Here is a 228,593-nt window from a genome sequence, read left to right as displayed (position 1 = left end):
TCGGCGCCGACCCCGCCAGCGTGACCGACCCGCTGCTCGCCCTCGACCTCGCCGAGGCCGGCATCACCTCGATCGTGTGGGCCACCGGCTTCGCCACCGACTACTCCTGGCTCCCCGCCGGCGCGCTCGACGAGAGCGGCCGGCCCGCGCACCGCCGCGGCGTCTCCGCCGAGCCCGGCATCTACTTCGTCGGCCTGCCCTGGCTCTCGCGTCGCGGGTCGAGCTTCATCTGGGGCGTCTGGCACGATGCGAAGCACGTCGCCGGGCACATCGCGACCCAGCGCAGCTACCTGACCTACGAGGCGCCGACCGCATGAGCGAGCAGACGCGGACCGCGTTCTACCACGACGAGCGGTGCCTGTGGCACAGCACCGGCGAGGCCGTGCTCTTCCTCCCGGTCGGCGGCTGGCTGCAGCCGCTGGCGACCGGAGGACACCCCGAGTCCCCCGAGTCCAAGCGACGGTTCAAGTCGCTGATGGACGTCTCCGGCCTGACCGACCAGCTCGCCGTGCACAGCGCCGAGCCGGTCACCCGGGAGGACCTGCTGCGGGTGCACCCGGAGTCGTACGTCGACAACTTCCGCGAGCTCTCCGCCGGCCGCGGTGGCGAGATCGGGCCCGAGGCGCTGTTCTCGCACGGTGGCTTCGAGATCGCCGCGCTGTCCGCCGGCCTCGCCAAGCGCGCGGTCGCCGACGTCGTGACCGGTCGCTACCGCAATGCCTACGCCCTGTCCCGGCCGCCGGGCCACCACTGCCTCCCCGACGAGGGGATGGGCTTCTGCCTGCTCGCCAACATCGCGATCGCGATCGAGGCGGCGAAGGCCGAGCACGGCCTGGGCAAGGTCGCCGTCCTCGACTGGGACGTGCACCACGGCAACGGCACCCAGGCCGTCTACTACGAGCGCGACGACGTGCTCACCATCTCGATCCACCAGGAGAACTGCTTCCCGGTGGACTCCGGCGGCACCGAGGAGCGCGGCGCCGGCGCCGGGCTCGGCCACAACCTCAACGTGCCGCTGCCGCCGGGCTCGGGACACGAGACCTACCTGGCGGCGATGCGCGAGATCGTGCTGCCCGCACTGCGCGCCTACTCCCCCGACCTGATCGTGATCGCCAGCGGCCTCGACGCCAACATGGTCGACCCGCTGGCCCGCCAGCTGCTGTACGCCGACAGCTTCCGCCAGCTGACCGCGATGGTCATGGAGGTGGCCGACGAGGTCTGCGAGGGCCGCGTGGTGGCCGTCCACGAGGGAGGGTACGCCGAGTCGGAGGTCCCGTTCTGCGGGCTGGCCATCGTCGAGACGCTGTCCGGCATCCGCACCGAGGTCGTCGACCCGTTCGAGGAGACCTTCGTCGCCCAGCAGCCGTCGGAGCGGACCGTGCGCCACCAGCTGGAGATCGTGGCCGAGCTGGCCGCCGAGCTGGGCTCCTGAGGGGTACCGGCTCCCGTCAGACCCGGCCCGAGATCAGGTCCGCCGCCCGCTCGGCCACCATCATCACGGTCACGACCGGGTTGGTGGCGACCAGCTGCGGGAACACCGAGGCGTCGACCACCCGCAGGCCCTCGATCCCGCGCACCGTGAGGTCGGGACGCAGCACGGCGCCCGGGTCGTCGTCCGCGCCGATCCGGCAGGTGCCGGAGACGTGGTAGACGGTCTGGTGCGTGGCGCGGGCGACCGCGCTGATCTGCTCGTCGCTCTGCACGTCCGGGCCGGGGAAGACCTCACGGACCAGCCGCGAGGCGAACGGCTCGGCCTCGCCGATCCGGCGGGCGAGCCGGATGCCGGCGACCAGCACGGCCTCGTCCTGCCCGGATGGGTCGGTGAAGTAGCGGTAGTCGATCGAGGGCGCGACCTCGGGGTCGGCCGAGGTGATCCAGACCCGGCCGCGGGAGGCGGGGCGGGCGACGTTGGGGGCGATCGAGACGATCCGCTCGGGCAGGACGGCGCCGTACGCCTCGGCGTGGACGGCCCAGGGCTCGACCGGGAAGTGCATGAGCACGTCGGGGCGGTCGTCGGGCTCCATGACGCTCACCAGCGCGCCGGCGTCCCACCCGCTCGCACAGGTGTCCGGGGGCGCGTCCGCGAGCTCCCAGACGACCAGGCCCTCGGCGTGGTCCATCAGGTTCTCCCCCACGCCGGGCAGGTCGAGCACCACCGGCACTCCCGCGGCCTCCAGCACGTCGCGCGGCCCGATGCCGGACAGCTGCAGCAGCCGCGGCGTGTCGATCGCGCCGGCGCACAGGACCACCTCGCGCCGCGCACCGAACCGGACCAGCGCGCCGTCGACCCGCGCCTCGACGCCCACGGCGCGGCCGTCGACGACGTCGACCCGCTCCACCCGCGCGTCCAGGACGACGTGCAGGTTGTCGCGGGTCGCCCGGGCGGGGTGGAGGTAGTGGATCGAGGTCGAGGACCGGACGTTGCCCTCGGGCGTGTAGCCGACCTCGAAGAAGCCGGCGCCCTCGGCACGCTCGTCGAGCCGGCCGTCGTTCCAGGCCTCCTGGAGCGGTACGTCGAGCGCCGCCGCGGCCGCGGTGACCATGTCGGCGACCATCGGGTTGCGGTCCTCGGGAGCGACCGGCTGGATCGGCGTCCGCAGCCGGTCGTAGTACGGCTGCACCGTCGCGGCGTCCCAGCCCGCCGCGCCACGCTCGACCCACTCGTCGAGGTCGGCGGCGAGCGTGCGCCACGAGATCATCGTGTTGCCGTTCGAGCAGCCGCCGAGGATCCGCAGCCGGGCCTGACGGATCGCGGAGTTCCCGCGCTCCTGGGCGACGCTGCGGTAGTCGAGGTCGTACTCGCCCTCGAGCATCTCCGCCCAGCGGCGCAGCTCGCGGGCCCGCGGCTCGTGCTCGTCGTCGGGCCCCCACTCGAGGAGCCCGACGGTGACGTCCGGGTCCTCGCTGAGGCGCGCTGCGAGCAGGCTGCCCGACGTACCGCCCCCGACGACCAGGTAGTCGAAGTCGGTCATGCGACGCCGCCCTGCGCGGCCGCCTCCACGACCGGGCGATGGCCGGAGAAGCGGGCGAAGCGCCGCATCAGGAACAGGTAGAGCGGGCAGATCACCGCGAGCCCGACGATCCACGAGATGTCGACGTAGTCGAGCCGCTCGCCGATCGGGCCGGTGTACTTGGTGGTGACCAGGAACGGGATCTGGACCGCGATGCCGAGGAAGTAGCAGGCGACGGCGATCAGGTTGAACCGGCCGTAGCGGCCACCGTCGCGCTCGAAGAGCGAGTCGATGTCGTACTCGCCGTGCTTGAGCAGGTAGTAGTCGACCAGGTTCACCGCGGTCCACGGCACCAGCACGCACAGCAGCAGGAGCATGAAGTTGGTGAAGTTGACCAGGAAGTCGTCCTTGCCGGCGAGTGCCATCACGACCGCGGCGAGGAAGAGGACACCCGAGACGACGCCGCGCGCGGCGGCGCCCGGCACCCACCGCGGGAAGAGGGTCTGTCCGACGGTGATCGTGGAGAGCGCGCCGCAGTAGAGGTTCATCGCGTTGGTGCAGGCGATGCCGATGCCGAAGACCGCGATCACCAGGCCGCCCACGCCGTGGGTCAGGTCCTGCAGGCCGGAGACGGTGTCGGACTCCGGCAGGGCCGCACCGACGATCGCGCCGAGGATCATCGGGAACAGCGAGCCGAGGACCGCGCCGGCGTAGGTCGCCCAGAACGCCGGCCGGACGCCGGTGTCGCGCGGCATGTAGCGGGTGTAGTCGGAGACGTACGGCGCGTAGGCGATCTGCCACAGCGCGGCCAGCGAGATGGTGCCCATGAACCCGGCCAGGGTGGCGCCGTCGGAGTGGAAGGTGCCGGTCGGCAGGTCGTTGACCGCGAGGATCCACACGAACGCGAGGGCGAGCACCACGCCCGAGACCAGGCTCATCAGGCCGGTCAGGGCGTGGATCATCCGGTAGCCGACGATCGCGCCGACCACGCTCACCAGGCCGATCAGGATGATCGAGACGGTCTCGTCGAGATGGAACAGGCTGGAGACCGCCTGGCCGCCGAGGACCATGTTGGAGGCGAAGAAGCCGACGTACATGAAGATCACCAGGATGACCACGAGCAGGCTGCCGTAGGAGCCGAACTGGGCCCGCGTCTGGAGCATCTGGGGCACGCCCATCTGCGGGCCCTGCGCCGCGTGCAGCGCCATCACGACGCCACCCAGCGCGTGACCGACGACCAGCGCGATGACGGCGGCCCACACCGGCAGGCCGTAGACGGCCGTCGCGACGACCCCGGTGGCGACGGTGAGCAGCATGATGTTGGACCCGAACCAGATCGTGAACAGGTCCCGCGCCTTGCCGTGCCGCTCGGTCACCGGGATGTGGTCGATGGTGCGCTTCTCGACCGTCAGCGTGGTCTCGATCGCCTCGTCGTGCATGGGTCCCCCTCTGGGCCGTGATCCCGCTCACCGTAAGGCGCGCGGGAGGCCGCCGACCAACACCGGTTTTCGTTGCTCAGCATCGACAAAAGCGATGACCTGACGCATTGACATCACCTGGGCCGCCGCATGGGATGAGGGCTCCACCGTCGCGAAGGAGCAGCCATGCAGGACCGCGTCACCATCGGGCTGGTGCAGTGGCACGCCGTCCCCGGCGAGCCCGCCACCAACCTCGCGACCGCGCTCGCGCTGATCGCCGAGGCGGCCGGCCAGGGCGCCGAGCTGGTGGTGCTGCCGGAGCTGTGGGCCAGTGGCTACGACGCCCCGCGGCTCGGCGCGATCGTCGCCGCGGCCGCCGAGCCGGTCCCCGGCCCGCGCAGCGACGCGTTGGCCGCGGCGGCGCGCACCCACCGGGTGTGGCTGTTCGCCGGGTCCGTCCCGGAGCTCGCCGACGGGTCGACGTACAACACCACGGTGGTCTACGACCCGGCCGGCCAGATCGTCGCCCGGCACCGCAAGGCACACCTCTACCGCCCCACCGCCGAGGACGCCGTCTTCGCGGCCGGATCGGAGGCCACCGTCCTCGACACCGAGCCCTTCGGCCGGGTCGGCATGGCGACCTGCTTCGACGGCGACCACGCGGCGTACGCCCGGGCGCTGCGCGAGCGGGGTGCCCGGCTGGTGGTCATGCCCGCGGCGTACGAGGCCGGCGCCGAGCGCTGGTGGGAGCTGCTGCACCCGGCGCACGCGCTCGCCAACGGCCAGTGGTGGATCACCGTCAACCAGGCGGGCGGCGAGGGCGACGCCGCGATGTTCGGCCGCAGCCGGGTGATCGCGCCCGACGGCAGCGGCGTCGTCGAGGCACCCCGCCACGACGCGGGCGGACCGGCGGTCGTGACCTGCACGGTCGACCTGGCCGCCGGGATCGCCGACGCCGACGCCCACAACGCCGCACTGTGGACGGACACCCGGCCGGAGCTCTACGCCCTCTGACAGACTCGGCGCATGCGCATCGTCTCGGTCAACGCCTGGGGCGGTGCCCGCTACGACGACCTCGCGGCTTGGCTGCCCGCCTCCGGTGCCGACGTCGTCTGCCTCCAGGAGGTCACCCGCACCCCCGGCCTGGCCGGCTGGACCTCCTTCGCCGACGGCGAGCGCTCCCTCCCCCAGCGCGCCGACCTGCACGCCGACGTACGCCGCCTGCTGCCGTCCTACGAGGCGCTGTTCCTGGCCAGTGACGCCGGCCCGGTCACCGACGACGCCGGCCACCGGCACCAGCAGGACTTCGGGCTCGGCACCTACCTGAGCGAGCGGCTGCCCGTCGTCGGGATGGCGGGCGGCTTCGTGCACGGCGGCTTCGTCGACCACGACGAGTGGACGATCGCCGACCGGCCGCGAGCGGTGCAGGCGGTGCGCGTCGTCGACCGGGCCGCCGGCCGCACCGTGTGCGTCGTCCAGCTGCACGGCCTGCGCGACCCCGCCGGCAAGGGGGACACCCCGGCGCGCAAGGAGCAGGCCGAGCGGATCGCCGACTTCGTGGAGGCGACCCGGGATCCCGGCGACCTCGTGGTGCTCGCCGGCGACCTCAACCTGCTGCCCGACAGCTCGACCTTCGAGGTGCTGCGCGGGGTCGGGCTGCACGACCTGGTCGGCACGGCCGACACCCGCACCTCGGCGTACCCCAAGCCGGTGCGGCACGCGAGCTACCTGCTCGTCTCGGACCCGGAAGCCGTCGCGGGCTTCCGGGTCCGGGCGGAGCCGGAGGTCTCGGACCACCGGATCCTCGAGCTGGACCTCAGGCCAGTGCCGTGACCTCCCGCCGGAACGGGACCTCGTCGTTCGAGGGCAGGACCGCGTCGAACTCCTCGGCCGCGCGTCGGCCCGACCACACCGCCGCGGCGATGGTGCCGGGGGCCCAGGCGTCGCCGATCCCCCGCACCGACGCGATCTCGCCGGCCTCGCGACGCGCGACCAGGTCCAGGTAGAGCTCCTCGCGCGGCAACCGGGCCGTCACCATGACGACGGCGTCGCAGTCGAGGTCGCGCTCGGCGCCGGTGTAGGTCTCGCGGACCGTCACGCCGCCCGCACCGACGGCGACGACGGCGTGGTCGAGGACCCGGGTGATGCCGTTCTCGATGATCCGGCGCTGGATCCGGTTGATCTCGAAGGTGTTGTTGGTCCACGACGAGACCTGCGGGGCCGGGGTGACGATGGAGACGTCGTAGCCCTGCTGGGCGAGCAGCTCGGCGACGACGCCACCCAGGTAGTAGTGGTCGTCGTCGTACACGACGACCTTCCTGCCCTCGGGCAGCCGGCCGGCGAACAGGTCGTCCGGGCCGAGCACCTGCGCGCCCTCGGCGATCGGCAGCGGGGTGGTGTGGAAGCGCGCGACGCCGTCGGTGCGCCACGAGGCGCCGGTCGCCGTGATGACGTGCTCGAAGCCGAACTCGACGATGTCGTCGCCCGACATCGGGCTCTCGCGGTAGATCTCGACGTTGGGCAGCTCGGCGAGCACCGCCTCGCGGTACTCCTTGACCCGGCCCCAGGCCGACAGCCCGGGCAGCCGCGACTCGGCAGCGACCCGGCCGCCGAGGTCGCGTCCGGCCTCGGCCAGCACGACCTCGTAGCCACGTACGCCGAGCGCCCGCGCCGCCTCGAGGCCGGACGGGCCCGCTCCGACGACGAGCACGCGCTTGTCGCTCTCCTTGGCCCGGATCCGCTCCGGGTGCCAGCCACGGCGCCACTCCTCGCCCATGCTGGGGTTCTGGGTGCAGCGGATCGGCGACATGGTGAGGTCGCCGGAGACGCAGATGTTGCAGCCGATGCACTCGCGGATCAGGTTGAGCCGGCCGTCGCGGATCTTGTTGGGGAGGAAGGGGTCCGCGATCGAGGGACGGGCGGCGCCGATCAGGTCGAGGATCCCGGCCTTGACCTGGCGCACCATCGCGTCGGGCGAGGTGAACCGACCGACGCCGACGACGGGCTTGGTGGTGAGCTTCTTCAGCCCGGCGACGAACTCCTCCTGACGGCCCTCGGGCGCGAACCGGGAGGTGACCGAGTCGCCCTCCCAGCTGCCCATCGCGAAGTCCCACAGGTCGGGCAGCTCGCCGAGCTCGCGCAGCACGCCCTCGATGTCCTCGCGGGTGATGCCGCCGTCGATCTCCTCCTCGACCGTGATCCGGCAGGCAACGGCGGCGCGGCCGGCGACCTCCTCGATCGTGTCCTCCAGCAGCTCCTTCAGCAGCCGCATCCGGTTCTCCAGCGAGCCGCCGTACTCGTCCGTGCGGTTGTTGTAGCGGCGCGAGAGGAAGTGGTGGGGGGCGCCGTAGCCGTGGGCGCCGTAGACGTAGACGACGTCGTAGCCCGCCTCGAGCGAGCGGCGTACGGCGTTGCGGTGCCAGCGCCGCAGGTCGTCGATGTCCTGCTTCGACATCGCCCGCGCCTGCACCGGCGCGATCGTGTCGGGCGCGACCGGCAGGTGCTGCGGCCCGAGCGGGGTCTCGCGGCTGAGCTGGTTGGGCGCGTTCATGCCGTTGTGGGCCAGCTCGATGCCGGCCAGGCCGCCGCCCTCGTGGATCGCGTCGGCGATCCGCTTGAGCGCGGGCAGGTCCTGGTCGTCCCAGATCCGCAGCTCGATGAACGGCGCGATGTCGGACGTCGCGTGGATCTCCACCTGCTCGGTGCACACGACCGACCAGCCGCCCTCGGCCTTGATCTTGCGCATCGAGGCCTGCGCGCTGGGGTCGCGGTAGCCCATGCCGTTGCAGTGGGGCACCTGGTAGAAGCGGTTCTTCGTCGTGAACGGGCCGATCTGCACGGGCTCGAACAGGACGTCGTACGGCGCGGCCACGGCGGGCTGCTCGGTCATCGGGAGATCTCCTCGGTGTCGGGCGTGATGGTGGCACCGGAGGCGCGCACGGGGGCACCGAGGGCGTAGCCCACGGCGCAGAGGGCGAGCAGGAAGGCCAGGGTGCCGAGCGTGAAGACCTCGAACGTGGCCTGGCTGACGCCCCAGTACTCCTCGAACGGGTAGTCCTCGCCGAACAGCCGCTCCAGGGTGCCGGGGAAGACGGCCACCCACGACCCCAGCAGCACCCAGGCGAAGGCGATCCAGCCGAGCACGGCGAACTGGCGGTCCGAGACGGGTACGCGGAACGGGCGCTCCTTGTCCGGGTAGCGGGTGCGCAGCCGGATCGCCGCCGGGATGACGAGCAGGTAGCTGAGCAGGAAGGTCGAGATCGAGATGGTCAGCACCACCCCGAAGATCGACGCGCCGTCGCCGGTGACCTGCATCGCGACGAGCATGAACGTGGTGGACACGACGCCGGAGAGCATGTTGACGCGGACCGGGGTGCCGAGGCCGGGGTGGAAGCGGCCGAAGAAGCCGCCGAAGAACGAGCCGTCGGCCGCGGTCATCGCCTGCATGCGGTCGGAGATGATCATCCACGCCGCGCCCTGGCTCATCAGGATGTAGACGAAGACGACGGCGGTGAGCTTGAGCAGCACGTCGGCCGCGCCGCCGTAGACTGAGTAGACCGTGCCGACGGCGTCGAAGAGGCCGCCGATGCCCGTGATGTCCTCGGCCGGTACGACGAGCAGGATCGCCATGATCGGCACCAGGTAGCAGGCGGCGGCGGTCGCGCAGGACCGGAGGATCGAGACCGGGACGTCGCGGGCGGGGTTCTCCATCTCTCCGGCGGCGCTGTTGGAGGACTCGAAGCCGAGGTAGGCGAAGAGCAGGATCGGCACCGAGCCGAAGAGTCCGAGCAGGGTGGGGCTGAAGTCGCCCGGATGGAGGGCGACGACGCCGTTCTGGATGGCGTAGACGACGGTGGTCAGCACGAAGAACACCAGCAGGCCGACCTTGAGCAGGGCGCCGCTGGTCGGCAGCCACTTGCCCTTCTGCAGGCTCACCACCGCGGCGAGCACGGTGATCCAGATGAAGACGACCTTGAACACGTAGTCGCCGAGGGAGCCGTGCTCGATGGGGGTCAGGTAGCTGCTGACGGTCTCCGCGGCGAGGAAGGCCATCGACCCGCCGACCCAGACCGGCTGGGTGATCCAGGTCAGGATCGCGGCGACGGCCGCCGCGGGCCGCCCGAAGGCGTCGCGGACCCAGGTGTAGGCACCGCCCTCCTCGCTGAAGGCCGCGCCGGTCTCGGCGAAGATCAGCCCGTAGGGGACCAGGAAGAATACGGCGAGCACGAGGGCCCAGGTGAACGCCTCGGCGCCGTACCCGGAGACCTGGCCGAGGGTTTCGAGGCCGACGACGGCGGCGATCAGCAGGAAGACGATGTCGAAGCGTCGCAGCGACTTGTGCAGCAGGGCGTGCTGCTCGGCGGCGAGCTCGGTGGGCTGGTTGGACACGATGACCCCCTGGTCGTTCAGTGGTTGATCCAGACGGTCTTCAGACCGACGTACTTGTCGAGGGCGTGCAGCGAGAGGTCGCGGCCGAACCCGGAGCCCTTGAACCCGCCGAACGGGGTCCAGGCGCTGAAGGCGTCCACCCCGTTGACCGTGACGGTCCCCGCGTGGATCCGATCGGCGAGGCGGTGCGCCCGGCCGAGGCTGCTGGTGGCGACGGACGCGGCGAGGCCGTACGCCGTGCCGTTGGCGAGCGCGACCGCCTCGTCCTCGGTGTCGAAGGGCGTGATCGCGAGCACCGGCCCGAACACCTCCTCGCGGGCGAGCGTGGACGCCGGGTCGACGCCGTCGAACACGGTCGGCTGCACGTAGCAGTCGCTGCCGTCGCGGGTGACCCGCTCGCCACCGGTGACCAGGCGGGCACCGGAGCCCCGGGCCTCGTCGACGAAGCGCATGATCCGGTCGGTCTGCTCGGGCGAGACGATCGCGCCCATGCCGGCGGCGGGGTCGAGCGGGTCGCCGGGCGCGTACGCCGCCGCCTCGGCCGCGACGAGCGAGACGAACTCGTCGTGCACCTCGCGCTGCACGAGCACGCGGGAGTGCGCCGAGCAGACGGCGCCCTGGTTGAACCAGATGCCGAAGGCGGTCTGCTTCGCGGTGGCGGCGAGGTCCTCGGCGTCCGCGAAGACGACGTGGGGGCTCTTGCCGCCGCACTCGAGCCAGACCTGCTTGAGGTTGGACTGGCCGGCGTACTGCAGGAAGTAGGCGCCCACCTCGGTCGAGCCGGTGAACGCGAGGACGTCGACGTCCGGGTGCAGGCCGAGCGCCCGACCGGTGGTCTCGCCGAGTCCGGGCACGACGTTGAGGACGCCCTCGGGGATGCCGGCCTCGACGGCGAGCTCGGCGATCCGCAGCGCCGAGGAGGGCGACTGCTCGGCGGGCTTGAGGACCACGCTGTTGCCGGCCGCCATCGCCGGGGCGACCTTCCAGGCGAGCATGTCGACGGGGTAGTTCCACGGCACGACCGCGCCGACGACGCCCAGCGGGACCCGGCGGACGAGGGCGGTGGTGCCCGGCGGGGTCGGCGCGACCTCGTCGTTGACCTTGTCGATCGCCTCGGCGTAGTAGCGGAACAGGTCGACGGAGAACGGCAGGTCGAGCTCGTGGGCGTCGACCACCCGCTTGCCCATGTCGAGCGAGTCGAGCACGGCGAGCTCCGCGGCATGCTCGGCGAGCAGGTCCGCGAAGCGGAGCATCCGCGCACGGCGGAAGGCCACGCCCGCGCGGCTCCAGACCCCGGAGTCGAAGGTGGCCCGGGCCGCGCGGACGGCGTGGTCCACGCCCTCGGCGCCGGCGTCGGCGACCTCGGCGAGCAGGGCGCCCGTGGCCGGGTTGCGGTTCTCGAAGGTCGCCGTGCCGGCGTCGACGAAGCCGCCGCCGACGAAGGGGCGGGTCGGGAGGACGACCTTGGCGGCCTCGGCGAGCCAGTCCTGGTGAGTGCGCACGCGGGATCCTTTCTTTGCGCTTCAGCGCAAATATGACCCGGGTCACCCATCGCTGTCAACGACGGTCCGGAATCAGGACCGGGCGCTACGGTGGGCGCCATGGCACGACGCAAGGACCAGGCGGCCCGCCGCGAGCACCTGATCGCCGCGACCCTGACGGTGATCGCCGAGCACGGCCTGAGCGGCGTCACCATGAAGAACATCGCCGAGCAGGCCGGCATCTCGCCGCGCCTGGTGGCGTACTACTACCCCGACCTCGACGGGCTGGTCGAGGCGGCCCACCAGGCCGCGACCGACCGCTACTACTGGTCTCGCCAGCAGGTGGTCGCCGGCGACCTCTCCCCCGTCGACAAGCTCGCCCGGCTCATGCACTCGGGCCTGCCCCGCGGCGAGGACCTGCTGCTCAGCCAGGTGCTCGACGAGATCTCGGTGAGCGCCAGCCGCAGCCCCATGCACGCCACCCTGATGACCCTGCTGTTCGACCGCGAGGTCTCGCTCTACACCGCCGTGCTCGAGGTCGGCCGCGCCACCGGGGTGTTCACCCTCACCGACGAGGCCGACGCCATCGCCCGCAACTTCGTGGCCCTCGAGGACGCCTTCGGCCTGCACCTGCTGGCCCACAACTCCTCGCTGACCCTGGAGCGGGCCGAGCAGCAGCTGGCGAGCTATGCCTACGCCGCCACCGGAGTCCGGGTCATCCCGGCCCGGCCTGACCTGCCGAGCAGCGCAAAGAACTAAGCACTCCGGCGGCGGCGGATCTCCTCGTTGATCGCCGGCACGATCTCGTGCAGGTCGCCGATCACGGCGTAGTGGGCCTTGGCGACCATCGGCGCGTCCGGGTCGGTGTTGATCGCCACGATCGTCTTCGCGCTCGCGCAGCCCGCCCAGTGCTGGATCGCACCCGAGATGCCGCAGGCGACGTACAGGTCGGGCGAGATCCGGCTCCCCGTCTGGCCGACCTGCTCGTGATGGGGGCGCCAGCCGAGGCTGGTGACCACCCGCGAGACACCGAGCGCGCCGTCGAGCAGGTCGACCAGCTCGAGCAGGTCGCCGAAGCCGTCGGCACTGCCCGCGCCGCGACCGGCGCCGACCACCACGCGGGCCGACTTCAGGCCGCCGGAGAGGTCCTCCTGCGCGGGCTCGGCCGACACGACGCGCGCCACCAGGTCGGCGGGCGCCACCTCCGGCGTCGTCGTGACGACGCGGCCCTCCCCCGGATTCGCTGCGGGCGTCGCCTCGACGGCATGCCCGGCGACGGTGAAGATCGCCGGCCGCTCGCCCAGGACCATGTCCTCGAGCGCGGCGCCGCCGACGACCTGCCGGGTCACCGTGAACGGCGCCAGGCCGTCGAAGGCCACCACGTTGGCGGCCATCGCCACGCCGAGGCGGGCGGCCAGGTGGGCCAGCACCTCCATCCCCCGGGGCGTCCCCGCCGCGGTCACCACCACGGAGCCGGCGGTCTCGCGCACCGACTGCACGGCGCTCGCCCAGGCGGCGCCGCCGTAGGAGCCGAACGCGTCGCCGGTGGCGTGGTGCACGTCGCGCACGCCGTACGCCGCCAGCTGGGTCGCGAGCTCCCCCGCCGGGCACGCCGGCTCGCCCACGACCACCGCGTCGACGGGTACGCCGCCGCCCGACGCGGACAGGTCGCGGGCGAAGGACAGCGTCTCGCGGGACACCTCGACCGCGCCGCTCGCGTCGGTCTCGACCAGGACCAGGATCATCGCGCCACCACTCCCAGCTGCTCGAACAGGTCGACCACCGCGGCGGCCGCGTCGGCGCCCTTGCCGAGCACCTGCACCTCGCTCGGCTGCGGCGGAGGCAGCCGGAGCCGGCGCCGGTTCGGGCCCACCGGCTGGGTGCTGGGCGCGCGTCGCTCGATCTCGACCTTCTTCGCCTTCATCCGCCCGGGGACCGTCGGATAGCGCGGCTCCACGCCGCCCTCGAGCACGGTGACCACCGCGGGCAGCGGCACCCGGTAGGTCTCCCTGCCCTCGGGCCCCTTGACGCCGGCGACGACGTGACCGTCCTCCACCGCGATCGTCGCCGCCCCGTTGACCACCGGTCGGCCGAGCTCGTAGGCGAGCCGGATCCCGACCTGGAAGTCGCCGGTGTCGGCGGCGTCGTTGCCGAGCAGCACCAGGTCGTGCGGCCGCCCGGCAGCCTCGTGGTCGCGGATCACGGCCGCGATCTCGCGGGCCACGTCGGCCGGCCCGAAGCCGCCGGGGTCGGCCTCGACGTGGGTCGCGGCGGTACAGCCCACCGCGAGCGCCGAGCGCAGCTGGTCGACCGCCTCGGGCTCGCCCAGGGTCAGCACCGAGGCGCTGCCTCCCGTCGCGGTGGCGATCTGCACCGCCAGCTCGACCGCGCACTCCTCGTGGTTGCTCAACGTGAAGCCGGCGTAGCGCCCGTCGACCGACTGCTCGTCGTCGGTGAGCACCACCTCGCCCGTGGAGTCGACGACCCGCTTCACGCAGACCAGGACGTCGAGCGCCTCGCTCATCGGATGCGCTCGTTCCCCGGGTCGAGCAGCGCCGTGGCGTCGACCGAGGCGACGGTGACCGGGTACAGCTCCTCCATGTAGGACACCGCGAGCTGGTTGCCGAGCACCGCCTGGTCGGGCGGGAGATAGGCCAGCAGCACGTGCTTGCCGAGCGAGGGCGCGGAGCCCGCGCTGGTCACATAGGGGTGATGCCCGTGCCCGTCGGTGAGGGCGCCGCCGTCGCGGGTCAGGATCGGCTCACCGCCCAGCATGTAGCGCTTGATGCCCGACGCCGAGGTGTGGTCGTCGACCGTCATCGTGCACAGCACCGCGGCCGGCGCCTGGTCGCGCTGGGCGAGATAGGCCGCCTTGCCGACGAAGTCGGCGGCCTTCACCTTCGGGCGCTGCATGCCGGCCTCGACGATGGTGCGCTCCGAGTCGAGCTCGTAGCCGTAGGCGCGGTAGCCCTTCTCGATCCTCCCGGTGGTGCCGTAGACGCCGATGCCGACCGGCACGGCGCCATGGGGCTGGCCCGCCTCGAGCAGCGCGTCCCACAGCCGGGCGGCGTCGTCCATGGCGACGTAGAGCTCCCAGCCCAGCTCGCCGACGTACGAGATCCGCGAGGCGAGCACCGGCACGCCGGCAGCGGTGATGTCGCGACAGGTCAGGAAGCCGAAGCCCTCGTCGGACACGTCGTCGCCGGTCAGGGACGCGAGGATGTCGCGGGCGCGCGGCCCCCACAGCCCGATCGTGGAGACCTGGTCGGTGACGTCGGCCAGGGTGGTGGCGGGATCGGTGATCTGGTCGCTGAACGTCTTGCGGTCGGCCATGCCGTGCGCACCGCCGGTGACCACCCGGAAGCGGTCCTCCCCCAGCCGCATCACAGTGAGGTCGGACAGGAAGCCACCGTGGGCGTTGAGGACCGGCGTGTAGATCACCTTGCCGACGGCGACGTCGCACTGGGCGACACAGGTGCGCTGCACGGTGTCGAGCGCACCGGGCCCGGTGATGTCGAAGACCGCGAACGCGGACAGGTCCACCACTCCGGCGGCCTCGCGCATGCGCAGGTGCTCGGCGTTGATGATCGGGCTCCACCAGCGGGCGTCCCACTCGTGCTCGCGCGGCATCACCGCGTCGCCGTACACCTCCAGGAGCGGGGCGTTCGACTCGTACCAGTGCGGCCGCTCCCAGCCGGCGGTCTCGAAGAAGAAGGCGCCGAGCTTGACCTGGGCGTCGTGCATCGGGGCCAGCCGCTGGTCGCGGTCCGACTCGTACTGCTCGGCCGGGTGCACGATGCCGTAGGTCTTGATGAACGACTCGGTGGTGCGTAGCCGGGTGTGCTCGCGGCGCATCTGGTGGGTGTGGAAGCGGGCGATGTCGCTGTGGTGGACGTCGATCTCGGACCAGCCCTGGGTCATCCACTCGGCGACCGCACGCCCGACGCCCGGCCCCTCCTTGATCCAGACCGCGGCCGCCGTCCACAGTCCCTTGACCTCGCTCTCGCCCAGGATGGGCGCGCCGTCGCAGGTCAGCGACAGCAGGCCGTTGATCGCGTAGCGCATCTCGGCACCCTCGGCGCCGAGCAGCTCGGGCATCAGCTCGTAGGCCTGCTCGAGCTGCGGGTCGAAGTCCTCGGAGGTGAACGGCAGCTCGGTCGGCGAGAGCTTGGACTGCTCGATCGAGGGGATGTCCTCGGGCTCGTGCAGGATCGCGCGGTGGGCGTACGAACCGACCTCCATGTCGGCGCCGTGCTGGCGCTCGTAGCAGAAGGTGTCCATGTCGCGGATGATCGGGAAGGAGATCTCGCCCTCCCGCTCGGCGAGCTGCGGGCACGGGCCGACGCTGATCATCTGGTGCACGGCCGGAGTGAGCGGGATGCTGATGCCCGCCATGTCGCCCAGCTTGGGGCTCCACACGCCGGCGGCGATCACGACGTGGGTGGTCTCGATGTCACCGCCGTCGGTGCGGACGCGGACGATCCTGCGGTGGCCGTCGGCGCCCTCCTCGGTGTCCATCCCGATCACCTCGACCGTGGGCACGACGGTCAGCTCGCCGGTGGCGAGGGCCGCCTCCCGCATGATGGTGCCGGCACGCAGCGAGTCGACCACGCCGACGCTCGGCGTCCAGAACGCCCCGATGAACTGGTCGGTCTCGATGAAGGGCACCTTCTCCTTCACGAACTCCGGGCTCACCAGCTCCGACTCGATCCCCCACGCCTTCGCGCTCGACATGCGCCTGCGCAGCTCCTCCATCCGCTCCTCGGTGCGCGCGATCTCGAAGCCGCCGGACTGCGTGAAGACGCCCATCTCCTGGTACTGCCGCACCGAGTCGAGGGTGAGGTCGGTGATCTCGCGGGAGTGGTCGACCGGGAAGATGAAGTTCGACGCGTGGCCGGTGGAGCCGCCGGGGTTGGGCAGCGCTCCCTTGTCGATCTGCACGATGTCGCGCCAGCCCAGGCGCGCGAGGTGGTGCACCAGGCTGTTGCCGACGATGCCCGCGCCGATCACGACGACGCCGGCCGAGGTGGGAACGGTGGCCATGGGGACTCCTTGGAAGGTGAGTCGGTGGGTTGCGTATTGCGCAACTGAATGCGTCATACGAGACAGATCTAGAATCACCCGCGCCCGGCCGGGTGTCAATGCCCGGGATCGGCGCTCGAGTTTGGGGCGCGCTGTAACACGGAGTCCGCCGCCCTACCGGGCCCGGGACGTCGCGAAACGGGGTCCGTACGGGTCCGCTACAGACGACCTGCGTCGTGAGGAGCAGCCGACAACGTGTTACAGCGGTCGCACACTCGCGCGCTCGAACCAGCACGTCGGCGTACGTCGGCGCACTGCGGCGTCCGGCCGGGGCACGGGCGTCAGCGTCGGGTCGCGCTGTAACACGGAGTCCGCCGCCCTACCGGACCCGAGACGTCGCGAAACGGGGTCCGTACGGGTCCGCTACAGACGACCCACGTCGTGAGGAGCAGCAGACAACGTGTTACAGCGGTCGCACACCCACCACACCCGCGAACAACGTGTTACATCGCCCCGCGCCAGCCCGCGCCCCCGCACCCCACCCAGCCACAGGGACGCGGGGCTGGCTCCACTCAGCGCGAGGTCACTGCAGCCAGGCGTCGACCTTGTCCTGGTTGTCGGCGATCCACTTGTCGGCGGCGTCCTCGGGCTTCATGTCGTCCTCGGCGATGTACTTGGCGACCTGGTTCTGGTCGTCATTGGTCCATTTGAAGTTGGTGACCAGGCCGACGCTCGGGCCGCCCTCCTTCTGCCACGACGTGGAGACGATCTTCTTCAGCTCCGTCTCGGGGTAGTCGCAGGCGACCTTGGCCGGGACGTCCTGGCAGCCGTCGGTGTACGGCGGCAGGGCCACCTTCTCGAGCGGGACCTCGGCGAAGAGCCACTGCGGCTCGTAGAAGTAGCCGATCAGGAACTCCTTGTTCTTCTCGGCCTGCTGGAAGGCGGTGATGCTGGCCGCCTCGCTGCCGGAGAAGACCACCTTGAAGTCGAGCTTGAGGTTGCTGATGATCGCCTCGTCGAACTGGACGTACGACGGGTCCGCGCCCAGGAACTGGCCCTTGCCGCCCGACTCGGAGGTGGCGAACTCCTTGGCGTACTTGTTGAGGTTGTTCCAGTCCAGGATATCGGGATGCTCCTTGGCGAGCCACGGCGGGACGTACCAGCCGATGATGCCGACGTTGCCGTTCGGGCCGAGGTCCGCGGCACTGCCGTCGCCCTGCTCGGCGAAGAACTTCTTCTCGAGGTCGGGGTGGCCCCAGTCCTCGATCACGACGTCGACCTCGCCGGTGCCGAAGCCCTGCCAGGAGACGTCCTCCTTGAGCTCCTTGTAGTTGACCTTGCAGCCGAGCTGCTCGCTCGCGACGCGCCCGACCACGTAGCTGCTGGCCTCGTCGCCGACCCACGGGTTCACGGCGATGTTGAGCTCGCCGCAGTCGCCGGAGCCGCCGGCCTTGGACTCGTTGGCCTTGGTCTGCTCGTCGATCGTACCGCCGCCACAGGCCGCGAGCAGGATCGCCACGGACGCCGCAACCGAGGTGAGGCCGGTCGCCCTCCATCTGATGTGTCGCACTCTTTCTCCTTGGTTGTCGTGTCGGACGTGATGCGTGCTGGGCACTACCGAGAGGCCGGAGCCCCGGAGCGGTGCGCGGCCGCCCGGGCGATCCGGTCGACCATGATCCCGAGGAGGACGATGCTGATGCCGGCCGCTGCGCCCTTGCCCCACTCCTCCGAGCGCGCGAAGCCGAGCACGACGTCGTACCCGAGCGCGCCGGCGCCGACCAGGCCGCCGATGACGGCCATCGCCAGGACGTAGAGCAGGCCCTGGTTGGCGGCGAGCACGAGCGAGGGGCGCGCCATAGGCAGCTGCACCTTGACGATCTCCTGCCAGCGCGTGGACCCGGTGGACCGGCCCGCCTCGATCGTCGACGGGGACACCGCGCGTACGCCGTCGGCCACCAGCTTGATCGCGACCGGCGCGGCGTAGACGACGCCCGCGACGATCGCGGTGAACCGGGTCGGGCCGAAGAGCGCCAGCACCGGGATCAGGTAGACGAACGGCGGGATGGTCTGGCCGGCGTCGAGGGTCGGGCGGAGCACGACGTCGACCGCCCGGCTGCGCGCCATCGCGACGCCGAGGACCACCGCCATCAGCATCACCAGGACGGTGCCGACCAGGGTCATGTTGAGGGTCACCATCGCGTCGTGCCACAGGCCGAAGAAGAGCAGGCCGGCGATGCAGACCACGGTCGGCAGCGCGGCCCGGATCCCGCCCACGACCACCGCGAGGGCGAGCAGGGCGCCGGCGGCCAGCCACCACGGCGACTCGGCCAGCAGCGACTGCAGCGGGTCGAGCAGCACCGAGCTGACCAGGTCCTTGAAGCCCTGGGTGAAGCCGCGGAAGGTGTCGGTGAACCACACGAAGAAGCTGTCGACGCCGTCGGCGACCTTCGGCGTCCACCCGAGGTCGTCGAACTCGGCCGCCCACGGGTAGGTGCGCGAGAGGTAGAGCGCGACCACGACCGGCACGGCGGCCCCGGCCAGCACGATCCGGCGCCGGCGCAGGTCCAGCCCGCCGCGGGCGGCCTTCTCGGAGTGCTCGCTGGCCGCGGTCGTCGAGCGGTCCAGCATCACCGCCATCACCACGATCAGGGCGCCGGGCACGAACGCGCCGCCGACGTCGTTCTTGACCAGCGCGTCCAGCACCGGCTGGCCCAGCCCCGGGCCGTCGACGTACGACGCGATGGTGGCCATCGACAGCGCCGCCATGATCGTCTGGTTGAGCCCCACGACGATGGTCTTGCGGGCCATCGGCAGCTGCACCTTCGTGAGCCGCTGCCACCAGGTCTGGCCCGCGGAGTCGGTCGCCTCGATCGTCGTGCCCGAGACGTTGCGGATGCCGTGGCCGGCGATCCGGATGATCGGCGGCAGCGCGTAGACCAGGGTGCAGACGACCGCGCCGGCGGCGCCGATGCCGAAGAACAGCACGATCGGCAGCAGGTACACGAAGGTCGGCATCGTCTGGAAGATGTCGAGCACGGTGTTGGTCACCGCGTTGACGGCCCGGTTGCCCGTGCCGACCAGGACCGCGAGCGGCATCCCGATCAGCACCGACACACCGACCGCGACGAAGGTGACGATCAGCAGGTCGATGGCGTCCGACCAGTAGCCGAAGGCGCCGAACGAGACGAACGAGAGCGCCACCAGTACGGCGATCCGCCAGCCGGCGACGGCCAGCCCGACCCAGGTGGCGACGGCGGTGACGCCGAGCCAGCCGATCTGCGGCACCGGGCGTGGGAAGTCGGGGACCGACACCAGCCGCTGGAACCAGTCGACCACCGAGGTGAACCAGGCGCCGATGTCGTAGGTGAACTGGATGACCGGGTTGTCGGCCCGGCCGGCCAGGACGTCGTCGCGGAAGTTGCCGAGCGCGGTCTGCACGTCGGTGTGCTCGCGGCCGGCCGGCGTCAGGGTGTGGCTGCCCTTCGTCAGTGCCCACACGGCCACCCAGAGCAGCACCACGCCGAGCGCCCAGGCCCACCGGGGCACGGGGCCGAGCGAGCGGGAGGCCGGCGGGGCCGGGGCGAGGGTGGCGGTCACGACTGCGCCTGTTCCTCCGCGACCACGACGCGCAGGATCGCGTCGTCGTCGACGATCCCGATGACGCGGTCGCCGTCGACGACGCGCACCGGGTGCTCCGAGGCCAGCGCGGCCTTCGCGGCCTGCCGGACGATGGTGTCGCAGGACATCACCGGACCGTCCATCGAGTCGTCGGGCCGCGGCTCGCGCATTACCCACTTCAGGGTGAGGACGTGGGAGCGCGGCACCTCGGAGACGAAGTCCCGCACGTAGTCGTCGACCGGCGCGCCCACCACCTCGTCGGGGGCGCCGACCTGCACGATCTCGCCGTCGCGCATGATCAGGATCCGGTCGCCGAGCTTGAGCGCCTCCTGGAGGTCGTGGGTGATGAAGACCATCGTCTTGCGCAGGTCGCGGTGCAGCCGGATCACCTCGTTCTGCATGTCCCGCCGGATCAGCGGGTCGAGCGCCGAGAAGGGCTCGTCGAACAGCAGGATGCTCGGGTCGCCCGCGAGCGCCCGGGCCAGGCCGACGCGCTGCTGCATGCCGCCGGAGAGCTGGTCGGGGTAGGAGTGGGAGAAGCCGTCGAGGCCGACCAGCGAGACGACCTCCTCGGCCTTGGCCCGTCGCTCCTTCTTCTTCATGCCGCGGATCTCCAGCCCGTAGGCGATGTTGTCGATCACCTGGCGGTGCGGCAGCAGCCCGAAGTGCTGGAAGACCATGGAGACCCGGTTGCGGCGCAGCTCGCGGAGCTGGGCGGCGGAGGCGGTCGTGACGTCGATCCCGTCGATCAGCACCGAGCCGGCGGTCGGCTCGATCAGCCGGGTCAGGCAGCGCACCAGGGTCGACTTGCCCGAGCCCGAGAGCCCCATCACGACGAACACCTCGCCGGGCGCCACCTCGAAGGACACGTCCTTCACGCCGGCGACGCAGCCCGTCTTGGCCTTGAGCTCGGCGCGCGAGAGCTGCGCGTCGGGCGTGCCGATGATCCGGTCGGCGCGGGGGCCGAAGATCTTCCACAGGCCGCGCACCGACAGCGCGCTCTCGGCGAGCGCCTCGGTCGCGGTGTCCTTCTCGGTCGCCACGCTCATCTGTGCTCCTCACGGTTGCGGCTGTCGCCGGGTGGATGGAGTGGCATGTCGTCGCGGTAGCGGTAGTACGGCACGTCGAGCGCCGGCAGCGGCGTGTTGCCGGCGATGAGGTCGGCGGCCTTCTCGGCGACCATCATCACCGGGGCGTAGATGTTGCCGTTGGTGACGTAGGGGAACACCGAGGCGTCGACGACCCGCAGCCCCTCCGTGCCGTGCACCCGCATCGAGGCGGGGTCGACCACCGACATCTCGTCCACGCCCATCTTCGCCGTGCACGAGGGGTGCAGCGCCGTCTCCGCGTCGGCCCGCACCCAGTCCAGGATCTCCTCGTCGGTCTCCACCGCCGGGCCGGGCGACAGCTCGCCGGCGTTGTACGGCGCGAAGGCGGGCTGGTTGAGGATGTCGCGGGCCACCCGCACCGCCTCGACCCACTCCTTGCGGTCGGTCGGGGTGGAGAGGTAGTTGAACTGCAGGCTCGGGTGCACCCGGGGGTCCCGGCTCTTGATCCGCACCCAGCCCCGGGTGTCGGCGTACATCGGGCCGATGTGGACCTGGTAGCCGTGCGCGCCCTTCTCCAGGTTCGCGGGGGCCGAGCCGTCGTACCGGATCGCGATCGGCAGGAAGTGGAACATCAGGTTGGGGTAGTCCACCTCGTCGTTGCTGCGGCAGAAGCCGCCACCCTCGAAGTGGTTGGTCGCGCCGAGACCGCTGCGGTGGAAGAGCCACTGGTAGCCGATCCGGGGCCGCTCGCGCAGCCGCAGGCCGGGCGCTATCGAGACCGGCTGCTTCGAGGCGTACTGGATGTAGACCTCGAGGTGGTCCTGGAGGTTCTCCCCCACCCCGGGCAGGTGGTGCACGACGGGGATCCCGTGCCGGCGCAGCAGCGCCTCGTCGCCGACCCCCGAGAGCTGGAGCAGCTGGGGGGTGTTGATCGCTCCCCCGCACAGGATGACCTCGCCGGCGCTGACCGAGTGGGCGCGCCGGGCCTGCGCGTAGTCCACGCCGACGGCCCGCCTGCCCTCGAAATTCACCTTCGTGACGAAGGCGTAGGTCTTGACGGTGAGGTTCGGGCGGCTCCTGACCGGGTGCAGGTAGGCCCGGGCCGCCGACCAGCGACGCCCGCGGTAGACATTGCGGTCGAAGCGGGCGAAGCCCTCCTGGCGGTAGCCGTTCACGTCGTCGGTGAGCGGGTAGCCCGCCTCCTGGGCTGCCTGGAAGAAGGCGGCGAAGAGCGGGTTTCGCGCCGGGCCCTGCTCCAGCCGGAGCGGCCCCTCGCCTCCCCGCCAGTCGTCGGCCCCCACGCTGCCGTCGACGAGGTAGCGGGTCTCCATCCGCTTGAAGTAGGGCAGGCAGTGCAGGTAGTCCCAGCTCTCCATCCCCGGGTCGCGGGCCCAGCGCTCGTAGTCCATCGGGTTGCCCCGCTGGAAGATCATCCCGTTGATGCTGCTCGACCCGCCGAGCACCTTGCCCCGGGCGTGGAAGACCCGCCGCCCGCCCAGGTGCGGCTCCGGGTCGGTCTCGTAGCGCCAGTCGTAGAGCCGGTTCCCGATCGGGATCGGCAGCGCCGCCGGCATGTGGATGAAGGGGTCGATCCGGTAGTCGGAGCGGCCCGCCTCCAGCACCAGCACGGTCGTGCCGGGGTCGGCGGAGAGCCGGTTGGCCAGGGCGCACCCCGCGGAGCCTCCCCCCACGATCACGTAGTCGTACCGCTCCGCACCCATCTGAGCCCCGTCCCGTCTACCCGGCGAACCAGCGCTGCTCGGCCGGTCGGATGTTGTGCCACACGTGCTTGGTCTCGCGGTACTCCTCCAGCCCGGCCAGGCCGAGCTCGCGCCCGGTGCCGGACTGCTTGAAGCCGCCCCACTCCGCCTGGGGGACGTACGGGTGGTAGTCGTTGATCCACACCGTGCCCATCCGCAGCCGACCGGCGACGCGCTGCCCCTTGCCGGCGTCCTGGGTCCACACCGCACCGGCGAGGCCGTAGATGCTGTCGTTCGCGATCCGGACCGCCTCGTCCTCGTCCGCGAAGGTCTCGACGGTCAGCACCGGGCCGAAGGACTCGTCCTGGGTCACCGACATGTCGCTGCTGCAGCCGTCGAGCACGGTCGGGAGGTAGTAGTAGCCGCCGGCCAGCCCGGGATGCTCAGCATCGTCGGGACGCCGGCCGCCGCAGCGCAGCACCGCTCCCTCGGCGAGCCCGGCGGCGACGTACGCCTCCACCTTGTCGCGGTGGGCACCGCTGGTCAGCGGCCCGGTCTCGGCCTCGTCGTCGAAGGGGCCGCCCAGCCGGATCCGCTCGGCACGCGCGACCAGCGCGTCGACGAAGTCGTCGTGGATCGACTCCTCCACGAGCAGCCGGGCGCCGGCCGAGCACACCTGGCCGGAGTGCAGGAAGACCGCGGTCAGCGCGAAGTCGAGGGCGACCTCGAGGTCGGCGTCGGCGAAGACGATGTTGGGGTTCTTGCCACCCAGCTCGAGGGCGACCTTCTTCACGGTGCCGGCCGCGGCCGCCATCAGCCGCCGTCCCGTCGCCAGGCCGCCGGTGAAGGAGACCAGGTCGACCCGGGGGTCCTCGGCCAGCGGCGCACCGGCGTCGGGGCCCGCGCCGAGGACCAGGTTGCCGACGCCGGGCGGCAGCCCGGCCTCGGTGAGCAGCCGCATCAGGTGGATCGCGGTGTGGGGGGTCAGCTCGCTGGGCTTGAGCACGAAGGTGTTGCCGGCCGCGAGGCAGGGCGCGACCTTCCAGGCGACCTGCAGCAGCGGGTAGTTCCAGGGAGCGATCAGCCCGCACACGCCGACCGGCTCGTGGACGATCCGGCTGACGACGTCGGGGTTCCCGGTGTCGACCACCCGGCCGGCGTCCTCGGCCGCGATCCGGCCGTAGTGGCGGAAGACGCCGACGACGTCGTCGATGTCGTACTCCGACTCGACCAGCCGCTTGCCGGTGTCGAGCGACTCCATCCGGGCCAGCTCGGCCTTGTCGCGGACGAGCAGGTCGGCGACCCGGAGCAGCAGGTCGCCCCGCTCGCGGGCCGGCGTACCGGGCCAGGGGCCGGCGTGGAAGGCCCGGTGGGCGGCGGCGATGGCCGCCCGGGTGTCGTCGGCTCCTGCCTCGTCCACCTCGGCGACGAGGGTGCCGTCGGCGGGACAGTGGATCGCCCGGCGACCACCGGCGACGGGGGCGCACCACTCGCCGTCGACGAAGAGATCGGGCACCGCGCCACCCCCTTTCACGGAACGGTGTTGCGTATGACGCACATCGCTTCTCGCTGCGCAACGCTTTGAGAATGCTGCGATCCCGCCGTCCCGTCAAGGACCCGGTGTGATCCAGTTCACCCGAGGTTCACTCGCGCCAGCTCCAGCCGAGGCGGTGGGAGATCTCTCCGGCGGCGGCCAGGCACTGCGGGATGACGGCATCCAGCCGCTCCGCGGACAGCCGGAAGGTGGGCCCGGAGACGCTGATCGAGGCGATGACGTCGCCGTGGGCGTTGCGGATCGGCGCGGCCACGGCGGTCAGTCCGACCTCGAGCTCGTCGATCGCGAGCGAGTAGCCCTGCTCGCGGATCGTCGCCAGCTCCTTGCGCAGCTGGGCCTTGCTGGTGATCGTCGCCGGCGTGAACCGGGCGAGGGAGCCGAGCGCCTCGGCGAGCTGCTCGGGCGTGAGCTCGCTGAGCAGCACCTTGCCGTTGCTCGTCGCGTGCAGCGGGATGTGCTGCCCGACCCAGTTGTGGGACTGCAGCGCGGAGGAGCCCGCGACCTGGTCGAGGTAGAGCGCGGCGTGCTCGGCGCGCACCGTGAGGTTGACCGTCTCCCCCGTGTCCGCCGCGAGCTGACGGGTGATCGGGCGCGCCTCCTGCACCAGGTCCAGGCGCGCGGTCGTGGCGCCGGCGAGGCGGAGCAGGCCGACGCCCAGCGAGTAGCGCCCCCGGTCCCCCGCCTGCTCGACGAGCCGGTGCGCCTCCAGCGTCGAGACCAGCCGGAACGCCGTGGACTTGTGGACGTCGAGCTCGGCCGCGATCTCGGTGACGCCGGCCGTGCCGAGCCGGGCCAGCACCTCGAGGATGGTCAGCGCCCGGTCGACCGACTGGACACTGGCCGGCTCACTGTTGCTCATGGCGCAACGATAGGCCCGGCCCGGGTCAGCGGAACACCACCGTGCGGTGTCCGTTCAGCAGGACCCGGGACTCGGCGTGCCACCGCACGGCGCGGGAGAGCACCTGAGCCTCCACGTCGCGGCCCGCGGTCACCAGCTGGTCCTGGTTGTAGCCGTGGTCGACCCGTACGACGTCCTGCTCGATGATCGGCCCCTCGTCGAGGTCGGCGGTGACGTAGTGGGCCGTCGCGCCGACCAGCTTCACGCCTCGGTCGAAGGCCTGGTGGTAGGGCTTGGCGCCCTTGAAGCTCGGCAGGAACGAGTGGTGGATGTTGATCGCCCGGCCGCTGAGCTCGGCACACATCCGGTCCGACAGCACCTGCATGTAGCGGGCCAGCACCACCAGGTCGATGTCGTGCTGGGCGATCAGCTCGCGCAGCCGGTCCTCGGCCTGCTCCTTGGTGTCGGAGGTGACCGGGATGTGCACGAACTCCAGGCCGTGGGCCTTCGCGAGGGGCTCGGCGTCGAGGTGGTTGGACACGACGACGGGGATCTCGATCTGGAGCGACCCGGTGCTGTGGCGGAAGAGCAGGTCGTTGAGGCAGTGCAGGTGCTTCGAGACCATGATCAACGTGCGGTAGGGCGCCTTCGCGTCCCACAGCTCGAAGGTCATCTCGAAGCGCGCGGCGACCTCCGCGAAGTCGGCGCGCAGCGCGTCGGGGCTCACCCCCGCGCCGTCGACGACGAAGTCCAGGCGCATGAAGAAGGTGCCCGTGATCTGGTCGCCGAACTGCTGGCTCTCGATGATGTTGCCGCCGTGGGCCACCAGGAAGCCGGACACGGCGTGCACCACGCCCGGCCGGTCGGGACAGGTGAGGACCAGGACGAAGTCACCGGCCGGGGCGCTGGCCACGCCCCCGACGCGCTCGGCCACGCGCTCAGTCACCGAGCTCGGCCCGGCGGCGGACGACGTACTCACGCAGCTCCTCCTCGATGGCGGCGTCCAGCGGCGGCGGCTCGTAGTCCTCGAGCCGCTTGCGGTAGATCTCCTCGGCGCGGGCGTTGGCGTCCTTGCCGCCGTTGCGCATCCAGCGCTCGTAGTTCTCCGAGGAGGAGAGCAGCGGGCGGTAGAAGCAGGTGCGGAAGCGCTCCATGGTGTGCATCGCGCCGAGGAAGTGCCCGCCGTGACCGACCTCCTCGTGCGCACCGAAGGCCATCGAGTCCTCGTCGATCTCCAGCGGCGTGAACTCGGCCTGCATCATCTGCAGCAGCTCGATGTCGACGATGAACTTCTCGTAGCCCGCGACCAGGCCGCCCTCGAGCCACCCGGCGGAGTGCATCACCCAGTTCGCGCCGGCGAGGAAGGTCGGCAGCATGGTCATCAGCGCCTCGTAGCCGGCCTGGGCGTCGGCCACCTGCGAGGAGGTGAGCCCGCCGCCGGTGCGGAACGGGAGGCCGAAGTGGCGGGCGATCTGGCCGGTGCACAGCAGACCGAGACCCGACTCGGGGGTCCCGAAGGTCGGCGAGCCCGACTGCATGTCGATGTTGGACAGGAAGGACCCGAAGATCACCGGGGTGCCGGGCCGGATCAGCTGGGAGAGCGCGATCCCGGAGAGCGCCTCGACGATCTGCTGCACCAGGGCCGCGGGGATGGTCACCGGCGACATCGCGCCCATCAGGATGAACGGCGTGAGTACGACGGGCTGTCCCGCGCCGGAGTACTCGAACTGCGCCTCGAGCATCCGGTCGTCCCAGCGCAGCGGCGAGTTGCAGTTGATCAGCGAGATGGTCGCGGGCGTCTCCTCGATCGCCTCGCGCGAGCCGAACAGGATCGAGGTCATCGCCAGCGTGTCGGCGGCGTTGACCCCCGAGACGACGTTGCCCATGTAGACCTTGTCGGTCAGCGTCTGCAGGGCGAGGGTCATGTCGAGGTGGCGGCTGTCGAGCGGGGTGTCGTTGGGCTCGCAGATGACGCCGCCCGCGGAGTCGAGGATCGGGAACGACTGCGCGAGCTTGGTGAAGTTCGTGAAGTCGTCCATGGTCGCGTCGCGGCGCACCTCGCCCTGACGCACGAAGGGCGGGCCGTAGACCGCACCGAAGGCCATCGAGTCGCCGCCGATGTGGATGCTGTTGGCCGGGTTGCGGGCCTGGACGTCGAACTCCGCGGGCGCCTTGGCGACCTGCTCCAGGACGAAGTCGGGGTCGAGGAACACCGTGTGGTCCTCGACCCGCTGGCCCGCTCTGCGGAACAGCTCGAGCGCGCGTTCGTCCATGAACTCGACGCCGATCTCGGTCATCAGCCTGCGCCAGCCCTTGTCGAGGGTGGCCATCGCCTCCGCCGAGAGCACCTCGTAACGCGGCATCCGGTTCTGGAACATCGAGCCTCCTAGGGTCCTTGACCGGGAATCGCTTCGCATCCTAGCCTCATGATATGGAAACCGAGTTCCACATCATGGAACTCTTCGCGACCGAACGGAACCCCCTGGTGAGCATCCGATGAGCACTCCCCCGACGACCGGCACGCAGGCGGTGGACCGCGCCGCGCTGCTGGTCGCGACGGTCGTGCGCGCCGACGAGCCGTTGGCCTTCGCGGACCTGCAGGAGATCTGCGGGCTGCCCAAGTCGACGACCTCGCGGATGCTGGCCGCCCTCGAGCGCACCGAGCTGCTCGAGCGCAACGCCGCCGGCTCCTATGTCGCCGGTCCCCTGTTCTGGCTCTACGCCGCCCGCCACGACCCGTGGGAGGAGCTGGTGCGGCTGGCCCGGTCCACGATGGACAAGGTCGGCGCCGACACCGGCGAGACGGTGCACCTCTCGGTGTGCCGCGGCGACCGGGTCGTGCAGGTCGCGCAGGTCGACTCGACGTACCTGCTCGGCACTCGCGACTGGACCGCCGTCGACGTACCCGCGCACACCTCGGCCCTCGGCAAGGTGCTGCTGGCGCACGAGGTCGTCGACCTGCCGGCCGGCGAGCTCGAGCAGCCGACGCCGCACACGATCACCGACCGCGACGTGCTGCGCCGCGAGCTCGCCCAGGTGCTGCGCCGCGGCTGGGCCAGCACCGTCGACGAGCTCGAGATCGGGCTGTCCGGCGTCGCCGCGCCGGTGCGCGGCAGCGGCGGTGAGGTGGTGGCCGCCCTCGGCATCTCCGGCCCCACCCCGCGTCTCGCCGAGCGGCGCGACGAGATCGGACGACAGTTGAGCGACCGAGCGGAGCAGCTATCCGGGCTGCTGCGTCGGCACACGCGCAAGGAGGGCGTGGCATGACCCCAGAAGAGATCCTGCAGGGCCTGTACGACGAGACGCTGGTCGGCAACGGCCCGCGCGTGCTGGAGCTGACCAATGACGGGCTGGCGCTCGACATGGAGCCCCAGACCCTGCTCTTCGACGCGCTCATCCCCTCGCTGGAGGAGGTCGGCGCCCGCTTCGAGCGCGGCGACTTCTTCGTGCCCGAGATGCTCATCGCCGGCCGGGCGATGGCCGGGGCCATGGAGCGGCTGCGCCCGCTGCTGGCCGAGACCGGCGTCGAGACCATCGGCAAGTTCCTGATGGGCACGGTCAAGGGCGACGTCCACGACATCGGCAAGAACCTGGTCAACATCATGCTGGAGGGCGCCGGCTTCGAGGTCATCGACCTCGGGGTCCAGGTCGCGCCCGAGAAGTTCGTCGCGGCGATCGAGGAGCACCAGCCCGACATCGTCGGGTTCTCGGCCTTCCTCACCACCACGATGCCGATGTTCAAGGCCAACATGAACGCCTTGGAGAAGGCCGGGATCCGCAACGACGTCATCGTCATGGTCGGCGGCGCGCCGGTCACCCAGGAGTACGCCGACGCCGTGGGTGCCGACGGGTACGCCGCCGATGCCTCCCAGACCGTGAAGCGGGCCAAGGCGCTGCTCCACGAGAAGCGCGCGACGGTCCCCGCATGAGCGCCCCTCGCCTGGAGACCCGGCTGCGCTCGGCCACCCAGGAGGTGGTGATCGGCCACGACACCCGCTTCTGCCTGATCGGCGAGCGGATCAACCCGACCGGGCGCCGGATCTTCCAGGAGCAGCTGCGCGCCGGCGACCTCTCGGCGATCGAGCGCGACGTCCAGGCCCAGGTCGAGGGCGGCGCCGACGTCCTCGACGTCAACATGGGCGTCCCGCTCACCGACGAGGCCGACCTGCTCGCCAAGGCGATCACGATGGTCCAGAAGCTCACCGACAAGCCGATCTGCATCGACTCCTCGGTCGTCGAGGCACTGGAGGCCGGATTGGCGGTCTACCAGGGCCGGGCGCTGGTCAACTCGATCACCGCCGAGGACGAGCGGATGGCGCAGATCCTGCCCCTGGTCAAGAAGTACGACGCCGCGATCATCGCCCTGCCCAACGACGAGGACGAGATCCCGATGGAGGTCGAGAAGCGGATCGAGCTGACCCGCAAGATCATCCGGGTCGCGACCACGGAGTACGGCATCGCCCAGGCCGACATCGTGATCGACCCGCTCGCCATGCCCATCGGCGCCGACGGGACGGTCGCGCTGACCTTCTTCGAGACGGTGCGCCGCATCCGCGACGAGTTCGGGGTCAACATGACCTGCGGCGCCTCCAACGTCTCCTTCGGGATGCCCTCGCGGCACGCCCTGGGTGCGGGCTTCCTGCCGATGGCCATGCAGGCCGGCCTGACCTCCGCGATCATGGACACCCGCACGCCCCAGATCGTCGAGGCGGTCAAGGCCGCCGACCTGCTGCTCGGTCACGACGAGTGGGGTGGCGCCTGGATCGCCGCGCACCGCGCGCGGCAGGCGGCGACGGCGTGAGGCCCGGATGAGCTCCGACCCCGAGGCGCCGGGCCCGGACTTCTCGCTCGACCACGTCGGCCGCGAGGGGCTGATGGCCAGCCCCGGCACCGAGCTGGCGGCCCACGACGGCACCGGCCGGGTCGAGCTGTCGTTCACCGTCGAGGACGCCGGCGGCGCCCCGCCCACGCAGCGCAGCGTGCGGGTGCCGCCCGGCGTGACGGTCTTCGACTCCGCGTCGTGGAACGGCATCGCCATCGACTCGACCTGCGGCGGCCACGGCACCTGCCACAAGTGCAAGGTGCGCGTCGACACGGCCACGCCGATCTCGCGCCACGACGTGCGCACCTTCAGCCGCGACCAGCTCGACGCGGGCTGGCGGCTGGCCTGCCTGGTCCAGGCCACCCGCGACCTCAAGGTCGACGTACCTCCGCTGACGACGCGCCCCAAGGCGGCGACCGTGGGCGTCGGGCGCCAGGTGATCCTGCGTCCCGCCGTCCAGAAGAGGTACGTCGAGCTGACCGAGCCCGACCTGGCCGACCAGCGCACCGACCTCGACCGGCTGCTGGCCGCGATCGACGACCTCGCCCCGCAGCCCGACCTGCACGCCCTCCGGCGACTGCCCCACGTGCTCCGGGCCGCGGACTGGAAGGTCACCGCCGTCGTGGTCGACGAGGTGCTGGTCGACGTCGAGCCCGGTGACACCACCGCGCAGCGCTACGCCATCGCCTTCGACCTCGGCACCACCACCGTGGTGGCGACCCTGCTCGACGTCGCTCTCGGCACCCCGGTCGGCGTGGCGTCCATGCTCAACAGGCAGCAGCCCTACGGCGGCGACGTGATCACCCGGATCAGCGCGACGATGCTGGACCCGGAGGCCCTGCCCCGGCTCCAGCAGGCGGCGTCCGCGACCCTCGCGGAGCTGGCCGCACAGGTCTGCCGCGAAGGCGACGTCGACCCGCAGCAGGTCTACGAGGTCGCGATCGCCGGAAACGCCACGATGACCGCGCTCGTGCTCGGCATCGATCCCGAGCCGCTCGGCGTGGCGCCGTTCGTGATGTCGACCGCACTCCCGCCGACCGTGCTGGCCGGCGACGTCGGGCTCGACCTCCATCCCCGCGCCCGCGCGGTCTTCTTCCCCGCCCTCGGCGCCTACGTCGGCGGCGACATCGTGGCCGGGATGCTCGCCACCGGGATGGACCGCGACAAGCGGACCCGGCTGTTCATCGACGTCGGCACCAACTGCGAGCTCGTGGTGAGCGACGGCGACCGGATCCTGTCGACCGCGGCGCCGGCCGGGCCGGCGTTCGAGGGCGGCGCGATCCGGTGCGGCATGCGCGCCGCGGACGGCGCCATCGAGGTGATCAAGCTCGGCACGACGCCCGAGGACGCCGTCCGGCTCGGCGTGATCGGCGACGTCGAGCCGAAGGGCCTGTGCGGCTCGGGCCTGGTCGACGCCGTGGCCGAGCTGGTCCGGGTCGGGCTGCTCGACGCCTCGGGCCGGTTCGTGCCCGACGAGCAGGCACCCGAGGTGGCGCCCGCGCTGGCCGACCGGCTGACCAGGATCGGCGAGGAGCGGGTCTTCGTGCTGCACCGGCCGCACCCGGACGCCGTCCCCGAGGAGTGCGTGGTGCTCTCGCAGCGCGACGTGCGCGAGCTGCAGTTCGCGAAGGCGGCCATCTCCACCGGCTGGACGCTGCTGCTCGAGGAGCTCGGGCTGGAGCACCGCGACGTGCAGCAGGTGCTGATGGCCGGCTCGTTCGGCAGCTACATCTCCCCCGCCTCCGCCGTCCGGATCGGGCTGGTGCCCAAGCTGCCCGTGCTGCGCATCGTGTCGGCCGGCAATGTCGCCGGCGAGGGAGCGAAGATGGCCCTGCTGTCCGTGCGGGAGCGGGCGGGCGCGGCGGCGCTGCTGCAGGAGGTGACCTATGTCGAGCTCTCCGACCGCCCCGACTTCAACGACCGCTTCGTCGACCAGCTCGCCTTCTGAGGGCGTGCACCTGATCGCCTGCGGCGCGCTGGCCCAGCCCGCGGCCGAGATCGCCGCGCGCCACGGCTGGCCGATCACGGTCCATCCCCTCCCCCCGCTGCTGCACAACCAGCCGCAGCTGATCGCCGGCGAGGTCCGCCCACTGGCCGAGCGGCTGCTCGCCGCCGGGCACCGGGTCGCGATCGGGTACGCCGACTGCGGCACCTACGGCGCGCTCGACGCCGTGTGCGCCGAGCTCGGCGTCGAGCGGCTGCCCGGGCTGCACTGCTACGACGTGATCGCCGGTCCGGAGCGGCTGGCGCGGATGTTCGAGGAGCAGCCCGGCAGCTACGTGCTGACCGACTTCCTGGTCCGCTCCTTCGCCCGCACCGTCGTGCGCGAGCTCGGCCTGGACCGCTACCCCGAGCTGCGCGACGACTACTTCGGCTCCTACACCCGCGTGGTCTGGCTCGCCGAGCAGCCGGACGACGAGCTGCGCCGGCTCGCCGCGGAGGCCGCGGCGACGATCGGGCTGCCGCTCACCGTCGTCGACGCCGGTCAGGCCGGCCTGGAGGCGGCCCTGGCCGGCCTCATCCCGCGAAGCGCAGCCGGTAGCGACCGGGCGTGACCCCGACCTCGGCGATGAAGCTGGCCCGGAAGGTCGCGGGCGAGACGTAGCCGGCGTCGTGGCCGATCCGGTCGAGCGACAGCTCGGTCGTCTCGAGCAGGCGCTTGGCGATCGCGATCCGCTCGGCCGCCACCCAGCGCATGGGCGTGGTCCCGACGTCACGGTGGAAGCGGCGGGCCAGGGTGCGGGGCGAGGCGGCCGCCGCCGCGGCGAGCCGGTCGAGGGTGATGTCCTCGTGCAGGTGGGCGTGCACCCAGGCGCGCAGCTCGTCGAGCCAGTGGGCCTGCTCGGTCAGCGGCTCCGCGGCGACGTACTGCGCCTGGTCGCCGTCGCGGTGCGCGGCGATCACCAGGTTGCGCGCGATGGTGTTCGCGGCCTGCTGGCCGTGATCGGTGCGGATCAGGTGGAGGCAGAGGTCGAGGCCGGCCGCGGAGCCGGCGCTGGTGAGCACCCCGTCGTCGACGTAGATCGCGCGCGCGTCGACCTCGACCGCCGGGTAGCGACGCTGCAGCAGGTCGGCCCAGCGCCAGTGCGTCGTGGCCCGGTGGCCGTCGAGGACGCCCGCCTCGGCGAGCGCGAAGGCCCCGCTGCACAGCGAGACCATCCGGGCGCCGGCCGCCGCTGCCCGACGCAGCGCCCGCACCAGCGCCGGGTCGACCGGCTCGTCGGGACGGATCGCCGGGACCAGGACGGTGTCGGCCTCGGCGAGCGCCGCGAGCGGCCGGTGTGGCGCCAGCCGGGAGCCGCCGTGGACCCGCACGCCCCGGAGGTCGCCGTGGAGGGCGACGTCGTAGAGCGGGCTCGCGTCGCGGTCCCAGTCGTAGCCCAGCGCCTCGAGCGGCATGCCGATCTCGAACAGGGTCATCCCGTCGACGACCGGGACGGCGATCGAGCGTCGCGAGGACATGGCAAGAATCTAGCATTCAATGTCGATTCTGCCACTACTGCAGACCGCCCGGCCGACGGATCGTTGAGGGCATGACCACCCAGCAGCCAGCCCTCACCATCACCCTCCTGCGCGCGCTCTGGCGGGTCCTGCGCGAGATCGCGCACGGCGTCGACGCCGGTGCCCTGGTCGCGCACGGGCGGCCGGTGCCTGCGGACCACCCGGCCCGGCGTCGCCTCGACCACGAGGAGGTCGAGCGCCGGCTGGCCGAGCTCTACCCGCGGCTCAGCCGTCGAGCCGGGCCAGCCAGTCCCGGCGCCACGCCTCGGTCTCGGCCACCTGGTTGAAGGTGTAGACGTGCAGTCCGCTCACCCGCATCAGCGGCTCGCCGAGGGCCGGCGCGCACCTCTCGACGAACGACTCCCCCGTGAACCCGCCGGGTGCGACCAGCCGCGTCATCAGGCCCTTCTGCTTGGCCAGGAAGCGCGTCGAGTCGCCGACGCCGATCTTGGTGGCCATGCCGAGCAGCTTGGCCCGGTCGACCGGGCCCGGCACGCCCAGCAGCAGCGGCAGCTCGACGCCGCGCCGGCGCACCCGCTGCAGCCAGTCCTTGAGGACCGCCGGGTCGAAGGTCAGGTTGCTGACGATGTACGTCGCGTGCTTGCGCTTGTCCCACATCGACTGCACGGTCAGGTCGTCGTGGATCTTCGGGTGGCTCTCGGGGTAGCCGGTCACGCCGACGTCCGCGAACGGGCTGCCGAGCGCGGTGAGGTCCTCCAGCAGCGAGACCGCGTCGTGGTAGTCGCCGACCGGGTCGGCGTCGCCGCCGGGCACGAAGACGTTGCCGATCCCCGCCGCGCCCAGCCGGGCGACCAGCTCCGCCAGCTCGGCGCGACCGCTGACCATCCGGGCGGCGAGGTGGGGCACCACCGTGTAGCCGGCGGCCGCCAGCCGCTCCGCGGTGGCGACGGTGCGCTCGAGGCCCATCGACGGCGAGGCGGTCACGGTCAGCGGGACCTCGGTCGGGACCGCCTCGAGGACCTTGGCCTCGATCGTGGTCGTCGGGAGGATCTCGTAGCGCGCGTTGCCGAGCAGCCGGCGGACCGTCGCCCGGTCGTGGGTGCGCATCAGGGCACCTGCTCCTCGGGGGCGGGGTCGGCGCCCAGGCTGGCCAGCGCGACGTTCTGGTGCACGACCAGGTCGTACTTCTGCGCGTGCAGCACGGCCCGGCGCACCCGTGCGGGCAGTGTCGACTCGTAGGGCTCGGCCCGCAGCGACTTCACCAGCGAGACGCACATCGCCACGATCACCAGCATGAACGGCCCGGCCACGATGATCACCAGGGTCTGCAGCGCGCCCAGCCCCCCGGACCACAGCAGGATGGACGCCACCGCGCCCTGGGCCACGCCCCAGAAGACGACCAGCCAGCGCTTCGGCTCCTCCTCGCCGTGCTGGCTCAGCATGCCCATCACGATCGAGGCCGAGTCGGCGCCGGTGATGAAGAAGATGGCGATCAGGAAGACCGCCAGCACCACGGTGACCGAGGCGATCGGGTACTCGCGCAGGGTCGTGAACAGGGCACTCTCCGTGCCTTCCTCGACGAGCACGGCGCCCAGGTCGCGCGCACCGCTGAGCTGGACGTCGAAGGCCGCCCCGGCCATGATCGAGAACCAGACGAAGGACACCAGGCTCGGCACCGCGATCACGTAGATCACGAACTCGCGGATGGTGCGGCCCTTGGAGATCCGGGCGATGAACATGCCGACGAAGGGCGTCCACGAGACCCACCAGGCCCAGTAGAAGATCGTCCAGCCGCTGATGAAGGCGTCGCCGCCGAACGCCCCGGTGCGGAAGGACATCGCCGGCAGGTGGGTCAGGTAGCCGCCCAACGACTCGGTGAAGGTGTTCATGATGAAGACCGTCGGTCCGACGACGAAGAGGAAGAACACCAACAGCACGGCGGCGATCGCGTTGGCGTTGGAGAGCAGCTGCACCCCCTTCTCGACCCCACTCACCGCGGACGCGACGAAGCACACGGTGAGGAAGGCGATCACCGCGACGGTGAGCCACTTGGAGTCCCCGGACCCGAAGACGTCGTCGAGCCCACCGGTGATCTGCAGCGCGCCGAGGCCGAGCGAGGTCGCCGAGCCGAACAGGGTCGCGAAGATCGCGATCACGTCGATCGCCTTGCCCGGCCCCTCGCTCGCCCGGCGTCCCAGCAGCGGGCCGAACGCCCCGGACACCAGGTTGCCGGCACCCTTGCGGTAGGCGAAGTAGCCGATCGCCAACCCGATGACGGCGTACATCGACCACGGGTGCAGGCCCCAGTGGAAGAAGGCGTACTCCATCGCGGTGCGGGCCGCCTCGGGCGTGCCCGCCTCGGCCCGGCCCGGCGGGGTGCTGCCCGGATCGGTCGAGGTGAGATAGGTCAGCGGCTCGGCGACGCCCCAGAACATCAGGCCGATCCCCATGCCGGTGGCGAACATCATCGACACCCAGGAGAACGTCGAGAACTCCGGTGTCGAGTCGTCCGGGCCGAGCCGGATGTTGCCGTAGCGGGTCACCGCCAGGTAGCAGGACAGCATCAGGAAGCCGGCACTGACGAGCACGAACATCCAGCCGAAGTCGTCGGTGACCCAGGCGAGCGCCTTGCTCGTGGCGGTGGTCATCGAGTCCGAGTCGACGGCGCCCCACAGCAGGAACGCCAGGACGAGCGCGGCGGCGACCCCGAACGTGACCCGGTCCAGCTTCTCGGCCATGCGCATGTCCTCCCGCGAGGCAACAGTTGCGCTATCCGCAACGCACTTCAGATAGCGCAACTACCATGCGCCGGTGCCCCGGCTCGCGTCAAGCAGTTGGGCGACCGGATCCGGCTCAGCGCACGCCCCACGAGTAGGTCTGCTTGCGCAGCTTGAGGTAGAGCAGGGTCTCGGTGCTCAGCACGCCGGGGATGGTGCGGATGCCACGGGAGATCAGCTGGAGCAGGTGGTCGTCGCTCTCGCAGACCACCTCGGCGAGCAGGTCGAAGGAACCGGCCGTGATCACGACGTAGTCGATCTCGTCGATCGCGGCCAGGGCGTCGGCGATCGGCTCGAGCTCGCCGGTGGCACGGATCCCGATCATCGCCTGGCGGGCGAAGCCGATCTCGGTGGGATCGGTGACCGCGACGACCTGCATCACGCCGCCATCGACGAGCCGCTGGACCCGCTGGCGCACCGCGGCCTCGGAGAGGCCGACCGCCTTGCCGATGGCGGCGTACGAGCGGCGGCCGTCCTCCTGGAGCTCGGCGATGATGGCCTTGGAGACGTCATCGAGGGGCGGCGACTTGGGCTTGGACACCCGCCGATCCTCACAGGGTCGACCCCCGCCATGCAACAGCCAGGTACGGAATCCGTTGCAATCTCGTGAATCGGCTTCGGAATCGCTTGTCATGTGATCCGGGTCATGTCACGATCGGCACGTTCTGAATCTGGGGAGGTGCACGTCGGTGGTCAATGCCCGCCTGAGTCGCAGGTCCGCGCTCCGCGGGGGCGCCGGGATCCTGCTCGGGGGCGCCAGTCTCGGCGTACTGCCGCTGTTCGGCACCCCCGACCGCAAGCAGGATCCGGCGACCTGCCGGGCCCCCGACCTGTCGTCGTCCAACAAGCGACTGGTCGTGTCGAACTGGCCCGGCTACATCGACGAGGACGACGGCGACTACGTCTCGACGCTCACCGAGTTCGAGAAGCGCACCGGCATCCAGGTGAGCTACACCGCCGACGTCAACGACAACCTCGAGTTCTTCGCCAAGGTGGTCAACCAGCTCGGCTCGTGCCAGTCGTCCAAGCGCGACCTGTTCATGCTGACCGACTGGATGGCGGCCCGGATGATCCAGGTGGGCTGGATCCAGCCGCTCGACAAGAGCAAGGTGCCGAACCTGCACGCCAACCTGATCGACTCCCTGCAGGGCGTCGGCTGGGACCCCGAGCGCACCTACTCCGCGCCGTGGCAGAGCGGACTGACCGGCATCGCCTACAACAAGTCGAAGGTCAAGGAGGTGCGCTCCTTCGAGGAGCTGCTCACCCGCTCCGACCTGCGCGGCCGGATCTCGCTGCTCACCGAGATGCGCGACACCATGGGCCTGATCATGCTGACCGAGGGCGCCGACCCGGCGGACTTCGACCAGGACGACTGGGACAACGCCATCGACCGGCTGCGCAAGGCCCGCAACGACGGGCAGGTCCGGGCGTTCACCGGCAACGACTACATCCAGGACCTGTCCGCCGGGAACATCCTGGCCTGCGAGGCCTGGTCCGGCGACGTCGCGGCCGCCGAGGACGAGAACCTGGTGTTCGTCTCGCCCGAGGAGGGCCAGATGATCTGGTCCGACAACATGCTGATCCCCAACCTCGCGACCCATCAGGGCAACGCCGAGGAGTGGATCAACTACTACTACGACCCGGAGGTGGCCGCGAAGCTCGCGGCGTACGTCTGGTACATCTGCCCGGTCAAGGGTGCCCAGGAGGCGATGGAGAAGGTCGATCCCAGCCTCGTCGACAACCAGCTGATCTTCCCGTCCGCCGAGTCGCTCAAGACGATGCACTCGTTCATGGCCCTCGAGGAGTTCCAGATCCGCGCCTACGAAGGAGATTTCGCCGATGTCATTGGCGGCTGACAGCGGCCGGAGTCTCCGGCTCACCGCGCTCACCAAGGAGTTCGCGACCTTCACGGCCGTACGCTCGCTCGACCTCGAGGTCCCCGCGGGCAGCTTCTTCGCCCTGCTCGGGCCCTCCGGGTGCGGCAAGACGACGACGCTGCGGATGGTCGCCGGTCTCGAGGTGCCGACCTCGGGCACGATCCACCTCGGCGAGGACGAGATCACCTACGAGAAGCCCTACCGGCGGCCGGTCAACACCGTCTTCCAGAACTACGCGCTCTTCCCGCACCTCGACATCCACGAGAACGTCGCCTTCGGCCTGCGCCGCCGCAAGATCAAGGACGTCGACAGCCAGGTCAAGGAGATGCTGGCGCTGGTCGAGCTCGAGTCCCAGGCCCGCAAGAAGCCGCCGCAGATGTCCGGTGGCCAGCAGCAGCGCGTCGCGCTGGCCCGCGCGCTGATCAACCGGCCGGAGGTGCTGCTGCTCGACGAGCCGCTCGGTGCCCTCGACCTCAAGCTGCGCCGCTCCATGCAGATCGAGCTCAAGCGGATCCAGACCGAGGTCGGCCTCACCTTCGTGCACGTCACGCACGACCAGGAGGAGGCGATGACGATGGCCGACACCATCGCCGTGATGAACGGCGGGATCATCGAGCAGATGGGCTCCCCCGCCGAGCTGTACGAGAACCCACGCACCACCTTCGTCGCGAACTTCCTCGGCCAGTCCAACCTGATCCCCGGCAGCGTCGCGAGCGCGGCCGACGACGTCGTCCGGGTCGACATGCACGGCACCCAGGTCTCCATCCCCGCCGACCGGGCCCACACCCGCAGCGGCGACGGCTGGGTCGGCATCCGGCCCGAGAAGGTGCTCATCGCGCCCGCCGGCGAGCCGATCGACGCACCCGGCAACCACATGAGCGGCGGCATCATCACCGACGTCAGCTTCGTCGGCGTGAGCACGCAGTACCTGGTCCGGATGCCCTGGGGACAGGAGCTGATGTCCTTCGAGCAGAACACCGGCCGCCGCGCGGTCCTCGACAAGGGCACCAAGGTCGACGTCTCGTGGCGGCCCGAGTTCGCCTTCCTGCTGCCCGCCAGCCAGGACGTGAACGCCGGCGTCATCGAGGAGTCCTGATGCGCAGGGGCCGCTTCACCGGCTACTGGCTGATGCTGCCCGCCACGCTGTGGCTCGGGCTGTTCTTCGTCATCCCCTTCTACTCGCTGCTCGCGACCAGCCTGTTCGACCCGAAGGGCTCGGTCCTCACCGGCTACAGCGTCGACTACCGGATCGCGAACTTCGTCGACGCGCTCGACCAGTTCTGGGAGCCGCTGCTCCGCTCGCTCTGGTACGCCGGCGTGGCCACCGCGATCTGCCTGGTGCTCGGCTACGTGCTGGCCTACGCGATCGCGTTCAAGGCGGGCCGGTGGCGCAATCTCCTGCTGGTGCTGGTGATCGCGCCCTTCTTCACCAGCTTCCTGGTGCGCACCCTGTCGTGGAAGCTGATCCTCGCCGACGACGGCTTCGTGGTGAACACCCTGCAGTTCCTGCACCTCCTCGGCGACGACGGCCGGCTGCTGGCCACGCCGGTCGCGGTGATCGCCGGCCTGGTCTACAACTTCCTGCCGTTCATGGTGCTGCCGCTCTACGCCAGCCTGGAGAAGATCGACGGCCGGCTGGTCGAGGCCGCCAGCGACCTCTACGCCTCCCCCGCCCGCGGCTTCCTCAAGGTGACCCTGCCGCTGTCGAAGCCCGGGGTCGTGGCGGGCACCCTGCTGACCTTCATCCCGGCCGCGGGCGACTACATCAACGCCGCGCTGCTCGGCAGTCCCAACCAGCGCATGGTCGGCAACGTCATCCAGAACCTGTTCACCAGCACCGGCGACTACGCCACGGCCGGCGCCCTGTCGGTGATCCTGATGGCCATCATCGTCGCGATGGTCATGGTCTACATCCGCACCGCGGGAACGGAGGACCTGGTATGAGCGGGCTGCAGCGGGCCGGACGGTGGGTCGGCGAGCACCTGGTGCTGGCCGCCGGGCTCCTGGTCCTGGTCTACATGTTCGTGCCGATCGCCGTCGTGATGCTGATGAGCTTCAACGACAACAGCAAGTCCCGCAATGTGTACGCCTTCCGCGACTTCACCTGGAGCAACTGGGCCAACCCGTGCCGCCCCGACGGCATGTGCGAGGCCGTCGTACGCAGCATCGAGATCGGCCTGCTCGCGACCATCGTCGCCACCCTGATCGGCAGCCTCGCGGCGTTCGCCCTCGTCCGGCACGACTTCGTCGGCCGCTCGGTGGCCAACACCGTGATCTTCCTGCCGATGGCCTCGCCCGAGATCGTGATGGGCTCCTCGCTGCTCGCGCTGTTCGTCGCCGGCGGCTTCGGCGGCCGGCTCGGCTTCGTGACGATCTTCATCGCCCACGTGATGTTCTGCCTGTCCTTCGTCATCGTGACCGTCAAGGCCCGCCTGTCCGGGCTCGACGAGAACCTCGAGCAGGCCGCGATGGACCTCTACGCGAGCGAGTGGACGACCTTCTGGCGGGTGACCTTCCCGCTCGTCTTCCCCGGCATCGCGGCCGCCGCGCTGCTGAGCTTCTCGCTGTCCTTCGACGACTTCATCATCACCAACCTCAACGCCGGCCAGACGGTCACCTTCCCGATGTTCGTCTGGGGCGTCTCGCAGCGCGGCATCCCGATGCAGGTCAACGTGGTCGGGACCGTGATGTTCCTGGTCTCGCTGCTGATCGTGGTCTCGAACATGCTCGCGACCCGCAGGCGGGCACCCGCGGCGTAGCACACGACGAAGCGGCGGTCCCGGGTCCCCACGACCCCGGACCGCCGCTTGCTGGTGGCGATGCTGCGCTGCGTCCCCGTTGCTACAGCAGCCCCGCCGCCTCGGTGAGGACCGAACGGAGCTTCTGCTCCATCTCGTCGAAGTGCTCCTGGCCGCAGATCAGCGGCGGCGAGAGCTGGATGACCGGGTCGCCGCGGTCGTCGGCGCGGCAGTAGAGCCCGGCGTCGTAGAGGGCCTTGGACAGGAAGCCGCGCAGCAGCCGCTCCGACTCGTCCTCGTCGAAGGTCTCCTTGGTGGCCTTGTCCTTCACCAGCTCGATGCCGTAGAAGAAGCCGTCGCCGCGCACGTCGCCGACGATGGGCAGGTCGAGCAGCTTCTCCAGGGTGCCGCGGAAGGCGCCCTCGCGCTCGCGGACCCCCTCGTTGATCTTCTCGTCCTCGAAGATCTCCATGTTCTTCAGCGCGACCGCCGTCGAGACCGGGTGCCCACCGAAGGTGTAGCCGTGGAGGAAGCTCTCGGTGCCGTGGGCGAAGGGCTCGTAGACCCGGTCACTGGCGATCATCGCGCCCAGCGGCGAGTAGCCGGAGGTCAGGCCCTTGGCCGAGGTGATGATGTCGGGCTGGTAGCCGTAGCGCTCGGCGCCGAACATGTGGCCCAGCCGGCCGTAGGCACAGATCACCTCGTCGGACACCAGGAGCACGTCGTAGCGGTCGCAGATCTCGCGCACCCGCTGGAAGTAGCCCGGCGGGGGCGGGAAGCAGCCGCCGGCGTTCTGCACCGGCTCGAGGAAGACCGCGGCGACGGTGTCGGCGCCCTCGTTCTCGATCGCCACCGCGATCTGGTCGGCGGCCCAGCGGCCGAACGCCTCGGGGTCGGACCCGTCGAGGAAGCCGCCGGTGATCTCGGAGGCCCGGTAGGCGTTGGTGTTCGGGACCCGGAAGGTCGAGGGCACCAGTGGCTCGAAGGGGGCCTTGAGGCCGGGCAGGCCGGTGATCGAGAGCGCGCCCTGGGTGGTGCCGTGGTAGGCGATCGCCCGGCTGATCACCTTGTGCTTGCCGGGCTTGCCGACCAGCTTGAAGTAGTTCTTGGCGAGCTTCCAGGCGGACTCGACCGCCTCACCGCCGCCCGAGGTGAAGAACACCCGGTTGAGGTCGCCGGGCGCGTAGCCCGCGATCTTCGCGGCGAGCTCGATCGCGGTCGGGTGGGCGTAGGACCACAGGGGGAAGAAGGCCAGCTCGCCGGCCTGCTTCGCCGCGACCTCGGCGAGGTCGGTGCGGCCGTGGCCGAGCTGGCTGACGAACAGCCCGCCGAGGGCGTCGAGGTACTTGCGGCCCTGGGCGTCCCAGACGTACGGGCCGTCGCCGCGCACGATGATGGGCACGTCGGCCGTGTCGTACGACGACATGCGGGTGAAGTGCATCCACAGGTGATCCCGCGCGGACTTCTGGAGGGCGTCGTGCGCCGTTGTGTCTACCACCCGACCATCTTGGCGCTCCAGTCCGGAAACGGCAAGTGAATCAGTGGCGGTTCGGGAGATCCGCAACGGATTTCGTTGCCGCCGGGCTTCCTTGCGACGGACTTGCTGGCTACGCTCGCCACCCATGACCGCCCTGCGCAACTTCATCGACGGCGCGTGTGTCGACGCCGCCTCCGGAGCCACCTACGACATCGTCAACCCCGCGACCGGCCGGGCGTACGCCACCGCGCCCGCCAGCGCCTCCGAGGACGTCGACCGCGCGATGCGGGCCGCCGAGCGCGCCTTCGAGACCTGGGGCGAGACCACCCCGAAGGAGCGCCAGGAGGCGCTGCTCCGCATCGCGCAGGCGATCGAGGACCGCGCCGACGAGTTCGTCCGCGTGGAGTGCGAGAACACCGGCAAGCCCGTCGGCCTGACCGCCGACGAGGAGCTGCCGCCCAGCGTCGACGAGTTCCGGTTCTTCGCGGGCGCGGCCCGGGTGCTGGAGGGGCGCAGTGCCGGCGAGTACCTCAAGGACCACACCTCCTGGGTCCGCCGCGAGCCGATCGGCGTGGTGGGCCAGGTGACGCCGTGGAACTACCCGTTGATGATGGCGATCTGGAAGATCGCGCCGGCGCTGGCCGCGGGCAACACGATCGTGCTCAAGCCGAGCGACACCACGCCGGCCAGCACGGTCCTGCTCGCCGAGGTCGCCGCCGAGTTCCTGCCGGCCGGCGTGCTCAACGTCGTCTGCGGCGACCGCACCACCGGGCGCGCGCTGGTCGAGCACCCGACGCCCCAGCTGGTCGCGATCACCGGCTCGGTGCGGGCCGGCATGGAGGTCGCGGCCTCGGCCGCCACCGACCTCAAGCGGGTCCACCTCGAGCTCGGCGGCAAGGCGCCGGTCGTGGTCTTCGACGACGCCGACATCGAGGCGGCCGCCACCGCCATCGCGGGTGCCGGCTACTTCAACGCCGGGCAGGACTGCACCGCGGCCACCCGGGTCCTCGCGGGGCCGGGCATCCACGACGAGCTGGTCGCCGCGCTCGCCGAGCAGGCCCGCGCCACCCGGACCGGACTGCCCGACGACCCCGAGACGGCGTACGGCGCCCTCAACAACCCCGACCAGCTGGCCCGGGTCGCCGGGATGGTCGACCGACTCCCCGACCACGCGCGGCTCGAGGCCGGCGGCACCCGGCCGACAGTCGCGGGCGGCGAGGGCGGCTACTACTACGACGCCACCGTCGTCTCCGGCCTGCGCCAGGACGACGAGGTGATCCAGCAGGAGATCTTCGGGCCGGTCATCACCGTGCAGCGCTTCTCCGACGAGGCCGAGGCGGTGCGCTTCGCCAACGACGTCCAGTACGGCCTGTCCTCCTCGGTGTGGACCACCGACCACGCCCGCGCGATGCGGATGTCGAAGCGGCTCGACTTCGGCGTGGTGTGGATCAACACCCACATCCCGTTCGTCTCGGAGATGCCGCACGGCGGCTTCAAGCACTCCGGGTACGGCAAGGACCTGTCGATGTACGGGCTGGAGGACTACACCCGGATCAAGCACGTCATGTCCTACACCGGGGCCTGAGCCCGCGGCGGCGCAGGGAGTAGCGTCCCGCCCGAAGGAGGACCCCCGATGACCATGCTCCCCCGGCTCCTGGCCCTGCTCGTGCTCCTCACTGGCGCCGCGCTGGTCGGCGCCACCCCGGCCGAGGCGGTCCCGCGGCCCTCCCCACCGCGCGCGGTCGCCGCGAGCGCCGGCGACGGCACGGCGACCCTGACCTGGAAGGCGCCGCGGCGCGGCTCGGCGATCCGGCGGTACGGCGTGCAGCGCCGCGACGACGCCGGCTGGACGACCGTCGCCACGGTCGGGGCGAAGCGGCTCGTCTGGCGCGCCCACGGGCTGGACAACGGCACGTCGTACGAGTTCCGGGTGCGAGCGCTCGGCAAGGCCCGGTGGGGGAAGCCCAGCGCCGGAGTCGAGGTGACCCCGCGGACGGTGCCCGACGCACCCGGCGCCCCCGAGGCGGACAGCTACGCCTCCGCGCTCGGCCTCTACTGGAAGGCGCCCGCGAGCAACGGCGCCGCCATCGACGCGTACCGGGTGGAGACCTCCACGAACGGCACCACCTGGGCACTCGCCGTGACCACCGCGCGCGCCGGCACGGCCGCGAGCCCGGTCCTGCTCTCCGGCCTGGTCCCCGGCGCCCGGTACTGGCTGCGGGTGCGCGCCCACAACGCCGCGGGGTACGGCGACCTCGCCGGCACCGGGCCCTACACCGTCCGCACGCCGCCAGGCGCGCCGACCGGACTGAGTGCCACGCCCGGCGACGCCCAGGTAGCGCTGACCTGGTCGGCCCCGCCCGGCGGCGGCCCGGGCGAGACGCCCGCCGGGCTCTACCGCGTCGAGCAGAGCGCCGACGACGGTGCGACCTGGTCGGTGTCCGGCGAGACCGACGACCTCTCGTACGTCGTCACCGGGCTGACCAACGACGCCGCCTACCTGTTCCGGGTGAGCGCGCGGTCCACCATCGTCCGGGTCGGCTACGGGCCCGCCGGTGCCACCGTCACCGCGACGCCCGAAGGCCCGCCGCTCCCGCCGGCCCTCGGCGTCTCCACCCCCGCCCTCACCGTGGTCGAGGGCGGCACCGCCACCTTCGTGGTCGAGCTCAGCGCCCCGGCACCCGTCCCGGTCGTGGTCGAGCTCGCCTCCGCCGACCCCGGCGCGGCATCGGTGCCGGCGCCGGTCATGATCCCCGCCGGCCAGACCTCCGCGCCCGTGCAGGTGGCGGGCGTCGGCGACGCCGACGTGGCCGACGAGACCGTGCTGATCACCGCGACCCTCGGCACGCAGCAGGTGACCGTCACGGCCACCGTCACCGACGACGACGTCCAGGCCCTCAGCGTCATCTCGGGCGGCCAGCCGCTGACCGAGCTCACCCTGGACGCCGACACGCCCTCCTTCACCCTCGGCGTCGGCCTGCTGTGGCAGCCGGGCGCCGACGTCCCGGTGACGCTCAGCTACAGCGGCACGCTGGCGAGCCTGGGCCGGACCGAGCTCACCTTGACGCCGGCGAGCTGGCAGCCGCAGCCGGTCGCCCTCGAGCTCACCGGCACCGGCACGGAGACCGCGACCGTCACCGTCAGCTCCCCCGGACTGCCCGACCACGTGGTCACCGTCACCGTCGGCAACCCCGGCCCTCCCTAGGATCAGGGCCATGAGCGACCAGTGGCGCCCCTACGACCCCGCCGGCGAGCAGCGCCGGGTCCGTCGTCGGATCGGGCTGCTGGTCGTGGGCGCGCTGGTGGTGCTCGGCGGCGCGGGCGCCGGGATCACCGCCTTGGCGGTGAACGCGCTCGACGACGACTCGACGACGACGACCACGACGACGACCACCACCACCCGCACCGAGGTGCACAGCTCGACCACCGGTGACGTCGACCTGTTCACGACCTCCGCGACGGACGCGATGACCGCGGCGGTGGTCGAGCACACCGGGTCCGCCCGGGCGCTGGAGGTGATCCTGCTCCAGCTCCAGGCCGTGATCACCGTGCCCGGCGACGACGGCCCGAGAACCCTGCTCTGGGACGGGACGTCGATCACCGAGGGCGGTCCGGGCGTGTCCGGCCGCAAGCCGTTCGACCTCGGCGACCTCGACGGTGCGGTGGTCCGCCGGCTGTGCGGCACCCGGCCGCTGCTGTGCACCGTGATCGCCCATCGGCCCGGCCCCGGTGACGACGGCGCGTGGCTCGTCGTCACCGGACCGAGTGGCGTGCGCCTCGCCGACCTGGCCGGCCAGCAGCCCTGAGCGTCAGGCCCCGCTCGGCTCCGCGTTGGTGATCGGCGTGATCCACGACTGGTGGGTCGTGGTGTTCTTGGTGATCGCCAGCAGCTCGTCCATGTGGGGCTCCAGGCCGGTCACCTTGTCGAGAGGGACGCCGATGATCAGCTGGAACCCGAGCCCCTTCCACGCCTGCACGGCGCGGCCCGCGAACTCGGAGTCGGCCTTCACGAAGCCCTCGTCGAGGAAGACCGGCGCGAACCGAGGGCGCGAGCGCATCTCGTCGCCCAGCCGGAAGCGCAGCGCGGAGCCGACGATGAACGCGACCAGCTCCTGGCTCTCGCCACCGGACTTCTCCCCCAGCGTGCGGTAGGTCGCGCGGAGCTCGCCGGTGAGGTGGTCGTAGCGCTCGGCGCTGATCTCGACGTGCCGGCGTACGTCGAGCAGGCGGTCGCGGTCGGTGGCCACGGCCGTGCCGTCGCCGGACTGGGCCGGCTTGCGCAGCTGCTGCATGAACCGGCTCAGGTCGGTGAACCGCTTCTCCAGCCCGGCCTCGTCGAGCTCACCGCTGGCGCCGGAGGACAGCGTGCGCAGGTCCTTGAGGAAGACCTGGACGTGGGCGGGGGCGAGCCGGCGCAGCCGGATCCGGAGCCGGTCGCCGGAGGAGCCACCGAACTCCAGGCGGCGCAGGATCGCGTTGATCGGCTCCAGCCGGTCCTCGATCTCCTCCACCGAGGACGACATCGCGCCGAGCAGCGGGACCAGGTCCTGGCCGCTCCACTCGGTGAGCCGGCGCCGCCACTCGGCGCGGCGCTCGGCGAGGCCGGTGCCGCGGATGTCGTCGAGGATCCGGGCGTAGTCGGCGTACGAGTCGGCGGTGGCGCCGAGGTTGGGCGAGTCCCACTGGAACTTGTAGTGCTTGAAGATCAGCGCCAGGTCGTCGTCGCAGCGGCGGATCTCGGCGTCGGCGTCGGCGACGGCGGTGCGCAGCCGCTCCCCCAGCCGGTGGGAGTTGTCGGCGAACCGGTCGAGGTCGTCGGGGTCGGCCGGGGCGGCGGCCGCGGCGAAGTCGGCGGCCAGCGCGGCCTCCTGCTCCTCGCTCAGCTCGACCAGTCCGCTGCGCTCCATCGCCTCGAGCCGGTCCTTGACCAGGTCCTCGGAGTCGACCAGCTCGCTGTGGCCGGAGTTGAGCTCGCGCTGCTTCTGCTCCAGTGCGAACCGCTCCTGGCGCGCGTCGTCGAGCCGGTGGACCAGCTCGTCGATCTGGGCCTGGAGCACCTTGAGCTGGTCGTCGGAGGTGAGGATGTCGGTGCGGCGCTGCTCCAGCTCGGCGATCCGCCGGTCGCTGCCCGCGACGTCGACGTCGTCGAAGCGGACCATGGCGATGGCGTCGTACGCCTTGCGCTGCTGCTCCAGCAGCCGGCCCCGGCGGTCGAGGTCGGCGAGCTGGGCGTCGACCTGCTCCATCCGGCGCTCGAGCTCCTCGAGCTGGCCGTCGATCTCGGCGATCGCGTCCTCGTTGGAGAAGCCGATGATGTTGCGGTGGTCGCCGCGGCCGTGGGTGCCGCGGTCGCCGTTGCGGGTCTGGCCGGCAGCGGTCACCCGGAAGCCGGGACCGTCGAGCTCGGCCGCGCTCTCGACGCAGTAGGCGTTGCGGGACGGCTCCTGGACGTGCTGCTGGACCCAGCCGGAGAACGGGGAGTCCTTGAACAGCAGCTTGCCGGCGACCCGCTCGGGGTCGGCGGGGCCGGTCTCGGGCAGGTCGAGCTCGACGCCCTGGAAGGTCAGCCGGCCGGGCAGCCGGAGGCCGTCGATGGCGCCGGAGAACTCCGCGAGCCGGCCGATCGGGACCAGCATCATCCGGGCGGTGCCGCCGAGGACGGTCTCGATCGCCGTGCGCCAGCGGGCCTCCTCGGGAGCGAGGTCGATCAGCTCGGCGACGAAGGGCAGCTCCTCCACGGACAGCCCGCTCGCCTCGGCGACGGCGGCCCGCAGGTCGTGGAGGTACGACGGCACCCGGCCGTTGCGGTTCTCCATCGAGGCCCGCTCGCGCTTGAGCACGGCCTGCTCGTTCTTCAGCGGCACCAGGCCGTCGCGCACCCGGTCGCGCTCGGCGCGCAGCGTGGCCTGCTCGGCCTCCCCGGCGGTGAGCCGCTTGCGGGCCAGCAGCTGGAGCTCGGCGAAGGCGGTCGACGAGTCGAGCGCGGACTCCAGGTCGGGGGCGTCGGCGTCGGTGAGCCCGACCAGGGGGTAGACCCGCTCCTCGAGCTCGGAGAGGCGGTTGGCGCGCTCCGCGCGGATCACCCGCTCGTGCTCGGCCTGCGCGGCCAGGGCCTGCAGGTCGCCGCCGCCGGCGGCGCGGTGCGCCTCCTTGGCCGCCTCGAGGTCGCCGGCGAGCGTGGTCTCGGCCGAGCGGGTCGCCGTGAGCGCCTCGACCGTGCCCTGCCGCGAGTCGCGGTTGCCGGCGACGGCGGCCTCGATCAGGCGCAGGTGGGTGCGCAGCAGCCACAGCCGCAGCGGGGTGTCGCCGGACAGCGTGACGCCGTACGAGTCGAGCTCGGCGAGCCGCTGGGTCGCGGCGACCCGGCGCTCGTGGAGGTCGGTGATCGGTTCGAGCAGCTCGAGCTTCTGCTCCTCGGTGCGCATCGCGGCGTAGGACGCGTCGAGGTCGTCGAAGTGCTCGATCGCCCGGTCCGCCGCGGCATAGGTCGCCGGCCGCTCGAGGACCATGTCCTTGTAGAGCTCGTCGACGCTGCGCACCTGGTTGCCGGCCTGGATCCGGGCGAGCAGGCGCAGCGCCTTGGAGCCGTCGCCGTTGGCGCCGATGCCGAGCCGGGCGTGCAGCACGGCCGCGAACTCGGCGTACGTGCGGTGCACGCGGATGCCGGGGAACAGCTTCTTGAGGGTGTTGGCGTGGAAGCGCTCGGGTACGGCGACCTCCAGCGTCTCCAACGACAGCGCTCCCTCGTGGGTGGCGAGCTGCATCTGCACCTCGCCGGAGCGCGCCGCGCGGCGCGGGACGTAGTAGGTGCGCACGGCCGTGAACCGGCCGCCCTGGTCGTTGACGAAGGTCATCGCGACCGCGCCCCAGGTGTCGGAGCCCTTGCCGCGCAGCAGCTTCTCCTCGGGCCGCCCGGTCTTCGGGTTGTCGACCACGTCGACCGCGCCGCGCAGGTAGGACAGCAGGTTGCGCTGGCCGGCGCTGCGGGCCCGGCCCGCGACGGCGTCGTTGGAGGCGCCGTTGAACTTGGTGTCGGACGGCATCATCAGCGCGGTGTAGGCGTCGAGGATGGTGCTCTTGCCGACGCCCGAGGCGCCCGAGATCATCGTCGCGTCGCCGCGCAGCGGGACGGTGGTCAGGCCGCCGAAGCCGCCCCAGTTGACCAGCTGCAGCAGCGCCGCGCGCCACTGGACGGTGTCGTCGGCGGGCGTCGCCACGACCTCCTTGTCGAACAGCCCGTCGGTGCCCTCGACCTGCTCCATCTCGTCGACGGACATCAGGCGTCCTCCTCCTCGAACAGGTCGTCGTCCTCGGGCTCCGGCTCCGCCTCGGAGCCGTTGGCACGCTGCAGCGCCTCCAGCAGCTCCTGGAGCAGCTCGAGCGGGAGCAGCGGCTCGACGGCCTCGCTGATCTCGTAGCGGTCCTCGGACGCGGACCCGATGAGCAGGCCCGCCTTGATGATGCTCGTGACGGCGTTGCGGGCCCGCTTCTCGTCGCCCGCCTCGTCGGTGGCGTGCGCGGGGCGGAAGCTGGCGACGTACTCGACGATGTCCTCGCGGTCGATGTAGACCCGGGCGTCGCCGCTGGCCAGGCCCGCACGCAGCCGGTCGCGCAGGTGGACCAGCACCAGGGTCTCCTCGCGCGACCAGGCGGTGTCGTGGAGCAGGGTCGGGAACCGGCTCGCCGTCTCGGACGTGGCCTGCCGCTTCCAGGCGACCTCGCGGGTCGGGTCGACCTGCAGGTCGAGGAACAGGTCGTTGAGGCGCGAGCGGATCACCCGCTCGTTCTCGACGAGGACCTGCCAGTCGCGCGGATGGGTGCGGGCACTGATGAACCGCTGCTTGAGCAGGGTGACCAGCGCGTGCCGCTGGGCGTACTCGAGGCCGCCCTCGTCGCCCTCGAACAGGGAGACCGACGTCTCGTCGGCGACCTCGTCGAGGTCGTCGAAGTCGTTGGTCTCCGCGGTCTGCTCGTCCAGCTCGACGCTCACCGGCGGGACTCCTCTCGGTCGTGCTCGCGGCCGGGGGCCAGATCGGGGTCGGGAAGCGGGGTGCGCGGCACCGCGAAGGTGCGCCGCGAGCCGTCGGGGCGCACGGCGGCGAACTCCTCGACGACGTCCTCGGTCGTCCACTCGCGGTCGGCCGCCAGGTGGAGCAGCCCGAAGATCTCCACGGGCCGGCGCAGCGACGGCTCCAGCGCGTCGAAGAGCTCGCCCAGCGAGCCCGCGGGCAGCAGGTCGCGCAGCGCGTCGTCGAGGCGCTGGCGCAACGAGCCCAGCTGGGGACCGCCCTGGGCCATCAGCTCCTCCAGCGACAGGGTCGGCGCCTCGGCCGGGTCGGCCGCGGTGATCGGGTCCGGCAGCACGTCGTCGGCCGGGTCGTGGAAGCGCTCGCGCAGGTGGTCGACGCTGACCCGGCTCGGGAGCAGGGACACCTCGTGGGTGGCCCGCGGGCCGGTCGTCGACATCCAGGTCATCAGCTCGGACTCGACCTGGCGCAGGGTCTGCTCCAGCTCGCGGTCGCGGGCGGCGTCGTGGGAGACGATGTACTCCTTCAGCGTCGCCGTCACCCGGCTGCGCTGGGCCAGCACCCGGTCGAGGCCGTCGCGCACCAACTTGACCGTGCCCCGCAGCTCGGCGCGGTCGGCCTCACCGAGGATCCCCGGCGAGAGCGGGTGCTCCAGCAGCGCGTTCAGGTCCTCGCGCAGCTGGGTCACCAGGCCGTCGTCGCGCAGCAGCGCGAACGCCCCCTCGAACGCCCGGCCCTCCTGGGTCGCCGTGATCAGCGCGTCGGCCCGGGCCAGGTAGTCGTCGATCACCTCGCCCGCCGGCCGGTCCTCGGCCCGGAAGGCCGCCAGGATCTCGCCGCGGATGGTCGCGAACCGCTCCTCGACCCGCGCGAAGTCGCTGGGGAGGGCGGAGATCAGCGAGAGCAGCTCGGTGAACCCCTCGAGCATGTAGTCCTCGGTCGCGCTCACCATCTCGGCCCCGTCGACCAGCCGGTCGCGCTCCACCTTGAGCCGCGCGATCTCGTCGTTGAGCAGGGTGACCCGGGCGCTGCGGTCGGGGTTCGCCTCGGAGTTGAACCGGCGTACGGTGCTCAGGATGGTCGCGATCCGGTGCTCGCTCAGCGTGGCCCGGTCCCGCGCGAGGTTCTTGACCAGCTCCAGGGCCTGCTGGGCGTGGGAGGTCAGCGAGTAGACCTCGTTGCCCTGCTCGTCGAGCGAGCGCACCAGCCACTGCCCCCTCATCCAGCGCTGGCAGATGTCGCGCCCGCTGCCCGTCGGCAGGTCGGCGTCGCCCGCGTTGCGGATCTCGGCGAGGTGCTCCTCGACCTGGGTGTGCAGCCGCGCCGTCGGGATCGGCCGGTTGTTGCGCCCGAAGGCTGCCCGGAAGATCGTGATCACGACCGGCGCCTGCCGCTGGTGGAGCAGGGTCAGCGTCGGCTGCGCGAAGGCGCCCTTGACGCGCGCCAACTCGGCGGCGATGTCGCTCAACCCTGTCCCCCGGTGTCCGTCGTCGTGGTCTGGCCCGCTAGGTGCGAACGAAAAGCATCACACAGGGGGTCGACCCGGGCGCAGGCAGGCTCGGTCACGAGGGCGGCGTGAGTGCCGTCGGCGCCACCGGGTACTGGGCGGACGTCCCGAGACCCGACCAGCGGAGGAGCCTCCCGTGACCCACCTCGCCCCGATCGACACCATCAAGCGCGTCGTCGGCACCGCCGCCAAGGCACCGGCAGCCGTGGCCGGAGCGGCGGTGGGCCTCGCCCAGGGGGCCATCCGCCGGGCACGCGGCGCTGATGCCGAGCCGTCTCTCACGATCTCGCCCGACGAGCCGGTCAACGTGACCGAGGAGCTCGGCCTCGACCCGGCGCCGGTCGCCAAGCCCCGCAAGGAGCCTGCCCCGCCGCCCGTCACCGGCATCGACGCACAGGCCGACCCCGACCACGTGGACGTGACTCCCGCCGACATCGCCGACGCCGTGAAGAAGGACTGAGCCGCGACGTGGCGGCGTACGCCGCGGAGGGCACCTCCTTCGAGCGGGACATGAGGTACGTCTCCGACCGGGTCACCCGCGAGCCGGGACGCAGCCAGGACCCGTACGTGGGCGAGCTCGACGTGCCGACCTGGCCGGTCCAGCCCGGGCGCTACCGACTGGTCGCCGCCCGGGCCTGCCCGTGGGCGAACCGGGCGATCATCGTGCGCTCCCTGCTCGGCCTGGAGGACGTCGTCTCGATGGGGCTCGCCGGCCCCACCCACGACGAGCGCAGCTGGACCTTCGACCTCGACCCCGGCGGGGTCGACCCGGTGCTGCGCTACGAGCGACTGCAGCAGGCCTACCTCGCCCGGGACCCGGCGTACGACCGCGGCATCACGGTCCCGGCGCTGGTCGACGTACCGACCCGGGCGCTGGTGACCAACGACTTCCCCTCGATCACCCACGACCTCTTCTTCGAGTGGCGCGACCACCACCGCCCGGACGCGCCGGACCTGTGGCCCGAGGAGTGCCGCGAGGAGATGGACCAGGTCATGGAGCGGATCTTCACCGAGGTCAACAACGGCGTCTATCGCTGCGGGTTCGCCGGCTCCCAGGATGCCTACGACGCGGCGTACGACCGGCTGTGGTCGGCCCTGGACTGGCTCGAGGAGCGGCTCACCGACCGCCGCTACCTGATGGGCGAGCGGATCACCGAGGCCGACGTGCGCCTGTTCACCACGCTCGCCCGCTTCGACGCCGTCTACCACGGCCACTTCAAGTGCAACCGGAACAGGCTCACCGAGATGCCGGTCCTGTGGGCCTACGCACGCGACCTGTTCCAGACGCCCGGGTTCGGCGATTCGATCGACTTCGACCAGATCAAGCTGCACTACTACGTCGTGCACGAGGACATCAATCCGACCGGGATCGTGCCGAAGGGGCCGGACGAGTCGGGCTGGCACGCTCCGCACGGGCGGGAGCGATTGGGTTCTCCACAGTCCTCGTGATCTGGTTGAGTTCGAACAGGTGTTCGACTAATTTGGCCTTGTGACGACCCTCGGAGACCTCAGCGCGGCGGAGCTGCTCGCCGCCGAGGAGTCCGGCGTGCGCCTCAAGCGGCAGGCCGAGGTCGACGGGCTGCTGCGCCTGCTGGCCTGGTGCGACCTGCACTCTGTCGACCCGCAGGGCCGGCCGGGTGGCGACCGGCTCGTGCGCCTCGGCGGCGAGGGCACGCCGGAGACCTCCGAGCTGTGCCTGGCCGAGTTCGCCGTCGCCAGCCACGCCGGGTGGATCGCCACCTCCCACCGGGCCGCGGCAGCCCTCGACCTGCGCCACCGCCTCCCCCGGCTGTGGGAGCGCGTGCAGCGCCTCGACGTCGAGGTGTGGGTCGCCCGCAAGATCGCCGACCTCTCGCGCAAGCTCTCCCGCGCGGCCGTGGAGATCGTCGACATCTCCGTCGCCGCCGCCCGCGACCTGACACCGGGCAAGCTGATCGAGCTCGCCGAGGCACGTGTCATCGAGGCCGATCCCGCGGCCCACCGTGAGCGCATCGCCGCCGAGGAGGCCCGCATCGGCGTCTTCGCCCGCCGGCGCCGCCCCGGCGACGCGGTCGTCGACATCGACGGCCAGGCGGGCGTCCAGCCGATCACCCTCCGGCTCCCGACCGCAGGAGCCGTCGAGTTCACCACCAGCGTCGACGAGGTCGCGCGGGCCCTGGCCGACCAGCACGTCCCCGACGCCGAGGACGACGTCCCGACCATGGACCAGTTCCGCGCCCACGCGGTCGAGCTGCTCGCCGATCCCTATGCCGCCGTCCGCTTCCTCGAAGGCCTTCGGGAGCCCGAGGCGCCCCCCGCTCCTGCTCCCACCCGCGCTCCGCGCAAGGCCACGCTCTACGTCCACCTCGACGCCGCCGTGCTCGCCGGCTTCGCCACCGGCGTCGCCCGGGTGGAGGACCTGGGACCGATGCTGCTCGAGCAGGTCGCCGCCCTGCTCCGCCACCGCTCCGTCGCCCTGCGCCCCGTCATCGACCTCAACGCCGGCGCCTCCGTCGACGCCTACGAACACCCCGCGGCCTGCAAGGAGCGCACCCACCTGCGCACCGGCGGCGACGTCTTCCCCCACTCCACCTCCCGCACCCGCCGTCTCGACCACGACCACGTCACGCCGTACGACAAGGACGGACCTCCCGGCCAGACCGGCGACCTCAACGACGCCCCACTCACCCGCCGACATCACCGGGCCAAGACGCATCTCCCCTACCGCACCCGTCAGCTCGGGTTGGGTGCCTACCGGTGGGAGACACCGCACGGTCTGCTCCGGGTCGTGTCTCGGTACGGCACGACCGCGGTCGAGCCGGTGCGCATGGGTGACGGGACTCTGGTCGGCGAGGTGTACGCGGGGAGGTACGACGTCCGCGATGACGTCGGCGCGCCTGCAGCCATCTGACGCGTTACCGGTTGTGGTGGGTGGGTGCGTCAGTTCGCCCAGAATACGCTGGCCAATGCTCGCAGAAGAGAGGTCGTCTTGGCGGCTCGTCTTCAGGCCCGAGAGTCCGCGGTATCGCGCGCCGCCGCCGAACGGATGCCGTGCCCGAGCGCGGGTGGGTCTACGCGGAGCCGTCTCCGCCCGGTCCCGGCTCGGCCTCATCCAGCGGGGCGAGGCCCGGGATGTTGTCCGGGTCCTCCGGCCACCCGTTGCGGGCGCAAACCGCCTTCCACTCAGCCCGTGCGATGGCCGCGAGCCGTACGAACGTCTCGGGTTCCGGACCAACTCGCCGGAACCTCCGGACGTTCTGGGTGTACGCGACGACCCACTTCCAGAACTCCTCGTTGACATCCATCATCTGGTCGGCGCTGAGGCCTCCGGTCCGTTGCGCCAGCGCCGCGGCTTTCTCCAGCGCCTCGCGCATCAGCAGTACGCCACGCCTGTGCTCGTGCGCGGCCCACTTACCAAAGCCGTCTTCCCAGCCGAGCCGGTCGATTAGCAAGAACGTTCGAGTCCTCAGTGCCGTCAGCAGCGGCCCCACCTGCTCCCTGGGGTCGGCTGGGTTGGCGGTCTGCAAAGCAGCGATAGCAACGAGCGCCTCGTCCCAGGCGACCTCGACAGGCACGTTGCGGGCCGTTTCGGCTGCTGCCCGCGCAATGGCGTTGGTCTCCGAGTACAGCTGGTTGGCCTCAGCCGCCGACTCGGCCGCGCCCCTCGCAACCGAATTGCTGTCCTCCGCCAGTCGGTTCGCCTCGCGGGCGATGCTGTTTGCGGCCGACGACAGGAGGTTGGCCCTGTTCGCCTCGTCCCGAGCACTGCGGGCCACTCCGATCGAGATCGCCGCCGCAACGACCGATGCGCCCGTCAACAGGACCATCGCCGTCTCCGCTGTCATGGTTCGCGAGGATATGCCACTCTCCGACGACCGACCTGCCCGCGGCCGTCAGGTCGCGCCAACCTAGGTCTCGTCCAACATCCGCAGAGGCCCGCGTGCGGTTTCCAATCGCACGCGGGCCTGGGCGAACGCCTGGGCAGCGGTGGCCGGGCCGACCGCCGGGGGGGGGGGGGGGGGGGGGGGGGGGGGGGGGGGGGGGGGGACGGTCGCCGACCCGAACGCGTCCTTGAGGCCAGAGCAGAACCCACCCGAGCAAGACTGCGCGGTCGATGGTGCACCGGCACGTAAGGTGATCCCGCTCTCGGCCATAAGGAGGACGGATGTCTGACTCAATGTTGGAAGACCCGCGGATGGTGCGGGCAGTCAGCAGCATCGTGTCGCGCTCGGAACGGCAGGCAGACCCAGAAGTCCTGCGCGAGACCTATGTCGAGACCGGGGTTCTCCCCCAGGTGGCGAACTTCGGCCACCAGGTCCTCTACGGCCGCCGGGGCACGGGCAAGACGCACGTTCTGCAGGTCCTCGGGGCCGAGATGGAGGAGAGCGAGAACGTCTTCCACATCTACCTGGATATCCGCCTGCTCGGCAGCGCGCACATGTTTACGGACCCAACGCAGCCGCTCGCGCCGCGCTGCATCGCCCTCTTCAAGGACCTGCTCGCGCTGCTGCAGGGGCGACTCCTGGACATCGCCACCGATCCGAACCGCGACGGTAGCGGCATGGAGGAGGTCAGCGAGCTCGCTAGGTACATCACGGAAAAGACGGCCGAAGTCGCAAGCCGCGACGTGAAGACCACTCGGCAGAAGGAGAATGTCTCGCAGGCGGGTCTGCGGGTGGGCGTGTCCGGGACCGGGCCCACGGCCGACCTCACGCTGGGCTCAACCGCCCGAGGGACGAACACTGACGAGGTCTCGTACACGGAGGCGCTGCGCGAGACTATCGTCTACAGCGAGGTCTACCAGGTGCTCGATGCGGCTCTGGAGGCAATGGGCGTCGAACACCTCGTCCTCCTGATCGACGAGTGGACGTCGATCCCCACGGACCTGCAGCCCTTCATCGCGGAGTTCCTGAAACGGTCGGTGCTGCCGTCGCACCGCATCACCGTCAAGATCGGCTCCCTGGAGTACCGCTCGCGATTCAGCCTCCCCCAACCGGACGGTGGCAACGTGGTGGGCTTCGAACTCGGCCCCGATATCACCGCCAACCTCGATCTCGACGACTACTACGTCTACGAGCGCAACCCGGACCGCGTCGAGGAGATCTTTGCGGCGGTACTCTTTAAGCACGTCACCTCCGGGCTCGATCAGGCTTTCCTCGACGAGTACGGGATCCGCGAGGCGACCGCCTTCAGGTCACGGGTTTTCACCGAGCGCGCCACGTTCGTCGAACTCGTGCGAGCGGGCGAGGGCGTCGTCCGAGACTTCCTGGGCATCTTCGGATCCGCCTTCTTCCGGGCGAACCGGTCCGGACGGAAGAAGATTGACCTCCGCAGCGTGGAGGACGCCGCCCGAGACTGGTATGAGACGGACAAGTCGGCCTCTCTGTCCGATGCGCAGCATGCTGCCTTGCGCCTGCTTATCGATGACGTGATCGGCTCCCGGCAGACCAAGATGTTTATGCTCTCGCGGGAGCAGTCCGGGCACCCGATGATCCTGTCGCTGTTCGATCTTCGCCTGCTCCATCTAATCGAGCGAGGCTACAGCGACAAGGAGAACCCCGGCCTGAGGTACAACATCTACGCTCTGGATTACGGCACCTATGTCGAGCTCAAACGCACTAAGGTTGAGCCGGACGGCGTGCTGTTTGAGGACGTAGATGTCGCGGAGGCACGCCTCGGCGAGCGCATGGTTCCGCTCGCGGACAAGCGCAGCATACGCAGGGTGATCCTGCAGACAACCATCTTCGACGACCTCTAAAGCCGGTCGCGGCTCGACCAAGGTCAGTCGAACTCAGCGGCCCGCCGGCCTGCCAGGAATATGTGCTTTTAGTGGCGCTCGGCGTGGAGCGCCAGTTCCCACGCGTCTTCTGCGGACTCAACCACAGTTTGCATGCGTTCGGACCGAACGCGGTCTGAAAACACGTAACTCAACGCTTGGATTCCGCGGATTCCAGTTGTGAGGGGCGAGGCCCAGTCCATCCAAGTCGCAAATTCTCCGAGTTTGCGTTCTGTGCCCAGACCGCGACTGTGGGCTTCCAGAGCGACAAAACTTCCGTGCAATTGCTCACTGGCGTCCGCGTAGAGTTGGTAACGATGTGGAGGTTGGCCGAGCGCCTTGAGAACGTTCTTCATCGACGGCTCCTGCGCTGCCGGAACAATACCTTTCGCGTTCAACAAGTCAACAAAGGCCGCATGAAACCTCGCAGATTGATCCGCACGACGTCTGGCCCTTTGCGCCATTTCCGGAAGGCCCTCCGCTTCAAGAGACTCTGCGCGCTTCAGCTCGTGGGCGACGAACCGTTGGAGCCAGGTAGCCCATCGGCCCTCTGCCTCAAAGGGATCGTCGACGTCCATGCGCCACGCCGTCCGGACACCCACCTCGAACATTGATCGGGCGATGGGCCATCCGCTCGGGTAGGCCGTCGGGCCTAGTGCCACCAGAGTGCTTAATGCCCTGCCGTGCCCACGGAGTAGAAGAAATGCGGTACGAGCCTCCTGCACGTGTTCGTACTCGCTCATGCCGCGGGTTGTTCGCGCGATCTCGAAGCAGTTGCCTGCGAACTCCGTAAGCACCTGGGCCAAGTCGCGAATACGCAGCTCGTCAAAATGGTTCACCACTGCACAATGCCACTTGCAGACCCGAAGAGCTCATTCGAACTTGGCGTGGTGGAGGCTGAAGCGTAGGTGTGCCCTGGACCAGTCTGACTGCGGAGTCATTTCGGCTCCCCTCTGTTGTCAACCGGCGTCGCGAAGCGCTTCCACGGGCTGGGGCTTCCGTGGCTGGGGCTTCCGTGGCTGCGAGGTCGCGGCGTAGCGTCGTGGACGCGGGTCCGGGAGTGGCTTATCCGAAGTGCCGATGAGCGGGTGTGAGTCGGCCGCGCTGGATTCTTGAGACGTCCCGCCTTGCCCTCCCGGACCCGCACCCGCCGCGCCCGCGGTGTCGTCGAGGAGCCGTCGGTAGACGGCGTCCGAGATCCGTCGTTTGAGGCACCGCAGCGCTTCGAGGTGGGTCTTCCCGGCGGCGCGCTTGCGCCGGTAGTAGGCGCGCCCGTCGGTGTCGAGCCGGATCTGGCTCAACGCGGCCATGTGCAGCATGTGGTTGATCTTGCGGTTGCCCGCGCGGGAGAGACGATGACGAACCTGCTCGCCCGATGAGGCGTCCAGGGGCGCGGTTCCTGTCCAGGAGGCGAATCGATTGCGGTCAGCAAACCGGGCGATGTCGCCGACGTCGGCGAGGATCCGAGCAGCGCCGATGGGGCCGATGCCGGGCAGGTCCATCAGTCTCGACCCTGACGCGAGGACGAGTGCCTTCCGCTCCTTGTCGGCGGCCTTGATCCTGCGCTCGATCACGCTGAGGTCCTCAAGCTGTTCCAGCGCGAGTCGCTTGCAGGTCTTGCCGGCCAGGTCGCGGGGCCGGCGTCGGGAGAGGATCTCGCGTGCCTGCGGGGCGGTCAGGTTCAGCTTGACCTCGCCGGGGATCAGCTCGGACAGGAGCCGCTGGAGGCGGTTCACGGTCTGCACGCGCTGGCTGATCAACTCGGCGCGACGATCGGTGAGCATCCGCAGGACCTCGAGGTCAGCGTCGTAGGACAGGACCCGCAGGCCTTTGGTGCGGACCGCGACCGCGGCGACGGCGTGGGCGTCATGGGCGTCGGTCTTGCGGTTGTGGCCAGTGTCGAACAGCCGTGCCCGCGCTGAGAGCTTCGGCGGAACATCGACCACCCGCTCACCATCGGCGAGCAGCCGCTGAGCCAGAGGCCGCCCGGCGCCGCTGCTGCCCTCGACGGCCCAGACGCGGTCGGGCCAGGCAGCGACATGTCTGCACATCGCGGCATAGCCGGTCTTGTTGGTGTCGAACCGACCTTTGGCCAAGACGGTCTCGTTGGTGTCGACGACCTCGATGGTCGCGGACAGCTTGTGGGGATCGACCCCGATGAAGACCCGCATGTGGTTACCCGCCGTTCTGCTCCGTGTCGTTGTGGGAAGCGAGGCGGGCATTGCTACTGCGAGCTGGGCAGTCCCCTCTTGAGCCACACCTCAACACGGCGATCGACGGGGACGCAGCCCGAAAATGAGCCACACCCAGATACTCAGGTGGGCAGCCGCAAAGAGAGCGCCCCGTCGACCACCTGGACCGAGTCTGGCCGGACACCGGTCCTACGTGAATCGTCTAGTAGCCGCGAGTGACCCACGGCAAGCAACCGCCGGGCGCCAGATCGAGGCTATGCGCCAGTGCGCGCCCGTCCAGAACTCTTCACGCCCTCGATGTCGAGGACCCCGATCCGGCTCCGTCCCTGGGGTGACAGACCACCAGCCAAGAGGAGCCCACCATGCAGAACACCACCACCATCACCCTCCGCCGCAGCCTCCCCATCCCGCCCGAGCGGGTCTGGGAGCTGTGGACCACCGCCGCGGGCATCTCCGCCTGGTGGGCACCCGACGGGTTCGAGACGACCGTCGACCGGATCGAGCTGCGCCCGGGCGGCTCCCTCGACTACACGATGACCGCGACCGGCCCGGAGCAGGTGGCGTTCATGGAGCAGGCCGGGATGCCGATCTCCACCGCGTCGCACAAGGAGTTCACCGAGGTCGTCGAGCCGACCCGACTGGCCTACGTCTCGCTGATCGACTTCGTGCCGGGCGTCGAGCCGTACGACCACCTGACCGTCGTCACTCTCGAGCGCACCGCGACCGGGACCGACGTGGTGATGGAGTGCGAGCGGCTGCACGACGAGGAGTGGACCGGCCGGATCGTCGCCGGCCGCACCAACGAGCTCGACAACCTGGAGCGGCTGGTCACAGCGTGACCGGGTCCACCTCGTTGAAGAGCTGGTCGCCGCCGGCCAGCAGGTCGAGCATCGGACCGACCTTGGGCAGCTCGTGGGTGAGGAAGTACCGACCCGCGGCGCGCTTGCCGTCGTAGAAGGCGCCCGCGCGGTCACCGACCGCGACCAGCTGGTCGAGCCAGGTCCAGGCGACCACGAGGTGGCCGGCGGCTTCCAGCCCGGTCGTGGCGTTGACCAGGGCCGTGCGGGGGTCGCCGGACTCCCAGGCGGCGGCGACCGCGGTCGCGAAGCCGTCGGCGACGCTCGCCACCTGCTCGGCGTACGAGCCCAGCGTGGCGTCGCCGCTCGCGCGCGCTCGGTCCGTGGTCTCGCGCACCGCGTCGAGCAGGACCTGCAGGCCGGTACCGCGGGCCTGGACCAGCTTGCGGCCGAGCAGGTCGAGAGCCTGGATGCCGTGGGTGCCCTCGTGGATCGGGTTGAGGCGGTTGTCGCGGTAGAGCTGCTCGACGCCGTACTCGCGGGTGTAGCCGTAGCCGCCGTGGACCTGGATCGCGAGGTCATTGGCCGCCAGGCACCACTGGGAGGGCCAGCTCTTCACGATCGGCGTGAGTACGTCGAGCAGCGCGCCCGCCCGGGACCGCGCCTCCGCGGAGGGGTGGGTGTGCTGCTCGTCGAGCAGCAGCGCGGCACGCAGCACCAGCGCGAGCCCGCCCTCGACGTACGACTTCGAGGCGAGCAGCATCCGGCGCACGTCGGCGTGCTCGATGATCGGCACCGGCGCCGAGGCCGGGTCCTTGGCGGCCAGCGGCCGGCCCTGGACGCGCTCGCGGGCGTAGGCCAGCGCGCGCAGGTAGCCGGTGTAGCCGAGCGCCACCGCTCCCGCGCCGACCCCGATCCGGGCCTCGTTCATCATGTGGAACATGACCGCGAGGCCGCGGCCCTCCTCGCCGACCAGCTCGCCCACCGCGCCGGCTGCGCCGCCCGGGAGATGGCGGCCCTCGCCGAAGTTGAGCACCGTGTTGACCGTGCCGCGGAAGCCCATCTTGTGGTTGAGGCCGGCCAGCGTGACGTCGTTGCGCTCGCCGCGGGCGCCCGCGGCGTCGACGACGTACTTGGGCGTGGCGAACAGGGAGAGTCCCTTGACCCCCGGCGGCGCGCCCTCGACCCGGGCCAGCACCAGGTGGACGATGTTGTCGCCGAGCTCGTGGTCGCCGCCGGAGATCCACATCTTGTTGCCGAACAGGCGGAAGGTGCCGTCGTCCTGGCGCACCGCGCGGGTCGCCACGTCGGCCAGCGAGGAGCCGGCCTGCGGCTCGGACAGGCACATGGTGCCGAACCAACGGCCGTCGAGCATCGGCGGCACGCGCCGGGCGACCTGCTCGGGCGAGGCGTGCGCCAGCAGCAGGTTGGCGTTGGCCATGGTCAGCATCGGGTAGCCCGAGGTCGCCACGTTGGCGGCCTGGAACCACGCGAAGCAGGCCTGCTGGACGACCTGCGGCAGCTGGCCGCCGCCGACCGACTCGTCCATCGCCGCCGACACCAAGCCGGCCTCGGCGAAGGCCCGCACCGCCGCGCCGACCTCGGGCACCATCGTCACCGTCTCGCCGTCGAACTGCGGCTCCTGGGCGTCACTGAGCGCGTTGTGGGGCGCGAAGTGCTCCGCCGCCAGCTCCGCCGACAGCTCGAGCACCGCGTCGAAGGTGTCGCGGCTGTGCTCGGCGTACCGCTCCCGGGAGCACAGCGCCGTCACGTCGAGCCACTCGTGGAGCAGGAACGCGAGGTCGCGGCGGGCCAGCAGCAGGTCGGGGCTCATGGCTCCAGCCTGCCTCACCCCGGAGGTACGACGACCGGCATCCCCGCCAGCGGCGCCCCCGCCACCGTCACCACGCCCACCATCCGCGCCGTCGACCCGAGCAGCGTCGCGCCGTGGTCGGTGCGCAGCGCCGAGCGCCCGAACTGGATCTCGAGCACGCCGATCTTGAGCCGGCCGCCCTCGCGGACCAGCGCCACTTCCCCGCGGCGCGGGCGACGGTCGGTCGAGACCAGGAGCTCGGTGCCGGCCGGCCAGCCGTGGGAGGCGAGCGCATCGTTGCGCAGCCGGATCCGGACGTCGTCGCCGTCGGCTCGTCCGGGGCTGTTCGCCGCCGGGCGGGCTCGAGCCGCCGGCGGCTCCGGAGGGGGCAGGTCGAGCGGCAGGCACTCCTGGGCCGCCGCACCGCCTCGGACCGAACGCATGTTCGAAGCGTAGCGGCTCGCGGTCTCGTTGTGATCACTCCATACCCCGGAGACCTTGCCTTATTGGTAACTTGAATGTTACCAATACTTCGTGGACGCGTTCGAGGCCATCGCCGACCCGGTCCGCCGCGCCCTGCTCCAGCGGCTCGCCGACGGTCCGGCGCGGGTGGTCGACCTGGCCGCCGAGCACCCGATCAGCCGCCCGGCCGTCAGCCGACACCTGCGGATGCTGGTCGAGGCGGGTCTGGTGGACGCCGAGGACCGCGGTCGCGAGCGCCACTACCGGCTGCGACCGGCCGGCCTGTCCCCCGTGCGGACCTGGGTCGACGGCCTGGGCGGGCGGCGACCGCCGATCCCCGAGTCCGCACTCGACGGCCTCGACCTCGAGGTACGCCGTACCGGCCGCGAGCGCCGGGCCACCCCGACCACCCGGACCACCGGAACCGACCAACCCGACCAGGAGACCGCATGAGCATCCCGACCCCGACCGGCCGCCGCCTCGACCGCGACGGCGAGACCTATGTCGAGCTGGTCCGCACCTTCCGCGCGCCCATCGAGGACGTGTGGGCCGCGGTGACCGAGTCGGACCGCCTCGCCCGCTGGCTCGGCACGTGGACCGGCGACCCGGCCGAGGGCCACGTCCTGTTCCAGATGACCTTCGAGGGCGACGACGTGCCGCGCGAGGCGTTCCGGATCGACGAGTGCGTGCCGCCGCACCGGCTGCGGATCACCACCTCGATGCCGTACGACGGCGAGAACCCCGAGCACTGGCTGCTGCGGGTCGACCTGGCCGAGGCCGACGGCGTCACCACGCTGACCTTCGCCCAGAACGTGCCCGACCCGGAGATGGCCGAGAACGTCGGCCCCGGCTGGGACTACTACCTCGACCGGATGGTCGCCGCGGAGACCGGCGGGGACCCGGCGGCGATCGACTTCGACGACTACCACCCGGCGTTCGCGGACCACTACCGGAAGGCCTTCGGCTGACGATCTAGAGTCGGGGCGATCGCCATGAACCCCGTCCCGGACCGCCCCCGCAGGCTGCTGCTCGCCGTCGACGCACCGTCGCTGCTGCACCGCAACCACCACGCGCGCGCCCACACCCGGCACCGCGACCGTGGCGGGCGGCCGGCGTGGGCGCTGCACGGGATGCTGCGCCAGATCATCGAGTCCATCGACCAGTTCGCGCCGGACGCGGTGATCTTCGGCCTCGACGACCGGGTGGCGTCCTACCGCCGTGACGCGTACCCGGACTACAAGGCGGGCCGCGCCGAGAAGGACCCCGACCTCGTCGACCAGCTGGACCGGGCCGGCGCCCTGCTCGACGCGCTCGGCCTGGCGACGCTCACCCCGCCCGGGCTGGAGGCCGACGACGTCAACGCCTCGGCCGCGACCTGGGCCGGCGAGAACGGCTGGGACTGCGTCATCATCACCTCCGACCGCGACTCCTTCGCCCACATCAGCGCCCATACGCGGGTGCTGCGCCTGATCAACGGCGGGATCAACGGCTCTCCCCTGCTCACGTCCGCCCACCTCCGCTCGATGTACGGCGTCCCGGCGGAGCGCTACCTGGAGTTCGCGGCGGTGCGGGGCGACGCCAGCGACAACCTGCCCGGCGTGCCGGGCATCGGCGAGAAGACCGCCGCCTACCTGCTGTCCCACATCGGCTCGATGCGGGAGATCTGGGCCGACATCGAGCACGACGAGGGCCGCTCGGTGGTGGCGGCGCTGGACGCGTGGGCCGAGGAGACCGGCGCCCGGCGTACCGGCGCGACCGTGCTCAAACGGCTCTCGGCGCCGGGCGCACGCGACACCTACGAGTTCAACCTGCGGATGATGGCGGGCCGCACCGACCTCGACCTCGGGCTGACGCCCGACATCCCCGGTACGCCCGGCCTGCTCCCCCTCGACATCGCCCGGGTGGAGCGCGTGGTCGGCCACCTCGACATGGAGTCGACCACCGCGCTCGCGCTGCGGGTCCTCACCGGCGACCCGGCGTCGGTGCCTCGCGCCTGACATGCTGACCGGGTGACCGACCCACAGGACGACGCCCCGGCCCAGGGCCTCACCGAGCTGCTCGCCCGCCGCTTCCTCACCACCGACGAGGCCCGCCCCGAGAAGGTCGTCCGGTGGCACGCCCGCGGTCGTCGTACCGCCCGGGAGAACATCGCCGACCTCGTCGACGCCGGATCCTTCGTGGAGTACGGCCGCTTCATCACCGCCGCCCAGGAGCAGCGCCGACCGCTGGCCGAGCTCGTCGTCGAGGCGCCCGCGGACGGCATCGTCGGCGGCACCACCACCATCGACGGCCGGCCGGCCGCGGTGCTGTCGTACGACTACCTGGTCATGGCCGGCACCCAGGGCATGCGCGGACACCGCAAGTCCGACCGGCTGCTCGAGCTGATCGGCCGGATGGGCCTGCCCACCGTGTTCTTCACCGAAGGCGGCGGCGGGCGGCCGGGCGACGTCGACCTGCCGATCGTGTCGGCGCTCGACGTCGGCTCGTTCGCGCTGTGGGGCGAGCTGGAGGGCGTGGTGCCGCGGATCGCCGTGGTGTCGGGCCGGTGCTTCGCCGGCAACGCCGTGCTCGCCGGCTGCGCCGATCTCCGGGTGGCCACACCCGACGCCAACCTCGGCATGGCCGGGCCCGCGATGATCGCGGGCGGCGGGCTCGGGCAGTTCGCGGCCGAGGAGATCGGCCCGGTCGCGGAGCAGGCGGCCAACGGCGTGGTCGACGTGGTGGTCGACGACGAGGCGGAGGCCGTGGCCGTCGTACGCCGGCTGCTCGGCTACCTCGACGGACCGGCCGCCTCGGGGGCGGCCGAGGACCCGACCGCCCTGCGCACGATGCTGCCGGCCAACGACCGCGAGGCCTTCGACGTGCGCCCGGTGGTCGAGGCGCTCGCCGACGCCGACAGCGTGACCTGGCTGCGCGAGGCATGGGCGCCGGAGCTGGTGACCGCGATCGCCCGGGTCGACGGCATCCCGCTCGGCGTCCTCGCCAACCAGTCCACCCACCTGGCCGGAGCCCTCACGGCCGACGCGTCGGCGAAGGCGGCCGACTTCCTCGAGCTGTGCGAGCGCTGGCGGCTGCCCGTGCTCTCGCTGGTCGACACCCCGGGGTTCATGGTCGGCCCGGACGCCGAGCGGACCGGTCTGGTGCGGCACGCGGCGCGGTTGGTCAACGCCGGGGCCCGGCTGAGCGTGCCGCTCGTCGGCGTGGTGCTGCGGCGCGGCTACGGACTCGGCGCCCAGGCGATGCTCGGCGGCAGCACCCACCGACCGCTGCTCACCGTCGCCTGGCCCGACGCCCACCTCGGCCCGATGGGGCTGGAGGGCGCGGTGCGGCTGGCGATGGCGCACGAGCTGGCGGCACTGCCCGAGGCCGAGCGGGAGGCCACGGTCGCGCGGCACACCGCCGAGCTGCGTACCCACGCCAGTGCCCTCAACGCGGCGCGGGTGTTCGAGATCGACGACGTCATCGACCCCGCCGAGACCCGGACGGTGGTCGCCGCGACGCTCCGGGCGGCGGGCGGCCAGCCCCGGTAGTGCAAGGCGCTCCCGCGCACGCCGCCACGACCTCGGCCACCCCCCTCGCCAAATATGAGCAACTCACTCATATTTGATCCATGACCACCACCTCCGCCAGCACCGGCCTCAACGACGTGGACCTCGAGGCCGTGACCGGCCTGGTCCAGGCCGTCCAGGACGACCCGACCAAGGCCGGGACCACCTGGGCCGCCCACGTCACCTGGGACGGCGCCTTCGCGTCGCACGCCACGGTGCGCGGCTTCGCCCCGATCCGCTCCGACGAGCCGCCCGCGCTCGGCGGCGGCGACACCGCTCCCAACCCGGTCGAGCAGCTGCTCGGCGCCCTGGGCAACTGCCTCGCCGTCGGGTACGCCGCCAACGCGACCGTCGCCGGCATCGAGCTGCGCGACCTGCGCATCGACCTGCAGGGCGATCTCGACCTGCACGTCTTCCTGGGCCTCGCCGAGGGGCATGCCGGCTTCAGCGCGATCCGGGCGAGCGTCTCGATCAGCTCCCCCGCCTCCCGGGCCGAGCTGGAGGCCCTGCACACCGCGGTGCTCGCCAGCTCGCCTGTCGGTCACACACTGCGCAACGCGGTGCCGGTCGAGGTGACCCTGGCCTGAGCCCGGGCAGCATCAGTGGATCAGGTCGCGCCAGTTCGCCGGCACCCGGCCGCGCGGCCCGGGCGCCGGCTGGTCGTCGGGGTGGCTGGTGGGCGCGGCGAGCTCGGGGCCGGCGTAGTAGTCCTCGCCGGCGTAGTCCCAGAACCAGTCCTCACCCGGCTCGTACGACTGCACGATCGGGTGCCCGCTCTCGCGGAAATGGGCGGTGGCGTGCTGGGCGGGCGAGCTGTCGCAGCACCCGACGTGGCCGCACGCCGCGCACCGGCGCAGGTGCACCCACCAGCCGTCCGCGGCCGTGCACTCGGCACAGCCCGGCCCACTCGGCGGTACGTCGGTCTCGATCGCGGGGATCTCCTCGGCCATGACCCGACCCTAGGAACCGAGGTCAGGGGATGTACAGGGTCGCCTTGATCGGGTTGTGGTCGGACGCCATCGGGGTGGCGTACCTGCCGCCCGCGAGCACCGCGATGTTCTCCCAGCTCGGCACGGTGATGCCCGGCGAGACGAAGATCCGGTCGACGTGGGTCGGCCAGGTCGTCGAGCGCGGCGGGTCGGTCTTGAAGCCGTGCGCGGAGTTGAGGTACGGGTAGGTCAGCTGGGCGGCGATGTCGACGGCATCGGCGTACCCCGCGCCCTCCATGACCAGGCGGGGGGTGTCGGTCTGCCCTCGTCGATCGAGGCCACGGTGCGAGTTGAAGTCGCCGAGCACGACCGTCGGCCGGCCCGGGAACGCGCCGGTGACCCGGCCGAGGACGTAGGAGGTCTCCTGCTGGCGGATGCCGTCGGCCTTGCCGTCGCGCAGGTGGACCGCGGCGATGGCGACCTGCTTGCCCGTCGCCCGGTGCTGGATCAGCGCCTGGCAGAAGCCGTGGTCGCGGTCGCCGAACCTGGTGAACCGGGTGCCCTTGCTGTTGGCCTTGGGGTCGACCACGGCGTACGCGCTGGAGCGGACGTAGGCGGTCTGGCTGAACAGCTTGCGCTTCTTGCTCCGCTGGGTCTGGCAGGCCAGCTCGTAGCCGCGCTTGGCCATGACCTTGCCGATCCAACGCTTCTTCTTGCCGTACTTGTGGGCGACGTGGCCCTCGACGAACACCAGGATGTCGGACCCGATCCGGTCGATGTCGGCGACGACCTTCTTCTGCCGCTTCTTCCACTTCCAGCCGCTGTTGCACTTCGACTTCGAGCCGCAGCGCAGGTTGAAGGTGGCCGCGGTGGTGGCCAGCGCGGTCGGGGTGACGGCGCGCGAGACCGGCGGGGTCACCTTGCAGGCCCGCGGGCTGCCCGCACCGCCGTTGTTGCCCAACAGCGCGAAGCAGTACGTCGTGCCGGCCGTCAGCCCTCCCACGACGGTGCGCGTCCCAGCGATGCCGCGGCCCACGAGCTGGCCGGTCATGATCGGCTCGCCCTCACCCTTGAGGGCGTAGACGTCGTAGGCCGACGCGCCGGGCGCGGGGTCCCAGTCGAGGGTGATCGCGACCGACCCGTCGCGCTGGACCGCCTGTCCGGAGATCCAGGGCGCGGTCGGCCGCGCGGCCGCATCGGCGGAGGTCACCGCGGACGCCAGGCCGAGGGTGACGGCGAGTGCGGTCAGGACGGGAAGCAGACGACGCATGGGCTTTACCTTTGCGTAAAGAAGGGCCTTCACGCAGGTCGATCCCCAAAATGGGTGATGACATACCCGTTCGACACCGGCCGATGGCTCACCAGGGTGAGGGCTCGTAGTCCTTCACGAAGCAGCCGTACAGGTCCTCCCCCGCCTCGCCGCGCACGATCGGGTCGTAGACCCGGGCCGCGCCGTCGACCAGGTCGAGCGGGGCGTGCCAGCCCTCGGCCGCGATCCGCAGCTTCTCGTGGTGCGGCCGCTCGTCGGTGATCCAGCCGGTGTCGACGGCCGTCATCAGGATCTTGTCGGACTCGAACAGCTCGCCCGACGAGGTGCGGGTCATCATGTTGAGCGCGGCCTTGGCCATGTTGGTGTGGGGGTGTCCGGCGCCCTTGTAGCGCCGGGAGAACTGCCCCTCCATCGCGGACACGTTCACGATGTAGGCGCGGCGGGCGCCGTTCTGGACCGCCGCACGCAGCGCCGGGCGCAGCCGGGAGTTGATTAGGAAGGGCGCGATCGAGTTGCAGAACTGCACCTCGAGCAGCTCGAGCGGGTCCACCTCGTCGAGGACCTGGGTCCAGGAGTTGTTGTCCTGGATGTCGGGGATCAGGCCGCCGGCGTCGATGGCCGTGCCGGCGAGATGCTGCTCCAGCGACGCGTTGCCGGCCTTCAGCGCGAGCGCCGTCAGCGACGCGGCGTTGTGGGCGGCCAGCGCCGACTCCGCCGACTCCCCCTCGTGGTGGGCCACCGCATGGTCGGAGAGCGCCCCCGCGATCGCCGCCGGGTGGGCCTCGGAGATCCGGTCGAAGGCGACCATCTCGGGCAGCTCGATCCCGCTCGGCAGCGGCGCGAGCTCGCCCTCGGTGAGGTGGGAGTAGGCGCCGGGCAGCCGGCGTACGGTCTGGCAGGCGTTGTTGATGATGATGTCGAGCGGGCCGTCGGCCGCGACGTCGTCGGTGAGCGAGATGACCTGGGTGGGGTCGCGCAGGTCGATGCCGACGACCTTGAGCCGGTGCAGCCAGTCGGCGGAGTCCTCCATCGCGGCGAACCGGCGCACGGCGTCCTTGGGGAAGCGCGTGGTGATCGTGGTGTGCGCCCCGTCGCGGAGCAGGCGCAGCGCGATGTACATGCCGATCTTGGCCCGGCCGCCGGTCAGCAGCGCCCGCTTGCCGGTGAGGTCGGTGCGCTGGTCGCGCTTCGCGTGGCTCTTCGCGGCGCAGCGCGGGCACAGCCAGTGGTAGAACGCGTCGACGAGGGTGAAGTCCTCCTTGCAGATGTAGCACCCCCGCGCGGTGAGCAGCTCACCGGCGAAGGCGCCCTGCGCGGTGGAGACCAGCGGGATCCCGGCGGTCTCGTCGTCGATCCGCATCGGCGACCCGGTCGCCGTCTTCTCGATGATGTCCTGGTCGTGACGCTGCCGCTCGAGCCGGATCTCGGCCCGGCGCTGCTTCTTGATCAGCTTGTACATGTACGACGCCGCGCGCTTCATGGTGCGCACGTCCTCGTGGTCGGGATCGAGCAGCGGGACCTGACGCAGGACCTTGAGGGTGATGGCGAGCTCGTCGGGGTCGATCCCGGCCAGCCGCTCGTCGGTGTCGGGGCGAGGCACCGCCCGATGGTACGGGGCCCGGCCCGCGGATGCCGTATGCTCGCTGCGCGCCATGATCGGCGTCACAACTCAACATCGCGCCGTTCGAACCCCGGCGGGAGAGTCCCTGTCCCTCGTGGACGGGGCGCCGAAGGAGCAAATCTCCCCAAGAATCTCTCAGGCCCCCTGACCGCCGGGACGAGGCGAACTCTGGAAAGACGGACCGGACCCACCGGCCCGCACCCACGGTGCAAGCCGCCCGGCCGGGCGGTGAAGCTCTCAGGTAGCGATGACAGAGCGGGGAGGCAACCCAGCCACGAGTCCGGCGTACGCCGTGCTCCCCACGAGGAAGCCTCCCGATGACCACACCTTCCGTGACCCCACGGCTCACCCCGCTGCACGACGTCCATGCCGCCCTCGGCGCGTCGTTCACCGACTTCGCGGGCTGGCAGATGCCGGTCCGCTACGCCTCGGAGACCGCCGAGCACCGCGCGGTCCGCACGAGCGCGGGACTCTTCGACCTGACCCACATGGGCGAGATCGAGCTGGTCGGCCCGGGCGCCGGCGCCGCGCTCGACCACGCCCTGGTCGGCCGCCCCTCCGCGATCGGCGTGGGCCGGGCCCGCTACTCGATGATCTGCGCCGAGGACGGCGGGATCATCGACGACCTGGTCGTCTACCGGCTCGCCGACGAGCACTTCCTCGTCGTCGCCAACGCCAGCAATGTCGCCGTCGTCGCCCCCGAGCTGGCCGCCCGCGCGGCGGACCACGACGTCACGGTCACCGACACCTCGGCCGACTGGGCGCTGCTCGCCGTCCAGGGCCCCGCGTCCGCCGAGATCCTGTCCGGGCTCACCGACCTCCACGTCCCGGACCTCACGTACTACGCCATCGACGCCGGCACCCTCGCCGGCAGCGACGTGCTGCTGGCCCGCACCGGCTACACCGGCGAGGACGGCTTCGAGATCTACTGCAGGCCGGGCGACGCGGCGGCGATCTGGTCCGCGCTGAGCACGGCGGGCCAGGCCCACGGGCTGGTCCCGGCCGGCCTCGCCTGCCGCGACACGCTGCGCCTGGAGGCCGGGATGCCGCTCTACGGCCACGAGCTGGACCGCGACACCACGCCGTACGAGGCCGGCCTGGGCCGGGTCGTCGTCCTCGACAAGCCCGCGGGCTTCGTCGGCCAGGAGGCGCTGGCGCGGCGCGAGGAGGAAGGACCGCGGCGGGTGCTGGTCGGCCTGGTCGCCACCGGCCGCCGCTCGCCCCGCGCCGGCTACCCGGTCGTCGACCCCGCGACCGGCGCCGAGGTCGGCGTCGTCACCAGCGGCTCGCCCTCCCCCACGCTGGAGAGGCCGATCGCCATGGCCTACGTCCCGCCGGCGCTGGCCGCCCCGGGCACGCGGGTCCAGGTGTCGCTGCGCGGCACCCTCGAGGACGCCGACGTCGTCGAGCTCCCCTTCTACCGCCGCAACCGCTGAGCCGTCAGGAGTCACCCATGAGCAACCCCACCCACGTCCAGTACACCGCCGAGCACGAGTGGATCGCCCTCGACGGCGACACCGCCAAGGTCGGCGTCACCGCCTACGCCGCCGACGCCCTCGGCGACGTCGTCTACGTCGACCTGCCGGCCGTCGGCAGCACCGTCACCGCCGGCGAGTCCTGCGGCGAGCTCGAGTCGACCAAGTCGGTCAGCGACCTCTATGCGCCGGTCACCGGCGAGGTGGTCGAGGTGAACGACGCCGTCGACGCCGACCCGAGCCTGGTCAACAGCGACCCGTTCGGCCAGGGCTGGCTGTTCGTCGTCAAGGTGACCGCGACCGGCGAGCTGATGGACGCGGCGGCGTACGACGCACTGATCGCGGAGGCATGACCGCCGTGGTGCCGGAGGGGCGCAGGCTCCTCCGGCTGGAGGTACGCAACGCGGAGACCCCGATCGAGCGGAAGCCGTCGTGGATCCGCACGAAGGCGGTGATGGGCCCCGAGTACCGCGGCCTGAAGAAGCTGGTGACGTCCGAGGGCCTGCACACCGTGTGCCAGGAAGCCGGCTGTCCCAACATCTTCGAGTGCTGGGAGGACAAGGAAGCCACCTTCCTGATCGGTGGCGACCAGTGCACCCGACGCTGCGACTTCTGCCAGATCGACACCGGCAAGCCCCAGCCGCTGGACCGCGACGAACCCCGGCGGGTAGCGGAGTCGGTGCAGACGATGGGCCTGAAGTACGCCACGATCACCGGCGTCGCCCGCGACGACCTGCCCGACGGTGGTGCCTGGCTGTACGCCGAGACCGTCCGCGCGATCCACGACCTCAACCCCGAGACCGGGGTGGAGAACCTGGTCCCGGACTTCAACGGCGACCCCGACCTGCTGGCCGAGGTCTTCGAGTCCCGACCCGAGGTCCTGGCCCACAACGTCGAGACCGTCCCGCGGATCTTCAAGCGGATCCGACCGGGCTTCCGCTACGAGCGCTCGCTCGACGTGCTGACCCGGGCCCGCGCGTTCGGGCTGGTCACCAAGTCCAACCTGATCCTCGGCATGGGCGAGACCCGCGAGGAGGTCTCCCAGGCACTGCGGGACCTGCACGAGGCGGGCTGTGAGCTGGTCACCATCACGCAATACCTGCGCCCGAGCGTTCGGCACCACCCCGTCGAGCGGTGGGTCAAGCCCGAGGAGTTCGTCGAGCTCGCCAACGAGGCCGAGGAGATCGGGTTCAGCGGCGTGCTGTCCGGGCCACTGGTGCGCTCGTCGTACCGGGCCGGACGGTTGTACCGTCGAGCCATGGAACTCAGGAGCCAGTGATGGCGCTGAGCGTCTTCGACCTCTACTCCATCGGCATCGGGCCGTCGTCGTCCCACACGGTCGGCCCGATGCGCGCGGCACACACCTTCGCCGCCGGCCTCGCGGCCGACGGGGACCTGCCGCGCGTCGCGCGCGTGCGAGCCGAGCTGTTCGGCTCGCTCGGCGCGACCGGCCACGGCCACGGCTCGGTCAAGGCCGTCATCCTCGGACTCGAGGGTGACGATCCCGCGACCACCGACACGGCGACGTACGACGCCCGGGTGGCGACCATCCTCGAGACCCAGCAGCTCCGGCTCGCGGGCGAGCGGGTGATCCACTTCGAGGCCGACGACGTGGTGATGCACCGCCGGCAGTCGCTGCCCGCCCATCCCAACGGGATGATCTTCACGGCGTACGACGAGGAGCGCGCCGAGCTGCGCGCCCGCACCTACTACTCGGTCGGTGGCGGCTTCGTCCTCGACGACACCCAGGTGGGCGCGGACCGGGTGGTCGTCGACGACACGGTGCTGCCGTACCCGTTCACGACCGGCGGCGAGCTGCTCGCGGTGTGCCACGAGGCTCGGCTCAGCGTCTCCGACATCATGCTCGCCAACGAGCTGACCTGGCGTACCGAGGCCGAGGTGCGCACCGGTCTGCTGGAGATCTGGCGGGTGATGGCCGCGTGCGTCGAGGAGGGCTGCCACCACGAGGGCGTGCTCCCGGGCGGGCTTCGGGTGCCGCGGCGCGCGCCGGAGCTCTACGCCACGCTGAGCGCGGCCGGCAGCGAGGACCCGCTCGACGTCATCGACTGGGTCAACCTGTACGCGCTCGCCGTCAACGAGCAGAACGCCTCCGGCGGCCGGATCGTCACCGCGCCCACCAACGGCGCGGCCGGGATCGTGCCGGCGGTGCTGCACTACTGGGTGCGCTTCGTGGCCAAGGACCTCCCCCAGGAGCAGGTCGACGACGGCATCGTGCGGTTCCTGCTGACCGGCGCGGCGATCGGCATCCTGGCCAAGATGAACGCCTCCATCTCCGGCGCGGAGGTCGGCTGCCAGGGCGAGGTCGGCTCGGCGTGCGCCATGGCCGCGGGCGCGCTGTGCGAGGTGCTCGGCGGCTCCCCCGAGCAGGTCGAGAACGCCGCCGAGATCGGCATCGAGCACAACCTCGGCCTGACCTGCGACCCGGTCGGCGGCCTGGTCCAGATCCCCTGCATCGAGCGCAACGCCATCGCCTCGGTCAAGGCGATCAACGCCGCCCGGCTGGCCAGCCACGGCACCGGCTCCCACAAGGTCAGCCTGGACAAGGCGCTCAAGACCATGCGGGAGACCGGACGCGACATGAAGACGAAGTACAAGGAGACCTCGCGCGGCGGGCTCGCCGTCAACGTCATCGAGTGCTGACGGCGTCCCGGCGCCGCTCAGCTCGCCGTCCCCCGTGCCGATGTGCCCCGTGGGAGCCGTCGACAAGAGGGGGCACGGGCCGTGGCACGACGCGTCTCCCGGGCGATGCTGCCCGGGGCCGGGTTCGCGGTGGCGTACGCGCTGGCCATTCTCGCCGGCCGGGCCACCCGGGTCGAGGGCAGCGAGGTGTCGCTGGTGTGGCCGGCGGCGGCGGTGGCCGTGCTGTGGGGGCTGCACGCGGCCGGGCTCCCGCGTGGCCGGGCGGCCGTCCACTGGGCCGGGCTCGCGGCACTGACCTTCGTCGTCAACCTGGCCACCCACGCGCCGGCGGACCTGGCGGCGTGGTTCGTGCTCGTCAACGTCGCGCTGGCAGCGGTCACCACCCTCGCGCTGAGGTACGGCGGGCGCCCACCCCGGCTGCGGGAGCCGGCCGATCTTGGCCGGCTGGTCGGGGCGATCGCCGCGGGGACCGTGGCCGCCGCGCTGCTGGCCGTGGCCTGGCTGGCGCATGACGGCCAGGCCGACCTGCTGCGCACCTTCGCGCTGTTCGCGGTCCGCAACGGGGTGACCGCCCTGGCCGGGGTGGCGGTGGTGCTGCGCCTGCGCGACGCCCGGTGGCGGCGCCCGACGCTGACGGTGGCCCGGGTGGCCGAGACCCTCGCCTGCGCGACGCTGGTCGGCGTGGTGTTCGCCCGGGTGTTCTGGCTCAACCCGGGCCATCCCAATGCGTTCGGGGTGATGCTGCCGGCGATGTGGGTCTCGCTGCGGTTCTCCACGACCACGAGCACGGTCTTCCTCACCGGCGCGGGCACCACCATCATGGCCGCGACCCTGCTCGACCGCGGCGCGCTGCGGGACATCGCACCCCAGGAGCAGGCGCTGCTGGCGCAGGGCATGGTCGGCGCCCTGACGGTGGTGGTGCTGACGCTCGCGCTGTTCCGGGACTCCCGCAACGAGCTGATCGCCGAGCTGCGCGACCTCGCGCAGCGCGACCCGCTGACCGGACTGGCCAACCGGGCGCTGCTCAACCAGCGCCTCGAGGAGCTGCTGCGGCGCGAGCCGCCGGAGACGGTGGGGGTGCTGCTGCTGGACCTCGACGGCTTCAAGCTGGTCAACGACGCCTGGGGCCACGACGAGGGCGACCTGCTGCTCGTCGAGATCGCCCGCCGGCTGAGCGAGGTGGCCCGGCCCGACGACACGGTCGCCCGGCTGGGCGGCGACGAGTTCGTCGTGGTCTGTCCGGGGCTCGACGACCCGGCCGAGCTGGAGCTGTGCGCGGAGCGGATCCGGCGCCGGGTCGCACTGCCCTACGGCCAGGCCTCGGACGCGCCGTACGACCGGATCACGGCGAGCGTCGGCGCCGCGGTCTCCGAACGGACCAGCACGCCACGCTCGCTGCTGGCCGCCGCCGACCGGGCGATGTACGACGCCAAGCGCGGCCTCAGAGACCGGGAAGCACGCGCCGCACGATGGCCAGCAGGGCCTCGCGCAGCAGCAGGTGCGCCTGGTCGCGGCTGAGCGTCGCCTCCCGCGACCACTCGCGGATCGCGCCCCGCGCGAGCTCGCCGAACGAGCGCACCACCGCGCGCGCCGCCGGGTCCCGCGGATCGCCGCCGACCATCTCCAGCACCCGGCCGGCCGCGAGGTCGTGGGCCTGGTCGAGGATCGCGCGGACCTCGGCGTCCTCCCCCACCCCCTCGGCCGCCCGCACGGTGAGGTAGGTCGCCCGCTCGGGGGTGATCGAGCCGAGGAACCAGTGCACCGCGGCGTCGACCCGGTCGGTCAGCGAGCCCGTCGGCAGCGGGACGTCCTCGAGGGTCGGCAGCAGCGAGGCGCGCCGCACGACCTCGAGGTAGAGGGTGCGCTTGTCGCCGAAGTAGTGGTTGAGCAGGCCCCGGGCGACCCCGGCCTCGTGGGCGATCCGCGTGGTCGACACCTCGACGTACGGCCGCGCGGCGAACAGCCGCTCGGCCGCGACCAGGATCTGCTCGCGCCGCTCGTCCGGGGCGAGGCGCTGGCGTCGGGCCGGGTCGGTCATGGCCCCAAGCTACTATTGGCAGCCTGCCAATAAAAGGCTAGCGTGGCCGCCATGGCGACCCCGACCAAGGTCCGCGACCTCCCCGTCCCGGTGGGCTTCGACATGCGCGAGCACGTCTCCGGCATCGGCGCCCACCTCGCCGGACCCGCCAACGTGATCATGCAGCTGAGCTGGCCCGGCGTCGGGTACGGCGTGATGAACAGCCGCGTCCACGACGGCGCCGCCACCAAGCGGCCCTTCAAGCGCGGCCGCACCACGTTCACCTACCTCGCCGTCGCCCTGCTCGGCAGCGACGAGGACCGCACCGCCTTCCGCCAGGCCGTCAACCGGCAGCACGCCCAGGTGGTGTCGCAGCCCGGGGAGAAGGTGCAGTACCGCGCCATGGACCCGCGACTGCAGACCTGGGTCGCGGCCTGCCTCTACTACGGCACCGCCGACATGATCGAGCGGATGCACGGCCCGCTCCCCGACGCCGAGGCCGACGCGCTCTACGCCCACTGCGCCCGGTTCGGCACCACGCTGCAGATGCCCGCCGACGCCTGGCCGGCCGACCGGGCCGCCTTCGACCGCTACTGGGAGGACTCGCTGGCCGAGGTCGACATCGATCCCGCCGTGGCGTCGTACCTGCTCTCGCTGACCCGGCTGCGCAACTTCCCCCGGCCCTTCCACCTGCTCGCGCCGTTCGTGCTGTTCGTGACCACCGGCTTCCTGCCGCCGCCGTTCCGCGAGGCGATGGGCCTGCCGTGGACCGCGCGCCAGCAGCGCCGCTTCGACCGCCTGCTGCGCGTCCTCGGCGCGCTCGAGCGGCGACTCCCCCGCGTGCTGCGGAACTTCCCGTTCAACCTCTGGCTCGCCGACATGCGGCTGCGCCGCCGGCTCGGCCGTCCCCTCGTCTGACCACCCCTCCCACCAGGAGCACCCGATGGACTTCGACCTGCCCGAGAGCGCGCTCGCCGTACGCGAGGGCGTGGCGGCCGTCGCCGCGCGCTACGACCACGCCTACTGGTCGCGCTGCGAGGAGGAGCACCGCTTCCCCCAGGAGGTCTTCGACGACCTCGGCGAGGGCGGCTGGTTCGGGCTGTGCGTCCCCGAGGAGTACGGCGGCGGCGGGCAGGGGCTGCTCGAGCTGGCGGTCGCCAACATGACCCTGTGCGCCTCGGGCGGGGTCGCTGGCACCTTCTTCTACGTCACCACGCCCGGCTTCGGCGCGATGACCCTGACCCGGCACGGGACCGAGGAGCAGAAGCGCCGGATCCTCCCCGGACTGGCCGAGGGCGCGCTGCAGTTCTGCCTCGCGCTCACCGAGCCCGACGCCGGCAGCAACGCCATCGAGATCAAGACCGCGGCCCGACCGGCCGGCGACGGCAGCGGCGACTTCCTGATCAAGGGCCAGAAGGTGTGGATCTCCAACGTCGAGAACGCCGACTGGATGGTCGCGGTGACCCGCACCATCCCGGCCGGAGAGACCCGGGAGCAGGGCCTGCCCCGCACCGCGGGGTTCACCCTGTTCCTCGTCGACGTCAAGCGGGCGCTCGCCGAGGGCACCTTGTCGTACACGCCGATCCCCAAGATGGGCAGCAACATCCTGCACTCCAGCCAGGTGTTCCTCGACGACGTCCGGGTCCCCGCCACCGACGTGATCGGCGAGGTCGACGCGGGCTTCGGCGTGCTCTGGGACGTGCTGAACCCCGAACGGATCCTCGCCGCGTCCGGCGGCATCGGCACGGCCGACGCCGCGCTCCGGATCGCCTGCGACTACGCCCGCGAGCGCGAGGTCTTCGGCCGCCCCATCGGCGCCAACCAGGGCCTGCAGTTCCCGCTCGCGCAGATCAAGGCCAAGACCGAGCTCGGCCGGCTGATGACCTACCAGGCCGCCTGGCTCTTCGACCGGGGCCGGCCCTGCGGCAACGAGGCCAACGTCGCCAAGCTGACCGGCGCCCAGGTCGGCTGGGAGGCCGCCAACCAGGCCTTCCAGACCCTCGGCGGGATGGCGTACTCCAAGGAGTACCCGGTCGAGCGGATCTTCCGCGACGCCCGGATCGCCAAGAACATCCCGGTCGCCGAGGAGCTGGTGCTCGCCCACATCGGCACCCAGATGCTGGGCCTGCCGAAGTCCTACTGACGCGACAGCGCCCGGGTCACCATCTCCAGCGAGCCGGCCGGTACGCCGGGGCTGTACAGGTAGCCCTGCACCTCGTCGCAGCCCCGCTCGCGCAGGTAACGCTCCTGCTCGGGCGTCTCGACGCCCTCGGCGACCACCGTCATGCCGAGCGCGTGCGCCATCACGATGATCGCGTCCACGATGGCGGCGTTCTCCGCGGTGCTGATCTCCTGGACGAACGACCGGTCGATCTTGAGCTTGTCGATGGGGAACCGGGTCAGGTAGGCGAGGCTGCTGTAGCCGCGGCCGAAGTCGTCGACCACGATCGACACGCCGAGGGAGCGCAGCGACTCCAGCATCGCGACGACGTCGCCGTGGTCCTCGATCAGCAGGCCCTCGGTGATCTCGACCTCGAGCTGGCAGGGCTGGATGCCGGCGAGCTCGATGGCGCTCGCGATCTCGTCGAGCCAGGCCCGACCGCGCAGCTGGCGGGGCGAGACGTTGACCGCGAGCCGCAGCGGGCGGCCGACCTGCTCCTGGACCCGGGCCAGCGCCGAGCAGGCGGTCACGAGCACCCAGCCGCCGAGCTGCGCGATCATCCCGCCGTCCTCGGCGACCGGGATGAACCGGTCCGGCGGGACCGGTCCCAGGCTGGGACTCGTCCAGCGGGCCAGCGCCTCGACGCCGACCACCTCACCGGTGAGCAGGTTCACCTGCGGCTGGTACACGACGGACAGCTCGTCCTGGTCCAGCGCCTGGCGCAGCGCAGCCGACAGGGCGAGCCGGTCGTTGTTCTCCTCGAGCATCGCCGGCTCGAACCAGCGGATCTCGTCGCGGCCGGCCGCCTTGGCCTGGTACATCGCGATGTCGACGTTCTTCAGCAGGGTCCCGGGGTCACGGCCGTCGGCGGGACTGCGCGTCCCGCCGACGCTCGCCGTGACCGCGAGCTCGTAGCCGTGCACGACGACCGGCGCGAGGACGTCGGCCATCAGCAGCTCCAGGCGCCGGTCCAGGTCGGTGCCGGGGACCAGGTCCTCCAGCACGATCACGAACTCGTCGCCCCCCAGTCGGGCGACGAGGTCGTGGGCCCGGGTCCAGGCCAGCAGCCGCTCGGCCACGACGATCAGCAGCTCGTCCCCGATGTGGTGGCCGAGCGAGTCGTTGATCCGCTTGAAGTGGTCGAGGTCGATGAGCACCAGCGCCAGCTCGGTGGCGCCGCGCTCGGCCCGCTCCAGCGCCTGGTCGAGATGGCGGACCAGCAGCGAGCGGTTCGGGAGGTTGGTCAGGCTGTCGTGGGTGACGACGTGCTCGATCCGCTCCCGGTCCTCGATCCGCTGGGTGATGTCGTGGGCCACGACGAGGAAGCCGCCCGGGGCGCCCTCCTCCGGCGCGCCCTCCTCCGGCGCGAGCGGGACGATCCACTCGTGCACCGGCACCGGCGTCCCGTCCTTGCGCCGGTAGGTCCACTCCGCGTCGTCGCCCAGCGCATGCGCGAGCACCGGCGTCCCGTCCGGGTACAGCTGCCGCCGGGCACCGTCGATCTGCACCAGGGAGCACCCGATCAGCTCCTCCTGCGTCCAGCCCACCAGGTCCGCCGCCGCCGGGTTGGCGGTACGGATCCGCCCGTTGGCGTCGGTCGCGATGATGCTGAACGGCATGGTGTCGAGCATCGAGCGGCGCAGCCGGTCCTCGCGCGCCGCGACCCGCTGCTCCTGCCCACGCAACCGCTCGGTGATCTCGATGATCGAGGCGAGGACGTAGCGCTCCTCCCCCACCGTGATCGGGTTGAGGCCGATCTCGATCGGCATCTCGGTGCCGTCGCGGCGCAGGCCGAACAGGTCGCGGCCCACCCCCATCGCCCGGCGGTCCGGGCGCGCGGCGTACGACGCCCGCTCGTGACCGTGGCGGGCCCGGAACCGCTCGGGCATCAGGTCCTCGACGCCGAGCGCGAGCAGCTCGTCGCGGGAGTAGCCGAAGGCCCGCTCCGCCTCGGAGTTGACCAGGACGATCCGGCCGCCCGCGTCGACGAGCACCATGGCACTCGGCACGGCCTCGATGATGAGCCGAAGCCGCTCGCCGTCGGTCGCGTCGCGGAGCATGACCCCCTCTTCGGCCCCGGTCCGGTCGATCAGAGTGGATCGGGACCTTCGTCCCGGTCCCGGCTGACGATCGGACGGCATCGCCCCGTTCGCCGCCCGGGAGGACACCGGCTGCCTACCCTCGTCACGGAGGGAAGGGGACCTCGTGCAGTGGTTGCAACGAGCGGTGGGACTGCTCATCCTGGGGACCGCGGCGGCGGGAGCCGGCCTGCTGTGGTGGTCGGTGTCCGGCACCGCCCACGGCCGGGCCGACCCGAGCGACGGCCTGGTGCTCGGTGTGTGGCACGTGCTCTACGACACCGAGGCGCCGACGCTGCCGACGCTCGCGGCGGCCGGCGGCCTGGCGCTGCTGTTCGCTGCCGGCGTCGCGACCCTCGAGCGGCGCATCGCGACCCGCGCCCGGCGCAGCGTCGACGGCCGGCAGCTGCCGCTGTCCCCTCGCCACGTGATGGCCGAGACCCGCGGCGTGTTCCACGGCGACGTCACGCTGACCGTGCTCGTCCCCGCCCACAACGAGGCGCAGGGCATCGCCGCCACCCTGGAGTCCCTGGCCGCCCAGTCCCGGGCCCCCGAGCGGATCATCGTCGTCGCCGACAACTGCACCGACGACACCGTCGCCATCGCCCGCCGGTGCGGCGCCGAGGTGATCGAGAGCGTTGACAACCGGCACAAGAAGGCCGGCGCGCTCAACCAGGCGCTGGCCCGGATCCTGCCCACCCAGGGCGAGAACGACCTGGTCATGGTGATGGACGCCGACACCATCCTCGACGACGGATTCCTGGCCTCCGTCGTCCGCCGGATGAGCGACGACCGGGCGCTGATGGCCGTCGGCGGGCTGTTCTACGGCGAGGACGGCAGCGGCCTGATCGGCCAGTTCCAGCGCAACGAGTACACCCGCTACGCCCGCGACCTGCGCCGCCGCCGCGGCCAGGTGTTCGTGCTCACCGGCACCGCCACCGTGTTCCGCCCGCGCGCACTGCGCACGGTCGCCGCCGAGCGCGGCCGGCTGCTGCCCGGCGTACCGGGCGACGTCTACGACACCCTGGTCCTCACCGAGGACAACGAGATCACCCTCGCTCTGAAGTCCCTCGGCGGACTGATCGTCTCGCCGTCCGACTGCACCGTCGTCACCGAGGTGATGGGCACCTGGCGCACGCTGTGGGCGCAGCGGCTGCGCTGGCAGCGCGGCGCCCTGGAGAACCTCGGCGCCTACGGGCTGCGGCCCTCGACGTTCCGCTACTGGGCCCAGCAGCTCGGCATCGGGTACGGCGTGATCGCGCTGTTCTCGTACCTGCTGCTGATGGTGCTCATGGCGCTGTCCTTCGACAGCTGGGTGTGGTTCCCGTTCTGGCTCGGCACCGGCCTGATCTTCACCGTCGAGCGGGTGCTCACCGTGTGGCGCGGCGGCTGGCGCGCGCGGCTGCTCGCGGCCACCCTGTTCCCCGAGCTGGTCTACGCACTCTTCCTCGACATCGTCTACCTCAAGGGGATCCTCGACATGTCCCTCGGCCGCAATGCCCAGTGGGGCAACCACACGCCGGCCCCCGCGCGCCAGGAGGTGGACGCATGAATGCCCCGCTGCTCACCACGCTCGGCATCCTGTTCCCCGAGTCGCTGGTGCGCTCGCATGCGTTCGGCGTCCTCGCTGCCTTCGTGGCGATCAACACCATGGTCTACGTGACGCTGTCGGTGGCCAAGGCGCTGCCGAAGATCTGGCTGCGCGACTACCTGCCGCGGGGGTACGAGCGGGCCGAGACGCGCAGCATCCACCCCGACGGCGAGGTGTAGCGGCGCCCGGGCTCAGAGCACCGCCCCGCCCCCAGCGTCACCTCTCCCCGACCCACTTCCCCAGCGCCGCGAGCGCCCCCGACGACACCCCATGCCCACCGGCGTCGCGCCAGGTGGTGGTGAGCGAGCCGGCGTCGGTGGTGAGGTAGGCCCAGGTCGCGTCGAGCAGCTCCCGCGGGATCACGGTGTCGGCGTCGCCCTGCGCGACGAAGACGGGTACGCCGGCCAGCCGGCCGGGGGTGACGGGGACGCCGGCGTCGAAGGGCAGCGTGCCGTGCAGGACCGCGGCGCCGGCGTAGCGGCCGGGGTGGGCGAGCAGCAGGCCGCCGGCGAAGGCGGCGCCGCCGCTGAACCCGACGAGGACGACGGAGCGCCGGCCGGCGTACTCGCCGTCGAGCCAGGTCTCGAACCAGGCCATGGTCTCGGCGAGCGAGGCCGCGACCGGTCGGCCGATCCCGCGGTTGGCGAACCAGGCGTACCCGCCGCCCTCGGCGATCGGCGCCCGCACCGCGACGTACGACGGCCCGGTGGGCAGGTGGTCGACGAGGCCGATGATCGAGGCCTCGTCAGCGCCGCGGCCGTGGAGCAGCACGACGAGGGGAGCCTGCGGGTCGGCGCTGCCTCGGCGGAGCACGACGGGATCGGGGAAGGAGGTCATGACCTCCATAATACTTGAAAGTTCAACTAGCGACGGCCACCACCATGCCGGACCGGAGACCGGCCCGGCACAGCAGCGACGGTGCGACTACTTCACCACGCCGGCGAGCGTGTCGATCAGCGTCGGCAGCCCGTTCTTCCAGTCGTAGCTGAGCGCGGTCGGCGGGGAGACCGACGAGACGTTGACCCGGCCGACGACCTTGGCCACCGCGCCGGACTTGATGGCGGGGACGGCGAGTGCCTTGGGATTGGCCAGCAGCGTCGTGGCGTCCTCCTCGGTCTCGTGGTAGCTGATGATCACGTCGGCGTCGAGCTGGTCGGCCTTCTCGTAGCTCATCTCGTAGAAGAAGCCGCCGTCGGAGGTGTCCAGGGCGGCGACGCTGGGGGCGACCTCGAACCCGAGCTTGGCCATGATCGCCACCCGCGGGTCGAGACCGGTGTAGATCGACAGGTTGTTGGGGTTGGCCCAGATGCCGGCGATGGTCTTGCCCGCGAACTCGGGGTGCTTCTCCGCCTCGTCGGCGAAGAAGGCGTCGATGTCGGACAGGATCTTCTCGCCCTGCTCGCTGCGGCCCAGCGCCGTCGCGGTGATCCGGATCGTCTCGTCCCACGGGGTGGTCCACGGGTCGTCGGGGAAGGCGACGACGGGGGCGATGTCGCTGAGGGTGTCGTACTGCTCCTCGGTGAGGCCGGAGTACGGCGCGAGGATCAGGTCGGGCTTCGCGGCGATGAACTCGTCGTAGGGCACGGTGGTGCCGGAGCCGTCGTCGGTGAGCAGGCTGGGGTGCTCGACGCCGGCGGCGTCGTAGGCCTCCTCGACCCAGGGCAGCAGGTTGCCGGCACCGACGGTCCACAGCTGCTCGGCGACCGCGACCGGGTAGACGCCCGCCTTGATCGCGGCCTCGGTCGAGCCCCAGCCCCAGGTCGCGACGCGCTCGGGCTCCTCCTCGATGGTGGTGCTGCCATAGGCGTTCTCGATCGTGATCGGGAAGCTGTCGGTGGCCTCGACGGTGGTGGTGCCACCCTTGGCCTCGTCCTTGTCGTCGTCGCTCTCCTGGCCGCAGGCCGCCAGGGCGGTCAGGGCGGTCAGGGCGGTCAGGCCGGCGACCACGGTGGCCGCGCGGCGGAAGGCACGGGTGCTGCGCACGCGTCTCTCCTCGTTCTCGGGATTAGGTGAGCCTACCCTAATGCCTCGTTACCGGCGGGTGAGCACGGCCCCCGCCCGCGGACGGCCTCGGGGGACGACGAGCGGCCCGCCCGTCACCGGGTCCGGGATCACCTCGGCCTCCAGACCGAAGGCGTCGCGGACCGAGTCGACGGTCAGCACCTCGGCCGGCGGGCCCTGCGCGACCACCCGGCCCGCGGACATCACCACCATGTGATCGGCGTACCGCGCCGCGTGGTTGAGCTCGTGCAGCACCATCACCACGGTGGTGCCCCGCTCCTCGTTCAGATCGGCGAGCAGGTCGAGCAGCTCGAGCTGGTGGGTGACGTCGAGATAGGTCGTCGGCTCGTCGAGCAGCACCGCGTCGGTCTCCTGCGCGAGCACCATCGCGATCCACACCCGCTGCCGCTGGCCGCCGGAGAGCTCCTCGAGCCGCCGCTCGGCGAGCTCGGCGGTGCCGGTCGCGGCGAGCGAGCGCATCACCACGGCGTCGTCGTCGCTGCTGTGCCGGCCGAACCAGCCCTGGTGCGGGAACCGGCCGCGACCGACCAGCTCGGCGACCCGGACGCCGTCGGGGGCGATCGAGCTCTGGGGCAGTACGCCGATCAGCCGGGCCAGCTGCTTGCGCGAGAGCCGGCCGATGTCGGTGCCGTCCACGGTGACCGAGCCGGCGGTGTGCGGATGCAGCCGGGCCAGGCCGCGCAGCAGCGTGGACTTGCCGCACGCGTTGGGCCCGACGATCGCGGTCACCTTGCCGGGCGGCAGGCTCAGGTCGAGGCCCTCGATGACCGTGCGGCCGCGGTAGCCGAGGGTGAGTCCGGTCGCGGTGATCGCGGTGCTCATGACGTTGCCTTTCGTTCGCTGCGGGCGAGCAGCCACAGGAGGTACGGCGCCCCGACCAGGCCGGTGACCACGCCAACGGGTGCGGAGAAGCCGAAGGGCGCGGCCTGGCCCAGGACGTCGGAGCCGAGGGTGAGCAGGGCGCCCACGGCGGCCGCGGCCGGCAGCGCGGGACCGCCGTCGTCGACCAGCCGGCGCGCGATCGCGGGCGCGACCAGCGCGACGAACGCGATCGGTCCGGCCACGGCGGTGGCCAGGGCGACCAGGCCGACGCCGACCAGGAGCGCGAGCAGCCGGGCCCGGTCCGGTGCGACGCCGAGACCGTGCGCGTGGTCGTCGCCCAGCGCGAGCGGACGCAGCCAGCGGCCGACGAGCAGCGCCAGCACCGCGAGCAGCCCGACCCCGATCGCCAGCAGGGCGAGCATGCCGTCGCGGATGTCGGCGACGCTGCCGACCGTCCACAGCAGCACGGTGCCTCCCTCGCGCAGGTCCGCCTCCGCGAGCCGCCACGAGATCAGCGACGCGCAGACATAGGAGATGCCGACCCCGACCAGCACGAAGCGCAGGCCGTGCAGTCCCCCGCGCCACGCCAGCAGCCAGATCGCGGTGGCGGTGGCGAGCCCGCCGAGGAGGGCCGAGCCGGTGATGGCGAGCCCGGTGGCGCCGTACCCGAGGATCGCGGTGATCGCGCCGAGGGAGGCGCCGCCGGAGATGCCGAGCAGGTCGGGGCTGGCGAGGCTGTTGCGCAGCGTGTATTGGAACAGCGCCCCGGCGAGGCCGAACGCGATGCCCGCCAGGATCGCCGCGAGCGAGCGCGGGAGCTGGAGCTTCTGGACGACGAGCAGGTCGAAGCGGTCGCCCACGCCGAAGATCGCGGGCAGCGCCCGGTCCGGGGGTACGCCGGCCACGCCCATGCCGAGGCTGACCAGGACCAGCACCAGGCAGGCGAGCATGCCGACGAGCACGACCGCGCCGGCCCGGGTGCGCTGACGACGACGCAGCCGGCTGACGGGCGCGGTGGCCAGCGCGGTCACAGACCCGCCACCCGTCGCCCGCGGGCCACCGCCACCAGGACCGGCGCACCGATCAGCGCGGCCACCACGCCGGCCTCGAGCTCGTCCTGGCGGACCAGGCGGCCGATGATGTCGGCGGCCACGAGCAGCACCGGCCCGAGCAGCGCGCAGAGCGGGATCAGCCAGCGGTGGTCGGTGCCGACCAGCCGGCGCGCCGCGTGGGGCACCACGAGGCCGACCAGCGCGATCGGGCCGGCCAGCGCGGTGGCGGTGCCGGCGAGCAGGACGACGGCCGTGCCCGCCAGCAGCCGGGTGGTGGTCACGCTCTGGCCCAGCGCGGTCGCGACGTCGTCGCCGAGCGCGAGGCCGTTGAGCCGGTGGGCGACGACGAGCGCGAGGCCCGCGCCGACCACGAGGAACGGCCAGAGGGCGGAGACGGCGTCGACGTCGCGACCGGTCAGCGCGCCGACGGACCAGAAGCGCAGCACGTTGAAGGCGTCGACGTCGCGGAACAGCAGCAGGGTGGAGATCGGGGTGAGCAGCGCGGTGACGGTCGCCCCCGCGAGCGCGAGCTGGACCGGACGGCCGTGCCCGATCGCGAACACCACGACGGCCGCCAGCGCGGCGCCGGCGAAGCCGAACCACACGGTGCCGAGCGGGCTCAGCACGCCGAACGCGGTGGCCGCCACGACGATGCCGAGCGAGGCGCCGGCGTTCAGGCCGAGCAGGCCGGGGTCGGCGAGCGGGTTGCGGGTGATCGCCTGGGCCAGCCCGCCGGCCAGGCCGAGCGCGGCGCCGGCCAGCACCCCGATGATCGTGCGCGGCACCCGCTGCCCGCGGATCACGTCGTGGTCGACATTGCCCGCGACCGGGTCGACCAGCGCCCGCCAGGTGTCGTGCAGGGCCACTCCGCGCACCCCCAGCGCCAGGCTGAGCGCGACCGCGACCAGCACGAGCAGCGCCGCCGCGCCGACGACGACAGGCCGTCGCAGGACGACTGAGGTTTGCATAACCTAAGCAAACCACAGGCCGTCCGGTTCAAGGAGCCGGCGTCGCCTCCCGTCGCGCCGGTACGCCGGCCGCTCCCGCCGCCGCGGCGAACAGCCAGCCGTAGAAGGCCAGCAGGGCGAGCCACGAGGCGATCACCACGGCGTACATCGTGGTCCACAGCCACACCGGCACGTCCGGCTTGCGCTCGCGCTGGAGCATGAACGGCTCGTGGACGAAGGCGACGTCGGTGCCGTCATCCACCTGGACCAGGCCGGCGCCGGGGCCGGTGATCGCCGGGTCGGCCGGCATGTGCACGGGGATCGAGACCAGGGTGCGCAGCGGCAGGTGCAGCCGGACCAGCACCTTCCAGCGGCCGTAGAGCGGCAGCGGCTCGGCGCTGCGGTACTCCCCCGCGCGGCCCGTCGGCTCCATCGCGACGCTGAGCACGCCGTCGCCGAGCCGCTGCGACTCGGGCTCCTTGCGGCCCTGGTAGGCCAGCGCCGAGAACCAGATCGCGTCGTCGACCCGGTCGGGGTCGGCGCGCACCGTCACCACGGTGGTGCAGCCCTGGGCGCCGACGCAGTCGTCGTCGTAGGACACGTGGCCCATGATCACCCCCGTGCCGTCGACCGGCTGGTAGGTCGTGCGGCACTCCTCGCCCTCGCACTGCTTGACCACCTCGACCTCCCCGGCGCCGGCCGGGGCCGCGAGCAGCGCCATCAGCACGAGGAACACCAGGGTGCCGGCGGTGCCGACCCAGCGGCCCGACGCGGGCGCCACACCGGCCGACTCGGCGCTCGGCCCGAAGCCGCCGATCCGCTCGACATGGCGCGCGAACGACCAGCCGAGCAGTCCGCCGCCCACGCCCGCGACGCCGCCGACCGCCAGCATCAGCGGCATCTGGCCGGCGTCGGGCGGCAGCGGGTACGGCAGGAACAGGTCCATCCACCACCACTCGGTCGCCAGGCCGAGCGTCCCCGCGAGCAGACCCGCGACCCCGGCGAAGGCCGGGCCACGGTCGCGCCAGGCCAGGGCGAGCAGCTCGACGAGCAGCGCGGAGCCGAGGAACAGCAGCCAGTGCGCGCGGTGGATGTCGGGGATCGGCAGGGTGATCGCATAGATCAGCACCCGGATGCCGAGGTAGGTCGCCCAGGTCACCAGCGCGCCGCCGCGGCCCAGGAAGATCCGGCCCGCGACGAAGATCCAGCCGGTCAGGAAGCCGGAGATGACGAACAGCGTGGTCGCCGGGAACTGGGGGACGCCGAGGTCGAACTCCATCAGGAAGGCCACCGGGATGATGCACAGTCCGAGCACGACGGTCATCACCAGCCGGGTCGCCTTGCCCCGCAGGGGCGGCCGGCCGACCTGGGCCGCCTCGGCGTACAGCAGCGGCAGCGCCAGCACGCAGGTGACCGCGCCGCCGATCATCATCACGTGGGTCGGTCCCCACTCGGTCACGTCCTGGCCGAAGAGCCGGTGCCACACGTCGTCGGCCGGGAAGCCCGCCGCCGCGATCAGCCCGGCCCCGAGCAGCACCAGGGTGCCCATCGGGACCCGCCACCGCGGCGTGAGCCGGGCCGTACGCCGTGGGAGCGGGTCCTTCGCGAGGCCCGCCGAGATCACGCCCGAGGCCAGGAAGCCGAAGATCCCGAACATGATCGGGAAGTGCGACGGGTTGGCCAGCGGCCCCTCGTCGCGGCCGTTCTGCATGTGGATCGGCACGTCCCAGTAGACGCCGAAGGCACACGCGATCAGCGAGACGAGCGCGAGGTAGCCCGGCAGTCCGGCCCAGCGCGGCAGCCCGTCGAGCGCGGCGACCCGGTCCGCGAGGCGTCCCAGCAGGGTCGGTCTGCCCTCGCGCTCGCGCAGCAGGAAGATCCCGAGCGGGACGTAGATCGCGGCGAAGGCGCCCGCCGCGATGAGGACCTGGTCGAGCGCGGCGCCGCCGGCCGGCGGCGAGGGGGGAGCAGCGAACGGGAGCATGGCGTACCTCCGGAGTCGGTACGCCAGACGCTACTGCTCGTCACAGGTACCTGAACAGCGTGAGCCCGGCGACTCCGCCCGGGAAATGTGGACACGTGTCAGGTCAACCTCACCCTTCTGCCCCACAGGTTCCGGTGATGTGTCTATGATGTGCGGTGTCGGGCCGCGACCGACCCCCCCAGAGGTCGCGGCCCGGCGCCTCTTCTGCGCCGGGAGGGCCCGTTCACTCCCAGAAGACCCGGTCGACCACGGCGTGCGCGTGCCGGGTCACCCGCAGGTAGTCGTCGAGCAGGCGGTCGGTCTCGGTGAGCTGGTAGCCGAGGATCCCCGCGACGGCGCGACGCTCCAGCACCGCGCGCGGGAACTCGTCCCCGGCCCGGCCGCGGGCGAGCAGCACCGCGTTGCGGACCCGGGTGGCGAGCCGCCAGGAGGCGGCGAGGGTGAGCGCGTCGTCGTGGGTGATCAGCTCGGCCTCGGCGGCGGCGCTCAACGCGGCCAGGGTCTGGGTGGTGCGCAGGCCGGGCACCTGCGCGCCGTGGCGCAGCTGCAGCAGCTGGACCGTCCACTCGATGTCGGCGAGCCCGCCGCGCCCGAGCTTGAGGTGGAGCGCGGGATCGGCGCCGCGCGGGAGCCGCTCCTTGTCGACGCGGCCCTTGATCCGGCGCACCTCGAGGACGTCGTCGTCGGTGAGCCCACCGGCCGGGTAGCGCAGCGGGTCGATGAGCGCGGTGAACCGCTCGCGCAGGTCGGCGTCGCCGACGACCGCGTCGGCCCGCAGCAGCGCCTGGGCCTCCCAGACGTGGGACCACTTGGCGTAGTAGGCGGCATACGCGTCGAGGGTGCGGACCAGCGGACCCTGCCGGCCCTCCGGGCGCAGGTCGGCGTCGACGACGAGCGCCGGGTCCGGGCCGGGGACGGCGAGCACCCGGCGTACCTCCTCGGCGACCAGGCGCGCGAAGGTCGTCGCCTCGTGGGCGTCCGCGCCCTCGACCGGGTCGTGCACGAAGAGCACGTCGGCGTCGCTGCCGTAGGACAGCTCGAAGCCGCCGTAGCGGCCCATCGCGACGACCGCGAGCCGGGTCGGGGCCTGATCGAGTCCTCGCGCCCGGGCGGTCGACTCGATCGCGCCCTGCAGCGTGGCCTCGAGCGTGGCGTCGGTGAGCCGGGTGAGCGCGAAGCCGACGTCGGCGACGTCGATCAGCCCGAGCACGTCGCCGGCGGCGATCCGCAGCAGCTCGCGCCGGCGGACGGCGCGCACCGCGCGCACGCCCTTCTCGAAGCCCTCCTGGCGCCGACCCGTCGCCAGCATCTCGTCGGTGAGCGCGGCGGAGCCGAGCGGGTGCAGGTCGCCGCCGAGCAGCCGCACGCCGGCCGGCTCGCGCTCGAGCAGGTCGGTGCAGTAGCGGGAGGTGGCGAGCAGATGGGCCAGCCGCTCCGCGGCCTCGCCCTCGTCGCGCAGCGTGGAGAGGTACCACGGGGTGCGGCCGAGGGCCTCGCTGATCCGCCGGAAGCCGAACAGGCCGCCGTCGGGGTCGGGACACTCGGCGAACCACTGCAGCAGGGCGGGCAGCAGGGTGCGCTGTATGGCGGCGGTGCGGCTCACGCCACTGGTCAGCGCCTCCAGGTTGCGCAGCGCGGCCCGCGGGTCGGCGTACCCGAGCGCGGCGAGGCGGGCGCCGGCGGCCTCCGAGGACAGCCGCACCTCGTCGGAGCCGATCCGCGCGACGGCGGTGAGCAGCGGGCGGTAGAAGATCTTCTGGTGCAGCCGGCTGACCTCGCGGCGGTGCGCCTGCCAGGTGTCCTCGAGCTGCTTCTGCGACTCCTTGAAGAAGCCGAGGCTGCGGCCGAGCCGGCGCAGCGCCGCCTCGTCGGCGGGCACCACATGGGTGCGCTGGAGCCGGTGCAGCTGGATCCGGTGCTCGAGCTGGCGCAGGAAGGCGTAGGCCCGGTGCAGCGCCTCGCCGTCCTCGCGGCCGACGTACCCGCCCTCGGTGAGCCGGGCCAGCGCGCTCAGCGTGGTCGGCGGGCGGATCGACTCGTCGGCGCGGCCGTGGACCAGCTGGAGCAGCTGGACCGCGAACTCGACGTCGCGCAGCCCACCCGCGCCGAGCTTGAGCTGGCGCTCGGCCTCCCGGGCCGGGATGTGGTCGAGGACCCGGCGGCGCATCGCCCGCGCCGCGTCGACGAAGCCGTCGCGGTCCGCCGCGGACCACACCATCGGCGCGACCATCGCCACGAACTCCCGGCCCAGCTCCAGGTCGCCCGCCACCGGACGCGCCTTGAGCAGCGCCTGGAACTCCCACGGCTCGGCCCAGCGCTCGTAGTAGCTCTGGTGGCTGGCCAGGGTCCGGCTCAGCGGACCCGCCTTGCCCTCCGGCCGCAGCGCGGCGTCCACCGGCCAGATGGTGCCCTCGGCGGTGTGGTCACCACAGACCTGCATCAGCTGCGCGGCCAGCCGGGCCGCGACCCGCTCGTCGCCCTCGTGGACGAAGAGCACGTCGACGTCGGACACGTAGTTGAGCTCGTGGCCGCCGCACTTGCCCATCGCCACCACCGCCAGCCGTACGCCGGCCGCGGGCTCCCCCACCCGCTCCCGGGCCACGACCAGCGCGGCGTCCAGGGTCCCGGCGGCGAGGTCGGCCAGCTCGGCCGCGGCGTCGTCGACCCCGAGATGGTGGGTCAGGTCGCGGGCCGCGAGCCGCAGCAGATGGCGGCGGTACTCCACCCGCAGCGCGTCGACCGCCTCGCGGTCGGGCCGGCCGCGCACCGCCTCGATCAGCGCGGCACGGACCGCCCAGGCCGCGGGTCGGGTCGAGCCCAGCGACGGGTCGGCCAGCTCGCGCCACTGCCCCGGATGGCCGGCCAGGTGGTCGGCGAGCGCCGCGCTGGCGCCGAGCACGCAGAGCAGGCGCATCGCCGTGCCCTCGTCGTCGCGGACCGCCCGCAGCAGCTCGGCCCGCTCGCCGGCCGGCTCCGCGGCGTCGGCGAGGCGGACCAGTCCGTGGAGCGCGGCGTCCGGGTCGGCGGTGCGGCCCAGCAGCGCGAGCAGGTCGGTGGCCCCCGGCCCGAGCTGGTCGAGGTGCGCGACCGCCCGGTCGAGGTCGACGAAGCCGAGCCGGAGCAGCTCGGTGCGCTGCGACGCCCGGTTCACGCTGCCGTCCCTACAGGACCGGGAGCATCCGGTCGCGCTCGAAGGCGGAGACCTGCCCGCGGTACTCGTCCCACTCGGCGCGCTTGTTGCGCAGGAAGTAGTCGAAGACCTGCTCCCCCAGCGTCTCGGCGAGCAGCTCGGAGTGCTCGGCGACCACGATCGCCTCGTGCAGGCTCTTGGGCAGCGGCTCGATGCCGAGGCTGCGCCGCTCACGCTCGGTGAGGGCCCACACGTCGTCCTCGGCCTCGCGCGGCAGCTCGTAGTCGTTCTCGATGCCCTTCAGGCCCGCGGCCAGCACGGCGGCGTAGGCGAGATAGGGGTTGCAGGCCGAGTCGATGGTGCGCAGCTCGACCCGGGTCGACTGGCCCTTCATCGGCTTGTACATCGGCACCCGGACCATGGCGGAGCGGTTGTTGTGTCCCCAGCAGATGTACGACGGCGCCTCGCCGCCGAACATCATCCGCTTGTAGGAGTTGACCCACTGGTTGGTCACCACGCTGATCTCGCTGGCGTGGCGCAGGATGCCGGCGATGAACTGGCGCCCGGTCCTGGAGAGCTGGTACTCCGCGCCCGCCTCGTAGAAGGCGTTCTGGTCGCCCTCGAACAGGGAGAGGTGGGTGTGCATGCCCGAGCCCGGGTGGGTGGTGAACGGCTTGGGCATGAAGGTCGCCCAGATCCCCTGGCTCAGCGCGACCTCGCGGATGACGGTGCGGAAGGTCATGATGTTGTCGGCGGTGGTCAGCGCGTCGGCGTACCTCAGGTCGATCTCCTGCTGGCCCGGGCCGCCCTCGTGGTGGCTGAACTCCACCGAGATGCCCATCGCCTCGAGCATGGTGATCGCCTCGCGGCGGAAGTCGGAGCCGTGGGAGTGGGCGGCGTGGTCGAAGTAGCCGCTGCGGTCGATCGGGACCGGCTCGTCGCCCGAGCGCGGCTCGTCCTTGAACAGGTAGAACTCGATCTCGGGATGGGTGTAGAAGGTGAACCCCTGCTCGGCCGCCTTGCCGAGGGTCCGCTTGAGGACGTTGCGCGGGTCGGCGTACGACGCGGATCCGTCGGGCATCACGATGTCGCAGAACATCCGCGCCGTGGCCGGTCCCTCGGTGCTGCGCCAGGGCAGGATCTGGAAGGTGGTCGGGTCGGGCAGGGCCAGCATGTCGGCCTCGTAGACCCGCGCGAAGCCCTCGATCGCCGAGCCGTCGAACCCGATGCCCTCGGAGAAGGCGCCCTCCAGCTCGGCCGGCGCCACGGCCACGGACTTGAGGAAGCCCAGCACGTCGGTGAACCACAGCCGCACGAACCGGACGTCTCGCTCCTCGAGAGCGCGCAGGACGAAGTCCTCTTGCTTACCCATGGCCGCAGCCTAGTGTCGACCCGTGACGAATGTGTTGCGGGACCACGACCGGACCACCGGGGGCGCCGCGGTCGTCGACGCGCTCCGCGCCCAGGGCGTCCGTGACGTCTTCGGCATCCCCGGCACCCACAGCCTGGAGATCTACCGGCACCTCGCCGGATCCGGCATCCGCCACGTGCTCCCGCGCCACGAGCAGGGAGCCGGGTACGCCGCCGACGGCTACGCCCGCACCTCCGGCCGCCCCGGCGTCCTCGTCACCACCTCCGGGCCCGGCATCACCAACGCGGTGACCGCCCTCGCGACGTCGTACGCCGACTCGGTGCCGGTGCTCGCGGTCTCCCCCGGCCCGGTGCGGGGCACCGTCGGCGCCGACATCGGCTGGCTGCACGAGATGCGCGACCAGCAGGCCACCGTCGGCTCGGTGTGCGCTCGCAGCCTCCGCGTCGAGTCCGCCGACGAGATCCCCGAGGCGCTCGCGGACCTGTTCGACGGCTTCCGCACCACGCGGCCGCGGCCGGTCCACCTCGAGGTGCCGGTCGACGTGCTCGAGGGATCGTGGAGCCGTCGGCCGTGTCCCGTCCGGGCGCCCGGACCGCCGCCCGGGCCGGCCGTCGAGACCGTCGCCCGGGTGGCCCGGCTGCTCGGGGCGGCCGCTCGGCCACTGCTGCTCGCCGGCGGGGGCGCCCGCGGCGCCGCGACCGAGCTGGCGGCCCTGCTCGACCTCGGCATCCCGGTGCTCACGACCGTCAACGGCAAGGGCGTGGTCGACGAGGCGCACCCCGGCGCGCTCGGCGCGTCGGTGCGGTTGCCCGAGGCGCACGCCGTGCTCGACGAGGCCGACGTGCTGCTCGTCGTCGGCAGCGAGCTCGGCGACTCCGACCTGTGGGGCGGCGTGGTCGCGCCCGGTGGGGCCGGGCGGCTGGTCGTCCGGGTCGACATCGACCCCGGTCAGCTGCACAAGAACCTGCCGGCGGACCTGCCCGTCCACAGCGACGCGGCCGTGTTCCTGGCCGCGCTGGCGGATCGGCTGCGCGCGGCGGGCGTCGTACGGCAGCCGGATCCGGGCCTGCGCGCGCGGGTGCTCGCGGGCGCCGAGCGCGACGCCGGCCCGTGGGCGCGGATCCAGCACGAGCTGCGCGCGGTGGTGCCGCCGGACGCGGTCGTGGCCGGCGACAGCTCGCAGGTGACCTACTACGGCACGGTGCACCACTGGCCGATGACGCCGGCGCACCGGCTGCTCTACCCCACCGGCTACGCCACCCTCGGCTACGGCCTGCCCGCCGCGATCGGCGCCAAGGTGGCCGCCCCGGAGCGCGCGGTGGTCGCGGTGGTCGGCGACGGCGCCGTCATGTTCACCGTGCAGGAGCTGATGACCGCGGTCGAGCTGGGCCTGTCGCTGCCGGTCGTGGTGGTCGACAACGGCGGCTACGCCGAGATCCGGGAGCAGATGCTGGAGCGCTCGATCCCGCCCCTGGCCGTCGACCTCACCGCGCCCGACTTCGCCGCGTTGGCGCGCGCGTTCGGGGCTCGCGGGGTGCGGGCCGCGGGCGTCGACGAGCTCGGCGCCCTGGTCGGCGCGGCGCTGGACGCACCCGGACCGACGCTCATCCACCTCACCGTGTAGCCGGGTCGGGCGCGGTTCACCGGTCCGAGGACGCGCGCCGGCGCCAGTCGGTCGGCAGCGCGATGCCGTCGAGCCCCGCGCCCTGGAAGATCAGGCGGTACGCGTCGGGGTCCTCGTGGCGCTGGCGCTCGAACATGCGGTGCAGATTGGCCCACAGCGGCGTGCTGCTCGGGGAGCCGAGGTACTCCCCGGTGACGGTGCCCGGGAGCACCTGGGTCTGCATGCCCAGCGCCGTCAGCAGCTGCCGTGGGTAGGAGTCCATGATCATCACGACGAACTCGATGTCGTTGGCGAAGGCCGCGGTCACGATGCCGTGGTAGAGCGCGGCCGCGCACAGTCCCTCCCGGCCGGCGCCGGGGCGCACCGCGACGGTCGCGATGTCCCAGGTGCGCTCGGGGTCGACGCCGGCCGCCCGCGCCGAGCGCAGGCCGTCGACACCCCACGGCGGACGGGAGAGGTCGTTGAGGGTCTTCAGCCCGGCCGGGCCGAACTCGATGAACCGTGCCGTCGCCACCGCCTCGTCGTCCTCGTCGAGCACGGTCATGAACCCGGTGGCGTCAAGGTAGGGGCCGTACTCGACCTCGAACTCGGCGGCGGTGTTGCCGTAGCGCTCCAAGAACACATCGGCCTCGCACCGGAGCGCCGCGGCCAGCTCCTCGCCGAGCGGGTCGAGCACGAAGCGGAGGGGGGCGGCGTTCACGGGTCCATCTTGGCAGCCGACAGGTGCAGAGCGCGGGTGAGGGCCTGCGGCGTCCAGTCGCGCACCCAGCGCTCCATCTCCACGGCCGGCATCGGGCTGGCCAGGTGGTAGCCCTGGACGGTGTCGATCCCCATCTCGATCAGCACCTCCAGATCGGCGGCGTTCTCGACTCCTTCGGCCACGATGCGCATGTCCAGCGCGTGGGCCAGCTGGATGGTGGAGGCGACGATCATCCGGCTGCGGCTGTCGGCCGACACATTGCGGACCAGCGAGCGGTCGATCTTGAGCTCCTGGACCGGCAGGTTGCGCAGGTAGGTCAGCGAGGAGAAGCCGGTGCCGTAGTCGTCGATCGAGACCTGCACGCCGTGGCTGCGCAGGTCCTGGAGCACGTCGCGGGTGTGCTGCGGGTCCCCGAGGAAGGAGTCCTCGGTGACCTCGAGCACCACGCCCTCGGCGGGGACGCCACTCTCGTCCATCGCGGCGTAGAGCTGCGGCAGGAAGGCCTGGCTGAGCAGCTCGGTCGGCGCGCAGTTGACCGCGACCCGCAGGTCCAGGCCGGCCTGCAGGCGCCGGTGGTGGTCGCGCACGGCCTGCCGGGCGACGACCGCCGACAGCGTCGGCATCAGTCCGGCCCGGCGCGCCGCCGGGAGGAAGGAGACCGGGCTGATCACGCCCTGGACCGGGTGCCGCCAGCGGACCAAGGCCTCCACACCGGAGATCCGCATCGTCGCGACGTCGAGCTGCGGCTGGTACCAGACCTCGATCTGGCCGTCGGCTATCCCCTTGCGCAGCTCCTCGGCCAGCTGCAGCCGCGAGCGGGAGAACTCGTCGAGCTCGGCGTCGTACAGCGCCGCGCCCATGCCGGCGTTCTTCGCCTGGTACATCGCGACGTCCGCGCGGCGCAGCATCTCGCCGCTGTCGGGGTCGTCGGCGAGCGCGACGGTGATGCCGATCGAGCCGGACGGGGAGATCTCGATGCCCTCGACGGCGATCGGCTTCGCGAGGTCGCGCAGGACCTGGTGGGCGATCTCGAGCAGTTCGATCTCGTCGTCGGCAGCCAGGATGATCGCGAACTCGTCGCCGCCGAGCCGAGCCACCATGTGGTGGGGGTCGACCGCCTCACGCATCCGGACCGCGACCAGGCGCAGCACCGTGTCGCCGACGTGGTGGCCGAGCCCGTCGTTGATCTCCTTGAACCCGTCGAGGTCGAGCAGCATCAGGGCGAGCGGCTTGTGGTCCTGCAGTCCGTCCTCGAGCCGGACCCGCACGGCCCGGCGGTTCGGCAGCTTGGTCAGGTCGTCGGTCCGCGACAGCGCGAACGCCTCGGTGGCCCGGTTGGCGTCCTTGAGCGCCAGCCCCATCCGCCACGCCACGGTGACCATGGTGAGCAGCGCCGGCGGCAGGGTGTAGTAGGCCAGCGACTCGTCAGGGCGGATCATCAGCACCGCCGTGGCCACCACGCCGGCGCTCACGAGAACAGCGGTGCCCGCGGCCTTCGGCACCTTCCTGATCAGCGACTGAGGCGGCCGACAGGCGGCCGCGACCAGCAGCGCGAAGGCGCCTCCCCACAGCGCGTTGCTGGCGTTGGCGAAGTCGTAGGTGCGCGCCGAGGCCTGCAGCGCGAACCCCGAGTCGGCGCAGGCGAGCAGGGTGAAGGCGATCACGAGCATCACGCTCTTGCGCCGGTCGCTGCGCGCCTGCAGCAGCCACTGACCGAAGACGGCCAGGGCCAGGACCATGTCGGCCAACGGGTAGATGAGCGCCAGGAGCAGGGGCACGCCCTCCTGGCCCGACGCCAGCTGGATCGGGGTCACGAGGAGCAGCGAGGCCACACAGGAGGTCGCGCCGCAGATCACCGCGATGTCCAGCCACCCGCGGGTCTGGCGCTGCTGGCGTCGGTCCACGTCGAGCATCAGGTAGCCGGCCATGCCGAGATAGGAGGCCAGGAAGAGCCACTCGGCCGGCGCCGGGAAATGCGGCCGGGTCACCGCGCTCTCGGCGTTGACCGACATCGAGCCCAGCGACCACGCGAGCACCGCCGCCAGCAGCAGGAGCAACCCGCGCCTGCGCTCGGGGTACAGCCACGCCGCCAGGGCGAGGCGCAGCAGCAGCATGGGGAAGAAGATGGTGAGCGTCGTCAGGAGGACAGCCTGGCTGTTGACGTGGATCGCGGACTGCGCGACCTGGTTGGCGGCCAGGCCGACGATCAGCCAGGCCCACGACGCGTACGCGACCACGCGCTCGGCCACGGCTACCCGGGACGAGCGCGACGCGGCATCGGATGTGGGGCCCACGGCTCTCGCGCTCCCTCGTCGGCTGACAGACCAGTACTGGCCCACGGTTCCCGTCGGCCCATCCCCCGCCCACCTGAGTGGTTCCCGCACCATCTTGCCTCAGTCGGTCAACCCGTCTCCTCCAGGGCCGCCAGGACCCGGTCGACGTCGGCCCGCGTCGTGTGCGGGTTCACGAAGCACAGGCGCAGCGCCACGGCCCCGTCGACGGTCGTCGGCGTCACCAGCGCGAAGCCGTCGGCACGCGCCGCGCGCGACCACGCGTCGTAGCGCTCCCGCGTCCAGCCGCGCCTGCGGAGGAGCACCACCGAGAGTCCCGGCTCGGCCGCCAGCTCCAGCGCCGCGCTGGCAGCTACCCGTCCGGCGGCGTACCGCGCCGTGGCGAGGCAGGACTCGACCGCCCGGCGGTAGGCGTCGGCGCCGTGGGCGACCAGCGACGCCCACAGCGGCAGCCCCCGCGCCCGACGGGTCAGGTGGACGGCGTAGTCGGCCGGGTTGTCCATGCCGTCGTCGTACGCCGACTCGAGGTACGGCGCGCGCTGGCGGTGCGCGGCGCGGGCGAGCTCCGGCTCCCGGTAGAGCACCGCGGCGCAGTCGAACGGCGTGAAGAGCCACTTGTGGGGGTCGATGGTCAACGAGTCGGCCCGCTCGATGCCGTCGAAGGCGGCGCGCTCGGCCGGGACGAGCAGGGCCGCGCCGCCGTACGCCGCGTCGACGTGCAGCCACAGCCCGTACCCGGCGCACAGATCGGCGATCTCCGCGAGCGCGTCGACCGCTCCGGTGTTGGTCGCGCCGGCGCTCGCGACGACCGCGACCACGTCGCGGGGGTCGAGCGCGTCGAGCACCGGCTTCAGGTCGGCGGCACGCAGCGGCTCGTCCGGCGCACCTGCCCGCTCGACGACGCAGCCCATGATCGCCGCCGCCGCGTCGACCGAGGCGTGCACACCGGCGCCGGCGAGGATGGTGCGAGGGAGGGTCCCGTGGGCGCTCCGGGCGTGCCGGGCCGCGACCAGCGCGCTGAGGTTGGCGATCGAGCCGCCGCTGACGAACGCGCCGTGCGCCTGGTCCGGGTAGCCCGCGAGGTCGCACAGCCAGCGCAGCGCGGCGCGCTCGGCCGCGACGGCCGCGCCCGCCTCCAGCTCGCTGCCGCCGTAGACCGAGGCCGCGGACAGCGCGGCGTCGGCGAGCACGGCGGCCGGCGTCGGCGCCCCGCCCACGAAGGCGAGATAGCGCGGGTGGTCGGTGGGGAACGCGGTCGGCAGGACCTGGTCGCGCAGCGCCGCCCAGGTGGCCTCGAGCCCGATGCCCGCCCCACCCACCTCGGGCAGGCGCGCCGGCGCGTCGTAGGGCGCCGTGAGCCGCTCCGGGTGGGCGAGCCGGTCGGCGATCCAGTCGGCGACGGCGGCCAGCGTCCGCCGGTCCTCGACCGCGAAGCCGTGCATCACTCGGTGGGCACGTCGGCCGCGATCTCCGCCAGCCACGCGGCCGGGCTGGCGTCCGACGGCATCCGCCAGTCGCCGCGCGGTGACATCGTTCCGCCCGGGCTCACCTTGGGCCCGTTCGGCAGCGCCGAGCGCTTGAACTGGCTGCTGAAGAAGCGCCGGACGAAGACCTCGAGCCAGCTCCGGATCGTCGCCAGGTCGTACGACGTCTCGCCGCTCCCCCACGCGTGGTGGGCCAGGAAGGCGATCTTGCTCGGCCGGTAGCCCCGGCGCAGCACGTGGTAGAGCGTGAAGTCCTGCAGCGAGTACGGCCCGACCGAGTCCTCGGTGCGCTGCTCGCCGCCGGGGATCAGCTCGGGGGTGATCTCCTGCTCCAGGATCGCCTGGAGCACCCCATTGACGGAGGCGGCCTCGTCGTCGTAGTCCGTGTCACTCTTCGCGTGGAGCTGGTCGGTGTCGATCACCCAGCGGATGAGGTGCTGGATCAGCGTCTTGGGCACGCCGGCGTTGACGTTGTAGTGGGACATCTGGTCGCCGACGCCGTAGGTGCACCAGCCGAGCGCGAGCTCGGACAGGTCACCCGTGCCGAGCACGATCCCGCCGCGGTGGTTGGCGAGGCGGAACAGGTAGTCGGTGCGCAGTCCGGCCTGGACGTTCTCGAAGGTGATGTCGTAGACCGGCTCGCCGTCGGCGAACGGGTGCCCGAGGCCCTCCAGCATGGTCCGCGCCGCGGGCTTGATGTCGAGCTCCTCGAAGGTGCAGCCCAGCGCCTGGGAGAGGCGGGTGGCGTAGGACTTCGTGGTCTCCCCGGTGGCGAAGCCCGGCATCGTGAACGCGTGGATGTCGCTGCGCGGGCGCCCGAGCCGGTCCATCGCCTTGGCCGCGACGATCAGCGCATGGGTGGAGTCGAGCCCGCCGCTGACCCCGATCACGATCTTGGGCTGACCGATGGCACTGAGTCGCTGCTCGAGGCCGGAGACCTGGATGTTGTAGGCCTCGTAGCAGTCCTGGTAGAGGCGCACCGGGTCGTCGGGCACGAACGGGAAGCGCGCGACCTCGCGCCGCAGCCCGATGTCGCCGGCCGGCGGCTCCAGCTCGAACTCCACCCAGGTGAACTGCGCCGGCTCGACGCCCTCGGCCACCCGGTTGTCGTCGAAGGTGCCCTGCCGCATCCGCTCCTGGCGCAGCCGGTCGAGGTCGACGTCGACCACGGTCGCCCGCGGCCCGTCGGGGAAGCGCTCACTCTGACCGAGCAGGTCGCCCAGCTCGTACACCATGGTCTGGCCGTCCCAGGACAGGTCGGTCGTCGACTCGCCCTGGCCCGCGGCCGCGTAGACGTAGGCCGCATTGCACCGCGCGCTGGCACTGCGGGCCAGCAGGTGGCGGTCCTCGGCGCGCGCGATCGTGATCGGGCTCCCCGAGAGGTTGGCGAGCACGGTAGCCCCGGCGAGCGCCGCGGTCGCGCTCGGCGGGACGGGCACCCACATGTCCTCGCAGACCTCGACGTGCAGGTGCAGGCCCCGCACGTCGCTGGCCGAGAAGATCAGGTCGTTGCCGAACGGGACCGTCTCGCCGTTGAGCTCGATGCCGTTCTCGGCGGCACTCCGGGTCGCGCCCGCGGCGAACCAGCGCGCCTCGTAGAACTCGCGGTAGGTCGGCAGGTAGGACTTCGGGGCCACGCCGAGCACCCGGCCGCCGTGGATCACCACCGCGCAGTTGTAGACCCGGTTGCCGTGCGCGAGGGGCGCCCCGACGACCAGCACCGGGCGCAGGTCCGCCGAGGCGACCGTCAGGTCGAGGATCGCCTCGCGCACCCCGTCGAGCAGCGTGTCCTGCAGGAACAGGTCGTCGACGGCGTACCCGGTCAGGCCGAGCTCCGGGAACACCGCCACCGCCACCGCGTCGTCGTGGAGCACGCGCGCCTGCTCCAAGGTGCGCGCGGCATTGGTCGCGGGGTCCGCGATGGCGACCGGCAGGGTCACCGCCGCGACCCGCGCGAACCCGTGGGCATAGGCCGAGTAGAAGTCCACGGGGCGAGTCTAGGGAAGCGGGCCGCGCGCGCCCGCCGATGAGTCGGCGGCCCGGCACCGGTCTGCACCCGCATGAGCCTCGCGACCAGCCACATCCAGCCCTGCCTGTGGTTCGACGACCGGCTGGAGGAGGCGGCGCGCTTCTACACCGCGATCTTCCCGAACTCCTCGATCAGCCATCTCGGACCGGTGGCCGGCGAGTTCACCCTCGACGGGCTCACCTTCCGCGGCGTCAACGGCGGCCCCGAGCTCGCGTTCTCGGAGGCGGTGTCCTTCTCGATCGTGTGCCGGGACCAGTCCGAGGTGGACTACTACTGGGACTCCCTCGCCGACGGCGGCCAGGAGTCGGTGTGCGGGTGGCTCAAGGACCGGTTCGGGCTGTCCTGGCAGGTGGTGCCGACCCGGCTCCACGACCTGCTCGCCGATCCCGACCCCGATCGGGCCGAGGCCGTCAGTCGGGCCCTGCTCGGCATGCGCCGGATCGTGGTCGCCGAGCTCGAGGCGGCGGCGGACGCGGCCGCTCCGAGGGCCGCGGGGTGACGGAGCACACAGCGCGCCGGGCCGTCGTACCGCACTAGCCTCGTGGGTGCCCGTCAACGAACGTGGACCCGCACCCGCGGGCCGCGAGTCACCAGGAACGGAGCTCGACGATGAGCAGCACCACCCCCGAAGAGACCGCCCCGTACGGCGGGTCCGCACCGATCAGGCGGATCCGCACCCATCACCTTCGAGAGCTCAAGCAGCGCGGCGAGCGCTTCTCGATGCTCACCAGCTACGACCAGCTGACCGCGCAGATCTTCGACGAGGCCGGCATCGAGGTCCTCCTCGTCGGCGACAGCGCGTCCAACAACGTCCTCGGCAACAGCACCTCGATCCCGGTCACGGTCGACGAGCTGCTCCCCCTGACCCGCGCGGTCAGCCGCTCCGTGTCGCGCGCCCTGGTGGTGGGCGACCTGCCGTTCGGCTCCTACCAGGCCTCGCCGGAGCAGGGCTACCTCACCGCTGCCCGGTTCATGAAGGAGGGCGGCGCCCACTGCGTGAAGCTCGAGGGCGGCGTCGAGATGACCCCGCAGATCGAGCGGATGACCCGCGGCGGCATCCCGGTCATGGCCCACATCGGGTTCACCCCGCAGTCCGAGCACGCCCTCGGCGGCTACCGGGTCCAGGGCCGTGGCGACGCCGCCGAGCGGATCCTGCGCGACGCCTTCGCCGTCCAGGAGGCCGGCGCCTTCGCGGTCGTGATGGAGATGGTCCCTGGCGACGTCGCCGCCGAGGTCACCGCCAAGCTCGAGATCCCGACCATCGGCATCGGCGCCGGCAGCCGCTGCGACGGCCAGGTCCTGGTCTGGCAGGACGCCTTCGGTCTGCGCACCGGCAAGCTGCCCCGCTTCGTCAAGCAGTACGCCGACCTGCGCTCGGTGCTCCTCGACGCGGCCAAGGACTACGACGCCGAGGTGAAGTCGGGCGCCTTCCCGGGGCCCGAGCACACCTTCTGACCGAGTTGGGTCGGTGAGAGTGACCTGGGAGTCACCCTCACCCACCCAACCTCAGGCTGCGGGCACACCCAGCAGCCTCAGGTCCCGTGCGACCCGCTCCGGCTCGTCCCGCAGCTCCCGCGCAGTCGGTGAACCGGAGCCGTCCATCCGCGTCGCGTCGGCGCACCTGACGCATGGGCTCGGCCAGCCGGGCAGCACGGCACATCCGCCGCACGTCCAGCTCGGCGGTCGACTGCGCACCACCCCCGATCTCCACCAGCGCGCGACGGAACCTGTCGGCGCCACGGAGCGGCTGCATGCGGCCGATCCACTCCTCCAGCCGCCTCGGCGACGTCAGCCCTTGCTGGACGACCGCCGCCAGCACACCTTCCGCGACCCGCGGGTTCCGCCGGGTCGAGGCGAAGCGCAGCACCGCGGGCTCGACGCGGCACACGGGCAGTCCGCCGCCGCGCCGCCGCCAGTCCCGCAGCGGCCGGCGCGTCCGCACGAAAACCACACCCGGGTGCCCAGCCCCGACGGAGGAGCCGTGCGGGACGAGGATCGTCACGGCGTCGCGATGCCAGTTCCGCAGCCCGGCCACCTCGGCCGCGGACAGGTCACCGACCAAGGCTTCCGGGCCACCGTGGAGCACGCCGAGCCAGAGCAGCTGCCGACGGGACAGCTCGCCGGTCGTCGGGGACCACGCCCCGAAGCATCCGCCATCGTGCGCGACCACGCGCACGTCCTCCACAGGGCTCAGCCGAGCCCGCGCCGTTCCAGCAACGGCTCGATCGGCGCGGGCCGGCCCCGCCACTCGGCGTACGACTCCAGCGGGTCGCGGGTGCCGCCGATGCCGATCACGTGGCGCAGGTAGGTCTCGCCGTTCTCCCGGGTCAGCCCGCCGTGGTCGCGGAACCAGGCCACCGTGTCGGCGTCGAGGACCTCGCTCCAGATGTAGGAGTAGTAGGCCGAGGCGTAGCCGGAGCTGAAGCTGTGGGCGAAGTACGGCGTGGCATAGCGCGGTGGCACCGCCGGGTTGTCGAGCCCGGCCGCGGCGAGCGCGCGCCGCTCGAAGGCGGCGACCTCCTCGACCGAGGTGGGCACCTCGTCGGGGCCGAGCTCGTGCCAGGCCAGGTCGATCAGCGCCGCGCCGAGGTACTCGCTCGTCGCGAAGCCCTCGTTGAAGGTCTCGGCCGCGCGCAGCCGCTCGACCACCTCGGCCGGGATCGGCTCGCCCGTCTCGTGGTGGACGGCGTAGCTGGCGAGGACCTCGGGCCACAGCACCCACATCTCGTTGACCTGCGAGGGGTACTCGACGAAGTCGCGGAAGACCGCGGTCCCGCCGAACTTGGGGTACGTCGCGCGGGCGAGCAGCCCGTGCAGGGCGTGGCCGAACTCGTGGAACAGGGTGCGGGTCTCGTCCCAGGTCAGCAGCGTCGCCTCCCCAGCGGCCGGCTTGGGCACGTTGAGGTTGTTGACGACGACGGAGGTGTCGACGCCGAGCAGGCCCGACTGGGTCACGAAGCTGCTCATCCAGGCGCCGCCGCGCTTGGTGTCGCGGGTGTAGAGGTCGAGCAGGTAGAGGCCGATCGGGGTCCCGTCGCGGCTGACCTCGAAGACCCGCACGTCGGGGTGGTAGCCCGGCAGGTCGGGCCGCTCCTCGAAGGTCAGCCCGTAGAGGCGGCCGGCCGCGAAGAAGACGCCGTCGCGCAGCACCCGCTCGGCCTCGAGCCACGGGCGCAGCGCGGCCAGGTCGACGTCGTACCGGGCGCCGCGGACCCGCTCGGCGTAGAACGGCCAGTCCCAGGGCTCGACCGGGAAGCCGGCGAGCTCGGACATCGCGTCCTGCTCGGCCCGCGCGTTGCGGGCCGCGGGTACGGCGAGCCGCTCCAGGAGGGAGCGCACCGCCTCGGGCGTGCCGGCCGTGTTGTCGGCCGTGACCGCCGCCGCGTGGTTGGCGAAGCCGAGCAGCCGGGCACGCTGGGCGCGCAGCCGCAGGATGTCGAGGGCGATGGCGCGGGTGTCGTGCTCGCCGCCGCGGCTGCCGCGGCCGCGCTGGGCCTCGGAGAGCCTGCGGCGCAGGTCGCGGTCGGTGAGCGAGGCGAGGTGCGGGTGCGCGGTGGGCAGCACCAGGGTGAGCAGGTGGCGCCCGTCGAGGCCGCGCGCCACGGCAGCCGCGGCGGCGGCCGAGATCTCGCCCGGGGTGAGTCCGTCGAGCTCGGCGACGTCGTCGACGACGACGGCCAGGTCGTTGCTGTCGGCCTGCAGGGCCAGCTCGAAGGCCGTCTCCTGGCTGGAGATCCGCTCGTTGAGCTCGCGGAGCCGGGCCTTGTCGTCGTCGCCCAGGGCGGCGCCGGCGAGTCGGAACTCGGTGACATAGCGCTCGACGAGGTAGGCGGCCTCGGGGTCGAGGCCCGCTCGGTCGTCGTAGACGGCCTGGAGCCGGGCCCACAGCGCGGGGTCGAGCAGGATCGCGTCGCCGTGGGCGGCGAGCCGGGGCGCGAAGCGCGCGCGCACGCCGTCGATCACCGGGTTGGCGTCGGCGCCGGCCTTGTTCCAGAACACCCGCAGCACGCGGGCCAGCGTCGTCCCGCTCAGCTCGAGCGGGACCAGGGTGTTGGCGAAGGTCGGCGGCGCCGGGTCGTCGCTGATCGCGGCGACCGCGGCGAGCTGCTCGGCCATGGCCGCCTCGATCGCCGGGGCGTAGTCGTCGTCGTCGATGTCGGCGAACCGCGGCAGCTGGTGCGGCAGGTCGCTGGTCCCGAGAAGTGCGTCCGTCGTCACGGACCCACCCTAGAGAGTCGGGCCCGCCTCCGGCGTGGGTTCGGCGCTCGGCTCGGTCGTCGCGGGGACGTCGCCCGGCAGCTCCTCGGTCGGCTGCTCGGTCGGCTGGTCCGTGGGCAGGCTGGGCTCGGGCGTGGGTTCCGGCGTAGGTTCCGGCGTGGGATCGGGCGTCGGCTCCGGCGTGGGCTCGGGCGTGGGCTCCGGCGTCACGGGCGCCGAAACCGTCGGCTCCGGCTGGATCGGCTCCACCCCGAGCGCCGAGCGGGTGCGGGCGAGCACGGTGACCACCTCGGTGCAGCACTCGGGCGCCACGTCGGCGGGTACGGCGTCCGGCACCGCCGCGAGGGCGGACAGCTCCGCGGACTGGGCGCGGTAGTCGGCCACCAGGCGGTTCACCGTGCGGGCGAAGTGGGGGGTGGCGTCGTAGCCGTGGAGCGCCTTGCGCAACGCCTTCGGTCGGGACAGGTCCTTGCCGCTGGCACAGAGCAGGACCGCCGCGCCGAGCGTGGCGTCGTCGAGGTCCTGCACATTGCGCTCGCCGTCGCTGTCGGCGTCGACGGCCACCTGGGACCAGGTCTGCGGCAGCAGCCCCATCGGGCCGAGCGGCGCGTCCCAGCGCGGGTTGCCGTCGAGCTCGCCGGCGTCGGTGTCGGAGACCTCGCTGCGTCCGCCCTTGCCGTTGAGGGCCCGGCCGACCAGGGCCGGCTTGACCCGGCCCCGGGTCGAGATCCGGTGGTCGAGGGTGGCGCCCTGGCCGTGGTTCGAGGCGAGCCTGCCGATGGCGGCCAGCACCAGCCAGTCGAGGTTGCAGGGCGCGGCGGCGTCGATGACGGTCGCCGCGCGCTGGTAGGCCGCCACGGCCGCCGCGGGCGCGTCGGCCAGGCGGTCGTCGTAGCCGCCGGCGGTGGAGACGTTGCGGATCACCACCTCGGGCGCGCTCTCCGCCGCCGGCTCGACCGCCGGCGGCGCGGTGGCGGGCGTCGCGGGCGCGACGCTGTCGGGACCGGTGGCGGCGCTCACCCGGTCCGGCGTCGGGCGCGCGGGCCGGCGATCACCGACCACTCCCGTGGTGGTCAGGACGACGGCGATGGCCGCGAGCACCGAGAGGATGGTGATGGCTCGACGCACGCGGCGTCCGCCGAGCCCGGCGGCGACCCCCATTGTCCACCTGCTTCCTGTTCCTGGACTCGACCAGTGTTCTCCTGAATTCGCGAGATCGCAGCCGATTCAGCAGGACTTCACGGGATCTGCTGCATTTTGTCACCAAGGTGGGTGAGAGGATGCGCCGGTGGCCGAGCTGATCTTCCGTACCGGGACGATGGACGCCGGCAAGTCGACCCTCGCTCTGCAGACCAACCACAACCATGCCGCCCGTGGCCGCCGGGGCCGGCTGTTCACCAGCCACGACCGTGCCGGCACCGCCATGGTCTCGTCGCGGCTGGGCCTGGTCGCCGACGCCGAGGAGGTCGCTCCCGACTTCGACTTCTGGCGCTACACGGTCGACGCGCTCACCCAGGGCGCCCGGATCGACTACCTCATCTGCGACGAGGCGCAGTTCTACACCGCCGCGCAGATCGACCAGCTGGCCAAGGTCGTCGACGAGCTGCAGATCGACGTGTTCTGCTTCGGCATCCTCACCGACTTCCGCACCCGCCTGTTCCCCGGCTCCGCGCGCCTCGTCGAGCTCGCCGACCGCACCGAGGTGCTCCAGGTCGAGGCGCTGTGCTGGTGCGGCAAGCGCGCCACCCACAACGCCCGCACCGAGAACGGCGTCATGGTCACCGAGGGCGAGGTCATCGTGGTCGGCGACGTCGAGGACGCCGGCCACCCGCCCGCCGCGGCCGACGACGCCGACATCGAGGTCGCCTACGAGGTGCTGTGCCGCCAGCACCACCGGCGCGGCATGACAGCGGCCCGGGCGCGGGCGGTCAGCCTGTCACCCGAGCCGCTGCCGTTCACCTGATCAGCAGGCGCTGTAGGTGCGTGCCAGCGTCTTCTTCTTGCCGTTGTCGAGCTTGACCTCGACGCTCAGCTGCGTCGCCCCGGCCGGGATCCCCGCCACGACGTACGGCGCGCCCTTCTTGGCCTTCTTCGCGGCCTTAGCGAGCTTCGCGCCCTTCAGCTTCTTCACGGTCGCGCCATTGGCCTTGACCTTGACCCACTTCACGTCGTCGACCTTCTTCGCCAGCTTCTTCGTCAGGGCGACGGGAGTCGAGTGGGTGGTGCAGTCGATCTGGTAGCCGAGCCCGACGTACTTGCCGGCATTGCCGGACGCGGGTGTGGTCGCAGACGACGTGCCGGGCTGCATGACCGAGATCTTCCAGGCGGCGGGCTGAACGAAGGAGACCACCTCGATCCTGACCTGGTCGCCGACGGCGAACGCGACGTTGTCGAGGTCGAGGACCCCTGCCTCGAGCTCAGCGAGCTCCGCGGTGTCGTCCTCGCTCGCGTAGTCGGCGGCGACGCACGCGCCGTTGCGATAGGCGTAGATGGCGAAGGTCTCGACCGTGGACATGCCCTCGACGGACCCGGTCAGCACGATGCGACGCGGCCCGTTCGACTGGGAGACGAACTGCACCGCGTCGTAGGTCACCGGAGAGCCAGTGGCGGAGCCCGCGGGATCGCACTGGTCGGTCGCGACCTTCGGCTCAGTGAAGATCTTCGAAGAGTCGGTGCCCTCGACGGTGCCGCTGAAGGTCTCATCGGCGTGGGCGGCTGAGACGCCGAACGTCATCGGGAGCAGGACGGCAGCGCCGAACGCCGCCAGGAAGTGGGGGGTCTTCATGGGATCCGACGCTAGGCCCTGCCGTGCGTGCTGTCCGCCGAACGGCGAACCTCCTCAGCAGGAGCTGTAGGCCCGGCTCGCCCGGCGCTTCTTGGCACCCTTGACCTTCACCACGACCTCGACCGACGTCGCGCTCGCGGGCACGCCGCGCAGCAGCACACCCTTCCGGGCGGCCTTCCGCATCCCGCGGGCCTTGACCTTGGCGACCTTCACGCCACCGGCGCGGAACACGAGCTGGGTGAGCACGCCGCTGCGGGCGAGCCTCTTGCCCTTCTTGGTGAGCTTCGCGTGCGCCGTGCCGGTGCCGCAGAGGACCTGAGCGGGCAGGGCGACGTACTTCGTCGCCTTGCCGGTGCCGGGACCGTTGTTGGAGCCGGGCTGGAGGACGTCGAGCGTCCACGGCGTCGTGCGGCCGGCGGACTCGCTGATCTCGTCGCCGATGTAGACGTCGACCCGGTCGCCCTTGGCGATCTGGACCCCGTCGACGTCGACCTTCATGGGCGGGTCCCAGTCGGAGTCGTCGTCGGGGGCGTAGTCGGCAGCGACGCAGACGCCGTTGCGGAACACCCAGACGGGCGGCGTAGGGTCGCTCGGGGCGATCAGCACGAACCGACGCGGACCGTCGGTGGTGGACACGAAGGACACCTTGTCGACCCGGGAGGTGTAGCTGCCGTCCCCGGGACCGCAGGTGTCAGTGGCGTAGTCAGGCCAGCTCAGCGGCACGCTCGCGGGCGGGTCGCTGGAGTCGAGGACGCCGGAGTAGTGCTGGTCGGCGTGGGCCGGCGGCACCGCCAGCGCGAGGGGCGCGAGCGTGGCGGCGCACAGCACGGCGAGGACCCGAGAGAGCTTCACGCGCGCAGGCTACCCGGCGTCAGCGCGCCTCGAGCCCGTCGGGTACGGCGTCAGTCGACGAGGACCGGGATCAGCATCTCGTCGGGGGTCAGCGAGCCGTGCATGCCGATCAGCTTGTTCTCGTAGGGAAAGCCGTCGGTCGACAGCACCGCGAAGTCACCGCGGCAGGCCACCACCACGTCGCCGATGCGCGGCAGCACCGACGGGTCGACCGGTCCGAACCAGCCGCGGCCGATCGCCTCGGACCGGCTGAGCACCTCGGCCCGCTCCCCCAGCCGCTCACGCCAGGTCGCGACCACGTCGGGGACCGCGCCGCCGGTGCAGTAGAGGTGGCGGAAGCGTGCCTCGCCACCGACCAGGGCGACGCCGGCGCGCAGGTCGTCGTCGGCCGACACGTCGAGCCGGGCCGAGGCGGGTACGTCGACCATGCCGTGGTCGGCGATCACCACCAGGCGGCGGTCGGCGGGCAGCGCCTCGCGCAGCTGCTCGGCCTCGTGGTCGATCATCGCGAGCTGCTGCAGCCACTGGCTCGACGCGACCCCCCAGCGGTGGCCGGTCCAGTCGAGGTCGCCGTCGTAGACGTAGGTCAGCGTGGGCTGGCGCGGGGACGCGGCGGACGCGGCGACCACGGCGGCGATCCGCTCGCCGACCCGGTCCACGCCGACGTACTCCGCGCCGCGGTGGGCCGCCACGGTCAGCCCGCTGCCGTTGAACTCCCGCTTGTTGACCACCGTCACCCGCACGCCCGCTGCCTGCAGCGACGAGAACGTGGTCTGGTGCGGCTGCCACTGGACCGGGTCGACGTCGCCGTCCCAGAGCAGCGCGTTGAGCAGCTCGCTGGTGCCGGGGATGCGCGTGGTGAAGCCGACCAGGCCGTGGGCGCCGGGGGTGAGCCCGGTGCCGAGCGTGGTGAGCGACGTCGACGTGGTCGACGGCACGCTGGCGGTCGCCGGCGCGGAGCTCTCCAGCAGCGAGGAGAGGTACGGCGCCGCGTGGGCGTAGCGCTCGAGCAGCCGGGCGCCGAGCCCGTCGATCAGGAAGACGACGTACGACGACGCCTCGGGCAGCACCAGCCCGGTCGGCGCCGGCCCGAGCGGGCTGCCGAGGGCGTGCGCCGCGGCCGGGACGATGTCGCCGAGCGAGCGGACGCCGTACGCCGGCTCGCAGAAGGCGGCGGCGACCTCCACCCGGTCAGCCCCTCGTCAGCGCCGACAGCGACGCGGCGAAGGAGAGCAGCCCGCCGACCGCGTCGGTGCCGTCGGCGGCGGCCGAGACGCGCAGCGAGAAGTCGTCGGACGACAGGGTGCCGGTGTAGCCGTGGTCGGCCTCGCACTGCGGGTCGTTGCATCCGGCCGGCTCGAGGTCGACCCGGTTGACCGCGCCCCAGCCGATGGTGAGCACCGCCTCGGCGGGCGGGCGCGGGCCGGCGGTGGGGTTGGTCGTCATCCGGGTGACCACGACGGAGGCCACCGACCGGAGACTGACCGCCTCGGTCGAGGTGGAGGTGTACGGCTCGGGCAGCAGGTCGTCGCCGGCGTGCTCGTCGGTGTGGGCCAGGATCAGCCGCGACGGCGTCAGCACGATCACGGTCTGGTGGCGGCGTACCTCGTCGCGCTCGAAGGTCGGCTCGTGGTGCACGTAGTAGGACACCACGGTCTCGCCGGCCACCGCGCCGGCGACCGCGTCGGAGACGACCTCCGGGTAGTAGCCGGTACGGTCGATCGCAGCGCTCAGCTCGGCGCCCCGGTCCCGGTCAGTCATGGGCGCATCCTCCCACGACCGTCGCCGGCGCCGACGGACGACCACTCCTACTCCGGGATCGTGGTGACCAGGTCCGGCATCCGGCGCACCAGCGAGTCGGGCCGGGGGTCCTTGACCGCGGCGACCCGGACCGAGGCCGTGAGCACCGCGGCGGAGTCGACGCCGGCGAGCACCAGCGACAGCTCGAGCGCGCTGACCTGCGGCAGGTCGCCCTGCAGCGCGGCGACCTTGGTGATCAGCTCCTCGATCGCCGCGACGTTGACGGGATCGGCGCCGCGGTAGCCGAACAGCAGCGGCGAGCTCTTCACCTCGCGCACCATCCCGGACACCTCGTGGGCGCTCAGCGGCGGGATCCGGTAGGACCAGTCCCCCAGCAGGTCGATGACCGGGCCGGAGATGCCGAACGAGACGACCGGCCCGAACAGCGGGTCCTCGAAGGAGCGCACCGAGATGGGGACGCCGGTCGGGGCGTTGCGCTGCACCACGAAGCGCCCGACCGCGGGGTCGACCAGGCCGGCGAGGTAGTCCCAGGCCTCCCGCATGTCGCGCTCGTCGGGGATGTTGCGCCACACGTGGATCTGGTCGGGTCGCTCGCGCACCGACGACAGGGTCGACTTCAGCACGACGTCCCAGCCGAGCCGCTCTCCGGCGGCCACGGCCGCGTCGACGTCGGCGACCGCCTCGGAGGGCCACAGCTCGATGCCGTAGGCGTGCAGCAGGGCGGTGACCTGGTCCTGGTCGAGCTCGACCTCGCGGTCGGCGGCGACCACCTCGGGGTCGGCCAGCACCCGGTCGACGAGGCGGCGACCGCTGCGCGCGTCGACCTCGCCGGCGTCGGCGGCCGGGCCGTCGGGGGCGTGCAGCCACACGGCGTACTCGACGACGCGGGCCAGGGCCCGGACCGCCGCCTCGACCGCCGGGTACGACGGCACCGAGCCACGCCCCGCCGAGGAGCCGGCGACGTCGGGGACCCGCAGCAGCTCGGGGATGCCCTCGGCGCCGAGGAAGGAGGAGACGAGCGGCTTGTCGGACTGCTCCCCCACGGCCGCGAGCACGTTGGCGACCTCCTCGCCGGACACGTCGAGGGGCGGGATGTAGACGGCGATCACGGAGTCGACGTCGGGGTCGTCGATGGCGTCGTCGAGGGCGTCCTCGAAGTCCTCGGCGGTGGCGTCGGCGCCGAGGGCGACCGAGCGGTTGACGACCAGGCCGACCGCGGATGCCGCGTCGGCGGCGAGCAGCCCGAGCGCGTCGGAGTTGCCGACGATCGCGACCCGGCGCCCCCGCGGGAGCGGCTGGTGGGCGAGCAGCTGGGCGACGTCGAACATGTCGTCGAGGGTGTCGACCTGGATCACGCCCGCCTGACGGAACATCGCGTCGACCGCGGCCTGCGGGGCCCCGATCCGGCGGACGGTGTGGCCCATCGGCACGCCCTGCGTGGTCCGGCCGGACCGGACCGCGACGATCGGCTTGCGGGCCGAGACCCGGCGCGCGATCCGGGAGAACTTGCGCGGGTTTCCGATGGACTCGAGGTACATCATCACGACCTCGGTGGCGTCGTCCTCCTCCCAGTACTGCAGGAGGTCGTTGCCGGACACGTCGGCGCGGTTGCCGGCGCTGACGAAGGTGGAGATGCCGAGACCGCGGTTCTTGACCTTCTCCAGGATCGCCGAGCCGAGCGCGCCGGACTGGCAGAAGAAGCCCGCGCGGCCGCGGGCCGGCATCACCGACGACAGCGAGGCGTTGACCTGCACCACCGGGTCGGTGTTGAGCACGCCCAGGCAGTTGGGCCCGATCAGCCGCAGCCCGTAGGAGCGGCACAGCCCCGCGAGGTGACGCTGCCGCTTGCGGCCCTCCTCACCGGTCTCGGCGAAGCCCGAGGAGATGACGATCAGGCCGTGCACGCCCTTGTTGGCGCAGTCGAGCACCACGTCGGTCACCGCGTCGGCCGGGACCGCGACGATCGCGACGTCGACGTCGTCGGGGATCTCGTTGACGTTCTTGTACGCCGGGATGCCGGACACCGCGGGCGCGCTCGGGTTGACGACGTAGACCCGGCCGGTGAAGTCACCGTTGACCAGGTTGCGCACCAGCACCTGGCCGATGGTGTCCTGCCGGCGGCTGGCGCCGATGATCGCGACCGAGCGCGGGTGGAAGAAGCGGTGGATCGACGCGGCCTCGGCGGCGTGCTCGCGGTCGCGCATCACGCCGATCGCTGTGTCGGTCGGGTCGATCGGGAACTCGAGGGTGATCACGCCGTCGTGGTAGCCGCTGACCACCTTGTAGCCCGCGTCGCGGAAGGTCTGGATCATCCGCGAGTTGTCGGGCAGCACCTCCGCGGTGAACCGCTCCACCCCGCGCTCGCGCCCGGCCTGGGCGAGATGCTCGAGGAGCAGCTGGGCGATGCCGCGGCCCTGGTGCTCGTCCTCCACGAGGAAGGCGACCTCGGCCTCGCGGTTCGCCACCATGTCGTAGCGGCCGACGGCGATCATCCGCTCCTGCAGGATCAGCACCAGCGCCACCCGGTCGCGGTGGTCGACGTGGGTGAACCGGCGTACGTCGCGCTCGGAGAGCACCGGCATCGGCGAGAAGAAGCGGTAGTACTTCGACTCGTCGGAGACCCGGGCGTAGAACTCGACGAGCAGCTCGTCGTCCTCGGCCCGGATCGGCCGGATGTGGGCGGTCCGGCCGTCGCGGAGCAGGACGTCGCCCTCCCAGTGCGCGGGCGGCGCCTCGATCTCGTCCGTCGGCGTCGGGTCGGGGCTCACAGGGAGAAATCTATCGGCCCCGACCAGACCCGTCAGCGCCGCACGCGGTACTGGAGGTGCAGCACGCGCTCGCCCTGCACCACGACGTCCGGATCCTCGAGCAGGTGCTGCCCCTGGACCGACCCGAAGTAGCGCTTCCCGGACCCGAAGACCACCGGGACGACGTCGATCGCGACCACGTCCACCAGGCCCGCCGCGAGCGCCTGTCCGCCCACGTCGCCGGCGCAGATCGCCAGCACGCCGTCGCCGGCCCGCCGCCTCCCCTCCTCGACCGCGGCCGCGACGTCGTCGAAGAACGGGACGTCGGCCTCGGGGTGCCAGCCCTCCGGCTTGGGCCGGTGCGAGACCACCAGCAGGTGCTCCCCCGCCGGCGGCGTCGCCTCCCACCCGTTGGTCTGGTCGAACAGCCGGCGCCCCTGGATGATCGCCCGGATGCTGCGCCACATCGGGCGCACGTAGCCCGCCGACGCCTCCGAGACGGCGAACGGCCCGTGCTCGGCCCCGTCGGTGAGCGGGTGGTCGCCGTTGAAGTACCAGTCGAAGAGCGGGCCCACGTCGTCGTTGTCGTCCGCGATGAAGCCGTCGAGGGACGCCACCGCATGCATCATCACCGTCGCCATGGTGGGGCAGACCGGTCGCGCGGGCCCGAATCATCGCGGCCCACGGCGTGCCCCTGCCACGCGTGTCGGACCCACCCGGAAGAATGCCCCCCATGGCACGGCGCACCAAGCAGGATCCCCTCCCCGAGGACTTCGAGGAGCACATCCTCGACACCGACATCCGCGACGAGATGCAGTCGTCCTTCCTGGAGTACGCCTACTCCGTCATCTACTCCCGCGCCCTGCCCGACGCGCGCGACGGGCTGAAGCCGGTGCAGCGCCGGATCCTCTACACGATGAACGACATGAGCCTCCGGCCCGACCGGGGGCATGTGAAGTCCGCCCGCGTCGTCGGCGAGGTCATGGGTCGGCTGCACCCTCACGGCGACGGGGCGATCTACGACGCCCTGGTCCGCACCGCCCAGTCGTGGTCGCTGCGGCTGCCGTTCATCGACGGACACGGCAACTTCGGATCGCCCGACGACCCGCCGGCCGCGATGCGGTACTGCCTGACCGGCGACGCCCGGGTCCGGCTCGCCGACGGTGGCTCGGTCCGGATCGACGAGCTCGTCGCCCTGCCCGAGAACGCCGAGGCCGACGCCGACTTCGAGGTGCTCGACAAGGACGGCAAGGCCGTCCGCGTCACCAAGGTGTTCAACTCCGGCACCCACCCGATCAAGCGGGTCACGACGCGCAGCGGCCACTCGATCGCCGGCAGCCACAACCATCCACTCCTGTGCCTCGTCCCGATCGCGGGTGTGCCGATGTTCCAGTGGCGTCGCCTCGACGAGATCACACCGGGGACCGTCGTCTGCCTGGCCCGCAACGCCTGGGTCACCGAGATCCCGATGGCCTACGAGATGATGCTCGGCACGCTGCTCGGCGGCTGGGCCTCCGAGGGCTTCGCCAGCGCCGCGCGCGCCGGGTTCAGCAACACCGACCACGAGTACTTCCAGTACGTGGTCGAGGCGTACGACGCGATCGTGGGCGGACCGCGTTACGTCTCCTCGCGCGAGACCCGGCGCTCGGGGCGCGTCATCCACGAGCTCGACATCCAGAACATGCAGGCCTTCGCGGCGAGCCCGCTCGCTCCGCTGATCGGCCATCAGGCCGCCGACAAGTTCATCCCGGAGCTGGTCTGGCAGGGCTCCCCCGGTCTCAAGCGCGCCTTCCTGATGGCGCTGTTCGAGGGCGACGGCGGCGTTCACCAGGTCGGCGGCAACTCGATCACCATCCAGTACTCGACCTACAGCAAGGTGCTCGCCGCCGGGATTCAGGAGCTGCTCCTCGAGTTCGGTGTCCACAGCAACCTGACCCACTACCTCCGGGGCGAGTACCGGATCGTGATCTCGGGGCTCCACAACCTGCACGCGTTCGCGGAGCGGGTGGGATTCCTGACCGAGAAGCGCCGGAAGCTGGAAGGCCTGCTCCGCGGCTTGCCGCGCTACACCCACCGGCTCTCGCGCGACTTCGCGCCCTACGTCGCCGACTACGTCCGCGACTCCCTGGGCGAGGGCCGGGGCACCGGCAAGTCCTGGCTCCTGCAACACAACTTCGACCGCATGGAACGCTGGCAGGCCGACCGCAGTCTGCTGGTGACGAAGTTCAAGGATCCGGAGGTCCTCGCCGTCGTGGCGTCGGTGATGGACTCCGGCTACCGCTTCGTCGAGGTCGCCACGGTCGAGGACGAGGCGCCCGCGCCCGTCTATTCGATCCGGGTCGAAAGCGAGGACCACTCCTTCCTCGCGGGCGGCTTCGTCAACCACAACACCGAGTGCCGGATGGCGCCGCCGGCGCTGGCGATGACCGAGTCGATCGACGAGGACACCGTCGACTTCAAGCCCAACTACGACAGCCGCGAGCACGAGCCGACCGTGCTCCCCTCGGCGATCCCCAACCTCGTCGTCAACGGCACGACCGGCATCGCGGTCGGCATGGCCACCAACATGGCGCCCCACAACCTGGTCGAGGTGGTCCAGGCGCTGCGCCACCTGATCCAGCACCCCAAGACCGACATCGACGGCCTGATGCGGTTCATCCCGGGCCCCGACCTGCCCACCGGCGGCAAGATCGTGGGCCTCGACGGGATCCGCGACGCCTACGAGACCGGCCGGGGCGTGTTCAAGATGCGGGCGACCGCGCGGGTCGAGACGATCGGGCGGCGCAAGGGCATCGTCGTCACCGAGCTGCCCTACGGCGTCGGCACCGAGAAGGTCGTCGAGCGGATCAAGGTGCTGGTGCAGTCGAAGAAGCTGCAGGGCATCGCCGACATCAAGGACCTCACCGACCGCGAGAACGGCCTGCGGCTGGTGATCGAGGTCAAGAACGGCTTCGTGCCCGAGGCGCTGCTCGAGCAGCTCTACAAGCTGACCCCGCTCGAGGACTCCTTCGGCATCAACAACGTCGCGCTCGTCGACGGCCAGCCTCGCACCATGGGCCTCAAGGAGATGCTCGAGGTCTTCCTCGAGCACCGCTACGACGTCGTCCGGCGCCGCTCGCAGTTCCGCCGCAACAAGAAGGCCGCCCGCCTCCACCTGGTCGACGGCCTGCTGCTGGCCCTCCTCGACATCGACGAGGTGATCCAGGTGATCCGCACGAGCGACAACTCGGCGGCCGCCAAGGAGCGGCTGATGACGGTCTTCGAGCTCTCCGAGGTCCAGGCCGAGTACATCCTCGAGATGCAGCTGCGCCGGCTCACCCGGTTCTCCCGCCTCGAGCTGGAGAAGGAGCAGGAGGAGCTGCGCAAGGAGATCGAGGAGCTCGACGCGATCCTCGCCGACGAGGGCCTGCTCAAGAAGCAGGTCTCCACCGAGCTGGCCGACGTCGCCAAGACCTTCGGCACGCCCCGGCGTACCGTCCTGCTCGAGTCGGCCGGCACCACCGCCGTCGCCGCCGCGGCCGCGCCGCTCGAGGTGGCCGACGACCCGTGCTTCGCGCTGCTCTCCTCGACCGGTCTGCTGGCCCGCACGAGCAGCGCCGACGAGGTCGGCACGGGCGGCGGCCGGGCCAACCACGACGTGGTCGTCTCCGCCGTGCGCACGACCGCACGCGCCGACATCGGCGTGCTCACCTCCGCCGGCCGGCTACTGCGTCTCGCGGTGCTCGACCTGCCCGCGATCCCCCCGTCGGCCAACGAGCCGAACCTCCAGGGCGGCCTGCCGCTCAGCGAGGTGCTCGAGCTGGCCGCCGGCGAGCGGGCGCTGGCGCTCACCACCCTCACCACCGAGGGACCCGGGCTCGCGCTCGGCACCCGGCAGGGCGTCGTCAAGCGGGTCAACCCCGAGGTGCTCAACAAGGACGAGTGGGAGGTCATCTCCCTCAAGGACGGCGACGAGGTGGTCGGCGCGGTCCAGCTGACGACCGGCACCGAGGAGCTGTGCTTCGTCACCTCCGACGCCCAGCTGCTCCACTACGGCGCCGAGAGCGTGCGGCCGCAGGGCCGCTCGGGCGGCGGCATGGCCGGCGTCCGGGTGACCGAGCGCGAGCGGGTGGTCTGGTTCGGCGTCCTCGACCTCAACTCCCCCGGCGGCGTGGTCCTGGTGACCTCGTCCGGCTCCGCGACCGCCCTGCCCGGCACCGAGCCGTGCTCGGTGAAGGTGACCGACTTCTGGGAGTACCCCGCCAAGGGCCGGGCCACCGGCGGCGTGCGCTGCCACCGCTTCCTCAAGGGCGAGGACACCCTGGTGTTCGCCTGGGCGGGTCCCGCGCCCGCGCGGGCCGCGGCCGCGAGCGGCGCGCCGGTCGACCTGCCGGAGGCCACCGGCCGCCGCGACGGCTCCGGCGTCCCCGGCAGCCAGGCGCTCGCCGCGGCCGCCGGTCCGCTGCAGGTCACCTTGGGTGTGTCAGGGTGAGCGCATGACGACCCCGACCCGCGTGGCCGCCGGCCTGCTCACCTCCGTGCTCGCCGTCGCCGGCCTGTCCGCGTGCTCCGGTGACGACGGCGGCGGTGGCTCGACCAAGGCCGACTCCTGGTCCGACGCGGGCGCCAAGGCCAAGCAGCTGCTCGACGACACCAGCGGCATCGAGGTCTCGCTCTCGACCGGCGACGACCCCGGCACCGACTACCTCTCGTCCGCGAGCGGCACCATCGTCGCCGACCCGCCGGCCTTCGAGGGCACCGTCGCGGGCCGGGTCAGCGGCTTCGAGGCCAGCTCGATCGACGTGATCTCCGTCGACGGCACGCTGTGGATCAACGCCCCCATCCTGGGCTGGACCGACCAGTACCAGCCGGCCGACCTGTGCGCGCCCGACCCGGCCAAGCTGCTCGACCCGGCGACCGGGGTCGCGACCGTGCTCACCAGCAGCACCGGCGTGAAGGCCGGGAAGTCCGAGCGCGGCGGCACGGACAACAAGGAGATCTTCCACACCTACGCCGGCACCGCCACGGGCGACTCGATCCGCGCGATCCTGCCGTGCGCCGAGGGCGACGAGTTCGAGGCGACCTACCGTCTCGACGACGACGGCTACCTGCGCACCGCCCGGCTCACCGGCGTCTTCTTCAAGGACTCCGAGCCGCTGACCTACACCATCGACGTCACGAAGTACGACGTCACGAAGGACATCTCGGCTCCGAAGTGAGCCGCCACCGATGAGCGCCGCCAACCGGCTGCTGCTGGCCTTCTGCACGCTCGCCGTCGCCTTCGCGGCGGTCGACACCTATGTCGTCGTGCTGGCGCTGCCCGACATGATGGCCGGCGCGGGGATCCCGGTCGAGGAGCTGCAGCGGGCCGCGCCGATCGTGTCCGGCTTCCTGCTGGGCTACGTCGCCATCCTGCCGCTGATCGGCCGGATCGCGGACCTGCGCGGCCAGGTCCCGGTGCTGGCGATGTCCCTCGTCGTGTTCGCCGCGGGCTCGCTCGTGACGGCGATCTCCTACGACCTGCCGTCGATGGTGGCCGGCCGGTTCCTGCAGGGCGTGGGCGGCGGCGGGCTGGTCCCGGCGACCATGTCCCTGGTCGCCGCGCTCTACCCCGTCGAGCGGCGCGGGCTCCCCCTCGGCATCGTCTCCGCGGTCCAGGAGTTCGGCAGCGTCCTCGGCCCGCTGTTCGGCGCCTTGGTGCTGTCCTTCACCTCGTGGCGCGGGATCTTCGCGGTCAACCTGGCCGTCGGCGCGCTGCTGGCCGTCGCCGTCGGCGTGGTCGCCCGGCGTACCGACGCGGCGGACCGGCCCCGGCCCCGGCGCCTCCCCGACCTGGTCGGCATCCTGCTGCTCGCCGTCACCCTGGTCGCCGGCTTCCTCACCTTCGTCGAGCCGGGCGGACTCCAGCGCGACCTCAGCTGGGGCCGGCTGTTCATCCCGTACGTCGACGGCGGCAGCCGGTGGGTCACCCCGGTCGGGGTCGCCACCATCGCCGCCTTCGTGCTGCTCGTCGCCTGGTGCTGGCTCCGGCCGCGGGCGCTGGTCGACCTGCGCGGCTGGCTGCGCCACCTGCTCGCGGCCGACCTGCTCGGCGCCGGCCTGCTCGCGGTGGTCCTCGGCGGCATCGTGCTGGCCTTCGCGACGGCCGACCCCGAGGTGGCGGTCTTCTCCCCGCAGGGTCCGTGGTTCCTCACCGGCTCCGCGGTGGCGCTGGTCCTGCTCGTGCTCCACCTGCGCCGCGCCGACGCGCCGATCGTGCCCCGCGGCGCGCTGCGCCCGGTCCCGGCCTGGGGCGCCCTCGCGGTCAGCTTCCTGGTCGGCTGGGCGCTGATCGCCGCGCTCGTCGACATCCCGCTCTTCGCCCGCACCACCACCGAGAAGGACTCCCAGCTCGGCGCGGCGCTGGTGCTGCTGCGCTTCCTGGCCGCGCTGCCCGTCGGCGCCGTCGTGGGCGGCTGGCTGCTGCGCCGCGTCAACGCCGGTGTCCTGACCGCCGCCGGCATGCTCGCCGCCAGCGGCTCCTTCCTGTTGATGGGCCAGTGGGACGCCCACAGCCTGGAGCAGCTCAGCGCCACCTTGCCCCTGGTCGTGGGCGGCTTCGGCTTCGGCCTGGCCCTGGCCCCGGTCAATGCCGCGATCCTGGCGACCACCTCCGACGACGCCCACGGCGTGGCCAGCGCGCTCGTCGTCGTCGCCCGGATGGTCGGCATGCTGGTCGGCATCTCCGCGCTGACCACGATCGGCCTGCGCCGCCTGTACGCCGCCCGGGCCGCCGATCCGAGCCTGGGCCTCAGCGAGCTCGGCATCGTCCAGGAGCAGGCGGTGTTCCGGGGCGCGGCGGTCGCCGCCCTCGCCGCCGCCGTCCTCGCCGTGGCGCTGCTCTCCCGCGCCCCCACTCGCGACGTGGACACGGCCGAGGTGCTGCGCGCGGGCCGCTAACCTGAGGGTCATGGGTGACTTCGACGATCTGCTGAAGGCGAACCGCGACTACGCCGAGACCTTCGACCAGGGCGGGTTCGACGGCAAGGCCCATGCCGGTGTCGCGATCGTGACCTGCATGGACTCCCGCATCGACCCGCTGCGCATGCTCGGCCTCGACTACGGCGACGCCAAGATCTTCCGCAACCCGGGAGGCCGGGTCACCGAGGCCGCCCTCGAGGCGCTCGTGCTCGGCGCCCACCTGCTCAACGTGGACCGGATCCTGGTGATCCCCCACACCCGCTGCGCGATGGCGTCGAGCACCGAGGCCCAGATCCACGAGAAGATCGGCGCCGCCGTCGGCCACGACGTGACCTGGCACGCCTTCCACGTGATCGCCGACCAGAAGGCGACCCTGGCCGAGGACGTCCGGAAGGTGACCTCGCACCCGCTCATCCCCGACACCGTCAAGGTCGGCGGGTTCATCTACGACGTCGACACGGGCCTGCTCAGCCAGCAGGTCTGAGCCTCCTACAGCAGGTCCCGCAGCCGCTGGTCGACCAGCGCGCCGGGCAGCTCGGCGAGGCCGCCCCGCAGCGCCCCGAGGTCGCCGATCGCGGTGACCCGGTCCAGCAGCGCCGTGGTGGCGCCGACCGGGTCGGCGCCGAGCGGCACGTCCAGCAGCAGCGGGCAGTCAACGGCCCCGCCGTCGGGCTCGGGCGGGAGCGCGCTCGTCCAGCAGCCCACCTCGAGCCGCAGCGGGGCGGTCGGGCCGACGCCGTCGGCCAGCACGTCGACGTACCAGAGCAGCTCGCCGACGGGGATCCGCAGGTGGCCGCGCCGGGCCTTGGCTCCCCGGGCCTTGAGCAGCTTCACGACGGCGGTGCGGTCGGCTGTGCTCATGGCCACATGCTGGCACATGCCGAGATGGTCAGGCCGACGCGGTCAGCCTCCCGAAGCCACTGCGGTGGAAGACCAGCGGCTGGGCGGTGTCGGCGTGGTCGACGGCGTGCAGCTCGAGCAGGACCAGGGTGTGGTCGCCGGCCTCGACCTCGGCGTGGATGGTGCAGTCGAAGCGCGCCAGGCCGTCGGACAGCAGCACCGCGCCGGCCGGGCTCACCGTGACCTCGACGTCGTCGAACCGGTGCGCCACCGGGCCGGCGAGCCGGCGGCACACCTCACCGTGGTGCTCGGCCAGGATGGTGAGCCCGAGGTGGTCGGCACGGCGCAGGTCGGGCCAGGTCTTCGAGGTGTTCGCGACCGAGAACGACACCAGCGGCGGGTCCAGGCTGACCGAGGTGAACGAGCTCGCGGCGAGCCCGACCAGGGCGCCGTCGACCTCCGCGGCGACCGCGACCACGCCGCTCGGGAAGACGCCGAACGCCTCCCGCAGCCGCACCGGGTCGAGGTCCTGGTTGGTGGTCAGCGCGGTGACGCTCATGCCGACTCCCCCGCGAGGGCGGCGACGACGGGCCGGACCTGGTCCAGCCAGGCGGCGACCGCGGCCGGGTCGTCGTGCTGGCTGTCGAGGACGTAGAGGCCGCGCACGGTGGTGAAGCCGAGCTCGGCGAGCACCGGGCGCAGGCTCAGCTCGGGTGCGAGGGCGTGGCCGGGCCCCGCCCCCAGCATCAGCGGTACGGCGACCGCGGCCCGGGGGCGCGCCTCGAACCGGTCGAGGAAGAGCTTGAGCAGGCCGGTGTAGGTCGCCTTGTAGGTCGGGCAGGCGAAGACGACCAGGTCGGCCTCCCCCACCCGCTGGACCAGGTCCCGGGCCTCGGGGTCGTCCCAGGCCAGCAACCCGGCCCCGACGGTGGCCAGGTCGACGACCAGGTCCGGCGGGGCGCCGGTCAGCTCGGTGGCGACCAGGTTTGCGGCGGCGAGGGTGCGCGACGCCGGCTTGGGGTTGCCGACCACGACGGCGGTGCTCACGAGACCACCTGCCGGGCGCCGAAGGGCACCGCCGAGACCGACGGCCCCGCGGGCGCCGGGTGCGACCACCGGCCGCGCCGGGCCAGCTCGGGCAGCACGCCCTCGCCGAACCAGTACGCCTCCTCGAGGTGGGGATATCCCGACAGCACGAACTCGGAGATGCCCACCTCGGCGTACTGCTCGACGAGGTCGGCGATCTCGGTGAAGCTGCCGACCATCGCGGTCCCGGCGCCACCGCGCACCAGGCCGACCCCGGCCCACAGGTTCGGGTGGATCACCAGGTCGTCCCTGCTGCCGCCGTTGAGCTCCAGCATCCGCGCCTGGCCGACCGACTCGCTGCGGCGCAGCCCGGCCTGGACCTGGGCGATCTGCTCGTCGCTGATGCCGGCGAGAAGCCGGTCCGCCTCGGCCCAGGCCGCCTCGGAGGTGTCGCGGGCGATGGTGTGCAGCCGGATGCCGAAGCGCAGCTCACGCCCCTCGTCGGCCGCCAGCTTGGAGACCCACTCGATCTTCTCCCGTACGGCGGCCGGCGGCTCGCCCCAGGTCAGGTAGACGTCGACGTGCTTGGCGGCGACCCGGCCCGCCGCGGACGACGACCCGCCGAAGTAGATCTCCGGCAGCGGGTCGGGGATCTGGGCCAGCACCGCGTCGTCGAGCCGGTAGTGGGCGCCCTCGTGGGTCAACGTCTCGCCGGACCACAGCGCCCGGACCAGGTGCAGGAACTCGTCGCAACGCTCGTAGCGCTCCTCCTTGTCGAGGTGGTCGCCGTACATCCGCTGCTCGTGGGACTCGCCGCCGGTGACGACGTTGAGCAGCAGCCGGCCACCAGACAGGTTCTGGAAGGTGCCGGCCATCTGCGCGGCGAGGAAGGGCGAGGTGAGGCCGGGGCGGAAGGCGACGAGGAACTTCAGCCGCTCCGACACCGAGCTGAGCATCGCGGTGGAGACCCAGGCGTCCTGACACCAGGCGCCGGTCGGGGTCAGCGCGGCCTCGAAGCCGAGCTGCTCGGCGCTGCGCGCGATCTGGCCGAGGTAGCCGACCGAGTTCGGCCGCTCGCCGGTGAAGGGGTTGACGCCGTGGCCCCCGCCCACCACCTGTCGTCCGTCGCCGCCGTTGGTGGGCAGGAACCAGTGGAACTTGAGCTGCTGTGTCATGTCGTCCTTCTGCGAGTCGCGGTGGATGGTCAGAGCTGGCCGTGGTTCGGGGGCAGCCGGCCGTCGAGGGCCCAGTGGCCGAGGTGGCGCACCTTCCAGGCGGCCGGGTCGTGCAGGGTGTGGGTGCGGGCGTTGCGCCAGTGGCGGTGCAGGTTGAGCGCGTCGAGCGCGGCGCGGGTGCCGCTGACCTCGAACAGGCGCGTGGACGCCTCGAGGCTGGCGCTGGTCGTGGCCGCTCGGGCCGCCGCGACGGCGAGGCTCGCGGCGCCCGCCGACTCGGCGTCGAGGTCGGCGTCGGCCCGGTCGACGGCGCGCCCGGCCTCGGCGACCAGCGCCTCGGCTGCCCGCACCGCGAGCTCGAGCTCGCCGAACGCCTGCACCACCGTCGGGTCGTCGGCGTGCCGGGAGATGCCGAGCTCGGCGAGCGCGTCCGGGTAGGGCCGGCTCTTGGTGGTGACGAACTCCGCCGCGTCGGCCAGCGCGGCCCGGGCGATGCCCGCGTCCAGCGCGGCGTGCAGCAGCTGGGCGAAGGCGCCGTAGGTCTGCGGGCCCTCGAAGGTCAGGTGGTAAGGCGTGACCCGGTCGGCGCGCACGGCCACCCCGTCGAGACGGACCGTGCCGCTGGCCGTGGTCCGCTGGCCCATGCCGTTCCAGTCGTCGACGACGGTGACGCCCGGCGCGTGCCGCTCGACCCAGGCGACATGGAGCGGGCCGCCCTCGCCGAGCCGCGCCAGCACCGGGATCCAGTCGGCGAGCAGCGCCCCGGTGGCGTAGCCCTTCTCCCCGTCGAGCACCCAGTCACCGGCGCCGTCAGGGCGCAGCGTGGTGCGGTAGTCGCGCACGTGGCGGGTGCCGATCTCGGACTGCGCGTTGCCGAACCGCCTGCCGGACAGCACCTCACCGAAGAGGAAGGCCTGCTGCTCGGGCGTGCCCTGGTGGCGCAGCGCGTTGACGTAGACGAAGTGGCTGTGCGGGATCTGCGCGATGCTCGGGTCGCCCGTGGCCAGCAGCCGGAACAGCTCCGCCACCTCCGAGGCCGCTAGCCCCGCGCCGCCGTACGCCGCCGGCACGGTCACCGCGAGCAGCCCGGAGGCGGACAGCTCGGCGAGCTCGTCGACGGGCAGCTGCCGCTCGGCGTCGCGCGCGGCGGCGCCCTTGGCGAAGCGCTCCCCCAGCTCGGCGGCCGCGGCGCGCGCCTCGGGCGCGGTGAGGACGGGGACCGGCATCAGACCCGCTCCAGCTCCGCGGCCTCGAGCTCGCGCACGATCGGCAGCACCTCGCGGCCGAAGTACTGCACGTCCTCCTGGAAGTGCAGGAAGCCGAGCAGGAACAGGTCGACGCCGCGGCGCTTGTACTCCAGCATCCGGTGGGCGATCTGCTCCGGCGTGCCGATCAGGCCGGTGCGGAAGCCGTCGTTGTACTGGACCAGGTCGGCGAACTCGGAGTCCTGCCACATGCCGACCTTGTCGCCCGTGGACTGGCCGGCCTGCTTGACCGCGGACCCGAAGCCCTCGACCGCCTCGCGGTCGGCCTTGTCCACGATCTCGCGCAGCACGTCGCGGGCCTCGGCCTCGGTGTCACGGCCGATGAGGAAGCCGTTGACGCCGAAGCGCACCTGGCCGGCCCGGCCGTTGACGGCGGCGACGTCGCTGACGTCGTGGATCTGCTCGGCGATGCCCTCGGGCGTGTTGCCGTTCATGAAGTACCAGTCGGCGACCCGGCCGCCCATGCCGCGAGCGTCGGTGGAGTTGCCGCCCATGAAGATCTCCGGGTGGGCGCGCCCGGGGACCTCGTAGGGCTTGGGCTTGAGGTCGAAGTCGTGCAGCCGGTAGAAGTCGCCGTTGAGCTCGGCGTGGTCGCTGGTCCAGATCTCGCGCAGGTAGCGGATGAACTCCTCCGAGCGGCGGTAGCGCTCGCCGTGCTCCAGCCAGGGCTCGCCGAGCTTGGTGAACTCGTCCTTGAACCAGCCGCTGACGACGTTCACGCAGAAGCGGCCCTTGGTGTACTGGTCGGAGCTGGCGACCAGCTTCGCGAGCACCCCGGGCTGCCACAGGCCCGGGTGGACGGCGGCGATCACCTTGAGCCGCTCGGTCGCCAGCGCGATCGCGAGGCTGATCGAGGTCGACTCGTGCTGGTAGGCGGCGCCGTACGACGCGATGTAGCGCACCTGCGAGAGCGCGTAGTCGAAGCCGTTGGCCTCGGCGAGCCGGGCCAGCTCGAGGTTGTAGTCGAGGCCCCAGTCGGTGCGCTGCTCGATCTTGCTCACCACGAGGCCGCCGCTCACGTTGGGCACCCAGTAGGCGAACTTCAGGGGCTCGGGTGCGCGGGTCTGGCTGCTGGTCATCACTGCTCCTCAATCCGGGTATGTAGATCAGATTGCTCGACTTTGGCGAGTCGGACAAGGCCCGGCGCCGTCGCGATCGACGACGGAGCCATCGGCCCTGCCTCTCACTCCGCCGCGATGCGGTCGCCGGCGTGCTGCGCTACGCTTTCCATAGTAACTCACTCGAATTAATGCATCACAAGGGGGCATCGTGAGGATCGAGCAGCTGGAGTACGTCGCGGCCGTGACCCAGCACGGGTCGCTGCGACGGGCGAGCGAGAGCCTGCACATCTCGCAGCCCGCCCTCAGCGAGGCCGTGAGCAAGCTGGAGCGCGAGCTCGGGGTGACCCTGCTCGACCGCCGGCGCACCGGCGCGCGGATCAGCCGCCAGGGACTGGACCTGCTGCCGAGCATGGTGGCGGTGCTCGATGCGGTCGACCGGCTCCGGACCACGGCCGGCGACCAGCACAACGTGAGCCGCACGGTGCGCATCGGCACCGTCAACGCGGCCACCTCGACCCTGCTGGTGCCGGCGTCCCGCGACTTCCAGGACACCGCCCCGAATGCGACCGTCGAGGTGCTCAACGTGCAGCAGGCCGAGATCCACCAGGGCCTGCTCGAGGGCTCCCTGGACCTCGGCCTGGTCAACCTGCTGGCCGGCGACGAGCCCGCCCACGACCTGATGGGCACCGACCTGCTGCACGGCCGGCCGGTCGTCGTGCTGCCGACCGACCATCCGCTGGCCGCCGCGGACGAGGTCAGCGTCGAGCAGCTGCGCGAGGAGCGGTTCGTGGCGATGCGGTCGGGCTACGTGATGCACCGCTTCGCGCACCGGATCTTCGGCAGCCGGCTGCCGCGGGTGTGCCACACCACCGACGGCGCCGAGATGGGCAAGTTCATGGTCTCCCAGGGCCTGGGGGTCACCGTGCTCCCCGACTACAGCGTGACCGGCGACCCGCTGGAGCTCGCCGGGCTGATCACCTCGCGCCCGATCGCCGGTGACGCCACCCGGGTGACCCTGGTGCTGCTGCGGCGCAAGGGCGACCACGTGCGGGCCGCGGTCCGCGACCTCCACGCGGCGCTGGTCGCGCACGCGCGGAGGCTCGCGGCCTGACCCGCTCGGGTGCCCGGCTCCCGGTCAGCTCGCGGAGACCGGCGCCAGCTGGCCCGACAGGCTCGGGTCGTCGTTGGTGGCGAGGTACTCCTGGACCCGGGGGTCGAAGAACACCTTCTTCAGGGTCGCCACCTGCGGGTCGTCGAGGTACTCCGTGCCGACCACCAGCTGTCCGGCGAACTCCCGCGGGGCGTCGGGGGCGTAGATGCGCTGCTCGTCCGGGGTCCCGGCGTCGACGAAGGACATGTTGTAGTCGATCACGGCGTCGACCGAGTCCAGGGTGCGCGGCCCGGCGCCGTACTCCATGTAGGTGAACTCGAAGCCGCGCGGGTTGCTCGCGATGTCCTCCTCGGTCGCCGCCCACGGGTCCACCCCGTCCTTGAAGGTGAGGACGCCGGCGCGCTCCAGGATCCACAGCGCCTGCGCGGTGTTGGCGGGGTCGTTGAGCAGCGCGATCGTCGCGCCGTCCGGCAGCTCCTCGAGCGAGCCGAAGCGGGAGGAGTAGATCGAGTACGACCACTGGAAGACCGGCCCGAGCGCGGTCAGCTTCATCCCGGTGGAGTCGGTGACCTGCTGGAGCCAGTGCTTGTGCTGGTAGATGTTGGCGATGTACTTGCCGTCGGCCGTCGCCTGGTCGAGCTGGTTGCCGTCCTCGATCCCGACCGGGTCGATGCGCACGCCGTAGTCGGGCGCGATCTCCTTGTCGAGGTACTCCAGGAAGGCCTGCTCCGAGGCCGAGCTCGCCTGGTAGGCGATGGCGAAGTCGTCGGAGAAGTGGCTGCCGGCGACGGCCTTCTCGCTGTCGCCGCCGCCGCGGAGGACGAGGGCGACGACGACGCCGACCAACACGACGCCGACGACGGCGAGGACCAGCCAGCGGCGGCTCCCGCCACCCCCCAGGTCGATCTCGGGGCGGTCGCCGGGGGCCTGGGTGTCGGGGTTCGATCGGGTGGTGGACATGGCGGTGCTTCCTTTCACGGAGCGGGACGGAGAGGGGAGGTCAGGTCAGTGCGTGAGCGCGCGGACGGCGCGGTCGCCGGTGAACTGGATGAGCTGCACGAGCGCGATGAGCACGACGATGCAGGCGATCATGATGGTGTCGTCGAAGCGTCGGTAGCCGTAGTTGACGGCCAGGTAGCCGATCCCGCCGGAGCCGATCGCGCCGGCGATGGCGGAGTACTCGATCATCGCGATCACGTTGAGGGTGAACCCGGCGACCAGGCCGGGCAGCGCCTCGCGGAGCTGGATGCCGGCCATGATCTGCCAGCGGCCCGAGCCCGCCGCGAGACCGACGTCGAGCAGCTCCCGCGGCACCTCGCGCACCGCGTTCTCGGTGAGCCGGGCGAAGAACGCGACGCCGGCGACCGCCATCGGGATGAGCGCGGCCTTGAAGCCGATGGTGGTCCCGAAGACGAGCTTGGTGACCGGGATGATGGCGGCCATCAGCACCAGGAACGGCAGCGACCGGCCCAGGTTGGCGACCCAGCTGATCGTCACGTGCGCCGCGCGGTGCGGGGTGAGCCCGAGCGGCGAGGTGTTGAAGATCAGCAGCCCGAGCGGGCCACCGAGCAGGACCACGATCGCCATCACCACGCCGACCGTGCGGGCCGTCTCGCCCAGCGCGGGCAGCAGCAGGTCCGGTACGTCGGGCCACGGGGTGGCGATGAGCGGGAGCGCGGCGCTCATGCCGCGGGCTCCCGGTCCGCCAGGGTCTCGGGCTGCGCGTCGGTGTCGGCGTCGGGCTCGGCGACCACGCCGAGCCGGCGGAAGGCCGCGACGACGACGTCGGCGTCGAGGTGCGGCGGCAGGCCCACCACGAGGCGGCCCACGGACACCTCCCCCGCCTCCTCCACCAGCGCCGCCAGCACCGCGACGTCCACGCCGAGCTCACGGGAGGCCCGCGCCAGCCAGGTCGGTGCGACCTCGCCCGCGAGCCGGAGTCGCCACGTGCGAAGGCCGGGCGCGCTCAGCGCCGGCGGCAGCGGCAGCAGGGCCCGCGCGAGCGCGGAGTCCGAGCGCCGGACGACCTCGCTCACCGGGCCCTGCTCGACGATCCGGCCGTGGTCGAGCTGGGCCACGTGGTCGGCGATGCCGCGCACCACGTCCATCTCGTGGGTGATCACCAAGATCGTGACGCCGAGGTCGTCGCGCAGCTCGGTCAGCAGCGCGAGGATCGCCCGGGTCGAGTCGGGGTCCAGCCCGGAGGTGGCCTCGTCGGAGAGCAGCACCGAGGGCCGCAGCGCGAGGCCGCGGGCGATCCCGATCCGCTGGCGCTGGCCGCCGGAGAGCTGGGAGGGATAGTGGTTGGCGCGGTGCAGCATGTCCACCCGCTCGAGCAGCTCCGTGACCCGGCGGCGTACCTCCGGCTCGGCGATGCCCTGGTGGCGCAGGGGCAGGGCCACGTTCTGCGCGGCGGTCAGCCGGCGCAGCAGGCTGGCCGACTGGAAGACGGTGCCGATCTGCTGGCGGGCCCGGCGCAGCTCCTTGCCCGAGAGCGCCGCGAGGTCCAGGCCGCGCACGGTCACGCTGCCGCTGGTCGGGCGCTCGAGCGCGTTGACGCAGCGCGCGAGGGTGCTCTTGCCGGCCCCGCTCGGCCCCACCACGGCCGCGATCCGGCCGTCGGGGACGTGCAGGTCGATGCCGTCGAGCACGGTGGTCGAGCCGTAGCTCTTGGTCAGTCCGGAGATCTCGATCATCGCAGTCCTGTCGTCGAAACAATCTCGACTGACTTTATGGACTTACGGTGATTGCGCCAGAGATCTGGACCACAGATCCCGCACGGTTCCGCCGATGCCACCCTCGGCGGTTCCGGTCGCAGGCTCAGGCGTCGAGCGTCTCCATGTCGACCTCGTAGGCGCCCTGGATGATGAACTCCTTGCGCGGCGCGACGTCGCTGCCCATGAGCAGCTCGAACACCTCCGAGGCGACCTCGAGCTCGTCGACGGTGAGCCGGCGCAGGGTCCGGCGGCGCGGGTCCATGGTGGTCTCGGCGAGCTGGTCGGCGTCCATCTCACCGAGGCCCTTGTAGCGCTGGACCGGGTCCTTCCACTTCACGTTCTTCTTCTTCAGCTCGGCGAGCTTGCGCTGCAGCTCGTCGTCGGAATAGGTGTAGACGTACTTCTCCTGGCCCTTCTTGGGGTTGGAGATCTCGATCCGGTGCAGCGGCGGCACGGCGGAGTAGACGCGGCCGGCCTTGACCAGGTCGGGCATGTACTTGAAGAACAGCGTCGCGAGCAGGGTGCGGATGTGGGCGCCGTCGGAGTCGGCGTCGGCCATGAAGATGATCCGGCCGTAGCGGCGGGCGTCGAGCTCGAAGGTGCGGCCGGAGCCCGCGCCGACCACCTGGATGATCGAGGCGCACTCGGCGTTCTTGAGCATGTCGCCCACCGACGCCTTCTGGACGTTGAGGATCTTGCCGCGGATCGGCAGCAGCGCCTGGAACTCGGCGTTGCGGGCGAGCTTGGCCGTGCCGAGCGCGGAGTCGCCCTCGACGATGAACAGCTCGGTGCGCTCGTTGTCGCCGGAGCGGCAGTCGGCGAGCTTGGCGGGCAGCGTCGAGGACTCCAGCGCGCTCTTGCGGCGCTGGGTCTCCTTGTGCTGGCGGGCCGCGATCCGGGTCTTGGACGCCGCGACGACCTTCTCCATGAGGAGCTTGGCCTGCGCCTTCTCGGCACGCTTGGTCGAGGTCAGGAACTCCTTGAGCTCCTTCGCCACGACCTTGCGTACGACGGTCCGCGCGGCCGGCGTACCGAGGATCTCCTTGGTCTGGCCCTCGAACTGCGGCTCGGCGAGCCGGACCGTGACGACCGCGGTCATCCCCTCGAGGATGTCGTCCTTGATCACGTCGTCGTCGTTGACCTTGAGCGCCTTCGAGGCGCGCATCGCGTCGTTGAACGTCTTGGTGAGCGCGCTCTCGAAGCCGGAGACGTGGGTGCCGCCCTTGGGGGTGGCGATCACGTTGACGAAGGAGCGCAGCTCGGTGTCGTAGCCGGTGCCCCAGCGCACCGCGACGTCGACGGTGAGCTCGCGCTCGACGTCCTGCGGGGTCATGTGGCCCTTGTCGTCGAGCAGCGGGACCGTCTCGGTGAACACGTCGCTGCCCTGCAGGCGGAGCACCTCGGTGACCGGCTCGCCGGTGGCGAGGTAGTCGCAGAACTCGCCGATGCCGCCGTCGTGACGGAAGCTCTCCTCGGTCCACTCGCCCTGGTCGGCGGCGCGCTGGTCCTTGATGACCAGCTCGAGTCCGGGAACGATGAACGAGGTCTGCCGAGCGCGGCCGATCAGGCCGTCGAGGACGAAGTCGGCGTCCTTGGTGAAGATCTGGCGGTCCGGCCAGAACCGGATCCGGGTGCCCGACCTCCCCTTGGCCACCCGCCCGCCCTTGCGGGTCAGCCCGGACTGCGGGGTGAACGACGCGCGAGGACCCTCGCCGTCGAAGACGCCGGGCACGCCACGCTGGAAGCTGAGGCCCTGGCTCGCCGGGGAGCGGTCGACGTCGATGTCCATCCGGCTCGACAAGGCGTTGACGACCGAGAGGCCGACGCCGTGCAGGCCGCCGGTGGCGACATACGAGCCGCCGCCGAACTTGCCGCCCGCGTGGAGCTTGGTCGCCACGACCTCGACGCCGGGCAGCCCGGTCTTGGGCTCCTTGTCGGTGGGGATGCCGCGCCCGTCGTCGTGCACCTCGACGGAGTCGTCGGCGTGCAGGATCACCTCGACCCGGCGGGCGAAGCCGCCGAGGGCCTCGTCGACGCCGTTGTCGATGATCTCCCAGAGGCAGTGCATGAGCCCCCGGGTGTCGGTGGAGCCGATGTACATCCCGGGACGCTTCCGCACGGCTTCGAGGCCCTCGAGGACCAGCAGGTGGGCGGCGTTGTAGGTGTTGTCGGCGATGACCGGCTCCTCACGTGCATCACGGGTACTTCCGAGAGCACGAATCTACCCGCGACACGCCGCGTGCCTACGCAGCCCCGGCCGATCGGATGGTCACAAGCTTGTTTCGGGCGATGGAAAATGACGGATACGTCCCCCAACAGGTGCTTGGATGATGAGGGACACGAGAAGTGGAATGGACCACATGGAGACGGGAATCTTTGATCCAGTCGCTACGTTGATCCGGACGACCGCCCGATGAGGGTGGGAGATCGCACGAGAGAGAGGCCCGAGAGATGACGACTGCTGTTGCTCCCAGCGCCCCGCTGACCGCGGAGGACCGCTGCGACCGATGTGGCGCCCAGGCCTACCTCCGCGTAGAGCTCGCCTCGGGCGGAGAGCTTCTCTTCTGCGCCCACCACGCGCGCGAGCACGGAGACGCCCTGAAGGACATCGCCGTCGCCTTCCACGACGAGACCCACCGGCTCACCGACAAGCCGGCGCCCGTCGCCGACTGAGTCCGACCTCAGCCGAGGCCCCGAGCACCCGCTCGGGGCCTCGTGCCTTTTTCGCCCCGCAGATGCGGAACGACCCCGCCGGTCACCCGGCGGGGTCGATCAGGACGCGGCTCAGTCGAGGTAGTCGCGCAGGACCTGCGAGCGCGACGGGTGGCGCAGCTTCGACATCGTCTTGGACTCGATCTGGCGGATCCGCTCGCGGGTCACGCCGTAGACCTTGCCGATCTCGTCGAGGGTCTTGGGCTGGCCGTCGGTCAGGCCGAAGCGCATCGACACCACGCCCGCCTCGCGCTCGGAGAGCGTGTCGAGGACGGCGTGCAGCTGCTCCTGCAGGAGCGTGAAGCTGACCGCGTCGGCCGGGACGATCGCCTCGGAGTCCTCGATCAGGTCACCGAACTCGGAGTCGCCGTCCTCGCCCAGGGGGGTGTGCAGCGAGATCGGCTCGCGGCCGTACTTCTGGACCTCGACGACCTTCTCCGGGGTCATGTCGAGCTCCTTGGCGAGCTCCTCCGGGGTGGGCTCGCGGCCCAGGTCCTGCAGCATCTGGCGCTGGACGCGGGCGAGCTTGTTGATGACCTCGACCATGTGCACCGGGATCCGGATGGTGCGGGCCTGGTCGGCCATGGCGCGGGTGATCGCCTGGCGGATCCACCAGGTGGCGTACGTCGAGAACTTGTAGCCCTTGGTGTAGTCGAACTTCTCGACCGCGCGGATCAGGCCGAGGTTGCCCTCCTGGATGAGGTCCAGGAACAGCATGCCGCGGCCGGTGTAGCGCTTGGCGAGCGAGACGACGAGACGCAGGTTGGCCTCGAGCAGGTGGTTCTTGGCGCGGCGACCGTCCTCCGCGATCCACTCGAGCTCCTCCTGCACCTTCGGCGAGAGCTTGCCGCCCTTGCCGAGCTTCTCCTCCGAGAACAGGCCGGCCTCGATCCGCTTGGCGAGCTCGACCTCCATCTCGGCGTTGAGGAGGGGCACCTTGCCGATCTGCTTGAGGTAGTCCTTGACCGGGTCGGCGGTCGCGCCGGCGACCATGACCTGCTGGGCCGGCTCGTCGGTCTCGTCGGCCGAGGAGACGATGAAGGACGCGTTCTTCTCGTCCTCCTTGATCGTCGGGTCCGCGGCGACGTCCTTCTCGAACTGGTCGTCGGGGATGTCGGGCAGCAGCTTCTTGCCGTCGGGGCCGACCACCGGCACGGGCGCGACCTCGACCTCGCCGAGGTCGACCGGAGCGGCGTCGGCCTTGGCCGCGGCCTTCTTGGCCGGCGCGGGGGCCGGCTTCTTGGCCGTGGTCGCGGTCGCCGACGCGCCCTTGCGCGCGGCGGCGGCGACGGCACGCTGCTCGACGGGCGCGCCGAGCTCGACGGAGATGCCGAGACCCGACAGGTGGGCCATCAGGCCCTTGAGCTGGGCCGGAGCGACCTCAGCGGCGGCGAATGCCTGGCGGAGGTCCTCCGCGGCGACCCGGCCGACCGGCGCGGCGTGCTCGATGAGCGCGGCGATCGACGGGTGGCTGAGCAGGGCGGGCGGGACCGAACGATGGTTCGAGGACACGAACACCTCTCGATGCTGACGGTTCAAGGGCGCGGCAAAGACCGGAGGCGTCAAGACCGCTCTGCCATTCTGCCACGGGGGTCCCAGACCTTCGCGCATCGGGGCGTTCAGGACCCGTTCAGCGGCGGCTCAGCCGGCGTTCAGGAAGCCGGCTGCGCTACGCGTCCGCCTTGGCCTTGGCCTAGGCTCGCTGCGCTCGCCTGGCTCCCTCGCTCGCGGCTCATCGCCCTGAGCTCGTTCCTCGCTCGGCGCTGACCGCTCGCTCGGTCGCCTTGGCCGCCTTCTTGTAGTCGCGCACCTTCTGCAGCGACACCGGGTCCACCACGTCGGCCACCGAGCGGAAGCCGTCGAGCGCGTAGTCGCCCGCCGCCTTCTCCCACCCGGCCGGGCGGACGTCGAGCTGCTTGGCCACCAGCGCCGTGAAGATCTTCGCCTTCTGCGCGCCGAACCCGGGCAGCGCCTGGATCCGCTTGAGCAGGTCCTTGCCGTCGGCCGCCTCGGTCCACAGCCGCGAGGCGTCGCCGTCGTACTGCTCCACGACGATGCGGGCCAGCTCCTGCAGCCGCGCCGCCATCGACCCCGGGAACCGGTGGATCGCCGGGGTCGTCGAGCACAACGCCGCGAACTCCTCCGGGTCGGCAGCCGCGATCGCCGCGGGATCGAAGCTGCCGAACCGGCCGAGGACCTTCTGCGGGCCCAGGAAGGCGTGCTCCATGGGGTACTGCTGGTCGAGCATCATCCCCACCAGCAGCGCGAACGGGTTGTCCGTCAGGAGCTCGTCGGCGGCGGCGTCGTCGGTGATGTGGATGGCCATGGGGACATCCTGCCCCACGCCAGCGCCGCCCCGGCAGCGCCTACGGAGAGCCCGGCCGCGAGCACGAACGGCAGGCCTCCTCCCCCGCCGGCGAGCAGGCCGGCGACGGCGGTGCCGAGCGCGCTGCCGCTGTTGACGCCGACGTTGACCCACGTCGACGCCTCGGTACGCCGACCGGGCGGGACCCGCTCGTCGACGACCGCGTAGGCGACCACGAGGATCGGCGAGGTGGCGAGCCCGCCGAGCGCGAGCACGAGCGCCGCGACCAGCAGCCCGCCGGCGAGAGCGACCACGCCCTGGGTGACGGCGAGTCCCGCGAGGAGTGCGGCGAGGACGGGGGCGGCGGGCCGGGTGCGGCCGTGGCGGGCCCAGAGCAGGCCGCCGGTGACGGCTCCGGCGGCGAGCGCGGCCTCGACCGGGCCGGCGAGACCGGGCCGCCCGGCCCGGTCGGCCAGGGCGGCGATGCCGACGAAGGTCGCGGCGCTGCCGGCGCCGAAGAGCACCAGGGTGAGGACCAGGCCGGCCAGCCCGGACCCGAGCCCGGCCGGGCCGGTCCGCCCGGCGACCGGCACGGCGCCGGTCCCGCTCGCCGGTGGCCGGTACGGCGAGAGGACCAGCGCGAGGGTGCCGCACCCGACCAGACCCGCCGCGAGGAGCAGGCCGCCCCACGCCGGACCGAGGGCCAGCACGCCACCCGCGAGGATCGGCCCGACGAGGTAGAGGGACTCCTCACCGACCGAGTCGAGCGCGTAGGCGCGGCGCCGCTGTGCTCCCTCGGGGGCGATCTCGCGCCACTGCGCGCGCATCGACGGCCCGAGCAGCGGCCCGCTGACCCCGAGCAGGAGCGAGAGGCCGAGCCAGAGGGCGGCCGGGTGCTCGCCCCGGGCCAGGGCGACCGCGACCACGAGCAGGGACGACCAGCACAGGCTGGCGACGGGGAGCACCCGGTGCTGGCCGAGGCGGTCGAGCAGCCGGGCCTGGACGGGCATGACCAGGGTGGCGAGCCCGAGGGTCGCCGAGCAGGCGGCCGCGAGTGCGAACGAGCCGGTCGCGTCGCGGACGGTGAACAGGAAGCAGAGCGGGAGCACGCCGTACGCCAGCCGGCCGAGCAGCGCGCACGCGAAGGTGCGCGCGACCGCGGGGCCGGCGAGAAGCAGGCGGGTGCTCCCGGCGTCGGTGACGCCGGACATGGGATTCCTCCGGGAAGGACGGGAACGAGGGGTCGCTGAGCACGCGGCCGGCGCGAGCCGGCCGCGGCGACGCCCTAGTGGTCCCGGGAGGTCATGGGCGCGAGTCTAGGCCTAGGCGTTCCAGTCCAGCAGGATCCCGCCCGCCGTGACGGCGACCCACCACCACACGAACGAGGCGATCCCCAGCCACACCGTGCGCTTCGGGTGGGGCGTCCACCACACGAAGCAGAGCACGAGCATGACCAGCCAGGTCAGCAGCAGGACCACGACCGCCCAGGCCGGCGCGAGCAGGCCCGAGGCGGCGTAGAGGAAGAAGGACGAGACCAGCAGGACCAGGCCGACGAACGGCCACGGAGAGATCCGCCGTCCGGTGGCAGGGTCGATCGCCACCGGACGGATCCGGCGGCGCCGGGCGAACGCCAAGGGACTACTTGTCCTCGACGTCGTCGTTCCAGGCCGGGTCCTCGTCCCAGGCCTCGGTGCGCTCCGCGGCCTTCTCCAGCGCCCGCGCGGCCTCGGCCTGCGTGGGGTAGGGACCGAGCCGGTCCTTGTTGGGACAGCCCTCGACGCCCTCGACCTGGTGGTGGGTCAGGCAGAACCAGTACTCGCCGTCACTCGCCATGTCCCGAATCTACTGCAGCCGACCCGCCAGCCGCTCGACCCGCAGCACGTCGTACTCGTGCTCGGGGTCGCCCGTCATCGCCGCGGCCAGCCGCAGGTGCGGGAGCGCGTCGTCGTACCTCGCCTGGCGCTCCAGCGCGCGCCCCAGCGCATGCCGGCTCCACGCGTCGGCCGGGTCCTCGGCCACCAGCCCGGTCAGCTCGTCGGCCGCCTTCTGCAGCTGGGCGCGCATCAGGTACGCCCACGCCCGCAGCGAGCGCAGCCCCCGGTTGTCCGGCTCCTGCTCCAGCGCCGGCTCCAGCACCTGGAGCGCCTCGCGCGGCGCCCGGCGGGACAGGAAGTCGTGGGCGGTGCGGTACGCCGCCTCGTGACGTGCGGTCGTGCCCGGGAAGAGAACGGGCGGCAGCACCTTGATCTCGGGCATCTCGTTCATGTGTCCCTCAACTGTCCCGCGAGGCCCGTTGTTCCCTAGAGTGGGCGACGGACGGGCTGGCCGGGCGACCGCGTGATCCATCGCCGCGAGGCGTCGGATCCCGAGGAAAGTCCGGGCTCCACAGAGCAGGGTGGTGGGTAACACCCACCCGGGGTGACCCGCGGGACAGTGCCACAGAGAACAGACCGCCTCGCCCCTCGTGGGCGGGGTAAGGGTGAAACGGTGGGGCAAGAGCCCACCAGTGCGCCGGGTGACCGGCGCAGCTCGGCAAACCCCACCCGGAGCAAGACCAGACAGCACACGTTCGAGGGCGGCTCGTCCGAGTGTGCGGGTAGGTCGCTCGAGGCTGTCGGCAACGGCAGCCCTAGATGGATGGTCGCCCCCTCGGAGACGAGGGACAGAACCCGGCTTATGGCCAGCCCGTCCCCCTTCGAAGCCGGACGACAGACCAGCGTCAGCTGACGACGAACCAGATGGCGCGCACCAGCTCGTCGGACAGGTTGTGGAGCCGGTGCGGCACGTCGCCGCGCAGGTGGATCGACTCCCCCGCGCCCAAGGTGCGGGTGGTGCCGTCGACCTCGATCGTGAGCGTGCCCTCGAGGACGTAGCCGTAGTCGTCGCCAGGGTGCCGCTGAGGCGCGTCGCCGGGCGCGGAGTCGGCTCCCGGCTCGTACTCGGTGAGCAGGAACTGCACGTGATGGTCGGGCGGCGTGTCGGCGAGCCGCTTCCAGCGCACCCCGTTCTGCAGGGTCAGGTACTCCGCGAACTCGGCCGCGCCGTCCTTGTCGGAGAGCGCGGGTCGCCGTTCGGAGCTCGGCCGGGGCGCCTCGACGCTGCTGCCGAGCAGCTCGTCGAGCGAGAGGTTGAGCTCGGACGCGATCGCGAACAGCGTGTTGACCGCTGCCTTGCTCTGGCCGAGCTCGAACTGCGACAGGAAGGATGCCGATACCCCGAGCCGACGAGCGAGCTCACGCACCGAGATTCCCTGCCGCTTCCGCTCGGCGCGGACGTTCTGACCGACCGAGGCGCCCAACCCGCCGGCGGCGGCACGACGCCGGCTCGCCCTGGGGGTCCCGTTGCTGGTCGCGTCGTCCGACGCGGCGTCGTCGGTCATGTCGGGGACTCCCCTTCGTCTCGCACGGGCCGCAAGCGTAGTCCTTCCTCGAGTCGGAACTTCTGGATCTTGCCGCTGGGCGTGCGCGGCAGCCTGTCGACAAGCTCGAGCCGTTCGGGAGCCTTCTGCACCGCATATCCCGACGCGACCAGGTGGTCGCGCAGCGTGGCCAGGGTGGGCCGCTCGCCCGGGGTGGGGACCACGAACGCGCACGCGCGCTCCCCCAGTGCCTCGTCGGGGTAGCGGACGACCGCGACCTCCGCGACGTGCGGATGCTCGAGCAGCGCCCACTCCACCTCGGCGGCGCTGTACTTCTCCCCGCCGCGGTTGATGATGTCCTTGATCCGGCCCGCGATGCGGAGCACGCCGTCCGCCGAGATCGTCGCGGTGTCGCCGGTGCGGAACCATCCGTCGGCGGTGAAGGCGTCGGCGTTCAGGCGGCTGTCGACGTAGCCGACGAAGAGCTCCGGGCCGCGCACCAACAGCTCCTCGGTGCCGTCCTCGTCCGAGCGGACGGTCATCTGGTTGTCGCCGATCGCGGCGCCCTCGCCGTCGGCCGCCGCGTCGACGTCTCCGAAGGGATCGGCCATCGCCACCGTGGGCAGCTCCGTGGACCCATAGGTGCGCACCACCGCCGTGCCCATCACGGCCCGGGCTCGACGAACGAGCTCGGGCGGGATGTCCGCGCCGCCGCACACGAAGATCCGCAGGCTCGCCGGAGTCCCGCGGGCCGCATAGACCTCCGCGAGCCCGCGCAGGAACGGCGTCGCGCTGACGGCGAAGGTGCAGGACTCACGCTCGACGACGGCCACCGCGTCGTCGGCGCTCCAGCGGTCGAGAAGCACGGCTGACGCGCGTAGGTCGGCGGGCAGCACGATCGCATAGCTCAGGCCCGTGACATGGCTCAGCGGGGACGGCATGAAGACGCGGTCCTCGGCCGTGAGCCCGCACGCCCGAGTCATGCTCGCGCTCTCCGCCAACAGCGTGCGATGCGTGTGCAAGACCCCCTTCGGCGCCGAGGTGGTGCCCGAGGTGTACAGCACCAGAGCGACGTCGTCCGGCGCCAGCCGCTCCGGTTGGACCGGGGCGGACCGGAGCGTCTCGAGACGCAATGGATCCGAGTCCGTGGCACGTACGGAGACGACGGGCGTCGGCCGCCCCGTCTCCCGCATGAGCGCGCGCAGCTCGTCGGCGTGTCGATGACCGCGGTGCTCACCGGCGGCGACGATCGCCGCAGGGTCGACCTGGTCGACGATGAAGCCCAGCTCGCGTGCCCGGTAGATCGGCACGACGGGCACGACGACGCCTCCGGCGAGCCACACCCCCCAGGTCACGACCACGGTCTCCCACCAGTTGGGCAGCTGCAGGACGACGGCGTCCCCCCGCCGGACGCCGAGCTCGGTCAGTGCTCCCGCGACCGTCGTCGCGCGGTCGACCAGCGCGGACCAGGTCAGCCTGGTGCCTCCGTCGACGACCGCGATCCGCGAGGGCGCGGCGAGCGCAGCCGCGCGCACGACGTCCCCGAGCGATCGGCCGGGGACCTGCGCCGCATTCTGGTGCGGCCGGGTGGCCGTCAGCATGCCGTCACCCTGCGGACGGCGACGACGATGTCGTCGACCCCCGCTCCCCACTCCCGCTCCAGGGCGGGGGCGTACGGCGCCGGCGCATACGCTGCCCCGACGCGCACGACGGGGGCGTCGAGTGACCAGAACCCGGCGTCGACCGCGAGCGCGGCTATCTCGGCTCCCACGCCGAAGTCGACGACCGCCTCCTGGGCGATCACCATCCGGTTGGTCCGGGCGAAGGAGTCGAGGATCGTGTCCCGGTCGAGCGGCACGATGGAGCGCAGGTCGACCACCTCGACGTCGATTCCCTCGCTCGCCAGCAGCTCCGCGGCCTCGACCGCGTGTGCGACCATCCGGGACCACGCGACCACCGTGACATCGCGACCGGGGCGAGCGATCCGAGCCCGGCCGAGCGGGATCCGGTAGTCGGGCGGCGGCAACGGCGACTTCCGCTCGTAGATCAGTCGATGCTCGAGGAAGACGACCGGGTTGTCGTCGTCGATCGCCGAGCGGAGCAGACCGTAGGCCTCGGTGCCCGAGCTCGGCATCACCACCGTGAGCCCCGGGATGTGGGCCAGCAGTGCCTCGAGGCTCTGCGAGTGCTGACTTCCCGAGGAGCGTCCCGAGCCGAACTGGGTCCGTACCACCATCGGCACGCTGACGGCCCCGCCGGTCATCAGCCGCAGCTTGGCCGCCTGGTTCATCAGCTGGTCGAGGCAGACTCCCAGGAAGTCGACGTACATGAGCTCGACCACGGGCCGCATGCCCGCCATCGCCGAACCCACGCCGAGTCCCATGATCGCGGTCTCCGAGATCGGCGTGTCGAGCACCCGGCCGGGATGGGCCTGGGCGAGGCCGCGGGTGACACCGAAGACGTTTCCCCCGGCGACGTCGATTCCGGCGAGGAAGACCTCGGAGCTCGCCTCGAGTGCGTCGTCGAGGGCCTGTCGCACCACTCGTGACTGGGACATCACGGGGCGGTCCTCGGGCAACGGGCCGGGCTCCGGCAGGACGCGGCGCGGCGCGTACGCGTGGTCGAGTGCGGTCTCGGCCGACGGCTCGGCCGACGTGCGTGCGAACGCCTCCGCATCGTCGACGACGGCCAGCGCCCGCGCCTCGGTCGCCTCGATCTCCTGGGCGGGGACCGCGCGCGCGACGAGCCGCGCGCGGGCGAGGGTCAGCGGATCCGCAGCGGCGACCTCGGCCGCCATCGCCGCGGCGTCGCGGTAGCGCTGGGGGTCGCCCTCGTAGTGGCCATGGACCCGCACCGTCGTCGCCTCCACGAGCACCGGCCCCCGGCCGGCGCGCACCGTCTCGAACACCTCCCGCATGCCGGCGGCCACCGCCTCGACGTCGGACCCGTCGAGGCGTACCGCCTCGATCCCGTACGCCGCCGCGCGGTCGCGCACTGGCACCGGGTGCTGGTCATCCGCACGCGAGAACTCGGAGTATCCGTTGTTCTCGCAGAAGAAGACCATCGGCAGCCGCCAGAGCGCGGCGAGATTGACCGACTCGTGGAAGGCCCCCGTCGCGACTGCACCGTCTCCGAAGAAGCTCACGACGAGGTCGCCTTGTCCCCGCACCCGCAGCGCGTGGGCAGCGCCGACCCCGATGGGCAGCCCCGCCCCCACGATGCCGTTGGCGCCGAAGATGCCGAGCGAAGGGTCGGCGACGTGCATCGAGCCCCCGCGTCCGCGGCAGGCCCCGGTCTCCTTGCCCATCAGCTCCGCAAGCACCCGGCGCGGCTCCAGGCCCTTGGCGAGCACGTGGCCGTGGCCACGGTGGGTGGAGGTGATCACGTCCGTCGGCCGGGCGTGCAGCAGGGCGCCGACCGCGCAGGCCTCCTGTCCGATGGACGTGTGCACGAAGCCGGGGATGGCGTCGGCGGCGTAGAGCGCGGAGATCCGCTCCTCCATCCGCCGTACGACCATCATCCTCTCGTACGCGAGCAGCAGGCCCTGGTCGTCCATCCGCCGTTTCCACCTCCCGTGCCGGTCGTTCCGGCACGGGGACAGTAGCCGCGCGGCGACCGAGTGTCCAGTGACACTTGACACTTGCTTTGTCCAGTGACACTTTACGTTCACGCTTCACCGGACGACAGAGGTTCGCCAGATCTACTGTCCAGTATTACTTGACACTCGGTGTGACCGACGCCACGATGATGCTCCGAGTCGCGGTGTCCGCCGCGGCCCTCGGCCCGGCGCCCGCCCCGGTGAGGCACGCCCGTCACCGACTTCGAAGGAGATCTGATGCGACGCGACGACGTCGAGTTCCAGAGCGAGGGGACCACGGTCCGCGGCTGGCTGTACCGGCCGGACACCGACGACCCGACGCCGGCGGTGGTCCTCGCCGGCGGGTGGTGCTATGTCCGTGAGCTCGTCATGCCCTACTACGCCGAGGCGTTCGCCCGGGCAGGCATCGCGGCCCTCGTGTTCGACTACCGGAACCTCGGGGTCTCCGACGGTGAGCCGCGCCAGCACCTCGACCCCACCGCCCAGGTTCGCGACTACCGCAACGCGTTGAGCTTCCTCGAGCGCACCCCGGGCATCGATCCCGACCGTCTGGGCGCGTGGGGCATCTCCTACTCGGGCGGGCACGTGTTGATCCTCGCCGCCACCGACCCCCGGGTGAAGGCCATCGTCAGCCAGATCCCCGTCGTCGACGGCCATCGCAACATGCGACGCGTCCACGGGACGCTGGGCTATCGCCGCCTGTGGTCGGCGATCCTCGAAGACCGCCGGCTCCGGTACGACGACCCGAGCCAGCGGCTCTATCTGCCGCACGCGTCCGAGGACCCCGAGCACGAGCTCTCGGCCTGGCCGTTCCCGGAGACCAAGTCGACCTTCCTCCAGCTGCAGGCCACCGAGGCCCCGCTCTATCAGAACCTCAGCACCATGGAGTCGGTCGACCTGCTGCTCGACTACGACGTCAACTACTTCGTCGACCGCATCTACGACACCCCGTCGATGATGATCGTCGCGGAAGGCGACGACCTGACCCTGTGGGACCTGGAGATCGAGACCTTCAACGCCATTCCGAGCGCCCGCAAGGAGCTCGTCGTCCTGCCCCACACCTCCCACATGACGCTCTACAGCGACCGGAGCAAGCTCGCGGCGGCCGCCGAGCACGCCACCGCCTGGTTCGCCCAGCACCTGCTCCCCGACGCGACCGCCTGACCGCCTCCCAAGGTCGCCGTCCGGCGATCCCTCTCTCGCGACTCCCCCTGCATCCCGAAGGGCCCACCATGGCTTCCACCGAATCTCGCATCGTCGACATCGCCCGCGACCCGTCCTTCTTCCCCAGCCCCCTGTCCCGGCGGGCCTTCCTCTCCGTCGCCGGCGCTGCCGGCCTCGCCGTCGGTCTCAGCGCCTGCGGCGACGACAGCACGGGCAAGGGGAAGGGCAAGTCGGTCGCGTCGAAGTCCTGGATCCAGGTCACGACGCTGTCCAACGACTTCTTCGTCGCCTTCAACGAGGGCGGCAAGCAGGCGATGAAGGCGCTCGGCGTCGAGGTCGCGTCTCTGGAGGACCAGGGCAACGTGAACACCGCACTCGGCCAGATCGGCACCGTCAAGGCGGCGGGCGGCAAGTCCGTCTTCGGCACACCTGCCACCGAGGCTCAGGCGGCGGCCGTCACCAAGGCCGCTCAGGCGGCCGGCATCCTCTACGCCAGCTCCTACACGGCGCCGCCCTGGTACACGCCGGCCGACGCCGACAAGTGGGTCCGGTTCATCACGCCGATGTCGACCAAGATCGCCGAGGCGACCGCACGCGCGCTGTTCGAGGAGGTCGGCGGCAGCGGCACGATCATCCACGTGCCCGGCGCCAAGGGCTCCTCGGCCGACGACCAGCGCACCGCCGGCCTCAACGCCGCCCTCGCGGACTTCCCGGACATCGAGATCAAGACGGCCTCGCCGGGGAACTGGACGTCGGAGGACGCCCGCAAGTCGTTCACCAACATCCTGCCGTCGGTCGGGGACTTCGTCGGCGTCTTCGCCCAGAACGACAGCCAGGCCGCGGGGGTCATCGCCGCCCTCGACGCACAGGGCATCAAGGGCAAGGCCGTCACCGGATTCGACGGCAACCAGCAGAACGTCCAGTACATCGCGGACGGGAAGCAGTTCCTCACGAGCGCGACCATCGGTGGCCTGACCGCGGGCCTGCTCGGCGTCACCACCTTCGACGCGCTCAACGGCGTCGAGTTCTCGCTGCCCGAGCGCTTCATGGCGCAGGGTGCGCTGCTGGTGAAGCCCGACTCGGCCGCCACGGTGCTCGACACGATCTACCAGGACCAGCTCCCGTTCGACTGGTCCGCGATGAGCCGCTCGCTCAACCCGGACTCCTGGGACCCGCAGACGGTGCTCAACCCGATCGACCCGGAGGAGTACTACCAGGGCGTGCCCCAGGACGAGTACACCCTCAACAAGGCATGGGCGAAGGCCGACATCGCGGGGGTCCGCGAGACCTACGACGCGGCGTTCAAGTCCGGACCGCTGTTCGCGTTCAAGAGCGAGCTCGTCGCGTGATCGCATGACCTCGACCCCCACCATCCGGCTCGCGGGCGTGTCGAAGAGCTACGGACCCGTGCACGCCCTGCGCGACGTCTCGCTCGAGGTGCGCCCCGGCGAGGTGCTCGGTCTGATCGGCGAGAACGGCGCCGGGAAGTCGACCCTCATCGGCGTCCTGAGCGGAACGGTCCGCCCCGACTCCGGTCGGCTGACGATCGGCGACGCCGAGGCCCCGCTGGGCGACCCGCGGGCACTCAGCGGGCTCGGCATCTCCGTCGTCGTCCAGGAGCAGGCGCTCGTGGACGCGCTGCGGGTGCACGAGAACATCTACCTCGGACGGGAGTACGAGGTGGGCGGGCGGGGTCCGGGCCGGCGAGCTCGGCTCCGGGCCGCCGCCCGCGCACTGCTCGAGGATCTGCACATCGCCGGCGTGGCCGCCGACGACGTCGTCGCCGACCTGACCTACCCGCAGCGCCAGCTGGTCGAGATCGCGAAGGCGTTCTCGCGGGCCGGCGCGGGAGGCGCCGCCCCGGTGATCCTGCTCGACGAGCCCACCAGCGCGCTCAGCGAGACCGAGGTCGAGATCCTGTTCGACCTGGTCGAGCGGTGGCGCGAGCGGGTCTCGTTCATCTTCGTGTCCCACATCCTGCAGGACGTGCTGCGCATCAGCACCCGCCTCCTGGTGCTGCGTGACGGTCGCACGGTCGACACCCTCGACAACCGGGGCATCTCGGCCGAACGGCTTCATGAGCTGATGGTCGGTACCGAGCGCAGCACCGACTACTACCGCGAGCACGAGCAGCTCGGCGCGCGCGCCGACGAGCCCGTCCTGGAGCTGCGCGGCGCGGGTGTCACCGGCGAGTTCGAGGGCGTCGACCTCCAGGTCAGGCCCGGGGAGATCGTCGGCCTCGCCGGCGTCATCGGGTCGGGCAAGTCGACCCTGGCCGCGGCGGTCGCCGGCGCGCATCGGCTCGACGCCGGCTCGGTGGTCCTCGACGGCCGGGTGCGGCGGCGGTGGAGCAGCCCGGCAGCCGTCGCGGCCGGCGTGCTGTACGTCCCGCCGGAGCGGGCGCTCGACTCGCTGTTCGCCACCGCGTCGGTGCGCGGCAACATCTCGATCGGGTTCCTGGACCTGCTCCGCTCGAAGTGGACCCGCCTGCTGCGCCTGCGAGAGGAGCGCGTCCGTGCGGCGGCTCTCGCGGACCGGTTGCGGATCAAGACCAAGGACCTCGGCACTCCCATCGGTGAGCTGAGCGGAGGCAACCAGCAGAAGGCGGTGTTCGCGCGGTGGCAGGGACGGTCCTGCCGCGTGCTCGTCCTCAACGACCCCACGAGAGGCATCGACGTCGGCACGCGCGAGGAGATCTACGGGCTCATCCGCGACCTGGCGACCGAGGGCATCGGCGTCCTGCTCTGCGCCGAGTCCCTCGAGGAGGTCATCGGGATGGCCGACCGGATCGTCGTCATGAAGGACGGCGTCGTGACCGCCGAGATCGCCTCCCCCACCACCGCCAAGCCGACCGAGGTCGACGTGATCAAGCACATGATGTGAGGAACTCGTGTCCCAGAACCAAGCCCAGCTCGCCCCGGCGCCAGCAGCAGTGACGGAGGACCGACGCCTGCTTCGCCGGCTGGACCGCCACCGCAACGTGCTCGTCCCGACGGTCGCCGTCGTCGCGCTCGTGGTCTACTTCCAGTCGCAGACCTCGGCCTTCGTCTCGGCCGACTCGGCGCAGAACATCCTGCGACAGATGGCCTTCCTGACCGTCGTCGCCCTCGCCGGCACCTTCGTCATCCTGATCGGCGGGATCGACCTGTCGGTGGCGGCCAACGCCACGCTCGCCGGGATCCTGATCGCCACCTGGATCGACGACTTCGGCGGGACGCTCGCGATCCTCCTGGTCGTCGCTGTCGGCGCCGTCGTCGGCCTCGTCAACGGCCTGATCACCACGTTCTTGAAAGTGCCGTCCTTCCTCGTGACGCTGGGCATGATGTCGATCCTCAACGGCATCTCCAACTCGATCTCCAACGGCGGGCCGGTGTCCTACCGGTCGGATCTGCTGCAGAGGCTGGTCAACGAGTCGACCATCCCCGGCATCCCGAACGGCGCGCTCATCGCCATCGTCCTCACCGCGATCGCGACGGTCATCGCCTTCGCCACCCCGTTCGGCCGTCACCTGTACGCCGTCGGCAGCAACGAACGCGCCGCGGCCCTCAGCGGCGTGCGGGTGCAAGCGGTCAAGCTGGCGGTGTTCGCGCTGGCCGGCGCGGTCGCCGCCATCGCCGGGATCATCTTCACCGGCCAGGCGAGCACCGGCGTGCCGATGGGCGCCGATCCCAGCCTCCTGAACTCGATCGCGGCGATCGTCGTCGGCGGCACCGCCCTCTCCGGCGGAGTTGGCGGCCCGCATCGCACCTTGCTCGGCGCGCTCGTGATCGTGCTGCTGAGCTCCGGCATGGACATCACATCGGTCGATCCGTATACCCAGCTGATCGTCAAGGGCGCTGTCGTGATCGCCGCGGTCGCCTTGACGATCGACCGCCGACGCTACGGGATCATCAAATGAGCGCCGGACGCGTGGCCGGCATGGTCGCACTGGTCACCGGCGCTGCCCGAGGACAGGGCCGCAGCCACGCGGTGCGTCTCGCCGAGGAGGGCGCCGACCTCATCCTCGTCGACCGGTGCGCCGACCTGCCCGAGGTGCCCTACCCCCTCGCCACGCGGGCCGACCTCGACGAGACGGTCCGCCAGGTCGAGGCGCTGGGACGCCGTGCGGTCGCGTACGTCGCCGACGTCCGCGACGCTCCGGGCCTGACCGAGGCCGTCGACGACGGCGTGGACCGGCTCGGCCGGCTCGACGTCGTCTGCGCGAACGTCGGCGTCAACGCCCCGGCGCCCGCCCACGAGATCACCGAGGAGCAGTGGCAGACCGTGGTCGACATCGACCTCGGTGGCACCTGGCGCACGGTCAAGGCCGCGATCCCCCATCTGTTGCGCCAGGGCACGGGTGGGTCGGTCGTGCTCACCAGCTCGGCCGCGGGTCTCAAGGGCTACGCCAACATCGCGCACTACACCGCCGCGAAGCACGGGATCAACGGGCTGATGAAGACCCTGGCGCAGGAGCTCGCGCCGCACCGCATCCGCGTGAACAGTCTCAACCCGACGCAGGTCGACACCCCGATGATCATGAACGACCCGATGTACCGGCTGTTCTGTCCCGGCCTCGAGGCCCCGGGACGCGAGGACTTCGCACCGGTCTCGCAGGCGATGAACGCTCTGCCGACTCCCTGGGTGGAGTCGCGGGACGTCAGCAACGCCGTACTCTTCCTGGCCTCGGACGAGTCCAGGTACATCACAGGCGTAGCGCTGCCGGTCGACGCCGGCGTGCTCGTCAAGTAGATCCGAGGCCACGCGGTGGCCGTCACCAGAGGAGGAGAAGATGGCAGGACGAGTTGAGGGCAAGGTCGCGTTCATCACCGGCGCCGCCCGTGGGCAGGGGCGCAGCCACGCGGTCCGCCTGGCCGAGGAGGGTGCCGACATCATCGCCGTCGACGCCCTCAAGGACATCGACACCGTGCCCTACCCGATGGCCACCGAGGAGGACATGCAGGAGACGGTCCGCCTGGTCGAGGCCCTGGGGCGGCGGATCTACTCCGCACCGGCCGACGTCCGCGACTTCGGCTCGCTCCAGTCGGCCCTCGACGCCGGCGTCGAGGCCTTGGGGCACGTCGACATCGTGCTCGCCAACGCAGGGATCTTGTCCTTCGGCGACGCGCACGAGCTGTCGGAGGAGACCTGGGCCGAGATGATCGACATCAACCTCTCCGGCGTGTGGCGCACGGCGAAGGCCGCCATCCCCCACCTGATCCGCCAGGGCACCGGCGGCTCGATCGTGCTCACGGCGTCGGTCGCCGGCCTCCGGTCGTACACCGGGGTCGGGCACTACGTGTCGGCCAAGCACGGCGTCGTGGGCCTGATGAAGACCCTCGCCCAGGAGCTGGCCGAGCACCGCGTGCGTGTCAACACCGTCAACCCGACCCAGGTCGACACCCCGATGGTCCAGAACCAGGGCATGTACGACCTGTTCAGCCCGGACCTGGAGCACCCGACGAAGGACGACTTCGCGAAGGCCTCGGGCGACACGATCCTCTACCCGATCCCGTGGGTCGAGTCGATCGACGTCAGCAACGCCGTGCTGTTCCTCGCCTCGGACGAGGCGCGCTACATCACCGGCGTCGCGCTCCCCGTCGACGGGGGTGTGCTCGTCAAGTAGCCCGCACCTGCGCACGCAACCGCGCCGCGAGCTCGACGGAAGCCTCGATCTCCTCCCGCCGGATCGAGACGCTCTCCACGTTCAACCCCAGCGGTACGTCGAGCCGGCGGCAGAAGTCGGCCAGCTCCAGCGCGGTCGCGGCGGCCTGCTCGGCGGACGCGCGCAGGGTGTTGGTGGAGTGCCGCAGGTCGTTCTCGATCCACCGCGGTACGTCGACGCCGAGCCACCGCAGGAACTCGAGGGTCTTCATCGAGCCGCAGACCGAGAAGGTGAACACGATGGGGACCGGGGTGAGGCCGCGCTCCGCGCAGGCGTAGCGGTAGTCGGAGACCAGGTTCTTGGCGGCGTTGAGGTCGTAGACGACCTGGGTGACGAAGAAGCGGCAGCCTGCCTCCTGCTTGGCGATGAGGCGCAGGTGCTCGTTGTCGCGGCGGCTGTGGCGCTCGGGGATCGCCACTCCCCCGAGGAGCAGGCTCGGGTTCGCCTCCGCCCGCAGCGCCTGGGCGTCGGCGAGGGACAGGGGCGTGGTGGTGCCGCTGGAGGCGGCGCCGACGAGCACGGTCAGGGTGCGCCGGTGGTCCTGCGCGGCGAGCCAGTCGCGGAGCTCCTCGGGCTGGTACTTGCCCACGGCGCGGTAGACGATGACCGGGGTCGGCCAGCTCGGCAGGTGCTCGGAGCGGTACGTCGAGGGGTCCACCGTGGGGGTGAAGGGGAACGGGCGCTCGGCCGGGTTGCGGGAGCTCTCGTCGTCGATGTCGTAGAGGACCAGCCCGTCGAGGTCGAGGCCCTCGAGCCGCTGGGTGGTGGCGCGGGCGATCTCGGGGAGCCGCTCGGCCGGCGTCGAGCGTCGGGGCGGGGTGATCGCGAAGAGGACGAAGTCGCCCCGGCCGGCCTCGATGCGCGCAGCGACGTCCACCGGGCGAGGGTAGCGGGACCGATGAGTTCCGGACGACGGCCGGGTCACACCAGCGTCGGCCGACACGGTGAGGCCGACGAGACGAGAGGGACACGATGAGCGAGATCAGGGTGCTGGTGACCGGGGCGAGCATCGCGGGGCCTGCGCTCGCCCACTGGCTGTGCCGGCGGGGCGCGACCGTGACGGTGGTGGAGCAGGCGCCCGGGCTGCGGCCGGGTGGTCAGGCGGTGGACGCGCGCGGGGTGGCCAAGGACGTGATCCGGCTGATGGGCCTCGACGCCGAGGTGCGCGCGGCGTGCACCGACACCCTCGGCGGGCACACCGTGGCCGCCGACGGGACGGTGCTGGAGACCTACCGCGCCGACGAGAACGACGGTGACGGCCACATCGCCGAGGTCGAGGTGCTGCGCGGCGACCTGTCCCAGGTCCTGTACGACGCCACCCGCGACCACGCCGAGTACGTCTTCGGCTACCGGATCGCCGAGCTCGTCCAGGACCCCGACGGGGTCGACGTCACCTTCGCCAGCGGCGAGCGCCGGCGTTTCGACCTGGTCATCGGCGCCGACGGGCTGCACTCGGCACTGCGCTCGATGGTGTTCGGGCCGCACGAGGAGCACGTGCGCCACCTCGGCATGGTGCTGGCGTTCTTCACCGTGCCCAACGAGTTCGGTCTCGACGGCTGGGCGATCGACCACAACGACGGCGGCCGCTCCGCGGGCCTGCGCCCCGTCCCGGACCCGACCCGGGCGATCGCGATGCTGTCCTTCCCCGCACCCGACTTCGCCATCGACCACCGCGACATCGCGGCGCAGAAGCGGCTGCTGCGCGAGCAGATGGCGGGCTTCGGCTGGGAGACCGAGCGCATCCTCGCGCACCTCGACGACGCGCCGGACTTCTACCTCGACCAGGTGGCCCAGGTGGTGCTGGACCGATGGCACGTCGGGCGGGTGGGCCTGCTCGGCGACGCGGCGTTCAGCGCGAGTCCGATGTCCGGCGCCGGAACCGGCCTGGCCCTGGTCGGCGCCTACCTGCTGGCCGGCGAGCTCGCCGCCTCCCGCTGGGATCCCGCGACCGGGTTCGCCGGCTACCAGGAGCGGATGCGCGACTACGTGGCCGCCAACCAGGAGATCGGCCGGATGCACGTGCAGATGCTCACCGCCACCGGCGAGCAGCCCGCGCCCGAGCCGGACATGGAGTACTTCACCGCCCTGATCGAGCGTGCGGTCGGCGGACCGGACCTGCCGGCGTACGACGGCGTGCCGGACTCCGCGGAGGCCGCGCCCCGGTAGCGTCCGGGGGTGGCCAGTTCCCGTCGTACCAGCGGCCGTCGCCGCCGTGGCCCGGCCCCGGCCCGGCCGCTGCCGTTCGTCGGCCCGGGCGAACGGCTGTGGGTGCTCGACGTGCCGTACGGCACGCAGGTCGACGGCGCGACCTGGCACCCGGCGGTCAAGACCCATCTGTACGTCGGCCGCGCGCTCCCCGCGCACCTGCGGCCCTTCGCGCCGGGTCCGTACACCCTCGGTCGGTTCCTCGAGAACAGCCTCAACCCCGACGATCCCCGGCCCGCCCCCGAGCCGACCGACGCGCTGGAGCCCCGTCGGATCCAGTTCGAGGCCGCCGACGCGATCGCGGCGCGGGCCGAGGCCGGTGGGCGGCTGTTCCTGCTGGCCGACGAGCCCGGCGTCGGCAAGACGATCTCCGCCGTCCTCGGCGCGAGCGCCGTGGGCAGCCTGCGCGGCGCACGACGGGTGCTCGTCGTGGCCGACCGGCCGGCGGCGATCACCATCGGTCACTGGTGCCGCACGATCACGGCCCTCGGCGACAGCGGCCTGGAGTGGGTGGTGATCACCTGGGACCGGCTGGAGAAGGTGAAGGACCACACCTGGGACGTCATCATCGCCGACGAGGCCCACGCCCTGCGCCGGACGACGACCAAGCGGTGGAAGCACTGGACCCGCGTCTCCGGGCACGCCAGGCCCCACGACGAGGCGCCGTTCGTCATCGCGACCACCGCGACGCCCGGCCACACCCCGCTCGAGCTGCCCTATCTCGCCCCCGCCTACGCCCAGCTCCACGGCGAGCCGATGCGGCAGTGGACCAACGCCACCCAGCCCGGCGCCGCGTTCGCCGAGGCGCTGGAGCGGCACGGCGTGGCGGTCGAGTCGGGCCGGTACGGCGCGACCTGGACCACCGACCCGGCCCGCCGCGCCGCGGACCTCGAGCTGGTCCGCGGCTGGCTCGCCGAGGAGCGGCCCCCGGCGATGCTGCACCGCGCGGCGCCGTGGGGCCCGGTGCCGATCTCGGGCATGCCGGTGGCGCTCACCCCGGCCGAGCGCACGGCGTACGAGGCGGAGTGGGGTGAGTTCTGCCGGGAGATGGACCTGGCCCGTCGCGGCCGCAATGTCGCGAAGGGGCGGGCCGCGCTGCTGCGGTTCCGCCAGAAGGCCGGCCTGATCCGGGTCGACTCGACGGTCGACTGGATCGCCCAGCAGGTGCGGGCCGAGCGGCAGGTGGCGTGCTCGGTGGAGTTCGTCGCAACGGCTGCCGACCCGATCACCGACCGCCTGCGCGACGCCGGCATCGCGGTCGCCACCATCTACGGTCGCGACCGGTTCGACGTCGAGGCCGAACGGCTGCGGTTCCAGACGGGCGAGGCGAAGGTCTGCGTCTTCACCACGGTCGCGTCGATCAGCCTGCACGCCGGCGAGACCCTCGCCGACGGCCGGCAGGCGTCCACCGAGCCACGGGTCGGCGTCTTCCACCAGGCCCGCTTCTCCGGCATCGCCGGGCGCCAGGTCACCGGCCGCACCCACCGCGACCACCAGGTCTCCCCCTGGCACATCGCGTACGCCGAGGGCACCGTCGAGGAGCAGGTCGGCAAGGTCATGGTCGAGCGGATCGCCGCCGCGTCCGACGCCGTCGGCAGCGACACCACCGGGCTCGCCGACCTCGCCCAGCTCCTCGGCGCCGACTGGCTGCCGGCCACCACCCTCACCGAGGACGGCGGCTGAGCGGGCCTACGATCCCCTCATGAGCGCGACCCTCGTTGCCAAGGACCTCGCCGGGGGCCACGCGCACCGCACCCTGTTCGACTCCCTCGACCTGACCGTCGCCCCGGGCGACGTGGTCGGCGTGGTCGGGGCCAACGGCGCCGGAAAGACCACGCTGCTGCGGATCCTGGCCGGCGACCTGGCGCCCCTCGACGGCACCGTGGCGACCGCCCCGTCCGACGCCTTCGTCGGCTGGCTGCCGCAGGAGCACGAGCGGATCGCCGGCGAGACCGTCGGGCAGTACGTCGCCCGACGCACCGGAGCCACCACGGCCACCGAGGCGATGGAGCGGGACGCGGCGGCGCTCGGCGCCGGCGACGAGTCGGCGGCGGCGGCGGACGCCTACGCCCACAGCCTGGACCACTGGCTCGCCAGCGGCGCGCCCGACCTCGACGAGCGGCTCGCGCCGATGCTGGCCGACCTCGGCCTGGACGTCGGACCCGATGCGCTGATGACCTCCCTGTCGGGCGGTCAGGCCGCACGCGCCGCGCTCGCGGTGCTGATGCTCAGCCGCTTCGACCTGGTGCTCCTCGACGAGCCGACCAACGACCTCGACCTCGCGGGCCTGGAGCGGCTGGAGACCTTCGTGCGCGGGCTGCGCGCAGGTGTGGTCCTGGTGTCCCACGACCGCGAGTTCCTCTCCCGCGTCGTGACCCGCGTCGTCGAGCTCGACCTCGCCCAGCACCAGGTCGCGGTCTACGACGGCGGCTACGACGCCTTCCTCGAGGAGCGTGCCATCGCCCGGCGCCACGCCCGGGAGGCGTACGAGGAGTTCGCCGAGAAGAAGGCCGACCTGGTCAACCGCGCCCGGATCCAGCGCGAGTGGAGCTCGCAGGGCGTGCGCAACGCGATGCGCAAGTCCCCCGACAACGACAAGGTACGCCGCCGCGCGCAGTCGGAGTCGTCGGAGAAGCAGGCGCAGAAGGTGCGTCAGATGGAGTCGCGGATCGCCCGCCTGGAGGAGGTCGAGGAGCCGCGCAAGGAGTGGGAGCTGCGCTTCTCGATCGGCTCCGCACCCCGGTCCAGCTCGGTCGTCGCCACCCTCGACGAGGCGGTCGCCCGGCTCGGCGAGTTCACCTTCGGGCCCGTGTCGTTGCAGGTCAGCGCCGGCGAGCGGATCGGCATCGTCGGTCCCAACGGCGCCGGCAAGACCACCCTGCTGCGCCTCCTGCTCGGCCGGCTCGCCCCCGACACCGGCCGGTCCGGCCTCGGCGCGTCGGTCGCCGTCGGTGAGATCGACCAGGCACGCACCGGCCTCGACGAGGACCTCTCCCTCGGCACCGCGTTCGAGGCCGCCATACCGGACCTGGCGCCGGCCGACGTACGCACCCTGCTGGCCAAGTTCGGCCTCAAGGCCGACCAGGTCACCAGCCTGGTCGGTCGCCTCTCCCCCGGCGAGCGCACCCGCGCCGCGATGGCGCTGCTCCAGGCACGCGGGGTGAACCTGCTCGTCCTCGACGAGCCCACCAACCACCTCGACCTGCCGGCGATCGAGCAGCTGGAACAGGCCTTGGCGTCGTACGACGGCGCGCTGCTGCTGGTCAGCCACGACCGGCGGCTGCTCGACAACGTGCGGCTCGATCAGCGGTGGCAGGTCGAGGACGGGCGGGTGACCGCGGTCGAGATCGCCTGACGGCCGATTCGCACCGGTTAGCCGATTCCTGCCCCGCGGGTGCTCCGGGCCACCTACGGTGTGGCGATGTCTCCTGCTGGCTGGTACCCGGACCAGGCCCGCCCCGGCCTGCTTCGCTACTGGGACGGGCAGCGTTGGACCCACCACACCCGGTCGGCCTACCCTGCCCCGGGAGCCCTCGCCCGCCAGGCCTCGAAGCTCCCGGTCTGGCAGTCCTGGTGGGTGATCCTCCCCGGGCTGCTCTTCTGCTTCCCTCTCGGCCTCGTCGGCCTCTGGCTGCGGCCGGGGCTGGGCACCAGCGTCCGATGGCTGCTGACCGCCTGCACCGCGGGCTTCCTCGTCCTCGTCCTGGCGCTGCCCGACGCCCCCGAGGCGACCCGCGACGCGACCACCACCGCGGCGGATGAGACACCAGCCGGCAGAGCGAGCACGGCGCCGAGTCCGGAACCGAGCACGACAGGCACCGTGGACGAGCCCAGCACCGCCGCGCCGACGCCGGTGCACGTGCCCGACCTGACCGGCCTGAGCCGACAGGACGCTCAGACCGCGCTGGAGCAGCTCGGTCTGGTCCTCGGTGAGGTCACCGGAAAGCCGTCCCGCCGGACCGCGGACACCGTGCTCCGCCAGGCGGTCCCGACCGGTGCCGAGGCCCTGCCGGGCGCGATCGTCGACGTCGTGCTCGCGATGCCCCTCCCCGTGGTTCCCGACGTGCGGGGTATTCCCCAGGCCAGAGCCGCGAAGCGGCTGCGCCAGGCGGGCTTCGTCGTCGAGGTCTCGACCAGGGAGACGCGGACCGGCGCCGACGGCGTGGTGCTGAGCCAGACTCCCGGCGCTGAGGCGAGGAAGCGGCCCGGGGCGACGATCCGGATCGTGGTGTCCGACGTGCGGATCGCGCCCCTCGCCGAGACCAACTGCACCGCCGGTTACTCGCCGTGCCTGGCACCTGCCAGCGACTACGACTGCGCGGGCGGATCGGGCGACGGGCCCAAGTACGTCTACGGCACCGTCAAGGTCACCGGCAGCGACCCGTACGACCTGGACCGCGACGGGAACGGCCTCGGCTGCGACTGAGTGCCGGTCGGGCCGGCGGCCAGCCCCCAGAGGGCCCAGCCGAGCGCCGTGTCGGGGAGATCGGACCAGAACGTCATGGCGTCAGTGTGCCTCGGCCAGGGTGATCTCCACCATCAGCTCGTCGGCGATCGCCTCGAGCGACGTACGCAGCTCCTCGACCCGCGTGGCGGGCGGCGCCTCGAGCACGGCCCGCACCTCGAACAGCCGGCCGCCCGCCATCGGCGCGTCGCGTACGTCGGTGACCAGGTCGCGGATGCTGACCCGCTCGCGGGCGAGCACGGCCGAGATCTCGGCGACGATGCCGGGCCGGTCGGCGCCGAGCAGGTCGAGGTCGACGAGCACCTCCGCGCCGGTCACGTCGTCCGGATCGGGCCCGTCGGTGCGGGCCAGGGTGACCTGGAGGCCGATGTCGTCGAGTCCGGCCAGCTCGCCCGCCAGCGCATCGGCGCGCGCGTCGGGGACCTCCAGCAGCAGGATCCCGGCGAACTTGCCGGCCAGCCGAGCCATCTGGCTGCGGTTCCAGCTCGCGCCGTGGGCGTGCAGCCGGGCGGAGAGGTCGGACACCAGTCCGGGGCGGTCGTCGCCGATGCAGGTGAGCGTGAAGGTGGCCATGGCACAGGCTAGGCCCGTCCGGAGGTGCGGCGCATGCCCGTGGCCGTGGAACGTAGGCTCGACCCACCATCGTCCCCAGCCGGAGGAGGCCTCGTGTCGCCGAGTGGTCGTTCGCGGGCGGTCCTGCCCAAACCGGGGCTGGCCGCCGTCAGCGCCACCGTGGCGACCGGCGTCCTGGGCGCCCTCGCGGCCGCGCCCGACCGGGTCCGCCACGCACTGCGCCGGCGCTACCCGACCATCGCGGTGACCGGGATGACCGGAGTCGGCAAGACCCAGCTCGCCGACCGGCTGTCGCGACGCGGCCCCGGCGACGGCACGGCCGAGGTGGGCTCGGCGGTGATGGAGCGCCGCACCCGCCGTTCGCGGCGGCTGCACGGCTTCCGGTTCCTGGTCGTGCCGGGCGACAACGCCGCGACCCGCCTGGGCGCCCTCGACGAGGTGTTCCACGACGAGCCGGTCGACGGGGTGATCCACGTGGTCGCCCACGGCTACGCCACTCCTCGCCGCGCCGCCGGCACGACGGGCGCCGCCGCCGCGACCCGCGCCGACCAGCTGGCCGCCGAGCTCGAGGACTGGACGATCACCGCCCACCGGATCGCCTCGATGGCCGTCCGCCGCTCCCAGCCGGTCTGGCTGGTCATCGCCGTGACCAAGGCGGACCTGTTCGCCGACGACCTCGACGAGGTGGTCCGCTCCTACTCCCCCGGCAGCGGCACGCCCTTCGGCGACAAGGTCGACGAGCTGCGGGCGCTCGCGGGCGGTGCCCGGCTCTCGGTCGACGTGCTCCCGGTGGCGACCGGCACCAGCGCCGCGCTCAGCCCGAAGCAGGCCGACGCGCTGGTCGAGCGGCTGGCCGCCCGGTTGGCCCAGCTCAGCGGCCACGTCTGAGGTCGGCCGCCGGGTGAGGGGACGACGAGCCGACGCTCAGCCGAGCCACTTCCCCAGCGACACGCTGCCGATCACCAGGTCGCCCTGGATCCGGTAGCCGACGCAGAGCCGACGCCAGTCGACCAGCGAGTGCCGGCCGCAGTGGTCGTCGGGCAGCCGGTCGAGCACGTCCGCCGCGGAGTCCCCCGGGGCGCCGACGACGGTGAACTCCCGGTAGCAGCTCCCCGATCCACAGTTCTCGGTGTCGCCGCTGCGCGAGAGTCCGTCGGGCAGGTCGGGCAGTGCCGAGCGCGGCGGCACGGACGTCTCGAGGTACAGCGTCAGGTTCATCGCCAGCACCAGCACGCCCATCGCGAGCAGGGTCCCGACGACCCCGAGGACGCTGAGCAGGACCCGGGACCGCATCGCCCCAGCCTGCCACGACATGCTCGTCCGGACGTGCGAAGGCCCCCGGCACCGAGGTGCCGGGGGCCTTGCGAAGCGTCAGACCGAGGTCAGATCGCGCGGACGTTCTCCGCCTGCGGGCCCTTCGGGCCCTGGGTGACGTCGAACTCGACCTGCTGGTTCTCGTCGAGCGACTTGTAGCCCGTGCCCTGGATGGCCGAGAAGTGGACGAAGACGTCCGGGGTGCCGTCGGCCGGGGCGATGAAGCCGAAGCCCTTCTCGCTGTTGAACCACTTGACGGTGCCCTGAGCCATGATTTTCTCCTTGGTTTCGTGTTCCGGACCGGCGAGCTGCCGGACCCGTTGGTGCTGAAGACATCCCTTGCCTGATGCCCAGCTGAACCGAAGACCAAGAGCGACAAGATGTTCTGCCCCCACCGAGAGAGCAGGAGCACTCCTTGCGGAGCGCTCTTCAACGAGGTCGAGCCTAGCAGTGCCGAGGCGACCAATGTCGATCGGCGCGGCATAGAATGGGCATACAGCCGGTGACCGGCTGCCGGACGAGGGAGCCGTACCCGGAGCGCGACAAGACGGCCACGAAGGATGTGGCCGTCATGGCGTGGTTGGTACTGGTGCTCTCGGGGGTCCTCGAGGCGGCGTGGGCGACCGCCCTGTCGCGCTCCGAGGGGTTCAGCCGGCTGGTCCCCTCCGTGGTCTTCCTCGTCACCGTGACGGCGAGCATGGCCGGGCTGGCCTGGGCGATGCGCACCCTCCCCGTCGGCACGGCGTACGCCGTGTGGGTCGGGATCGGCGCGGCGCTCACGGTCGTGATCGCGATGGCGAGCGGCGAGGAGCCGGTGAGCCTGGCCCGGATCCTGCTGCTGCTCGGCCTGGTCGGGTGCGTGATCGGGCTCAAGCTGGCGCACTGAGCGGGACGGCCACCGGGTACCTGCCCCCCATGACCGTCTACCTCGCCTGGTCCCCAGCGCCGGTGCCCGCGGACCTGCCCGGTCCATGGGTCGAGCTGCGCCGGCTCACGGACGACCTGGTCCTGGTGGACAGCCCGGACGGGCTGTCGCGGGTCTACCACGAGCTCAAGTGGGCGCTGCCCGAGGGGACGGCCCTGTTCGTCGCGCCGCTGCCGGAGCGCCCGAAGCTCAAGGGACTACCCGCCGGGACCACGACCTGGCTGCGCGACCGGATCGCCGGCCCCGAGCAGTGACCAGCTCGCGAGCACCCGGCAGCCACCCTCGGCGTACCGGTGCAGCTCGAGGCGCTCGGCCCGGGCCCGGACCGGCAGCACCCCGGCCAGGTCGGCGCCGACCGACGCGAGGGACACGTCGGGGCCGAGCCGGTCCAGCGTGAGGTGCGGTACGACGTCGGCGAACTCCCCGGCGTAGGGCGGGCAGTCCGGGAAGGCGCGCCAGAGCCGGTCGGTGAGTGCGGCGAAGGGTGCGGCGGGCTCGGGCACGGCGTGCACGAGCCCGTCGGGGAAGGCGCGCACCTCGTCGAGCGTGAAGGTGAAGGCCGGCGTGTCCGCGGCGATCGCCTCCACCCGCGCCAGGTCGGCGCCGCTCGGCGTGGGGCGGAAGGGCGCCAGAGCGGTGATGTGGGCGTGCGTGAACGCCGGGTCGCGGGAGACCCAGGCGGGGTCGTAGTGCTCCCAGCGGCCGCGGATGTAGGCCTCCAGCGCGGGTACCGGGACGACGAGCACGGTGTGGGCCACGCCCGGACCCTAGTGTCCGACCCGTCCGGCGCGGGATGGAGGCGTGCTGTTCACGCCGCCGACTCGTTGCACCGTTAGCGTCACTCGGACCGCGTCACCTGGGGGGAAGCCATGACCGCGAACGCACCTGACCTGGAGGACACCGACGAGCACGAGTGGGCGGGCGTCATGCTCGTCCTCGCCCTGCTCGCCCTGGCGGGGGTGCTGGTGATGCTCTTCACCTGAGCCGGGCCGCCCGGGAGTCCCGGGCGCGGGTAGCGTTCGGCACCATGAGCGCCCTCGCCGCACCCGACCCCGCCGTCCGCTCCGCCGCCGCGGAGCGTCTCGCCGGCCTGGCCACCCCGGCCGGCGCGCTGGGGCGGCTGGGCGACCTCGGCGTGTGGCTGTCCGCGGTGCAGGGCGTGGTCCCGCCGCGACCGCTGGACGACGTCCGGCTGGTGATCTTCGCCGGTGACCACGGCGTCGCCCAGCACGGCGTCTCCGCGTATCCGCCGGCCATCACGCCGGCGATGGTGCGCACCTTCGTGCTCGGCAAGGCCGGCGTGTCCGCGCTCGCGGCCGCTCACGGCGTCCACGTGCGGGTGCTGGATATCGGCGTGGACGACGACCTCGACGGCGTCCCCGACGAGGTCCGGACCCACAAGGTGCGCCGCGGCAGCGGGGCGATCCACGTCGAGGACGCGCTGTCGGCCGACGAGGCCGGCCGGGCGTTCGCGGCCGGCCGCACCGTCGCCCGCGAGGAGATCGCCGCCGGTGCGCAGCTCCTTCTCTCCGGCGACATGGGCATCGGCAACACCACCCCCGCCGCCGCGCTGGTCGCCGCGGCGCTCGGCCTGCCCGCCGTCGAGGTGACCGGCCGCGGCACCGGCGTCGACGACGCGGCCCTCACCCACAAGCAGGTCGTCGTCCAGCAGGCCCTGGACCGGGTCGGTGCCCGCGTCGAGGACCCGATGGACGCGCTCACCGCGCTGAGCAGTGCCGACCTGGTCGCGACGGTGGGCTATCTCGTCGAGGCCGCCGAGAGCGGCGTACCCGTGCTGCTCGACGGCCTGATGTCCGTCGCGTGCGCGCTGTACGCCGACAAGATCGCCCCCGGCGCGGCCGCCTGGTTCGCCGCGGGCCACCGCTCCACCGAGCCGGCCCAGGCGCTGGCGCTCGACAAGCTCGGCCTGGAGCCGGTGCTCGACCTCGGGCTGCGGCTGGGCGAGGGCTCGGGCGCGGTCGCGGCCGTCCCCGTGCTCCGCTCGGCGGTCGCGCTGCTGCGCGATGTCGCCCTGCTCGCCGACCTGATGCCGCCGGCCCCGGACCCCGCATGAGCGTCGCCGTCGTCGGCCGCAGCCTGCGGCTGTCGATCGGGATGCTGACGGCGCTGCGGGTGCCCGCGGTCCTGCGGGTCTCCCCCGGCGTCGCGACCGGCGCGCTGCTGCTCGCCCCCGTCGCGGTGCTGCCACTGGGCGCCGCGGTCGGGGCGGTCGTGTGGGCCGGCGGTCGGCTGGACCTGCCCGCGCTCGCGGTCGCCTTCGCCGCCCTCGCCGCGCTCGCGGTCGGCAGCCGGGCGCTGCACCTCGACGGGCTCTCCGACGTCGCCGACGGACTCACCTCGTCGTACGACCGCGAGCGGTCGCTCGCCGTCATGAAGAGCGGAACGGCCGGCCCGGCCGGCGTCGCCGCGCTCGTGCTCGTCCTCGGGACGCAGGCCGCCGCGCTGACCGCCTTCGTCTCCTTCGGCGGCGAGGTGCGCTCGGCCGTCGTCGCCGGTGCCGCGGTGTGCGCCTCGCGCGCCGCGCTGTGGCTCACCGCCTGCACGCTCGCCCCGCCGGCCCGGCCCGACGGGCTCGGCGTCACCTTCACCCGCCGGGTGCCGGTCCCCGTCGCCGTCGTGGGCTGGGCCGGGCTGGCAGCCCTGTCCCTGCTCGTCGACCCGGTCCGCGGCCCGGTGAGCGTCGCCGCGGCGTTCGTGGCCGTCGCCGCGCTGACCTGGCACGCCGTGCGCCGCTTCGGCGGGGTCACCGGCGACGTCTTCGGAGCCGGGATCGAGCTGGCGCTCGCGGTGCTGCTGGTCGGGCTCGCGGGCGCCTGACCTCAGAGCCGGAGAACTCGCCCGGCGACGACGAGGTGCACCTCGTCGCACACCTCGGCCACCCGCTGGTTGATGGTGCCGAGCAGGTCCCGGAAGACCCGCGCCGAGCGGTGCTCGGGTACGACGCCCAGCCCGACCTCGTTGGTCACCAGCACCACCCGCTGGCCGGTGGCGGCGAGCGCGGCCAGCAGCGCGTCGAGCAGCCCGAGCACGTGCGCCTCGACCTCCTCGACCGGGGCCTCCCACAGCCCGGCGTCGTCGATCACGCCGGTGAGCCAGGTGCCGAGGCAGTCGACCAGGACCGGCTGCTCCACGGCGCCGAGCACGCCGGCCACGTCGCGGGTCTCCTCGGTGGTCCAGGTGTCGGGCCGCCGGTCCCGGTGGGCGGCGATGCGGGCCGCCCAGTCGGCGTCGTCGTAGACCGGGCCGGCGGCGACGTAGGTGACCCCCGCGGCGTCGGCGAGCAGCGCCTCGGCGTGGCGGGACTTGCCGGACCGGACGCCACCGGTGACCAGCACCCTCGCGGCGCTCACGGCAGCGTGAAGGCGACCTTGCGGGCCGCGAGGTCGGCGGTGGCGAGGGTGACGGTCACGTCCTCGCCGAGCGGCAGCGGCCGCGCGGAGGTGACCGGGGCCTCGACGCCGACCTCGGCGAGCACCACCACCCCGGAGGTCGCCTCGTCGTCGCGGACGCTGGTGACCACGCCGTCGAACCGCTGGCCCACGCGGTCGGCCAGCACCGCGGCCTCGATGAGGTCGAGTACCGCGCGCTCGTAGGAGCCGGCGCGGCGCGCGGAGTCCTGGAGGGTCTTCGGCAGCCCCGGCAGGGCGGCCGCGACCCAGTCGGGGACGGGCGTGCCGGCGCAGATCGCGAGGCAGACCTCACCGGCGTACCGGTCGCCGAGGCGGCGCAGCGGCGCGGTGACGTGGGCGTACTCGGCGGCGATCGCGGAGTGGCGGGTCTGCTCGGGCAGCTCGCCGTCGAAGGCGGCGTACCCGCTGCCGCGCAGCAGTCGGGTGCAGGCCACGACCATCGCCTGGTGCCGCGAGACAGTCGGGTCGAGGGAGCGCACGAAGGCGGGATAGTCCTGGTCCTGGGGCCAGGAGATCCGCAGGCCCTTGGCGACCCGGCGCAGCCGGGCGACGTCGCGCGGGTCGGCGGGCGGCAGGGTGCGCAGCATGCCGACCTTGGCCCCGACCATCAGCGACGCGGCGCCCATCCCCGTCAGCAGCGAGATCTGCGCATTCCACTGCTCGACGGGGAGCTGCTCGCGGAACACCAGCCGGAAGCCGCCGTCGGTCTCGTCGACCTCCTGCTCGGGAAGCGGCAGCGAGATGCCGCCGCGCGCGACCTCCTGCTGCTCGCGCAGCCGGCCGACCTCCCGGAGCAGCTCCAGCACCTCGCCGGCGGTGCCGTCGTCGAGCGCCCGCTGGGCGTCGACGTAGGACCACCGGGCCGTGGAGCGCACCCGCGCCCGCTCGACCCGGACCTCGGTCTGGGCGCCGGCGGCGTCGAGCCCGATGGTCCACAGCAGCGCCGGGCGGACCTGGTCGGGCAGTAGCGACGCGGCGTCCTCGGACAGGGCGGGCGGGTGGAGCGGGATCCGGCTGCCGGCGCCGTAGAGGGTCTCGCCGCGCCGGTTGGCCTCCACGTCGACCGGGTCGCCGGGACGCACGAAGGCGGCGACGTCGGCGATGGCGTAGTGGACGACGTACCCGTCGCCGGCGCGCTCGATGTGGACCGCCTGGTCGAGGTCCATCGAGCCCGCCGGGTCGATGGTGAGGAAGGGCAGGTCGGTGCGGTCCAGCTCGGGGAGGACGACGCCGGCCGCGGCGCGCTCGGCGGCCGCGGTGACCTCGGCGGGGAACTCGCCGGGGAGGTCGAGCTCCTTCGCGATCGCCGCGAGCCCCTCCGTCAGCTCCGGAGAGCTCGCCTTGACCCGGACCACGAGATTGCTCGGCATGTCGGTGACTTTATCCTTGCGCGGTGCTGATCCTGCTGCCGCCGAGCGAGGGCAAGGCGGTCCCCCGGCGGGGCCGGCCCCTCGACCTCGCCTCGCTGTCGTCCCCCGCGCTGACCGACGCGCGCCGCGAGGTGCTCGACGCCCTGGTGACCCTGTGCCGCGAGGACCCGGCCAAGGCCGCCGAGGTGCTCGGGCTGTCCGCCGGCCAGGCCGACCTGGTCGACCGCAACGCCGGGCTGCCCGCCGCACCGACCGCGCGCGCGGACCGGATCTACACCGGCGTCCTGTACGACGCCCTCGACGTCGCGTCGCTCTCCGCGGGCGCCAAGCGACGCGCGACCTCGCGGCTCGCGGTCGCGTCCAGCCTGTTCGGGATGGTCCGCCTCGGCGACCGGATCCCGTCGTACCGGCTCTCGGGCGACGCCTCCCTCCCCGGCCTCGGCCCGGTCGCCGCGGTCTGGCGCGAGGCGCTGCCCGTCGTGATGACCGAGGCGCTGGGGCGCGGGCTGCTGGTCGACCTGCGCTCGGGGATGTACGCCGGCTTCTGGCGCCCCGGACCCGACCTCGCCTCGCGCGTGGCGACCGTGCGGGTGCTGCACGAGCACGACGGGACCCGCAAGGTGGTCAGCCACTTCAACAAGGCCACCAAGGGCCGGATCGTCCGCGCCCTGCTCGAGGACGGCGCCGACCCGCGCACCCCCGCCGCCCTGGCCTCGACCCTCGAGCGGCTGGGCTGGACCGTCGAGGTCGGCACGCCCGGCAAGACCGGCACCCAGCTCGACGTGGTGGTCAGCGAGCTCTGAGGGGTCGGGTCCTGGCGTCGTACCGGACGAAATGGTCGTGATCTCGGCTGATCCACGACCACTTCGTCCGGTACGACGTGGGGCCTGTGGAGGAGGAACCCGCCCGACCGGCACTGAGCCGATCCTCGGGGCATGGAGCTCCACCTCACTCGCCCCGACCTGGTCGTCCCGGTGCGGGCCGACCCGAGCGGTCGCACCGGTCCCACTCGTGGCCAGGTGCGTGGTCGCCACTGGACCAAGGTCGCGCCCGCGCTCTACCGGCCCGCGGGCGGCGCCACCACGGTGGCCCAGCGGATCGTCGACGCCGTCGCCGGCTTGCCCGAGGGAGGCGCGGCCACCGGCTGGGCCGCGTTGCACTGGCTCGGCGCGCGGTGGTTCGACGGCCGGGACCCCGAGGGTCGGCCGTTGCCCGTGCCGGTCGCCGTCGGAGACCGCCACGCCCTCCGCGCCCGCGCCGGGATCGTCGTCTCGGAGGACTGGCTCTACGAGGACGATGTGGTCCTCGTCGACGGCCTGCCGATCACGACCCCGGTGCGCTCGGTCTGCTACCTGGCGCGTGTCGCCCGTGACGAGATCGGCGCGCTCCGTGCGATCGAGATGGCGGCGTACGACGATCTGGTGAGCGTCGCGGAGCTGAAGGTCTACGCCGCCAGCCTGGTGGGGCGTCCCGGGAAGCGCCGGCTCGAGGCCGCCCTCGAGGTCGCCGACGAGAACACGTGGTCACCGATGGAGGTGGTGATGCGGCGCTTCTGGCAGCGGCAGCGAGGCCGACCCCTGATCTGCAACCCACCGGTCTTCGATGCGTGGGGCAACCACCTGTTCACCCCCGACGTGCTCGACGTGGCGGCCGGGATCGCGGGCGAGTACGACGGCCGCGTCCACGGCGCCGGGCCACGCCGCAGCCGGGACCTCGACCGTGAGGAGCTCGCTCGACGGCTCGGCATCGAGGTCGTCACCATGATGGCCGGCCCCGGCGAGGAGCAGCGCTTCCTCCGCCGGCTCGACGGAGCCTACGACCGGGCGCGACATCGTCCCCGGCTCCGGTCGTGGACCCTCGACCAGCCCTGGTGGTGGGTGGACACCTCGACCGTGGCGCGGCGACGCGCGCTGGGTCCGGCCGAGCGGGCCCGCTGGCTTGGTCGTCGTACCGGACAGAATGGTCGTGATTTCGGCTGATCCACGACCATTTCGTCCGGTACGACGGGGGAAACCCCGAACTACCAGCGGCCGGTGTCGCGGAGGGTACGACGACCGGGGGCCAGCGCGTTGAAGAACCTCATCGAGCCCTTCTGCTCACCCGTGCGCGGGTCCGGGTAGAAGGCCAGCACGGAGACCGCGGCCGGCGCGAGCTCCATCCGGAACAAGGTCTCCAGGGGTGCGTCGAGGGCGTGCGCGACCAGCGTCTTGATCGGCGTGACGTGGCTGACCAGCACGACGGTGCGCCCGGCGTGGGTGTCGAGCAGCCGGGCCAGGCCGGCCAGCACCCGCTCCCGCACGCTCACGAACGACTCCCCGCCGGGCGGCGCCGCGGTCATGTCGGCGAACCAGGCGTCCAGCCGCTCGCGGTCGCGCTCGGCGACCTCGGTGAAGCTCAGTCCGTCCCACTCGCCGAACTCCATCTCGGCGAAGGCCGGCTCCTCCTCGACCGCGAGCCCGAGCGCGGCGGCGACGATGTCCGCTGTCTCGCGGGTACGCCGGACGGGCGAGGCGACCACGACGTCGACGCTGTCCTTGAGCTCGGTCAGCCACGCGGCCACCTCGGCGGCCTGCTCGCGGCCCTCCTCGGAGAGCGGCGGGTTGTCGCCGCCGAGCCCGCCGGAGAACCGCCGGCCGGTGGTGTGGGGGGTGACGCCGTGGCGGACCAGCACGATCGTGGTCGGCTGCCCCGGCGTGAAGGCCGGCGAGGACGCCTCCTCGGCGGCCGAATCGGGCTCGTCGGCGACGCCGTCGCCGGGCACGCTCGGCACGCTCACGCCCGACCGCTTGCCGTCGAGCGCCTCGTTGGCGAGCCGGTCGGCGTGGGCGTTCCGGGCCCGTGGGACCCAGGTGTACGTCGTACCGGCGGGCGCGAGCTCGCGCGCCTCGGCCGCGAGCACCGCCATGTCGGGGTGCTTGATCTTCCAGCGCCCGGACATCTGCTCGACGACCAGCTTGGAGTCCATCCGCACCTCGACCACCGCACCGGGCGCGTGCGCGACGGCGAGGGCGAGGCCGGCGACCAGGCCGGAGTACTCGGCGACGTTGTTGGTCGCCCGACCGATGGTGCGCGCGTCCTCGGCGAGCACCGCCCCGGTGGCGGCGTCGCGCAGCACGGCGCCGTACGCCGCCGGCCCGGGGTTGCCCCGCGACCCGCCGTCGGCCTCGACGACGACGCGCGCGGGCCCAGCGGTCACAGGCCGCTCTCGGGGGTGCGGACCAGGATCCGCTGGCACTCCTCGTGGCGCAGCACCGTCTCGGCGGGCGTGGCCCGGATCTGGGCCAGCTCTCCGGCGTCGAGGCTGAGCTGGCAGCCCCCGCACTGGCGGGCGCGCAGGGCGCCGACGGCCACGCCGCCCTTGCTGGCGCGCAGCTTCTCGTAGAGGGCGAGCAGGTCCTCGGGGATGGCGGCGACGATCTCGGCGCGGCCCGCCGAGACGGACGCGATCTCGGCGTCGAGCTCGGCGACCCGCTCGTCGCGGGCGGTGGTGAGCGTGCCGAGCCGGCCGTCGAGGTCGTCGATCGCGGAGGTGAGCTCGGCGAGCGCGGACTGCGCCTCCTCGAGCTGCTCCATCACCTCGAGCTCCTCGTCCTCGAGCGTCGAGATCCGGCGCTCCAGCGACGCGAGCTCGTGCTGCATCCGCTCCAGCGCCTTGGGGTCGGTGATGGCGCCGGAGTCCATCCGGTCGCGGTCTCGCGTGCGTCGCGCCTTGACCTGCTCCACGTCGGCGTCGGCCTTCGCCTGGGCCACGGCGAGGTCGTCGACGACGATGCGCTGGTCGCGCAGCCGGCCGTCGACGTCGGCCCGCTTGCCGAGCAGGTCCTTGATCTCCGCGGCCTGCGCCGGGTTGGTGCGCTGGTGGCGCAGCTGGTCGACCTGGGAGTCGAGGGCCTGCAGGTCGAGCAGGCGGAGCTGGACGGCGGGATCGGCGTTCACAGGTGCATTGTCCAAGGATCGGTGCAGATCGCGCTCACCCGGGTCTCGACCGCGTCGCCGAGCCGCTCGCGGAGCAGCTGGTCGACCACCGGCAGCCAGGTCCACTCGGCCGCCCAGTGGGCGACGTCGACCAGGGCGGGTCCGCCCTTCTCGAGGAACTCGGCGGCCGGGTGGTGGCGCAGGTCGCTGGTGACGTAGACGTCGGCGCCGGAGCCGGCCAGCCGGTCGAGCAGGAAGTCGCCCGCGCCGCCGCAGACCGCCACCCGCTTGACCGGGCGCTCGGGGTCGCCGGCCACCCGGACGCCGTGGTGGGTCGGCGGGAGCGCGGCCGCCACCGCCTCGGCGAAGCCGGCCAGCGTGGTGGGCTCGACGCTGCCGATCCGGCCGGTGCCGACGCCGGCGAGCCGCGGGTCGGCGACCTCCACGACGTCGTACGCCGGCTCCTCGTAGGGGTGCGCGCTCAGCATGGCGCGGACGACCTCGGTGCGCCGGTCCCGCGGGAGCACGACCTCGATCCGCACCTCCTCGACGGTCTCCAGCTCACCGACGGTCCCGATCATCGGGTTCGCGCCGTCGAGCGGACGGAACCGGCCCTCGCCGGGGGCGCTGGTGAAGGAGGCGAAGTCGTAGTCGCCGATCCGGCCGGCACCGGCCTCGGCGACCGCGGCCCGGACCGGCGCGGCGGCGTCGGCCGGCACGAACACGGTGAGCTTGTCGTAGGGCTCCCCCGGCGCCGGGACGATCGGGCTGAGGTCCTTGAGGCCGAGCGCGACCGCGAACGCCTCGGAGACGCCGCCCACGGCCTGGTCGGCGTTGGTGTGGGCGGTGAGCAGCGCGCAGTCGGCCTTCGCCAGCGCGTGCAGGGTGCGGCCCTTGGGGGTGGTCGCCGCGACCCCGTGGACGCCCTTGAGGAAGAGCGGGTGGTGCACGAGCAGCAGGTCGGCCTTCCACTCCGCCGCCTCCGCGGCGACCTCGGGCGTGGGGTCGACGGCCAGCAGGATCCGCTTCACGGGCTGCTCGGGGTCGCCGTACACGAGCCCGACGGCGTCCCAGCCGTCGGCGGTCGCGGGCGGGTACCAGCCGTGGACGAGGTCGACGACGTCCTTGAGCGAGGGCATGGCGGTCAGGCTACCGAGCCGGCCCGAGCACCGGGCTTGGTAAGGTGCCCGTGCCAGCGAAGGGAACCCGGTGTGAGTCCGGGACTGACGCGCAGCGGTGTGGGTGACGGGCGGAGCACGAGGTCACTGGATCTCCTCGGAGATCTGGGAAGACGCTCCGCACCGGATGATCCCGAGTCCGAAGACCTGCTGGCCCTTGCGGCCCGACCGTCGCGAGGTCGATGTGGGGCGATCGCGAGGAGCCCCGGCCTCGAAGGACCTCCACCATGGCGCGCAGCCGTCCGGACCGGTGCCCCGGCATCGTGCACCCCTGGCCCGCCGACGACGGCGGCCTGGTGCGGATCCGAGTCCCCGGCGGCCGGGTGCCGCTCCCGGCGCTGAGGGCGCTCGCCGCGGTCGCCGAGGAGTACGGCGACGGCCGGGTCCGGGTCACCGGCCGCGCCAACCTGCAGGTCCGCGCCATGCCCCTCGCGACGGACGGCTCCCTGGCCGGGCCCGCGCTCGCCGCGCTGGAGGCGACCGGTCTGCTCCCCTCGCGCACCCACGACCGGGTACGCAACGTCCTGGTGTCACCGCAGACCGGCCTCGCCGGCGGCCGCGCCGACCTGCGCCCGGTACTGGCCGCGCTCGACGCGCTGCTGCTCGCCGACGATGCCGTGGCCGCGCTCCCGGGCCGCTTCCTGTTCACCCTCGACGACGGGCGCGGCGACCTGGCCGACAAGCACCTCGACCTCGGCCTGGTCGCGCTCGACGGCGGCACCGCCCAGCTGCGGGTCGGCGAGGGGTGGGGCGAGGTGGTCGCCCTCGCCGACGCACCCGCCGCGCTGCTCGCGGTGGCCCGAGCCTTCCTCGCCGCCCGAGGCACCGGGCCGGAGGCGCCATGGCACGTGCCCGAGCTCGCTCGTCCCCTCGCCCCCGCGGTCCCACCCGCGCCGGGCGCCACCGCCGCGACCGGGCCGCTCCCCCTCGGCCCGGTCGCGGGGGGCCGGCACGTCGGCGTACCCGACGACGGGCTGGACTCGACCACCATCGCGGCCTGGACCGCGCCGACCGTGATCGTCACGCCGTGGCAGGGCGTGCTCATCCCCGAGGAGAACCGATGACCGAGCTCACCGCTCCCCCGCGCCGCTACGACTACATCGCCGACGGGCCGGCGATCTACGTCGACTCGTTCGCGACCATCCGGCGGGAGTCGGACCTGGCCCGGGTGCCGGCCGAGGCCGAGAAGGTCGCCGTCCGGATGATCCACGGCAGCGGCCAGACCGATCTCGTCGAGGACCTGGTCATCCACCCGCGCCTGGTCACCGCCGCGCGGGCCGCGCTCGACGCGGGCGCGCCGATCCTCTGCGACGCGCGGATGGTCGCCATGGGCATCACCGCCGGCCGGCTGCCCGCCGGCAACCCGGTGCACTGCTTCCTCACCGACGAGCGGGTCCCGGCCCTCGCCGCGGCCTGGTCGACGACCCGGACCGCCGCCGCCGTCTCGCTGTGGGAGCCGCTGCTCGACGGCGCCGTCGTCGCCATCGGCAACGCCCCCACGGCCCTCTTCCACCTGCTGGAGCTGATCCTCGCCGGCGGCCCCCGGCCCGCCGCCATCGTCGGCTGCCCGGTCGGCTTCATCGGCGCCGCCGAGTCGAAGGACGCGCTCGCCTCCTTCGCCGACGACCACGGCATCGACATCCCGTTCGTCACCGTCCGCGGGCGCCGCGGCGGCTCGGCGATGGCGTCCTCCGCGGTCAACGCACTCGCCCAGGAGGCGGAATGACCCGGTCGACCGGTCGCTTCCACGTCGTCGGCATCGGTCCCGGCGACCCCGAGCTGATCACCCTCAAGGCCGCCCGGCTGATCGGCGCGGCCGCCGTCGTCGCCTTCCACGCCGGCGTACGCAAGGAGTCGCACGCCCGCCGGATCGCCGCCGACCTGATCCCCGCCGGCGTGGTCGAGGAGGAGCTGCGCTACCCGGTGACGACCGGGGCGACCGACCATCCCGGTGGGTACGTCGGCGCGCTGGCCGCCTTCTACGACGAGTGCGAGGCCCGGCTCGCCGCCCACCTCGACGCGGGACGCGACGTCGTCCTGCTCGCCGAGGGCGACCCGCTGTTCTACGGCTCGTCGATGTACCTCGTCGACCGCTTCCGCGACCGGTACCCGGTCGACGTGGTGCCCGGCGTCCCCGCCTTCGCCGCCGCCACCGCCACCGTCCCCGCACCCCTGGTCCGGCAGACCGACGTGCTGACCGTCCTGCCCGGCACCCTCCCCGAGCCCGAGCTGGCGCGCCGCCTCGCCGACACCGACGGCGCGGTGATCATGAAGCTCGGCCGCACCTTCCCCGCCGTCCGCCGTGCGCTCGCCGCCGCCGGCCGGCTCGACGGGGCGCTGTACGTCGAGCGGGCCTCCCAGGCCGAGGAGCGCTGGCTGCCCGTCGCCGAGGTCGACGCCGACTCGGTGCCGTACTTCTCGCTCGTCGTGGTCCCGGGTGACTCGGCGAGACCGGCTTCCGCTGAGCGGATGCGTGGGTCTGCGGTTTGGTCCCAAACCGCAGGTTCCGACCCCGAGAACGTGCGGTTTGGGACCAAACCGCAACCCGCGGAGCTCCTCGTCGTCGGCCTCGGCCCCGGCCCGGACGGCTGGCTGACCCCCGAGGCGAGCGCCGCGTTGGCCGAGGTCGACCACGTCGTCGGCTACGCGCCGTACGTCAACCGGGTGCCGCAGCGACCGGGGCTCCAGCGGCACGCCTCGGGCAACACGGTCGAGGTCGACCGGGCCCGGTTCGCGCTCGACCTCGCCCTCCGGGGCGAGCGGGTCGCCGTCGTCTCCGGGGGCGACGCCGGGGTGTTCGGGATGGCCGCCGCGGTCTTCGAGGCGGCCGCCGACCCCGCGCACCAGGAGCACGCCACGGTCCCGGTGCGGGTGCTGCCGGGGGTGAGCGCGGTCCAGGCCGTCGCCGCTCGGGCGGGCGCACCGATCGGTGCCGACTTCGCGGTCGTCAGCCTCTCGGACCGGCTCAAGCCGTGGCCGGTCGTCGAGCGCCGGCTGCGGGCGATCGCCGAGGCCGACCTGGTGCTCGGCGTCTACAACCCGGCGTCCCGCTCGCGTCGCGAGCAGGTCGTGGAGATGCAGAAGATCCTGCTGGAGCACCGCTCGCCCGACACCGTGGTCGTCGTGGGTCGCGACGTCGGCCGCGCCGAGGAGTCGCTGACGACGACCACCCTGGGTGCGCTCGACACCGACGCGATCGACATGAAGTGCCTGCTGATCATCGGCGCCTCCGCCACGCGGGTGGAGCCCAACGGCAGCGTCTGGACGCCGCGATGGGTGGACTGATCACCGTCGTCGGGATCACCGCCGACGGCCACCTGCCGCCCGCCGGCCGCGCGCTCGTCGGCAGTGCCGAGGTGCTGCTGGGGGGCGAGCGCCATCTCGCTCTGATTCCGTCCGTTCCCGGCCAAGTACGACGTCCCTGGCCGCGCCCGATGGCAGCCCTGGCCGACGTCCTGCGCGAGCACGCGGGCCGCTCCGTCGTGGCGCTGGCCTCCGGCGACCCCCTCGTCTCCGGCATCGGCACGACGCTGATCCGGATGCTCGGCGCGGACGCGGTGAGCGTCGTACCCGCCGTCTCGTCGGTGTCCCTCGCCCGCGCCCGGATGGGCTGGTCGGCCGAGGAGTCGGCAGTGGTCACCCTGGTCGGCCGTGACGTCGACGCGCTGCGCCGCGAGCTGGCGCCCGGGCGCCGGCTGCTGGTGCTGTCGTCCGACGAGCACACCCCGGCCGCCGTTGCCGCGATCCTGGGCGAGGCGGGCTTCGCCGCCACCACGATCCACGTGCTCGGCGACCTGGGCGGCGCGGCGGAGACCCACGCGGTCTACCCGTGCCCGGTCCCCCGGCTGCACGTGCTCGCGCTCGAGGTCGCCGGCACCGGTCTCGCCAGCTGGGCGACCGGCCTGCCCGACGACGCCTTCGAGCACGACGGCCAGCTGACCAAGCGCGACGCCCGCGCCAGCGCCCTCGCCCGGCTCGCCCCTCGGCCCGGCGACCACCTCTGGGACGTCGGCGCCGGGGCCGGCTCGGTCGCCGTCGAGTGGCTGCGCGCGCACCCGCTCGCCACCGCCACCGCCGTCGAGGGCGACCCGGAGCGCGCCGCGCGGATCGGGCGGAACGCGAGCCGGCTCGGCGTACCTCGCCTCGAGGTCGTCACCGGCCGGGCCCCCGACGCCCTCGCCGGCCTGCCCGGCCCCGACGCGGTCTTCGTCGGCGGCGGCGCCACCGCGGCCGGCCTGCTCGACCTGTGCCGCGAGCGGCTGGCCCCCGGCGGCCGGCTGGTCGCCCACGGCGTGACGCTGGAGACCGAACGGCTGCTCGTCGACGCCTTCCACGCCCACGGCGGCGAGCTGACCCGGCTCGCCGTCGAGCACGTCACCCCGCTCGGCGGGCGGTTCACCGGCTGGACGCCGGCCCGCGCCGTCGTGCAGTGGACCTGGACGAAGGAGAGCACCCCGTGAGCGTCCACTTCGTCGGCGCCGGTCCCGGCGCGGCCGACCTGATCACGCTGCGCGCCGCGGCCCTGCTGAGCACGGCCGACGTGGTCCTCTACCCCGGCACCTATCTCGACGCCGAGGTGCTCTCCCACTGCCGCGCCGGCGCCCGCCGGGTCGACACCCAGGAGCTCGACCTCGACCGGATCACCGCGACCATGGTGGAGGCGCACGCCGCCGGGCTGGACGTCGTCCGGCTCACCTCCGGCGACCCGTCCCTCTACTCCGCCCTCCACGAGCAGACCCGGCGCCTCGACGCGGCCGGGGTGCCGTGGGACGTCACACCCGGCGTCCCGGCGTACGCCGCCGCGGCGGCCACCGTGGGCCGCGAGCTGACCGTGCCGCTGGTCGCGCAGTCGGTGGTGCTGACCCGCACCCAGGCCCGGTCGACCGCGATGCCGGAGACCGAGTCGCTCGCCGCCTTCGCGGCCACCGGCGCCACCCTGGTGCTGCACCTCGCGATCACCCGCACCGCCGCGCTGATGGCCGAGCTCACGCCGTTCTACGGCGCGACCTGCCCGGTGGTCGTCGTGTCTCGCGCCTCGCAGCCCGAGGAGCTGGTGCTGCGCGGCACCGTCGCCACCGTCGCCGGCCTCGTCGAGGAGGCCGGACTGCGCCAGGCCGCCGTGATCCTGGTCGGCCCGGCGCTCGCGACGGCGGTCGATCCCCGGGCCGCCGAGTCCTACCTCTACTCCCCCGTTCGCCTCGCCCGGAAGGAGCGCCTGCGATGAGCCTCCCCACGATCCAGCACTTCCCGTTCAGCGCCGTGGTCGGCGCCGACGGTCCCGACGGGCCCGACCCGATGGCCCTGGCCCTGATCCTGACCACGATCGCCCCCGAGGTCGGCGGGGTGCTGGTCCGCGGCGAGAAGGGCACCGCGAAGTCGACGATCGTGCGCGCGCTGGCGGCCGTGCTGCCGCCGGTCGACGAGCGGCCGGTGCCGCTCGTCGAGCTGCCGATCGGCGCGACCGAGGACCGGGTCACCGGCTCGATCAACCTGGAGAGCGCGCTCGCCGAGGGCAAGGCCGAGTACGAGCCCGGCCTGCTGGCCAAGGCGCACCGCGGCATCCTGTACGTCGACGAGGTCAACCTCCTCCACGACCACCTCGTCGACCTGCTGCTCGACGCCGCCGCGATGGGCCGCGCGACCGTGGAGCGCGACGGCGTCTCGATGACCCACGAGGCGCGGTTCGTGCTGGTCGGCACCATGAACCCCGAGGAGGGCGAGCTGCGCCCCCAGCTGCTCGACCGGTTCGGGCTGACCGTCGAGGTCGCCGCGCCCCGCGACCCGGCCCTGCGCGCCGAGGTGGTCCGCCGCCGGCTGGCCTACGACGCCGACCCCGCCGGCTTCGCCGCCTCCTACGTCGCCGCCGAGGCGGCCCTGCGCACGCGGATCGCCGACGCCCAGGCCCTCGTCGGCGAGGTCCGGCTCACCGACGCCGGGCTGCTCAAGATCGCCGAGGTGTGCGCGGCCTTCGACGTCGACGGACTGCGCGCCGACATCGTCACCGCCCGCACCGCCGTCGCGCACGCCGCCTGGTCCGGCCGCGCGCAGGTGACCCTCGACGACATCCGGGTCGCGGCCCGGCTGGCGCTGCCGCACCGACGCCGGCGCAAGCCGTTCGACGCGCCCGGACTGGACGAGGACCTGCTCGACCAGGTGCTCGGCGAGGAGGACCTGCCGCCGGAGCCGGACGGGCCGGACGGGCCGGACGGGCCGGACGGCGCGCCCGAGCCCGAGCCGCAGGGTCCGGCTCCGGAGGGCGAGAGCGCCGCGGACGACACCGACGGTGGCCCCGTCGACGCGCCCGCCCGCGACACCGCCCCGCCGAGCGGCGGCGGACCGGAGAGCGCCGGGCCGGAGAGCGCCGGGGGCAGCGCGCCGAGCAGCGTCGCCGACACCGGCTCGGCGTACCGCACCCGGCTGCTGGCCGTGCGCGGCGTCGGCGCCGGCACCGCCGGACGCCGCAGCCGGGCCCGCACCAGCAACGGCCGCCGGATCGGCGCGACCACGCCCGAACGGGCGGGCGCGGGCGGTGGCGCGATCCACCTGACCGAGACGATCCGGGCGGCGGTGCGCCACCAGGTCGCGCGCGGCCGGACGTCGGGGCGGCTGCTGCTGGAGCCCGCCGACCTGCGGGTCGCGGTCCGCGAGGGGCGGGAGTCGAACCTGGTGCTCTTCTGCGTCGACGCGTCCGGGTCGATGGCCGCGCGGCGACGGATGGAGCAGGTGAAGACGGCGGTGCTCAGCCTGCTGCTCGACGCCTACCAGCGCCGCGACAAGGTCGGCCTGGTCACCTTCCGCGGTGCGGCCGCCGAGGTGGCGCTGCCGCCCACCCACTCCGTCGACGCCGCCGCCCAGCGGCTGGCCGAGCTGCCGTCCGGCGGGCGCACCCCGCTCGCCGAGGGCCTGCTCGAGGCCGCGCACCTGCTCGCCGTCGAGCGCACCCGCGACCCGCAGCGCCGGGCCCTGCTCGTCGTCGTCACCGACGGTCGCGCGACCGCGGGGTCCGACGCGGTGGTCCGCTCGCGGATGGCCGCGGGGCTGCTGGCCGAGGCCGGCGTCGCCAGCGTGGTCGTCGACTGCGAGGCCGGGCCGATGCGGATGGGGCTGGCCGCCGCGCTGGCCGAGCACCTCGGCGCCGAGCACGTCCCGATCGCCGAGGTCAGCGCCGAGGCACTGGTCGACGTCACCCGGCGGGCCGCGTGAGCGCCCTCACCGCCGACCTGTACGACGTCATCGAGCGCCGCCGCGACGTCCGCGCCGAGTTCACCGGGGCGCCGGTGGCCGACGACGTGCTGCACCGGGTGCTCGCCGCCGCGCACCGCGCGCCCAGCGTGGGGATGAGCCAGCCGTGGGACTTCGTGCTGGTGCGCGACTCGGGGCTGCGTCGTACCTTCCGCGATCATGTCGCCGCCGAGCGCGACGGCTTCGCCGCCTCGCTGCCGCCCGAGCGGCGCGCGACCTTCGACCGGATCAAGGTGGAGGGGATCTGCGAGTCCTCGCTGGGCGTCGTGGTCACCCACAGCCAGGCCCGCGGCGGCCCGCACGTGCTCGGCCGGCACGCGATCTCCGACGCCGGTCTCTACTCGACCGTGCTGGCGATCCAGAACCTCTGGCTCGCCGCGACCGCCGAGGGCCTCGGCCTGGGCTGGGTGTCCTTCTACCGCGAGGACTTCCTGCGGGAGCTGCTGGGGATCCCGGCCGGCGTACGACCGGTCGCGTGGCTGTGCCTGGGGACCGTGAGCCACCTGGAGACCGTGCCCGACCTGGAGCGGCACGGCTGGCGCTCGCGCCGGCCGCTCGCCGACGCCATCCACGAGAACACCTGGCAGACGAAGGAGACCGACCATGCCTGAGGGCCAGCCGCTCGTCGTACCGGACGACGGGCTCACCACCCGCCAGCGCCGCAACCGGCCACTGGTGATGGTGCACACCGGCGACGGCAAGGGGAAGTCGACGGCCGCGTTCGGGTTGGCGCTGCGCGGCTGGAACCAGGGCTGGGACATCGGGGTGTTCCAGTTCGTGAAGTCGGCGAAGTGGCGCCTCGGCGAGCAGACGGCGTTCGAGAAGCTGCCGCCCGGGAATGGCACCGTCGAGTGGCACAAGATGGGCTCCGGCTGGTCCTGGTCGCGCAAGGCCGGGTCCGAGGAGGATCACGCCGCGGACGCCGCCGAGGGCTGGGCTGAGATCAAGCGCCGGATCGCGGCCGAGCAGCACGACCTGTACCTGCTCGACGAGTTCACCTACCCGATCAACTGGGGCTGGGTCGACATCGACGACGTGGTGGAGACGCTGGCGAACCGCCCCGGCCACCAGCATGTCGTGATCACCGGTCGCCGGGCCGACCCGAAGCTGGTCGAGCTCGCCGACCTGGTCACCGAGATGACCAAGGTCAAGCACCCGATGGACGCCGGCCAGAAGGGCCAGAAGGGCATCGAGTGGTGAGCGCGCTCCCGCGCATCGTCGTCGCCGCGCCCGCCACCGGGCAGGGCAAGACGACCGTCGCCACCGGCCTGATGGCCGCGCTGGCCGCCGCGGGACACGAGGTCAGCGGGCACAAGGTCGGCCCCGACTACATCGACCCCGGCTACCACGCCCTCGCCTGCGGCCGGCCCGGCCGCAACCTCGACCCCCACCTGGTGGGCGAGTCGCTGGTCGCCCCGCTGCTGCTGCACGGCGCCCGTGGCGCCGACGTCGCGGTGGTCGAGGGCGTGATGGGCCTGTACGACGGCCGGATCGGCGGCGACGGCTTCTCCTCGACGGCCCACGTGGCGGCGCTGACCCGGACGCCCGTCGTCCTCGTCGTCGACATCTCCCGCTCCTCGCGCTCGATCGGCGCGGTGGTGCACGGGATGGCGACCTGGGACCCGACTGTCACCGTCGCGGGCGTGATCTTGAACCAGGCCGGCTCGGCGCGGCACGCGGCCGAGGTGCGCTCGTCGATCTCGCTGCCGGTCCTGGGCGTGCTCCCCCGCGACGCCTCGATCGCCACCCCGTCGCGCCACCTGGGCCTGGTCACCGCGGCCGAGCGCGGCGGCTCCGAGGCGGTCGTGGCCCGGCTGGCCGAGGTTGTCACCGAGCACGTCGACCTGGACGCGGTGCTGGCCCTCGCCCGCACGGCACCCCCGCTCGACGTCCTCCCCTGGTCCGCCGACCCGGCAGAAACTGGCTCTCAGATCCCGCCGCCCCGGCAGAAAGTGGCAGTCGCAGCAGGCCGCGCCTTCACCTTCCGGTACGCCGAGACCGCCGAGCTGCTCGCCGCCCACGGCTGCGACGTCGTCCCGTTCGACCCGGCGCGCGATCCCGCGCTCCCCGCAGGCACCGCCGGCCTCTACCTCGGCGGCGGCTTCCCCGAGGTGCACGCCGCCGACCTCACCGCCAACGCGGCCCTGCGGTCACAGATCCGCGATGCCGTGCTCGACGGACTGCCGACCGTCGCCGAGTGCGCCGGCCTGCTCTACCTGTGCCGCACCCTCGACGGCGCCCCCATGGCCGGGGTGCTCGACGCCGACGCCGCGATGACCGAGCGGCTCACCCTGCGCTACCCGGTCGCCACCGCGGCGGCCGACACGCTGCTCACCCGCGCCGGCGAGCAGGTCACCGGCCACGAGTTCCACCGCACCACCGTCACCCCCGCCGTCGCGGGTACGCCGGCCTGGACCGTCGACGGCGAGCAGGTCGGCTTCGCCTCGGCGAGCCTGCACGCGTCGTACCTCCACACGCACTGGGCCGGCCATCCCCACCTCGCCGCCCGCTTCGCGGAGGCGGTGCACGCCCATGGTTGACCTGCGCCACCACGGCGACGTCGAGGCGCGCGGGATGCTCGACCTCGCCGTCAACGTGTACGACGGCCCGCGGCCGCCGTGGCTCGACGACGCGCTGCGCCGGTCGCTGGACGAGGTCGGCGCCTACCCCGACCCGAGCGCCGCACGTTCGGCCGTGGCCGCCCACCACGGCCGGCCGGAGGAGGGGGTGCTGGTCACCGCGGGCGCCGCCGAGGCGTTCACCCTGGTCGCGCGGCTGCGGGCCTGGCGACGGCCGGTGGTGGTGCACCCGCAGTTCACCGAGCCGCACGCCGCGCTGGAGCAGGCCGGGCACCGGGTCACGTCGCTGCTGCTGCGCGAGCCGTTCGCGCTGGACCCGTCGCAGGTCCCCGAGGACGCCGACCTGGTCGTCATCGGGAACCCGACCAACCCGACCGGCGTGCTGCACCCGGCCGCGCTGATCCGCGAGCTGCGGCGCCCCGGCCGGCTGGTCGTGGTCGACGAGGCGTTCATGGACTGCGTGCCGGGCGAGCCGGAGTCGCTGGCCGGCGTATCTCTCGACGGGGTGGTCGTGCTCCGTTCGCTCACCAAGCACTGGGGCATCCCCGGCATCCGCGCCGGCTACGTCGTCGGCGACCCGCTGGTGGTCGCAGCGATGGCGCTTGCCCAGACACCCTGGTCGGTCGGCACCACCGCCGCCGCGGCCGTCATCGCCTGCGTGAGCGCCGAGGCCGCCCAGGAGGCCACGCGCAGGGCCGAGCAGATCCGGGACTGGCGCGAGCACGTCGAGAAGGGCCTCGCCGACCTCGGCGTCCACCACCTGCCCTCCACCGCGTCCTTCGTCCTGGCGCGGGTCGGCGCGGGGGTGCACGCACGACTGCGGGACAGCGGGATCGCCGTACGCCGGGCCGACACCTTCCCCGGCCTGGACGACAGCTGGATCCGGATCGCCGTCCGGCCACCGGACACCACGAACGAGCTGCTGCGGGCACTGCGCGCGATGCCCTAGAGTCCAACCTGCAGGCACGAGGAAGCCGGTGGGACTCCGGCACAGTCGCGCTACTGTGACACCGCCTCCGCCCCAGCAACACCAGGGGTCGGGTGCGGTGAAGTCAGGAACGAGTGCCTGCACACACCTCACACCCATTGACCAGGGACGCTGAATCCCTGAGGAGGCACCATGTCGCAGTCCACTGCCACCCCCATCGCCGCGCCGGCCGTCCAGGTCCCGGTCGTCCCGCTGCTGCAGCTCGGCACCTGGGTCGTCTTCTTCGGCCTGCTCGCCATGCTGGCGATCTTCTTCGTGAGCGCCGACCAGGGTGCGATCTCGCTCCCCGCCGGCAACGCCGTGCACGAGTGGGTGCACGACGCCCGCCACCTCCTCGGCTACCCCTGCCACTGACCCGCGATGGGCACCGTTCCCAGGGACAGGTCTGTCCTCAGCCCGGCCGCCTTCCTGATCCGCGGACTCGCGGTGGGCCTGGTCGCCGGCCTGATCGCCTTCGTCGTGGCGTTCGCCTTCGGCGAGCCGTACGTCGACGACGCCATCGCGCTCGAGGAGTCGGCCGCCGCGCAGCCGCACACCGACAAGCAGCACGCCGAGGAGCCGGCCGGCCAGGACGGCATGGTCGAGATCTCGCGCGAGAACCAGAAGAGCTGGGGCCTGCTGACCGGCACCCTCGCCATCGGCGCGGCCCTCGGCGGCCTCGCCTCGCTCGCGGCGGCGGCCGTGCTCGGCCGGCTCGGCGCGCTGTCCGCGCGCGGGTCCACCGCGCTGGTGGTGCTGATCGGGTTCGTCGCGGTCACGCTGGTCCCGTTCGCGAAGTACCCGGCCACCCCGCCCGCGGTCGGCAGCGGCGACACGATCGGCGGTCGAACCGCGTCGTACTTCGGGCTGCTGCTGGTCTCGGTCCTGGCCGCCATCGCGGTGGTCGTGCTGGCCAACCGCCTGCGCCAGCGGTACGACGGCTGGACGGCCGCGTTCATCGGCGCCGGCTGCTATCTCGCCGTGGTGTCGGTGGCCGCGCTGCTGCTGCCGACGGTCAACGAGCTCGGCGACTTCCCGGCCGACACGCTGTGGTACTTCCGCCGCTCCTCGCTGCTCACCCTCGCCGCGTTGTGGGCGAGCATCGGCGTCGGCCTGACCTTCCTGGTCGGCCGGCTCCACGACCGCGCGGCGGCGGACCTCGCCCGCCGCTCGCTCGCCGCGAGCCTGTGAGGGCCGGGCGGGCTGCCGGACTCCTGCTCGGGTACGCCGCGGATCGGCTCCTCGCCGATCCGCGGCGGGGCCACCCGGTCGCGGGCTTCGGCCGGGTCGCCGGCGTGCTGGAGCGGCGGATGTGGCGCGACGAGCGCCGCACCGGCGTGCTGTACGCCGGCGCCCTGGTCGGCGGCGTGGTCGTGCTCGGCGTCGCGGCCGAGCGCACCCTGCCCCGGACCCTCGGCACCGCCGTCGCCACCTGGGCGGTGCTCGGTGGCACCTCCCTGGACCGCGAGGCGGCCGCGGTCTCCCGGCTCCTCGCCGCCGACCGGCTGCCGGACGCCCGCCTGCAGCTCACCCATCTGGTCGGCCGCGACACCCGGCAGCTCGACGAGCCCGAGGTGGTCCGGGCCACCTTGGAGTCGCTCGCCGAGAACACCTCCGACGCGGTGGTCGCGCCGCTCGTGTGGGGGGCCGTGGCCGGCGTACCGGGACTGGTGGGCTACCGCGCCGCCAACACCCTCGACGCGATGGTCGGCCACCGCAGCGCCCGCCACGAGCGGTTCGGCTGGGCGGCCGCGCGGCTCGACGACCTGCTCAACCTGCCCGGCTCCCGGCTGTGCGCCGCGCTCGCGACTGCGCTCGGGCCCGATCCGCGCGCGGCCTGGCGGACCTGGCGTCGCGACGCGGCCGGCCACCCCAGCCCGAACGCCGGGCCGGTCGAGGCCGCCTTCGCCGGTGCGCTCGGGATCCGGCTCGGCGGCACCAACGACTACGGCGGCCGGGTCGAGCACCGGGCGGTCATGGGCGAGGGGCCCACGCCCGACCGGGCCGACCTGGACCGGGCCCGGGTCCTCGCGCGCCGGGTCGGGGCCGGCGCCGTGCTCGTCGCCGCGGCCGTCGCCCGCCTTGGCCCTAGGTCCCGATGATCCCGTCGGCGTTGCGCCCGACCCAGCGCAGCAGCGGCACCATCACCTCGGCCAGCTCCTCGCCCAGCGGGGTCAGGCTGTAGTCGACCCGCGGCGGCATGACGGGCTGCTGCTCGCGATGGACCAGCCCGTCGCCCTCGAGGGTCTTGAGGGTCTGGGCCAGCATCTTCTCGCTGATCCCCTGCGCCCGGCGGCGCAGGTCGCTCCACCGCTGCGGCCCGTCGGTGAGCGAGACCAGGACCAGGACACCCCACTTGCTCATCACGTGGTCGAGCAGCACCCGGCTCGAGCACGCGGCGGGGAAGATCCCGCCCGGGAACTGATCGAAGATGGTGTCGGTACTTTCCGTCACGCAAGTACCTTACTTCAAAGTGCGTACTAACCAACGGGAAGCAACTTCCCGAACGGCCCGTTGAGGAGGTCGACAAGCACGACCCCCACCGTTCGAAAGGCTGCACCATGTCCCTCGTCGTCACCGGAGCCACCGGCCACCTCGGCCGCCACGTCATCGCCGCCCTGCTCGACCAGGGCGTCCCGGCCGACCAGGTGGTCGCGCTGGGTCGCGACGAGGAGCGGCTCGCCGGGCTGGCCGCCCTCGGCGTCACCACCCGCCAGGTCGACTACGCCGACGCCGAGGGCCTCGCCGCCGCCTTCGCGGGCGCCGACCGGGTGCTCTTCATCTCGGGCAGCGAGGTCGGCCAGCGCCTGCCCCAGCACCAGAACGTCGTCGACGCGGCGCGGTCGGCCGGCGTCGGGCTCCTGGCCTACACGAGCATCCCGCACGCCGACACCTCCGGCCTCGCGCTGGCCGTCGAGCACCGGGCCACCGAGGAGGCGATCCTCGCGTCCGGGCTGCCCCACACCTTCCTGCGCAACAGCTGGTATCTCGAGAACTACACCGACCAGCTCCCGACGTACGCCGAGCACGGCACCGTCCTCGGCGCCGCCCGCGACGGCCGGGTCAGCGCCGCCACCCGCGCCGACTTCGCCGTGGCCGCGGCCGCCGCGCTCCTGCTCGAGCAGCCGAAGGCCGTCTACGAGCTCGGCGGCGCCGGGTTCAGCCTCGAGGAGCTCGCCACGACCGTCGGCGAGGTGCTCGGCAAGGAGGTCACCTACACCGACCTCCCCGCCGACGAGCTCACCGCGGCCCTGGTCGGCGCCGGCCTGCCGGAGCCGTTCGCCGCGACCCTCGCGGACGCCGACCTCGGCCTGGCCCGCGGCGAGCTGTACGTCGAGCCCACCGACCTCGAGGAGCTGCTCGGCCGCCCGGCGACCTCGCTGGAGGACGCGCTGCGCGCCGCGCTCTGAGAAGTCCGGGCGTGTGCTCCTCGCCGGTCGCGGGCATCGACGATGCATGGCGATCGATGAGGAGCACACCCGGCCCGACGGCGTCGACGACCTGACGGTCGAGGCGCTCGGCAACATCTCCGAGGCGCTGGAGGCCGTGGAGGTGGCCCGCGGCCACCTCTACGCCTTCCACCGGTTGAGCGGCACCGCCGACCTCACCCTCGGCAAGGGCGTCGACCAGCTCCGCGAGGCCGGGCACACCGAGCTGGCCGACCGGATCGAGCGCGAGCTGGTCGGGCGCAACGTGATCCAGGGACGGTGGACCTTCCAGCTCGTCGAGGAGTACGACGACGGCTATTACACCGCGTTCCGGGACCTGGACCGGCAGGCCCGCGAGGCGCTGGTCGGGGGCCGGCGCCACCTCTACGAGGCGGAGATGAAGGAGGACCGGCGCACCCACGGGCGGCCGGGTCACGAGCGGACCCCCTAGCAGGCACTCAGAGCGAGCGCAGCCAGGCGACGACGGCGTCGACCTCGCTGACCGTCTCCACGCCGGCGGGCGCCGGCGCCCGTCGTACGACCACGACGGGGATCCCGAGCTCGGCCGCGGCTTCCATCTTGGGCCAGGTTAGCTCGCCGCCGGAGTCCTTGGTGACCAGCACGTCGCGGTCGGCCATCAGGTCCCGCTCGCGCTCCAGCGTGTAGGGCCCGCGCGAGGTCAGCAGCTCCCAGGTCGGCGGCAGCTCGACGTCGGGCGGGTCGACGACCCGGGCCAGCACCTGCCGCTCGGCCAGTGCCGGGACGAAGCGCGCCAGCTCCTGGCGGCCGATGGTGAGAAAGGGCCGGCTGCCGAGCTCGCCGGCGACGGTCGCGGCGTCCTCGTGGGTCCGCACCCAGATCCACGACGGCGTCGCGCGATCCGCCCAGCCGGGCCGCTCCAGCCGGAGCAGCGGTACGCCGGCCGCGGCGCAGGCGGCCGCGGCGTTGCGGGAGATGCCCGCCGCGAACGGATGGGTCGCGTCGACCACCACGTCGAATTCCGCCAGCGCCGCCCGCAGCCCGGAGACCCCGCCGAAGCCGCCGACCCGCACCTCGCCGACCGGCAGCCGCGGTCGCGCCACCCTCCCCGCGAGCGACGAGACGACGGGGACGCCGTCGGCGACGAGGCGGGCCGCGAGGGCGCGGGCCTCGCCGGTGCCCCCGAGCAGCAGCACCCGCGTCGCCGTCATCGGGTCAGGTCCAGGATCGCGTCGAGGTCGAGGTGCTCCTCGACCAGGTCGCCGAGCAGGTCGAGCCGGGCCGCGCGCGCCGCCGGGAAGGATGCCGCCGAGGTCACCCCCAGGGCCCGCTCCAGGTACGCCGCGCGGGTCGGGTCGTCCTCGAGGCTGCCGTGCACCATCGTCCCGGTCACGCTCCCCGCCGTGGTCGCTCCGGCGATCCGGCCGTGATGGATCTCGTAGCCGGCCGGCTCGTGCAGGGCGAGCCGCTTCTCCGCGCCGAAGCGCGTGGTCAGGTCGAGCAGCCCGAGACCCTCGACCACCGCACCGGCCGCGCCCTCGGTGCCCTCAGGGTCCTCGATCACCCGCCCGAGCATCTGGCAGCCGCCGCAGATCCCGAGCACCGGTCGGCCCGCGGCGGCGTGCCGCTGGATCGCCACGTCCAGCCCACGCTCGCGCAGCCAGGAGAGATCCGCGAGCGTCGCCCGCGTGCCCGGCAGCACCACCAGGTCGGCGTCGCTCAGCCGCGCCGGGTCGGACACGAACTCCACGTCCAGCCCCGGCTCCAGGCCGAGCGCGTCGACGTCGGTGAAGTTGCTGATCCGCGGCAGCCGGACCACGGCCACCCGCCGTACCCCCGCCCCGATCTCGGCCCGCCGGCCGGCGAGGTCGAGCGCATCCTCGGAGTCGAGCCACAGGTCGGGATGCCACGGCAGCACGCCGTACGTCGGGCGGCCGGAGCGCGCCTCGAGGTCGGCCAGCCCCGGCCGCAGCAGGTCGACGTCGCCGCGGAAGCGGTTGACGACATACCCCCTGATCAGCGCCTGGTCGGCCCCGTCGAGCAGCATCAGGGTGCCGTAGGCCGAGGCGAACCAGCCCCCGCGGTCGATGTCGCCGACCACGATCGTCGGCACGTCGCCGTGTCGCGCCAGCCCCATGTTGACGTAGTCGCTGGCCCGCAGGTTGATCTCGGCCGGGCTCCCCGCGCCCTCGGCCACGACCAGCTCGAAGCGCGAGCGCAGGTCGTCGAACGCGGCGAACGCCGTCTCGGCCAGATGAGCGCGGCCGTCGTGCCAGTTGCGCGAGGACACCTCGCCCGCCGGCTGACCCATCAGGACGACATGGCTGCGCCGGTCGCTGCCGGGCTTGAGCAGCACCGGGTTCATCGCGACCTCGGGCGTCACCCCCGCGGCGAGCGCCTGCACCCACTGCGCCCGCCCGATCTCCCCCGGCCGCCCGTCGGGGCCGGTGACGACCATCGAGTTGTTGGACATGTTCTGCGCCTTGTACGGCGCCACCCGGATCCCGCGCCGCGCGAACGCCCGGCACAGCCCCGTCGTCAGCACGCTCTTGCCGGCGTCCGAGGTCATCCCTGCGACGAGCAGGGCCGCGCCGGTCATCGGGGGCTCCGGGTGGGGTGCAGGAATCGCCGGTCGACAGGTGATTCCTGCACTTGTCGGCCGTTGCAACGCCCGACAAGTGCCAGAACTGCCCGTCCAGTGCAGCCCATGGGGCTCCTGTGACTCATCCGCGCTTCCCCCGGAACAGGTGGCGCTGCAGTACGTCGGGCACGGCGCCACCCTCGCGCACCCAGTCGACGACCGCCTCGGTGGCAGCACCCGAGAGGACACCACCGAGCCAGAAGTCCTTGGGCCGACGGCCGCCCGGGAACCAGGTGAAGTCCCGCACCAGGACGACGTTCGACCGGTCGCACTCGTCGAGGCAGTCGACGACGCGGACCCGCACCCGCGGACCGCGCCGGCCCGCCGGGTCGTCGAGCGCCTCGATCTCGTCGCGCTGGGCGCGGTGGTCGACGTCGGGGTGCTTCTTCGTCGTACCGCAGCAGCAGTCACGGCAGAGCAGTACGTCGCGCTCGGGCAGTCCCACCTCAGGCCTCCGGTCCGCGCAGCAGGAACAGGTCCATCACCCAGCCGGCCTCGGCCTTCGCGGCCGCGCGTGCGTCCTCGATCACGCCGACGACGTCACCGACCCGCCCGGACACCAGCCGCTCCCCCACGCCGCCGAGGTTCGCGCCCCACCAGATCGTCCAGTCCTCGAAGCCCTCGAGGTCGACGCCGGCGGTCAGCATCACGACGAGGTTCCGCTGCCGCGCGGCCACGTCCGCGCGCAGTCGCCGCGCGGTCGTGACGTGGACCGGCTGGCCGACCTCGTGCAGCACGATCCGGTGCCGGGCGGCCAGGACCTGCGGCGCGCTCACCCCGGGGAGCACGTCGAACGGCACGTCCAGCTCGCGCACGATCCGGATGGTCCCGTCGTAGAGCGACGGATCCCCCCAGACCAGGAAGGCGCACGTCCCGCCGCGCCCGTCCAGCACCGCGCGGTACGCGGCCAGCCGGGCGGCGTACCAGTCCGCCACGGCGCCCTCGTAGGCCGACCGGTCGAGGCCCGGCGAGCGGTCCCGCTCCGGGTCGCGTACGACGACCAGCTCGACGCCGTACGCCTCGCAGACCGCGCGCCGGGCCTCCAGCAAGGCGTCCTCGTCGCCCTTCTGCACCGCGATCGCGTAGTCGCACTCCCCCAGCGCCGCCGCGACCTCCGGGGTGACGTGCTGAGGCCCCATCCCGAAGCCGAGGATGCGTACTCGGGCGGCGGTCATCGAACTGGTCCGACCAGCTGGGAATTGGGCACCAACGACGTGCTCGTACGGCGTGTCGCTACGGTTTGGTCCCAAACCGCATGCCCCAGAGCGCCCCTCATCGGTCCTCCAGGTCGCCCTCGACCTCGAGATAGGCGGCCTGCAGCGCCGCCAGCACCTCGGGATCCGGCGACTCCCACAGCCCACGGTCCTTGGCCTCGTGCAGCCGCTCGACGATGCTCCGCAGCGCCCACGGGTTCGACTTGCGCAGGAACTCCTGGTTGGTCTCGTCCAGCACGTACGACCGAGCCAGCGACTCGTACATCCAGTCGTGCACCACGCCCGCGGTCGCGTCGAAGCCGAACAGGTAGTCGACGGTCGCGGCCAGCTCGAAGGCGCCCTTGTAGCCGTGCCGCTGCATGGCGCCGATCCAGCGCGGGTTGACGACGCGGGCGCGGAAGACGCGGTTGGTCTCCTCCTGCAGGGTGCGAGTCCGGACGGCGTCCGGCGTGGTCGAGTCGCCGACGTACGCCTTCGGGGCCGAGCCGGTCAGCGCGCGGATCGTGGCGACCATGCCGCCGTGGTACTGGAAGTAGTCGTCGCTGTCGGCGATGTCGTGCTCGCGGGTGTCGATGTTCTTGGCCGCGACCTTGATCCGCCGGTAGTTGGCGCGCATGTCGTCGGCCGCCGGTACGCCGTCGAGGTCGCGCCCGTAGGCGAAGCCGCCCCACGCGGTGTAGACCTCGGCGAGGTCGGCGTCGTCGCGCCACGAGCCGGACTCGACGGCCTGCAGGATGCCGGCGCCGTAGGAGCCCGGCTTGGAGCCGAAGATCCGGGTGCGTGCACGCCGCTCGTCGCCGTGCTCGGCCAGGTCAGCGGCGGCGTGGGCGCGCACGAAGTTCTGGTCGAGGGGCTCGTCGAGCTCGGCGACCATCCGCACGGCGTCGTCGAGCATCGCGACCACGTGGGGGAAGGCGTCGCGGAAGAAGCCGGAGATCCGCACGGTGACGTCGATCCGCGGCCGGCCGAGCTCCTCCAGCGGGATGACGGTCAGCGCGTGCACCCGCTTCGACGCCTCGTCCCACTCCGGACGTACGCCGAGCAGCGCGAGCACCTCGGCGATGTCGTCGCCCGACGTGCGCATCGCCGACGTGCCCCAGACGGAGAGGCCGACCGACTCCGGGTACGCAGCCTCCTCCTCGACGTAGCGCGCGAGCAGCGACTCGGCCATCGCCTGACCGGTCTGCCAGGCCAGCCGGGACGGGACGGCGCGCGGGTCGACGGTGTAGAAGTTGCGGCCGGTCGGGAGCACGTTGACCAGGCCCCGCAGCGGCGAGCCGGACGGGCCGGCCGGGACGTAGCCACCGTCCAGCGCGTGCAGGGTGTGGTCGAGCTCGTCCGTCGTCCGGGCCAGGCGCGGGACGACCTGGGTGGCCGCGAACGCCAGCACCTGCCGCACCTCGGGCGAGGCGTGCAGGTCGGCGACGCGGGCGGGGTCCCAACCCGCCTTCTCCATCGCCTCGACCAGCTCGCGTGCCTCGGCCTCGACCCGGTCGACCTCGGTGGTCGGCGCCTCCGGCGCGAGGCCGAGCGCGGCCCGCAGCCCTGGTACGGCGTGCGACTGCCCGCCCCACACCTGCGCCGCGCGCAGGATCGCGAGCACCAGGTTGACCCGTGCCTCCCCCTCGGGCGCCTGGCCGAGCACGTGCAGGCCGTCGCGGATCTGGACGTCCTTGATCTCGCACAGCCAGCCGTCGACGTGGAGCAGGAAGTCGTCGAAGTCGTCGTCCTCGGGCTTCTCCTCGAGGCCGAGGTCACGGTGCAGCTCGGCGGCGTGCATGAGCTGCCAGATCTCGCCGCGGATCGCGGCCAGCTTGGCCGGGTCCATCGCGGAGATCTTGTCGTACTCCTCGAGCAGGCCCTCGAGCCGCGCGATGTCGCCGTAGCTCTCGGCGCGCGCCATCGGCGGGACCAGGTGGTCGACGATCGTGGCGTGCGCGCGGCGCTTGGCCTGCGCCCCCTCGCCCGGGTCGTTGACGAGGAAGGGGTAGATCAGCGGCATGCTGCCGATCGCCGCGTCGGTGCCGCAGGACGCCGACAGCGCGGCGTTCTTGCCCGGCAGCCACTCCATCGAGCCGTGCTTGCCGAGGTGGACGACGGCGTGCGCGCCGAAGCCGTGCTCGACCCAGCGGTACGCCGCCAGGTAGTGGTGCGAGGGCGCCAGGTCGGGGTCGTGGTAGATCGCGACCGGGTTCTCGCCGAAGCCGCGGGGCGGCTGGATCATCAGCACGACGTTGCCGGCCCGCAGCGTGGCGAGCACGATCTCGCCGCTGTCGTTGACGAACAGCGTGCCGGGCGACTCGCCCCACGCCTCGACCATGTCGCCGCGCAGGTCGGCGGGCAGGTCTGCGGTCCAGGCGTCGTACTCGGCCTTGGTGATCCGCACGTGCGCGTCGGTGAGCTGGCCGGAGGTCAGCCACTCCTCGTCCTGGCCGCCGGCCGCGATGAGCGCGTGGATCAGGGTGTCGCCGGCCTCGGTGTCGTCCTCGAGATCGAGGACGCCGAAGCCGTCGCCGACGTCGTACCCGGCGTCGCGCAACCGGCGCAGCAGCCGCACCGCCGAGACGGGCGTGTCGAGGCCGACCGCGTTGCCGATCCGGGAGTGCTTGGTGGGGTAGGCGCTGAGCATGAGCGCGATCCGCTTCTCGGCGTTCGGCACCCGCCGCAGCCGCGCGTAGTTCACCGCGAGCCCGGCCACCCGGGCGGCGCGCTCCGGGTCGGCGACGTACGACGGCAGGCCCGCGTCGTCGAGCTCCTTGAACGAAAAGGGCGCGGTGCTGATCCGCCCGTCGAACTCGGGGATCGCCACCTGGTTGGCGTAGTCGAGCGGCGAGACGCCGTCGTCGGAGGCGTCCCACTCGGCCCGGCTGCTGGTCAGGCACAGGCCCTGCAGCACGGGGATGTCGAGCGCGGCGATCCGCTCCACGTCCCAGGTCTCGTCGTCGCCGCCCGCGCTCGCGCCGGCCGGGACGCTGCCGCCCGCGGCGAGCACGGTGACGACCAGCGCGTCGAGCTCACCGAGCGCGGTGAACAGCTCGTCGGGCGCGGCCCGCAGCGAGCCGGCGAAGATCGGCACCCCCACGGCCGACCCGGTCGCGTCGATCGCGTCGCACAGGGCGTGGACGAAGGCGGTGTTCCCGCTGGCCTGGTGGGCGCGGTAGAAGAGGACGCCCACCCGCGATAGTCCCTGCTCAAAAGCACCGGTTCTCGGGGCATCTCGGTGCTTTTGAGCAGGGACTATCGCACCAGGCCGCTCGACCAGGCCCCAGGCCGGGATCACCTCCGGGGCCTCGAAGCCCTCACCGGTGAGCAGCACCGTGTCGGAGAGGAAGGCGTGCAGCTGGGCCAGGTTCCGCGGGCCGCCCTCGGCCAGGTAGCGGTGCGCCTCGGCCGCGAGCCCGACCGGGACCGTCGAGGTCTCCATCAGCTCCGCGCTCGGTGTCTGCTCGCCGCCGAGCACCACCAGCGGACGCCCGGTGGCCCGCAGCGCGGCCAGCTCGCCGTCGTACTGCTGGGGGGAGCCGAGCAGCCGGACGACGACCAGGTCGCTCCCCTCGGCCAGCGCGACGAGGCCGTCGAGGGTCGAACGGTTCGGGTTGGCCCACCCGTAGTCGGCCCCGCTCGCCCGCGCGGACAGCAGGTCGGTGTCGGACGTGGACAGCAGTGCGATGCGCGCCATGACGCTCAAGGCCTCCTCGGGGTTCTCGCCCCTCATCGGTAGGTGTGTCCGCGGCCAGTGTCTGGCTGCCCGCCGCCACGAGGGCGTCGGGGTCACAGTGGCGGAACCGCCCCGGTCTCACACCGGGTTCCTGGGCCGCGGACCTGTGGGAGCTCAGCCTACGGTGGTCCCATGCAGGATCAGCAGGCGCCCGGCATTCCCGTGGCCGTGCACGGCCACCCCAACCTGGACACCCTCCTGCTGTGGCACCCCGCGGTCCGCACCGACGCCGACGCCGTCGGCGCCCTGGCGAGCCGGATCGCGACCCGCGGCGGGGTGCGGGTCGTCGTACCGACCTGGGAGGACGGGCGCGACCTGCTCCGCTCGATCCGCTACGCCCGCGGCTCGGCCGTGCACCCGCCGGACCACCTCACCGTCGTCGGGTACGGCGAGGCCGGCATCGCCGCGCTGAGCCTGGCCCAGCACCAGCGCCGCCTCGGGATCGGCCTGCGCCGGGTGACCTGCGTCGACGGCGGCCCCGACTTCACCGACCCGATCAGCGGCCGGCCGCTCGGCGTACCGGCGGCGCGGCCGGACGCGGTCGCCACCGAGGTCGACGTCGTCGCGTCGGCGGACCCGGCCTGGGCAGAGGCGACGGCGACCTCGTGGCAGGCCGCGGGATGGGCCGCCACGCTCGTCCCGGCCGATCAGTTCACCTGGCGGGTCAGCCCCTCCCAGTAGGGCGCGCGGAGCTTGAACTTCTGCAGCTTGCCGGTCGCGGTCCGGGCCAGCTCGTCGCGGAACTCCACCGACGTCGGCGCCTTGTAGCCGGCCAGCCGGTCCTTGCACCAGCGGATCAGCTCGGCCTCCATCTCGAGGCCGGCGCTCGTGTCGGGGGTCAGTACGACGAGCGCCTTGATCGTCTCGCCCCACTTCTCGCTCGGTACGCCGATCACCGCGACCTCGGCGACGGCCGGGTGCGAGAACAGGGTGTCCTCGACCTCGATCGAGGTGACGTTCTCGCCGCCGGTGATGATCACGTCCTTCTTGCGGTCGGCGATGGTGAGGTAGCCGTCGTCGCCGAGGTAGCCGCCGTCTCCGGTGTGGAACCAGCCGTCCTTCAGCGCCGCGGCCGACTCCTCGGGCTGCTCCCAGTAGCCCTCGAGGATCACGTTCGAGCGGGCCAGCACCTCGCCGGCTCCCTCCTCCGACTCGTCGATCGCCAGCCGTACGCCGATCGCCGGCGCCCCGGCGCGGGTGAGCCGGGTGGCGCGCTCCTCGGCCGAGAGGTCGTCCCACTCGGCGCGGGTGCGGTTGATGGTCAGCAGCGGCGAGGTCTCGGTGAGGCCGTAGATCTGGATGAACTCCCAGCCCAGCTCCTCCTGGACCCGGATGACGGTCTTGGTCGGCGGCGGGGCGCCGGCCATGATGATCCGCACCTTGTCGCGCCCGGGGATCTCGCCCTCCCAGGTCTGCGCGGCCTCCAGCACCGCGGCCGCGACCGCCGGCGCCGCGCACATCACGGTGACCCCGTGGTCGCGGACCCGGCGCAGGATCTCGGCGCCGTCGACCTTGCGCAGGATGATGTGACGGGCGCCGACGCCGGTCATCGCGAACGGCATCCCCCAGCCGTTGGCGTGGAACTGCGGCAGCGTGTGGAGGTAGACGTCGCGGTCGCTGATGCCGGCGTGCAGGCCGAAGGTCACCGCGTTCACCCAGATGTTGCGGTGGGTGATCTGCACGCCCTTGGGCCGGGCGGTGGTGCCGGAGGTGTAGTTGATGGTGGCGGTCGCGCCCTCGTCGTGGTCCCACGCCTTGGGCTCGGCGCCCTCGGGGGCGTAGAGCGCGTCGTCGTCGCCGAGCAGGTACTTCTGCTCGCACGTCACGCCGGCCAGCGACTCCTCGAGCTCGGGGTCGACGTAGAGCACCCGGGCACCCGAGTGGTCGACGATGTACTGCACCTCGTCGGGGCTGAGCCGGAAGTTCACCGGCACCAGCACCCGGCCCCAGCCGCTCACGCCGAAGAAGGACGTCAGCAGCCGGCTGCTGTTGTGGCTGACGACCGCGACCCGCTCGCCGACGCCGATGCCGAGCTCGTCGAGCCGGGCGGCCTGGCGCCGGGCCAGCTCGCCGATCCGGGCGTAGGTCAGCTCGCCCTGGCTGGGCGCGGGCTGGGTCGGCTCGTCGACGACACCCACCCGCTCGCCGTACACCTGGACGGCGCGGTCGAGGAAGTCGTTGACGCTGAACGGGACGAACACGCGGGGCCTCCTGGGCTCGGGCACGCGTCACGGATGTGACACCCACCACCCTAGGCCCGAGAGCCCGTCCCGCGCTGCCTCCGAAAGAGGGCACCCACCGGATGAGAGTCCTCTCATCCGGCTCTCACGAACCGCCCACGATCGGGCAGGATGATGCGGTCATGAGTCGTGCGTGGAAGATCCTGCTGCCGGTCGCGGCGCTGATGGTGCTGGCCGGCTTCACCGCGGGCGCGGTGGTGCGCGCGGGCGCCGACGAGCCGCCCGCCCGCACCCCCGTCGACCTCGGTCCGGCGCCGGCCGGGAGCTCGCCCACCACGCCGGCCACCGAGCCCACCCCGACCTCCCCGACCTCCCCGGCCAGCCCGCCGAGCGAGCCGGTCACGCCGCGCACCGAGGTGATCACGCCGCAGCCGGACCTCGACGACGATGACGATGACGACGACCGCCGCGGCCGCGACGACGACCGCGACGACCGCGACGACCGGCACGGCGATGACCGCGACGACCGCCGGGAGGACCGGGACGACCGGGACGACCGCGGGCACGATGACGACGACTGAGCCACGCACCGGCCCCGCACGGTCCGGGCTGTCCGTCCGGACCCGGATCACGGCGACGGTCGCGCTGCTGGTCACCGTCGCCCTCGCCGGCGCGGGCCTGATCGTCTACTGGGTCGAGAGCCGGGCCTTGACCGAGACCCTGCAGAGCGAGGTCGAGCAGGAGCTCGACGAGTTCGTGGCGCTGCAGCGCACCGGCGACTTCGCCACCATCCGCGACCTGCTCGAGGGATTCCTGCGCCGCAACGTCCCCGACGACGACGAGCTGCTGGTCGGCTGGGTCGGCGACGGCCGTCTGGTGCAGTTCCCCGAGGACCCGCTGGTCGACGAGCCGGCCTTCCAGGAGGCGGTCGCGCCGCTGGTCGCCGACGGCGGCACGACCTATCTCGACACCGACCGCGGCGAGGTGCGGATCACCGCGCAGCCCGTCTCCCAGGGCAGCCAGCGCGGGGCGCTGCTCGTGGTCACCTATCTCGCCGAGGACCGCGCCGAGCTCGGCCAGACGATGCGCACCTACACCCTGGTCGCGCTGCTGTCCGCCGCCCTGGTCACCGCCGCCGCGGCCTGGGTGTCGGGCCGCCTGCTCCGCCCGCTCCGCACGCTGCACCTCACCGCCGACACGATCACCGCGACCGACCTGTCCCGCCGGCTGCCCGAGCGCGGCAACGACGACATCACCGCGCTCACCCGCACCGTCAACGGGATGCTGGACCGGCTCGAGGACGCCTTCGCCGGACAGCGGCAGTTCCTCGACGACGCCGGCCACGAGCTGCGCACGCCGCTCACCGTGCTGCGCGGGCATCTCGAGCTGCTCGACCCCGCCAACCCGCAGGAGGTCGCCGAGACCCGGGCCCTGCTCCTCGACGAGGTCGACCGGATGTCGCGACTGGTCGGCGACCTGATCGTGCTCGCCAAGAGCGACCGGCCCGACTTCCTCGCTCCGGGCGCCACCGACCCGGCCGCGCTGCTCGCGACGGTGCTCACCAAGGCCAGCGCGCTCGGCGAGCGGCGCTGGCGGCTGGAGGCATCCCCCGAGCTGCCGGCCGAGCTGGTCCTCGACGGCCAACGCATCACCCAGGCGCTGCTCGCCCTCGCCGACAACGCCGTCAAGCACACCGCTCCCGGCGGCCGGATCGCGATCGGCGCGGCGCTGGTCGGCCCGACCCTGCGCTGCTGGGTGCACGACGACGGAGCAGGCGTCGCGCCCGGCGACGAGGACCGGATCTTCGGCCGCTTCGGCCGCGCCGCCGTCCCCGAGGGCGACGAGGGCTTCGGCCTCGGCCTGTCCATCGTGAGTGCGATCGCCCAGGCCCACGGCGGCACGGCGTACGTCGACCGGTCGGGCACCGGTCCCGGCGCCCGGTTCGTGATCGACCTCCCCGCGGTGCTGCCGGTTCCCCGCGGCCCGGTGAGTCCCGACGCCGAGCGGACCCAGGTGCTGACGTGGCCCACATCCTGATCGTCGAGGACGAGGAGCGGATCGCCTCCTTCGTCGCCAAGGGCCTGCGCGCCGAGGGCCACCGCACCACCGTCGCAGCCGATGGCCACGCCGGTCTCGACCACGCCCTGGCCGGTGACGTGGACCTCGTCGTCCTCGACATCGGGCTGCCCGGCCTCGACGGCTTCGAGCTGCTCGACCAGCTGCGCTCCCAGGGCTCGCGGGTCCCGGTCATCGTGCTCACCGCCCGAGACTCGGTCACCGACACGGTGAGCGCGCTCGACGGCGGCGCGGACGACTACATGGCCAAGCCGTTCCGATTCGCCGAGCTCAACGCCCGGGTCCGCCTGCGGCTGCGACAGGCCGGCGCCGCGCCGTCCGGTGACGGCGGGCCCGACGCCCTGAGCGCCGCCGGCATCGTGCTCGACCTGCGCACCCGCCGCGCCACCGTGTCGGGCCGCGAGGTCGAGCTGTCGGCCCGCGAGTTCGCCCTCGCCGAGATCTTCCTGCGCCACGCGGGTCAGGTGCTCTCCCGCGAGCAGCTCCTCGACCACGTCTGGGGACTCGACTTCGACCCCGGGTCCAACGTGGTCGACGTCTACGTGGGCTACCTGCGCCGCAAGCTCGGCGCCGCCGCCATCACCACCGTCCGCGGCATGGGCTACCGGCTCGAGCGCTGAGCGAGGTCCGCTCAGCCCTTCCAGTGCAGCCGGGGCGCGGGCAGCGCGGCCAGCTCCGGCTCCAGCGCGTCGGCGACCTCGCGGGGCAGCGGCCGGTCCGCCGGGTCGGGCTCCAGCAGCGCATGCACGAGCTTCGCCACGCTCGGCGGTACGTCGTCCGGGAGCTCCGCCGGCGCGTCGAGCAGCTGCGGGAACCGGTCGGCGGGCTCGGCGGCGTCGGGATCGCCGTCGCGGAACGGCCGGCGGCCCGCGATCGCGTGGAACAGGGTCGTCCCCAGTCCCCAGAGGTCGCTCGCGTACCCGGGCACGCCGTACGCGCCACCGGGCGCCGCCTGCTCCGGCGCCAGGTAGGCGTCGGTGCCGACGTGCCCGGTGATCTCGGCGGCGTGGGCCGCCTGCCGGGCCACCGAGAAGTCGATCAGCCGCGCCGGCGAGCCCATGATCACGTTGCTGGGCTTGAGGTCGAGGTGGCACACGTCGGCGTGCCGGAAGAAGTGCAGCGCGGACGCGAGGTCGACCGCGAGCGGCAGGTACTGCTGTGGCGCGAGCCGCCGGTACCGCCGGATCAGCCGGGCCAGGCTGGGCCCCTCCACGTGCTCGAGCACGAGATGGGGCCGGGGCCCGTCGGCGTCGTACCGCAGGCCGCGGACGGTCACCGGGTGGTGCGCGACGTCGAGCGCGGTCGCCTCGCGCACCAGCCCGGCACGGGTGTGCTCGTCGTCGACCTCCGCGGGACGCACCACCTTGACCACGACCGGGCCGTAGGTGATCTCGTCGAAGGCCAGATATGCCTGGTACGCCGAGCCACCCCCGAGCGGCCGCAGCGCGGTCAGCTCGGGGGTGATCGCGTCCCCCTCGGCGAAGTCCCAGGACGACAGCGGGGTGCTCATGGTCAGCCGCGGGTGTTGTGCCGGGTGTTGTCGTTGGTGTGGTTGCTGGTCCAGTCCCGCACCTTCGGGCCCGGACCGTCGTTGGTCCAGTCCCGCACCGCCCGGCCGGTCCGGCTGTGGTCGCGTCCGCTGCGCGCCCCGGTCCGGGTGCGGGTCCGGTCGTCGCCCGCTCCGGTCCGGGTCCGGGTGTGGGTGCCGGCGCGGGTGTCGTCGTCCCCGGCCCGGGCCCGCAGGTCGTCGCCGTCGGAGTCGTCGTCCTCGGTGACCAGGACGACGTCGGCGGTGTCCTGCTCGCGCTTGAACGCCAGCTGGCCGCCGCCGTCGCTCGCCTGCGCCGGCCAGGCCAGCACGCCGGCGGCCACGCCGACCGCCGTCACGCCGGCCAGGGTGCTGACCGCGACCATCAGGGGCTTCTTCATGGTTCCTCCTCGCTCGGTGGCGTCGACGTCCTCGCCGACGTCAGCACTCTCCCGAGCGGGAGTGAGGCAGGCATGAGCCGCCGGTGAGAGGGTTCTCATGAAGGCGCGCGCCCTCGAGCTCGACCCTCGAGTTCGACGCGGGCGGGTCGAGCGGTCAGCGCCTGATCTTCGGCGACCTGCCGGTCTCGACCCCGACCGTCCCGGCGAGGGTCATGCCGGTGCGCAGCCCGTCGTCGTCGTACGACTGGCCGGTGAACATGCCGAAGGTCGACAGCGACACCCCCACGCGGACCCAACGTGGGTCGTCGAGGCAGGAGCGCGGGACCGAGAGCCGGAGGGTGGTGCGCTCGGCGACCAGCTTGCGCTTGAGGCCGGGGCACTTGACGACCATGTCCTTCTCCTTCTTGGCCTTGAAGTCCATCAGCTCCACGCCGCCCACGCCGGGCGCCCGCATCCAGGTGAGCACGAAGTAGTGCCCTCGGGTCCGCAGGTCGACGGACGCGCCGAACGCACCGGTGATCGCGGTCCGCGTGCGTACCAGGATGGTCACCCGCTTGCGGCCGTGGTCGACCACCACCTGGGTGATGTCGCCGTTCGCCTGCTCCGGCGCGGTCTCCACCGACAGCGAGGTCTCGGTCACGGCCATGTGCGTCACGTCGCCCGCCGCGTCGTCGTAGGTCCACCGGTCGGCGTGCGCCGGCGCCGCCAGCGCGACCGTGGCCGCAGGGAGGAGGAGCGACAGCAACAGGGCGGGCACGGCCCGCGACATCCGCGACGACATGGCGCCACCCTGGCACAGCTGTCGACGACAGGTCACCAGAATTTGGGAGCCGGTGGGCGCAGAGGGGATCGAACCCCCGACCACCTCGTTGTAAGCGAGGGGCTCTACCGCTGAGCTATACGCCCCGGAAGCCGGGCCAGCGTACCGAAGCAGGCCTTCAGGACCGAAACGACAGCCCGAGCGTCGCGCGCGGGACGCCGGGGCAAAAATGAGCTGAACCGCTGGCGTCTCGGGTCACCAGCGGTTCAACGAGTAGAACAGTAGCGGGCCATTCCGGTCTGGCCAACGGATCGCGGCGAATTGGTTGAAAAATGACCCGAAGTGACTACAACCACGGCCCGAACTGGCTACTCCGCGGCCGCGCGGAGTGCTTCCAACAGGTCATCGGCGCTCCGGGCGGCGGGCTTGGGGTTGTGCACCGCCCAGGTGAGGCGGCCGGTCCGGTCGATGACGTACGACGACCGCTCGGCGCTCCCCCCACGCTCGTCGAACACGCCGTAGGCCCGCGCCACCTCGCCGTGCGGCCAGAAGTCGCTGAGCAGCCCGAAGTTGAGCCCGTCGGCGTCGCTGAACGCGCGCAGCGCGTAGACCGGGTCGCAGGAGATCGCGAGCACCTCGGTGTCGAAGGTGAGGAACTCGTCGAGCCGGGTGCGGATGCCGTGCATCTCGCCGCTGCACACGCCGCTGAACGCGAACGGGTAGAAGACCAGCGCGACCGCCTTCACGCCGCGGTACGACGACAGGGTGATGTCCTGGCCGAACTGGTCGCGCAGCGTGAAGTCGGGGGCGAGCCCGCCGACCTCGATGCCGGTCGCGGCGCTGGGCGGTCCGGCCACGTCGGGCCTCACTCGGACGACTCGGACGGGTCCAGGGCGGCAAGCTCGCGCTTGAGCACCTTGCCGGTCGCATTGCGCGGCAGCTCGTCGAGGAAGACGATCTCGCGCGGCACCTTGAACCGGGCCAGGTTCTGCTTGACCAGGTCCTTGAGCTCGTCGGCGGAGACCGGCTCGGTGTCGGGGACGCGCACCACGAAGGCGCGCAGCCGCTTGCCGAAGTCGGGGTCCTCGACGCCGATCGCGGCGACCTCGGCCACCCGTTCGTGGGTCGCCAGGCAGTCCTCGACCTCCTTGGGGAAGACGTTCTCGCCGCCGGAGACGATCATCTCGTCGTCGCGGCCCTCGACGTAGAGCCGGCCCTCGGCGTCGAAGCGCCCGACGTCGCCGGACGACATCAGCCCGTCGACCATCTCCTTGCCGCCGCCACCGGTGTAGCCCTCGATCTGGAGGCTGTTGCCGACGAAGATCCGGCCCGACTCCCCGACCGGCACCTCGCGGCCGTCGGCGTCGAGGATCCGGACGACGGTCTGGTGGGGCAGCCGGCCGGCGCAGCCCGGCGCCTCGCGCAGGTCCTGGGGGGAGGCGATCGAGGCCCAGGCGACCTCGGTGGAGCCGTAGATGGAGTACAGGTTGTCGCCGAAGCGGTCCATCCACTGCGTCGGCAGGTCACCGGGCAGGGCGGAGCCGGAGGACGCGACCGCCTTCAGGTTCGGCAGCGGGTAGCGGTCCAGCGTCTCGTCGGGCAGGGCGAGGATCCGCTGCAGCATCACCGGGATCACCGCGAAGGAGTCGCACCGCTCGTCGCGCAGCAGGCGCAGCGCGTCCTCGGGGTCGAACCTGCGGGTGAGCACGAGCGTGGTGCCGAGCATCATCGCGAGCTGGTAGTGCGCGAAGCCCCAGGTGTGGAACAGCGGCGCGGCGACATGGCACTTCCAGCCGCTCTTGAGCGGCATCCGCGACAGCAGCGAGATCGCCGCCGGCAGCCCACCCTGGGGCCGGGGCGCGCCCTTCGGCGTACCCGTCGTGCCGGAGGTCAGGATGATGGTGCGGCCCTTGCTCGCGGGCGGGGCCAGGTCGTCGGTACGCCGGGCGGCGAGGCCCGCGGAGATGATCCCCTCGAGCGAGTCCGGCCCGGGCTCGCCGTCGGTCCAGCCGAGCACCCGGTCGGCGATGTCGGCCTCGGACAGCAGGCCGGTGAACTCCTCGTCGTGGACGACGACGCGCGGCTTCTCCCGCGCGATCACGTCGGCCAGCTGCGGGCCGGCGAAGGCGGTGTTGAGGTAGAGGACGTCGGCACCGAGCTTGCTGATCGCGATCGAGGCCTCGATGAAGCCGCGGTGGTTGCGGCACATGACGGCCACTCCGTCGCCGGACCGCACGCCTCGGGCGCGCAGCCCGTGGGCCAGCGCGTTGGTGCGCGCCTGCAGCTCGCCGAAGGTGAGCGAGCCGCGCTCGTCGATGATCGCGACCTGCTCCGGCATCCGCAGCGCGATGGTCTTGAACCCGCCCGCGGGCGTGGTGCTCCACTGGCGCAGGGCGTTGGCCATCCCGGCCAGCACCCGCGGGGAGTAGGGGCGCACGATCCCCGACTCGGTGAGGATCTTGAGGCTGGTTCCGGTGTCCTTGACCCGGCCGGTGACCAGGTGCGCGAGCTTCCCCATGCCCCTATTCAAGCCCACCTGGCTACGAGACGGACTTCGGCGCCACCAGTCGGCTCGCGGCCCAGTCCTTGCTCACGGCCGCCGCGGAGGTCTGCGAGAGGCCGGCGATGGGGGCCGCCTCGGCGATGTCGGCCGCGTCGACCGCGCCCGGGCGGCCGATCTTGGGCGTCAGGAGCCAGATCACGCCGCCGCCGACCAGGTCGGTGAGGGCGTCGACCAGGCCGTCGACCAGGTCGCCGTCGTCGTTGCGCCACCACAGCAGGACGGCGTCGACGACGTTGCCGTAGTCGCCGTCGACCATGTCGCCGTCGATGGCGTCCTCGATCGCGACGCGCAGCTCGTCGTCGGTGTCGTTGTCCCAGCCGAGCTCCTGGACCACCATCCCCTGCTTGAGGCCCATCCTCTCTGCGGGTCCGGTCGGGCCGGATGAGCTGGTGCCGCCGGTGGCGGTCGAAGTCACGGTGAGTCCTCCAGTGGTTCGGGTACGACGAACATCCCGCAGGTGCGGGTTGGGGAGTAGTCCAGCGGAGTCAGGGGCCGCGGCGCAACCCTCCGGTCCGCGGAAGGTCCCCGGGCAGGTGACCGACGGGTAGATTTTCTGCCCTCGGGTGAGGTGCAACGATGGGCGACGTGACCTCCGACACGAACCCCGACGGCACCACCCCGGCCGTGCGCACGGCGTCGACCCCCTCGGTCATCCACGAGGGCCTGCCGACCCAGCTGCCCGACATCGACCCCGACGAGACCCAGGACTGGATCGACTCGTTCAACGCCCTCGTCGACGAGCGCGGCCGGGAGCGGGCCCGCTACGTCATGCTGCGCCTGCTGGAGCGGGCCCGCGAGGCACAGGTCGGCGTGCCGGCACTGCGGAGCACCGACTACATCAACACCATCCCGCCCGAGCGCGAGCCGTGGTTCCCCGGTGACGAGGACGTCGAGCGCCGGATCCGCGCGTTCATCCGCTGGAACGCCGCGGTGATGGTGTCCAGCGCCAACCGCAAGGGGCTGGAGGTCGGTGGGCACATCGCCACCTACCAGTCCAGCGCCTCGCTCTACGAGGTCGGCTTCAACCACTTCTTCCGCGGCAAGGACCACCCGGGTGGCGGCGACCAGCTCTTCATCCAGGGCCACGCCTCCCCCGGCATCTACGCCCGCGCCTTCCTCGAGGGCCGGCTGAGCGAGGACCAGCTGTTCCGGTTCCGCCAGGAGGTCCAGCACGGCAAGGGCGCCGGCCTGCCGTCGTACCCCCACCCGCGGCTGATGCCGGACTTCTGGGAGTTCCCGACCGTCTCGATGGGCCTGACCGGCATCAACTCGATCTACCAGGCGCGGTTCAACCGCTACCTGCACAACCGCGGCATCAAGGACACCAGCCAGCAGCACGTCTGGGCCTTCCTCGGCGACGGCGAGATGGCCGAGCCGGAGTCGCTGGGCGCGATCCGGATCGCCGCCCGCGAGGAGCTCGACAACCTCACCTGGGTGGTCAACTGCAACCTGCAGCAGCTCGACGGCCCGGTCACCGGCAACGGCAAGATCATCCAGGAGCTGGAGGCCAACTTCCGCGGCGCCGGCTGGAACGTGATCAAGGTCGTCTGGGGCCGCGAGTGGGACGCCCTGCTCGCCCGCGACGTCGACGGCGTGCTGGTCAACCAGATGAACTCCACGCCCGACGGCGCCTTCCAGACCTTCTCGGTCGAGTCCGGCGCCTACAACCGCGAGCACTTCTTCGGCTCCGACCCGCGCCTGCGCGCCATGGTCGAGCACATGACCGACCGCCAGATCGAGAAGCTGCCGCGCGGCGGTCACGACTACCGCAAGGTGTACGCCGCGTTCGACTCGGCCACCAAGCACGTCGGCCAGCCGACGGTGATCCTGGCCCACACGGTCAAGGGCTGGACGATCGACGCCCTCGAGGGCAAGAACGCCACGCACCAGATGAAGAAGCTGACCCAGGACGACCTGAAGAAGTTCCGCGACCGGCTCTACCTGCCGATCAGCGACCGCGACCTGGAGACGGCCTACGAGACCACCGGTGCCGCGCCCTTCTTCCACCCGGGCGCGGACTCCCCCGAGATCGAGTACATGATGGAGCGCCGCCGCCAGCTCGGCGGCTCGCTCCCCCGGCGGGTGGACCGCTCCACGATGCTGACCCTGCCCGGCGACGGCGTGTACGCCGAGCTCAAGAAGGGCGCCGGCGCCCACAAGGTCGCGACCACCATGGCCGCGGTCCGGTTGCTCAAGGACTGGATGAAGGACCCCGGCATCGGCCAGCGCCTGGTCCCGATCGCACCCGACGAGTACCGCACCTTCGGGATGGACGCCATGTTCCCCTCGGCGAAGGTCTACGACCCCCACGGCCAGCAGTTCGAGTCCGTCGACCGCAACATGCTGCTGCAGTACAAGATGTCGACCAGCGGACAGATGCTCCACGAGGGCATCTCCGAGGCCGGGGCGATGGCGTCCGCGATCGCCGCCGGGTCGTCGTACGCCACCCATGGCGAGCCGATGATCCCGTTCTACATCTTCTATTCGATGTTCGGCTTCCAGCGCACCGGCGACTCGATCTGGGCGATGGCCGACCAGCTCGCCCGCGGCTTCCTGATCGGCGCCACCGCCGGTCGCACGACGCTCACCGGCGAGGGCCTGCAGCACGCCGACGGCCACTCGCCGCTGCTCGCCGCCACCAACCCCGCGGTGGTCCACTACGACCCGGCCTTCGGCTACGAGGTCGGCCACATCATGCGCGCCGGCCTGGAGCGGATGTACGGCGCCAGCGAGGCCCACCCGCGCGGCGAGGACGTCATCTACTACCTCACCGTCTACAACGAGCCGGTCGCCCAGCCCGCCGAGCCCGAGGACCTCGACGTCGCCGGCCTGCTCAGGGGCATCTACCGGGTCTCCGACTCCGGGACCGCCGACGGACCGCGGGTGCGCCTGCTCGCCTCCGGCGTCGGGTTCCCGTGGATCGAGGACGCCAAGCGGATCCTCGCCGACGAGTGGGGCGTCCAGGCCGAGACCTGGTCGGTCACGTCGTGGAACGAGCTGGCCCGCGACGGCATCGCCACCGAGAAGTGGAACCTGCTCCACCCGGACGAGGCGCACCGCACGCCGTACGTCACCCAGGCGCTGGGCGAGGGCCAGGCGCCCGTGGTCGCGGTCTCCGACTACATGACCGCCGTCCCGCTCCAGATCGCGCAGTGGGTGCCGGCCGACTACCACGTCCTCGGCGCCGACGGCTTCGGCTTCGCCGACACCCGGCCCGCCGCGCGCCGGTTCTTCCAGGTCGACGCCCCGTCGGTCGTCGTCCAGGCCCTCGCCGCGCTCGCCGACGCCGGCGAGATCGACCCGGGCCGGGTCAAGGAGGCCGTCGAGCGCTACCGGATCGACGACCCGACCGCGGTCGCCGGCGTGCTGCAGGAGGGCGGCGACGCCTGAGCCCGGGTCGACCACACCGAGGGGCGGTCACAGCCAGCCGGCCGCGACCGCCCCTCGCGTGACGACCAGCAGCACCGCCAGGAACCCGACGTTGACCACCGTGAAGACCCGCAGGAAGCGCCGGGTCTCCCCCGGCCGCTCCGCCACGTGCTGCCGCAGCGTGATCAGGCTCGCCAGCGACGCCACGACGGTCCCGACCCCGCCGATGTTGACCCCGACGAGCAGCTGCGCGTGCTCGCCGGTGAACGGCGCCGCGAGCACCGCCGTCGGCACGTTCGACAGCACCTGGCTGGCGAGGGCGCTCACGACCAGCGGGTCCCAGGCGAGCACGTCTCCCAGCGCGCTCGCCACGCTCGGCACCCGGGACAGGCCCTCGGCGACCGCGAAGAAGACGGCGAGCACCACCAGCAGCAGCCAGTCGACCTTCAGCAGCGCCGAGCGGTCGGCCACCAGCAGCACCAGTACGACGACCAGCCCGGCCCAGGCCGGGACCGCCCGGACCACGATCGCGACCGTCAGCGCGAACAGCGCCAGGTAGAGCAGGGTCCGGCCGACGACCACCCGGTGCGGCAGCACCACGGGCTCGTGCGGCGTGCTGCCCACCCGCAGGCAGGCGAGCACGATCAGCACCACGGACGCCGCGAACGGCAGCACCATGATCCGCAGGAAGTCGCCCAGCCCGAGCCCGTAGAACTGGTAGAGGTAGAGGTTCTGCGGGCTGCCGAAGGGCGTGATCATACCGCCGAGGTTGGCCGCGACCGTCTCCATCACGAAGACGAAGGTCAGCAGGTCGTCGTTGCCCGTCGCCCGCAGCGTCACCACGGTCAACGGCAGCAGCGTCAGCAGCGCCATGTCGTTGGTGATCAGCATCGAGGCGACCAGGGTGATGCCGACCAGACCCAGCACCAGGGAGCGCCGGGTGCGCAGCAGCGCGATGATGGTCTCGGCCACCGCCCCGAAGAAGTGCACGCCGTCGAGCGCCCGCACCACCGCCAGCAGGCAGAAGACGCTGGTGAGGGTCGTCAGCACGGCCGACCGAGCTCAGGCAGGGGTGACCGCCTCGTCGCGAGCCTCCGCTGCGGCGACCGCCGCCAGCGGCCCGAGCGGCGCGGTCGCACCGGCCTTGAGCATCCGCCGGAACCGCGCCCGGTTGTACGCCGCCGGCTCGGTCGTGGAGATGAAGTCGTCGAGCAGCCGGACGAACTCCTCCGGGTGGTCCTTGTGGGGGAAGTGCCCGGCGTCGGCCAGCACGTCGACCCGCACGTCGGGCGCCAGCGCCCGCGCGTTCTCGGCGTGCGTCGCGGGGATCACTTGGTCCTCCACGCCCCACAGCACCGACATCGGCATCGCCTCGCTGAGGTAGGCGCGGTCCGCCATGGTCACGATCTGGCCACGCCAGTCGATGACGGCACGGACCAGGTGGCGGATCGCGAACCGGGTGCGCCGGTCCTTCCACGAATCGACGATGTCGGCGACCTCGTCGAGGTCGCGGGTGTACTTGCGCAGCGGTCCGAAGGTGAGCCGACCGGACGCCGTCCGCAGCGCGAAGGTCTCGACCTGCCGGATCCCGGGGAGCGTGAGCAGCCCGACGGCGCGGAACCAGCCCGGCACCTGGATCAGCCGGATCATCGGCGTCACCTCGGGCCCGAGGCCGCCGGTGGAGACGAGCATCACCCGCTGGGTCCGCTCGGGGAACTGGTAGGCGAACTGCATCGCGACGCCGCCGCCGAAGCTGTGGCCGACCACGGTCACCTTGTCGATGCCGAGGACGGTGAGCAGGTCGCGCATCCCGTTGGCGTACCCGCCGAGGGTGTAGTCGGCCCGCGGCTTGTCGGACAGGCCGTGGCCGAGCAGGTCCGGTGCGATCACGGTGTAGCGCTCGGCGAGGTCGTCGATGACGTGCGCCCACGTCGTGTGGTCGCAGGCCAGCCCGTGCAGCAGCAGGACCGCCGGCCCCGACCCCTTCTTGACGTACGCCCGGCGCTTGCCGTGCAGCGTGACGTACTCGACCTCGTGCCGGACGTCGTTCCCCACCGACATCGCCGCACCCCCTCAGCGCTCGGCTAGCGAATGCTCACTCCTGCTAGCAATGGTGCACGATTCAACCACGCGCCCGGGCGGCCCGACACCCCCGCCTCCGCATTGCGGGCACCGCCCGAACACTAGGCTTGCGACATGTCCCCCACCGGTTCGGCGCAGCGGGCCGAGGCCACCCGGCAGCTGCGCGCCGCGACCGGCTCGCTGAGCACCGCCGCGACCTCCCGGATGGACGCCGACCTGGCCTGGTTCCGCGACCTGAGCGCCGAGGAGCGCTCGTACGTCGCGATGATCGTCCAGGCCGGCGTGAAGGGCTTCGTCGACTGGTTCGCCGACGGCGGCGGCTCCGACCCGCAGGACCACGCCCTGGTCGGCCAGGTCTTCGGCGCCGCCCCGCGCACCATGGCCGGCACCGTCGACCTGCACCAGACCGTGGACCTGATCAAGCTCACCATCGACGAGGTCGAGGGCAACATCGAGCGGCTGCTCGACCCCGAGGTGCTGCCCGACGTCCACGCCGCCGTGCTGCGCTACGGCCGCGAGGTCGCCTTCGCCACGGCCGAGGTCTACGCCCGGGCGGCCGAGGTCCGCGGCCGCTGGGACGCCCGGCTGGAGGCGCTCGCCGTCGACGCCGTGCTCCGCGCGGAGACCGACGAGGCCGTGCTGTCCCGGGCGAGCGCCGTCGGCTGGTCCTCCCGCGGTGAGGTCGCGGTCGTCGTCGGCACCGCCCCGCCCGAGGCCTCCGCGCCCCAGACCGGCGTCTTCGACGACGTACGCCGGGCGGCCCGGGAGGGCGGCCTGGACGCCCTCAGCGCGGTCCAGGGCCATCTGCTCGTGGTGATCCTCGGCGGCGTGAGCCACCTCGAGAAGGACGCGAGCACCGTCGTCCACCTGTTCGGCGACGGCGCCGTGGTCGTCGGCCCGAGCGCGACCGACCTGGCCCACGCCCATGTCTCGGCCCGGGTCGCCCTCGACGCCCTGCGCGCCGCCGCCGGTTGGCCGGACGCGCCCCGGCCGGTCTCGGCCCACGACCTGCTCCCCGAGCGGATCCTCGCCGGCGACGACCTCGCGCGGCGCGAGGCGATCGACGACCTCTACCGCCCGCTCGCGGAGTCCCGCGGCGAGCTGGTCGAGACCCTGGTCGCCTACTTCGCCAACGGCGCCGGCATCGAGGCCACCGCCCGCTCCCTGTTCGTCCACGCCAACACGGTGCGCTACCGCCTCGGCCAGATCGCCGACCTGACCGGACTCACGCCGTCCGTGCCCCGCGACGCGCTCACCCTCCAGCTGGCCCTGGTGCTGGGCCGGCAGTCCCCCTGAGATCGCGTTGTAGGACTCCCACAAGGACGCGCCGCCAAGTTCGTGGACGACGCAGGCGCGGTCCCCGACCCCCGACAGGCAGGCTGGATCCGTGCTCGTGATCGTGGCCCCCGGACAAGGCGCGCAGACGCCAGGATTCCTCTCGCCCTGGCTGGAGGACGACACCGTCGCCGCCGACCTCGACTGGCTCTCCGCCGTCGCCGGGCTGGACCTGGTCCACTACGGCACCGAGGCCGACGAGGACACGATCCGCGACACCAAGATCGCCCAGCCGCTGCTGGTCGCTGCCGGCCTGGTGGCCGCCCGCCGGCTCGGAGCCACCCCGGACGCCGTCACCGGCCACAGCGTCGGTGAGCTCACCGCGGCCGTCGGCGCCGGCGTCCTCACCGCCGAGCAGGCCATGGTGCTGGTCCGCGAGCGTGGCAGCGCGATGGCCGCGGCCGCCGCGGTGACCCCGACCGGCATGACCGCCGTCCTCGGCGGGGACCGCGACGCGGTGCTCGCCGCCATCGCCGCCCAGGGCCTGACCGCCGCCAACGACAACGGCCCCGGCCAGATCGTCGCCGCCGGCACGACCGAGCAGCTCGCCGCCTTCGCCGAGAACCCTCCCCAGGGCGGCCGGCTGCGGCCGCTCTCGGTGGCCGGCGCCTTCCACTCCCCCCACATGGCCCCCGCCGTCGACCACGTCACGCGCCTGGCGCGCGCGGTCGCCGTGGCCGACGCCCACACGCCCTTCCTCACCAACTCCGACGGCACCGCGATCTCGGCGGGCCGTGACGTGCTCGACCGGATCGTCGGCCAGATCGCGCGCCCGGTCCGCTGGGACCTGTGCCTGGCCACGATGACCGAGCTCGGCGTCACCGGCGTCCTGGAGCTGCCGCCGGCCGGCACCCTCACCGGGATCGCGAAGCGCTACTTCCGCGGCCGCGAGCCGGGGGTCGAGACCTTCGCCCTCTCCGGACCCGAGCAGCTCGACGAGGCCCGCGCCTTCTGCGAGCGCCACGCCCGCCAGTCCCAGGTCGTGCCCGCATGAGCGCCACCCTGAGCACCGCGACCGGAGCCGCGCACGCCGCGATCCTCGGCGTCGGCGCCTACCGCCCGCGTCGGGTCGTCCCCAACTCCGAGGTGATCGACGCGATCGACTCCAGCGACGAGTGGATCCAGCAGCGCTCCGGCATCAAGACCCGGCGCTTCGCCTCCGACGACGAGACGGTCGTCTCGATGAGCGTCGCGGCCGCCCAGGAGGCCCTGGCCGCCGCCGGCGTGGACGCCCCGCAGATCGACTGCGTGATCGTCGCCACGGTCAGCCACCTGCTGCAGACCCCGTCGGCCGCCACCATGATCGCCCACCAGCTCGGCACCGAGCAGGCGGCCGCCTTCGACATCTCCGCGGCCTGTGCCGGCTTCTGCCACGGCGTCGCGCTGGCCAACGACATGGTGCGCGGCGGCAGCGCCGGCTACGCGCTGGTCATCGGCGTCGAGCGGCTCTCCGACATCACCGACCCGACCGACCGCGGCACGGCGTTCATCTTCGCCGACGGCGCGGGCGCGGTCGTCGTGGGTCCGTCCGAGACGCCGGGCATCGGGCCGGTCGTCTGGGGCTCCGACGGCGAGCACTACGACCACATCCGCACCCCCGACTGGCGCGACATCCTGGCCTCCGGCGAGATGAAGATGCCGTGCCTGTCGATGAAGGGCAACGAGGTCTTCCGCTGGGCGTCGTACGGGATGGCCAAGGTCGCCCAGCAGGCCCTCGACAGCGCCGGCATCACCGCCGACCAGCTCGACTGCTTCGTGCCGCACCAGGCCAACAACCGGATCACCGACGCGATGGCCCGCTCGCTGAAGCTGCCGGAGTCGGTCCGGATCGCCCGCGACATCATCGACGCCGGCAACACCTCGGCGGCCTCGGTCCCGATGGCGCTGCGCCGGATGATCGACGAGGGCGACGCGAAGTCGGGCGACACCGCCCTGCTCATCGCCTTCGGCGCCGGCCTGGCGTACGCCGCCCAGGTCGTCGTCATCCCCTGACGGCTCCGCCCGTCCCACGGATTGCACCACCCAGCACCACCCACCAACCACGGGAGAAGAAGAGAATGAGCACCGAAGAGATCCGCGCCGCCCTCGCCGAGATCGTCAACGAGGTCGCCGGCATCCCGGCCGACAGCGTGCAGCTGGACAAGTCGTTCAGCGACGACCTGGACGTCGACTCGCTCTCCATGGTCGAGGTCGTCGTCGAGGCCGAGGAGAAGTTCGGCGTCACCATCCCCGACGACGAGGTCAAGAACCTCAAGACCGTCGGTGACGCCGTCGCCTACATCGAGCGCAACCGCGCCGCCTGATCCACCTGACTCACCAAGGGAGACCATCAGCCATGTCCCGCACTCGTGTCGTCGTGACCGGCTTGGGCACCACCAGCCCGCTCGGCGGCGACGTCGCCAGCACCTGGGAGGGCCTGCTCGCCGGTCGCTCGGGGATCCGTCCCCTCGGCGACCTGGCTGAGGGTCTCCCCGTCAAGATCGGTGGCACGGCCGCCGTCGAGCCCACCGACGTCCTCGACCGCGTCGTCGCCCGGCGCCTGGACCGCTCCTCGCAGTTCGCCCTGGTGGCGGCGCTCGAGGCGTGGGCCGACTCCGGGCTCGACGCCGTCCAGGAGGCGGGCGACCTCGACGGCGAACGGTTCGGCGTCGCCTTCGCCTCCGGCATCGGCGGCGTGCAGACGCTGCTGTCCAACCACGAGGTGCTGCTCGAGAAGGGGCCGCGGCGGGTCTCGCCGATCTCCGTGCCCATGCTGATGGCGAACGCCCCGGCGGCGACCATCAGCCTCAAGCTGGGCGCCCGCGGCCCGGTCAACACCCCGGTCTCGGCGTGCGCGTCCGGCAACGAGGCGATCTCGCTGGCCGCCGACCAGATCCGGCTCGGCCGCGTCGACGTCGCCATCGCCGGCGGCACCGAGGCGGCCATCCACCCGCTGCCCATCGCCGCCTTCGCCAACATGATGGCGCTGTCGAAGAACGACGGCGACCCCACCACCGTGTCGCGGCCCTTCGACGTGGCCCGCGACGGCTTCGTGCTCGGTGAGGGCGCCGGCGCCCTCGTCCTCGAGTCGCTGGAGCACGCCCAGGCCCGCGGCGCCCGGATCTACGCCGAGGTCCTCGGCACCGGCATCACCGCCGACGCCCACGACATCGCGCAGCCCGACCCGGCCGGTCGCGGTGGCGCCCGCGCCATCAAGGCCGCGGTCGCCGACGCCGGCGTGACGCCGTCCGACATCGCCCACGTCAACGCGCACGCCACCTCGACCCCGCAGGGCGACGTCGCCGAGTCGCTGATGCTGCACGCGGTCCTCGGCTCGGCGGCCAACGACCTGGTCGTCTCGGCCACCAAGTCGATGACCGGTCACCTGCTCGGCGGCGCCGGCGCCCTCGAGGCGGTCGCCACGGTGCTCGCGCTGCACCACCGCACCGCTCCCCCGACCATCAACCTCGACGAGAAGGACGAGCGCGTCGAGCTCGACGTCGCCACCAAGCCGCGGGACCTCCCGCTGGGCGACATCGCCGCGATCAACAACTCCTTCGGCTTCGGCGGCGCGAACGTCGCCGTCGTCTTCGGGTCGCCCTCCTGACGGCCCGAGCGCGCTCGCCCCGACACCCCGGCCGCGAACGCGCTCCGCGATCCAGGGCCGCTGGAACCCCTCCCGTCCAGCGGCCCTGCCCCACCGAGATGCTCCCGCACGACGAGCGCCCCGGCTCGAGACCGAGCCGGGGCGCTTGCTGCGTTCGCGGGTGGGACGGGGTGGCGCTCAGACGACCTGGTGCAGCCAGCGGACGGGAGCACCCTCACCGGCGTGCCGGAAGGTCTCCAGCTCGTCGTCCCACGGCTTGCCGAGGAGCTTGTCGATCTCGTTCTCGAGGGTGACCTCGCCGAGCGCGGCGCGGACCACCGACGCCTTGAGCCGGTCCTCGGGGATCATGATGTCGCCGTGCAGGCCCATCACGGCGTGGAAGACGCCCAGGTCGGGCGTGTAGGAGAACCGGGCGCCCTCGGTCGAGGAGGTCGGCTCCTCGGTCACCTCGAAGCGCAGGTGGTTCCATCCGCGCAGCGCGGAGGCCATCTCGGCGGCCGAGCCGACCTTGCCGGTCCAGGAGAACTCGGCCCGGTAGGTCCCCGACTGCGCCGGCTGCGGCGTCCAGTCCGGGTTGACGGGTACGCCGAGCACACCGCCCACGGCCCACTCGATGTGGGGGCACAGCGCGGACGGCGCGGAGTGGACGTAGAACACGCCCCTGGTCGCACTCATGCTTCCGGTCACCACGAACCCTCGCTTCCCTCTACCTCCGGCGTGAGATACGCCTTCCCCAGCGGTCTCAACGGAGGTGTCGAGGTCGCGAACGCGTGCGGGCACCGTTGCGGAGTGACACCTGTGATGTTGTGTTCCCATTGTGGCCCATGGGACGGCGCGACACCAGCGCAACCGCCGCGTGTCTGGGTCACACCCTGCCGCACGCAGGCGTCGGGCCGCAATCAGGCGCCGAGCGCCAGCAGCTCGTCCATGACGCGCACCGCGATGCCCAACCCACCCAGGTGGCTCTCTCCGTCGATCGTGGTCATCGTGGCGTCCGGGAGCCGGTCGACGCAGTGCCGGCCGTGCCGGAAGGGCACGATGTGGTCGTCGTCGCCGTGCCACCAGCGCACCGGCACGCCCACCTCGGCCAGCCGGAAGCCCCAGTCCCGGGTGAACAGCACCAGGTCCGCCAACGGCGCCGAGGTCTGGAACCGGCTCCCGTTGAGCAGGTCGTCGAGGAACATCGCCTTGAACTCGGGACGCGCCAGCAGGTTCTTGTCCCCCGGCGGCTGCACCGCGGCGTACAGGTCCAGCGCGGGACCCGCCAGCGGCTTGACGGTGCGGATCGCACCCGTCAGCGCCACCCCGAGCGGCACCCGGGTCGCGGCCAGCAGCGGCGCCGCGTGCACGGCCAGCTGGATGATCCCGCCCTCCGCGGCGTCCGGTCCCCGGGTCGGCGCCACGCCGCCGAGCACGCCCACCCCGGGCACCCGGTCGGGCAGCGCGGCGCCGGCGGCGAGCGCGTACGGACCACCGCCGGACAGCCCGATCACCCGCGCGCTGTCGATCGCGAGAGCGTCGAGCAGCAGGGTCAGGTCGGCGGTCCAGTCGAGCACGTTGGCGTAGAGGTGCGGCGTCGACGACCCGATCCCCGGGCGGTCGATCCCGATGATCCGCGCCCCCACCTCCTCGGCGTACGCCCGCGCGTCGACGGGGATCTGGCGACGCGCCCCGGGCGTGCCGTGCATCCACACGATCGCCGGGCCGCGTCGCGAGCCGTACTCCGCGAAGCTGAGCCGCCGGCCGTCCCTGACGGCGACACTGCCCTCGAGCGTGGGCCGCTTCGGCTGCTCGGGGATCCGGGGAGCAGGAAATGTCATGCGCAGGAGTGTCGCAGGTACGACGCGCGCGGCTCCCGGTGTCCTACGCTTCGGCCATGACCGACGGTGGAACCGCTCCCAGCGCCGCGCCCGCCCCCGGGCGTCGTCGTGCGGAGCGCCCGCCCCGCGGACGCGACCGGGAGCTCGACACCTCCGGAGTCCCCCGGCCCTCGTTCCAGTCCCGCGGCTGGCGGATCGCCGCGCTGGTCGTCGCGCTCGGGCTGCTGCTGACCTGGCTGGTCTGGTACGCGCTGACCCCCGAGCGGCTGCCCGTCTCAGCGAAGGTCGTCAACGCCAAGGGCGTCGTCGGCACCCCTCTCTACGTCGGCATGTTCGCCGCGCCCGCCGACCTGGACCGCACCCTGCGCATCTCCGGGGTCCGGGTGCACACCACCAGCGACGTGAAGCTGAAGGTCACTCCGCTGCTGTGCCGCCGCGGCACCATCGGCGTCACTACCCAGCCCGACCAGTTCTGTGCCGACCTGGTCAACCCCGAGGGCGAGCGACTGGTCGGCGGCGACTCGATCGTGGTCCGGGTCGAGGCCGACGACGCGGCACTCGCCGTGATCGACCGGATCCGGATCGCCTACCGCGAGGACATCCGCTGGGACACCCAGCCTGCCGGCAACCGGCAGGCGATCGTGACCGTCGCCGGCCGCCCCTGAGCGGCCGGCTCACCACGCGGGATGCTCAGCCGCGGTCGATCCGCTTCTCCACCGCCTCCGCGCGCTCCGCGGCGTCGGTGATCTCGTCGGCGTCGATCGCATTGGTCTTGTGGAACCAGGTGAGTGCGTCGTTGAGCCGGCCCGCCTCCTCCAGGGTGTCGGCGTACGCATAGCGCAGCCGGACCACCCACGGCTCCCGGGTCTTCGTGTTCAGCGGCGAGACCTCGAGCGTGCGCAGCGCGGCGTCCAGCTGGCCCAGGTCGCGACGTGCTCCGGCCTCCACCAGCGTCATCTCCGCCTTGGCGGCCGGCACGAACTTCGCCACGGACGGGCTCTTCGCGAGCTCCAGCGCCCGGGTCGGGTTGCCGAGCGCGCGGTGGCAGTCGGCCATGATCGGCAGGTACGCCGTCGCGCCGTTCATCCGCTTCGCCGCCCGCAGCTCCGAGAGCGCCTCGGCGTAGTGCCCGGCCGCGTACGCCGCCTCGCCCACCGCCTCCCGGACCACCGCGATCCGCGGCGCCCGGGCCTTGGCGGCCAGCGTGTGCTGGTAGGCGACCTCCGGCTCGTCGTCGACCAGCTGACCGGCGGCAGCGAGGTGCCGCGCGACGCGTGCGGCGAGCTTCTCCGGCAGCCCCTTCAGATGCGCCCGCACCGAGGCGCTCAGCTCGGCACCGGTCACGTCCTCGGGCAGCGGCGGACCGTCGTAGACGGCCTGCTTCTCCGTCCGCTCCGCCGGGTCGAGCCGCGGACGCCGCTCGGGACCACCCTGACCACCGCGGCCCGCGGGCTTCCGGTCGTCGGAGCGGCGGCGGTCGCCGCTCGGCTTGCGGTCACCCGGCTTGCGATCTCCGCCGGGCTTGCGGTCATAGGGCTTGCGGTCCTCGCCGCCCCGGGAGCTCGCACCCTTGCGGGGAGCTCCACCCTGTCGGGGCGCACCCTTGCGGGGGGCACCCGCGCCGTCACGACGGCCACGCTGGTCTGCCACGTCAGTCTCCTGGGACTACTCGAGATCGCTATTGAGGAATCTAGGTCCAAAACAGAGTAGGGGCCACCCGCATGGGTGGCCCCTACCTGAATGTTTGTCCGGCGGCGTCCTACTCTCCCACATCCTCTCGGTTGCAGTACCATCGGCGCTGGCAGGCTTAACTTCCGGGTTCGGGATGGGACCGGGTGTTTCCCTGCCGCTATGGCCGCCGTAACTCTATGAACCCCATGTATGTCTGGGGTTGGTCTTCTTCATGTGGACGCGCGCACCAACACAGTGCAGTCGTGCTTGTTGAGTGTGTTGGGGGTTTGTTGTGGCAAGTCTTCGGCCTATTAGTACCGGTCGGCTGGGCATTACTGCTGTACACCTCCGGCCTATCAACCCAGTGTTCTGCTGGGGGCCTTAACCCACAAAGGGGTGGGAAACCTCATCTTGAAACGTGCTTCCCGCTTAGATGCGTTCAGCGGTTATCACTTCCGAACGTAGCCAACCAGCCATGCACCTGGCGGTACAACTGGCACACCAGAGGTTCGTCCATCCCGGTCCTCTCGTACTAGGGACAGCCTTTCTCAAGTTTCCTACGCGCGCGGCGGATAGGGACCGAACTGTCTCACGACGTTCTAAACCCAGCTCGCGTGCCGCTTTAATGGGCGAACAGCCCAACCCTTGGGACCTACTCCAGCCCCAGGATGCGACGAGCCGACATCGAGGTGCCAAACCATCCCGTCGATATGGACTCTTGGGGAAGATCAGCCTGTTATCCCCGGGGTACCTTTTATCCGTTGAGCGACGACCCTTCCACTCGGAGTCGCCGGATCACTAGTTCCGACTTTCGTCCCTGCTCGACATGTCTGTCTCACAGTCAAGCTCCCTTGTGCACTTACACTCAACACCTGATTGCCAACCAGGCTGAGGGAACCTTTGAGCGCCTCCGTTACATTTTGGGAGGCAACCGCCCCAGTTAAACTACCCATCAGGCACTGTCCCTGAACCAGATCATGGCCCTAGGTTAGACATCTAGTACGACCAGAGTGGTATTTCAACGATGACTCCACCCCAACTGGCGTTGAGGCTTCACAGTCTCCCACCTATCCTACACAAGCCGAACCAAACACCAATGCCAAACTATAGTAAAGGTCCCGGGGTCTTTCCGTCCTGCCGCGCGTAACGAGCATCTTTACTCGTAGTGCAATTTCGCCGAGTCCATGGTTGAGACAGTAGGAAAGTCGTTACTCCATTCGTGCAGGTCGGAACTTACCCGACAAGGAATTTCGCTACCTTAGGATGGTTATAGTTACCACCGCCGTTTACTGGGGCTTAAATTCTGAGCTTCGACTTACGTCTAACCCGTCCTCTTAACCTTCCAGCACCGGGCAGGAGTCAGTCCGTATACATCGTCTTACAACTTCGCACGGACCTGTGTTTTTAGTAAACAGTCGCTTTCCCCTGGTCTCTGCGGCCTCCGGCGCTTCCCCAGCAAGTGGGTACACGCCTCGGGCCCCCCTTATCCCTAAGTTACGGGGGCATTTTGCCGAGTTCCTTAACCATGGTTGTCTCGATCGCCTCGGTATTCTCTACCTGATCACCTGAGTCGGTTTCGGGTACGGGCGGCTCATGGCTCGCTAGAGGTTTTTCTCGACAGCATAGGATCACCCACTTCGACCAAAAGGTCTCGGCATCACATCTCAGACTCACCCACCAAAGGGCTGGGACCCGGATTTGCCTAAGCCCCGTCCTACATGCTTACCCGCCGTCTACCATCGCGGCGGTTGGGCTACCTTCCTGTGTCACCCCATCGCTTGACTACTACCGGATCGGATCCCACGCTCCACACCAAGCCCTCACCCCGAAGGGATCAGTACGAGGTGCTTCGGGTGGTTAGCATCACCGGGCTCATCATGGGCGCCATTTCGCCGGTACGGGAATATCAACCCGTTGTCCATCGACTACGCCTGTCGGCCTCGCCTTAGGTCCCGACTTACCCAGGGCAGATTAGCTTGACCCTGGAACCCTTGATCAATCGGCGCACGGGTTTCTCACCCGTGATTCGCTACTCATGCCTGCATTCTCACTCGTGTCACATCCACACCTGGATCACTCCGGCGCTTCACCCGTGACACGACGCTCCCCTACCCAACCGTACCCCTGGACCACCATCAAGTAGTGGCCTGAGTTACATACGATTGCCATGGCTTCGGCGGATGGCTTGAGCCCCGCTACATTGTCGGCGCGGAATCACTTGACCAGTGAGCTATTACGCACTCTTTCAAGGGTGGCTGCTTCCAAGCCAACCTCCTGGTTGTCACTGCGACTCCACATCCTTTTCCACTTAGCCACCTCTTAGGGGCCTTAGCCGATGGTCTGGGCTGTTTCCCTCTCGACTATGAAGCTTATCCCCCACAGTCTCACTGCCACGCTCTCACTTACCGGCATTCGGAGTTTGGCTAACGTCAGTAACCTGGTAGGGCCCATCGGCTATCCAGTGCTCTACCTCCGGCAAGAAACACGCAACGCTGCACCTAAATGCATTTCGGGGAGAACCAGCTATCACGGAGTTTGATTGGCCTTTCACCCCTATCCACAGGTCATCCCCTCCATTTTCAACTGAAGTGGGTTCGGTCCTCCACGCCGTCTTACCGGCGCTTCAACCTGCCCATGGATAGATCACTCCGCTTCGGGTCTAGAACACGCGACTCAAACGCCCTATTCGGACTCGCTTTCGCTACGGCTACCCCACACGGGTTAACCTCGCCACGTATCGCTAACTCGCAGGCTCATTCTTCAAAAGGCACGCTGTCACCCTCTGCAACAAGTGCGCAGGCTCCAACGGATTGTAGGCACATGGTTTCAGGTACTATTTCACTCCCCGCCAGGGGTACTTTTCACCTTTCCCTCACGGTACTGGTCCGCTATCGGTCATCGAGGAGTATTTAGGCTTAACGGGTGGTCCCGCCAGATTCACACACCATTTCAGGGGTGGCGTGTTACTTGGGAAATGCTGAACACAGCCAAACACTATCGTCTACGGGGCTATCACCCGCTACGGCACCGCTTTCCAACGGACTTCGACCTCGCCTTTGGTTTCTTACTGCGCTCCACCACGGCAGCGATGGAAACAACACTCCCACAACCCCCACACCGCAACGCCTGCCGGCTATCACACGACATGGGTTTAGCCTCATCCGATTTCGCTCGCCACTACTCTCGGAATCACTTTTGTTTTCTCTTCCTACGGGTACTGAGATGTTTCACTTCCCCGTGTTCCCTCCACACACCCTATTTTATTCAGATGCGGGTAACTGGACATGACTCCAGCTGGGTTTCCCCATTCGGACATCCCCGGATCAACGCTCGGTTGCCAACTCCCCAGGGCATATCGCAGGCTCCAACGTCCTTCATCGGCTCTCGATGCCAAGGCATCCACCATGTGCCCTTAACAACTTGCCCACAACAAACCACCAACACACACAACAAACAAACACGCTGCAACAGTCAATGGCCACCGTCATGGAACAAACCAATTAAGAGAACACACAAAACAATCACGAAACAAACACTATATTAATGCTCGCGTCCACTATGAAGAAATCAAACAACCAGAAGCCAAACCAGCGCAACACCCCACACTCAGGGCGGGCGTCTGATGCCTCAGACACCCAACAGCGTGCCATACCTACCAACCAAGAAAACTCTCGGTCAACGATCGTTGCGTTCCACTATCCGAACACCCCATAACACGACAACACATTCGGCCATCGATGCGGGTGTGCTCCTTAGAAAGGAGGTGATCCAGCCGCACCTTCCGGTACGGCTACCTTGTTACGACTTCGTCCCAATCGCCAGCCCCACCTTCGACGGCTCCCCCCACAAGGGTTAGGCCACCGGCTTCGGGTGTTGCCGACTTTCGTGACGTGACGGGCGGTGTGTACAAGGCCCGGGAACGTATTCACCGCAGCGTTGCTGATCTGCGATTACTAGCGACTCCGACTTCATGGGGTCGAGTTGCAGACCCCAATCCGAACTGAGACCGGCTTTTTGGGATTCGCTCCCCCTCACGGGATCGCAGCCCTTTGTACCGGCCATTGTAGCATGCGTGAAGCCCTGGACATAAGGGGCATGATGACTTGACGTCATCCCCACCTTCCTCCGAGTTGACCCCGGCAGTCTCCCATGAGTCCCCGGCATAACCCGCTGGCAACATGGAACGAGGGTTGCGCTCGTTGCGGGACTTAACCCAACATCTCACGACACGAGCTGACGACAGCCATGCACCACCTGTACACCAGTATCAAAGAGACCCCCATCTCTGGGGGCTTCCGGTGTATGTCAAACCCAGGTAAGGTTCTTCGCGTTGCATCGAATTAATCCGCATGCTCCGCCGCTTGTGCGGGCCCCCGTCAATTCCTTTGAGTTTTAGCCTTGCGGCCGTACTCCCCAGGCGGGGCGCTTAATGCGTTAGCTACGGCACGGAACCCATGGAATAGGCCCCACACCTAGCGCCCAACGTTTACGGTGTGGACTACCAGGGTATCTAATCCTGTTCGCTCCCCACACTTTCGCTCCTCAGCGTCAGGTAATGCCCAGAGAACCGCCTTCGCCACCGGTGTTCCTCCTGATATCTGCGCATTTCACCGCTACACCAGGAATTCCATTCTCCCCTGCATACCTCTAGTCTGCCCGTATCGGAAGCAAGCACCGAGTTAAGCCCGGTGTTTTCACTCCCGACGCGACAAACCGCCTACGAGCCCTTTACGCCCAATAATTCCGGACAACGCTCGGACCCTACGTATTACCGCGGCTGCTGGCACGTAGTTGGCCGGTCCTTCTTCTGTACCTACCGTCACTTTCGCTTCGTCGGTACTGAAAGAGGTTTACAACCCGAAGGCCGTCATCCCTCACGCGGCGTTGCTGGATCAGGCTTCCGCCCATTGTCCAATATTCCCCACTGCTGCCTCCCGTAGGAGTCTGGGCCGTGTCTCAGTCCCAGTGTGACCGGTCACCCTCTCAGGCCGGCTACCCGTCAAAGCCTTGGTGAGCCATTACCTCACCAACAAGCTGATAGGCCGCGAGCACATCCCATGCCGAAAAAACTTTCCACCACCAACAGATGCCTATAGTGGTCGTATCCGGTATTAATCACCGTTTCCGGTGGCTATCCCAGAGCACAGGGCAGATTACTCACGTGTTACTCACCCGTTCGCCGCTCGAGTACCCCCGAAAGGGCCTTTCCGCTCGACTTGCATGTGTTAAGCACGCCGCCAGCGTTCGTCCTGAGCCAGGATCAAACTCTCCATAAGAAAATTCAAACCAAGCATTCAGACCTGCTGACAAACTGTCATCAGAATCATCATTGCCGAAAACACACACCCAACCCCCAAACGGAGATCAGATGCACACAAACGTCACAACAATCTATGCATGACACACTGTTGAGTTCTCAAACATCACACGCTCCGAAGTTTCCCGAGCCTGGCGGCGCGGTTCGTCCTCGTGCTGATGCAGTCCGAAACCTTAGAGTCTGACTCCGGTCTGTGCCAAATCCGCAAGGACTTGCTTTTCTGACCGGTGTCCGAACCAGGAGTTCGAGACTTGGTGGTCGCGGGGCCGGAAGCCCTCCGGCTGACCGCCGTCTTGCTTCCCGCCGCACCCGGCGACAAAGAGAACATTACGCACACCCGGCCAGAAGCACAAATCGAAACGACGTGACCCGGGCCACAGGGCTCCAGAGGGGCCTCCACGAGCCTGAAAACGCCTCGTGGGCGGCCCCCGGAGGGACCGCCCACGAGGGGGGATGTCTGCGTGCTCAGCGCACCCGTACGCCGGCGAAGCGCTTCTTGCCGCGTCGCAGCACCAGCCACGACGAGCCGATCAGGTCGGCCGCGGTCGGCACCTGCTCGGCGTCGTCGACCCGCACGTTGTTGAGGTACGCGCCGCCCTCCGCGATGGTGCGCCGGGCCTCCCCCTTGGACTTCGCCAGCCCCGTCAGGGTCAGCAGCTCGACGATGTCGGGGATGCCGGCGCTGCCGTCGACCTCGACCGTGCCGGCCTCGCCCAGGGCGGCGGCGAGCGTCGGGCCGGAGAGCCGGGTGACGTCGCCGCCACCGAACAGCGCCTCGGCGGCCGCCTTCGCGTTTGCGGTCTCGTCGGCGCCGTGGACCAGGGTGGTGACCTCGTCGGCCAGCACCTTCTGGGCCTCACGCAGGAAGGGCTTCTCCGCGTGGCGCGCCTCGAGCTCCTCGATCTCCGCGCGCGGGAGGAAGGTGAACACCCGCAGCAGCTCGCCCACCTTCTCGTCCTCGACGTTGAGCCAGAACTGGTGGAAGGCGTACGGCGGCATCATGTCCGCGTCCAGCCACAGCGCGCCGCCCTCGGTCTTGCCGTACTTGGTGCCGTCGGCCTTGGTGATCAGCGGCGTGGCGAAGGCATGGGCGGTGCCGCTCTCGGCGCGCCGGATCAGCTCGACGCCGCCGGTGAGATTGCCCCACTGGTCGGAGCCGCCGAACTGCAGCGTGACCCCCCGCTCGCGGTAGAGGGTCAGGAAGTCCATGGACTGCAAGAGCACGTAGGAGAACTCGGTGTAGCTGATGCCGGACTCGAGACGGCGCTTCACGGTCTCGCGCGCGAGCATCCGGTTGACCGGGAAGTGCTTGCCGATGTCGCGGAGGAAGTCGATGACCGACAGGCCCTCGGTCCAGTCATGGTTGTTGACCATGGTCGCGGCGTTCTCGCCCTCGAAGGAGAGGAACGGCTCGATCTGGCCGCGCACCCGCGCGGTCCACTCCTGGACGGTGTCGAGCGAGTTGAGCGTGCGCTCCCCCGAGTCGCGGGGGTCGCCGATCATGCCCGTGGCGCCGCCGACGAGCGCGAAGGGGGTGTGCCCGGCGCGCTGGAGGCGCATCGCGGTGACGATCTGGACCAGGTTGCCCATGTGGAGGCTCGGCGCGGTCGGGTCGAAGCCCACATAGAACCGGACGCTCCCGCCGCTCAGCGCTGTGCGCAGCGCGTCGCGATCGGTGGACTCGGCCAGCAGGCCGCGCCACTCGAGGTCGTCCAGAAGCGTGGTGTCGACGGACACGTCGGTCCTCTCCTTAGGTGGTGGTTCGGGGCTCGTCCCCGCTCCAAGGGTGCCCCATGGGCGTGTCGGCGGCGCACTGGGTTCTCCTCGGTGGACGCGGGTACGTTGCCAGGACGATGACCAACCAACGGATCGCGGGGCGCTACACCGTCCAGCAGGAGATCGGGCGCGGTGCCCATGGTGCCGTCTGGGCCGCGTACGACGAGGTGCTCGGCCGCACGGTCGCGCTCAAGCGACTCGGTCCCACGGCCGGCGAGGGTGACGAGGCGGTGCGGGCCGAGCGGGAGGCGCGGCTCGCCGCGCAGCTCGGGCACCCGCACGTGGTCGCGGTCTACGACCTGGTGACCGAGGCCGACGGCGCCTGGCTGGTGATGGAGCTGGTCGAGGGCCCGTCGCTGTCGGCCGTGGTGCGCGACGCCGCCCTCTCCCCCGACGAGGCGGCCGGGCTGCTGGCGCCGATCGCGGACGCGCTGGCCCAGGCCCACGAGCTCGGCATCGTGCACCGCGACGTGAAGCCGTCGAACATCCTCAGCGGACCCGACGGCGCGAAGCTGACCGACTTCGGCATCGCCCGCGGCTCCGACGACGCGACGCTGACCCGCACCGGACTGGTGACCGGCTCCCCCGCCTACCTGGCGCCCGAGGTCGCGATGGGCGGCCACGCCACGCCGGCGAGCGACGTCTGGTCGCTCGGCGCGACCCTGGCGCACCTGCTGAGCGGGCGGCCGCCGTACCACCGCGACGACCTCGACAACGGTCCCCTGGCGGTGGTGTACCGGATCGCCCACGAGGATCCGCCGGTCGTGGCCGGCGCCGGCTGGCTGGCGCCGCTGCTGGCCCGCACCATGTCGAAGGACCCGCTGGCGCGCCCGACGATGGTCGAGGTGCGTGACCAGCTCGCCCGCACCGCCGACGTGGCCGAGCACACCGCGATGCTGCCCGCCGTGCCTCCGGCGCGCCGCTCCGTCGGGAGGATCGCGGTCGCGGTCGCGGCCCTGGTGGTCGTGCTGCTGGGTGCGGCCGTCCTTGCCTTCCGGTCCGGCGACGACGAGGCGCCGACCGCGCGCGAGACGCCGACCGCGAGCACGCCGACCGGGCCGGCGGTGACGCCGAGCGCGCCGACGGCGGCCGAGATGGAGGCCTTCGCCCGCGACTACGTCACCACCGCGAGCACCGACCCAGCGCGAGGGTTCGCGCTGTTGACGCCGGCGTACCAGGCGAACAGCCCCGACTACGCCGGGTTCTGGGGCAGGGTGAAGAACCCCACGATCCTCGACATCTCCGCCGACCCCACGCGGATGACCGTCACGTACCGCTACTCCTACGTGCTCAAGGGCGAGGGACGGCGCACCGAGAAGGTCACCCTGTTCCTGGTCGCGGACCAGGGAAAGCTCCTGATCGACAACGCCACGTCTGGGTAGCCTTGCAAGCCGTGAGCGGGTACGGCGTGCTGTCACCGGACGACGCGGCCCGGCTGCTGCTCCCGGTGGCCGAGTCCGTCGCCGCGGTCCACGCTGCCTCGGGCCGGCACGGCGCGATCTCGCCCGCGGCGATCGAGGTCGACGACGGCGGTCGGGCGCTCCTCCTCGACCGCACCCGGGTCGTGCCGGACCCCGAGTTCTCCGCGCCCGGCGCTCCCGACGACGTCTGGTCGCTGGCCGCGGTCCTGCTGCACGCCACGACCGGCGCCCCACCCACGGCGTACGGCGACCCGCCGGTCGTGCCCCGCTCCACCGGCTGGCTGGCACCCCTCGTCGAGCTCGGGCTCCGCCCCGACCCGGGCGAGCGACCGTCCGCGGCGGAGGTGGTCGCCTACCTGCGGGCGCGGGTACGGCCGCCCGACCCCCGCCGCCGGCTGCCCGTGGCCGGACTGGCACTCGCGGGCGCCGCGGTGGTCACCGTGCTCGGGCTGGTGGGCGCGGCGCTGCTGTTCGGAGGAGGAGCGGGCGACCCACCCGAGACGCGGAGCGAGACGACGGACGCCACCAGCCCGGAGGAGAGCGAGCCGGCGAGCGTCGTGCCGTCCTCGGAGCCGGCGCTCCCGACCGCCGCCGAGCTGGAGACCTTCGCCCGCGACTACGTCGCCACGGCCAGCGGCGACCCGGCGCTCGGGTTCACCTGGCTGACCGATGCCTACCAGCGGCGCAGCCCGCGCTACCGCGAGGTGTGGACGTCGATCGAGGACCCGCGGATCCTGTCGGTCAGCGGCGATCCGGCGACCATGACGGTCCGGTACACCTACCGCTACCGGCTCAGCGGCGGCGGCTCGCGCACCGAGGACATCACCCTGTTCCTGGTCCAGGACGGCGACCGGCTGCTGATCGCCGACGCAACCGCGCGTTAGCGGGTACCACCCGGCCATGGGCACGATCCGGGTCGGCACGTCGGGGTGGTCCTACGCGTCGTGGCGCGGCGACTTCTACCCGAAGGGGCTCGTCCAGCGCCACGAGCTGGGCTATCTCGCCGAACGCCTCACCACGATCGAGGTGAACGGCTCGTTCTACGCGCTGCAGCGGCCCTCGACGTACCACCGGTGGCGCGACGAGACGCCCGACGACTTCGTGCTGGCCGTCAAGGGCGGCCGGTTCATCACCCACCTCAAGCGGCTGCGTGACGTCGAGGAGGGCCTGGCCCGCTTCTTCGGCTCGGGCGTGCTCGACCTCGGAGCGAAGCTCGGGCCGGTGCTGTGGCAGCTGCCCGCCTCGCTGCCGTACGACGCCGACCTGATGGGCTCGTTCTACCGGTTGCTGCCCGCCGGCGTGCGCCACGTGGTCGAGTTCCGGCACCGCAGCTTCTGCGTCGACGAGGCGTTCGCGCAGATGCGGGAGCACGGGATCGGCTGCGTCGTCTCGGACTCCCCCGGTCGCTGGCCGATGGCCGAGGTGGTGACCAGCGACGTCGTGTACGTGCGGCTGCACGGCCACACCGAGCTGTACGCCAGCGGATATGCGGCCCGGTCGTTGGACAGGTGGGCCGCGAAGTGCCGGCGCTGGGCCGAGCGAGCCGACGTGTTCGTCTACTTCGACAACGACGCCCGCGGGCGCGCACCCCACGACGCCGTGGCGCTGCGCGAGCGCGTCGACGGGTGACATGCTCGGGGCATGGCCGAGAAACCGACCCCCTTGGAGCCGCTCGACGAGAGCTGGGAGCGCGCCCTGTGCGTCGTCGCGCACCCCGACGACATGGAGTTCGGCGCCGCCGCCGCGGTGGCGCGCTGGACCGGACAGGGCAAGAGCGTCGTCTACTGCATGGTCACCAGCGGCGAGGCCGGCATCGACGGCCTCGACCCGGACGCGTGCCGCGAGGTGCGCGAGGCCGAGCAGGTCGCGTCCGCACGGATCGTCGGCGTCGACGTCGTCGACTTCCTGCGCCAGCCCGACGGCGTCCTGGAGTACGGCGTCGCAATGCGCGCGCTGATCGCCGCCGAGGTCCGTCGTCACCGGCCCGACATCGTGGTCACCGGCAACTTCCGCGATACCTGGGGCGGGCGCAACCTCAACCAGGCCGACCACATCGCGGTGGGGCGGGCGGTGGTGGACGCCGTACGGGACGCGGGGAACCGCTGGGTGTTCGCCGACCAGCTCGGCGGCGCGGACGGGCTCGAGCCTTGGGGCGGCGTACGCTAGGTGTGGGCGTTCGGCTCCCCCGACGCGACCCACGCCGTCGACACCACCGCCACCTTCGACGCCGGCGTGGAGTCCTTGCGGGCGCACGCGGCGTACATCGACGGTCTGGGCTGGGAGAACTGGGATCCGCGCGAGTTCCTCGAGGGCATGTCGCGGGCCGCCGGGGCCCGGCTGGGCGTCGCGTTCGCCGCGCCCTTCGAGGTGTTCCCGATGGGCTGGGGCGAGTAGCGCGGAGTAGGCCGGGTGGGGCTCGAACCCACGACCCAAGGATTATGAGTCCTCTGCTCTGACCGACTGAGCTACCGGCCCGCGCGGATCACCCTAGTGCGGCGCGCCCGCCGAGCGGCGGCGGGTCGAGCAGCGACGCCAGGCGCGCGGCGGGCGCGGAGCCGAACTCGGCCCGCTCCTGGGGGGTCATGGTGACCACGCAGCGACGCCAGGACTCGACCCGGGCGATGCGGCCGAGCTGGAGGGCGGCGGGGAGCGCGGCCCGCAGGTCGGCGGGGCTGGCGAGGTCGGACCACACCTCGAGCGCGGCGTCGGCGATCCGCCACAGGAGCGGGTCGTCGGCGGGGACGCCGAGCGACTCGCGGGCCATGGCGAGGGGGACGTAGAGGCCGGCGAGCGGGTCGCCGACGACGGCGTCGCCGAAGTCGAAGAAGCGCAGCCCGCCGTCGGGGGCCAGGACGACGTTCTCGGCGTGCAGGTCGTTGTGAAGCAGGGTGAGCGGGAGGCCGAGGTCCTCGACCCGGTCGGACCAGCGATCCACCGTCGGGAGCAGCGCCTCGAGCAGGACCGCGACCTCGGGGGCGAGCCGGCGGGGATCGGTCGGGGGCAGGGCGGCGAGGCGGCCCACCGCGTCGGCGACGTACGTCGTGGCGTCGGCGGGGGCGAGCACGGTGAGGTGCTGGTCGTCGAGAGCACCGACGAGCCGGCGTTGGAGGTCGGCCGAGTCGGCGGCGATCCGCGTCCAGACGGCGGGATCGCCCGCTCCCCCGCGGTCGTGGACGGTCGGGCCGAGATCGGCGGTCAGCAGCAGGTCGCGCACGGGATCGGCCGCCAGGACCGGGACGACGTGGTCGGGGACGAGCCGCGCCAGCCGGGCCATCAGCCTGGCCTCGTGGGCCTGGCCCGGACAGTTCTGCTTGACGTACGACGTGCGCCCGGCCGCGGCGACCCGCCACAGCGCCGACCAGGGCCGCACGGCGACCACGTCGACCCGGTCGACGACGCCGAGCGCGTCGGCCAGGAACGCGCGGAGGTCGCCGGCGAACTCGTCGGTCGCCCACTCCGCGCTCGTCCAGGTCGTCGTCGTCACCCCACCAGCGTCACCCCGCAGGGGTGGCGCGCGCCACCGGTTTGTCGGATCACCGCACCATCACGACCGGTGGCCCGCCGGTGCCGCCACCGCCGAAGCTGCCCCCGAAGCCGCCTCCGAAGCCGCCGCCGAAGCCGCGCTGGTCCTGGCTGTCCCCGCTCGGCAGGTCGGCGTCGAGATCCGCGAGCACCACCTCGGCACCGGCCTCGATCCCGTCGACGATCTCGATCTCGGTACCGCCGACGATGCCGGTCGTGACCCGCACCCGCTCCGCCCGGCCGTCGACCAGGGTCGTCACGGTGCCGTCGCTGACCGCGGAGGCGGGCACGGTCACCGCGTCGCTCGCACTGCCCACGACCACCTCCACCGACGCGGGCAGGCCCTCGGGAAGACCGAGGTCGTGCTCGTCGAGGGTGATGTCGACGGCGTACGTCGGGTCGGAGGTGGAGTCCGTGCTCGTCGGGACGTTCGAGATCCGGCTGAGCGACCCCGCGAGCGGTTCGGCCGCACCCGCGGGCGTGACGTCCACCGCCGTGCCCGTCGTGAGCTGAGCGGCCTGCGCCTCCGACACCTCCAGGGACACCGTGGTCACGCCCGGTGCGACGACCACCGCGACGGCGTCCCCCGACGACACCGAGTCGCCCGCGGAGACCGAGAGCGAGGTGACGGTGCCGGCGGCCGGGGCCCGGACCACCGCCGCGCGGAGGTCGGCGCGCGCGGAGGCGAGGTCGGACTTCGCCTTGTCGATGGACGCCTGGTCGGCGGCCAGCGTGGCGGCGGTGACGGTGCGCGTGCCGCCCGGGTCTCCCGAGGCAGTGGCGGACGAGCCCGACGTGTCGGACGAGGAGCCGCTGGGTGCGGCGCCCGAGCCGGAGGGCGCGGACGCGTCGGCGCCGCCGGTGTCGCTCGCGGCGCCGGGACCGCTCGCGGCCGCCGCGCTGCTCGTCAGGTCGCCGAGGGCGGCGGTCAGGGTCGTGGTGAGCGTGGCGATGGCGTCCTGGAGCGCCTGCTGGGCGTCCGCCGTGGCGGACTGGGCGGACTGCACCGCGGCGAGCGCCTTCGCGCACGCCTCGTCCACGCCGGACCCGCCGGACCCGCCGGACCCGCCCGGGTCCTCGGTCGGGTCGTCGGTCGGCTCGCCGCTCGGGTCGTCGGGGGCGGCGGCCGGGGTCGCGGCCGCCTGGCAGGCCTGCTCCTGGGTGGCGAGGGCGGCGGTCGACCTCTCCAGCGCGCTGCTGGCGGCCGACTGCGCGCTCGTCACCGCGTCCTGCTGCGCCGCGAGTGCGGTCAGGTCCGGGTCCGCCGCGGTCGGGGTGGCGGCCTTCGTCGGCGACGCGCCCGACGAGCCCGGGGACTTCCCGGCCGACGAGCCCGACGGCGTGCTCGTCGCGGTGCTCGTCGGGGTGCTCGCGGCCGTCGCCACCGAGGTGGTCTGCGCCTCCTCGTCGTCGGCCAGCTGGGCCTTGGCGCCGGCGAGGTCGGACTTCGCCTGGTCGACGGCGGAGCGCAGCGCGGCGCGGTCCAGAACCGCGATCACCTGGCCCTGCGCGACCTCGTCGCCGACGGAGACCGGTACCCGGGCGACCTCGCCGGAGGTGCCGAACGCCAGGTCGGAGCGACCGCTCGCGCCGATGACGCCGGACAGGTCGAGGGTCTGCTCGACGTCGCCGGTGCGCGCGGTGACGGTGCGATAGGACACGGCGTCGTCGCCGGTGGCGCCGTACGCCGCCCAGCCGGTGCCGGCGAGCGCCAGGACCGCGAGCGGTACGACGACCCGGCGCGGCGTCCTCAGCGCCCGCACTGGTCGTTCACCGCGTCACTGACCGCGATCGCCGTCGCGGTGACCGCGCCGGCGCTGTCCGCATCGCCCTCGACCCGCACGCAGCGGCCCGTCGTGAGGGCCGAGGCGTCGGCGGCGACCTGGTGGGTGTAGGTCGTGGCGCCGTCGACGGTGACCGTGACGTCGCCGTCCCTTCCCTCGACCACGAAGCCGCTGTCGCTGACGGACGTCACCTCGCCGACGGTGCCGAAGCCACCGGGCCGGCCGCCGGGCATGCCGGAGCCGTCGGTCGGGAAGTCGGAGGGCAGGTCGCTCGGCAGGTCCGTCGGCATGCCGCTGGGCGGCTCGCCGCCGCCCGGACCGCCGAAGCCACCGGTGCAGCTGCCGTCGTCGGCGGCCGCGGTCACCGAGACCGAGGCCGCGGTGACCGCGGTGGGGGCGCTGTCTGCGTTCCCGGTGACGTCGCCGTCCGCCGTCCGGACCACGACGCAGACGCCGGTGGTGACGTCGGCGAGGGTGCCGGCCGCCTGGTCGGTGATCGTGGTGGCGTCGGTGACGGTGACGGCGGTCTGGCCGGCGCTCTGCCCCTGGCCGCGGACCTGCAGCACGTCGCCGTTCACGGCGGCGATCAGCCCGAAGGTGCCGGGCAGCCCGCCGCCGGGTCCGCCGTTCGGGCCGCCGCTCTGGGCGCTCTGGGCGCTGGGGGCGCCGGCCACGTCGGTGGCGGCGGTCGAGTCGTCGCCGCAGCCGGTCAGCACCGCGGCGAGCGCGGTGCCGGCGGCGACGACGGCCAGTGGGCGGGCGGTACGCCGGGTGAGGGGCGAGAGGGTCATCGATGCTCCTGGAGGGTGGGGACGGGGAGGGATGGTCATTCGCTGCGCAACGCGTCGATCGGCGTCAGCCGGGCGGCCCGGCTCGCCGGGTAGACGCCGAAGCCGACACCCATCGCGAGCGAGGTCGCGAGGGCGGCCGTGGTCGCGAGCAGCGACACCGAGACGGCCTGGTCGATGAAGTGCGGGAGGACCTGGGCGCCGACGATGCCGATCACGACACCGACGACACCGCCGGTCAGGCCCAACAGCGAGGCCTCGACGAGGAACTGGCGCCGGATGATGCGCGGTGCCGCGCCCAGCGCCTTGCGCAGGCCGATCTCGCGGATCCGCTCGGTGACGGAGACGAGCATGATGTTCATGACGCCGATCCCGCCGACGAGCAGCGAGATGCCGGCGACGCCGGCGAGCAGCACGGTGAACGTCCGGTTGGTGGAGTTCGCCGTCTCGACCAGCGAGTCCTGGGTCGCGATCGAGAAGTCGGCGTCCGCGGTGGTCACGCCGTGCCGGGTCGCGAGCAGCGCCTGCACCTCCTGGTACGCCGCCGCCAGGGTGGCCTCGCTCGCGGCCTCGACGTAGATGGTCGACACCGAGCTGGAGGTGCTGCCGGTCAGCCGGCTCGCCGTCCCGACGGGTACGACGGCCAGGTCGTCCTCGC

The 228,593-nt window shown here is 72.1% G+C and carries 199 protein-coding genes, 2 tRNA genes, 3 rRNA genes, 1 other RNA gene, 3 pseudogenes and 5 riboswitches (2 of these 213 cut by a window edge); of the genes and pseudogenes, 96 read left to right on the top strand and 112 right to left on the bottom strand.

Translation table 11 applies throughout. From position 1 onward, the window contains the following. Positions 1-317, top strand: partial view of a flavin-containing monooxygenase gene (locus JOD66_RS25125; protein WP_204839510.1) — the end only. It extends 958 nt beyond the left edge of the window; the window shows 317 of its 1,275 coding nt (coding positions 959-1,275); its start codon lies off the left edge, out of view; the stop codon is at positions 315-317. Beyond that, the gene (locus JOD66_RS25120; RefSeq protein WP_204839509.1) at positions 314-1,432 is read left to right on the top strand and encodes a histone deacetylase-like amidohydrolase; all 1,119 of its coding nucleotides are present in this window, start codon (positions 314-316) and stop codon (positions 1,430-1,432) included. Before JOD66_RS25125 ends, JOD66_RS25120 begins: the two co-directional genes overlap by 4 nt. Positions 1,433-1,448: 16 nt before the next feature. On the opposite strand, the gene JOD66_RS25115 is transcribed toward JOD66_RS25120, so the two are convergent. Continuing rightward, positions 1,449-2,972, bottom strand: a complete 1,524-nt coding sequence (locus JOD66_RS25115) for a GMC family oxidoreductase (RefSeq protein ID WP_204839508.1) — start codon at positions 2,970-2,972, stop codon at positions 1,449-1,451. Beyond that, positions 2,969-4,390 carry a purine-cytosine permease family protein gene (locus JOD66_RS25110; RefSeq protein WP_204839507.1) on the bottom strand — a complete coding sequence of 474 codons (1,422 nt, stop codon included), beginning with the start codon at positions 4,388-4,390 and terminating at the stop codon, positions 2,969-2,971. Before JOD66_RS25110 ends, JOD66_RS25115 begins: the two co-directional genes overlap by 4 nt. 165 nt (positions 4,391-4,555) lie before the next feature. Here JOD66_RS25110 and JOD66_RS25105 point away from each other — a divergent pair, with 165 nt between their 5' ends. Both JOD66_RS25105 and JOD66_RS25100 read left to right on the top strand, forming a co-directional pair. Continuing rightward, entirely contained in the window at positions 4,556-5,383 is an 828-nt protein-coding gene (locus JOD66_RS25105; RefSeq protein WP_204839506.1) for a carbon-nitrogen hydrolase family protein, read from the top strand. Between the two features lie 12 nt (positions 5,384-5,395). Continuing rightward, complete coding sequence (locus JOD66_RS25100; protein WP_204839505.1) at positions 5,396-6,202, top strand: endonuclease/exonuclease/phosphatase family protein; 807 nt, start codon at positions 5,396-5,398, stop codon at positions 6,200-6,202. On the opposite strand, the gene JOD66_RS25095 is transcribed toward JOD66_RS25100, so the two are convergent. From JOD66_RS25095 to JOD66_RS25085, 3 genes are read right to left on the bottom strand one after another with little or no spacing between them, the layout of a single operon-like run. Beyond that, on the bottom strand, positions 6,186-8,258 hold the full coding sequence (locus tag JOD66_RS25095; protein WP_204839504.1) for an oxidoreductase: 2,073 nt from the start codon (positions 8,256-8,258) through the stop codon (positions 6,186-6,188). The genes JOD66_RS25100 and JOD66_RS25095 overlap by 17 nt on opposite strands. Then, entirely contained in the window at positions 8,255-9,760 is a 1,506-nt protein-coding gene (locus tag JOD66_RS25090) for an APC family permease (protein ID WP_307823789.1), read from the bottom strand. The genes JOD66_RS25095 and JOD66_RS25090 overlap by 4 nt, the downstream gene beginning before the upstream one ends. Before the next feature lie 14 nt (positions 9,761-9,774). Then, entirely contained in the window at positions 9,775-11,259 is a 1,485-nt protein-coding gene (locus JOD66_RS25085) for an aldehyde dehydrogenase (RefSeq protein WP_204839503.1), read from the bottom strand. Between the two features lie 99 nt (positions 11,260-11,358). Between JOD66_RS25085 and JOD66_RS25080 the strand changes: the two genes are divergently transcribed. Further along, entirely contained in the window at positions 11,359-11,997 is a 639-nt protein-coding gene (locus JOD66_RS25080; protein ID WP_204839502.1) for a TetR/AcrR family transcriptional regulator, read from the top strand. On the opposite strand, the gene JOD66_RS25075 is transcribed toward JOD66_RS25080, so the two are convergent. The 11 genes from JOD66_RS25075 to JOD66_RS25025 all read right to left on the bottom strand — a co-directional run bounded on the left by JOD66_RS25075 (position 11,994) and on the right by JOD66_RS25025 (position 27,398). Then, positions 11,994-12,983: an electron transfer flavoprotein subunit alpha/FixB family protein gene (locus tag JOD66_RS25075; RefSeq protein ID WP_204839501.1), complete on the bottom strand. Its 990-nt coding sequence runs from the start codon at positions 12,981-12,983 to the stop codon at positions 11,994-11,996. The genes JOD66_RS25080 and JOD66_RS25075 overlap by 4 nt on opposite strands. Further along, complete coding sequence (locus JOD66_RS25070) at positions 12,980-13,762, bottom strand: electron transfer flavoprotein subunit beta/FixA family protein (protein ID WP_204839500.1); 783 nt, start codon at positions 13,760-13,762, stop codon at positions 12,980-12,982. The genes JOD66_RS25075 and JOD66_RS25070 overlap by 4 nt, the downstream gene beginning before the upstream one ends. Next, positions 13,759-16,281, bottom strand: coding sequence for a GcvT family protein (locus JOD66_RS25065; protein ID WP_204839499.1), 2,523 nt, complete (start codon positions 16,279-16,281; stop codon positions 13,759-13,761). Before JOD66_RS25065 ends, JOD66_RS25070 begins: the two co-directional genes overlap by 4 nt. A 562-nt stretch (positions 16,282-16,843) precedes the next feature. Beyond that, the gene (locus JOD66_RS25060) at positions 16,844-17,830 is read right to left on the bottom strand and encodes an ABC transporter substrate-binding protein (protein WP_307823710.1); all 987 of its coding nucleotides are present in this window, start codon (positions 17,828-17,830) and stop codon (positions 16,844-16,846) included. 44 nt (positions 17,831-17,874) lie between these two features. Beyond that, positions 17,875-19,857, bottom strand: a complete 1,983-nt coding sequence (locus JOD66_RS25055) for an ABC transporter permease (RefSeq protein WP_204839498.1) — start codon at positions 19,855-19,857, stop codon at positions 17,875-17,877. Next, positions 19,854-20,927, bottom strand: a complete 1,074-nt coding sequence (locus JOD66_RS25050; protein ID WP_204839497.1) for a quaternary amine ABC transporter ATP-binding protein — start codon at positions 20,925-20,927, stop codon at positions 19,854-19,856. The genes JOD66_RS25055 and JOD66_RS25050 overlap by 4 nt, the downstream gene beginning before the upstream one ends. After that, on the bottom strand, positions 20,924-22,648 hold the full coding sequence (betA, locus tag JOD66_RS25045) for a choline dehydrogenase (protein ID WP_204839496.1): 1,725 nt from the start codon (positions 22,646-22,648) through the stop codon (positions 20,924-20,926). The genes JOD66_RS25050 and betA overlap by 4 nt, the downstream gene beginning before the upstream one ends. A gap of 16 nt (positions 22,649-22,664) precedes the next feature. Beyond that, positions 22,665-24,143, bottom strand: coding sequence for an aldehyde dehydrogenase family protein (locus JOD66_RS25040; RefSeq protein ID WP_204839495.1), 1,479 nt, complete (start codon positions 24,141-24,143; stop codon positions 22,665-22,667). 127 nt (positions 24,144-24,270) lie between these two features. Then, positions 24,271-25,041 (bottom strand): IclR family transcriptional regulator, encoded by a 771-nt coding sequence (locus JOD66_RS25035; RefSeq protein WP_204839494.1) that lies wholly within the window; start codon positions 25,039-25,041, stop codon positions 24,271-24,273. A gap of 25 nt (positions 25,042-25,066) precedes the next feature. After that, a complete protein-coding gene (gene purU, locus JOD66_RS25030; protein ID WP_443678805.1) occupies positions 25,067-25,999 on the bottom strand; it encodes a formyltetrahydrofolate deformylase in 933 nt (310 codons plus the stop codon). Beyond that, positions 25,959-27,398 carry a trimethylamine methyltransferase family protein gene (locus JOD66_RS25025; protein ID WP_204839493.1) on the bottom strand — a complete coding sequence of 480 codons (1,440 nt, stop codon included), beginning with the start codon at positions 27,396-27,398 and terminating at the stop codon, positions 25,959-25,961. Before JOD66_RS25025 ends, purU begins: the two co-directional genes overlap by 41 nt. A gap of 118 nt (positions 27,399-27,516) precedes the next feature. Between JOD66_RS25025 and JOD66_RS25020 the strand changes: the two genes are divergently transcribed. Genes JOD66_RS25020 through JOD66_RS25000 form a run of 5 tightly spaced genes read left to right on the top strand, consistent with a single transcriptional unit; the run spans position 27,517 to position 32,397 of the window. Beyond that, positions 27,517-28,287 carry an IclR family transcriptional regulator gene (locus JOD66_RS25020; protein WP_204839492.1) on the top strand — a complete coding sequence of 257 codons (771 nt, stop codon included), beginning with the start codon at positions 27,517-27,519 and terminating at the stop codon, positions 28,285-28,287. Further along, positions 28,284-28,949 carry a cobalamin B12-binding domain-containing protein gene (locus tag JOD66_RS25015; protein ID WP_179725637.1) on the top strand — a complete coding sequence of 222 codons (666 nt, stop codon included), beginning with the start codon at positions 28,284-28,286 and terminating at the stop codon, positions 28,947-28,949. The genes JOD66_RS25020 and JOD66_RS25015 overlap by 4 nt, the downstream gene beginning before the upstream one ends. Further along, complete coding sequence (locus JOD66_RS25010) at positions 28,946-29,821, top strand: dihydropteroate synthase (protein ID WP_204839491.1); 876 nt, start codon at positions 28,946-28,948, stop codon at positions 29,819-29,821. Before JOD66_RS25015 ends, JOD66_RS25010 begins: the two co-directional genes overlap by 4 nt. Before the next feature lie 7 nt (positions 29,822-29,828). Next, positions 29,829-31,790, top strand: a complete 1,962-nt coding sequence (locus tag JOD66_RS25005) for an ASKHA domain-containing protein (protein WP_204839490.1) — start codon at positions 29,829-29,831, stop codon at positions 31,788-31,790. Between the two features lie 4 nt (positions 31,791-31,794). After that, positions 31,795-32,397, top strand: coding sequence for a DUF1638 domain-containing protein (locus JOD66_RS25000; RefSeq protein ID WP_204839489.1), 603 nt, complete (start codon positions 31,795-31,797; stop codon positions 32,395-32,397). Here JOD66_RS25000 and JOD66_RS24995 read toward each other — a convergent pair. After that, the gene (locus JOD66_RS24995; RefSeq protein ID WP_204839488.1) at positions 32,360-33,304 is read right to left on the bottom strand and encodes a GlxA family transcriptional regulator; all 945 of its coding nucleotides are present in this window, start codon (positions 33,302-33,304) and stop codon (positions 32,360-32,362) included. The two genes, JOD66_RS25000 and JOD66_RS24995, sit on opposite strands and share 38 nt — an antisense overlap. Positions 33,305-33,375: 71 nt before the next feature. Between JOD66_RS24995 and JOD66_RS24990 the strand changes: the two genes are divergently transcribed. Next, a complete protein-coding gene (locus JOD66_RS24990; RefSeq protein ID WP_204839487.1) occupies positions 33,376-33,630 on the top strand; it encodes a hypothetical protein in 255 nt (84 codons plus the stop codon). On the opposite strand, the gene JOD66_RS24985 is transcribed toward JOD66_RS24990, so the two are convergent. The 3 genes from JOD66_RS24985 to JOD66_RS24975 all read right to left on the bottom strand — a co-directional run bounded on the left by JOD66_RS24985 (position 33,569) and on the right by JOD66_RS24975 (position 36,622). After that, positions 33,569-34,411 carry a methylenetetrahydrofolate reductase gene (locus JOD66_RS24985; RefSeq protein ID WP_204839486.1) on the bottom strand — a complete coding sequence of 281 codons (843 nt, stop codon included), beginning with the start codon at positions 34,409-34,411 and terminating at the stop codon, positions 33,569-33,571. The two genes, JOD66_RS24990 and JOD66_RS24985, sit on opposite strands and share 62 nt — an antisense overlap. Further along, positions 34,411-36,042: a BCCT family transporter gene (locus JOD66_RS24980; RefSeq protein ID WP_204839485.1), complete on the bottom strand. Its 1,632-nt coding sequence runs from the start codon at positions 36,040-36,042 to the stop codon at positions 34,411-34,413. Before JOD66_RS24980 ends, JOD66_RS24985 begins: the two co-directional genes overlap by 1 nt. Positions 36,043-36,157: 115 nt before the next feature. After that, on the bottom strand, positions 36,158-36,622 hold the full coding sequence (locus JOD66_RS24975) for an Lrp/AsnC family transcriptional regulator (protein ID WP_307823708.1): 465 nt from the start codon (positions 36,620-36,622) through the stop codon (positions 36,158-36,160). A gap of 148 nt (positions 36,623-36,770) precedes the next feature. On the opposite strand from JOD66_RS24975, the gene JOD66_RS24970 reads away from it, so the two are divergent. From JOD66_RS24970 to JOD66_RS24955, 4 genes are read left to right on the top strand one after another with little or no spacing between them, the layout of a single operon-like run. Further along, positions 36,771-37,937, top strand: coding sequence for a polyamine ABC transporter substrate-binding protein (locus tag JOD66_RS24970; RefSeq protein ID WP_204839483.1), 1,167 nt, complete (start codon positions 36,771-36,773; stop codon positions 37,935-37,937). Continuing rightward, positions 37,921-39,054 carry an ABC transporter ATP-binding protein gene (locus JOD66_RS24965; RefSeq protein WP_204839482.1) on the top strand — a complete coding sequence of 378 codons (1,134 nt, stop codon included), beginning with the start codon at positions 37,921-37,923 and terminating at the stop codon, positions 39,052-39,054. The genes JOD66_RS24970 and JOD66_RS24965 overlap by 17 nt, the downstream gene beginning before the upstream one ends. Further along, positions 39,054-39,902 carry an ABC transporter permease gene (locus JOD66_RS24960; protein ID WP_204839481.1) on the top strand — a complete coding sequence of 283 codons (849 nt, stop codon included), beginning with the start codon at positions 39,054-39,056 and terminating at the stop codon, positions 39,900-39,902. The genes JOD66_RS24965 and JOD66_RS24960 overlap by 1 nt, the downstream gene beginning before the upstream one ends. Next, complete coding sequence (locus JOD66_RS24955) at positions 39,899-40,717, top strand: ABC transporter permease (RefSeq protein ID WP_239545438.1); 819 nt, start codon at positions 39,899-39,901, stop codon at positions 40,715-40,717. The genes JOD66_RS24960 and JOD66_RS24955 overlap by 4 nt, the downstream gene beginning before the upstream one ends. A gap of 82 nt (positions 40,718-40,799) precedes the next feature. Here JOD66_RS24955 and JOD66_RS24950 read toward each other — a convergent pair whose 3' ends face one another. Next, positions 40,800-42,194, bottom strand: coding sequence for an aspartate aminotransferase family protein (locus JOD66_RS24950; protein WP_307823706.1), 1,395 nt, complete (start codon positions 42,192-42,194; stop codon positions 40,800-40,802). A gap of 124 nt (positions 42,195-42,318) precedes the next feature. On the opposite strand from JOD66_RS24950, the gene JOD66_RS24945 reads away from it, so the two are divergent. From JOD66_RS24945 to JOD66_RS24935, 3 genes are read left to right on the top strand one after another with little or no spacing between them, the layout of a single operon-like run. Continuing rightward, positions 42,319-43,758, top strand: coding sequence for a gamma-aminobutyraldehyde dehydrogenase (locus JOD66_RS24945; protein WP_204839479.1), 1,440 nt, complete (start codon positions 42,319-42,321; stop codon positions 43,756-43,758). Between the two features lie 48 nt (positions 43,759-43,806). Beyond that, entirely contained in the window at positions 43,807-45,378 is a 1,572-nt protein-coding gene (locus JOD66_RS24940) for a fibronectin type III domain-containing protein (protein WP_204839478.1), read from the top strand. Between the two features lie 10 nt (positions 45,379-45,388). Next, positions 45,389-45,979, top strand: coding sequence for a hypothetical protein (locus tag JOD66_RS24935; protein ID WP_204839477.1), 591 nt, complete (start codon positions 45,389-45,391; stop codon positions 45,977-45,979). A gap of 3 nt (positions 45,980-45,982) precedes the next feature. Here the strand turns inward: JOD66_RS24935 and JOD66_RS24930 are convergent, their stop codons facing one another. Genes JOD66_RS24930 through JOD66_RS24920 form a run of 3 tightly spaced genes read right to left on the bottom strand, consistent with a single transcriptional unit; the run spans position 45,983 to position 51,668 of the window. Next, positions 45,983-49,450 (bottom strand): ATP-binding protein, encoded by a 3,468-nt coding sequence (locus tag JOD66_RS24930; RefSeq protein ID WP_239545434.1) that lies wholly within the window; start codon positions 49,448-49,450, stop codon positions 45,983-45,985. Beyond that, a complete protein-coding gene (locus JOD66_RS24925) occupies positions 49,450-50,163 on the bottom strand; it encodes a DUF4194 domain-containing protein (protein WP_204839476.1) in 714 nt (237 codons plus the stop codon). Before JOD66_RS24925 ends, JOD66_RS24930 begins: the two co-directional genes overlap by 1 nt. Next, on the bottom strand, positions 50,160-51,668 hold the full coding sequence (locus JOD66_RS24920; RefSeq protein ID WP_204839475.1) for a DUF3375 domain-containing protein: 1,509 nt from the start codon (positions 51,666-51,668) through the stop codon (positions 50,160-50,162). Before JOD66_RS24920 ends, JOD66_RS24925 begins: the two co-directional genes overlap by 4 nt. A 175-nt stretch (positions 51,669-51,843) precedes the next feature. Between JOD66_RS24920 and JOD66_RS24915 the strand changes: the two genes are divergently transcribed. From JOD66_RS24915 to JOD66_RS24905, 3 genes are read left to right on the top strand one after another with little or no spacing between them, the layout of a single operon-like run. Beyond that, positions 51,844-52,167: a hypothetical protein gene (locus JOD66_RS24915; protein WP_204839474.1), complete on the top strand. Its 324-nt coding sequence runs from the start codon at positions 51,844-51,846 to the stop codon at positions 52,165-52,167. A 50-nt stretch (positions 52,168-52,217) separates the two neighbouring features. Further along, positions 52,218-53,156: a glutathione S-transferase family protein gene (locus JOD66_RS24910; protein WP_205126544.1), complete on the top strand. Its 939-nt coding sequence runs from the start codon at positions 52,218-52,220 to the stop codon at positions 53,154-53,156. 40 nt (positions 53,157-53,196) lie between these two features. Then, complete coding sequence (locus JOD66_RS24905) at positions 53,197-54,597, top strand: hypothetical protein (RefSeq protein WP_204839473.1); 1,401 nt, start codon at positions 53,197-53,199, stop codon at positions 54,595-54,597. Positions 54,598-54,757: 160 nt separating this feature from the next. On the opposite strand, the gene JOD66_RS24900 is transcribed toward JOD66_RS24905, so the two are convergent. Next, complete coding sequence (locus JOD66_RS24900; RefSeq protein ID WP_204839472.1) at positions 54,758-55,531, bottom strand: hypothetical protein; 774 nt, start codon at positions 55,529-55,531, stop codon at positions 54,758-54,760. 320 nt (positions 55,532-55,851) lie between these two features. Here JOD66_RS24900 and JOD66_RS24895 point away from each other — a divergent pair, with 320 nt between their 5' ends. Continuing rightward, entirely contained in the window at positions 55,852-57,444 is a 1,593-nt protein-coding gene (locus tag JOD66_RS24895; protein WP_204839471.1) for an ORC-CDC6 family AAA ATPase, read from the top strand. Between the two features lie 68 nt (positions 57,445-57,512). On the opposite strand, the gene JOD66_RS24890 is transcribed toward JOD66_RS24895, so the two are convergent. Both JOD66_RS24890 and JOD66_RS24885 read right to left on the bottom strand, forming a co-directional pair. Beyond that, positions 57,513-58,301 carry a hypothetical protein gene (locus tag JOD66_RS24890; RefSeq protein WP_204839470.1) on the bottom strand — a complete coding sequence of 263 codons (789 nt, stop codon included), beginning with the start codon at positions 58,299-58,301 and terminating at the stop codon, positions 57,513-57,515. Positions 58,302-58,421: 120 nt separating this feature from the next. Then, positions 58,422-59,633, bottom strand: coding sequence for an IS110 family RNA-guided transposase (locus tag JOD66_RS24885; protein WP_204839469.1), 1,212 nt, complete (start codon positions 59,631-59,633; stop codon positions 58,422-58,424). 383 nt (positions 59,634-60,016) lie between these two features. Here JOD66_RS24885 and JOD66_RS24880 point away from each other — a divergent pair, with 383 nt between their 5' ends. Continuing rightward, positions 60,017-60,493 carry an SRPBCC family protein gene (locus JOD66_RS24880; protein ID WP_204839468.1) on the top strand — a complete coding sequence of 159 codons (477 nt, stop codon included), beginning with the start codon at positions 60,017-60,019 and terminating at the stop codon, positions 60,491-60,493. Here the strand turns inward: JOD66_RS24880 and JOD66_RS24875 are convergent. Beyond that, complete coding sequence (locus JOD66_RS24875) at positions 60,483-62,285, bottom strand: acyl-CoA dehydrogenase (protein WP_204839467.1); 1,803 nt, start codon at positions 62,283-62,285, stop codon at positions 60,483-60,485. The genes JOD66_RS24880 and JOD66_RS24875 overlap by 11 nt on opposite strands. Before the next feature lie 14 nt (positions 62,286-62,299). Beyond that, entirely contained in the window at positions 62,300-62,707 is a 408-nt protein-coding gene (locus tag JOD66_RS24870; RefSeq protein ID WP_204839466.1) for a hypothetical protein, read from the bottom strand. A gap of 91 nt (positions 62,708-62,798) precedes the next feature. Here JOD66_RS24870 and JOD66_RS24865 point away from each other — a divergent pair, with 91 nt between their 5' ends. From JOD66_RS24865 to JOD66_RS24845, 5 genes are all read left to right on the top strand, one after another. Further along, positions 62,799-63,179, top strand: coding sequence for an ArsR/SmtB family transcription factor (locus JOD66_RS24865; RefSeq protein ID WP_204839465.1), 381 nt, complete (start codon positions 62,799-62,801; stop codon positions 63,177-63,179). Beyond that, positions 63,176-63,694 (top strand): SRPBCC family protein, encoded by a 519-nt coding sequence (locus JOD66_RS24860; protein ID WP_204839464.1) that lies wholly within the window; start codon positions 63,176-63,178, stop codon positions 63,692-63,694. The genes JOD66_RS24865 and JOD66_RS24860 overlap by 4 nt, the downstream gene beginning before the upstream one ends. A 24-nt stretch (positions 63,695-63,718) precedes the next feature. Next, positions 63,719-64,723, top strand: a complete 1,005-nt coding sequence (locus tag JOD66_RS24855; protein WP_204839463.1) for a 5'-3' exonuclease — start codon at positions 63,719-63,721, stop codon at positions 64,721-64,723. Between the two features lie 12 nt (positions 64,724-64,735). Beyond that, a complete protein-coding gene (locus tag JOD66_RS24850; protein WP_204839462.1) occupies positions 64,736-66,256 on the top strand; it encodes an acyl-CoA carboxylase subunit beta in 1,521 nt (506 codons plus the stop codon). Positions 66,257-66,336: 80 nt separating this feature from the next. Beyond that, positions 66,337-66,861 carry an OsmC family protein gene (locus tag JOD66_RS24845; RefSeq protein ID WP_204839461.1) on the top strand — a complete coding sequence of 175 codons (525 nt, stop codon included), beginning with the start codon at positions 66,337-66,339 and terminating at the stop codon, positions 66,859-66,861. A gap of 12 nt (positions 66,862-66,873) precedes the next feature. On the opposite strand, the gene JOD66_RS24840 is transcribed toward JOD66_RS24845, so the two are convergent. The 3 genes from JOD66_RS24840 to JOD66_RS24830 form a co-directional block, all read right to left on the bottom strand. Beyond that, positions 66,874-67,224, bottom strand: a complete 351-nt coding sequence (locus tag JOD66_RS24840) for a UBP-type zinc finger domain-containing protein (RefSeq protein WP_204839460.1) — start codon at positions 67,222-67,224, stop codon at positions 66,874-66,876. 22 nt (positions 67,225-67,246) lie between these two features. Beyond that, positions 67,247-68,473 carry an endonuclease/exonuclease/phosphatase family protein gene (locus JOD66_RS24835; RefSeq protein WP_204839459.1) on the bottom strand — a complete coding sequence of 409 codons (1,227 nt, stop codon included), beginning with the start codon at positions 68,471-68,473 and terminating at the stop codon, positions 67,247-67,249. Positions 68,474-68,561: 88 nt separating this feature from the next. After that, positions 68,562-70,073 carry an SDR family NAD(P)-dependent oxidoreductase gene (locus JOD66_RS24830; RefSeq protein ID WP_307823705.1) on the bottom strand — a complete coding sequence of 504 codons (1,512 nt, stop codon included), beginning with the start codon at positions 70,071-70,073 and terminating at the stop codon, positions 68,562-68,564. 85 nt (positions 70,074-70,158) lie between these two features. Beyond that, positions 70,159-70,255: riboswitch (glycine riboswitch) on the top strand. A 5-nt stretch (positions 70,256-70,260) separates the two neighbouring features. Continuing rightward, positions 70,261-70,350: riboswitch (glycine riboswitch) on the top strand. Positions 70,351-70,411: 61 nt separating this feature from the next. On the opposite strand from JOD66_RS24830, the gene gcvT reads away from it, so the two are divergent. The 5 genes from gcvT to JOD66_RS29685 all read left to right on the top strand — a co-directional run bounded on the left by gcvT (position 70,412) and on the right by JOD66_RS29685 (position 75,748). Continuing rightward, positions 70,412-71,530: a glycine cleavage system aminomethyltransferase GcvT gene (gcvT, locus tag JOD66_RS24825; protein WP_204839457.1), complete on the top strand. Its 1,119-nt coding sequence runs from the start codon at positions 70,412-70,414 to the stop codon at positions 71,528-71,530. A 17-nt stretch (positions 71,531-71,547) separates the two neighbouring features. Further along, complete coding sequence (gene gcvH / locus JOD66_RS24820) at positions 71,548-71,922, top strand: glycine cleavage system protein GcvH (protein ID WP_204839456.1); 375 nt, start codon at positions 71,548-71,550, stop codon at positions 71,920-71,922. Further along, positions 71,919-72,848, top strand: coding sequence for a lipoyl synthase (gene lipA, locus JOD66_RS24815; RefSeq protein ID WP_204839455.1), 930 nt, complete (start codon positions 71,919-71,921; stop codon positions 72,846-72,848). The genes gcvH and lipA overlap by 4 nt, the downstream gene beginning before the upstream one ends. Continuing rightward, positions 72,848-74,230: an L-serine ammonia-lyase gene (locus tag JOD66_RS24810; protein ID WP_204839454.1), complete on the top strand. Its 1,383-nt coding sequence runs from the start codon at positions 72,848-72,850 to the stop codon at positions 74,228-74,230. The genes lipA and JOD66_RS24810 overlap by 1 nt, the downstream gene beginning before the upstream one ends. A gap of 81 nt (positions 74,231-74,311) precedes the next feature. After that, positions 74,312-75,748, top strand: a complete 1,437-nt coding sequence (locus tag JOD66_RS29685) for a diguanylate cyclase domain-containing protein (protein ID WP_204839453.1) — start codon at positions 74,312-74,314, stop codon at positions 75,746-75,748. On the opposite strand, the gene JOD66_RS24800 is transcribed toward JOD66_RS29685, so the two are convergent. Next, a complete protein-coding gene (locus tag JOD66_RS24800; RefSeq protein ID WP_204839452.1) occupies positions 75,672-76,268 on the bottom strand; it encodes a TetR/AcrR family transcriptional regulator in 597 nt (198 codons plus the stop codon). The genes JOD66_RS29685 and JOD66_RS24800 overlap by 77 nt on opposite strands. A gap of 51 nt (positions 76,269-76,319) precedes the next feature. Between JOD66_RS24800 and JOD66_RS24795 the strand changes: the two genes are divergently transcribed. Next, a complete protein-coding gene (locus tag JOD66_RS24795) occupies positions 76,320-77,165 on the top strand; it encodes an oxygenase MpaB family protein (protein ID WP_204839451.1) in 846 nt (281 codons plus the stop codon). Between the two features lie 25 nt (positions 77,166-77,190). Further along, on the top strand, positions 77,191-78,390 hold the full coding sequence (locus JOD66_RS24790) for an acyl-CoA dehydrogenase family protein (RefSeq protein ID WP_204839450.1): 1,200 nt from the start codon (positions 77,191-77,193) through the stop codon (positions 78,388-78,390). Here the strand turns inward: JOD66_RS24790 and JOD66_RS24785 are convergent. Then, positions 78,384-80,468, bottom strand: a complete 2,085-nt coding sequence (locus tag JOD66_RS24785) for a putative bifunctional diguanylate cyclase/phosphodiesterase (RefSeq protein ID WP_204839449.1) — start codon at positions 80,466-80,468, stop codon at positions 78,384-78,386. The genes JOD66_RS24790 and JOD66_RS24785 overlap by 7 nt on opposite strands. A gap of 166 nt (positions 80,469-80,634) precedes the next feature. Between JOD66_RS24785 and JOD66_RS24780 the strand changes: the two genes are divergently transcribed. Together JOD66_RS24780 and JOD66_RS24775 are read left to right on the top strand one after the other, a co-directional pair. Continuing rightward, the gene (locus tag JOD66_RS24780) at positions 80,635-82,038 is read left to right on the top strand and encodes a glycosyltransferase family 2 protein (RefSeq protein ID WP_204839448.1); all 1,404 of its coding nucleotides are present in this window, start codon (positions 80,635-80,637) and stop codon (positions 82,036-82,038) included. Beyond that, entirely contained in the window at positions 82,035-82,256 is a 222-nt protein-coding gene (locus JOD66_RS24775) for a hypothetical protein (RefSeq protein ID WP_204839447.1), read from the top strand. The genes JOD66_RS24780 and JOD66_RS24775 overlap by 4 nt, the downstream gene beginning before the upstream one ends. Positions 82,257-82,293: 37 nt before the next feature. Here JOD66_RS24775 and JOD66_RS24770 read toward each other — a convergent pair whose 3' ends face one another. The 8 genes from JOD66_RS24770 to JOD66_RS24735 all read right to left on the bottom strand — a co-directional run bounded on the left by JOD66_RS24770 (position 82,294) and on the right by JOD66_RS24735 (position 93,406). Then, positions 82,294-82,914 carry an alpha/beta hydrolase gene (locus JOD66_RS24770; RefSeq protein ID WP_204839446.1) on the bottom strand — a complete coding sequence of 207 codons (621 nt, stop codon included), beginning with the start codon at positions 82,912-82,914 and terminating at the stop codon, positions 82,294-82,296. A gap of 87 nt (positions 82,915-83,001) precedes the next feature. Next, entirely contained in the window at positions 83,002-84,060 is a 1,059-nt protein-coding gene (locus JOD66_RS24765) for an iron-siderophore ABC transporter substrate-binding protein (RefSeq protein ID WP_204839445.1), read from the bottom strand. Between the two features lie 48 nt (positions 84,061-84,108). Beyond that, positions 84,109-84,921 carry an ABC transporter ATP-binding protein gene (locus JOD66_RS24760; protein ID WP_204839444.1) on the bottom strand — a complete coding sequence of 271 codons (813 nt, stop codon included), beginning with the start codon at positions 84,919-84,921 and terminating at the stop codon, positions 84,109-84,111. Beyond that, positions 84,918-85,952: a FecCD family ABC transporter permease gene (locus tag JOD66_RS24755; protein ID WP_204839443.1), complete on the bottom strand. Its 1,035-nt coding sequence runs from the start codon at positions 85,950-85,952 to the stop codon at positions 84,918-84,920. Before JOD66_RS24755 ends, JOD66_RS24760 begins: the two co-directional genes overlap by 4 nt. Next, positions 85,949-86,941, bottom strand: coding sequence for a FecCD family ABC transporter permease (locus JOD66_RS24750; RefSeq protein ID WP_204839442.1), 993 nt, complete (start codon positions 86,939-86,941; stop codon positions 85,949-85,951). Before JOD66_RS24750 ends, JOD66_RS24755 begins: the two co-directional genes overlap by 4 nt. A 28-nt stretch (positions 86,942-86,969) precedes the next feature. Continuing rightward, positions 86,970-88,904, bottom strand: a complete 1,935-nt coding sequence (locus JOD66_RS24745) for a hypothetical protein (protein WP_204839441.1) — start codon at positions 88,902-88,904, stop codon at positions 86,970-86,972. A gap of 223 nt (positions 88,905-89,127) precedes the next feature. After that, positions 89,128-92,055 carry a bifunctional [glutamine synthetase] adenylyltransferase/[glutamine synthetase]-adenylyl-L-tyrosine phosphorylase gene (locus JOD66_RS24740; RefSeq protein WP_204839440.1) on the bottom strand — a complete coding sequence of 976 codons (2,928 nt, stop codon included), beginning with the start codon at positions 92,053-92,055 and terminating at the stop codon, positions 89,128-89,130. Positions 92,056-92,065: 10 nt separating this feature from the next. Continuing rightward, complete coding sequence (locus JOD66_RS24735; RefSeq protein ID WP_204839439.1) at positions 92,066-93,406, bottom strand: glutamine synthetase family protein; 1,341 nt, start codon at positions 93,404-93,406, stop codon at positions 92,066-92,068. A gap of 22 nt (positions 93,407-93,428) precedes the next feature. On the opposite strand from JOD66_RS24735, the gene JOD66_RS24730 reads away from it, so the two are divergent. Next, complete coding sequence (locus tag JOD66_RS24730) at positions 93,429-95,030, top strand: thiamine pyrophosphate-binding protein (protein WP_307823703.1); 1,602 nt, start codon at positions 93,429-93,431, stop codon at positions 95,028-95,030. Positions 95,031-95,046: 16 nt separating this feature from the next. On the opposite strand, the gene JOD66_RS24725 is transcribed toward JOD66_RS24730, so the two are convergent. The 4 genes from JOD66_RS24725 to JOD66_RS24710 form a co-directional block, all read right to left on the bottom strand. Next, positions 95,047-95,730: a hypothetical protein gene (locus tag JOD66_RS24725; protein ID WP_204839438.1), complete on the bottom strand. Its 684-nt coding sequence runs from the start codon at positions 95,728-95,730 to the stop codon at positions 95,047-95,049. Then, complete coding sequence (locus JOD66_RS29680) at positions 95,727-97,979, bottom strand: putative bifunctional diguanylate cyclase/phosphodiesterase (protein ID WP_204839437.1); 2,253 nt, start codon at positions 97,977-97,979, stop codon at positions 95,727-95,729. The genes JOD66_RS24725 and JOD66_RS29680 overlap by 4 nt, the downstream gene beginning before the upstream one ends. Positions 97,980-98,131: 152 nt before the next feature. Continuing rightward, the gene (locus JOD66_RS24715; RefSeq protein WP_204839436.1) at positions 98,132-99,463 is read right to left on the bottom strand and encodes a pyridoxal phosphate-dependent decarboxylase family protein; all 1,332 of its coding nucleotides are present in this window, start codon (positions 99,461-99,463) and stop codon (positions 98,132-98,134) included. Then, a complete protein-coding gene (locus JOD66_RS24710) occupies positions 99,463-101,493 on the bottom strand; it encodes an NAD(+) synthase (protein ID WP_204839435.1) in 2,031 nt (676 codons plus the stop codon). Before JOD66_RS24710 ends, JOD66_RS24715 begins: the two co-directional genes overlap by 1 nt. A 72-nt stretch (positions 101,494-101,565) precedes the next feature. Here JOD66_RS24710 and JOD66_RS24705 point away from each other — a divergent pair, with 72 nt between their 5' ends. Continuing rightward, a complete protein-coding gene (locus JOD66_RS24705; protein WP_204839434.1) occupies positions 101,566-102,033 on the top strand; it encodes a VOC family protein in 468 nt (155 codons plus the stop codon). Positions 102,034-102,143: 110 nt separating this feature from the next. Further along, positions 102,144-102,989: a 3-methyl-2-oxobutanoate hydroxymethyltransferase gene (gene panB / locus JOD66_RS24700; RefSeq protein WP_204839433.1), complete on the top strand. Its 846-nt coding sequence runs from the start codon at positions 102,144-102,146 to the stop codon at positions 102,987-102,989. Positions 102,990-103,026: 37 nt separating this feature from the next. Here panB and JOD66_RS24695 read toward each other — a convergent pair whose 3' ends face one another. The 3 genes from JOD66_RS24695 to JOD66_RS24685 are packed head-to-tail and all read right to left on the bottom strand — an operon-like array spanning position 103,027 to position 106,880. Next, positions 103,027-103,719, bottom strand: coding sequence for a hypothetical protein (locus JOD66_RS24695; RefSeq protein WP_204839432.1), 693 nt, complete (start codon positions 103,717-103,719; stop codon positions 103,027-103,029). Positions 103,720-103,724: 5 nt separating this feature from the next. Then, positions 103,725-105,752 carry a M3 family metallopeptidase gene (locus JOD66_RS24690; protein WP_204839431.1) on the bottom strand — a complete coding sequence of 676 codons (2,028 nt, stop codon included), beginning with the start codon at positions 105,750-105,752 and terminating at the stop codon, positions 103,725-103,727. A gap of 9 nt (positions 105,753-105,761) precedes the next feature. Further along, positions 105,762-106,880 (bottom strand): lysozyme family protein, encoded by a 1,119-nt coding sequence (locus JOD66_RS24685; protein WP_204839430.1) that lies wholly within the window; start codon positions 106,878-106,880, stop codon positions 105,762-105,764. 160 nt (positions 106,881-107,040) lie between these two features. Between JOD66_RS24685 and JOD66_RS24680 the strand changes: the two genes are divergently transcribed. Beyond that, positions 107,041-107,715 (top strand): thymidine kinase, encoded by a 675-nt coding sequence (locus tag JOD66_RS24680; RefSeq protein WP_204839429.1) that lies wholly within the window; start codon positions 107,041-107,043, stop codon positions 107,713-107,715. Here the strand turns inward: JOD66_RS24680 and JOD66_RS24675 are convergent, their stop codons facing one another. Genes JOD66_RS24675 through JOD66_RS24650 form a run of 6 tightly spaced genes read right to left on the bottom strand, consistent with a single transcriptional unit; the run spans position 107,716 to position 114,526 of the window. After that, the gene (locus JOD66_RS24675) at positions 107,716-108,537 is read right to left on the bottom strand and encodes a hypothetical protein (RefSeq protein WP_204839428.1); all 822 of its coding nucleotides are present in this window, start codon (positions 108,535-108,537) and stop codon (positions 107,716-107,718) included. A 54-nt stretch (positions 108,538-108,591) separates the two neighbouring features. Beyond that, positions 108,592-109,389: a hypothetical protein gene (locus JOD66_RS24670; RefSeq protein ID WP_204839427.1), complete on the bottom strand. Its 798-nt coding sequence runs from the start codon at positions 109,387-109,389 to the stop codon at positions 108,592-108,594. A gap of 50 nt (positions 109,390-109,439) precedes the next feature. Next, a complete protein-coding gene (locus tag JOD66_RS24665; RefSeq protein ID WP_204839426.1) occupies positions 109,440-110,576 on the bottom strand; it encodes an alkaline phosphatase family protein in 1,137 nt (378 codons plus the stop codon). 4 nt (positions 110,577-110,580) lie between these two features. After that, entirely contained in the window at positions 110,581-111,150 is a 570-nt protein-coding gene (locus tag JOD66_RS24660; protein ID WP_204839425.1) for a DUF5998 family protein, read from the bottom strand. A 47-nt stretch (positions 111,151-111,197) separates the two neighbouring features. Then, positions 111,198-113,918, bottom strand: coding sequence for a bifunctional acetate--CoA ligase family protein/GNAT family N-acetyltransferase (locus tag JOD66_RS24655; RefSeq protein ID WP_204839424.1), 2,721 nt, complete (start codon positions 113,916-113,918; stop codon positions 111,198-111,200). A gap of 32 nt (positions 113,919-113,950) precedes the next feature. Next, the gene (locus tag JOD66_RS24650; protein WP_239547058.1) at positions 113,951-114,526 is read right to left on the bottom strand and encodes a dihydrofolate reductase family protein; all 576 of its coding nucleotides are present in this window, start codon (positions 114,524-114,526) and stop codon (positions 113,951-113,953) included. A 104-nt stretch (positions 114,527-114,630) separates the two neighbouring features. Between JOD66_RS24650 and JOD66_RS29755 the strand changes: the two are divergent. The 5 genes and pseudogenes from JOD66_RS29755 to JOD66_RS24620 form a co-directional block, all read left to right on the top strand. Beyond that, positions 114,631-116,226: pseudogene (locus JOD66_RS29755) on the top strand (DNA gyrase subunit A); the annotation flags it as partial. A 36-nt stretch (positions 116,227-116,262) separates the two neighbouring features. Further along, positions 116,263-118,368: pseudogene (locus JOD66_RS29750) on the top strand (DNA gyrase subunit A); the annotation flags it as partial. 4 nt (positions 118,369-118,372) lie between these two features. Further along, complete coding sequence (locus tag JOD66_RS24630) at positions 118,373-119,095, top strand: LppX_LprAFG lipoprotein (RefSeq protein WP_204839422.1); 723 nt, start codon at positions 118,373-118,375, stop codon at positions 119,093-119,095. Positions 119,096-119,105: 10 nt separating this feature from the next. Beyond that, positions 119,106-120,815, top strand: a complete 1,710-nt coding sequence (locus JOD66_RS24625; RefSeq protein WP_204839421.1) for an MFS transporter — start codon at positions 119,106-119,108, stop codon at positions 120,813-120,815. Positions 120,816-120,825: 10 nt separating this feature from the next. Then, positions 120,826-121,320 carry a beta-class carbonic anhydrase gene (locus tag JOD66_RS24620; protein ID WP_204839420.1) on the top strand — a complete coding sequence of 165 codons (495 nt, stop codon included), beginning with the start codon at positions 120,826-120,828 and terminating at the stop codon, positions 121,318-121,320. Positions 121,321-121,325: 5 nt separating this feature from the next. Here JOD66_RS24620 and JOD66_RS24615 read toward each other — a convergent pair whose 3' ends face one another. Genes JOD66_RS24615 through sfnG form a run of 6 tightly spaced genes read right to left on the bottom strand, consistent with a single transcriptional unit; the run spans position 121,326 to position 126,221 of the window. Continuing rightward, on the bottom strand, positions 121,326-121,697 hold the full coding sequence (locus JOD66_RS24615) for a hypothetical protein (protein ID WP_204839419.1): 372 nt from the start codon (positions 121,695-121,697) through the stop codon (positions 121,326-121,328). Between the two features lie 28 nt (positions 121,698-121,725). Further along, positions 121,726-122,235 carry a flavin reductase family protein gene (locus JOD66_RS24610; protein ID WP_204839418.1) on the bottom strand — a complete coding sequence of 170 codons (510 nt, stop codon included), beginning with the start codon at positions 122,233-122,235 and terminating at the stop codon, positions 121,726-121,728. Further along, positions 122,232-122,723, bottom strand: coding sequence for an NAD(P)H-dependent oxidoreductase (locus JOD66_RS24605; RefSeq protein ID WP_204839417.1), 492 nt, complete (start codon positions 122,721-122,723; stop codon positions 122,232-122,234). Before JOD66_RS24605 ends, JOD66_RS24610 begins: the two co-directional genes overlap by 4 nt. Then, the gene (locus JOD66_RS24600) at positions 122,720-123,877 is read right to left on the bottom strand and encodes an LLM class flavin-dependent oxidoreductase (RefSeq protein ID WP_204839416.1); all 1,158 of its coding nucleotides are present in this window, start codon (positions 123,875-123,877) and stop codon (positions 122,720-122,722) included. The genes JOD66_RS24605 and JOD66_RS24600 overlap by 4 nt, the downstream gene beginning before the upstream one ends. Before the next feature lie 29 nt (positions 123,878-123,906). Further along, positions 123,907-125,103 (bottom strand): SfnB family sulfur acquisition oxidoreductase, encoded by a 1,197-nt coding sequence (locus JOD66_RS24595; protein ID WP_204839415.1) that lies wholly within the window; start codon positions 125,101-125,103, stop codon positions 123,907-123,909. Then, a complete protein-coding gene (sfnG, locus tag JOD66_RS24590) occupies positions 125,103-126,221 on the bottom strand; it encodes a dimethylsulfone monooxygenase SfnG (RefSeq protein ID WP_204839414.1) in 1,119 nt (372 codons plus the stop codon). The genes JOD66_RS24595 and sfnG overlap by 1 nt, the downstream gene beginning before the upstream one ends. A gap of 190 nt (positions 126,222-126,411) precedes the next feature. Between sfnG and JOD66_RS24585 the strand changes: the two genes are divergently transcribed. Further along, positions 126,412-127,314, top strand: coding sequence for a LysR family transcriptional regulator (locus tag JOD66_RS24585; protein WP_204839413.1), 903 nt, complete (start codon positions 126,412-126,414; stop codon positions 127,312-127,314). A gap of 24 nt (positions 127,315-127,338) precedes the next feature. On the opposite strand, the gene JOD66_RS24580 is transcribed toward JOD66_RS24585, so the two are convergent. The 4 genes from JOD66_RS24580 to JOD66_RS24565 all read right to left on the bottom strand — a co-directional run bounded on the left by JOD66_RS24580 (position 127,339) and on the right by JOD66_RS24565 (position 132,252). Beyond that, positions 127,339-128,274, bottom strand: coding sequence for a MetQ/NlpA family ABC transporter substrate-binding protein (locus JOD66_RS24580; protein WP_204839412.1), 936 nt, complete (start codon positions 128,272-128,274; stop codon positions 127,339-127,341). A gap of 45 nt (positions 128,275-128,319) precedes the next feature. Continuing rightward, positions 128,320-129,000 carry a methionine ABC transporter permease gene (locus tag JOD66_RS24575; protein WP_204839411.1) on the bottom strand — a complete coding sequence of 227 codons (681 nt, stop codon included), beginning with the start codon at positions 128,998-129,000 and terminating at the stop codon, positions 128,320-128,322. Then, a complete protein-coding gene (locus tag JOD66_RS24570) occupies positions 128,997-130,010 on the bottom strand; it encodes a methionine ABC transporter ATP-binding protein (protein WP_204839410.1) in 1,014 nt (337 codons plus the stop codon). Before JOD66_RS24570 ends, JOD66_RS24575 begins: the two co-directional genes overlap by 4 nt. A 124-nt stretch (positions 130,011-130,134) precedes the next feature. Continuing rightward, positions 130,135-132,252, bottom strand: a complete 2,118-nt coding sequence (locus tag JOD66_RS24565) for a DNA gyrase/topoisomerase IV subunit B (RefSeq protein ID WP_205126541.1) — start codon at positions 132,250-132,252, stop codon at positions 130,135-130,137. Between the two features lie 230 nt (positions 132,253-132,482). Here JOD66_RS24565 and JOD66_RS24560 point away from each other — a divergent pair, with 230 nt between their 5' ends. Further along, positions 132,483-132,704, top strand: coding sequence for a DUF7455 domain-containing protein (locus tag JOD66_RS24560; protein ID WP_204839409.1), 222 nt, complete (start codon positions 132,483-132,485; stop codon positions 132,702-132,704). A gap of 111 nt (positions 132,705-132,815) precedes the next feature. Here the strand turns inward: JOD66_RS24560 and JOD66_RS24555 are convergent, their stop codons facing one another. The 6 genes from JOD66_RS24555 to JOD66_RS24530 all read right to left on the bottom strand — a co-directional run bounded on the left by JOD66_RS24555 (position 132,816) and on the right by JOD66_RS24530 (position 137,313). Next, on the bottom strand, positions 132,816-134,261 hold the full coding sequence (locus JOD66_RS24555) for an RNA polymerase sigma factor (protein WP_204839408.1): 1,446 nt from the start codon (positions 134,259-134,261) through the stop codon (positions 132,816-132,818). Between the two features lie 214 nt (positions 134,262-134,475). Continuing rightward, the gene (locus JOD66_RS24550; RefSeq protein ID WP_204839407.1) at positions 134,476-135,069 is read right to left on the bottom strand and encodes an HhH-GPD-type base excision DNA repair protein; all 594 of its coding nucleotides are present in this window, start codon (positions 135,067-135,069) and stop codon (positions 134,476-134,478) included. Beyond that, positions 135,024-136,259, bottom strand: coding sequence for an MFS transporter (locus JOD66_RS24545; protein ID WP_204839406.1), 1,236 nt, complete (start codon positions 136,257-136,259; stop codon positions 135,024-135,026). The genes JOD66_RS24550 and JOD66_RS24545 overlap by 46 nt, the downstream gene beginning before the upstream one ends. Before the next feature lie 111 nt (positions 136,260-136,370). Next, positions 136,371-136,649 (bottom strand): hypothetical protein, encoded by a 279-nt coding sequence (locus tag JOD66_RS24540; protein WP_204839405.1) that lies wholly within the window; start codon positions 136,647-136,649, stop codon positions 136,371-136,373. A 37-nt stretch (positions 136,650-136,686) separates the two neighbouring features. Next, complete coding sequence (locus JOD66_RS24535) at positions 136,687-136,881, bottom strand: hypothetical protein (RefSeq protein WP_204839404.1); 195 nt, start codon at positions 136,879-136,881, stop codon at positions 136,687-136,689. Between the two features lie 9 nt (positions 136,882-136,890). Continuing rightward, positions 136,891-137,313 (bottom strand): tetratricopeptide repeat protein, encoded by a 423-nt coding sequence (locus JOD66_RS24530; protein WP_204839403.1) that lies wholly within the window; start codon positions 137,311-137,313, stop codon positions 136,891-136,893. Between the two features lie 52 nt (positions 137,314-137,365). On the opposite strand from JOD66_RS24530, the gene rnpB reads away from it, so the two are divergent. Continuing rightward, an RNA gene (rnpB, locus tag JOD66_RS24525) (RNase P RNA component class A) lies at positions 137,366-137,740 on the top strand. Positions 137,741-137,767: 27 nt separating this feature from the next. Here the strand turns inward: rnpB and JOD66_RS24520 are convergent. From JOD66_RS24520 to JOD66_RS24510, 3 genes are read right to left on the bottom strand one after another with little or no spacing between them, the layout of a single operon-like run. Continuing rightward, positions 137,768-138,427 carry a cupin domain-containing protein gene (locus JOD66_RS24520; protein ID WP_204839402.1) on the bottom strand — a complete coding sequence of 220 codons (660 nt, stop codon included), beginning with the start codon at positions 138,425-138,427 and terminating at the stop codon, positions 137,768-137,770. Then, positions 138,424-140,007, bottom strand: coding sequence for an AMP-binding protein (locus JOD66_RS24515; RefSeq protein ID WP_204839401.1), 1,584 nt, complete (start codon positions 140,005-140,007; stop codon positions 138,424-138,426). The genes JOD66_RS24520 and JOD66_RS24515 overlap by 4 nt, the downstream gene beginning before the upstream one ends. Continuing rightward, positions 140,001-141,962 (bottom strand): alpha-ketoacid dehydrogenase subunit alpha/beta, encoded by a 1,962-nt coding sequence (locus JOD66_RS24510; RefSeq protein WP_204839400.1) that lies wholly within the window; start codon positions 141,960-141,962, stop codon positions 140,001-140,003. Before JOD66_RS24510 ends, JOD66_RS24515 begins: the two co-directional genes overlap by 7 nt. A 279-nt stretch (positions 141,963-142,241) precedes the next feature. Here JOD66_RS24510 and JOD66_RS24505 point away from each other — a divergent pair, with 279 nt between their 5' ends. The 6 genes from JOD66_RS24505 to JOD66_RS24480 all read left to right on the top strand — a co-directional run bounded on the left by JOD66_RS24505 (position 142,242) and on the right by JOD66_RS24480 (position 148,773). Continuing rightward, the gene (locus JOD66_RS24505; RefSeq protein WP_204839399.1) at positions 142,242-143,168 is read left to right on the top strand and encodes an alpha/beta hydrolase; all 927 of its coding nucleotides are present in this window, start codon (positions 142,242-142,244) and stop codon (positions 143,166-143,168) included. Positions 143,169-143,236: 68 nt separating this feature from the next. Further along, on the top strand, positions 143,237-144,517 hold the full coding sequence (locus tag JOD66_RS24500; RefSeq protein WP_204839398.1) for a sugar ABC transporter substrate-binding protein: 1,281 nt from the start codon (positions 143,237-143,239) through the stop codon (positions 144,515-144,517). A 4-nt stretch (positions 144,518-144,521) separates the two neighbouring features. Beyond that, complete coding sequence (locus tag JOD66_RS24495) at positions 144,522-146,051, top strand: sugar ABC transporter ATP-binding protein (protein WP_204839397.1); 1,530 nt, start codon at positions 144,522-144,524, stop codon at positions 146,049-146,051. 7 nt (positions 146,052-146,058) lie between these two features. Beyond that, the gene (locus JOD66_RS24490) at positions 146,059-147,066 is read left to right on the top strand and encodes an ABC transporter permease (RefSeq protein ID WP_204839396.1); all 1,008 of its coding nucleotides are present in this window, start codon (positions 146,059-146,061) and stop codon (positions 147,064-147,066) included. Further along, the gene (locus tag JOD66_RS24485; protein ID WP_204839395.1) at positions 147,063-147,899 is read left to right on the top strand and encodes a mycofactocin-coupled SDR family oxidoreductase; all 837 of its coding nucleotides are present in this window, start codon (positions 147,063-147,065) and stop codon (positions 147,897-147,899) included. Before JOD66_RS24490 ends, JOD66_RS24485 begins: the two co-directional genes overlap by 4 nt. 40 nt (positions 147,900-147,939) lie before the next feature. After that, the gene (locus JOD66_RS24480; protein ID WP_204839394.1) at positions 147,940-148,773 is read left to right on the top strand and encodes a mycofactocin-coupled SDR family oxidoreductase; all 834 of its coding nucleotides are present in this window, start codon (positions 147,940-147,942) and stop codon (positions 148,771-148,773) included. Here the strand turns inward: JOD66_RS24480 and JOD66_RS29675 are convergent. Further along, on the bottom strand, positions 148,766-149,689 hold the full coding sequence (locus JOD66_RS29675) for a methylenetetrahydrofolate reductase (protein WP_204839393.1): 924 nt from the start codon (positions 149,687-149,689) through the stop codon (positions 148,766-148,768). The genes JOD66_RS24480 and JOD66_RS29675 overlap by 8 nt on opposite strands. Positions 149,690-149,784: 95 nt before the next feature. On the opposite strand from JOD66_RS29675, the gene JOD66_RS24470 reads away from it, so the two are divergent. The 4 genes from JOD66_RS24470 to JOD66_RS24455 all read left to right on the top strand — a co-directional run bounded on the left by JOD66_RS24470 (position 149,785) and on the right by JOD66_RS24455 (position 155,443). Next, on the top strand, positions 149,785-150,978 hold the full coding sequence (locus JOD66_RS24470; RefSeq protein ID WP_204839392.1) for an FAD-dependent monooxygenase: 1,194 nt from the start codon (positions 149,785-149,787) through the stop codon (positions 150,976-150,978). 9 nt (positions 150,979-150,987) lie between these two features. Further along, positions 150,988-152,700 carry a DEAD/DEAH box helicase gene (locus JOD66_RS24465; RefSeq protein WP_307823702.1) on the top strand — a complete coding sequence of 571 codons (1,713 nt, stop codon included), beginning with the start codon at positions 150,988-150,990 and terminating at the stop codon, positions 152,698-152,700. A 19-nt stretch (positions 152,701-152,719) separates the two neighbouring features. Continuing rightward, entirely contained in the window at positions 152,720-154,372 is a 1,653-nt protein-coding gene (locus JOD66_RS24460) for an ABC-F family ATP-binding cassette domain-containing protein (RefSeq protein WP_204839391.1), read from the top strand. 66 nt (positions 154,373-154,438) lie between these two features. Then, the gene (locus JOD66_RS24455) at positions 154,439-155,443 is read left to right on the top strand and encodes a PASTA domain-containing protein (RefSeq protein ID WP_204839390.1); all 1,005 of its coding nucleotides are present in this window, start codon (positions 154,439-154,441) and stop codon (positions 155,441-155,443) included. 81 nt (positions 155,444-155,524) lie between these two features. Here JOD66_RS24455 and JOD66_RS24450 read toward each other — a convergent pair whose 3' ends face one another. Further along, positions 155,525-156,055, bottom strand: a complete 531-nt coding sequence (locus tag JOD66_RS24450; RefSeq protein ID WP_204839389.1) for a glycine cleavage system transcriptional repressor — start codon at positions 156,053-156,055, stop codon at positions 155,525-155,527. Positions 156,056-156,148: 93 nt separating this feature from the next. On the opposite strand from JOD66_RS24450, the gene JOD66_RS24445 reads away from it, so the two are divergent. Then, positions 156,149-156,943 carry a DEAD/DEAH box helicase family protein gene (locus JOD66_RS24445; protein WP_204839388.1) on the top strand — a complete coding sequence of 265 codons (795 nt, stop codon included), beginning with the start codon at positions 156,149-156,151 and terminating at the stop codon, positions 156,941-156,943. Positions 156,944-156,979: 36 nt separating this feature from the next. On the opposite strand, the gene JOD66_RS24440 is transcribed toward JOD66_RS24445, so the two are convergent. Next, positions 156,980-157,348, bottom strand: coding sequence for a hypothetical protein (locus JOD66_RS24440; RefSeq protein ID WP_204839387.1), 369 nt, complete (start codon positions 157,346-157,348; stop codon positions 156,980-156,982). Positions 157,349-157,437: 89 nt separating this feature from the next. Continuing rightward, positions 157,438-157,641 (bottom strand): cold-shock protein, encoded by a 204-nt coding sequence (locus JOD66_RS24435; protein WP_179725474.1) that lies wholly within the window; start codon positions 157,639-157,641, stop codon positions 157,438-157,440. Between the two features lie 221 nt (positions 157,642-157,862). Beyond that, positions 157,863-157,927: riboswitch (guanidine-III (ykkC-III) riboswitch) on the top strand. 13 nt (positions 157,928-157,940) lie between these two features. Between JOD66_RS24435 and JOD66_RS24430 the strand changes: the two genes are divergently transcribed. Both JOD66_RS24430 and JOD66_RS24425 read left to right on the top strand, forming a co-directional pair. After that, positions 157,941-158,255, top strand: a complete 315-nt coding sequence (locus JOD66_RS24430) for a DMT family transporter (protein WP_204839386.1) — start codon at positions 157,941-157,943, stop codon at positions 158,253-158,255. 29 nt (positions 158,256-158,284) lie between these two features. Further along, positions 158,285-158,548 (top strand): hypothetical protein, encoded by a 264-nt coding sequence (locus tag JOD66_RS24425; protein ID WP_204839385.1) that lies wholly within the window; start codon positions 158,285-158,287, stop codon positions 158,546-158,548. Here JOD66_RS24425 and JOD66_RS24420 read toward each other — a convergent pair. Continuing rightward, a complete protein-coding gene (locus tag JOD66_RS24420; RefSeq protein WP_204839384.1) occupies positions 158,492-159,052 on the bottom strand; it encodes a 2'-5' RNA ligase family protein in 561 nt (186 codons plus the stop codon). The two genes, JOD66_RS24425 and JOD66_RS24420, sit on opposite strands and share 57 nt — an antisense overlap. 269 nt (positions 159,053-159,321) lie before the next feature. Here JOD66_RS24420 and cobT point away from each other — a divergent pair, with 269 nt between their 5' ends. Together cobT and JOD66_RS24410 are read left to right on the top strand one after the other, a co-directional pair. Next, complete coding sequence (gene cobT, locus JOD66_RS24415) at positions 159,322-160,368, top strand: nicotinate-nucleotide--dimethylbenzimidazole phosphoribosyltransferase (protein ID WP_204839383.1); 1,047 nt, start codon at positions 159,322-159,324, stop codon at positions 160,366-160,368. Then, positions 160,365-161,132 (top strand): adenosylcobinamide-GDP ribazoletransferase, encoded by a 768-nt coding sequence (locus tag JOD66_RS24410; protein WP_204839382.1) that lies wholly within the window; start codon positions 160,365-160,367, stop codon positions 161,130-161,132. The genes cobT and JOD66_RS24410 overlap by 4 nt, the downstream gene beginning before the upstream one ends. A gap of 2 nt (positions 161,133-161,134) precedes the next feature. On the opposite strand, the gene cobU is transcribed toward JOD66_RS24410, so the two are convergent. Both cobU and JOD66_RS24400 read right to left on the bottom strand, forming a co-directional pair. After that, a complete protein-coding gene (gene cobU / locus JOD66_RS24405) occupies positions 161,135-161,665 on the bottom strand; it encodes a bifunctional adenosylcobinamide kinase/adenosylcobinamide-phosphate guanylyltransferase (protein ID WP_204839381.1) in 531 nt (176 codons plus the stop codon). Further along, positions 161,662-163,095, bottom strand: a complete 1,434-nt coding sequence (locus JOD66_RS24400) for an RNB domain-containing ribonuclease (RefSeq protein WP_204839380.1) — start codon at positions 163,093-163,095, stop codon at positions 161,662-161,664. The genes cobU and JOD66_RS24400 overlap by 4 nt, the downstream gene beginning before the upstream one ends. 23 nt (positions 163,096-163,118) lie before the next feature. Here JOD66_RS24400 and yaaA point away from each other — a divergent pair, with 23 nt between their 5' ends. Continuing rightward, a complete protein-coding gene (yaaA, locus tag JOD66_RS24395; RefSeq protein ID WP_204839379.1) occupies positions 163,119-163,898 on the top strand; it encodes a peroxide stress protein YaaA in 780 nt (259 codons plus the stop codon). 132 nt (positions 163,899-164,030) lie between these two features. Further along, positions 164,031-165,074 carry a hypothetical protein gene (locus tag JOD66_RS24390; protein WP_204839378.1) on the top strand — a complete coding sequence of 348 codons (1,044 nt, stop codon included), beginning with the start codon at positions 164,031-164,033 and terminating at the stop codon, positions 165,072-165,074. A gap of 41 nt (positions 165,075-165,115) precedes the next feature. Here the strand turns inward: JOD66_RS24390 and JOD66_RS24385 are convergent, their stop codons facing one another. The 3 genes from JOD66_RS24385 to JOD66_RS24375 are packed head-to-tail and all read right to left on the bottom strand — an operon-like array spanning position 165,116 to position 168,149. Further along, a complete protein-coding gene (locus JOD66_RS24385; RefSeq protein ID WP_204839377.1) occupies positions 165,116-166,291 on the bottom strand; it encodes a bifunctional RNase H/acid phosphatase in 1,176 nt (391 codons plus the stop codon). Further along, positions 166,288-167,031, bottom strand: a complete 744-nt coding sequence (locus JOD66_RS24380) for a zinc ribbon domain-containing protein (RefSeq protein ID WP_307823700.1) — start codon at positions 167,029-167,031, stop codon at positions 166,288-166,290. The genes JOD66_RS24385 and JOD66_RS24380 overlap by 4 nt, the downstream gene beginning before the upstream one ends. Continuing rightward, the gene (locus JOD66_RS24375; RefSeq protein ID WP_204839376.1) at positions 167,028-168,149 is read right to left on the bottom strand and encodes a Nif3-like dinuclear metal center hexameric protein; all 1,122 of its coding nucleotides are present in this window, start codon (positions 168,147-168,149) and stop codon (positions 167,028-167,030) included. Before JOD66_RS24375 ends, JOD66_RS24380 begins: the two co-directional genes overlap by 4 nt. A gap of 37 nt (positions 168,150-168,186) precedes the next feature. After that, positions 168,187-168,357: riboswitch (cobalamin riboswitch) on the top strand. 58 nt (positions 168,358-168,415) lie between these two features. Here JOD66_RS24375 and JOD66_RS24370 point away from each other — a divergent pair. From JOD66_RS24370 to JOD66_RS24315, 12 genes and pseudogenes are all read left to right on the top strand, one after another. After that, positions 168,416-169,252 carry a ferredoxin-like domain-containing protein gene (locus JOD66_RS24370; protein ID WP_239545429.1) on the top strand — a complete coding sequence of 279 codons (837 nt, stop codon included), beginning with the start codon at positions 168,416-168,418 and terminating at the stop codon, positions 169,250-169,252. Further along, positions 169,249-169,914, top strand: coding sequence for a precorrin-8X methylmutase (locus tag JOD66_RS24365; protein ID WP_204839375.1), 666 nt, complete (start codon positions 169,249-169,251; stop codon positions 169,912-169,914). Before JOD66_RS24370 ends, JOD66_RS24365 begins: the two co-directional genes overlap by 4 nt. Beyond that, the gene (cobJ, locus tag JOD66_RS24360) at positions 169,911-171,473 is read left to right on the top strand and encodes a precorrin-3B C(17)-methyltransferase (protein ID WP_204839374.1); all 1,563 of its coding nucleotides are present in this window, start codon (positions 169,911-169,913) and stop codon (positions 171,471-171,473) included. Before JOD66_RS24365 ends, cobJ begins: the two co-directional genes overlap by 4 nt. Continuing rightward, positions 171,461-172,648: a precorrin-6y C5,15-methyltransferase (decarboxylating) subunit CbiE gene (cbiE, locus tag JOD66_RS24355; RefSeq protein WP_204839373.1), complete on the top strand. Its 1,188-nt coding sequence runs from the start codon at positions 171,461-171,463 to the stop codon at positions 172,646-172,648. Before cobJ ends, cbiE begins: the two co-directional genes overlap by 13 nt. Then, a complete protein-coding gene (locus JOD66_RS24350) occupies positions 172,645-173,412 on the top strand; it encodes a cobalt-precorrin-4/precorrin-4 C(11)-methyltransferase (RefSeq protein WP_204839372.1) in 768 nt (255 codons plus the stop codon). Before cbiE ends, JOD66_RS24350 begins: the two co-directional genes overlap by 4 nt. After that, positions 173,409-175,391, top strand: coding sequence for a VWA domain-containing protein (locus tag JOD66_RS24345; protein WP_239545427.1), 1,983 nt, complete (start codon positions 173,409-173,411; stop codon positions 175,389-175,391). Before JOD66_RS24350 ends, JOD66_RS24345 begins: the two co-directional genes overlap by 4 nt. After that, the gene (bluB, locus tag JOD66_RS24340; protein ID WP_204839371.1) at positions 175,388-176,041 is read left to right on the top strand and encodes a 5,6-dimethylbenzimidazole synthase; all 654 of its coding nucleotides are present in this window, start codon (positions 175,388-175,390) and stop codon (positions 176,039-176,041) included. The genes JOD66_RS24345 and bluB overlap by 4 nt, the downstream gene beginning before the upstream one ends. Then, positions 176,034-176,630 (top strand): cob(I)yrinic acid a,c-diamide adenosyltransferase, encoded by a 597-nt coding sequence (gene cobO / locus JOD66_RS24335; RefSeq protein ID WP_204839370.1) that lies wholly within the window; start codon positions 176,034-176,036, stop codon positions 176,628-176,630. The genes bluB and cobO overlap by 8 nt, the downstream gene beginning before the upstream one ends. After that, positions 176,624-178,958: pseudogene (gene cobBC / locus JOD66_RS29770) on the top strand (bifunctional hydrogenobyrinic acid a,c-diamide synthase/histidinol phosphate aminotransferase CobBC). Before cobO ends, cobBC begins: the two are co-directional and overlap by 7 nt. Before the next feature lie 171 nt (positions 178,959-179,129). Beyond that, positions 179,130-179,351, top strand: coding sequence for a CbtB-domain containing protein (locus JOD66_RS24325; protein ID WP_179725438.1), 222 nt, complete (start codon positions 179,130-179,132; stop codon positions 179,349-179,351). Between the two features lie 6 nt (positions 179,352-179,357). Beyond that, positions 179,358-180,167: a CbtA family protein gene (locus tag JOD66_RS24320; RefSeq protein WP_204839369.1), complete on the top strand. Its 810-nt coding sequence runs from the start codon at positions 179,358-179,360 to the stop codon at positions 180,165-180,167. Next, positions 180,164-181,078: a cobalamin biosynthesis protein gene (locus JOD66_RS24315; RefSeq protein WP_204839368.1), complete on the top strand. Its 915-nt coding sequence runs from the start codon at positions 180,164-180,166 to the stop codon at positions 181,076-181,078. The genes JOD66_RS24320 and JOD66_RS24315 overlap by 4 nt, the downstream gene beginning before the upstream one ends. Here JOD66_RS24315 and JOD66_RS24310 read toward each other — a convergent pair. After that, complete coding sequence (locus JOD66_RS24310; protein WP_307823696.1) at positions 181,065-181,430, bottom strand: winged helix-turn-helix transcriptional regulator; 366 nt, start codon at positions 181,428-181,430, stop codon at positions 181,065-181,067. The genes JOD66_RS24315 and JOD66_RS24310 overlap by 14 nt on opposite strands. A gap of 107 nt (positions 181,431-181,537) precedes the next feature. On the opposite strand from JOD66_RS24310, the gene JOD66_RS24305 reads away from it, so the two are divergent. After that, positions 181,538-182,386 carry an SDR family oxidoreductase gene (locus JOD66_RS24305; protein ID WP_204839367.1) on the top strand — a complete coding sequence of 283 codons (849 nt, stop codon included), beginning with the start codon at positions 181,538-181,540 and terminating at the stop codon, positions 182,384-182,386. Positions 182,387-182,432: 46 nt separating this feature from the next. Further along, positions 182,433-182,855 (top strand): hypothetical protein, encoded by a 423-nt coding sequence (locus tag JOD66_RS24300; RefSeq protein WP_204839366.1) that lies wholly within the window; start codon positions 182,433-182,435, stop codon positions 182,853-182,855. 7 nt (positions 182,856-182,862) lie between these two features. Here the strand turns inward: JOD66_RS24300 and JOD66_RS24295 are convergent, their stop codons facing one another. The 5 genes from JOD66_RS24295 to cobN all read right to left on the bottom strand — a co-directional run bounded on the left by JOD66_RS24295 (position 182,863) and on the right by cobN (position 189,917). Further along, positions 182,863-183,594: a cobalt-precorrin-6A reductase gene (locus JOD66_RS24295; protein ID WP_204839365.1), complete on the bottom strand. Its 732-nt coding sequence runs from the start codon at positions 183,592-183,594 to the stop codon at positions 182,863-182,865. After that, positions 183,591-184,982 (bottom strand): cobyric acid synthase, encoded by a 1,392-nt coding sequence (locus JOD66_RS24290; protein WP_204839364.1) that lies wholly within the window; start codon positions 184,980-184,982, stop codon positions 183,591-183,593. Before JOD66_RS24290 ends, JOD66_RS24295 begins: the two co-directional genes overlap by 4 nt. Before the next feature lie 124 nt (positions 184,983-185,106). Beyond that, positions 185,107-185,469 (bottom strand): hypothetical protein, encoded by a 363-nt coding sequence (locus tag JOD66_RS24285; protein WP_204839363.1) that lies wholly within the window; start codon positions 185,467-185,469, stop codon positions 185,107-185,109. A 1-nt stretch (position 185,470) separates the two neighbouring features. Continuing rightward, positions 185,471-186,199, bottom strand: a complete 729-nt coding sequence (locus JOD66_RS24280) for an SAM-dependent methyltransferase (protein ID WP_204839362.1) — start codon at positions 186,197-186,199, stop codon at positions 185,471-185,473. Positions 186,200-186,296: 97 nt separating this feature from the next. After that, positions 186,297-189,917: a cobaltochelatase subunit CobN gene (cobN, locus tag JOD66_RS24275; RefSeq protein ID WP_239545425.1), complete on the bottom strand. Its 3,621-nt coding sequence runs from the start codon at positions 189,915-189,917 to the stop codon at positions 186,297-186,299. A gap of 35 nt (positions 189,918-189,952) precedes the next feature. Beyond that, a riboswitch (cobalamin riboswitch) is annotated at positions 189,953-190,072 on the bottom strand. Between the two features lie 16 nt (positions 190,073-190,088). On the opposite strand from cobN, the gene JOD66_RS24270 reads away from it, so the two are divergent. Continuing rightward, positions 190,089-190,637, top strand: a complete 549-nt coding sequence (locus JOD66_RS24270; RefSeq protein WP_204839360.1) for a hypothetical protein — start codon at positions 190,089-190,091, stop codon at positions 190,635-190,637. Here JOD66_RS24270 and JOD66_RS24265 read toward each other — a convergent pair. Continuing rightward, a complete protein-coding gene (locus tag JOD66_RS24265) occupies positions 190,604-192,157 on the bottom strand; it encodes an AMP-binding protein (RefSeq protein ID WP_204839359.1) in 1,554 nt (517 codons plus the stop codon). The two genes, JOD66_RS24270 and JOD66_RS24265, sit on opposite strands and share 34 nt — an antisense overlap. Before the next feature lie 161 nt (positions 192,158-192,318). On the opposite strand from JOD66_RS24265, the gene JOD66_RS28765 reads away from it, so the two are divergent. From JOD66_RS28765 to JOD66_RS24255, 3 genes are read left to right on the top strand one after another with little or no spacing between them, the layout of a single operon-like run. Beyond that, positions 192,319-192,717 (top strand): hypothetical protein, encoded by a 399-nt coding sequence (locus JOD66_RS28765; protein ID WP_239545423.1) that lies wholly within the window; start codon positions 192,319-192,321, stop codon positions 192,715-192,717. Further along, entirely contained in the window at positions 192,650-194,173 is a 1,524-nt protein-coding gene (locus JOD66_RS24260) for a sensor histidine kinase (protein WP_239547025.1), read from the top strand. The genes JOD66_RS28765 and JOD66_RS24260 overlap by 68 nt, the downstream gene beginning before the upstream one ends. Continuing rightward, positions 194,158-194,832, top strand: a complete 675-nt coding sequence (locus tag JOD66_RS24255) for a response regulator transcription factor (RefSeq protein WP_204839357.1) — start codon at positions 194,158-194,160, stop codon at positions 194,830-194,832. Before JOD66_RS24260 ends, JOD66_RS24255 begins: the two co-directional genes overlap by 16 nt. A gap of 11 nt (positions 194,833-194,843) precedes the next feature. On the opposite strand, the gene JOD66_RS24250 is transcribed toward JOD66_RS24255, so the two are convergent. The 7 genes from JOD66_RS24250 to JOD66_RS24220 form a co-directional block, all read right to left on the bottom strand. Beyond that, positions 194,844-195,722: a serine/threonine-protein kinase gene (locus tag JOD66_RS24250; RefSeq protein ID WP_204839356.1), complete on the bottom strand. Its 879-nt coding sequence runs from the start codon at positions 195,720-195,722 to the stop codon at positions 194,844-194,846. A gap of 2 nt (positions 195,723-195,724) precedes the next feature. Next, on the bottom strand, positions 195,725-196,141 hold the full coding sequence (locus JOD66_RS24245) for a hypothetical protein (protein WP_204839355.1): 417 nt from the start codon (positions 196,139-196,141) through the stop codon (positions 195,725-195,727). Between the two features lie 154 nt (positions 196,142-196,295). Continuing rightward, on the bottom strand, positions 196,296-196,922 hold the full coding sequence (locus tag JOD66_RS24240; RefSeq protein WP_204839354.1) for a hypothetical protein: 627 nt from the start codon (positions 196,920-196,922) through the stop codon (positions 196,296-196,298). Positions 196,923-196,975: 53 nt separating this feature from the next. After that, positions 196,976-197,047 (bottom strand) — tRNA-Val (locus tag JOD66_RS24235). 222 nt (positions 197,048-197,269) lie between these two features. Then, positions 197,270-197,758, bottom strand: coding sequence for a peroxiredoxin (locus tag JOD66_RS24230; RefSeq protein ID WP_204839353.1), 489 nt, complete (start codon positions 197,756-197,758; stop codon positions 197,270-197,272). 8 nt (positions 197,759-197,766) lie between these two features. Continuing rightward, positions 197,767-199,419: an AMP-binding protein gene (locus JOD66_RS24225; RefSeq protein WP_204839352.1), complete on the bottom strand. Its 1,653-nt coding sequence runs from the start codon at positions 199,417-199,419 to the stop codon at positions 197,767-197,769. 22 nt (positions 199,420-199,441) lie between these two features. Beyond that, a complete protein-coding gene (locus tag JOD66_RS24220) occupies positions 199,442-199,879 on the bottom strand; it encodes a DUF3052 domain-containing protein (RefSeq protein ID WP_443678800.1) in 438 nt (145 codons plus the stop codon). Between the two features lie 209 nt (positions 199,880-200,088). Between JOD66_RS24220 and aceE the strand changes: the two genes are divergently transcribed. Continuing rightward, positions 200,089-202,854 (top strand): pyruvate dehydrogenase (acetyl-transferring), homodimeric type, encoded by a 2,766-nt coding sequence (aceE, locus tag JOD66_RS24215; RefSeq protein WP_307823786.1) that lies wholly within the window; start codon positions 200,089-200,091, stop codon positions 202,852-202,854. Between the two features lie 27 nt (positions 202,855-202,881). Here the strand turns inward: aceE and JOD66_RS24210 are convergent, their stop codons facing one another. Then, positions 202,882-203,883 carry an SLC13 family permease gene (locus JOD66_RS24210; RefSeq protein WP_204839350.1) on the bottom strand — a complete coding sequence of 334 codons (1,002 nt, stop codon included), beginning with the start codon at positions 203,881-203,883 and terminating at the stop codon, positions 202,882-202,884. A 12-nt stretch (positions 203,884-203,895) separates the two neighbouring features. Further along, entirely contained in the window at positions 203,896-204,894 is a 999-nt protein-coding gene (locus tag JOD66_RS24205) for an alpha/beta fold hydrolase (protein WP_204839349.1), read from the bottom strand. Between the two features lie 135 nt (positions 204,895-205,029). Here JOD66_RS24205 and JOD66_RS24200 point away from each other — a divergent pair, with 135 nt between their 5' ends. From JOD66_RS24200 to fabF, 5 genes are all read left to right on the top strand, one after another. Continuing rightward, the gene (locus JOD66_RS24200; protein ID WP_204839348.1) at positions 205,030-206,211 is read left to right on the top strand and encodes a PucR family transcriptional regulator; all 1,182 of its coding nucleotides are present in this window, start codon (positions 205,030-205,032) and stop codon (positions 206,209-206,211) included. A 91-nt stretch (positions 206,212-206,302) separates the two neighbouring features. Beyond that, entirely contained in the window at positions 206,303-207,244 is a 942-nt protein-coding gene (locus JOD66_RS24195) for an ACP S-malonyltransferase (protein WP_204839347.1), read from the top strand. Beyond that, on the top strand, positions 207,241-208,242 hold the full coding sequence (locus JOD66_RS24190) for a beta-ketoacyl-ACP synthase III (protein WP_204839346.1): 1,002 nt from the start codon (positions 207,241-207,243) through the stop codon (positions 208,240-208,242). The genes JOD66_RS24195 and JOD66_RS24190 overlap by 4 nt, the downstream gene beginning before the upstream one ends. Before the next feature lie 65 nt (positions 208,243-208,307). Then, positions 208,308-208,553, top strand: a complete 246-nt coding sequence (locus JOD66_RS24185) for an acyl carrier protein (protein WP_141799363.1) — start codon at positions 208,308-208,310, stop codon at positions 208,551-208,553. Positions 208,554-208,585: 32 nt separating this feature from the next. Continuing rightward, positions 208,586-209,836: a beta-ketoacyl-ACP synthase II gene (gene fabF / locus JOD66_RS24180; protein ID WP_204839345.1), complete on the top strand. Its 1,251-nt coding sequence runs from the start codon at positions 208,586-208,588 to the stop codon at positions 209,834-209,836. Between the two features lie 177 nt (positions 209,837-210,013). Here the strand turns inward: fabF and JOD66_RS24175 are convergent, their stop codons facing one another. Next, the gene (locus JOD66_RS24175) at positions 210,014-210,511 is read right to left on the bottom strand and encodes a DUF3145 domain-containing protein (RefSeq protein ID WP_204839344.1); all 498 of its coding nucleotides are present in this window, start codon (positions 210,509-210,511) and stop codon (positions 210,014-210,016) included. A gap of 224 nt (positions 210,512-210,735) precedes the next feature. Continuing rightward, positions 210,736-211,656: an alpha/beta fold hydrolase gene (locus JOD66_RS24170; protein ID WP_204839343.1), complete on the bottom strand. Its 921-nt coding sequence runs from the start codon at positions 211,654-211,656 to the stop codon at positions 210,736-210,738. A 56-nt stretch (positions 211,657-211,712) separates the two neighbouring features. Here JOD66_RS24170 and JOD66_RS24165 point away from each other — a divergent pair, with 56 nt between their 5' ends. Then, the gene (locus JOD66_RS24165) at positions 211,713-212,321 is read left to right on the top strand and encodes a hypothetical protein (protein ID WP_204839342.1); all 609 of its coding nucleotides are present in this window, start codon (positions 211,713-211,715) and stop codon (positions 212,319-212,321) included. Between the two features lie 25 nt (positions 212,322-212,346). On the opposite strand, the gene JOD66_RS24160 is transcribed toward JOD66_RS24165, so the two are convergent. From JOD66_RS24160 to tyrS, 5 genes are all read right to left on the bottom strand, one after another. Further along, a complete protein-coding gene (locus tag JOD66_RS24160; protein ID WP_239545421.1) occupies positions 212,347-213,306 on the bottom strand; it encodes a tetratricopeptide repeat protein in 960 nt (319 codons plus the stop codon). A gap of 96 nt (positions 213,307-213,402) precedes the next feature. Beyond that, positions 213,403-213,519 (bottom strand): 5S ribosomal RNA (gene rrf, locus JOD66_RS24155). Positions 213,520-213,618: 99 nt separating this feature from the next. Further along, positions 213,619-216,753: ribosomal RNA gene (locus tag JOD66_RS24150) — 23S ribosomal RNA — on the bottom strand. A 330-nt stretch (positions 216,754-217,083) separates the two neighbouring features. Beyond that, a 16S ribosomal RNA gene (locus JOD66_RS24145) occupies positions 217,084-218,603 on the bottom strand. Together the 16S, 23S and 5S rRNA genes form the textbook arrangement of a ribosomal RNA operon. Before the next feature lie 506 nt (positions 218,604-219,109). Next, positions 219,110-220,381, bottom strand: a complete 1,272-nt coding sequence (tyrS, locus tag JOD66_RS24140; protein ID WP_204839341.1) for a tyrosine--tRNA ligase — start codon at positions 220,379-220,381, stop codon at positions 219,110-219,112. A gap of 116 nt (positions 220,382-220,497) precedes the next feature. Between tyrS and JOD66_RS24135 the strand changes: the two genes are divergently transcribed. Genes JOD66_RS24135 through JOD66_RS28760 form a run of 5 tightly spaced genes read left to right on the top strand, consistent with a single transcriptional unit; the run spans position 220,498 to position 224,235 of the window. Then, positions 220,498-221,802: a serine/threonine-protein kinase gene (locus JOD66_RS24135; RefSeq protein WP_204839340.1), complete on the top strand. Its 1,305-nt coding sequence runs from the start codon at positions 220,498-220,500 to the stop codon at positions 221,800-221,802. A gap of 11 nt (positions 221,803-221,813) precedes the next feature. Beyond that, a complete protein-coding gene (locus tag JOD66_RS24130) occupies positions 221,814-222,725 on the top strand; it encodes a protein kinase family protein (protein WP_204839339.1) in 912 nt (303 codons plus the stop codon). Between the two features lie 16 nt (positions 222,726-222,741). Next, the gene (locus JOD66_RS24125) at positions 222,742-223,470 is read left to right on the top strand and encodes a DUF72 domain-containing protein (RefSeq protein ID WP_204839338.1); all 729 of its coding nucleotides are present in this window, start codon (positions 222,742-222,744) and stop codon (positions 223,468-223,470) included. Between the two features lie 12 nt (positions 223,471-223,482). Next, positions 223,483-224,007 carry a PIG-L deacetylase family protein gene (locus JOD66_RS24120; protein ID WP_239545419.1) on the top strand — a complete coding sequence of 175 codons (525 nt, stop codon included), beginning with the start codon at positions 223,483-223,485 and terminating at the stop codon, positions 224,005-224,007. Further along, entirely contained in the window at positions 224,008-224,235 is a 228-nt protein-coding gene (locus JOD66_RS28760; RefSeq protein ID WP_239545417.1) for a PIG-L deacetylase family protein, read from the top strand. It abuts the gene before it with no gap. 7 nt (positions 224,236-224,242) lie between these two features. Here the strand turns inward: JOD66_RS28760 and JOD66_RS24115 are convergent. From JOD66_RS24115 to JOD66_RS24095, 5 genes are all read right to left on the bottom strand, one after another. After that, positions 224,243-224,316 (bottom strand) — tRNA-Ile (locus tag JOD66_RS24115). 7 nt (positions 224,317-224,323) lie between these two features. Continuing rightward, the gene (locus JOD66_RS24110) at positions 224,324-225,325 is read right to left on the bottom strand and encodes a phosphotransferase (RefSeq protein WP_204839337.1); all 1,002 of its coding nucleotides are present in this window, start codon (positions 225,323-225,325) and stop codon (positions 224,324-224,326) included. A gap of 49 nt (positions 225,326-225,374) precedes the next feature. Next, a complete protein-coding gene (locus JOD66_RS24105) occupies positions 225,375-227,126 on the bottom strand; it encodes an RND family efflux transporter (RefSeq protein ID WP_204839336.1) in 1,752 nt (583 codons plus the stop codon). Further along, a complete protein-coding gene (locus tag JOD66_RS24100; RefSeq protein WP_204839335.1) occupies positions 227,114-227,938 on the bottom strand; it encodes a DUF5666 domain-containing protein in 825 nt (274 codons plus the stop codon). The genes JOD66_RS24105 and JOD66_RS24100 overlap by 13 nt, the downstream gene beginning before the upstream one ends. 35 nt (positions 227,939-227,973) lie before the next feature. Next, a protein-coding gene (locus JOD66_RS24095; protein ID WP_204839334.1) for an ABC transporter permease crosses the window boundary here: on the bottom strand, positions 227,974-228,593 show its 3' portion. It continues 607 nt past the right edge of the window; the window shows 620 of its 1,227 coding nt (coding positions 608-1,227); its start codon lies off the right edge, out of view; the stop codon is at positions 227,974-227,976.

The sequence above is a fragment of the Nocardioides nitrophenolicus genome (genome assembly GCF_016907515.1).
GTDB classification, from domain to species: domain Bacteria; phylum Actinomycetota; class Actinomycetes; order Propionibacteriales; family Nocardioidaceae; genus Nocardioides; species Nocardioides nitrophenolicus.
The sequence above is the reverse complement of the archived record's forward strand: the minus strand, read 5'-3'. Positions and strand labels throughout refer to the sequence as shown.

Coding starts and splice junctions, on each gene's coding strand:
- JOD66_RS25020 (WP_204839492.1), top strand. CDS start 27,517: ATGAGCACTCCCCCGACGACCGGCACGCAGGCGGTGGACCGCGCCGCG.
- JOD66_RS25080 (WP_204839502.1), top strand. CDS start 11,359: ATGGCACGACGCAAGGACCAGGCGGCCCGCCGCGAGCACCTGATCGCC.
- JOD66_RS24560 (WP_204839409.1), top strand. CDS start 132,483: ATGACGACTGCTGTTGCTCCCAGCGCCCCGCTGACCGCGGAGGACCGC.
- JOD66_RS24705 (WP_204839434.1), top strand. CDS start 101,566: ATGAGCCTCGCGACCAGCCACATCCAGCCCTGCCTGTGGTTCGACGAC.
- JOD66_RS24185 (WP_141799363.1), top strand. CDS start 208,308: ATGAGCACCGAAGAGATCCGCGCCGCCCTCGCCGAGATCGTCAACGAG.
- JOD66_RS24365 (WP_204839375.1), top strand. CDS start 169,249: ATGACCGAGCTCACCGCTCCCCCGCGCCGCTACGACTACATCGCCGAC.
- JOD66_RS24990 (WP_204839487.1), top strand. CDS start 33,376: ATGACCACCCAGCAGCCAGCCCTCACCATCACCCTCCTGCGCGCGCTC.
- JOD66_RS24165 (WP_204839342.1), top strand. CDS start 211,713: ATGACCGACGGTGGAACCGCTCCCAGCGCCGCGCCCGCCCCCGGGCGT.
- JOD66_RS24400 (WP_204839380.1), bottom strand. CDS start 163,095: ATGCCGAGCAATCTCGTGGTCCGGGTCAAGGCGAGCTCTCCGGAGCTG.
- JOD66_RS24175 (WP_204839344.1), bottom strand. CDS start 210,511: ATGAGTGCGACCAGGGGCGTGTTCTACGTCCACTCCGCGCCGTCCGCG.
- JOD66_RS24615 (WP_204839419.1), bottom strand. CDS start 121,697: ATGAGCACAGCCGACCGCACCGCCGTCGTGAAGCTGCTCAAGGCCCGG.
- JOD66_RS24995 (WP_204839488.1), bottom strand. CDS start 33,304: ATGTCCTCGCGACGCTCGATCGCCGTCCCGGTCGTCGACGGGATGACC.
- JOD66_RS24505 (WP_204839399.1), top strand. CDS start 142,242: ATGCGACGCGACGACGTCGAGTTCCAGAGCGAGGGGACCACGGTCCGC.
- sfnG (WP_204839414.1), bottom strand. CDS start 126,221: ATGACCAGCAGCCAGACCCGCGCACCCGAGCCCCTGAAGTTCGCCTAC.
- JOD66_RS25075 (WP_204839501.1), bottom strand. CDS start 12,983: ATGATCCTGGTCCTGGTCGAGACCGACGCGAGCGGCGCGGTCGAGGTG.
- JOD66_RS24870 (WP_204839466.1), bottom strand. CDS start 62,707: ATGCGTTCGGTCCGAGGCGGTGCGGCGGCCCAGGAGTGCCTGCCGCTC.
- JOD66_RS24900 (WP_204839472.1), bottom strand. CDS start 55,531: ATGACAGCGGAGACGGCGATGGTCCTGTTGACGGGCGCATCGGTCGTT.
- JOD66_RS24290 (WP_204839364.1), bottom strand. CDS start 184,982: ATGACCGGCGCGGCCCTGCTCGTCGCAGGGATGACCTCGGACGCCGGC.
- JOD66_RS24965 (WP_204839482.1), top strand. CDS start 37,921: ATGTCATTGGCGGCTGACAGCGGCCGGAGTCTCCGGCTCACCGCGCTC.
- JOD66_RS24800 (WP_204839452.1), bottom strand. CDS start 76,268: ATGACCGACCCGGCCCGACGCCAGCGCCTCGCCCCGGACGAGCGGCGC.
- JOD66_RS24760 (WP_204839444.1), bottom strand. CDS start 84,921: ATGAGCACCGCGATCACCGCGACCGGACTCACCCTCGGCTACCGCGGC.
- JOD66_RS24580 (WP_204839412.1), bottom strand. CDS start 128,274: ATGTCCACCACCCGATCGAACCCCGACACCCAGGCCCCCGGCGACCGC.
- JOD66_RS25050 (WP_204839497.1), bottom strand. CDS start 20,927: ATGAGCGTGGCGACCGAGAAGGACACCGCGACCGAGGCGCTCGCCGAG.
- JOD66_RS24135 (WP_204839340.1), top strand. CDS start 220,498: ATGACCAACCAACGGATCGCGGGGCGCTACACCGTCCAGCAGGAGATC.
- JOD66_RS24125 (WP_204839338.1), top strand. CDS start 222,742: ATGGGCACGATCCGGGTCGGCACGTCGGGGTGGTCCTACGCGTCGTGG.
- JOD66_RS24530 (WP_204839403.1), bottom strand. CDS start 137,313: ATGAACGAGATGCCCGAGATCAAGGTGCTGCCGCCCGTTCTCTTCCCG.
- JOD66_RS24375 (WP_204839376.1), bottom strand. CDS start 168,149: ATGCCCTCGCTCAAGGACGTCGTCGACCTCGTCCACGGCTGGTACCCG.
- JOD66_RS25015 (WP_179725637.1), top strand. CDS start 28,284: ATGACCCCAGAAGAGATCCTGCAGGGCCTGTACGACGAGACGCTGGTC.
- gcvH (WP_204839456.1), top strand. CDS start 71,548: ATGAGCAACCCCACCCACGTCCAGTACACCGCCGAGCACGAGTGGATC.
- JOD66_RS24450 (WP_204839389.1), bottom strand. CDS start 156,055: ATGGCCACCTTCACGCTCACCTGCATCGGCGACGACCGCCCCGGACTG.
- JOD66_RS24570 (WP_204839410.1), bottom strand. CDS start 130,010: ATGATCGAGATCTCCGGACTGACCAAGAGCTACGGCTCGACCACCGTG.
- JOD66_RS24860 (WP_204839464.1), top strand. CDS start 63,176: ATGAGCATCCCGACCCCGACCGGCCGCCGCCTCGACCGCGACGGCGAG.
- gcvT (WP_204839457.1), top strand. CDS start 70,412: ATGACCACACCTTCCGTGACCCCACGGCTCACCCCGCTGCACGACGTC.
- JOD66_RS24940 (WP_204839478.1), top strand. CDS start 43,807: ATGACCATGCTCCCCCGGCTCCTGGCCCTGCTCGTGCTCCTCACTGGC.
- JOD66_RS25035 (WP_204839494.1), bottom strand. CDS start 25,041: ATGAGCAACAGTGAGCCGGCCAGTGTCCAGTCGGTCGACCGGGCGCTG.
- JOD66_RS24750 (WP_204839442.1), bottom strand. CDS start 86,941: ATGCAAACCTCAGTCGTCCTGCGACGGCCTGTCGTCGTCGGCGCGGCG.
- JOD66_RS24785 (WP_204839449.1), bottom strand. CDS start 80,468: ATGCTCCGCGACGCGACCGACGGCGAGCGGCTTCGGCTCATCATCGAG.
- lipA (WP_204839455.1), top strand. CDS start 71,919: ATGACCGCCGTGGTGCCGGAGGGGCGCAGGCTCCTCCGGCTGGAGGTA.
- JOD66_RS24510 (WP_204839400.1), bottom strand. CDS start 141,962: ATGGACGACCAGGGCCTGCTGCTCGCGTACGAGAGGATGATGGTCGTA.
- JOD66_RS24280 (WP_204839362.1), bottom strand. CDS start 186,199: ATGACCGCCGCCCGAGTACGCATCCTCGGCTTCGGGATGGGGCCTCAG.
- JOD66_RS25115 (WP_204839508.1), bottom strand. CDS start 2,972: ATGACCGACTTCGACTACCTGGTCGTCGGGGGCGGTACGTCGGGCAGC.
- JOD66_RS24535 (WP_204839404.1), bottom strand. CDS start 136,881: ATGGCGAGTGACGGCGAGTACTGGTTCTGCCTGACCCACCACCAGGTC.
- JOD66_RS24835 (WP_204839459.1), bottom strand. CDS start 68,473: ATGCGTCGTCTGCTTCCCGTCCTGACCGCACTCGCCGTCACCCTCGGC.
- fabF (WP_204839345.1), top strand. CDS start 208,586: ATGTCCCGCACTCGTGTCGTCGTGACCGGCTTGGGCACCACCAGCCCG.
- JOD66_RS24320 (WP_204839369.1), top strand. CDS start 179,358: ATGGGCACCGTTCCCAGGGACAGGTCTGTCCTCAGCCCGGCCGCCTTC.
- JOD66_RS24520 (WP_204839402.1), bottom strand. CDS start 138,427: ATGACCGACGACGCCGCGTCGGACGACGCGACCAGCAACGGGACCCCC.
- JOD66_RS24845 (WP_204839461.1), top strand. CDS start 66,337: ATGACCACCACCTCCGCCAGCACCGGCCTCAACGACGTGGACCTCGAG.
- JOD66_RS24295 (WP_204839365.1), bottom strand. CDS start 183,594: ATGACGGCGACGCGGGTGCTGCTGCTCGGGGGCACCGGCGAGGCCCGC.
- JOD66_RS24880 (WP_204839468.1), top strand. CDS start 60,017: ATGCAGAACACCACCACCATCACCCTCCGCCGCAGCCTCCCCATCCCG.
- JOD66_RS24300 (WP_204839366.1), top strand. CDS start 182,433: ATGGCGATCGATGAGGAGCACACCCGGCCCGACGGCGTCGACGACCTG.
- JOD66_RS24855 (WP_204839463.1), top strand. CDS start 63,719: ATGAACCCCGTCCCGGACCGCCCCCGCAGGCTGCTGCTCGCCGTCGAC.
- cobJ (WP_204839374.1), top strand. CDS start 169,911: ATGACCCGGTCGACCGGTCGCTTCCACGTCGTCGGCATCGGTCCCGGC.
- JOD66_RS24260 (WP_239547025.1), top strand. CDS start 192,650: ATGACCGCGACGACCGCCGGGAGGACCGGGACGACCGGGACGACCGCG.
- JOD66_RS24545 (WP_204839406.1), bottom strand. CDS start 136,259: ATGTCCGGCGTCACCGACGCCGGGAGCACCCGCCTGCTTCTCGCCGGC.
- JOD66_RS24840 (WP_204839460.1), bottom strand. CDS start 67,224: ATGGCCGAGGAGATCCCCGCGATCGAGACCGACGTACCGCCGAGTGGG.
- JOD66_RS24305 (WP_204839367.1), top strand. CDS start 181,538: ATGTCCCTCGTCGTCACCGGAGCCACCGGCCACCTCGGCCGCCACGTC.
- JOD66_RS24495 (WP_204839397.1), top strand. CDS start 144,522: ATGACCTCGACCCCCACCATCCGGCTCGCGGGCGTGTCGAAGAGCTAC.
- JOD66_RS24200 (WP_204839348.1), top strand. CDS start 205,030: ATGTCCCCCACCGGTTCGGCGCAGCGGGCCGAGGCCACCCGGCAGCTG.
- JOD66_RS25010 (WP_204839491.1), top strand. CDS start 28,946: ATGAGCGCCCCTCGCCTGGAGACCCGGCTGCGCTCGGCCACCCAGGAG.
- JOD66_RS28765 (WP_239545423.1), top strand. CDS start 192,319: ATGAGTCGTGCGTGGAAGATCCTGCTGCCGGTCGCGGCGCTGATGGTG.
- JOD66_RS24885 (WP_204839469.1), bottom strand. CDS start 59,633: ATGCGGGTCTTCATCGGGGTCGATCCCCACAAGCTGTCCGCGACCATC.
- cobN (WP_239545425.1), bottom strand. CDS start 189,917: ATGGCGCGCATCGCACTGCTGTCCACGTCCGACACCGACCTGCTGTCC.
- JOD66_RS25110 (WP_204839507.1), bottom strand. CDS start 4,390: ATGCACGACGAGGCGATCGAGACCACGCTGACGGTCGAGAAGCGCACC.
- JOD66_RS25025 (WP_204839493.1), bottom strand. CDS start 27,398: ATGTTCCAGAACCGGATGCCGCGTTACGAGGTGCTCTCGGCGGAGGCG.
- JOD66_RS24205 (WP_204839349.1), bottom strand. CDS start 204,894: ATGTCGGTGGGGAACGACGTCCGGCACGAGGTCGAGTACGTCACGCTG.
- JOD66_RS24980 (WP_204839485.1), bottom strand. CDS start 36,042: ATGGCCGAGAAGCTGGACCGGGTCACGTTCGGGGTCGCCGCCGCGCTC.
- JOD66_RS24440 (WP_204839387.1), bottom strand. CDS start 157,348: ATGCGGTCCCGGGTCCTGCTCAGCGTCCTCGGGGTCGTCGGGACCCTG.
- JOD66_RS24240 (WP_204839354.1), bottom strand. CDS start 196,922: ATGTCGTCGCGGATGTCGCGGGCCGTGCCCGCCCTGTTGCTGTCGCTC.
- JOD66_RS24795 (WP_204839451.1), top strand. CDS start 76,320: ATGGCGACCCCGACCAAGGTCCGCGACCTCCCCGTCCCGGTGGGCTTC.
- JOD66_RS24575 (WP_204839411.1), bottom strand. CDS start 129,000: ATGAGCGCCGCGCTCCCGCTCATCGCCACCCCGTGGCCCGACGTACCG.
- JOD66_RS24790 (WP_204839450.1), top strand. CDS start 77,191: ATGGACTTCGACCTGCCCGAGAGCGCGCTCGCCGTACGCGAGGGCGTG.
- JOD66_RS24600 (WP_204839416.1), bottom strand. CDS start 123,877: ATGACACAGCAGCTCAAGTTCCACTGGTTCCTGCCCACCAACGGCGGC.
- JOD66_RS24100 (WP_204839335.1), bottom strand. CDS start 227,938: ATGACCCTCTCGCCCCTCACCCGGCGTACCGCCCGCCCACTGGCCGTC.
- JOD66_RS24120 (WP_239545419.1), top strand. CDS start 223,483: ATGGCCGAGAAACCGACCCCCTTGGAGCCGCTCGACGAGAGCTGGGAG.
- JOD66_RS24190 (WP_204839346.1), top strand. CDS start 207,241: ATGAGCGCCACCCTGAGCACCGCGACCGGAGCCGCGCACGCCGCGATC.
- JOD66_RS25070 (WP_204839500.1), bottom strand. CDS start 13,762: ATGAGCGAGGCGCTCGACGTCCTGGTCTGCGTGAAGCGGGTCGTCGAC.
- JOD66_RS24245 (WP_204839355.1), bottom strand. CDS start 196,141: ATGAAGAAGCCCCTGATGGTCGCGGTCAGCACCCTGGCCGGCGTGACG.
- JOD66_RS24550 (WP_204839407.1), bottom strand. CDS start 135,069: ATGGCCATCCACATCACCGACGACGCCGCCGCCGACGAGCTCCTGACG.
- JOD66_RS24935 (WP_204839477.1), top strand. CDS start 45,389: ATGAGCGACCAGTGGCGCCCCTACGACCCCGCCGGCGAGCAGCGCCGG.
- JOD66_RS24250 (WP_204839356.1), bottom strand. CDS start 195,722: ATGAGCACCCCGCTGTCGTCCTGGGACTTCGCCGAGGGGGACGCGATC.
- JOD66_RS24960 (WP_204839481.1), top strand. CDS start 39,054: ATGCGCAGGGGCCGCTTCACCGGCTACTGGCTGATGCTGCCCGCCACG.
- JOD66_RS24630 (WP_204839422.1), top strand. CDS start 118,373: ATGACGACCCCGACCCGCGTGGCCGCCGGCCTGCTCACCTCCGTGCTC.
- JOD66_RS24470 (WP_204839392.1), top strand. CDS start 149,785: ATGAGCGAGATCAGGGTGCTGGTGACCGGGGCGAGCATCGCGGGGCCT.
- JOD66_RS24610 (WP_204839418.1), bottom strand. CDS start 122,235: ATGAGCGTCACCGCGCTGACCACCAACCAGGACCTCGACCCGGTGCGG.
- JOD66_RS24810 (WP_204839454.1), top strand. CDS start 72,848: ATGGCGCTGAGCGTCTTCGACCTCTACTCCATCGGCATCGGGCCGTCG.
- JOD66_RS25100 (WP_204839505.1), top strand. CDS start 5,396: ATGCGCATCGTCTCGGTCAACGCCTGGGGCGGTGCCCGCTACGACGAC.
- panB (WP_204839433.1), top strand. CDS start 102,144: ATGAGCAGCACCACCCCCGAAGAGACCGCCCCGTACGGCGGGTCCGCA.
- JOD66_RS24430 (WP_204839386.1), top strand. CDS start 157,941: ATGGCGTGGTTGGTACTGGTGCTCTCGGGGGTCCTCGAGGCGGCGTGG.
- JOD66_RS25120 (WP_204839509.1), top strand. CDS start 314: ATGAGCGAGCAGACGCGGACCGCGTTCTACCACGACGAGCGGTGCCTG.
- JOD66_RS25105 (WP_204839506.1), top strand. CDS start 4,556: ATGCAGGACCGCGTCACCATCGGGCTGGTGCAGTGGCACGCCGTCCCC.
- JOD66_RS24170 (WP_204839343.1), bottom strand. CDS start 211,656: ATGACATTTCCTGCTCCCCGGATCCCCGAGCAGCCGAAGCGGCCCACG.
- JOD66_RS24745 (WP_204839441.1), bottom strand. CDS start 88,904: ATGCTCCCGTTCGCTGCTCCCCCCTCGCCGCCGGCCGGCGGCGCCGCG.
- JOD66_RS25095 (WP_204839504.1), bottom strand. CDS start 8,258: ATGACCGAGCAGCCCGCCGTGGCCGCGCCGTACGACGTCCTGTTCGAG.
- JOD66_RS24735 (WP_204839439.1), bottom strand. CDS start 93,406: ATGGGTAAGCAAGAGGACTTCGTCCTGCGCGCTCTCGAGGAGCGAGAC.
- JOD66_RS24390 (WP_204839378.1), top strand. CDS start 164,031: ATGGAGCTCCACCTCACTCGCCCCGACCTGGTCGTCCCGGTGCGGGCC.
- JOD66_RS24500 (WP_204839398.1), top strand. CDS start 143,237: ATGGCTTCCACCGAATCTCGCATCGTCGACATCGCCCGCGACCCGTCC.
- JOD66_RS24595 (WP_204839415.1), bottom strand. CDS start 125,103: ATGCCGGTCCCCGTCCTCACCGCGCCCGAGGCGCGCGCCGCGGCCGCC.
- cobO (WP_204839370.1), top strand. CDS start 176,034: ATGCCTGAGGGCCAGCCGCTCGTCGTACCGGACGACGGGCTCACCACC.
- JOD66_RS24910 (WP_205126544.1), top strand. CDS start 52,218: ATGAGGTACGTCTCCGACCGGGTCACCCGCGAGCCGGGACGCAGCCAG.
- JOD66_RS24895 (WP_204839471.1), top strand. CDS start 55,852: ATGTCTGACTCAATGTTGGAAGACCCGCGGATGGTGCGGGCAGTCAGC.
- JOD66_RS24875 (WP_204839467.1), bottom strand. CDS start 62,285: ATGAGCCCCGACCTGCTGCTGGCCCGCCGCGACCTCGCGTTCCTGCTC.
- betA (WP_204839496.1), bottom strand. CDS start 22,648: ATGGGTGCGGAGCGGTACGACTACGTGATCGTGGGGGGAGGCTCCGCG.
- JOD66_RS24770 (WP_204839446.1), bottom strand. CDS start 82,914: ATGACCTCCTTCCCCGATCCCGTCGTGCTCCGCCGAGGCAGCGCCGAC.
- JOD66_RS24945 (WP_204839479.1), top strand. CDS start 42,319: ATGACCGCCCTGCGCAACTTCATCGACGGCGCGTGTGTCGACGCCGCC.
- JOD66_RS24985 (WP_204839486.1), bottom strand. CDS start 34,411: ATGCGCACCCACGACCGGGCGACGGTCCGCCGGCTGCTCGGCAACGCG.
- JOD66_RS24620 (WP_204839420.1), top strand. CDS start 120,826: ATGGGTGACTTCGACGATCTGCTGAAGGCGAACCGCGACTACGCCGAG.
- JOD66_RS24455 (WP_204839390.1), top strand. CDS start 154,439: ATGTCTCCTGCTGGCTGGTACCCGGACCAGGCCCGCCCCGGCCTGCTT.
- JOD66_RS24660 (WP_204839425.1), bottom strand. CDS start 111,150: ATGACTGACCGGGACCGGGGCGCCGAGCTGAGCGCTGCGATCGACCGT.
- JOD66_RS24515 (WP_204839401.1), bottom strand. CDS start 140,007: ATGCTGACGGCCACCCGGCCGCACCAGAATGCGGCGCAGGTCCCCGGC.
- JOD66_RS24325 (WP_179725438.1), top strand. CDS start 179,130: ATGTCGCAGTCCACTGCCACCCCCATCGCCGCGCCGGCCGTCCAGGTC.
- JOD66_RS24410 (WP_204839382.1), top strand. CDS start 160,365: ATGAGCGTCGCCGTCGTCGGCCGCAGCCTGCGGCTGTCGATCGGGATG.
- JOD66_RS24345 (WP_239545427.1), top strand. CDS start 173,409: ATGAGCCTCCCCACGATCCAGCACTTCCCGTTCAGCGCCGTGGTCGGC.
- JOD66_RS24625 (WP_204839421.1), top strand. CDS start 119,106: ATGAGCGCCGCCAACCGGCTGCTGCTGGCCTTCTGCACGCTCGCCGTC.
- JOD66_RS24225 (WP_204839352.1), bottom strand. CDS start 199,419: ATGGGGAAGCTCGCGCACCTGGTCACCGGCCGGGTCAAGGACACCGGA.
- JOD66_RS25005 (WP_204839490.1), top strand. CDS start 29,829: ATGAGCTCCGACCCCGAGGCGCCGGGCCCGGACTTCTCGCTCGACCAC.
- JOD66_RS24775 (WP_204839447.1), top strand. CDS start 82,035: ATGAATGCCCCGCTGCTCACCACGCTCGGCATCCTGTTCCCCGAGTCG.
- JOD66_RS24480 (WP_204839394.1), top strand. CDS start 147,940: ATGGCAGGACGAGTTGAGGGCAAGGTCGCGTTCATCACCGGCGCCGCC.
- cobT (WP_204839383.1), top strand. CDS start 159,322: ATGAGCGCCCTCGCCGCACCCGACCCCGCCGTCCGCTCCGCCGCCGCG.
- cbiE (WP_204839373.1), top strand. CDS start 171,461: ATGGGTGGACTGATCACCGTCGTCGGGATCACCGCCGACGGCCACCTG.
- JOD66_RS24930 (WP_239545434.1), bottom strand. CDS start 49,450: ATGTCCGTCGACGAGATGGAGCAGGTCGAGGGCACCGACGGGCTGTTC.
- JOD66_RS24955 (WP_239545438.1), top strand. CDS start 39,899: ATGAGCGGGCTGCAGCGGGCCGGACGGTGGGTCGGCGAGCACCTGGTG.
- JOD66_RS24435 (WP_179725474.1), bottom strand. CDS start 157,641: ATGGCTCAGGGCACCGTCAAGTGGTTCAACAGCGAGAAGGGCTTCGGC.
- JOD66_RS24715 (WP_204839436.1), bottom strand. CDS start 99,463: ATGCACGGCTTCGCGGTCGAGGACCGGCGGACGCTGGCCGCCGTCGCC.
- JOD66_RS24270 (WP_204839360.1), top strand. CDS start 190,089: ATGCAGGATCAGCAGGCGCCCGGCATTCCCGTGGCCGTGCACGGCCAC.
- JOD66_RS24370 (WP_239545429.1), top strand. CDS start 168,416: ATGGCGCGCAGCCGTCCGGACCGGTGCCCCGGCATCGTGCACCCCTGG.
- JOD66_RS24675 (WP_204839428.1), bottom strand. CDS start 108,537: ATGAAGACCCCCCACTTCCTGGCGGCGTTCGGCGCTGCCGTCCTGCTC.
- JOD66_RS25065 (WP_204839499.1), bottom strand. CDS start 16,281: ATGGCCACCGTTCCCACCTCGGCCGGCGTCGTCGTGATCGGCGCGGGC.
- JOD66_RS24650 (WP_239547058.1), bottom strand. CDS start 114,526: ATGATGCATGCGGTGGCGTCCCTCGACGGCTTCATCGCGGACGACAAC.
- JOD66_RS24425 (WP_204839385.1), top strand. CDS start 158,285: ATGACCGTCTACCTCGCCTGGTCCCCAGCGCCGGTGCCCGCGGACCTG.
- JOD66_RS24460 (WP_204839391.1), top strand. CDS start 152,720: ATGAGCGCGACCCTCGTTGCCAAGGACCTCGCCGGGGGCCACGCGCAC.
- JOD66_RS24485 (WP_204839395.1), top strand. CDS start 147,063: ATGAGCGCCGGACGCGTGGCCGGCATGGTCGCACTGGTCACCGGCGCT.